The 230,686-nt window shown below is 41.8% G+C and carries 212 protein-coding genes, 2 tRNA genes and 9 pseudogenes (2 of these 223 only partly in view); 121 read left to right on the plus strand and 102 right to left on the minus strand.

Features of this window, described 5'->3' with window-relative positions:
* The 3 genes from V7K36_RS11195 to V7K36_RS11205 form a co-directional block, all read left to right on the plus strand.
* Positions 1 to 519, plus strand: partial view of a diflavin flavoprotein gene (locus tag V7K36_RS11195; protein ID WP_335115694.1) — the end only. 1,200 nt of this gene lie to the left of the window's left edge; the window shows 519 of its 1,719 coding nt (coding positions 1,201–1,719); its start codon lies off the left edge, out of view; the stop codon is at positions 517 to 519.
* A gap of 311 nt (positions 520 to 830) precedes the next feature.
* On the plus strand, positions 831 to 2,543 hold the full coding sequence (locus tag V7K36_RS11200) for a diflavin flavoprotein (RefSeq protein ID WP_335115696.1): 1,713 nt from the start codon (positions 831 to 833) through the stop codon (positions 2,541 to 2,543).
* A 433-nt stretch (positions 2,544 to 2,976) separates the two neighbouring features.
* Complete coding sequence (locus V7K36_RS11205) at positions 2,977 to 3,156, plus strand: hypothetical protein (protein WP_335115698.1); 180 nt, start codon at positions 2,977 to 2,979, stop codon at positions 3,154 to 3,156.
* Positions 3,157 to 3,192: 36 nt separating this feature from the next.
* Here V7K36_RS11205 and V7K36_RS11210 read toward each other — a convergent pair whose 3' ends face one another.
* Positions 3,193 to 4,485 (minus strand): dicarboxylate/amino acid:cation symporter, encoded by a 1,293-nt coding sequence (locus tag V7K36_RS11210; RefSeq protein ID WP_335115700.1) that lies wholly within the window; start codon positions 4,483 to 4,485, stop codon positions 3,193 to 3,195.
* Between the two features lie 235 nt (positions 4,486 to 4,720).
* Here V7K36_RS11210 and V7K36_RS11215 point away from each other — a divergent pair, with 235 nt between their 5' ends.
* The gene (locus V7K36_RS11215) at positions 4,721 to 7,351 is read left to right on the plus strand and encodes a DNA polymerase III subunit alpha (RefSeq protein ID WP_335115702.1); all 2,631 of its coding nucleotides are present in this window, start codon (positions 4,721 to 4,723) and stop codon (positions 7,349 to 7,351) included.
* 506 nt (positions 7,352 to 7,857) lie between these two features.
* Here the strand turns inward: V7K36_RS11215 and V7K36_RS11220 are convergent.
* Together V7K36_RS11220 and V7K36_RS11225 are read right to left on the minus strand one after the other, a co-directional pair.
* The gene (locus V7K36_RS11220) at positions 7,858 to 8,235 is read right to left on the minus strand and encodes a VOC family protein (protein WP_334826658.1); all 378 of its coding nucleotides are present in this window, start codon (positions 8,233 to 8,235) and stop codon (positions 7,858 to 7,860) included.
* Between the two features lie 335 nt (positions 8,236 to 8,570).
* Positions 8,571 to 9,527 carry a putative 2-dehydropantoate 2-reductase gene (locus V7K36_RS11225; protein ID WP_335115704.1) on the minus strand — a complete coding sequence of 319 codons (957 nt, stop codon included), beginning with the start codon at positions 9,525 to 9,527 and terminating at the stop codon, positions 8,571 to 8,573.
* Between the two features lie 415 nt (positions 9,528 to 9,942).
* Between V7K36_RS11225 and V7K36_RS11230 the strand changes: the two genes are divergently transcribed.
* The gene (locus V7K36_RS11230) at positions 9,943 to 11,196 is read left to right on the plus strand and encodes an acetate kinase (RefSeq protein ID WP_335116056.1); all 1,254 of its coding nucleotides are present in this window, start codon (positions 9,943 to 9,945) and stop codon (positions 11,194 to 11,196) included.
* Here the strand turns inward: V7K36_RS11230 and V7K36_RS11235 are convergent.
* The 3 genes from V7K36_RS11235 to V7K36_RS11245 all read right to left on the minus strand — a co-directional run bounded on the left by V7K36_RS11235 (position 11,191) and on the right by V7K36_RS11245 (position 13,572).
* Positions 11,191 to 12,162: a hypothetical protein gene (locus V7K36_RS11235; protein ID WP_335115706.1), complete on the minus strand. Its 972-nt coding sequence runs from the start codon at positions 12,160 to 12,162 to the stop codon at positions 11,191 to 11,193. The two genes, V7K36_RS11230 and V7K36_RS11235, sit on opposite strands and share 6 nt — an antisense overlap.
* On the minus strand, positions 12,159 to 12,986 hold the full coding sequence (locus V7K36_RS11240; RefSeq protein ID WP_335115708.1) for a hypothetical protein: 828 nt from the start codon (positions 12,984 to 12,986) through the stop codon (positions 12,159 to 12,161). Before V7K36_RS11240 ends, V7K36_RS11235 begins: the two co-directional genes overlap by 4 nt.
* An 82-nt stretch (positions 12,987 to 13,068) precedes the next feature.
* The gene (locus tag V7K36_RS11245) at positions 13,069 to 13,572 is read right to left on the minus strand and encodes a hypothetical protein (protein WP_335115710.1); all 504 of its coding nucleotides are present in this window, start codon (positions 13,570 to 13,572) and stop codon (positions 13,069 to 13,071) included.
* Positions 13,573 to 14,103: 531 nt separating this feature from the next.
* Here V7K36_RS11245 and V7K36_RS11250 point away from each other — a divergent pair.
* The 3 genes from V7K36_RS11250 to ftsH3 all read left to right on the plus strand — a co-directional run bounded on the left by V7K36_RS11250 (position 14,104) and on the right by ftsH3 (position 17,705).
* The gene (locus V7K36_RS11250) at positions 14,104 to 14,892 is read left to right on the plus strand and encodes a hypothetical protein (RefSeq protein ID WP_335115712.1); all 789 of its coding nucleotides are present in this window, start codon (positions 14,104 to 14,106) and stop codon (positions 14,890 to 14,892) included.
* Positions 14,893 to 14,924: 32 nt separating this feature from the next.
* Positions 14,925 to 15,725, plus strand: a complete 801-nt coding sequence (locus tag V7K36_RS11255; protein WP_335115714.1) for an aminotransferase class IV — start codon at positions 14,925 to 14,927, stop codon at positions 15,723 to 15,725.
* A gap of 138 nt (positions 15,726 to 15,863) precedes the next feature.
* Positions 15,864 to 17,705, plus strand: coding sequence for an ATP-dependent zinc metalloprotease FtsH3 (gene ftsH3, locus V7K36_RS11260; RefSeq protein WP_335115716.1), 1,842 nt, complete (start codon positions 15,864 to 15,866; stop codon positions 17,703 to 17,705).
* Between the two features lie 595 nt (positions 17,706 to 18,300).
* On the opposite strand, the gene V7K36_RS11265 is transcribed toward ftsH3, so the two are convergent.
* The 5 genes from V7K36_RS11265 to V7K36_RS11285 form a co-directional block, all read right to left on the minus strand.
* Complete coding sequence (locus V7K36_RS11265; RefSeq protein ID WP_190729975.1) at positions 18,301 to 18,519, minus strand: hypothetical protein; 219 nt, start codon at positions 18,517 to 18,519, stop codon at positions 18,301 to 18,303.
* A gap of 394 nt (positions 18,520 to 18,913) precedes the next feature.
* Positions 18,914 to 20,095: a low temperature requirement protein A gene (locus tag V7K36_RS11270; protein ID WP_335115718.1), complete on the minus strand. Its 1,182-nt coding sequence runs from the start codon at positions 20,093 to 20,095 to the stop codon at positions 18,914 to 18,916.
* An 82-nt stretch (positions 20,096 to 20,177) separates the two neighbouring features.
* Entirely contained in the window at positions 20,178 to 20,453 is a 276-nt protein-coding gene (locus V7K36_RS11275) for a hypothetical protein (protein WP_335115719.1), read from the minus strand.
* Between the two features lie 26 nt (positions 20,454 to 20,479).
* Positions 20,480 to 20,551 (minus strand) — tRNA-Gly (locus V7K36_RS11280).
* A gap of 108 nt (positions 20,552 to 20,659) precedes the next feature.
* Positions 20,660 to 21,271: a sporulation/spore germination protein gene (locus tag V7K36_RS11285; protein WP_335115721.1), complete on the minus strand. Its 612-nt coding sequence runs from the start codon at positions 21,269 to 21,271 to the stop codon at positions 20,660 to 20,662.
* Positions 21,272 to 22,105: 834 nt separating this feature from the next.
* On the opposite strand from V7K36_RS11285, the gene V7K36_RS11290 reads away from it, so the two are divergent.
* Entirely contained in the window at positions 22,106 to 22,453 is a 348-nt protein-coding gene (locus V7K36_RS11290; protein ID WP_335115723.1) for a hypothetical protein, read from the plus strand.
* Between the two features lie 180 nt (positions 22,454 to 22,633).
* On the opposite strand, the gene egtD is transcribed toward V7K36_RS11290, so the two are convergent.
* Together egtD and egtC are read right to left on the minus strand one after the other, a co-directional pair.
* Entirely contained in the window at positions 22,634 to 23,668 is a 1,035-nt protein-coding gene (gene egtD, locus V7K36_RS11295; RefSeq protein WP_335115725.1) for an L-histidine N(alpha)-methyltransferase, read from the minus strand.
* Between the two features lie 193 nt (positions 23,669 to 23,861).
* Complete coding sequence (gene egtC, locus V7K36_RS11300) at positions 23,862 to 24,650, minus strand: ergothioneine biosynthesis protein EgtC (protein ID WP_335115727.1); 789 nt, start codon at positions 24,648 to 24,650, stop codon at positions 23,862 to 23,864.
* Position 24,651: 1 nt separating this feature from the next.
* Here egtC and V7K36_RS11305 point away from each other — a divergent pair.
* Positions 24,652 to 25,413 (plus strand): annotated as a pseudogene (locus V7K36_RS11305) (nucleotidyltransferase domain-containing protein).
* 408 nt (positions 25,414 to 25,821) lie between these two features.
* On the opposite strand, the gene V7K36_RS11310 reads toward V7K36_RS11305, so the two are convergent.
* Both V7K36_RS11310 and phnD read right to left on the minus strand, forming a co-directional pair.
* Positions 25,822 to 27,444, minus strand: coding sequence for a sensor histidine kinase (locus V7K36_RS11310; protein ID WP_335115729.1), 1,623 nt, complete (start codon positions 27,442 to 27,444; stop codon positions 25,822 to 25,824).
* A gap of 257 nt (positions 27,445 to 27,701) precedes the next feature.
* Positions 27,702 to 28,592: a phosphate/phosphite/phosphonate ABC transporter substrate-binding protein gene (gene phnD / locus V7K36_RS11315; RefSeq protein WP_335115731.1), complete on the minus strand. Its 891-nt coding sequence runs from the start codon at positions 28,590 to 28,592 to the stop codon at positions 27,702 to 27,704.
* A gap of 330 nt (positions 28,593 to 28,922) precedes the next feature.
* Between phnD and V7K36_RS11320 the strand changes: the two genes are divergently transcribed.
* The gene (locus V7K36_RS11320) at positions 28,923 to 30,452 is read left to right on the plus strand and encodes a YifB family Mg chelatase-like AAA ATPase (protein ID WP_335115733.1); all 1,530 of its coding nucleotides are present in this window, start codon (positions 28,923 to 28,925) and stop codon (positions 30,450 to 30,452) included.
* A 176-nt stretch (positions 30,453 to 30,628) separates the two neighbouring features.
* Here V7K36_RS11320 and V7K36_RS11325 read toward each other — a convergent pair whose 3' ends face one another.
* Positions 30,629 to 31,270, minus strand: a complete 642-nt coding sequence (locus V7K36_RS11325; RefSeq protein ID WP_335115735.1) for a type I restriction endonuclease — start codon at positions 31,268 to 31,270, stop codon at positions 30,629 to 30,631.
* Between the two features lie 230 nt (positions 31,271 to 31,500).
* On the opposite strand from V7K36_RS11325, the gene V7K36_RS11330 reads away from it, so the two are divergent.
* From V7K36_RS11330 to V7K36_RS11345, 4 genes are all read left to right on the plus strand, one after another.
* Positions 31,501 to 32,493, plus strand: a complete 993-nt coding sequence (locus tag V7K36_RS11330) for a YihY/virulence factor BrkB family protein (protein ID WP_335115737.1) — start codon at positions 31,501 to 31,503, stop codon at positions 32,491 to 32,493.
* A 207-nt stretch (positions 32,494 to 32,700) separates the two neighbouring features.
* The gene (locus V7K36_RS11335) at positions 32,701 to 33,252 is read left to right on the plus strand and encodes a DUF421 domain-containing protein (protein WP_335115739.1); all 552 of its coding nucleotides are present in this window, start codon (positions 32,701 to 32,703) and stop codon (positions 33,250 to 33,252) included.
* 40 nt (positions 33,253 to 33,292) lie between these two features.
* Positions 33,293 to 34,588 carry an adenylosuccinate lyase gene (gene purB / locus V7K36_RS11340; RefSeq protein WP_335115741.1) on the plus strand — a complete coding sequence of 432 codons (1,296 nt, stop codon included), beginning with the start codon at positions 33,293 to 33,295 and terminating at the stop codon, positions 34,586 to 34,588.
* Positions 34,589 to 34,961: 373 nt separating this feature from the next.
* Positions 34,962 to 35,507, plus strand: a complete 546-nt coding sequence (locus V7K36_RS11345) for a DUF4126 domain-containing protein (RefSeq protein WP_335115743.1) — start codon at positions 34,962 to 34,964, stop codon at positions 35,505 to 35,507.
* Positions 35,508 to 35,745: 238 nt separating this feature from the next.
* Here the strand turns inward: V7K36_RS11345 and hemH are convergent, their stop codons facing one another.
* Positions 35,746 to 36,912 carry a ferrochelatase gene (hemH, locus tag V7K36_RS11350; protein ID WP_335115745.1) on the minus strand — a complete coding sequence of 389 codons (1,167 nt, stop codon included), beginning with the start codon at positions 36,910 to 36,912 and terminating at the stop codon, positions 35,746 to 35,748.
* A 93-nt stretch (positions 36,913 to 37,005) separates the two neighbouring features.
* Between hemH and V7K36_RS11355 the strand changes: the two genes are divergently transcribed.
* From V7K36_RS11355 to V7K36_RS11400, 10 genes are all read left to right on the plus strand, one after another.
* Positions 37,006 to 37,629, plus strand: a complete 624-nt coding sequence (locus tag V7K36_RS11355; protein ID WP_335115747.1) for a class I SAM-dependent methyltransferase — start codon at positions 37,006 to 37,008, stop codon at positions 37,627 to 37,629.
* A gap of 586 nt (positions 37,630 to 38,215) precedes the next feature.
* On the plus strand, positions 38,216 to 38,524 hold the full coding sequence (locus V7K36_RS11360) for a hypothetical protein (RefSeq protein ID WP_335115749.1): 309 nt from the start codon (positions 38,216 to 38,218) through the stop codon (positions 38,522 to 38,524).
* Positions 38,525 to 38,813: 289 nt separating this feature from the next.
* Complete coding sequence (gene cas10 / locus V7K36_RS11365) at positions 38,814 to 41,078, plus strand: type III-A CRISPR-associated protein Cas10/Csm1 (protein ID WP_335115751.1); 2,265 nt, start codon at positions 38,814 to 38,816, stop codon at positions 41,076 to 41,078.
* 7 nt (positions 41,079 to 41,085) lie between these two features.
* Complete coding sequence (csm2, locus tag V7K36_RS11370) at positions 41,086 to 41,598, plus strand: type III-A CRISPR-associated protein Csm2 (protein ID WP_335115754.1); 513 nt, start codon at positions 41,086 to 41,088, stop codon at positions 41,596 to 41,598.
* 2 nt (positions 41,599 to 41,600) lie between these two features.
* The gene (gene csm3, locus V7K36_RS11375) at positions 41,601 to 42,581 is read left to right on the plus strand and encodes a type III-A CRISPR-associated RAMP protein Csm3 (protein ID WP_335115756.1); all 981 of its coding nucleotides are present in this window, start codon (positions 41,601 to 41,603) and stop codon (positions 42,579 to 42,581) included.
* Positions 42,578 to 43,630: a type III-A CRISPR-associated RAMP protein Csm4 gene (gene csm4 / locus V7K36_RS11380; protein WP_335115758.1), complete on the plus strand. Its 1,053-nt coding sequence runs from the start codon at positions 42,578 to 42,580 to the stop codon at positions 43,628 to 43,630. Before csm3 ends, csm4 begins: the two co-directional genes overlap by 4 nt.
* A 4-nt stretch (positions 43,631 to 43,634) precedes the next feature.
* Positions 43,635 to 44,915, plus strand: coding sequence for a type III-A CRISPR-associated RAMP protein Csm5 (gene csm5 / locus V7K36_RS11385; RefSeq protein ID WP_335115760.1), 1,281 nt, complete (start codon positions 43,635 to 43,637; stop codon positions 44,913 to 44,915).
* A gap of 5 nt (positions 44,916 to 44,920) precedes the next feature.
* Positions 44,921 to 45,679 (plus strand): CRISPR system precrRNA processing endoribonuclease RAMP protein Cas6, encoded by a 759-nt coding sequence (gene cas6 / locus V7K36_RS11390; protein ID WP_335115762.1) that lies wholly within the window; start codon positions 44,921 to 44,923, stop codon positions 45,677 to 45,679.
* Between the two features lie 12 nt (positions 45,680 to 45,691).
* The gene (gene csx2, locus V7K36_RS11395) at positions 45,692 to 46,948 is read left to right on the plus strand and encodes a TIGR02221 family CRISPR-associated protein (RefSeq protein ID WP_335115764.1); all 1,257 of its coding nucleotides are present in this window, start codon (positions 45,692 to 45,694) and stop codon (positions 46,946 to 46,948) included.
* A 4-nt stretch (positions 46,949 to 46,952) separates the two neighbouring features.
* Entirely contained in the window at positions 46,953 to 47,075 is a 123-nt protein-coding gene (locus V7K36_RS11400) for a hypothetical protein (protein WP_335116084.1), read from the plus strand.
* A 251-nt stretch (positions 47,076 to 47,326) separates the two neighbouring features.
* Here the strand turns inward: V7K36_RS11400 and murA are convergent, their stop codons facing one another.
* Positions 47,327 to 48,694 carry a UDP-N-acetylglucosamine 1-carboxyvinyltransferase gene (gene murA / locus V7K36_RS11405; RefSeq protein ID WP_335116058.1) on the minus strand — a complete coding sequence of 456 codons (1,368 nt, stop codon included), beginning with the start codon at positions 48,692 to 48,694 and terminating at the stop codon, positions 47,327 to 47,329.
* 32 nt (positions 48,695 to 48,726) lie between these two features.
* Between murA and V7K36_RS11410 the strand changes: the two genes are divergently transcribed.
* The 3 genes from V7K36_RS11410 to V7K36_RS11420 all read left to right on the plus strand — a co-directional run bounded on the left by V7K36_RS11410 (position 48,727) and on the right by V7K36_RS11420 (position 50,080).
* Positions 48,727 to 48,930, plus strand: a complete 204-nt coding sequence (locus tag V7K36_RS11410; protein WP_335115766.1) for a hypothetical protein — start codon at positions 48,727 to 48,729, stop codon at positions 48,928 to 48,930.
* Between the two features lie 173 nt (positions 48,931 to 49,103).
* Positions 49,104 to 49,184, plus strand: a tRNA-Leu gene (locus tag V7K36_RS11415).
* 104 nt (positions 49,185 to 49,288) lie between these two features.
* Positions 49,289 to 50,080 carry a TrmH family RNA methyltransferase gene (locus V7K36_RS11420; RefSeq protein WP_335115768.1) on the plus strand — a complete coding sequence of 264 codons (792 nt, stop codon included), beginning with the start codon at positions 49,289 to 49,291 and terminating at the stop codon, positions 50,078 to 50,080.
* A gap of 31 nt (positions 50,081 to 50,111) precedes the next feature.
* Here V7K36_RS11420 and V7K36_RS11425 read toward each other — a convergent pair whose 3' ends face one another.
* The 3 genes from V7K36_RS11425 to aroB all read right to left on the minus strand — a co-directional run bounded on the left by V7K36_RS11425 (position 50,112) and on the right by aroB (position 53,093).
* Entirely contained in the window at positions 50,112 to 50,483 is a 372-nt protein-coding gene (locus tag V7K36_RS11425; RefSeq protein ID WP_335115770.1) for a hypothetical protein, read from the minus strand.
* Between the two features lie 879 nt (positions 50,484 to 51,362).
* Positions 51,363 to 51,941, minus strand: coding sequence for a Uma2 family endonuclease (locus V7K36_RS11430; protein WP_335115772.1), 579 nt, complete (start codon positions 51,939 to 51,941; stop codon positions 51,363 to 51,365).
* Between the two features lie 63 nt (positions 51,942 to 52,004).
* Positions 52,005 to 53,093: a 3-dehydroquinate synthase gene (gene aroB / locus V7K36_RS11435; protein ID WP_335115774.1), complete on the minus strand. Its 1,089-nt coding sequence runs from the start codon at positions 53,091 to 53,093 to the stop codon at positions 52,005 to 52,007.
* 231 nt (positions 53,094 to 53,324) lie between these two features.
* Here aroB and petL point away from each other — a divergent pair, with 231 nt between their 5' ends.
* Positions 53,325 to 53,420 (plus strand): cytochrome b6-f complex subunit PetL, encoded by a 96-nt coding sequence (gene petL, locus V7K36_RS11440; protein ID WP_094332720.1) that lies wholly within the window; start codon positions 53,325 to 53,327, stop codon positions 53,418 to 53,420.
* Positions 53,421 to 53,749: 329 nt separating this feature from the next.
* On the opposite strand, the gene rpmB is transcribed toward petL, so the two are convergent.
* Together rpmB and htpG are read right to left on the minus strand one after the other, a co-directional pair.
* Positions 53,750 to 53,986, minus strand: a complete 237-nt coding sequence (gene rpmB, locus V7K36_RS11445) for a 50S ribosomal protein L28 (RefSeq protein ID WP_104906789.1) — start codon at positions 53,984 to 53,986, stop codon at positions 53,750 to 53,752.
* Positions 53,987 to 54,148: 162 nt separating this feature from the next.
* Complete coding sequence (gene htpG / locus V7K36_RS11450; RefSeq protein ID WP_335115776.1) at positions 54,149 to 56,140, minus strand: molecular chaperone HtpG; 1,992 nt, start codon at positions 56,138 to 56,140, stop codon at positions 54,149 to 54,151.
* Positions 56,141 to 56,826: 686 nt separating this feature from the next.
* Here htpG and V7K36_RS11455 point away from each other — a divergent pair.
* Positions 56,827 to 58,044, plus strand: coding sequence for a hypothetical protein (locus tag V7K36_RS11455; protein WP_335115778.1), 1,218 nt, complete (start codon positions 56,827 to 56,829; stop codon positions 58,042 to 58,044).
* A gap of 54 nt (positions 58,045 to 58,098) precedes the next feature.
* Positions 58,099 to 58,287, plus strand: a complete 189-nt coding sequence (locus V7K36_RS11460) for a hypothetical protein (RefSeq protein ID WP_335115780.1) — start codon at positions 58,099 to 58,101, stop codon at positions 58,285 to 58,287.
* Between the two features lie 312 nt (positions 58,288 to 58,599).
* Here V7K36_RS11460 and V7K36_RS11465 read toward each other — a convergent pair whose 3' ends face one another.
* The 3 genes from V7K36_RS11465 to gloA all read right to left on the minus strand — a co-directional run bounded on the left by V7K36_RS11465 (position 58,600) and on the right by gloA (position 62,800).
* Positions 58,600 to 58,737 (minus strand): hypothetical protein, encoded by a 138-nt coding sequence (locus V7K36_RS11465; RefSeq protein WP_335115782.1) that lies wholly within the window; start codon positions 58,735 to 58,737, stop codon positions 58,600 to 58,602.
* Positions 58,738 to 58,796: 59 nt separating this feature from the next.
* Positions 58,797 to 61,439 (minus strand): ATP-dependent chaperone ClpB, encoded by a 2,643-nt coding sequence (gene clpB, locus V7K36_RS11470; protein ID WP_335115784.1) that lies wholly within the window; start codon positions 61,437 to 61,439, stop codon positions 58,797 to 58,799.
* Positions 61,440 to 62,365: 926 nt separating this feature from the next.
* Entirely contained in the window at positions 62,366 to 62,800 is a 435-nt protein-coding gene (gene gloA / locus V7K36_RS11475) for a lactoylglutathione lyase (protein ID WP_335115786.1), read from the minus strand.
* Positions 62,801 to 63,073: 273 nt separating this feature from the next.
* Between gloA and eno the strand changes: the two genes are divergently transcribed.
* Positions 63,074 to 64,363, plus strand: coding sequence for a phosphopyruvate hydratase (gene eno, locus V7K36_RS11480; RefSeq protein ID WP_335115788.1), 1,290 nt, complete (start codon positions 63,074 to 63,076; stop codon positions 64,361 to 64,363).
* A 75-nt stretch (positions 64,364 to 64,438) separates the two neighbouring features.
* Here the strand turns inward: eno and argC are convergent, their stop codons facing one another.
* Complete coding sequence (gene argC, locus V7K36_RS11485; protein WP_334824779.1) at positions 64,439 to 65,497, minus strand: N-acetyl-gamma-glutamyl-phosphate reductase; 1,059 nt, start codon at positions 65,495 to 65,497, stop codon at positions 64,439 to 64,441.
* A 304-nt stretch (positions 65,498 to 65,801) separates the two neighbouring features.
* On the opposite strand from argC, the gene ribBA reads away from it, so the two are divergent.
* Positions 65,802 to 67,475: a bifunctional 3,4-dihydroxy-2-butanone-4-phosphate synthase/GTP cyclohydrolase II gene (ribBA, locus tag V7K36_RS11490; RefSeq protein ID WP_335115790.1), complete on the plus strand. Its 1,674-nt coding sequence runs from the start codon at positions 65,802 to 65,804 to the stop codon at positions 67,473 to 67,475.
* Positions 67,476 to 67,532: 57 nt separating this feature from the next.
* Here the strand turns inward: ribBA and V7K36_RS11495 are convergent, their stop codons facing one another.
* The 6 genes from V7K36_RS11495 to V7K36_RS11520 form a co-directional block, all read right to left on the minus strand.
* Positions 67,533 to 68,411: a peptidoglycan recognition protein family protein gene (locus tag V7K36_RS11495; RefSeq protein WP_334824783.1), complete on the minus strand. Its 879-nt coding sequence runs from the start codon at positions 68,409 to 68,411 to the stop codon at positions 67,533 to 67,535.
* A 425-nt stretch (positions 68,412 to 68,836) separates the two neighbouring features.
* Positions 68,837 to 69,184: a hypothetical protein gene (locus V7K36_RS11500; protein WP_335115792.1), complete on the minus strand. Its 348-nt coding sequence runs from the start codon at positions 69,182 to 69,184 to the stop codon at positions 68,837 to 68,839.
* 424 nt (positions 69,185 to 69,608) lie between these two features.
* The gene (locus V7K36_RS11505; RefSeq protein WP_335115794.1) at positions 69,609 to 70,307 is read right to left on the minus strand and encodes a hypothetical protein; all 699 of its coding nucleotides are present in this window, start codon (positions 70,305 to 70,307) and stop codon (positions 69,609 to 69,611) included.
* 20 nt (positions 70,308 to 70,327) lie between these two features.
* Positions 70,328 to 70,726 (minus strand): papain fold toxin domain-containing protein, encoded by a 399-nt coding sequence (locus tag V7K36_RS11510; protein ID WP_335115796.1) that lies wholly within the window; start codon positions 70,724 to 70,726, stop codon positions 70,328 to 70,330.
* Complete coding sequence (locus V7K36_RS11515) at positions 70,674 to 71,114, minus strand: hypothetical protein (RefSeq protein WP_335115798.1); 441 nt, start codon at positions 71,112 to 71,114, stop codon at positions 70,674 to 70,676. Before V7K36_RS11515 ends, V7K36_RS11510 begins: the two co-directional genes overlap by 53 nt.
* 255 nt (positions 71,115 to 71,369) lie before the next feature.
* Positions 71,370 to 72,224, minus strand: a complete 855-nt coding sequence (locus V7K36_RS11520) for a PD-(D/E)XK nuclease family protein (RefSeq protein ID WP_335115800.1) — start codon at positions 72,222 to 72,224, stop codon at positions 71,370 to 71,372.
* A gap of 146 nt (positions 72,225 to 72,370) precedes the next feature.
* Between V7K36_RS11520 and V7K36_RS11525 the strand changes: the two genes are divergently transcribed.
* The 4 genes from V7K36_RS11525 to V7K36_RS11540 all read left to right on the plus strand — a co-directional run bounded on the left by V7K36_RS11525 (position 72,371) and on the right by V7K36_RS11540 (position 74,933).
* On the plus strand, positions 72,371 to 73,786 hold the full coding sequence (locus V7K36_RS11525) for a phosphoglucomutase/phosphomannomutase family protein (protein WP_335115802.1): 1,416 nt from the start codon (positions 72,371 to 72,373) through the stop codon (positions 73,784 to 73,786).
* A gap of 208 nt (positions 73,787 to 73,994) precedes the next feature.
* The gene (locus V7K36_RS11530) at positions 73,995 to 74,273 is read left to right on the plus strand and encodes a LapA family protein (protein WP_334941139.1); all 279 of its coding nucleotides are present in this window, start codon (positions 73,995 to 73,997) and stop codon (positions 74,271 to 74,273) included.
* Between the two features lie 13 nt (positions 74,274 to 74,286).
* Positions 74,287 to 74,481, plus strand: a complete 195-nt coding sequence (locus tag V7K36_RS11535; RefSeq protein WP_335115804.1) for a DUF433 domain-containing protein — start codon at positions 74,287 to 74,289, stop codon at positions 74,479 to 74,481.
* 8 nt (positions 74,482 to 74,489) lie between these two features.
* Positions 74,490 to 74,933: a DUF29 domain-containing protein gene (locus V7K36_RS11540; protein ID WP_335115806.1), complete on the plus strand. Its 444-nt coding sequence runs from the start codon at positions 74,490 to 74,492 to the stop codon at positions 74,931 to 74,933.
* Between the two features lie 119 nt (positions 74,934 to 75,052).
* Here V7K36_RS11540 and V7K36_RS11545 read toward each other — a convergent pair whose 3' ends face one another.
* The 3 genes from V7K36_RS11545 to V7K36_RS11555 form a co-directional block, all read right to left on the minus strand.
* Positions 75,053 to 77,863 carry a family 10 glycosylhydrolase gene (locus V7K36_RS11545; RefSeq protein WP_335115808.1) on the minus strand — a complete coding sequence of 937 codons (2,811 nt, stop codon included), beginning with the start codon at positions 77,861 to 77,863 and terminating at the stop codon, positions 75,053 to 75,055.
* A gap of 97 nt (positions 77,864 to 77,960) precedes the next feature.
* Positions 77,961 to 79,301, minus strand: coding sequence for a TIGR03279 family radical SAM protein (locus V7K36_RS11550; RefSeq protein WP_335116060.1), 1,341 nt, complete (start codon positions 79,299 to 79,301; stop codon positions 77,961 to 77,963).
* Between the two features lie 119 nt (positions 79,302 to 79,420).
* Positions 79,421 to 80,245 carry an undecaprenyl-diphosphate phosphatase gene (locus V7K36_RS11555; protein ID WP_335115810.1) on the minus strand — a complete coding sequence of 275 codons (825 nt, stop codon included), beginning with the start codon at positions 80,243 to 80,245 and terminating at the stop codon, positions 79,421 to 79,423.
* Between the two features lie 562 nt (positions 80,246 to 80,807).
* Here V7K36_RS11555 and V7K36_RS11560 point away from each other — a divergent pair.
* From V7K36_RS11560 to nadB, 3 genes are all read left to right on the plus strand, one after another.
* Entirely contained in the window at positions 80,808 to 81,587 is a 780-nt protein-coding gene (locus tag V7K36_RS11560) for a DUF3120 domain-containing protein (RefSeq protein ID WP_335115812.1), read from the plus strand.
* A 487-nt stretch (positions 81,588 to 82,074) separates the two neighbouring features.
* Positions 82,075 to 82,503, plus strand: coding sequence for a photosystem II complex extrinsic protein PsbU (gene psbU / locus V7K36_RS11565; RefSeq protein ID WP_335115814.1), 429 nt, complete (start codon positions 82,075 to 82,077; stop codon positions 82,501 to 82,503).
* 170 nt (positions 82,504 to 82,673) lie between these two features.
* A complete protein-coding gene (gene nadB, locus V7K36_RS11570; RefSeq protein WP_335115816.1) occupies positions 82,674 to 84,350 on the plus strand; it encodes an L-aspartate oxidase in 1,677 nt (558 codons plus the stop codon).
* 77 nt (positions 84,351 to 84,427) lie between these two features.
* Here the strand turns inward: nadB and V7K36_RS11575 are convergent, their stop codons facing one another.
* From V7K36_RS11575 to btpA, 5 genes are all read right to left on the minus strand, one after another.
* Positions 84,428 to 84,634, minus strand: a complete 207-nt coding sequence (locus V7K36_RS11575) for a hypothetical protein (protein WP_335115818.1) — start codon at positions 84,632 to 84,634, stop codon at positions 84,428 to 84,430.
* A 797-nt stretch (positions 84,635 to 85,431) separates the two neighbouring features.
* Positions 85,432 to 87,636, minus strand: coding sequence for a CHASE2 domain-containing protein (locus V7K36_RS11580; RefSeq protein ID WP_335115820.1), 2,205 nt, complete (start codon positions 87,634 to 87,636; stop codon positions 85,432 to 85,434).
* Between the two features lie 214 nt (positions 87,637 to 87,850).
* Entirely contained in the window at positions 87,851 to 88,093 is a 243-nt protein-coding gene (locus V7K36_RS11585; protein WP_334829732.1) for a hypothetical protein, read from the minus strand.
* Between the two features lie 40 nt (positions 88,094 to 88,133).
* Positions 88,134 to 89,117 (minus strand): vitamin K epoxide reductase family protein, encoded by a 984-nt coding sequence (locus V7K36_RS11590; RefSeq protein WP_335115822.1) that lies wholly within the window; start codon positions 89,115 to 89,117, stop codon positions 88,134 to 88,136.
* Positions 89,118 to 89,229: 112 nt separating this feature from the next.
* Positions 89,230 to 90,078 (minus strand): photosystem I biogenesis protein BtpA, encoded by an 849-nt coding sequence (btpA, locus tag V7K36_RS11595; RefSeq protein ID WP_335115824.1) that lies wholly within the window; start codon positions 90,076 to 90,078, stop codon positions 89,230 to 89,232.
* Between the two features lie 723 nt (positions 90,079 to 90,801).
* On the opposite strand from btpA, the gene rimO reads away from it, so the two are divergent.
* The 3 genes from rimO (at position 90,802) to V7K36_RS11610 (ending at position 94,742) form a co-directional block, all read left to right on the plus strand.
* Complete coding sequence (gene rimO / locus V7K36_RS11600) at positions 90,802 to 92,121, plus strand: 30S ribosomal protein S12 methylthiotransferase RimO (protein ID WP_335115826.1); 1,320 nt, start codon at positions 90,802 to 90,804, stop codon at positions 92,119 to 92,121.
* 169 nt (positions 92,122 to 92,290) lie between these two features.
* Positions 92,291 to 93,820 carry a DEAD/DEAH box helicase gene (locus tag V7K36_RS11605; RefSeq protein ID WP_334829898.1) on the plus strand — a complete coding sequence of 510 codons (1,530 nt, stop codon included), beginning with the start codon at positions 92,291 to 92,293 and terminating at the stop codon, positions 93,818 to 93,820.
* 343 nt (positions 93,821 to 94,163) lie between these two features.
* A complete protein-coding gene (locus V7K36_RS11610) occupies positions 94,164 to 94,742 on the plus strand; it encodes a Uma2 family endonuclease (protein WP_335115827.1) in 579 nt (192 codons plus the stop codon).
* Positions 94,743 to 94,752: 10 nt separating this feature from the next.
* On the opposite strand, the gene V7K36_RS11615 is transcribed toward V7K36_RS11610, so the two are convergent.
* Together V7K36_RS11615 and V7K36_RS11620 are read right to left on the minus strand one after the other, a co-directional pair.
* Positions 94,753 to 95,700 (minus strand): aldo/keto reductase, encoded by a 948-nt coding sequence (locus V7K36_RS11615; protein ID WP_335115829.1) that lies wholly within the window; start codon positions 95,698 to 95,700, stop codon positions 94,753 to 94,755.
* A 110-nt stretch (positions 95,701 to 95,810) separates the two neighbouring features.
* A complete protein-coding gene (locus tag V7K36_RS11620) occupies positions 95,811 to 96,008 on the minus strand; it encodes a hypothetical protein (protein ID WP_335115831.1) in 198 nt (65 codons plus the stop codon).
* Positions 96,009 to 96,413: 405 nt separating this feature from the next.
* On the opposite strand from V7K36_RS11620, the gene V7K36_RS11625 reads away from it, so the two are divergent.
* From V7K36_RS11625 to V7K36_RS11635, 3 genes are read left to right on the plus strand one after another with little or no spacing between them, the layout of a single operon-like run.
* On the plus strand, positions 96,414 to 98,822 hold the full coding sequence (locus V7K36_RS11625) for a dynamin family protein (protein WP_335115833.1): 2,409 nt from the start codon (positions 96,414 to 96,416) through the stop codon (positions 98,820 to 98,822).
* Positions 98,823 to 98,852: 30 nt separating this feature from the next.
* On the plus strand, positions 98,853 to 99,626 hold the full coding sequence (locus V7K36_RS11630; RefSeq protein ID WP_335115835.1) for a hypothetical protein: 774 nt from the start codon (positions 98,853 to 98,855) through the stop codon (positions 99,624 to 99,626).
* An 11-nt stretch (positions 99,627 to 99,637) separates the two neighbouring features.
* Positions 99,638 to 101,917 carry a dynamin family protein gene (locus V7K36_RS11635; protein ID WP_335115837.1) on the plus strand — a complete coding sequence of 760 codons (2,280 nt, stop codon included), beginning with the start codon at positions 99,638 to 99,640 and terminating at the stop codon, positions 101,915 to 101,917.
* Positions 101,918 to 102,116: 199 nt separating this feature from the next.
* Here V7K36_RS11635 and V7K36_RS11640 read toward each other — a convergent pair whose 3' ends face one another.
* The 3 genes from V7K36_RS11640 to V7K36_RS11650 form a co-directional block, all read right to left on the minus strand.
* Positions 102,117 to 102,341, minus strand: a complete 225-nt coding sequence (locus tag V7K36_RS11640; RefSeq protein WP_335115839.1) for a hypothetical protein — start codon at positions 102,339 to 102,341, stop codon at positions 102,117 to 102,119.
* Positions 102,342 to 102,541: 200 nt separating this feature from the next.
* Complete coding sequence (locus tag V7K36_RS11645) at positions 102,542 to 103,492, minus strand: AAA family ATPase (protein WP_335115841.1); 951 nt, start codon at positions 103,490 to 103,492, stop codon at positions 102,542 to 102,544.
* Positions 103,493 to 103,594: 102 nt separating this feature from the next.
* A complete protein-coding gene (locus V7K36_RS11650; protein WP_335115843.1) occupies positions 103,595 to 104,686 on the minus strand; it encodes a DUF4350 domain-containing protein in 1,092 nt (363 codons plus the stop codon).
* A gap of 743 nt (positions 104,687 to 105,429) precedes the next feature.
* On the opposite strand from V7K36_RS11650, the gene V7K36_RS11655 reads away from it, so the two are divergent.
* From V7K36_RS11655 to V7K36_RS11665, 3 genes are all read left to right on the plus strand, one after another.
* The gene (locus tag V7K36_RS11655; RefSeq protein ID WP_334829750.1) at positions 105,430 to 105,657 is read left to right on the plus strand and encodes a hypothetical protein; all 228 of its coding nucleotides are present in this window, start codon (positions 105,430 to 105,432) and stop codon (positions 105,655 to 105,657) included.
* A gap of 126 nt (positions 105,658 to 105,783) precedes the next feature.
* On the plus strand, positions 105,784 to 105,942 hold the full coding sequence (locus V7K36_RS11660; RefSeq protein ID WP_335115845.1) for a hypothetical protein: 159 nt from the start codon (positions 105,784 to 105,786) through the stop codon (positions 105,940 to 105,942).
* Positions 105,943 to 106,011: 69 nt separating this feature from the next.
* A complete protein-coding gene (locus V7K36_RS11665) occupies positions 106,012 to 106,488 on the plus strand; it encodes a GNAT family N-acetyltransferase (protein WP_335115847.1) in 477 nt (158 codons plus the stop codon).
* 2 nt (positions 106,489 to 106,490) lie between these two features.
* Here V7K36_RS11665 and dpdE read toward each other — a convergent pair whose 3' ends face one another.
* The 3 genes from dpdE to petJ form a co-directional block, all read right to left on the minus strand.
* Positions 106,491 to 109,802, minus strand: a complete 3,312-nt coding sequence (gene dpdE / locus V7K36_RS11670; RefSeq protein WP_335115849.1) for a protein DpdE — start codon at positions 109,800 to 109,802, stop codon at positions 106,491 to 106,493.
* Between the two features lie 387 nt (positions 109,803 to 110,189).
* Positions 110,190 to 111,152, minus strand: coding sequence for a tetratricopeptide repeat protein (locus V7K36_RS11675; protein ID WP_335115851.1), 963 nt, complete (start codon positions 111,150 to 111,152; stop codon positions 110,190 to 110,192).
* Between the two features lie 101 nt (positions 111,153 to 111,253).
* Positions 111,254 to 111,589, minus strand: coding sequence for a cytochrome c6 PetJ (petJ, locus tag V7K36_RS11680; protein WP_335115853.1), 336 nt, complete (start codon positions 111,587 to 111,589; stop codon positions 111,254 to 111,256).
* A 555-nt stretch (positions 111,590 to 112,144) separates the two neighbouring features.
* Between petJ and V7K36_RS11685 the strand changes: the two genes are divergently transcribed.
* From V7K36_RS11685 to V7K36_RS11700, 4 genes are all read left to right on the plus strand, one after another.
* Entirely contained in the window at positions 112,145 to 112,300 is a 156-nt protein-coding gene (locus V7K36_RS11685) for a transposase family protein (protein WP_335116062.1), read from the plus strand.
* A gap of 65 nt (positions 112,301 to 112,365) precedes the next feature.
* A complete protein-coding gene (locus V7K36_RS11690) occupies positions 112,366 to 112,620 on the plus strand; it encodes an RNA-binding S4 domain-containing protein (RefSeq protein WP_334829755.1) in 255 nt (84 codons plus the stop codon).
* A 47-nt stretch (positions 112,621 to 112,667) separates the two neighbouring features.
* Positions 112,668 to 113,084 (plus strand): alternative ribosome rescue aminoacyl-tRNA hydrolase ArfB, encoded by a 417-nt coding sequence (gene arfB / locus V7K36_RS11695; protein WP_335115854.1) that lies wholly within the window; start codon positions 112,668 to 112,670, stop codon positions 113,082 to 113,084.
* A gap of 138 nt (positions 113,085 to 113,222) precedes the next feature.
* Complete coding sequence (locus V7K36_RS11700; RefSeq protein ID WP_334829758.1) at positions 113,223 to 113,399, plus strand: hypothetical protein; 177 nt, start codon at positions 113,223 to 113,225, stop codon at positions 113,397 to 113,399.
* A gap of 53 nt (positions 113,400 to 113,452) precedes the next feature.
* On the opposite strand, the gene V7K36_RS11705 is transcribed toward V7K36_RS11700, so the two are convergent.
* The 5 genes from V7K36_RS11705 to V7K36_RS11725 all read right to left on the minus strand — a co-directional run bounded on the left by V7K36_RS11705 (position 113,453) and on the right by V7K36_RS11725 (position 117,829).
* On the minus strand, positions 113,453 to 114,007 hold the full coding sequence (locus V7K36_RS11705) for a pyridoxamine 5'-phosphate oxidase family protein (RefSeq protein ID WP_335115856.1): 555 nt from the start codon (positions 114,005 to 114,007) through the stop codon (positions 113,453 to 113,455).
* 71 nt (positions 114,008 to 114,078) lie between these two features.
* Entirely contained in the window at positions 114,079 to 114,600 is a 522-nt protein-coding gene (locus V7K36_RS11710; protein ID WP_334829762.1) for a DUF937 domain-containing protein, read from the minus strand.
* Between the two features lie 164 nt (positions 114,601 to 114,764).
* Positions 114,765 to 116,012, minus strand: coding sequence for a bifunctional sterol desaturase/short chain dehydrogenase (locus tag V7K36_RS11715; RefSeq protein ID WP_335115858.1), 1,248 nt, complete (start codon positions 116,010 to 116,012; stop codon positions 114,765 to 114,767).
* A gap of 159 nt (positions 116,013 to 116,171) precedes the next feature.
* Complete coding sequence (locus V7K36_RS11720) at positions 116,172 to 117,116, minus strand: fatty acid desaturase family protein (protein ID WP_335115860.1); 945 nt, start codon at positions 117,114 to 117,116, stop codon at positions 116,172 to 116,174.
* Positions 117,117 to 117,205: 89 nt separating this feature from the next.
* Positions 117,206 to 117,829: a Uma2 family endonuclease gene (locus V7K36_RS11725; RefSeq protein ID WP_335115862.1), complete on the minus strand. Its 624-nt coding sequence runs from the start codon at positions 117,827 to 117,829 to the stop codon at positions 117,206 to 117,208.
* Between the two features lie 218 nt (positions 117,830 to 118,047).
* Between V7K36_RS11725 and V7K36_RS11730 the strand changes: the two genes are divergently transcribed.
* On the plus strand, positions 118,048 to 118,209 hold the full coding sequence (locus V7K36_RS11730) for a hypothetical protein (RefSeq protein ID WP_335115864.1): 162 nt from the start codon (positions 118,048 to 118,050) through the stop codon (positions 118,207 to 118,209).
* Between the two features lie 66 nt (positions 118,210 to 118,275).
* Here V7K36_RS11730 and V7K36_RS11735 read toward each other — a convergent pair whose 3' ends face one another.
* Positions 118,276 to 118,653 (minus strand): hypothetical protein, encoded by a 378-nt coding sequence (locus tag V7K36_RS11735; RefSeq protein WP_335115866.1) that lies wholly within the window; start codon positions 118,651 to 118,653, stop codon positions 118,276 to 118,278.
* A 124-nt stretch (positions 118,654 to 118,777) separates the two neighbouring features.
* Between V7K36_RS11735 and V7K36_RS11740 the strand changes: the two genes are divergently transcribed.
* Complete coding sequence (locus V7K36_RS11740; protein ID WP_335110800.1) at positions 118,778 to 118,975, plus strand: hypothetical protein; 198 nt, start codon at positions 118,778 to 118,780, stop codon at positions 118,973 to 118,975.
* Between the two features lie 247 nt (positions 118,976 to 119,222).
* On the opposite strand, the gene V7K36_RS11745 is transcribed toward V7K36_RS11740, so the two are convergent.
* The 4 genes from V7K36_RS11745 to aroF all read right to left on the minus strand — a co-directional run bounded on the left by V7K36_RS11745 (position 119,223) and on the right by aroF (position 121,925).
* Positions 119,223 to 120,149 carry an NADP-dependent oxidoreductase gene (locus V7K36_RS11745; RefSeq protein ID WP_335115867.1) on the minus strand — a complete coding sequence of 309 codons (927 nt, stop codon included), beginning with the start codon at positions 120,147 to 120,149 and terminating at the stop codon, positions 119,223 to 119,225.
* Between the two features lie 17 nt (positions 120,150 to 120,166).
* A complete protein-coding gene (locus V7K36_RS11750; protein ID WP_335115869.1) occupies positions 120,167 to 120,415 on the minus strand; it encodes a hypothetical protein in 249 nt (82 codons plus the stop codon).
* Positions 120,416 to 120,630: 215 nt separating this feature from the next.
* Positions 120,631 to 120,771, minus strand: coding sequence for an efflux RND transporter permease subunit (locus tag V7K36_RS11755; RefSeq protein WP_335115871.1), 141 nt, complete (start codon positions 120,769 to 120,771; stop codon positions 120,631 to 120,633).
* Positions 120,772 to 121,052: 281 nt separating this feature from the next.
* Positions 121,053 to 121,925 (minus strand): 3-deoxy-7-phosphoheptulonate synthase, encoded by an 873-nt coding sequence (aroF, locus tag V7K36_RS11760; RefSeq protein ID WP_335115873.1) that lies wholly within the window; start codon positions 121,923 to 121,925, stop codon positions 121,053 to 121,055.
* Positions 121,926 to 122,994: 1,069 nt separating this feature from the next.
* On the opposite strand from aroF, the gene V7K36_RS11765 reads away from it, so the two are divergent.
* From V7K36_RS11765 to V7K36_RS11775, 3 genes are all read left to right on the plus strand, one after another.
* On the plus strand, positions 122,995 to 123,489 hold the full coding sequence (locus V7K36_RS11765; RefSeq protein WP_335115875.1) for a hypothetical protein: 495 nt from the start codon (positions 122,995 to 122,997) through the stop codon (positions 123,487 to 123,489).
* 94 nt (positions 123,490 to 123,583) lie between these two features.
* Complete coding sequence (locus V7K36_RS11770; RefSeq protein ID WP_335115877.1) at positions 123,584 to 124,231, plus strand: pentapeptide repeat-containing protein; 648 nt, start codon at positions 123,584 to 123,586, stop codon at positions 124,229 to 124,231.
* Between the two features lie 284 nt (positions 124,232 to 124,515).
* Positions 124,516 to 124,875 carry a cupin domain-containing protein gene (locus V7K36_RS11775; protein WP_335115879.1) on the plus strand — a complete coding sequence of 120 codons (360 nt, stop codon included), beginning with the start codon at positions 124,516 to 124,518 and terminating at the stop codon, positions 124,873 to 124,875.
* Positions 124,876 to 124,943: 68 nt separating this feature from the next.
* Here the strand turns inward: V7K36_RS11775 and V7K36_RS11780 are convergent, their stop codons facing one another.
* The 4 genes from V7K36_RS11780 to V7K36_RS11795 all read right to left on the minus strand — a co-directional run bounded on the left by V7K36_RS11780 (position 124,944) and on the right by V7K36_RS11795 (position 129,080).
* On the minus strand, positions 124,944 to 125,483 hold the full coding sequence (locus tag V7K36_RS11780; RefSeq protein ID WP_335115881.1) for a hypothetical protein: 540 nt from the start codon (positions 125,481 to 125,483) through the stop codon (positions 124,944 to 124,946).
* A gap of 83 nt (positions 125,484 to 125,566) precedes the next feature.
* Positions 125,567 to 126,385: an inositol monophosphatase family protein gene (locus V7K36_RS11785; RefSeq protein ID WP_335115883.1), complete on the minus strand. Its 819-nt coding sequence runs from the start codon at positions 126,383 to 126,385 to the stop codon at positions 125,567 to 125,569.
* Between the two features lie 70 nt (positions 126,386 to 126,455).
* A complete protein-coding gene (locus tag V7K36_RS11790; protein ID WP_335115885.1) occupies positions 126,456 to 127,889 on the minus strand; it encodes a BCD family MFS transporter in 1,434 nt (477 codons plus the stop codon).
* Positions 127,890 to 128,417: 528 nt separating this feature from the next.
* Positions 128,418 to 129,080, minus strand: coding sequence for a cadmium resistance transporter (locus V7K36_RS11795; RefSeq protein WP_335115887.1), 663 nt, complete (start codon positions 129,078 to 129,080; stop codon positions 128,418 to 128,420).
* Between the two features lie 264 nt (positions 129,081 to 129,344).
* Here V7K36_RS11795 and V7K36_RS11800 point away from each other — a divergent pair, with 264 nt between their 5' ends.
* Complete coding sequence (locus V7K36_RS11800) at positions 129,345 to 130,055, plus strand: cadmium resistance transporter (protein ID WP_335115889.1); 711 nt, start codon at positions 129,345 to 129,347, stop codon at positions 130,053 to 130,055.
* A gap of 409 nt (positions 130,056 to 130,464) precedes the next feature.
* Here V7K36_RS11800 and cysK read toward each other — a convergent pair whose 3' ends face one another.
* Complete coding sequence (gene cysK / locus V7K36_RS11805) at positions 130,465 to 131,427, minus strand: cysteine synthase A (protein WP_335115891.1); 963 nt, start codon at positions 131,425 to 131,427, stop codon at positions 130,465 to 130,467.
* An 18-nt stretch (positions 131,428 to 131,445) separates the two neighbouring features.
* Positions 131,446 to 131,916 carry an RrF2 family transcriptional regulator gene (locus tag V7K36_RS11810; RefSeq protein ID WP_335115893.1) on the minus strand — a complete coding sequence of 157 codons (471 nt, stop codon included), beginning with the start codon at positions 131,914 to 131,916 and terminating at the stop codon, positions 131,446 to 131,448.
* A 226-nt stretch (positions 131,917 to 132,142) separates the two neighbouring features.
* On the opposite strand from V7K36_RS11810, the gene cysE reads away from it, so the two are divergent.
* The 4 genes from cysE to V7K36_RS11830 all read left to right on the plus strand — a co-directional run bounded on the left by cysE (position 132,143) and on the right by V7K36_RS11830 (position 136,021).
* Complete coding sequence (gene cysE, locus V7K36_RS11815) at positions 132,143 to 132,871, plus strand: serine O-acetyltransferase (protein WP_335095898.1); 729 nt, start codon at positions 132,143 to 132,145, stop codon at positions 132,869 to 132,871.
* A gap of 209 nt (positions 132,872 to 133,080) precedes the next feature.
* Positions 133,081 to 133,671 carry a Crp/Fnr family transcriptional regulator gene (locus tag V7K36_RS11820; RefSeq protein ID WP_335115895.1) on the plus strand — a complete coding sequence of 197 codons (591 nt, stop codon included), beginning with the start codon at positions 133,081 to 133,083 and terminating at the stop codon, positions 133,669 to 133,671.
* 314 nt (positions 133,672 to 133,985) lie between these two features.
* Entirely contained in the window at positions 133,986 to 134,351 is a 366-nt protein-coding gene (locus V7K36_RS11825) for a DOPA 4,5-dioxygenase family protein (protein ID WP_335115898.1), read from the plus strand.
* Positions 134,352 to 134,617: 266 nt separating this feature from the next.
* A complete protein-coding gene (locus V7K36_RS11830; RefSeq protein WP_335115900.1) occupies positions 134,618 to 136,021 on the plus strand; it encodes a hypothetical protein in 1,404 nt (467 codons plus the stop codon).
* A gap of 185 nt (positions 136,022 to 136,206) precedes the next feature.
* Here the strand turns inward: V7K36_RS11830 and V7K36_RS11835 are convergent, their stop codons facing one another.
* The 4 genes from V7K36_RS11835 to V7K36_RS11850 form a co-directional block, all read right to left on the minus strand.
* Positions 136,207 to 136,512: a hypothetical protein gene (locus tag V7K36_RS11835; protein WP_335115902.1), complete on the minus strand. Its 306-nt coding sequence runs from the start codon at positions 136,510 to 136,512 to the stop codon at positions 136,207 to 136,209.
* 335 nt (positions 136,513 to 136,847) lie between these two features.
* Complete coding sequence (gene coaE / locus V7K36_RS11840; RefSeq protein WP_335115904.1) at positions 136,848 to 137,465, minus strand: dephospho-CoA kinase; 618 nt, start codon at positions 137,463 to 137,465, stop codon at positions 136,848 to 136,850.
* A 61-nt stretch (positions 137,466 to 137,526) separates the two neighbouring features.
* Positions 137,527 to 139,146 (minus strand): uroporphyrinogen-III C-methyltransferase, encoded by a 1,620-nt coding sequence (gene cobA, locus V7K36_RS11845; protein ID WP_335116064.1) that lies wholly within the window; start codon positions 139,144 to 139,146, stop codon positions 137,527 to 137,529.
* A 90-nt stretch (positions 139,147 to 139,236) separates the two neighbouring features.
* On the minus strand, positions 139,237 to 140,466 hold the full coding sequence (locus tag V7K36_RS11850; RefSeq protein WP_335115906.1) for a tetratricopeptide repeat protein: 1,230 nt from the start codon (positions 140,464 to 140,466) through the stop codon (positions 139,237 to 139,239).
* Between the two features lie 573 nt (positions 140,467 to 141,039).
* On the opposite strand from V7K36_RS11850, the pseudogene V7K36_RS11855 reads away from it, so the two are divergent.
* Positions 141,040 to 141,261, plus strand: a pseudogene (locus V7K36_RS11855) (IS4/Tn5 family transposase DNA-binding protein); the annotation flags it as partial.
* A 294-nt stretch (positions 141,262 to 141,555) separates the two neighbouring features.
* Positions 141,556 to 143,538: a DUF1565 domain-containing protein gene (locus V7K36_RS11860; protein ID WP_335115908.1), complete on the plus strand. Its 1,983-nt coding sequence runs from the start codon at positions 141,556 to 141,558 to the stop codon at positions 143,536 to 143,538.
* Here V7K36_RS11860 and V7K36_RS11865 read toward each other — a convergent pair.
* The 3 genes from V7K36_RS11865 to V7K36_RS11875 form a co-directional block, all read right to left on the minus strand.
* Positions 143,519 to 143,791 (minus strand): hypothetical protein, encoded by a 273-nt coding sequence (locus tag V7K36_RS11865; protein ID WP_335115910.1) that lies wholly within the window; start codon positions 143,789 to 143,791, stop codon positions 143,519 to 143,521. The genes V7K36_RS11860 and V7K36_RS11865 overlap by 20 nt on opposite strands.
* A 476-nt stretch (positions 143,792 to 144,267) precedes the next feature.
* Complete coding sequence (locus V7K36_RS11870; RefSeq protein WP_335115912.1) at positions 144,268 to 144,813, minus strand: hemerythrin HHE cation-binding protein; 546 nt, start codon at positions 144,811 to 144,813, stop codon at positions 144,268 to 144,270.
* Between the two features lie 446 nt (positions 144,814 to 145,259).
* Positions 145,260 to 145,463, minus strand: coding sequence for a hypothetical protein (locus V7K36_RS11875; protein ID WP_335115914.1), 204 nt, complete (start codon positions 145,461 to 145,463; stop codon positions 145,260 to 145,262).
* A 354-nt stretch (positions 145,464 to 145,817) separates the two neighbouring features.
* Between V7K36_RS11875 and V7K36_RS11880 the strand changes: the two genes are divergently transcribed.
* Complete coding sequence (locus tag V7K36_RS11880; RefSeq protein ID WP_334829821.1) at positions 145,818 to 146,684, plus strand: M48 family metallopeptidase; 867 nt, start codon at positions 145,818 to 145,820, stop codon at positions 146,682 to 146,684.
* A gap of 193 nt (positions 146,685 to 146,877) precedes the next feature.
* Here the strand turns inward: V7K36_RS11880 and V7K36_RS11885 are convergent, their stop codons facing one another.
* From V7K36_RS11885 to V7K36_RS11895, 3 genes are all read right to left on the minus strand, one after another.
* Positions 146,878 to 147,519 (minus strand): phosphatase PAP2 family protein, encoded by a 642-nt coding sequence (locus V7K36_RS11885; protein ID WP_335115916.1) that lies wholly within the window; start codon positions 147,517 to 147,519, stop codon positions 146,878 to 146,880.
* Positions 147,520 to 147,618: 99 nt separating this feature from the next.
* The gene (locus V7K36_RS11890) at positions 147,619 to 148,806 is read right to left on the minus strand and encodes a DUF2252 domain-containing protein (RefSeq protein ID WP_335115918.1); all 1,188 of its coding nucleotides are present in this window, start codon (positions 148,804 to 148,806) and stop codon (positions 147,619 to 147,621) included.
* Between the two features lie 89 nt (positions 148,807 to 148,895).
* Positions 148,896 to 149,096: a hypothetical protein gene (locus V7K36_RS11895; RefSeq protein ID WP_334829827.1), complete on the minus strand. Its 201-nt coding sequence runs from the start codon at positions 149,094 to 149,096 to the stop codon at positions 148,896 to 148,898.
* Positions 149,097 to 149,780: 684 nt separating this feature from the next.
* Here V7K36_RS11895 and V7K36_RS11900 point away from each other — a divergent pair.
* Positions 149,781 to 150,203 carry a hypothetical protein gene (locus V7K36_RS11900; protein ID WP_335115920.1) on the plus strand — a complete coding sequence of 141 codons (423 nt, stop codon included), beginning with the start codon at positions 149,781 to 149,783 and terminating at the stop codon, positions 150,201 to 150,203.
* Positions 150,204 to 150,340: 137 nt separating this feature from the next.
* Here the strand turns inward: V7K36_RS11900 and V7K36_RS11905 are convergent, their stop codons facing one another.
* Complete coding sequence (locus tag V7K36_RS11905) at positions 150,341 to 151,570, minus strand: TetR family transcriptional regulator (protein WP_335115922.1); 1,230 nt, start codon at positions 151,568 to 151,570, stop codon at positions 150,341 to 150,343.
* A gap of 367 nt (positions 151,571 to 151,937) precedes the next feature.
* Here V7K36_RS11905 and V7K36_RS11910 point away from each other — a divergent pair, with 367 nt between their 5' ends.
* The 7 genes from V7K36_RS11910 (at position 151,938) to V7K36_RS11940 (ending at position 157,839) form a co-directional block, all read left to right on the plus strand.
* Positions 151,938 to 152,819, plus strand: coding sequence for an acyl-CoA desaturase (locus tag V7K36_RS11910; RefSeq protein WP_335115925.1), 882 nt, complete (start codon positions 151,938 to 151,940; stop codon positions 152,817 to 152,819).
* Between the two features lie 365 nt (positions 152,820 to 153,184).
* Complete coding sequence (locus V7K36_RS11915; RefSeq protein ID WP_335115927.1) at positions 153,185 to 154,006, plus strand: Rpn family recombination-promoting nuclease/putative transposase; 822 nt, start codon at positions 153,185 to 153,187, stop codon at positions 154,004 to 154,006.
* Between the two features lie 76 nt (positions 154,007 to 154,082).
* Positions 154,083 to 155,138, plus strand: a complete 1,056-nt coding sequence (gene dusB / locus V7K36_RS11920) for a tRNA dihydrouridine synthase DusB (RefSeq protein ID WP_335115929.1) — start codon at positions 154,083 to 154,085, stop codon at positions 155,136 to 155,138.
* A gap of 74 nt (positions 155,139 to 155,212) precedes the next feature.
* On the plus strand, positions 155,213 to 155,767 hold the full coding sequence (locus V7K36_RS11925) for a Uma2 family endonuclease (RefSeq protein ID WP_335115930.1): 555 nt from the start codon (positions 155,213 to 155,215) through the stop codon (positions 155,765 to 155,767).
* 49 nt (positions 155,768 to 155,816) lie between these two features.
* Positions 155,817 to 156,617: an AAA family ATPase gene (locus V7K36_RS11930; protein WP_335115932.1), complete on the plus strand. Its 801-nt coding sequence runs from the start codon at positions 155,817 to 155,819 to the stop codon at positions 156,615 to 156,617.
* Between the two features lie 36 nt (positions 156,618 to 156,653).
* Positions 156,654 to 157,133 (plus strand): AAA family ATPase, encoded by a 480-nt coding sequence (locus tag V7K36_RS11935; RefSeq protein WP_335115935.1) that lies wholly within the window; start codon positions 156,654 to 156,656, stop codon positions 157,131 to 157,133.
* 1 nt (position 157,134) lies between these two features.
* On the plus strand, positions 157,135 to 157,839 hold the full coding sequence (locus V7K36_RS11940) for a hypothetical protein (RefSeq protein ID WP_335115937.1): 705 nt from the start codon (positions 157,135 to 157,137) through the stop codon (positions 157,837 to 157,839).
* A gap of 87 nt (positions 157,840 to 157,926) precedes the next feature.
* On the opposite strand, the gene ald is transcribed toward V7K36_RS11940, so the two are convergent.
* A complete protein-coding gene (gene ald / locus V7K36_RS11945; protein ID WP_335115939.1) occupies positions 157,927 to 159,018 on the minus strand; it encodes an alanine dehydrogenase in 1,092 nt (363 codons plus the stop codon).
* A gap of 427 nt (positions 159,019 to 159,445) precedes the next feature.
* Here ald and V7K36_RS11950 point away from each other — a divergent pair, with 427 nt between their 5' ends.
* The 9 genes from V7K36_RS11950 to V7K36_RS11990 all read left to right on the plus strand — a co-directional run bounded on the left by V7K36_RS11950 (position 159,446) and on the right by V7K36_RS11990 (position 166,713).
* Entirely contained in the window at positions 159,446 to 159,616 is a 171-nt protein-coding gene (locus tag V7K36_RS11950) for a chlorophyll a/b-binding protein (protein ID WP_334829850.1), read from the plus strand.
* A 435-nt stretch (positions 159,617 to 160,051) separates the two neighbouring features.
* Positions 160,052 to 160,345 carry a hypothetical protein gene (locus V7K36_RS11955; protein ID WP_334829852.1) on the plus strand — a complete coding sequence of 98 codons (294 nt, stop codon included), beginning with the start codon at positions 160,052 to 160,054 and terminating at the stop codon, positions 160,343 to 160,345.
* 135 nt (positions 160,346 to 160,480) lie between these two features.
* Positions 160,481 to 161,488, plus strand: a complete 1,008-nt coding sequence (locus V7K36_RS11960) for a WD40 repeat domain-containing protein (RefSeq protein ID WP_335116066.1) — start codon at positions 160,481 to 160,483, stop codon at positions 161,486 to 161,488.
* Between the two features lie 73 nt (positions 161,489 to 161,561).
* The gene (locus V7K36_RS11965; RefSeq protein WP_334829854.1) at positions 161,562 to 161,786 is read left to right on the plus strand and encodes a DUF2281 domain-containing protein; all 225 of its coding nucleotides are present in this window, start codon (positions 161,562 to 161,564) and stop codon (positions 161,784 to 161,786) included.
* Positions 161,786 to 162,190, plus strand: a complete 405-nt coding sequence (locus V7K36_RS11970) for a type II toxin-antitoxin system VapC family toxin (protein ID WP_335115941.1) — start codon at positions 161,786 to 161,788, stop codon at positions 162,188 to 162,190. Before V7K36_RS11965 ends, V7K36_RS11970 begins: the two co-directional genes overlap by 1 nt.
* Positions 162,191 to 162,863: 673 nt before the next feature.
* Entirely contained in the window at positions 162,864 to 163,916 is a 1,053-nt protein-coding gene (locus tag V7K36_RS11975) for a permease (protein WP_335116068.1), read from the plus strand.
* A 53-nt stretch (positions 163,917 to 163,969) separates the two neighbouring features.
* The gene (locus V7K36_RS11980; protein WP_335115943.1) at positions 163,970 to 164,743 is read left to right on the plus strand and encodes a TIGR03943 family putative permease subunit; all 774 of its coding nucleotides are present in this window, start codon (positions 163,970 to 163,972) and stop codon (positions 164,741 to 164,743) included.
* 108 nt (positions 164,744 to 164,851) lie between these two features.
* Complete coding sequence (locus V7K36_RS11985) at positions 164,852 to 166,351, plus strand: Ig-like domain-containing protein (protein ID WP_335115945.1); 1,500 nt, start codon at positions 164,852 to 164,854, stop codon at positions 166,349 to 166,351.
* Positions 166,352 to 166,383: 32 nt separating this feature from the next.
* Positions 166,384 to 166,713, plus strand: a complete 330-nt coding sequence (locus tag V7K36_RS11990; protein WP_335115947.1) for a hypothetical protein — start codon at positions 166,384 to 166,386, stop codon at positions 166,711 to 166,713.
* A 242-nt stretch (positions 166,714 to 166,955) separates the two neighbouring features.
* Here the strand turns inward: V7K36_RS11990 and V7K36_RS11995 are convergent.
* From V7K36_RS11995 to V7K36_RS12010, 4 genes and pseudogenes are all read right to left on the minus strand, one after another.
* Positions 166,956 to 167,375 (minus strand): annotated as a pseudogene (locus V7K36_RS11995) (sulfite exporter TauE/SafE family protein); the annotation flags it as partial.
* A gap of 151 nt (positions 167,376 to 167,526) precedes the next feature.
* Positions 167,527 to 167,850, minus strand: coding sequence for an aminotransferase class V-fold PLP-dependent enzyme (locus tag V7K36_RS12000; RefSeq protein ID WP_335115949.1), 324 nt, complete (start codon positions 167,848 to 167,850; stop codon positions 167,527 to 167,529).
* Positions 167,851 to 167,891: 41 nt separating this feature from the next.
* Entirely contained in the window at positions 167,892 to 168,299 is a 408-nt protein-coding gene (locus V7K36_RS12005) for an aminotransferase class V-fold PLP-dependent enzyme (protein WP_335115951.1), read from the minus strand.
* Complete coding sequence (locus V7K36_RS12010) at positions 168,197 to 168,862, minus strand: aminotransferase class V-fold PLP-dependent enzyme (protein ID WP_335115953.1); 666 nt, start codon at positions 168,860 to 168,862, stop codon at positions 168,197 to 168,199. Before V7K36_RS12010 ends, V7K36_RS12005 begins: the two co-directional genes overlap by 103 nt.
* A 1,108-nt stretch (positions 168,863 to 169,970) precedes the next feature.
* Between V7K36_RS12010 and V7K36_RS12015 the strand changes: the two genes are divergently transcribed.
* Positions 169,971 to 171,512: a hypothetical protein gene (locus tag V7K36_RS12015; protein WP_335116070.1), complete on the plus strand. Its 1,542-nt coding sequence runs from the start codon at positions 169,971 to 169,973 to the stop codon at positions 171,510 to 171,512.
* 49 nt (positions 171,513 to 171,561) lie between these two features.
* Here V7K36_RS12015 and V7K36_RS12020 read toward each other — a convergent pair whose 3' ends face one another.
* A complete protein-coding gene (locus tag V7K36_RS12020) occupies positions 171,562 to 173,679 on the minus strand; it encodes an NAD(P)/FAD-dependent oxidoreductase (protein ID WP_335115955.1) in 2,118 nt (705 codons plus the stop codon).
* Positions 173,680 to 173,839: 160 nt separating this feature from the next.
* Between V7K36_RS12020 and V7K36_RS12025 the strand changes: the two genes are divergently transcribed.
* Positions 173,840 to 174,073, plus strand: coding sequence for a hypothetical protein (locus tag V7K36_RS12025; RefSeq protein WP_196522570.1), 234 nt, complete (start codon positions 173,840 to 173,842; stop codon positions 174,071 to 174,073).
* Between the two features lie 505 nt (positions 174,074 to 174,578).
* On the opposite strand, the gene cimA is transcribed toward V7K36_RS12025, so the two are convergent.
* On the minus strand, positions 174,579 to 176,228 hold the full coding sequence (gene cimA, locus V7K36_RS12030; RefSeq protein ID WP_335115958.1) for a citramalate synthase: 1,650 nt from the start codon (positions 176,226 to 176,228) through the stop codon (positions 174,579 to 174,581).
* Between the two features lie 75 nt (positions 176,229 to 176,303).
* On the opposite strand from cimA, the pseudogene V7K36_RS12035 reads away from it, so the two are divergent.
* The 7 genes and pseudogenes from V7K36_RS12035 to V7K36_RS12065 form a co-directional block, all read left to right on the plus strand.
* Positions 176,304 to 176,465, plus strand: a pseudogene (locus V7K36_RS12035) (2Fe-2S iron-sulfur cluster-binding protein); the annotation flags it as partial.
* A gap of 134 nt (positions 176,466 to 176,599) precedes the next feature.
* Positions 176,600 to 176,790: pseudogene (locus V7K36_RS12040) on the plus strand (2Fe-2S iron-sulfur cluster-binding protein); the annotation flags it as partial.
* Between the two features lie 17 nt (positions 176,791 to 176,807).
* Entirely contained in the window at positions 176,808 to 177,206 is a 399-nt protein-coding gene (locus V7K36_RS12045; RefSeq protein WP_334829875.1) for a hypothetical protein, read from the plus strand.
* Between the two features lie 91 nt (positions 177,207 to 177,297).
* Positions 177,298 to 179,259, plus strand: coding sequence for a glycine oxidase ThiO (gene thiO / locus V7K36_RS12050; protein ID WP_335115960.1), 1,962 nt, complete (start codon positions 177,298 to 177,300; stop codon positions 179,257 to 179,259).
* A 193-nt stretch (positions 179,260 to 179,452) separates the two neighbouring features.
* On the plus strand, positions 179,453 to 179,632 hold the full coding sequence (psb34, locus tag V7K36_RS12055) for a photosystem II assembly protein Psb34 (RefSeq protein ID WP_335115962.1): 180 nt from the start codon (positions 179,453 to 179,455) through the stop codon (positions 179,630 to 179,632).
* A gap of 265 nt (positions 179,633 to 179,897) precedes the next feature.
* A complete protein-coding gene (locus V7K36_RS12060; RefSeq protein ID WP_335116072.1) occupies positions 179,898 to 182,102 on the plus strand; it encodes a tetratricopeptide repeat protein in 2,205 nt (734 codons plus the stop codon).
* Between the two features lie 304 nt (positions 182,103 to 182,406).
* Entirely contained in the window at positions 182,407 to 183,162 is a 756-nt protein-coding gene (locus V7K36_RS12065; RefSeq protein WP_335115964.1) for a choice-of-anchor K domain-containing protein, read from the plus strand.
* Between the two features lie 142 nt (positions 183,163 to 183,304).
* Here the strand turns inward: V7K36_RS12065 and V7K36_RS12070 are convergent, their stop codons facing one another.
* A complete protein-coding gene (locus V7K36_RS12070; RefSeq protein ID WP_335115966.1) occupies positions 183,305 to 183,502 on the minus strand; it encodes a hypothetical protein in 198 nt (65 codons plus the stop codon).
* Between the two features lie 162 nt (positions 183,503 to 183,664).
* Here V7K36_RS12070 and V7K36_RS12075 point away from each other — a divergent pair, with 162 nt between their 5' ends.
* The 6 genes and pseudogenes from V7K36_RS12075 to V7K36_RS12100 all read left to right on the plus strand — a co-directional run bounded on the left by V7K36_RS12075 (position 183,665) and on the right by V7K36_RS12100 (position 193,729).
* Positions 183,665 to 186,037, plus strand: coding sequence for an NACHT domain-containing NTPase (locus V7K36_RS12075; RefSeq protein WP_335115968.1), 2,373 nt, complete (start codon positions 183,665 to 183,667; stop codon positions 186,035 to 186,037).
* 421 nt (positions 186,038 to 186,458) lie between these two features.
* The gene (locus V7K36_RS12080) at positions 186,459 to 187,175 is read left to right on the plus strand and encodes a conjugal transfer protein TrbI (RefSeq protein WP_335115970.1); all 717 of its coding nucleotides are present in this window, start codon (positions 186,459 to 186,461) and stop codon (positions 187,173 to 187,175) included.
* Positions 187,176 to 188,559: 1,384 nt separating this feature from the next.
* Positions 188,560 to 188,997: pseudogene (locus V7K36_RS12085) on the plus strand (S-layer homology domain-containing protein); the annotation flags it as partial.
* Between the two features lie 18 nt (positions 188,998 to 189,015).
* Positions 189,016 to 189,681, plus strand: a pseudogene (locus V7K36_RS12090) (S-layer homology domain-containing protein); the annotation flags it as partial.
* A gap of 1,706 nt (positions 189,682 to 191,387) precedes the next feature.
* Positions 191,388 to 191,969: pseudogene (locus tag V7K36_RS12095) on the plus strand (S-layer homology domain-containing protein); the annotation flags it as partial.
* A 515-nt stretch (positions 191,970 to 192,484) separates the two neighbouring features.
* On the plus strand, positions 192,485 to 193,729 hold the full coding sequence (locus tag V7K36_RS12100; protein ID WP_335115971.1) for an S-layer homology domain-containing protein: 1,245 nt from the start codon (positions 192,485 to 192,487) through the stop codon (positions 193,727 to 193,729).
* A gap of 272 nt (positions 193,730 to 194,001) precedes the next feature.
* On the opposite strand, the gene V7K36_RS12105 is transcribed toward V7K36_RS12100, so the two are convergent.
* Complete coding sequence (locus V7K36_RS12105) at positions 194,002 to 195,357, minus strand: GAF domain-containing sensor histidine kinase (RefSeq protein WP_335115973.1); 1,356 nt, start codon at positions 195,355 to 195,357, stop codon at positions 194,002 to 194,004.
* A gap of 285 nt (positions 195,358 to 195,642) precedes the next feature.
* On the opposite strand from V7K36_RS12105, the gene V7K36_RS12110 reads away from it, so the two are divergent.
* Entirely contained in the window at positions 195,643 to 195,960 is a 318-nt protein-coding gene (locus V7K36_RS12110; RefSeq protein ID WP_041566316.1) for a DUF3155 domain-containing protein, read from the plus strand.
* A gap of 448 nt (positions 195,961 to 196,408) precedes the next feature.
* Here the strand turns inward: V7K36_RS12110 and V7K36_RS12115 are convergent, their stop codons facing one another.
* A complete protein-coding gene (locus V7K36_RS12115) occupies positions 196,409 to 196,939 on the minus strand; it encodes a cofactor assembly of complex C subunit B (protein ID WP_335115975.1) in 531 nt (176 codons plus the stop codon).
* A 192-nt stretch (positions 196,940 to 197,131) separates the two neighbouring features.
* A complete protein-coding gene (locus tag V7K36_RS12120) occupies positions 197,132 to 197,479 on the minus strand; it encodes a PadR family transcriptional regulator (RefSeq protein WP_334824307.1) in 348 nt (115 codons plus the stop codon).
* 689 nt (positions 197,480 to 198,168) lie between these two features.
* Between V7K36_RS12120 and V7K36_RS12125 the strand changes: the two genes are divergently transcribed.
* The 5 genes from V7K36_RS12125 (at position 198,169) to rpsN (ending at position 202,919) form a co-directional block, all read left to right on the plus strand.
* Entirely contained in the window at positions 198,169 to 198,747 is a 579-nt protein-coding gene (locus V7K36_RS12125) for a DUF3611 family protein (RefSeq protein WP_335115977.1), read from the plus strand.
* Positions 198,748 to 199,339: 592 nt separating this feature from the next.
* Positions 199,340 to 200,620: a serine--tRNA ligase gene (serS, locus tag V7K36_RS12130; protein WP_335115979.1), complete on the plus strand. Its 1,281-nt coding sequence runs from the start codon at positions 199,340 to 199,342 to the stop codon at positions 200,618 to 200,620.
* Between the two features lie 103 nt (positions 200,621 to 200,723).
* On the plus strand, positions 200,724 to 201,824 hold the full coding sequence (gene rseP / locus V7K36_RS12135; protein ID WP_334947898.1) for an RIP metalloprotease RseP: 1,101 nt from the start codon (positions 200,724 to 200,726) through the stop codon (positions 201,822 to 201,824).
* Complete coding sequence (gene nth, locus V7K36_RS12140; RefSeq protein WP_335115981.1) at positions 201,800 to 202,540, plus strand: endonuclease III; 741 nt, start codon at positions 201,800 to 201,802, stop codon at positions 202,538 to 202,540. The genes rseP and nth overlap by 25 nt, the downstream gene beginning before the upstream one ends.
* A 76-nt stretch (positions 202,541 to 202,616) precedes the next feature.
* The gene (rpsN, locus tag V7K36_RS12145) at positions 202,617 to 202,919 is read left to right on the plus strand and encodes a 30S ribosomal protein S14 (RefSeq protein WP_196526635.1); all 303 of its coding nucleotides are present in this window, start codon (positions 202,617 to 202,619) and stop codon (positions 202,917 to 202,919) included.
* 62 nt (positions 202,920 to 202,981) lie between these two features.
* On the opposite strand, the gene V7K36_RS12150 is transcribed toward rpsN, so the two are convergent.
* Positions 202,982 to 203,311 carry a hypothetical protein gene (locus V7K36_RS12150; protein WP_292760139.1) on the minus strand — a complete coding sequence of 110 codons (330 nt, stop codon included), beginning with the start codon at positions 203,309 to 203,311 and terminating at the stop codon, positions 202,982 to 202,984.
* A gap of 102 nt (positions 203,312 to 203,413) precedes the next feature.
* On the opposite strand from V7K36_RS12150, the gene aat reads away from it, so the two are divergent.
* From aat to rpmA, 6 genes are all read left to right on the plus strand, one after another.
* A complete protein-coding gene (gene aat, locus V7K36_RS12155) occupies positions 203,414 to 203,989 on the plus strand; it encodes a leucyl/phenylalanyl-tRNA--protein transferase (RefSeq protein WP_335115983.1) in 576 nt (191 codons plus the stop codon).
* 113 nt (positions 203,990 to 204,102) lie between these two features.
* Positions 204,103 to 204,432 carry a hypothetical protein gene (locus tag V7K36_RS12160; RefSeq protein ID WP_335115985.1) on the plus strand — a complete coding sequence of 110 codons (330 nt, stop codon included), beginning with the start codon at positions 204,103 to 204,105 and terminating at the stop codon, positions 204,430 to 204,432.
* Positions 204,432 to 204,647 (plus strand): hypothetical protein, encoded by a 216-nt coding sequence (locus V7K36_RS12165; RefSeq protein ID WP_335115987.1) that lies wholly within the window; start codon positions 204,432 to 204,434, stop codon positions 204,645 to 204,647. The genes V7K36_RS12160 and V7K36_RS12165 overlap by 1 nt, the downstream gene beginning before the upstream one ends.
* Positions 204,644 to 205,174 (plus strand): hypothetical protein, encoded by a 531-nt coding sequence (locus V7K36_RS12170; protein WP_335115989.1) that lies wholly within the window; start codon positions 204,644 to 204,646, stop codon positions 205,172 to 205,174. Before V7K36_RS12165 ends, V7K36_RS12170 begins: the two co-directional genes overlap by 4 nt.
* A 634-nt stretch (positions 205,175 to 205,808) precedes the next feature.
* A complete protein-coding gene (gene rplU, locus V7K36_RS12175) occupies positions 205,809 to 206,216 on the plus strand; it encodes a 50S ribosomal protein L21 (protein ID WP_334947905.1) in 408 nt (135 codons plus the stop codon).
* A 30-nt stretch (positions 206,217 to 206,246) separates the two neighbouring features.
* Entirely contained in the window at positions 206,247 to 206,543 is a 297-nt protein-coding gene (gene rpmA, locus V7K36_RS12180; protein WP_179068071.1) for a 50S ribosomal protein L27, read from the plus strand.
* Positions 206,544 to 206,643: 100 nt separating this feature from the next.
* Here the strand turns inward: rpmA and V7K36_RS12185 are convergent, their stop codons facing one another.
* From V7K36_RS12185 to V7K36_RS12200, 4 genes are all read right to left on the minus strand, one after another.
* Entirely contained in the window at positions 206,644 to 206,769 is a 126-nt protein-coding gene (locus V7K36_RS12185) for a hypothetical protein (protein ID WP_335115991.1), read from the minus strand.
* A 704-nt stretch (positions 206,770 to 207,473) separates the two neighbouring features.
* Entirely contained in the window at positions 207,474 to 207,845 is a 372-nt protein-coding gene (locus V7K36_RS12190) for a four-helix bundle copper-binding protein (RefSeq protein WP_335116074.1), read from the minus strand.
* A 331-nt stretch (positions 207,846 to 208,176) separates the two neighbouring features.
* Positions 208,177 to 209,346, minus strand: a complete 1,170-nt coding sequence (locus tag V7K36_RS12195; RefSeq protein ID WP_335115993.1) for a pyridoxal-phosphate dependent enzyme — start codon at positions 209,344 to 209,346, stop codon at positions 208,177 to 208,179.
* A gap of 247 nt (positions 209,347 to 209,593) precedes the next feature.
* On the minus strand, positions 209,594 to 210,784 hold the full coding sequence (locus tag V7K36_RS12200) for a pyridoxal phosphate-dependent aminotransferase (protein WP_335115994.1): 1,191 nt from the start codon (positions 210,782 to 210,784) through the stop codon (positions 209,594 to 209,596).
* Between the two features lie 189 nt (positions 210,785 to 210,973).
* Here V7K36_RS12200 and V7K36_RS12205 point away from each other — a divergent pair, with 189 nt between their 5' ends.
* Entirely contained in the window at positions 210,974 to 211,573 is a 600-nt protein-coding gene (locus tag V7K36_RS12205; protein ID WP_335115996.1) for an MBL fold metallo-hydrolase, read from the plus strand.
* Between the two features lie 135 nt (positions 211,574 to 211,708).
* Entirely contained in the window at positions 211,709 to 212,812 is a 1,104-nt protein-coding gene (gene ribD, locus V7K36_RS12210) for a bifunctional diaminohydroxyphosphoribosylaminopyrimidine deaminase/5-amino-6-(5-phosphoribosylamino)uracil reductase RibD (protein ID WP_335116076.1), read from the plus strand.
* Positions 212,813 to 212,845: 33 nt separating this feature from the next.
* On the opposite strand, the gene V7K36_RS12215 is transcribed toward ribD, so the two are convergent.
* From V7K36_RS12215 to V7K36_RS12230, 5 genes and pseudogenes are all read right to left on the minus strand, one after another.
* On the minus strand, positions 212,846 to 213,064 hold the full coding sequence (locus V7K36_RS12215; RefSeq protein ID WP_334832735.1) for a hypothetical protein: 219 nt from the start codon (positions 213,062 to 213,064) through the stop codon (positions 212,846 to 212,848).
* Positions 213,065 to 213,635: 571 nt separating this feature from the next.
* Complete coding sequence (gene rnc, locus V7K36_RS12220; protein WP_335115998.1) at positions 213,636 to 214,316, minus strand: ribonuclease III; 681 nt, start codon at positions 214,314 to 214,316, stop codon at positions 213,636 to 213,638.
* Positions 214,317 to 214,620: 304 nt separating this feature from the next.
* The gene (locus V7K36_RS34100; RefSeq protein ID WP_442948458.1) at positions 214,621 to 214,698 is read right to left on the minus strand and encodes an HNH endonuclease; all 78 of its coding nucleotides are present in this window, start codon (positions 214,696 to 214,698) and stop codon (positions 214,621 to 214,623) included.
* Positions 214,699 to 215,194: 496 nt separating this feature from the next.
* Positions 215,195 to 215,803: a hypothetical protein gene (locus tag V7K36_RS12225; RefSeq protein WP_335116000.1), complete on the minus strand. Its 609-nt coding sequence runs from the start codon at positions 215,801 to 215,803 to the stop codon at positions 215,195 to 215,197.
* 34 nt (positions 215,804 to 215,837) lie between these two features.
* Positions 215,838 to 215,912 (minus strand): annotated as a pseudogene (locus V7K36_RS12230) (Uma2 family endonuclease); the annotation flags it as partial.
* Between the two features lie 91 nt (positions 215,913 to 216,003).
* Here V7K36_RS12230 and bchD point away from each other — a divergent pair.
* Positions 216,004 to 218,037, plus strand: a complete 2,034-nt coding sequence (bchD, locus tag V7K36_RS12235; protein WP_335116002.1) for a magnesium chelatase ATPase subunit D — start codon at positions 216,004 to 216,006, stop codon at positions 218,035 to 218,037.
* Between the two features lie 71 nt (positions 218,038 to 218,108).
* Here bchD and V7K36_RS12240 read toward each other — a convergent pair whose 3' ends face one another.
* A complete protein-coding gene (locus tag V7K36_RS12240) occupies positions 218,109 to 218,909 on the minus strand; it encodes an RNA polymerase sigma factor SigF (RefSeq protein WP_334832725.1) in 801 nt (266 codons plus the stop codon).
* Positions 218,910 to 219,246: 337 nt separating this feature from the next.
* Between V7K36_RS12240 and V7K36_RS12245 the strand changes: the two genes are divergently transcribed.
* A complete protein-coding gene (locus V7K36_RS12245) occupies positions 219,247 to 219,975 on the plus strand; it encodes a Bax inhibitor-1/YccA family protein (RefSeq protein ID WP_334832723.1) in 729 nt (242 codons plus the stop codon).
* Between the two features lie 100 nt (positions 219,976 to 220,075).
* Here V7K36_RS12245 and V7K36_RS12250 read toward each other — a convergent pair whose 3' ends face one another.
* Together V7K36_RS12250 and V7K36_RS12255 are read right to left on the minus strand one after the other, a co-directional pair.
* The gene (locus tag V7K36_RS12250; protein WP_335116004.1) at positions 220,076 to 220,519 is read right to left on the minus strand and encodes a VOC family protein; all 444 of its coding nucleotides are present in this window, start codon (positions 220,517 to 220,519) and stop codon (positions 220,076 to 220,078) included.
* 135 nt (positions 220,520 to 220,654) lie between these two features.
* Positions 220,655 to 221,164 carry a TIGR02652 family protein gene (locus V7K36_RS12255; protein ID WP_442941291.1) on the minus strand — a complete coding sequence of 170 codons (510 nt, stop codon included), beginning with the start codon at positions 221,162 to 221,164 and terminating at the stop codon, positions 220,655 to 220,657.
* Positions 221,165 to 221,406: 242 nt separating this feature from the next.
* On the opposite strand from V7K36_RS12255, the gene V7K36_RS12260 reads away from it, so the two are divergent.
* From V7K36_RS12260 to V7K36_RS12270, 3 genes are all read left to right on the plus strand, one after another.
* A complete protein-coding gene (locus V7K36_RS12260; protein ID WP_335116006.1) occupies positions 221,407 to 221,934 on the plus strand; it encodes a gamma carbonic anhydrase family protein in 528 nt (175 codons plus the stop codon).
* Positions 221,935 to 222,879: 945 nt separating this feature from the next.
* Positions 222,880 to 223,008 (plus strand): photosystem II protein Y, encoded by a 129-nt coding sequence (locus V7K36_RS12265; protein ID WP_292772125.1) that lies wholly within the window; start codon positions 222,880 to 222,882, stop codon positions 223,006 to 223,008.
* Between the two features lie 232 nt (positions 223,009 to 223,240).
* Positions 223,241 to 224,551, plus strand: a complete 1,311-nt coding sequence (locus V7K36_RS12270) for a bifunctional folylpolyglutamate synthase/dihydrofolate synthase (protein WP_335116078.1) — start codon at positions 223,241 to 223,243, stop codon at positions 224,549 to 224,551.
* Positions 224,552 to 224,561: 10 nt separating this feature from the next.
* On the opposite strand, the gene V7K36_RS12275 is transcribed toward V7K36_RS12270, so the two are convergent.
* Both V7K36_RS12275 and V7K36_RS12280 read right to left on the minus strand, forming a co-directional pair.
* A complete protein-coding gene (locus V7K36_RS12275; RefSeq protein WP_335116008.1) occupies positions 224,562 to 224,786 on the minus strand; it encodes a hypothetical protein in 225 nt (74 codons plus the stop codon).
* Positions 224,758 to 226,056, minus strand: coding sequence for an ABC transporter substrate-binding protein (locus tag V7K36_RS12280; protein ID WP_335116010.1), 1,299 nt, complete (start codon positions 226,054 to 226,056; stop codon positions 224,758 to 224,760). The genes V7K36_RS12275 and V7K36_RS12280 overlap by 29 nt, the downstream gene beginning before the upstream one ends.
* Before the next feature lie 201 nt (positions 226,057 to 226,257).
* Here V7K36_RS12280 and pilM point away from each other — a divergent pair, with 201 nt between their 5' ends.
* The 4 genes from pilM to V7K36_RS12300 all read left to right on the plus strand — a co-directional run.
* On the plus strand, positions 226,258 to 227,364 hold the full coding sequence (pilM, locus tag V7K36_RS12285) for a type IV pilus biogenesis protein PilM (protein ID WP_334832715.1): 1,107 nt from the start codon (positions 226,258 to 226,260) through the stop codon (positions 227,362 to 227,364).
* Positions 227,365 to 227,368: 4 nt separating this feature from the next.
* Positions 227,369 to 228,145: a PilN domain-containing protein gene (locus V7K36_RS12290; protein ID WP_335116012.1), complete on the plus strand. Its 777-nt coding sequence runs from the start codon at positions 227,369 to 227,371 to the stop codon at positions 228,143 to 228,145.
* Positions 228,142 to 228,945 carry a pilus assembly protein PilO gene (locus V7K36_RS12295; RefSeq protein ID WP_335116014.1) on the plus strand — a complete coding sequence of 268 codons (804 nt, stop codon included), beginning with the start codon at positions 228,142 to 228,144 and terminating at the stop codon, positions 228,943 to 228,945. Before V7K36_RS12290 ends, V7K36_RS12295 begins: the two co-directional genes overlap by 4 nt.
* Positions 228,946 to 229,311: 366 nt before the next feature.
* Positions 229,312 to 230,686 carry the 5' portion of an AMIN domain-containing protein gene (locus V7K36_RS12300; RefSeq protein ID WP_335116016.1) on the plus strand. 1,061 nt of this gene lie beyond the right edge of the window, so the window shows 1,375 of its 2,436 coding nt (coding positions 1–1,375); its start codon is at positions 229,312 to 229,314; the stop codon falls past the right edge of the window.

Genomic DNA, 230,686 nt, shown 5'->3' on the forward strand with positions numbered 1-230,686 from the left:
CAATTGCTGGTGCGCGATCGCAACATCAAGCAAATCAAGTCCCTCGACGTCGATATGGAAAAGGCGCTGGGTCGGATTAGTAGTGGACTGTATATAGTCACCACGAAAAAAGGAAATGTGTCAAGTGCAATGCTGGCATCCTGGGTAACGCAAGCGAGTTTGCAACCCTTAGGATTCACAATTGCTGTTGCAAAAGACCGCGCCATTGATTCCTTAATGCAAGTAGGCGATCGCTTCGTCCTCAATGTTTTGGAAGAAGGCAATTATCAAGAACTCAAGAAGCACTTTCTCAAGCGCTTGCATCCCGGTGCTGACCGCTTTGCTGGAGTGAAAACTCAAACCGCGAAAAACGGTTCTCCGATTCTAACTGATGCTCTGGCATACATGGAATGTGAAATACAGAGCAGTATGGAATGCAGCGACCACTGGATTTTATACTGCACCGTCCAAGAAGGTCGTGTCTCCAAAAACGATGGATTGACAGCCGTTCGCCATCGCAAAGTAGGTAATTACTACTAAGAAATGGGCATGGGGCATTGGGCATGGGGTATAAGTTATCTCAGAACTTGCACCAGTCCCTACAACCGCCTCAGAATGAATTCTGAGGCTGATAGCTAAAGTCGGTCTTTAGAAGACTGAGTAAGGTTTGTAGTCCACGCTTACTTAGTCGACTTGCGCTATTAGCCTGAGAATTTATTCTCTGGCGGGATATGGGGCAGGTGCAAGATATGAGATAACTTATTTCTCCTCATTCCCAATGCCCAATGCCCAATTCGCAATGCCCAATGCCCAATTCGCAAATGCCCAATTCTTAACTTTATCCAACAGCTATGACCAATTCCAAGCCACGCGACGTACAAGTTCTACCAATTGCTACAAATACTAAGGCGATCAGAGCGCGTAGTTGGTCACGTCTGCGGTTTGAAATTGAATACGCACTTGGAAGAGGTACTACCTCCAATTGCTATTTAATTGAAGCTGATAAAACCGCACTTATTGATCCACCGCCAGAAAGCTTCACCGAAATTTATTTAGAGGCATTGCGCCAGACTTTAGATTTGACAACTTTGGATTATATCATCCTGGGTCATTTTAATCCCAACCGAGTTGCAACCCTCAAAGCAATTTTAGAACTGGCACCACAGGTAACTTTTGTCTGTTCTCTTCCCGGTGCGAACAATTTGCGTGCTGCTTTCCTAGAGCAAGATTTGAAAGTCTTGGTGATGCGGGGGAAAGAAACTCTGGATTTAGGCAAGGGTCATGTTTTAAAATTCTTCCCAACTCCCAGTCCACGTTGGCCGGAAGGACTTTGTACCTATGACCAGCAAACCCAAATTCTTTACACAGATAAGTTATTTGCAACTCATCTCTGTGGTGATGAAGTGTTTGATGATAACTGGGAAGCGCTCAAAGAAGACCAGCGTTACTACTTTAACTGCCTGATGGCTCCCCAAGCTCCTCATGTAGAAGCAGCTTTGGAGAAAATATCAGATTTGCAGGTGAGAATGTATGCCGTGGGTCATGGTCCCTTGGTACGCACCAGCTTAATTGAACTTACCAAAGCTTATGGAGAATGGAGCCGCGCTCACAACGATCGCGAGATTTCTGTTGCTCTACTTTATGCTTCAGCTTACGGGAATACGGCGACTTTAGCACAAGCGATCGCTTTAGGGCTAACCAAAGGTGGAGTCGCAGTCAAATCGATTAACTGCGAGTTTGCAACCCCTGATGAAGTTCGCATCAACCTAGCACAGTCAGATGGTTTTATCATTGGTTCTCCTACCATTGGTGGTCATGCCCCAACTCCCATTCATACTGCTTTAGGTATTGTGCTATCAAGCGGTGACAACAGCAAACTCGCTGGGGTCTTTGGTTCCTATGGTTGGAGTGGCGAAGCATTTGACTTAATAGAAGGTAAACTCCGGGATGCTGGATATCGCTTTGGCTTTGATACCCTAAAGGTCAAGTTTAAACCTGATGATGTGACTCTCAAATTCTGTGAAGAACTAGGCACAGACTTTGCCCAAGCACTGAAAAAAGCTAAAAAGGTACGCGTACCACAACAAGCCGCTACTCCACTGGAACAGGCTGTTGGTCGGATTGTTGGTTCCGTTTGCGTGGTGACAGCTAAACAAGGAGAAGTGTCCACCGGAATGCTAGGCGCTTGGGTTTCTCAAGCCACCTTCAACCCACCTGGACTAACTGTTGCTATTGCCAAAGACCGAGCGATCGAATCTTTGATGTATCCAGGCGGTAAGTTTGCCTTAAATATCCTACCTGAAGGCAATCATCAAGATTACATGAAGCATTTCCGTAAATCTTTCGCACCTGGAGAAGATCGATTTGCCAACTTTAATACAGCAGTTGCGGATAACGGCTGTACCGTCCTTACCGACGCATTAGCATATTTGGAATGCTCAGTCAACCAACGTCTGGAATGTGGCGATCATTGGGTTGTGTATGCAACTGTCGATGAAGGTAAATTACTCAAGCCTGATGATGTTACTGCCATCAACCATCGCAAAACCGGCACTCATTATTAGATAGGACTTACGCATCAAGTACGAAATGTCGGGGCAATTCATGAATTGCCCCTAAAGGCGTGTAGTTTTGCGTAAGTCCTATATTAAAAAAATTCTCTTTTTTCTTGTGGGATAGGCATCTTGCCCATCCCAGTTTTTTTGTCGAGATGCAGAGTACACCCAAGTAAATTCGGATTTTGCGATCAACGGTATCAATGCAGGTAACAGATCAGGCTTCTCCCTCAGCAATGGCGGAGTGGAATCAGAAAAATGATGCGTACAATTTCAGTATTAAAGCGGAAATAACATAAATTCACTTTCTAAAATTCCGCAATTGCCACCAAGACAATTGCAAAAACACAGTGTAGCCTTTAACTAGCAAAACACTATCAAGCAGTTCCTAGACAAAATGTTAACTATCACCACTAAACTTTTATAATATTTTGTTGTTCTTATGGTTCCAAAACACACCAAGATTAAATTTCCCCTTTGGCAGTATCTGAACCAGCCCTTATTTAGTCACGATACTAAATTGGTATTGAATCCCCAACGCTTCGCATTGATCTGGCGTCTTCGACTTCTAGAACGCTGCTGGACTAAAGAATGTGATGCCAAAGGGCCTCAACAACATTAGATATCTCAAAGCTGCACTCAACTAAAAGCTGGCAAACTAAGCCTCGTCTACAGAACGGGGCTTTTTGCCGTCAAGTAAAGCACTAACAGTCATGTCTCCCATGACATTAATCGCAGTGCGGCAGCGATCCAGAAACCAGTCTACAGTAACTAGCAAAGCGATGTACTGGGTAGGTAAGCCTACAGAAGTGAACACCAGTGTCATCGTTACCAGTCCAGCATTGGGAATATTTGCCGCACCTACAGATGCAAAAATCGAGGTAAGGATGACAATTAACTGCTGTACCAGATTCAGATGTTGTCCAATTAGTTGGGAAATAAACAACGCAGACATTGCTTCATAGAGGGCAGTACCATCATTATTGAAATTTGCCCCGACTAATGCCCCCAAGGCAGCAGAAGATTCCCTTAAACCGACTTTTGTTTGCAAAACCTCAAAGGTTACGGGCATTGCCGCCGCAGAAGAAGAAGTTGAGAAAGCTGTCAAAAAGGCATCAGAACCGCCAGCGAGGAATTTTAGCGGGTGTACCCAAGAACCAAATTTTACTCTAATTAGGTAGTAGCACGCCTGCAATACCAGTGCTAACAGTACCGCCAGAATAAATGCACCCAAAGATTTAAACGGTGTAAATCCTTGCATAGCAACGGTTTTGGCAACAATCCCAAAGACTGCGAAAGGCACTAAGGCAATTACCCAGTTGAGGACACGGACTACCGCTTCAAATAAAATCCCGATGACATCCTCTATCGGCTGGTATCCTTTTTTCCCTTGGGCAATTTGTTCAGATTTTAATGCCCGCAGGACGATGCCAAAACTCAGGGCAATGACAATTAGTTGGATGACATTATTATCAACTAATGGCTTGAGGACAGATTCCGGTACAGCATCTTTGAGTATTCCCCAAGGATCAAGATTCTGAGGAGTTATTTCTGTACTTGTTGAGGTGGCTACATTGCCCCAAGTCCCCGGATGCAGAACATTTGCTACGAAAAGTCCCACTAAAATAGCTACGGTAGTGTTAGTTAAAAGTAGCACTGCCAACCGCCGTCCGGCTGTTCCAGGGATGTTGGTAGTCATCAAGGTATGCAGCACCGCTACCAGAATCAGAGGTGTAGCCAAGGCACGGAGAGCCTTTAACACCAATTCAGCCGGAATTGCTAAATTGTTGATTAAGACGGCATTGCTGGGATTGGGATTCCCCGCACCAAGGGCAATTCCGACGCTGACTGCCGCTACTAAGGCGATGACAATTTGTAAAGTGAGAGGGATACGCTGCCACCAAGGGCTAGCTTTGGTTTTAGGCGAAGTATTGCTCTCTGTTTGACTCATTGGCTAGATACTGGTTAAGTGCTGTAACTATTAAAACTTCACTTTCGGAAGTGAAAATTTCGGAAACAAGTTAATCTAAGATCCCGTTGCTTTCTAAAATCCGGCTCGAAAGGGTATGCGACTAGGTAGACCCCTAGAGTTCAGCTGATTAGCATTAAAACTGCATCTGATCAGTAGCTCTAATGCTTGCGGTAGCTCTATTTTTGAATTTTGAATTTTGAATTTTTAATTGCTTATGTCCTTTGTACCTTTACATATTCACAGTGACTATAGTCTACTCGATGGGGCAAGTCAGCTACCAGAGTTGGTGGATCAAGCGATCGCACTGGGGATGAAAGCGATCGCTCTTACTGATCATGGTGTCATGTATGGCGCGATTGAACTGATCAAAATCTGCCGTAGTCAAAATATTAAGCCGATTATCGGCAATGAAATGTATGTAATTAACGGCGATATTGGCAAACAAGAACGCCGCCCCAAATATCATCAAGTTGTTTTAGCTAAAAATACTAAAGGTTATAAAAATTTAGTCAAATTAACCACAATTTCTCACCTGAAAGGTGTTCAAGGTCAAGGAATTTTTTCTCGTCCTTGTATTAATAAAGATTTACTAAAAGAATATCATGAAGGCTTGATTGTTACTAGTGCTTGTTTAGGTGGAGAAGTTCCTCAAGCGATTCTCAGTGGTAGACCAGATGCAGCTCGGAAAGTTGCTCAGTGGTATAAAGATGTATTTGGTGATGATTATTATCTAGAAATTCAAGATCACGGCTCCCAAGAAGACCGAATTGTTAATGTTGAAATTGTCAAAATTGCGCGGGAGCTAGGGATTAAATTTGTAGCTACCAATGATTCGCATTTTATTTCTTGTTTTGACGTTGAAGCCCACGATGCTTTGCTATGTATTCAGACTCATAAGCTAATTATTGAAGATAAGCGGATGCGTTATAGCGGCACAGAATATCTCAAATCTGGTGAGGAGATGCAGCAGCTATTTCGTGACCATTTGCCCGATGATGTGATTATCGAAGCGATCGCTACCACTGAAAAAGTGGCCGATAAAGTCGAGCCTTACAATATTATGGGTGAGCCTCAGATTCCTACACCACCCATTCCCTCTGGTCATACTGCTGATACTTACGCCGAAGATGTTGCATGGAATGGACTTTTAGAACGATTAAATCGTAAATCTCGCCAAGAAGTCGATTCCGTCTATAAAGAAAGATTGGAATACGAACTGAAAATGATTCAGCAGATGGGTTTTTCCAAATACTTTTTAGTTGTCTGGGACTACATCAAATTTGCTAGAGATAATAATATTCCTGTGGGTCCAGGTCGGGGTTCGGCGGCTGGTTCATTAGTTGCTTATGCGATGCGAATTACTAATATTGACCCTGTGCATCATGGGCTACTCTTTGAGCGTTTCTTGAACCCAGAACGTAAATCCATGCCTGATATTGATACGGATTTCTGTATTGAACAACGGGATAAAGTTATTGAATATGTAACTGATAAATATGGTGCAGATAGAGTTGCCCAAATTATTACTTTTAACCGCCTAACTTCTAAAGCAGTTTTGAAAGATGTCGCCAGAGTGTTGAATATTCCCTATGGGGAAGCTGACAAAATGGCGAAATTAATTCCTGTAGTGCGGGGGAAACCAACAAAACTGAAGGTGATGATTTCTAATCAAACCCCAGAACCACAGTTTAAAGAGAAATATGATAAAGAACCCCATGTGCGCCATTGGCTTGATATGGCGATGCGAATTGAAGGAACTAACAAAACCTTTGGGGTTCATGCAGCAGGTGTGGTAATTTCTGCCGATCCACTTGATGAAATTGTCCCACTACAGAAGAATAATGACGGTTCTGTAATTACCCAGTATTTCATGGAAGACCTGGAATCAATGGGTTTGTTGAAAATGGATTTTCTGGGTTTACGGAACCTGACGCTGATTCAAAAAACCGTTGATTTAATTCAAGAAACTAAAGGATATCGTATTGACCCCGATGAAATTCCTCGCCAGGAAAGAAAAGCCCAGAAGATATTAGCTAAAGGTGAACATAGTACTCTCCCAAAAGATGTACAAAAAACTTATGACCTATTAGAAGCAGGTGAGTTAGAAGGGATATTTCAATTAGAGTCTTCTGGAATGCGTCAGATAGTGCGAGATTTGAAGCCTTCTAATATAGAAGATATTTCTTCAATTTTGGCACTTTATCGACCTGGGCCATTAGATGCGGGACTAATTCCGAAGTTTATTAACCGCAAACACGGGCGAGAAAACATTGATTATCAACACACCATTCTGGAACCAATATTAGACGAAACCTATGGAATTATGGTCTATCAAGAGCAAATCATGAAAATTGCTCAGGATATGGCTGGATATACATTAGGACAAGCTGACCTGCTGCGTCGGGCGATGGGTAAAAAGAAAGTTTCTGAGATGCAAAAGCAGCGAGAAAAATTCGTGGATGGCGCAGCGAAAAATGGTGTTCAGAAAAAAATTGCGGATGAATTATTTGAGCAAATGTTGAAGTTTGCTGAATATTGTTTAAGCTATGACACCGAAATATTGACAGTAGAATACGGATTGCTGTCGATTGGGGAAATTGTAGAAAAACGCATTGAATGTACTGTGTACAGCGTTGATAATAATGGAAATATTTACACGCAACCTGTGGCACAGTGGCACGATCGCGGACAACAAGAGGTGTTTGAGTATTGTTTGGAAGATGGTTCATTGATTCGGGCAACAAAAGATCATAAATTTATGACTGTTGATGGTGAAATGTTGCCAATTGATGAAATATTTGAACGGGAATTGGATTTGATGCGGGTAGAGGGTTTACCAAATTGAGAGGAGGGGCATTGGGCATTGGGCAGAGGAGATAATACTCCTAATAGACATTTCCCAAAATGAATGTAGAGACGTAGCAGTGCTACGTCTCTACAAGGGTTTCAGGTAACGCATAATTAATTTCTGGAGATGTCTAATATCATGTCCGGTTGATTGCTTATTAAACCCGAAGAACCCCACCCCGCCAAAGCTGTGCTTTGTCTCCCCTCCCGAAGAGCCTACCGTGTATACACAAGTCTAGTTGGCAATCAAATGGACAGAAAAGAACGGAAAATTATTTTTAAAATCCTTGATTTTCCGTTATGCCTCTATCAATAATCTGACACTATTGATAATCAACTTGATCAAATCAAAACCTTGCCCATTAAGGCTTGTATCTTACCAGGCAAGGATTTTAGGACTTGTGTATACACCGTAGCCCGAAGAGCGGGGTGGGGTTCTTTTATTATGGGTAATTTGCCGGACATGATATAACTCCTAACTCAGCACTCAATTGTGGCGATCGCTTAAGCTGGTTGATGACAAACGGCTTCTATGCGATACCCGTCAGGATCAATCACAAAAGCAGCATAATAATTGGGGTGGTAATGTGGACGTAATCCAGGTTCGCCATCGTCCTTAGCCCCCAAAGCGATCGCTTGTTGATAAAAAGCATCCACCGCAGGGCGATTATCAGCCGCAAATGCCAAATGAAACCCCTCGGATACCTCATGGGTAAACTCTCGGCGATTCCCAATCCAAAACATGGGGTAAGTACCGGCACTATAAGCAGCAATGTCAGGCAAATTAAATAGGCGCTTGATGCCTAATGGCGCAAGTACAGCATCGTAGAAGGCTAGACTGCGTTCTAAACTACTCACCCCAAACGATAGATGGTCAAACATCAGTTCTAATTTTTATAAAAACTACTCACACTTACAATATTTTTCAACAAAAGGGCATCTAAACAGCGATCGCTTTAAAAAATGATTCAACAAAATTTTATGGCAGTTATGGGTTATCGTCTTTATTCTTAACTCCTAACTTTTTTCATGCCATCCAAAATCTTACCATCGCCCCTGAAACCCGGTGACTTAGAGACTACCAAAAAAATAAACGGCCAGAAAAAATAAACGCAGACTATAAAAAATAATGATTTGATTTTTTTGGTAGTCCCTAATGACAACGGCGATAATTCTTGAGTCTTGGCGTTGGACAAAGTGCAGAGTGGCAGTAGGAATTAAGCGTTTTGGCGATCTCCCACTCTTATTTTCTCATCCAAAAACTTTAGCTGCTGATATATACAACTAATCTGCGGTAAATCCACATCTGCTGCTTGCGCTTTCCGTAATGGGTTACCAAAAATTGCTTCTACTTCCAAAGGCCGTCTTTCGTCGTAGTCAATTTTCATGCTGGTACGATAAGGCTTCATCTTCACGGTGTAATCCAGCATTGTTTGAATGAAGCTATCAGGAATGATGCGTCCGCAACTTTTGGAACCTGCTGCAACTTCATACATCAACTGTTCAACTAATTTGCGGGTGTGGACATAGGACATTAATTCATCTGTTCTAGCGTTGAGAATTACAGACAGTCCATTATAGGGAATATTCCACACCAATTTTTTCCATCGCCCTAGTAATAAGTCTTCAGCTAATTCCATTGAGATACCAGCACTCTTCAAGTCATCGGCAATTTGCCGCATCTTATCTGTAATTCCAGTAGGATCATAGCCAGAAACATATCCCCCTAGAGTAATTTGTCCATAGTCGAGTTGGCGGATATGTCCTGCTTCGACTTTATTGGAACAGAGAAAACACAACCCACCAATGATGCTGACATTGCCAACTATTTTGGCAACTTCTTCTTCCACCGCCAGTCCATTTTGCAATACCAACACTACCCCATCATCCTTGACGAGTGGCGGTAACATCTGCGGCAATAAATAGTTTTGTGTCGTCTTTAGTGCTACCACCACCACATCGCATTGTGGCATTTTTTTTACATCATTGTAGGCATTAACTTGAGTCAGGGTGAAATCACCATCTTTTGACTCAATAACCAAACCAGATTTACTGACATATTCATAATTACTCTTCAGCAGAAAGTGGACATCTAAACCAGCTTTTTGCAGTTTGGCACTATAAAAGCCACCTAATGCACCAGTTCCTAGAATGGCGTAACTACGCTTGGACATTTTGCGCTTTTTACTTGATCGGGCTTACCCCTGGCTCATCAAAAACTCAAATTTTTCGCTCCTGTAATTTTATCAGGCAGGCTTGAAGTTGTCCACAAATTGGTTGCGTGGTAGAAATATCGTCTTCAGATGATGCTATGGCTTATATGTAGACGACCAACCAAACGCCTGACGCAACTTTTGAGAGGGATTCCCTAGTGGTACTTTGCGAGAATTTGAGGCATTTGGGTGGAGTATAGAAATTTGGCGATCGCCTGGTTATCGACTATAAATCTATCCCCAGATAGATGATAAAAAGGTAAATCCTGCCGTCACCAACTAGCAGCAATGAGCCTGCATATTATGCCCATAGGCTAGAAGCATGAGGCTACATTTAGTGACATGATCAAAGGAGGTCATGTTTTTATGTTGTTATATGAAGATATTGGTGCTGAATGCCGGATCGAGCAGCCAAAAGAGTTGTCTGTATGAGATTGCAGATGAGGCTCTACCCACCCAAGCAGCCCAACCCCTTTGGGAAGGCAAAATCAACTGGACTCAAGATCGGGGTGTGGCAGAAATTGAAGTAAAAACCGCTATGGGTGCAACGCTGCAAAAATCAATCTCTGCTGATTCCCCACAGGCACACCTCACCTATATGCTCCATACACTTACTTATGGTGCTACCAAGGTAATTGATCAGTTGTCAGAAATCGATGTGGTGGGGCATCGGATAGTACATGGTGGACAGGATTACCGAGATAGTGTGGTAATTACGGAGGATGTCAAAAAGGCGATCGCACGTCTGTCAAACCTTGCTCCAGACCATAATCCAGTCGCTTTAGAAGGCATAGAAGCAATTGAAAACATCTTAAAAGATGTCACCCAAGTAGCAGTCTTTGATACCGGATTTCATGCCACTCTACCCGATGCAGCAGCAATCTATCCCGGCCCCTATGAGTGGGTAGAGCAAGGTATCCGTCGCTATGGGTTTCATGGTATCAGTCACCAATATTGTTCTCAACGTGCTGCCCAAATTCTCGGTCGAGATGTCCCACCTGAGCGGTTAATTAACTGTCATTTGGGCAATGGCTGCTCTTTGGCGGCGATTAAAAATGGCCGCAGTATTGATACCACAATGGGATTCACGCCCGTAGAAGGATTGATGATGGGTAGCCGTTCTGGTTCAGTTGATCCGGGGATTCTGATTTATCTGTTGCGGTACTGCAATTACTCCGTCGAAAGGTTGGATCATATATTAAATAAAGCTTCTGGATTAAAGGGAATTTCGGGTGTATCTAGCGATATGCGTGAAGTGAGAGAAGCGATGTCTACGACGGGCTACGCCTACCCTCAAGGCAATTCCCGCGCTCAATTGGCCTGGGATATCTACGTACATCGCTTGCGTTCTGCGATCGGTGCAATGCTTACCAGTTTGGGCGGATTAGATGCTTTGGTATTCACAGCAGGCGTAGGTGAACACTCTCCAGAAATTCGCCAAGCAGCCTGTGAAGCCTTTGGATTTATCGGATTGAAAATAGACCTTGAGAAAAATCAACAGCAACCTGTTGATCAGGATATTGCTACACCCGATTCAGCAGTGCGGGTATTAGTTATTCATACTCAAGAAGATTGGGCGATCGCTCAACAATGTTGGCAGTTATTAAAAAATAGTTATAAATACTTATAAAGATAGGAACCTACGTATAATAAGTTTCCAAACTCGCGGACTGATAAAACTTAAAATGCACTCTACAAGTTTTGGGGCGATAAGGGACAAAAGCGGTAATAATAAGGCATAAACATTACTAAAGCCACTAGTAGCACCAACAACAACATTAGGAATGAGACAAATCAGCGTCCATATCAACCTATTTATAAATTTAGAGTTGATGGAAGTACCTCTTTGAAGTTGATTAACAAGTACATAGCGGGTAGTAGCAAATAATATAGTTAACCCGATCCAAGCAAATATTGATATCATTACATTTGCTAGATGGAGATTGTAAACTACAAAACCAGCAGGAAAGAGAGAAGCTATCTCCCAAACTAGCAGATTTAGATTAGTCCGAAGATAGTTTAATATTTGTTCAATAAGCCAATAATGCAGATAAGTAATATTTAAACACTCAGGATTTTGGATAAAATCACTCCTGATTTTGTGAATTATATCGCCATAAAATAAGATATTACTTTGTAAAACAATATCTTGTTCTTTCCAAAAATATAAAGCTGATGTATTTTCTCTATAATAAAAATTAAAAGTAAGTCCATGCTGTAACGTCGATTTCTTTTGTAATGATTTACTCCACAATAATCTAATAAAAGTTACTATAAAAGTATTCTCAAAAGGTTTCAAGTTTTTTTTATTAATTACTAATTTATTGTATTGCACAGGATTATTACTAAAGCAAATATTATCGCTAAAGCAGTTGTAGTACCAAAGATAAGCTAGTAATTTTGGCGGAATGTACACAGAACAGCCTATTTTTCGGGCTTGCTCAATTTGTTTTAAAACTGCCCTATCTAGATAAAAAGTATACTGTGCTGGCTCAACCTTAATTTCAAGTTCAATAGGAGTGCCTTGAGGGATTTGTACAAAGAAAGAGAGTTGAACATCATTTTGTTGATCTGTGTGTGTTTTATAAGCGTTCATTGTCGGGATAATTTCGCGAGACTTTGTACAATACTAATTAGAAAATCTAGTGTTCCACGCCACTGTTTTTCTCCAGCAACTATCCCTTCATTGTGTATTTTTATGATTAAATCTCTATCAACTTCAGGTAATTCAAATAGGTTTTTATGGTAACGGCTGATAATATCTCCATCTAACTGCATAACAGTTTGAGCATAAATAACATCAATATCTACGCTTTTAATGTCACCACCATCAAGTGCAGCTTTAAGTTCAGACATTTTTCGCAGAGTACGAATAAATTTACCATTATTCAAAAGGTTTTCAATCTCTTCCCACCTTTGGCGCAAATTTTTTTGATTATCTTGTTCATTTGCAAGAGGAGCCGGAGCAGGCAATATTGGTTGAGCTAGCTTTATGTATACCTGATCAGTTTGAACAATATTTGCTTGATGTTCCACTTTATATTTAAGACGCTCCTGATATTGTATTATCCTGGGGTCTGGCTCACTAGTATTACTACTTTGTTCAAGGAGAATATAAAAATATTCTCTTTCAAGTTGTGAAAATAGACTTGTATAACGCTTGCGTAGTTCTTGAGCTTGAGTTTTTTCTGGTTCTGTTAAATTGTCTGGATTTGGAATTCCTTTGACATCAAAGTAGTCTTTGTCATTTATTGAATAAATCTGTTCATATGCTTGCCAAGCATTAAACTTTGCGCCAGTAATTTCCTCCACAACCATCGTGTTCACTTCTAAAGCTGTAATATCATCGACTAATCCATGTACAGATGAGACTAGTTTCTGTAGCAGATATGTGGCTTCTTCTTGAATTTTGTTAGGCATAATAATTTCCTTTATTTCTCTAAAGCAAATTAACCTATAGGTTTGGACAGGTTCCTATACTCTAGGCATTTCAGTACGACTACTATGGACGGGATGGCGATTGTTGTAAAGTTTTGCGAGATTTCATAATTTCTATAAAAAATCCATACAACTTCTGCAAAGTTTCTATATTTTTTTGCATAATATCCCGACTTTCTTTGATTTGACTTAAATGAAAGTCACGAAGTTCTGTATATGGTCCACTACCAAGAAATTGACTACCAACTTCATTGTTTATATCACCATCAATTAGATTAATTCTGGTGTACATTCGATTACCTGGTTTAGCAATTTGTTGCCCTTGTAGTTCTTCAAACTGAGTAGAGGAGTCTGGAACCCAAGTGGTAATTTCTAACTCTACAACTTCAACTATTGCTGTTTTAATAGCATCAATAACGTCATCAATATTGAATCCTTCCCCCTTAGTATTCATCTGATTAAGTTTTCTTTTAAATTCACTACTTGGCTTACTAAATTGACTATTATTTTCTCCATTTTCGCTAGATTGGCCATTAATTTTTGTGTTTTCAGCAGTATGATTTACCATGACATTTTATTTGAGAGGTTAAAGATTTCAGTATAAACACAACTTTAGGTTATGTCAAAACTTTCAAGGCTTTTACTTAATAAAAGTAACTAAAGTAAAAAAACTTAATAATTTAAGAAGTTTTTTATAAATAAAAGTAAAAGTCGTGGTCGTGATTTCTCAAAGCTAAATTTATTTTAAACAAAGGATAATACCCCATTATAGATATTGGAGCCACTGTGGGTAAGTCCAGCACTGCGGTAGGAGTTCTCCCCGTTGTCCTAAGTGGTGTGATTCTGAAAGAATTATTTAATTAGCTTTTAGGCGCTTCGTTCTCATAGGTATAAATTAGCTCCTACTTATACACAAAGAAACATTTAGAGTTAAGAGAGTATACAAGTATAAGTTAAGACTAGTAAGTTAAATAAATTTATTTTAGTTTACCTATTTTCTATTTGACCTAGCAAAGCGTAAACGCACAAGTGCTGTCCGACTTTTCCCATATCACTATGTATACAATGATATGACTATGCGGATAAAAATCAGAAAAATATGTTGTTGTTATCGCGTAATGCTTTTGCTACACCTTTAGTAGTTTGTGTATGTATTTTAGGAGTTGGCTTAATTCAATTCCCCCAATTGCAAAAACTAATAAATAGCAAACAATCTGCCTCTTTAGAAACTCTAGAAAAAGAAATAAAATCTGAAAAACTCAGTCTTAATTTTCTCCAAAAAATGCCTAGTTTTGGTTATGATAACTTCATCGCCGATTTGGTATATCTCAATTTTTTACAATATTTTGGAGATGATGAGGTTCGGGATAAAACAGGTTATAGTTTAAGTCCAGAATATTTTGAAGTAATTATAGAACGTGACCCGCGATTTTTAGCAGTGTATCGGAGTCTTTCTATCAGTACTTCATTGTATGCTGGTATGCCAGAACGCGCGATCGCACTATCAGAGAAAGGCTTAAAATCACTATCTCCCTCAGTTCCCGAAAAGTCTTATTACGTATGGCGTTACAAAGGAATTGATGAGTTATTATTTTTAGGAAACGCTCAAGCTGCCCAAAAATCTTTTGCAACGGCGGCAAACTGGGCTAGTAACTTTTCAGATGCAGAGAGTCAGCTTATAGCTAATACTTCCCAAAGAACTGCTGAATTTTTGAGTCGAAATCCTAACAGTAAATATGCTCAGATTTCTACCTGGGCAATGGTTTTAAATAATCAAGTTGATCAGAGAACTCGGAAACGAGCAATTCGGGCAATCGAAGCTTTGGGAGGAAAAGTAATTACAACTCCTGAAGGTACTAATAAAATTGTATTTCCACCAAAGGATTAAAATAATTCGTAATTCGTAATTCGTCAAGCAAGATGAGTGTGAAAAATGGCATTTTTTGGTATGACGGGAAATTAATTCACTCCCAAACTTTAGAGTTAAATATTAACGATCCGGGATTACTTTATGGGGCGACTGTTTTTACAACGTTGCGGGTTTATGAGAATTCGCTAGATAGTAGTTTAACCAATTGGCTTTCACACTGCGATCGCTTACTTTTCTCAATACAAACTTTTGGTTGGCAGCAACCAGACTGGAACCGTGTACGTCAAGGTGCCCAAATTCTCCTTGCATATTTCCCCGTTCTCAGAATTACCCTCTTTCCTGATGGACGCGAGTGGATAACTGGCAGATTCTTACCACAAAATTTGACAGAAAAACAAAATAATGGTATTATATGCGCCATTGCTAGTCCTGAATTTTATCGCTCTCTCCCCTCTCATAAAACTGGAAACTATTTGAGTGCTTGGTTGGCAAAAACTAGCTTAGATGCTGAAGAAGTAATATTAGTCGATGCTGAAGGAAATTGGCTAGAAACCAGCACAGGCAATCTTTGGGGATGGTGCGATCGCAGTTGGTGGACACCACCAAAAAATGCAGGAATTTTACCGGGAATTTTGCGATCGCAACTTGTAAAATGGTTACAAAACCACCCGCAGCCAGTGCGAGAAGAAACTTGGAGCGTCGAATTAGTCCAGAGATTTGAAGCGATCGCCTACACTAATAGTGTGGTAGAAATTATTCCGATTCATACCGTTCATCAGCCTACAGGGTCGCTACAATATAATTCCTACCATCCTAGTTTTCAGCAAATCAGGGAGCTTTTTGCAGCATGAAAGCTACGCCACTTTGTTACACTTAAGATAAGTTAACATAATTCTTAATAATGACCTTTCCGAGCAAAGACGGTAAGCGATGGCGCAAAGCGCCCGCTCAACAGCTAACGCGCGAAAAATACAGGAGGATAGACCTTAGTGAATAAAAAATGGAGAAATGCAGGGCTGTACGCGCTGCTGTTTATTGTCGTCATTGCGCTGGGAACAGCATTTTTTGACAAACAACCCCAAAGCAGAGAGACATGGCGATACAGTCGCTTTATTCAGGAAGTTCAACAAGGCAGAGTAGAAAAAGTCAGTTTGAGTGCAGATCGCTCTACAGCACTAGTTACACCCAAATATGACCCAAATAAACGGATTGTTACCTTAGTCAACGATCCAGACCTGATCAATACTCTGTCTTCAAAAGGCGTTGATATTTCTGTTTTGCCCCAAACCGACGAAGGATTTTGGTTTAAGGCACTGAGCAGCTTATTTTTTCCTGTATTGCTTTTGGTTGGCTTATTCTTCTTGCTACGTCGCGCTCAAAGTGGCCCAGGTAGCCAAGCGATGAACTTTGGCAAATCCAAAGCCAGAGTGCAAATGGAACCACAAACTCAGGTGACATTCGGCGATGTCGCTGGTATTGACCAAGCCAAGTTGGAATTAAACGAAGTCGTAGACTTTCTGAAAAACGCCGATCGCTTTACCGCCGTTGGTGCAAAAATTCCTAAAGGTGTACTATTAGTTGGCCCTCCTGGTACAGGTAAAACCCTCCTAGCTCGTGCCGTAGCAGGGGAAGCAGGCGTACCCTTCTTCTCGATCTCCGGTTCGGAATTTGTGGAAATGTTCGTGGGTGTGGGTGCATCCCGCGTCCGCGATTTATTTGAACAAGCTAAGACCAACGCGCCTTGTATCGTCTTCATCGATGAAATTGACGCGGTAGGTCGTCAACGGGGTGCAGGTTTAGGCGGTGGTAACGATGAGCGGGAACAAACCCTCAACCAGTTGCTCACAGAAATGGACGGTTTTGAAGGCAACACTGGCATCATCATTATTGCCGCTACTAACCGTCCTGATGTCCTTGATGCAGCGCTGTTGCGTCCTGGTCGCTTTGATCGTCAAGTTGTGGTAGACCGTCCTGATTATGCCGGACGTAGCGAAATCCTCAAGGTACACGCCCGTGGCAAAACCTTGGCCAAAGATGTGGACTTGGATAAAATCGCCCGTCGTACCCCTGGATTTACTGGCGCAGATTTATCCAACCTGTTAAATGAAGCCGCAATTCTGGCAGCACGCCGGAATTTGACTGAAATTTCGATGGATGAAATCAACGACGCGATCGATCGCGTATTAGCTGGCCCAGAGAAGAAAGACCGAGTAATGAGTGAAAAGCGCAAAACCTTGGTGGCATATCACGAAGCTGGTCACGCCTTGGTTGGTGCTTTGATGCCAGACTATGATCCTGTGCAGAAGATTAGCATCATTCCTCGCGGTCGCGCAGGTGGTTTAACTTGGTTTACCCCCAGCGAAGACCGGATGGACACTGGTTTGTACAGCCGCGCTTATCTCGAAAATCAGATGGCAGTGGCTTTGGGTGGTCGGATTGCTGAAGAATTAATCTTTGGTGAAGAAGAAGTTACCACTGGTGCTTCCAACGACTTACAACAAGTAGCCCGTGTTGCCCGTCAGATGATCACCAGATTTGGGATGAGCGATCGCTTAGGCCCAGTTGCCCTTGGTCGTCAGCAAGGTAATATGTTCCTGGGACGGGATATTATGTCAGAGCGCGATTTTTCTGAAGAAACCGCCGCCGCCATTGATGAAGAAGTCCGCAAACTTGTAGATGTAGCCTATACACGCGCTAAAGAAGTGTTGGTGCGTAACCGCCACATTTTAGATCAAATAGCGCAAATGTTGGTTGATAAAGAAACGGTAGACGCCGAAGAGTTGCAAGAAATTCTCTCGAATAATGATGTGACAACCGCCGCCTTTGCCTAATTAATCAGTAGTTAGGAGTTAGGAGTTAAAAACAATTCCCAACTTCTAACTTTTAAAAATTGGGGTAATTCTGGGATTTTCCAGAGTTAACCCCAATTTTTTTAATTCCTTGTCAAAAGCCCGGCCATGATGACCGGGCTTTTAATCCGAAATGGGGTTATATTCCCCGAAGGTTCGTTATAGAGTTTCAGTATAAATCGGTAGTCTGATAGATACTACCACCTGAGCATAATCAATTCCGGAAAATTAGAAAAATTTTGTAGTTCCAGTCAATAACGAGTATCAATCGCTGTCAGTAAATCCTGTTTGGCTACCAGAGGTAGGTTTAGGAATTGGCATAGAACGACGTTTACTAACGCTGGAAGAACATGCCAAAATGCTGGTACAAAGGTAGCGCAAACTCGGTATAGATCCTGATTCTCTTCCCTGAAAACTAGAAATCAGGGTAATTCGGAGATTTTACGAATTACCCTGATTGTGATCAATGCAAAGGAATCTATGCATTCTGTGGCGCACCCCTTATGGCGATCAAATAGATAATCTTTCTAAATCTTTATCAGACTAGCGTGACTTGATACTCAACCAGTTGCCAATCTTAAACTCTGGATGTCGGTTTCAAAAATAGCCACGCCACAAAAAACGTAGCCGCCGTGAATAGTTGCGTCAAATCCAAAGCCGAGAGATAACCATCTGCAAATGAAGCAATACTGCGATCGGTAATGCCAAATACCCAGGATGACAGCCCAAACAGCCAAATCCCATTCTTGAGATTTCCGACGAATTCCTTAGAGTCTGATGGTTCTTGGTCTTTCATAATCTTCTGTTCCGTTGGTGAAGAATTTGGTGATTGATGCGAAATACCTGCCATTAGGAATTTTTTCGGACTCCTGACGCTGAATTTAGACTTGCTATTAATAATATTAATAAATATTTCACCTACTTGACTTCATCGACCAAAGGTACATCTCCTAATCTTGACATTCCTCCCTTAGTTCTGTCACCTCTGATAGACGGCAAGGCGTTGAGTTATCAGCATTACAGCGTCGAGTTTGAATGCTGAGATTACATCATCTTTAAATAACTATATAAATAAATATTTATATAGATATAAAATCCTCCATAGGATAGATGTATTTTATAAAATGACTTAGATTTAAATTACGTGGATACGTCGCAGTGGCGCAAGATGTGCGCCACTGCGCTATGAGCTAGATTTCTGGGTCAACCAAACGGGTAGTGGGACGACTCTGATACAAATCTTGAACTACTTGCCCAGCAGAAACTACAGCTACAAGGGCAATGACTGTAACAGGTAACAAACCTTTGCCTAAGATGGCGATCGCTAGCAGCACAACTGCACCCCCAAGTCGATACTGGGAACGGATTTTGCAATAACGGATCACCCCAAATCTGTGGAGAATGCTGACGGCTAGAGAGCATAATGCTACTGAACCACAGATGAGCCATCGCTGGGAATCGGGTAGTGCTAAAGTTGGCTTACTCAACAAAATTTGTTCTACACCAACTCCAGCAGCAGTAATTCCAATTACTAGCGGTAAATGGGTGTAGAGCCAGAGATTGACAACACCAACTTTTCCATGTGTTCGCGCTATCTGAATGGGTGTGCCACCCAGATTCTCAAAATAGACCCACCACCAGCTAAAAGCGATAATTAGACCAAACACGCCAGAAATTACAGTTAAAGTATCCCATTTCTGCTCAGAAACACCATTGACCACCGCAATAACTGCTTCGCCCAAAACAATAATGGTAAATAGCCCGAAACGTTCCGGTAAGTGTGAGGCGTGGGGAAGTAAACCTAACTGAAACTTATGTCCTGTTAAGGGTGTAGCAAAGTCAATAATGATTCCCAGTGCCCAGAATCCGAACCGCCAAGGAATGGGTACAGATGCTGATATTAACCAAAGGAAGGCTGCGATCGCAAAACCAATAGCATAGCGAGTGGTCAAAGGACGCGCTGAAGGGATATGTCTTCCAGCCCGGACGTACTCTATTACAAGCACAATCCGACCGAGAGCATAGGAAATGGTAAAACCAGGGGAACTCTCACCCAGACCGTGGTGGATATTAATAGCCATTGCTGCTGCTGTCAGCATTTGTATACCAATCAGCAGTCGATGTCCAACATCATCGCTGTCATAGCGGTTGGCGTAGAATGTAGTGCCAATCCATGACCACCAAACTGGTATAAATAGGACTACAAACCCAAACAATCCTGATAGAGAGATATCCTCGTTGAGATTGTGGGCGAGTTGAGAAATTGCAACTACAAAAACCAAATCATAAAAAAGTTCTAGCCAAGTGGCGCGTCGTTCTTCTTCAGTGTCTTCACCAATGCGTAACCTTGGCGGTTGGAGAAAATTTGCCATAGTGCTAATTGCGAATCGCTAATTGTTTTTTACCATTAGCTGCCATCAATTGGCGAGTACCTAGATGCTTGTGCGTAAATTGTTAAAAAACTGCTGATAATACTCTTAAATTGGGAGTCGTTAATCCTGCCGACCTCGAAAAAGCGATCGCAATTGCCTCGACAAAGTATGGTCTTGAATTTAAACTCCCTGCTGCTGAAAATTCCCATCCCAATAGAAATATCAGTCTATTGAACGTCGGCGCTTGATCGGCAACCTGTAGTATATGGCGTGTAGTAAGGATGCCCGCAGACTCTAGACCCCTAGTGAAGTCTGGCTCAACAAACTTGTGAGCAACTATACCAACGGCAGCAATCACATAGCTAGCTTAGGTTCTGATTTGAAAGCGGGCGATGGGACTCGAACCCACGACGATCACCTTGGGAAAGTGAGATTCTACCACTGAATTACACCCGCGAATTGCTGCTATAAAGTTATGGCTAAAATGAAGAATACCACTATATTAACTAGAATATACACAGTTTTCACAACTGCTGATGCAGGAATCCTGTCGCTGTTCAGATTCTAAAGAACAATGTCCTCACCTCGCTCGGTGAAGCGAACCTCTTTAATATTCCATTGGGTATTACTCGTTAGAGTTTTACGGAGACTACCAAATAGAGCAAACTGTTCACAACTAGAAAGAGAAGCTATTTGCCGCTTTGACTCAGGAGATATTCGCAAATCAACTGTAGCAATGCCATTTTTTATATTGACACGATACCCAGACAAGCTAAAGTCGCTTGTATCTCGTTTTTCTAAAATTTTACTCACTACATTTGTCACTGGTTCCTCGGCTGGTACTGAAACCTTTTCTGGAATGAGTTCTTGACATTGGGTATCACTCGTATATAGTTTAACACTGGTAGTTTTGCTAGTGGCAGCTTTAGAAGTTGATGAGGAAGGCGTATTTTCCTTAGGAGATTCTTGATTAGGAGATTTTTCTCTCAACTGAGCGACGCTAGAAATTTGGCTGGGAGTCTGAGACGATGACGATGGGCTATTCGTCAGTGTTGTGGTGGGGGATGGCGTTCCACTGTCAATATTACGAGCGGTGGGGTTAGAACTACAACTGCTGATGCTGACAATTATTGTCACAAAAATAAGGGGTAAAAAATATCTCTGGGTTGTATTCATAATTTTGCTGATAAGTGATGTTGCTGCTATCAACTTCAGTGCCTCTAGTATCAATTCCGCATAGATTTGTGAATCTTTAGCCAGTCTATAAAGTGTCAACCCGGTATCTGTAAAAGTCCAGGGTTATACTAATAAACTGAAATATACAACATCTGCGGTTTAAGGAGCGATGTCTGACGATAAGCCGCTCCGCATCTACGCCAACCCCAAAAAAAGCTTGCACATTTTATTGTTTAACTAGAGACTCGCCAAGTATAACGGCATATTCCTAACGCACCCTACATATACTTAGATTTTTTCACGCAATTAAATCGGATTCCTATATTGCTGAAGGTATACACGTATTTATTTACAGAAGCTATTTCATCAAACTCAGGTTTTATTAAAATTTCATATACTTTCTACTTTAGCTAGTTAAATATGCGAATTAAGAGTTTATTTTCTCTAAATCAGCTTTTAAAAAAAGTTCAGTAATATTCCTCTTTTAGTAACAAGTTAAATGTAACTAAGATATTAATAGTTGTACTGGCTTAGTTGATGAAAAACGTCAATTTTTCCAGGTGTATCTATTTGCCAACTCTCTAGAACACCGATTCAGTAGTCTTAAAATAACCGCTCTCTTTTTACAAAAGAGAAGTCGATCTTCGCCTTGCCTTGCAGGAAAGGTGATTGAGGGAAGTTCGGTTGTTGTTAGGAAATTAATGTACTAAGCGTTAGTAGTCTATTCATTTGGAAATCGCTCTGATCGTGTTTGATTAAACAACAGCGTGATGATTTATCTTGGAAAATTGCGATTTTATTTCCAACTAATAACAAACACAACTTGTTTAAGCTTTGAATATTTATCAACCCATTTTACCAATCGCCATGCAACAATATATTTCTCATTTGCTCATACTGGTATTAGCAACAAGTCCGACTCTCATCGTTACTCCATCTCAAGCTGAAACTCCGGTAAAAACCAATAGTCAAAATACTGATAATATTAGTTCCATATCTTCAAATTCACCTTCTGCTATCCCATTGAGTGATTTTGCCAATTCTACTAATACCAAACCACCTATTCTCGCTGAAGCAGTTAATAACTCTTCTGCTGCTAATGCCAATATAACTGCAACTAAGCCTCAGGCAAGGATTCCTATATTCAGCAGAATTTTTCCCAGACCTTCGATGCGGCAATAATTAGCCGCTAAACATTTAGTTTACTTGCTTAGGCTAATAGGGAGCAGTCACTCATGGGGGAAACCCCCAAGATCGCGCTGCCTCCCCGTTGTAGCAACTGGCGTAAAGGGCTGTTTTTGTTAGGTCTATATTGGACTCAACTGAGAACCACAATATATGTGAGACATACCCTGATTTGCTTTATGCTTGCAGTTGACAGAGGAGTAAACCAAACCATTGATTTGGATCTGTCCACACATGAAGAGGTAATAAACCCTGTGCGGTGAGTTGCGGCTTGATAGTATTAAGGTCAAATTTGCGAGAGATTTCGGTGAGGATAGTTTCACCTAGTGTAAAATTAACCTTGAGGTTAAGAGCGCGTAATTCTACAATTTGCGATCGCCGGCTGCGTAAATGCATTTCTATTTGATGCTCACTTTCATTGTAAAACGCCCAGTGTTCAAACTGCGTAGTGTCGAAATTCCCCTCAAAGCGCTGATTTAAATGCTCCAGCATATTGAGGTTAAATGCTGCCGTCACTCCTTGGCTGTCGTTATAAGCTGGTTCCAAAATCTGTTTCGGCTTTCGTAAATCTATCCCTAACAAGAAATACTCACCTACTTGTAGGGCTTCTGTAATTTGAGAGAAGAACACATCACACTCATCAGGTCTAAGATTACCTAGACTGCTACCAATAAAACAAATCATCCGACTGGGTAATTGCGTCGGTAGGAGTTGTGCAAGGGCTAATTCATAGGTTCCCGCTAGTGCATAAACTTGCAGTAAGGGATAATCTTCTAATAACTGCTTGGCGCTACTTTCCAACATACCTCTAGACACATCAATTGGTAGGTAATGCAAGGGATAGCCTAGATTCTGGTAGGCATCTAGTAAAATCCGGGTTTTGCTAGAACTGCCACTACCAAGTTCTACCAATTCACAAGCGCCAGTTATCTTGGCAATTTCACTAGCAAACTGCTGTAAAATCGTTGTTTCTGTGCGTGTGAGGTAATATTCTGGTAAATCACAGATTTGCTCAAACAGATCAGAACCACGGTCATCATAAAAGTAAGAAGGGGGTAGAGATTTAGGTGTTTGAGTTAATCCCTTAACCACATCATTTCCAGCACTAGGTGCAACTATTTGAGTTGCTCCTAGCAAACGCTCTATCTGCAAGCGTTTTTCAACGCTGTTTTGAGAAGTAAGATTGCTGGTAACAGCTTTAGATATCGACATGAAACCTCCGTTTGCTTGGCGTAATAGGCTACCTTTGATGGCAGACCTTTATCCCAATCAGTGAAACACATAGTCATAGCTAATAAAATCATGCCTGAGCAATATTGCTCAAGCTTTAGTCCTATTTGTAGACATTTCGCCATTCAAATGACAGCAAGTAAGCGTTTAAGTACTATTGTTAGCCTCTTTCACACTAGATTTTATCAATTTGGATCTCACAGTCTGCTCCCACACTAATGATGCTATTTTCTGGGCAAGCAATCCAATTACCTATAAATAGAGGTTCGGACGCAATAATTACAGATTTTGGAAAAGTCGGATCGTCTCGTATCCAGTAAAGGGATGGAGGCGGTGAAGTGGTAGCAAAACGAGAGGCTATTAAACAATGTCCATCACTAAAAATTACATTGAGTGAGGCTTCTACTTGATAGCGTTTTGCCATCTCTAAAAGCGTTAATAATGTGGTGCGTAAAGCATATTCTGGAGGTCGATGTTTGTTAATTTGACATTGTGAAAGTAACAATGCAAAAATGTGTTCGGAGTCAGTACTGCCATTAATTTTTTCGTAAAAATCTTGGGTTAAAGTGCTGCGGATTTTTCTGTGTAATGTTTTCCGAAAATTTTCGATTCGTCCATTGTGAATAAATAGCTTTTGTTGATGATTAAAGGGCTGACAATTAGCAAAATCTAAGGCTCCGTCTGGTATAGCACTGCGGACATAAGCAAGTACACACTTGGATTCAACGTAACGGCTGAGACTGGGTAGGTTTATATCATTCCAAATAGGTAGGATATTTTTGTAGGTAAAAGGTTCGATATCTTTTTGACTATGATACCAACCCACACCAAAGCCATCTGCATTTACTACCCCAGAGGTCATTTCGCGGGGTTGATAACTCTGGACTACCAGTGAGTGTTCTGGTTTATACAGAAGATGTTCTAAAGAAACAGGCGAACCGAGGTAAGCAAGTAAACGGCACATGATGAATATTCCATCTTCTATTAACACAATTATTGGGCAACAGCCTTACCCACTTTTATTCACCATCATCAGTGGTTCCCACTTATATGGTTTTCCGTCACCTGATTCTGATTATGACTTGCGTGGTGTGCATATTTTACCAGTTCAAGAAGTGGTGGGATTAAAAACTGAGAATGAAACTATTGAAGTTTAAGAAATTCGTGAATCTTTAGAAATTGATTTAGTCACTCATGATGTCAAAAAATTCTTTTTGATGCTACTTAAAAAGAATGGTTATGTGTTAGAACAACTATATTCACCTTTAATATTAACAACTTCACCAGAACATGAGGAATTAAAATTTATTGGCAAAAATTGCATTACCCGTCACCATAGCTACCATTATATTGGTTTTGCTGCAACAGAATGGAAACTTTTTGAGAAAGAACATACGCATCGAGTCAAGCCATTACTTTATGTTTATCGAGTTCTATTGACTGGAATTTATCTAATGGAAACAGGAGTAGTTGAAGCTAATTTAATTAAGCTCAATGAAGTTTTTAATTTACCATATATTCCTGATTTAATCGCCCAAAAATTAGCAGGTAGAGAAAGGTCTATTTTATCAGATATTAATGTAGATTTTCATCAAAGAGAATATGAACGTCTGCGTAATAAGTTGCAGGAGTCCTATGAATTCAGCCCATTGCCTGAAATACCTTCAGCGAAGGTGGCTTTAAATAATTTGTTGGTACGTCTGAGAGTCAGGAGCTATGAATTATGAGTTTATAACTACTCGCTCATGAGTTTTTTAAAAAATAGAAGTTTGGTAATTTTAAATTCTGCGTTCCCTATAAATCAATACGCTTGGGTTAAAGCCAAAAACCAAAACTAGCGTAGGTTAGGGAGCCACTGCGCCCTTGCGGTTTCCCCACTTGTCCCTTGCGCGTCTCGCCGCAGGAGTTGCAAGTGGCATTTGAAGAACAAAACCCAACATTTTTCGTGATTTGTTGGGTAACACGAATGTTCAACCCAACCTACAAATATCCTTAACCCAAGCGTATTGCCCTATAAATAGTGGTATTAGTAGACTGTGGCGGAAGTTTGCCTAACTTTAACAAGAGGATTTTGCCCCTTGTTAAGATCCAAGTCTTGTTAATTGAGATGGTATGTGGATTTACGCCGTGCTGTACTAGTTTGTTTGTGTTTTAATAGGTAAAATGATTGCAAACTCTGTCCATTGTTCAAACTCTGAGATTACTTCTATTTTACCTTTGTGTTTGTCAATTATATGATAACAAACACTTAAACCTAAACCAGTCCCTTTACCCACTGGTTTAGTTGTGAAAAAAGGGTCAAATAGTTTGTTTTTTATTTCTGGTGAAATTCCAGACCCGTTATCTCTGATTCCTATTTTAATATAAATATCATCTATCTTTAATGTATCTATAATAATTTGTTTACTTTTATCTGAATCAGCTTTTTGGTCTAGTATAGCATCGATCGCATTACTTATAATATTCATAAATACCTGGTTGAGTTGTGCTGGATAACACTCAATTAAGGATAAATCTCCATACTTTTTAATGACTTCAATTTCTGACTGAAGTCTGTGATTTAAAAGTAACAATGTATTCTCAATTCCTTGATGAATATCTACCTCTTTGATATCAGCTTCATCTAATCGGGAAAAATTTCGCAAAGATAACACAATCTCCCGGATGCGCTGAGTCCCAGTTTTCATAGAAGAAAGTAGGAGTGGCAAATCTTTATGAATAAAATTTAAATCAATTTCTTCAATTTTTTCTTCAATTACCCAGATGGGTTCTGGATATTGTTGCTGATATAAACTCACCAAATTAAGCAAGTCTTGAGTATAGTCACTGGCACATTGAATATTACCATAAATAAAATTAGCAGGATTGTTAATTTCATGAGCTATACCTGCTACCATCTGCCCAAGAGAAGCCATTTTTTCGGTTTGAATTAATTGCCCTTGAGCTTCTTTTAAGTCTTCTAGGGTTTTTTGAAGTTCATGGGTTCGTTCTTCTACTCGTTGCTCTAAACTTTGGTGAGCTAGCTTTAGTTCCTGGGTATAATCTCCTACCCATTCCACTAATTGATTCAGGGAAGTAGCTAATGTTCCTACTTCATCGTTGCTTATGACATTAGCTCTGAGTTGAAAATTTGACTCTTGCGTGATTTTTCTGGCAACGTTAGTAACTATTTTTAGGGGACGCGCAATTAACCTACTGGTATATACTGCTAGTATAGCTGCGATCGCAGCTGATAACAGCATACTTCCAATAATAACTTGAATTCGCAATTTTTGGGCACTATCAAAACTAGTATTTGCTTGCTTTTGTTGAATTTCAGCATGTCCTATAATCCCAATTAAATCGTCTGAAAGTTTCTCAAACTCAACCGAGATATTAGTTTCTTCCTTAAAAAACACTAATAGTTGTTCCTGATCAGCTTTTGTGGCGTTTGCTGATAATTTATTTTGTTCAATCTGCCGCCAAAACTTTTTTACTATTTGAGTATATATTTCCGTGTTAGTTTTATACTTTTTTAATAAATTAAACACATCGATATTATTTATTGTCGAATCATCAGGATGGTTATTTATAAATATTTGTAGTTCAGCTAAACGCTGATTCACTTGACTCATTTCGTCTAAAAATCTGTTTTTTTCAAATTCTAACCAAATAGAATTTTCTAATACAGTAACTAACCTTTGGGGATGTAGCCTCACTCTAGTTATTGTATTTTCTAAATCTTTTAAGAGAAATTTTTGTTGATAAGATAAATTCAACTGTTGCTGGGCAAGGCTTTCATAGCGGTATGCAATCAACAAGCCACTTGTCGTACCGATAAAAGCAATACTAATTGCCAGAGTATAGCCATAACTAATTTTTTTAGCGATGCTCCAGTTATCGCTTAAGTGAGTAAGCAAACTAAAAATTTTTCTAAAATAGTTTGTCGAGTTAACTATCATTCATTTATCTCTGTGGTTAGCTATTAAGCGCTTACTACAAACCTTAATTTTTTTAAATTAACTTACTTATCCTATTATAAGAAATCTCCTTGCCCGATTTTTTTATAAACTTCACGAATCAGATTATAATCAGCATCATTTACTAAAGCAAATTTGCCTCCTTTATACTTTTGGTTCGCTTTAGCAGTCAGCAAACTTTGAATTAGTTTATCCTGGTTCTTAATCATCTGCGATCGCATATCTGCTATAAAGCTAGATGCCAACTGGTTACTAGCAACAAATACATCACCAGGAAGTAATGGCCCTTGGAAAATTATAGAGAAATCCTTCTCAAGTAAGCCCTCAGATTCCAGAATGTTTTTGTATCTGTCAGATGCAGTCGCCCAAGCATCTACATCACCTTTTTTTAAGGCTTGTACTCCCTGATCACCCAACATAACAGTTTTGAAGTCAGTTTTTGGATCTAATCCAGCATCTATTAGTAGCTTTGTGGGAGCAAGATGACTAGCAGTTGAGCCAATTTTTCGCATGGCAATTATTTTGCCTTTCAATTGAGATAATAATTTAATTTTGCTATCTGCACGAACTACAATAATAGAACGGTAGTTCCTGCGCTCAATGGCAATTATCGGAATAGCCTTTGCTCTAGAGTTTAAAATCAAGTATTCTGATGGTCCTGCAAAGACAATATCCACCTCTCCCGATAACAGTGCTGGTGCTGCTGCTGTGGGATTTTCTACAGAAAAAAACTCAATTTTTATACCTAATATCTCTTCTAATATGGTGCGAAAAACGCCATAATCTCGTTGCAAATCTTTAATTCCAGTGACATCTGTAACTGCAAATTTGAGATTTTTTGGTGTATTTATTGCCATCTGTTCTGAGCTATTATTAGTAAAATTTGCTCCTGTTGTACAACCAGCAGCAAACAGTAGCGAATACCAAACAAAGTTGCGCCGTTTCATAGGTTGGAATAATATTAAAAATGTAAAATTTTTTAGCTGTTATTTATTAATATGCCTATTATTTTATTGCTTGTTTGTATTTATAGCTTCTGTAATATTACGGAAATAAGTTTTATGAATTTGGCAATCCTATTTGTTGAAAAATATTGTTGTTGCTTAATTATTACTTTTTAGACTTCATCCTCCTTAACCCTGCTTAAAAAGGCTTGTCAACTTTTCCAACAAACAAGAACCAGATAATTTGATCCAAAAATCGTCTCTGTGGTTTCACCAATGCCAATCTATCGACTCATCTGCTAGAGATTTGAAAGGTTTACTCTTATATAAGAAATGCTTGCTAGAGTCTGGAGTGCATCAATTGTGGGCATCGATGCCGTGAAAGTAGGCGTAGAAGTCGATGTGTCAGGGGGATTGCCGGGAATTGTTGTCTTGGGACTGCCAGATTCAGCGATTCAAGAATCAAGAGAAAGAGTCAAAGCAACGCTGAAGAATGCAGGTTTTGCCTTTCCCATGCGAAAAATTGTGATCAATTTAACTCCGGCAGATTTACGCAAAGAAGGCCCCTGTTTTGATTTGCCTATTAGTGTGGGAATTTTGGCGGCTTCTGAGCAAGTTAGCGCTGATTTGTTGGGAGATTATCTATTTTTGGGCGAAGTCTCTCTGGATGGCAGTTTGCGTCCGGTGGCTGGTGTCTTGCCGATCGCAGCAGCAGCCCAAAAGATGGGAATTGCAGGTTTAGTTATCCCTGCTGATAATGCTCAAGAAGCGGCAGTGGTTGAAGGCTTGGCTGTTTACGGTTGCAAACATCTGTCTGATGTGGTGGATCTTTTAAATAATCCGGGGCGTTACAAACCTGTGCAGATGGATAGCACAAGGGAGATAGCAACCTTGTCCTACCCTGGCGCAGATTTGCATGATGTGAAAGGACAAGCTCATGCGCGTCGGGCTTTAGAAATTGCTGCTGCTGGTGGGCATAATTTAATTTTTGTCGGGCCGCCTGGTAGTGGGAAAACCATGTTAGCACGGCGCTTACCAGGAATTTTACCGCCCCTGAGTTTTGCTGAATCTTTAGAAGTGACTCGCATCCATTCGGTGGCTGGTTTATTGAAAAATCGTGGTTCGTTAGTACGCGATCGCCCTTTTCGCAGCCCTCACCACTCAGCATCCGGGCCTTCTCTTGTCGGTGGTGGTAGCTTCCCTCGTCCTGGAGAAATATCATTATCTCACAGAGGTGTGCTGTTCCTTGATGAACTCACAGAATTTAAACGAGATGTTTTAGAATTTCTGCGTCAGCCTTTAGAAGATGGCTATGTGACAATTTCACGCACCAAACTATCAGTAACCTTTCCCGCGCAGTTTACTTTGGTGGCGAGTACTAATCCCTGTCCATGCGGTTACTATGGCGATACTATTCAACAATGTACTTGTTCTCCTCGTCAACGGGAGCAATATTGGGCAAAACTTTCTGGGCCGTTGATGGATCGAATTGATTTACAAGTTGCGGTGAATCGCTTAAAACCAGAAGAAATTACCCAACAACCTACGGGAGAAACATCAATATCAGTGCTACAACGAGTGCTACAAGCAAGCGATCGCGCTATTACCCGTTTCCAAGAAGAACCAAATCTGCGTTGCAATGCCCATATGCAAAGTCGTCATCTCCAGAAATGGTGTAAGTTAGATGATGCTAGTCGCCATTTATTAGAAGTAGCAATTAGAAAATTAGGTTTATCGGCAAGAGCAAGCGATCGCGTTCTCAAAGTAGGGCGGACTATTGCAGATTTAGCGGGAGACGAGGAACTAAAAACTAATCATGTAGCGGAAGCGATTCAATATCGCACCATAGATAGAATGCAGTAGCAATCTTGTTATGATGGCTTAAGTCTGTCTTTCGGTAAATGGAATTTTGGTTACACTGAACAATCGGGACTTTTGTCAAGTACCCAATTTAGTTTTGGACAATTGGATTTTGTAAAGCCGTTCTTCAATCCGCGCAATAGTTGTTATAAATGCCACCAATACTTTTAAAACATCCTCTAAAACGCAGGAGAGATTAACTGACCAATATGCTTCAGAATTTGCAAAACGGCGTATAGTTCTCTCGCGGATGCAAAGGGAGCAAAGACCCTTGACAAATCGTACTGTGGTGTATTTATTTGCGTCACTTTCACAAATAAAATATCGTCTCCATTCGTCACCATCCCAAACACAGGTTTACTGGGGTTAGGGTTAGCCATCATATAAGCTAGGGCTTGCGGTACAGCCGCCCAAACTGACAACGTGGTTTTTTTCGACTCTAACACCATCACCCACAACTGCTCTTGTAGCACTAAAACGTCAATCCGTCCGCGCAGTATTTCCTCGCCATCATCTAACACTAGTTCCACAGATGATTCAGCCTTAATTCTGAAAGGGGGATCGTAAAATCCTGAGAGTGCAAGTATTGGTGATACCAGTAACAATATGACTGTCCCTTCTAGTAAATCACCTCCGGCACGGTGATAGAGATACCTGCGCCGCACGACATCCACAGAGGCTTTTTCCGCTTCCGTAATTTCAGACAATCCCTCATACCACTCTAGGAAAAATTGCTGGTCTTCAACACGGACAAAACCGAATCGATTTTCTGCATCCTGAAGAGTGGTAATTGCTTCTGTAATTGCTGCCGTCTGTATCATTGCTTTTAGGTAAAAATTGCTTTGCGATTATCAACATCACCACATCTTTATTATCGCCAATTAGCGCGTAGGCCTAGCCCGTCGTAGACATCGCATTGTCATCTCACTATAAAATTCTAAATTCATCCTCCAGGACGCTGCACAAACTCCCTTGGATGGATGCCGTTACTTACTAAATCAGTATCCAATATATCAGGAAGTTAGCGACATTCCTTAAGGAGACTGATTGAATGAATTTGCAGGCGATTTGGAAGTTATTACAAGAGACATTCAAAGAATGGAGTGAGGATAAAGCCTCACGGTTAGCGGCGGCGTTAGCTTATTACACGATTTTTTCCATAGCACCGTTGCTGATTATTGTAATTGCGATCGCCGGGGCAGTATTTGGAGAAGAGGCAGCAAGGGGTCAAATCGTTGGACAAATTCAAGGTTTAGTCGGTAAAGATGGGGCACAATTTATCCAAACAGCTATTCAGAATGCTAACAAACCACACACAGGAGCGATCGCTTCCATTATTAGTGTTGTAGTTCTACTAGTGGGTGCTACTGGTTTATTTACCGAGCTGCAAGATTCCCTTAACACGATTTGGGAAGTCAAACCGAAACCCGGACGTGCCGTAAATAATATGATTCGTCTACGCTTTTTGTCCTTTGCAATGGTGCTAGGTATTGGCTTTCTACTTTTAGTCTCTCTGGTAATTAGTACGGCATTAGCAGCAGTAGTAACATCTTTTAGTAACTTCCTACCAGGTGTCGATTTTCTCTGGCGGATTATCAATTTCATCCTCTCTTTTGCCATCACTACGTTGCTGTTCGCACTAATTTTTAAAGTTCTACCAGATGTCAAAATTGCTTGGAGTGATGTTTTAATTGGAGCTATTCTCACCTCCTTTTTGTTTTCCATTGGTAGGTTTTTGTTAGGACAATATTTAGGTAATGGTAGTTTTGGTTCAACCTACGGTGCTGCTGGTTCACTGGTAGTGCTTTTAGCTTGGGTTAACTATGCCGCACAGATTCTTTTCTTCGGTGCAGAGTTTACCCAAGTTTATGCCAGAAGGTACGGAAGTGGGATAGTCCCAACGAAGGATGCCATACCTTTATCTGATAATACGAAATATAATGGCACGGCTCCAACGGGGCGATCCTCCACTAATAAAAAGCCATCTTCTAGCTTTCTTAATCGCTTATTCAAGTCTTTAAAAAAGCCAAAGCGCTTAAAATAAAAAACAAAAAATCAGCGATTTTAATCCCTAATTCTTAGAGGTTTATATTTTTAAATCTGATATAGATAAAAATATTTAACCTCTAATGAAAATCACTCGAATGAAATAAATCACATATAATTATAGATAATTACTCTGTGTTTATAAATAACCTTAGACTGGATTTTTTTCCAGAAGTCTATTGAAAAAGGGAGAAAATCAGTGCTAATGGAAAAATGGTTTTTTATCAATTGGCAGGCAATTTTTGTTCCTAGCATCAGCGTCTTTGAGTTGATTATCCGTGGGTCGCTAGTCTATTTGGCGCTGTTCTCAGTGCTACGCTTCCTCCCTAGCCGGCAATTAGGAACTCTAGGAATTACTGATTTACTCGTAGTTGTGCTATTTGCTGAAGCTGCCCAAAATGCTATGGCGAGTAATTATACATCGATTACTGAGGGCGCTATCTTGGTAGGAACTGTGATTTTTTGGAGCTATTTGCTGAACTGGTTAGGCTATAAAATACCCCAGTTCCAACGTTTTATGAATCAGCCACCGCTGCTATTGGTAAAAAATGGTCGGATGATTCAGCGTCATTTGCAACGAGAGTTAATTACAGACGATGAGTTGATGAGCAAGTTACGTCAGCAAGGTGTGGAATTTTTAACAGATGTGAAGTTTGCATATATGGAGGCTGACGGTAGGATTAGTATCATCACCGTAGATTCAAAAACTAGTCCCGTCCTTGAGCAAAAAACAGCACTAAAAAGTGATCTACATTAATTAGACTGTAGAATATGACGGTTGTATTCTGTGCCGAACTGTGATTGAGCGTTATACTTTGCCCGAAATGGCTAATCTGTGGAGTGAAGCCTATAAGCTAAAAACTTGGCTGCAAGTCGAAATTGCTGTTTGTGATGCTCAAGCTGAACTGGGTTACATTCCATCTCAGGCGGTTGAGGAAATTAAGGCCAAGGCAGATTTTGACCCGAAGCGGGTGCTGGAAATTGAGGCTGTAGTCCGCCACGATGTGATCGCTTTCTTGACAAATATCAACGAATATGTTGGAGATGCCGGACGCTACATTCACCTGGGTTTAACCAGTTCGGATGTTTTGGATACAGCTTTAGCATTGCAATTAGTTGCCAGCCTGGATATATTATTGCAACGTCTGGAAGATTTGATTCAGGTAATTCGCCAAAAAGCACGGGAACATCGTCATACAGTGATGGCTGGCCGATCGCATGGTATTCACGCTGAACCGATTACTTTTGGTTTCAAGCTAGCTGGCTGGTTAGCAGAAGTGTTGCGACACGAAGAACGCCTGAGAATACTCCGCCAAACGATCGCTGTGGGTAAGATTTCTGGTGCAGTGGGAACCTATGCGAATGTTGAACCGCGTATAGAAGCGATCGCTTGCCAAAAACTCGGACTTAAACCCGATACGGCCTCAACCCAAGTTATTTCGCGCGATCGCCACGCCGACTATGTGCAACAATTAGCTTTGGTAGCGGCATCCATCGAACGTTTTGCTGTAGAAATTCGCAATCTGCAAAAAACAGACATTCTGGAAGTTGAAGAATTCTTCGCCAAAGGTCAAAAAGGTTCCTCGGCAATGCCACACAAGCGCAATCCCATCCGTTCGGAACGCCTAACGGGAATGGCGCGACTCGTTAGAAGTCATGCCGGCGCAGCTTTGGAAAACGTTGCTCTCTGGCATGAAAGGGATATTTCCCATAGTTCTGTAGAACGAGTGATTTTGCCAGATGCTTGCACTTTGACGCATTTTATGTTGGTAGAAATAACCGACTTGGTGAAAAACCTGTTGGTCTATCCTGAGAACATGAAACGAAATCTCAACTGTTACGGCGGCGTTGTGTTCAGCCAAAAAGTGCTACTGGCTTTAATAGACAAGGGAAGCAACCGAGAAGAAGCTTATGCGATCGTTCAAGAAAGCGCTCACACCGCTTGGAACAAGCCGGAAGGTAATTTCCAGGACTTAATTAGCAAAGACCCTCGCGTTACCGAAAAGTTGTCCCCAGCAGAACTAGAGGTCTGTTTTGACCCCCAGCAGCATCTGAGGCATTTAGAAGAGGTTTACCAACGGTTGGGTATTTAGGATTAATTTGCTTGTAGTGAGCGCTCAAGCGCTCACTACTAACCTGTTATATCATGTTCGGATAATTAGTTATGATTCCCACAGTCATTGTACCCCACCCCCAGCCCCTAAGAGCCGGCTCTTAACTCGGTGTCCCCTCTGGAGATTAGGGGCAGGGAGACAAAGTGTCGCTTTGGCGGGGTGGGGTTCTTGGGGTTTTATAAGTAATCAAGCGGACATGATATTAGCCAACAAATACGCAAATTTTTTAAAATACCAAAAATCTTTAATATTCCATTGCTGAAGACTGTCAGTTTGGTGCTGGAATTTTTGCCAGGACTGGGTAGTATAAATAACAAATATCTACTTATTTATTAGTGCTTCGAGTGCCTTGATGATTGAAATCCTAGCCACGCTTTCAGCCTCTGCGGCAGCAGGAATGAGAATAGGTACACCTCTGCTGATCATTGGATTATTGCAGGGTAGTAACTTGTGGTCGCAAGTTCCAATTTTATCTCACATTTCTCCACCAATATTATTAGGCTGCCTCACCAGTTGGTCGTTAATTGAATTATTCGCTTCAAAAAAGCTATGGGGGCAAAGATTGTTCCAACTATTTCAGTTATTCATGTCTCCCGTCGTGGGGGCAATTATGGGGTTAGCAGTAGCTACCGCAACAGCAACGCCAGACTGGGTGATTGCCTTAATTGGGGGTTTGTTAGCTTTGGTACTCCAGCTAGTTCAAGTTGGTTGGTTCTATCGCTTACGCGGATTACCGTTGTGGGCAGTCTTTCTTCAAGATACCTTGTGTGTCGCTCTAGTACTTTTTGCCTTTGGCGCTCCCTGGCAAGGAGGATTAATTGCTTTAATACTTCTCTGGTTTGCAGTTCGTAGCGCGAGGCAGTGGTATTACTGGTATCACAAAGGGCGCAGGGCATAGGGCATAGGGCATGAGGCATGGGTGACAAGTGAGATGAGGGAGCATGGGATGTAAGGAAAGCAAAGGGGGAGTTGCGCTAGGTTTTTCGCTTCTGCCCAATGCCCCTCATGAGTGCTGAGTACCCAGTGCTGTTAGCGGATAGCTAAGGTTTAGTCCGTGCTGAGTATGGAACCTAACTTCTTTGCTCGGAACTCGGAACTCGGAACTGTTTTGCCCAATGCCCAATGCCCAATGCCCTTTACTGCAAAATTCCAATCATGTGCAAGAAGCCGTGACCGGTAATCAGCTCGATGATTAAGGCAATAATCCCCAGCATGGCAATCCGACCATTCCATACTTCAGCGCTAGTAGTCAGACCCCATTCCCAACGCTCTTGGGGGTACATTTTCACCCTTTTTTTCATTTGGGCAGCTTGCGAAAGCTTGAAACTGGGGTTTTTCAACGCATCAATCACTAAGTCTGCCAGTGCATTAATAAATACCGGATGGGTATTAGGAGCCGGAACGCGACGGAAGTTGTGAATTCCTGATTCTTCTGCTACTTCCCGATACTCAATATCAATTTCTTGTAGTGTCTCAATATGCTCTGAGACAAAACTGATCGGTACGACAACCAAATCTTTCACCCCTTGTCTGCCTAGTTCTTTGAGGGCATCCTCAGTATAGGGTTGGAGCCATTCTACTGGGCCGACGCGACTTTGGTAAGCTAAGGTGTGGACATTGGGTCGATTCAGGGTCTGCATAATCAGGGCAGTACATTCTTCAATTTCTTGCTGATAGGGGTCGCCAGCCTCTTCAACGTAGCTTTTAGGAACGCCATGAGCGCTGAAGAATATATGAACCTCATCTGGATTAGGAAACTGTTCGAGTTCCTGGGCTACGAGTTCCGCCATTGCTTGCAGGTAGCCTGGTTCTTTGTACCAAGAAGGAATGACGGTGTAATCAATGGGTTGAAGTTTTGGATCTTCTTGCCAAAGCTTTTCTAAAAGCCGGAAGCTAGAACCACTGGTACTGATCGAAAACTGGGGATATAGTGGTAAGATTACCAGGTGTTCTATATTATCTTGGGTGATCTGTGCGATCGCCTCTTCTGTATACGGATGCCAATAACGCATTCCCACGTAGATATTAGCTTCTTGTCCCAAATAACCCAACTGTTCTTTTAAAGCTTCCCCTTGCGCTTCTGTGATCCGCCGCAGTGGGGAACCACCACCAATTTGCTTATAATTCTCTTGAGATGTTCTGATTCGCCGCGAGGCAATAAACCAGGCTAGGGGCTTTTGCAACCAGCGAAACGGTAGGCGAATAATTTCCGGATCGGAAAATAGGTTATACAAAAACGGCCCGACATCCTCTAGCTTATCGGGACCACCGAGATTGAGTAATAAGACGCCTACACGACCCATAGCAGTTACTTTCCCCTAATCTTTTCAGATTTTTTACTAATGTTAACAATATATCTTTATTAAATATAAAGCTTAATAGCAAGGAAATATGCAATGGCAACAATTTTAAGGGATTGGAGTTACCGCTATCAATGGCTGTATGACGGGATCTCTCGTTTAGCAGCCTTAAGTGTAGGTGGTGAAGCTCGTTTTCGGCAACTTGCTTTACAATACTTAACAATTCACTCAGATACTCAGGTTTTAGATTTATGTTGTGGCAGTGGTCAAACGACGCAATTTTTGGTAAATTTTTCACAAAATGTAACAGGATTGGACGCTTCACCCAAGTCTTTGCAACGGGCGCGGCAAAATGTACCATTAGCTTCTTATGTCGAAGCTTTTGCTGAGGAGATGCCATTTGCAAATAATCTGTTTGATGTAGTGCATACCAGCGTCGCACTACACGAGATGCAGCCTCAGCAATTACGAAAAATTATTAATGAAGTTTATCGGGTGTTGAAGCCAGGAGGGGTATTTACGCTGGTGGATTTTCATGCTCCTACGAATCCGATATTTTGGCCTGGGGTATCACTGTTTTTGTTGTTGTTTGAGACGGAAACAGCTTGGCAATTATTAAAAACTGATTTGCCTAGATTATTAACTGAAACTGGGTTTGAAGTGGGTGAGCCAACTTTATATGCAGGTGGTAGTTTGCAAGTGATACAGGCAAAGAAATGAAGGATAATTTGTTTGTGTAATGAGGTTAAGTTGTAATCAAGTAGCAAACCATACTTGAGAAGCTTCTATATAGAAGCTTCTCAAGGGAAGCTAGATAATTAAGTTTATAGCTGCTTTCAAGTTTGCGTCCCCTTAAGGGGATGGAGAAAGTAAAAGATTTAACTAATCAGCCTTATTTCTTCAAACTGCGTACTTCAATCCCCTTTCGGGGAGTTACTAGGAACAGCCTAGCCTGTGAAGAAACGCTTAAAGTTGGCGCTGATTAGTATTTCTGTTAGTTCATTTAAGAATACATAAATTCTTATCTACAAGTCAAGCAAGTAAAATAACGCTACAGATTGATTTTTGGTATCTAATGTATTTTAAGATACTTATGCTTTATCGGCTCTTTTATGGAATCTAATACTAAAAACTTGTTGCTGGACAGCTTTAAAAGCTTACATTCAAAGGCTTACATGATTTTCACATGCCTTATTTGATAATAATATCAGTGGCTTTACCAAAAAAAAACGGTAGGACAGATACTTTTTGCTACATTACAAAAAGTCAAATAGAATGAATAAATACACTTAGTTGAGTATTTTCCATGAAACCTAAGCCAAACGACTTGCCTAAAGCAAGGACTTATTTACCTAATCAGCCTTTTTCACAAACTCTGTCCTTCGACAGTAACATCCAATCACTACCACACGAACAGTTTAGGGAAATACCCACAAATACGCAGAGCTTTGGTTTGCTCCTAGTTTTTTTAGTAGTATTTACCCTTGTAGGCTTTGCATTCCTTCAAAACCTCCAATCAACACGCTCTAGCACCAGATGGACTATTCAACTTGGTAACTTGTTCCTGGTGTCTTTCCGCAACGAATCAAGTAAACCCGAAAAATCAACCAAGTAATAGATATCTAATCTAGTATTCAGAACGCATGGGATAATTTTACCTCCGTGCGTTCTGTATAATGTTTTTTCTATAATTCATGCCTAAAACATAGGATACAGAGAACAGCTCATGTGGTAGTTTTATTCAAATTTCAACTAGATAAGCAAGTTAAATTTTGGAAGACCCTACTTCCAGCACAGAATATAATTACACACAGCCAAGAAAAACTAAGGCGATCGCTAGAACTTCACAAAAAATTTAATACAGATGTCCCATGATACAAACCTCAGCTATCTTCAATGCTGCTTTGCAAATTGCCCAACAAGCTGTTACGTTGTTGGCAAAGTGGGCTGATCCACAGTTAGCTAATAAGTGTCCTCACTTAATTGACAATAATATTGTTGTGAAAGCCAAGCAAATTTTGTCTTGGACTGATCAGCACGAACTGAAGGCTCTACGTTTGTTATTTGACCATGTGAAGTTAGATAAAGGTCAAGATAAACAATATTATTGGCAACCAAAATCTATTGAAAATTGTGATCCTACTATTCCCTATCCACGATTAGAAGCGGCAACCGATTTCAGCAACCTGAAATTAGAAGTTAAATTAGCCATAGATAATTTGAATAATGATGACTGGCAAAACCTTTCTTTATTGACTTTAATTCTAGAAAAATTTGGTTCATTTCTGAGTTTTGGTGAATCTGATGTTGCTTTAGTAGATATAGCCAAAACTACTGCTGCTGTTGCTGCTGCTATTACCAACAATCCCAATGCAACAGAATTAACTTTAATTGTAGGTGACTTATCAGGTATTCAAAAATTTATCTATACTATTTCTTCTGATGGCGCTCTCAAATCACTAAGGGCAAGGAGCTTTTTTTTAGAGTTAGTTACTGAAGAAGTAGTACAGCAATTACTTATAGGATTAAATCTTCCTCGTACCAATATAATTTATGCTGGCGGTGGAAACTTATATATTTTGGCTGATGAAACAGATAATACTAAAAAGACTGTAGAGCAAGTACGCGATCAGTTTAATCAATGGCTTTTAAATGAATTTGAAGGCAAAGTATTTCTTGCACTTGATTGCTTAAAATTTTATATCGCGGATATTGCAACTGCACAATTCTCTGATCATTGGTCACATGCAACGACTCAGCTAGCTACATATAAATATCGTAAATTTGCTAACCAGATTAGCGATTTTAGCGAACCGCGTGATAGTCATGAACCTTGTGGTGTCTGCCATAGAGATGATGTAGAAACTTTAAAACCACTTAATCCTAATGAGCCGAATTCAGTTTTGGCTTGTGGAACTTGTTGTAGGATGTTTCGTTTAGGGAGTCGAATGTTTGACATAAAAGTAATTGTACGCTCCCCAAGAGAATATATAAAAGACAAAGTGGATACACTCTCATTTAAAATCTCAGGAACAAAGATATATTATCATCTTTTCCAAAACTGGAAACAAATAGTTCCTGAGTCTGACACTGCTTTATTAGTAAATGATTGGACATTAGAACACTATAAATTCAAGCATTTCCGAAATGCTTTCCCTTTGTTATTAGGCAATTATGGCCAGCAAAGTCAAGAAGAATCAGAGGAGGTAGAAGGAACAGTAGGCTTTATGCGTGCTGGTGAAATGGCACAAGAGGCCGAAGGAATTAATCGAGTAGGCTATTTACGAATGGATGTAGACCGACTAGGACAAATATTTGCCAAAGGTTTAGGAGAAAAGCAAACTTTACCCAGACTAGCTGGACTTTCTCGCCAAATGAGTTATTTTTTTAAGGTATATCTCAATAGTTTGGCAAAAAAACGCCAGGAGGATTTCATAGATCATTGCAAAAGTAAGAATATTGGAGTGTTAAATAATGCTAAGTATTTAACAGCAGGCGAGAGAAAAAATTTAATGTTTATCTATTCAGGAGGCGATGATTTATTTGTCAGTGGTGCATGGAATGAAATTGTAGAATTTGCTTTTGATGTTTACCAATGCTTCCGCGCTTACACCGGAAATAATCCAGATATTACCCTATCAGCAGGAATTAGTATTGATAATGCTAAGTCACCTCTTTACCAAGCAGCACATATATCAGGTGAAGCTGAAGATGCAGCTAAAGGAAATGGTAGAGATAGTTTAGGCTTATTTGGTCAAGTATTCAAATGGGATGAATGGCTAGGGATAGAAGATATTAACATAATTGATGATGAAATTAAACAATATCTGCATCCAGAAACCAAGCCAAATTTGTTGGGCATTTTACCATTTGTAAAGAGATTAAAGCAGCAAAATATTGGGGTCAATTATTCCCGTAATTTTGTGCGTAACCTGCTCATAACTGCACAAATACAAGAGGAAGCATTGAAAAAGTTTGAAGAAGATAAACAATCAAAGGAGGCTTTAGGTACTCGCTACTATTTGCATCTACCAAAAATTGCTTATACTTTAGCAAGATTACCTAAAAATGTCCTAGATGACAGTGATTTTCGGACTTCCTTAAAAAGCCCATACAACGCCCCTTATTTTCGGGCGATCGCAACTTGGATTGAACTCTTAAACCGTTGATAATTATATGTCAGAGACAATTAAACCAAACCCAGTTAATAAATCTGAATCTTTCAAAAAGCAAGTCATTCTTCCAGATATCCATATTCAAGAAAAGCACCAAAATACTCCTGAAAAATCAAAGGATATCGTTAGAGAAATCAAAGACGCGATCAATAATGATAAATTAGTGTCTTTAAAAGACTATCCAATTCGGGACTTAGTGAAACACGCTGAAGAATTTGGTCCTTATCTTAAGCAGCAAAGATTAGAAACTAATCAAGTTCGCAAATTTTTAGACGCTGTAAATCGCATCAAAGCTAACTTAGCTGAAAAAGGTGATTTTTCTGGACAAATAGATGAAGTAATTCTACTTAAACCAAAATTAGCATACGCCGCAGCTAGACAAAGAGCAGCCAAACCATTAGCTGAAGTGATGTCAGCTGCTATTGATAAAGTTTACAGCAAAGAAGATTTTGAGCGTCTAGTTCAATTAATTGAATCAATTATTGCTTATCACAAAGCTGAAGGTGGAAAGTAAATATGCCAGCATCATACGCACAAAAACCCCTACTTGGTAAATTGTCCCTCACCAGTCACCTTTCTGTAGAAACAGGATTGCACATTGGCGGTGGTGGTGAAAATTTAGATATTGGTGGACTAGATAAACCTGTAATTCGTGACCCCCTAACAAAGTATCCTTACTTGCCTGGTTCATCTATTAAAGGCAAACTACGTTCCACTTTAGAACGGTTATTAAATAAACCTCTAAATCGCACGGGAGGAAGCGGTACTTGGCGCTATGAAAGTGATGATTTGGTAAATGGGTTTACCGAAGTTGAAGAAGGACGATTTATTGCCTATGAAGGCGCTAGTACCTGTCAAATTAGCCGATTATTTGGTTCTACTGGCGGGTCAAAATTTTGGATGCCAATTGAGACTGCCAGAGAGGAAGGATTATTGGAAAACAATAGTCGTACTCAGACAATCCAAGGTCATAACTGCGTCAGAGTTAATCGCGGACGTAATGCACCGGCTCGCCTGATTATTCGAGATTCCCATTTGCTACCAGATTCAGCAGCAAAGCTGAAGCAAGTTGACACTGGTTTATACATGACCGAGTGGAAATTTGAAAACGGTATTGATCGCGTGACGGCGGCGGCGAACCCCAGACAGTTAGAGCGTGTACCAGCTGGGTCAAAATTCCAGTTTGAATTAGTTTATACCGTAGAAGATAAAGACCAAGCCATTGAAGACTTGCAAAATATTGCGATCGCACTGGCTATTCTAGAAGATGATGCTCTCGGCGGACACGGTTCTAGAGGTTACGGTAAAGTCAGATTTCAAAACTTCGAGTTTTCCTATCGCAGCTTGGCACAATATCGTCAGATTACCAGCACACCTGCGGGTACATCTGGTTTACAACCATTGGAATCTATCGCCAACACACAAGCACTCTTAGATAACTTCGGAAGCTTACGCGAGTACATCGAACAGCGATTACTGCCGGGGAATGAATCATGAGTGTTTGGAGATTGGTTAAACTCAATTTTGGGCGTAGTCCTGCTCACTTTGGGGAATTGGGAATTGGCATTGAACAAACAAGCGATCGCGTCCGTTCTGATGCTTTGTTTAGCGCTTGGGTTAGTGTTTATGCGCGGTTATTCGGTAAAAATGCAGTTGAAGAATTATTGCAGATATTTCCCTGTGAAAAGCGATCGCAACTAATACCCCCCTTGCGGATAAGTTCTACATTCATCTATCGACAAGAGAACGAACACACAATTTACTATCTTCCCCGTCCTCTCAAGTTTCCTATCAACTACCCTAATGAAGAGCTAGAGTTTTTCAAAACCTATAAAAAGCTAAATTACTTGCCTTTAGAAGTATGGCAAAGATGGTATCAAGGAGAGGGATTTATCGGCGCTGATACTGAAGAATTAATTGCGGAAACCAATGGTAAATCTAATGGACATCTGCGCCAAGTAGGAACATTTGATTATAAAAAAGCTGTTGAAATTGACCAAATTCCGAAAATTGCAGTAGACCGAGTTACTAGAGCCACAAATCTTTATCATACTGGCTTTGTTCAATTCAGGTCGGGTGAAAATCCATCTGGTTTATATTTTCTCCTGCAACTCTCTCCAGAAGGCGAGAAATTAGCAGATAAATTAAAAGCTACTTTACATTTATTAGGAGAAGAAGGACTTGGCGGAGAACGTTCAAGTAGTGCTGGGAGATTTCAAGTTGAGTGGTTAGAATTACCAGAGACTTGGCAAAAAGTAGTGAATTTTTCTGCTGGAAATTACCACACCCTTATGAGCTTATTTTGGGATATACCGATAACAACTGAATTCTTAAATAACGCTAGCTATGACATTCAAGAACGCGGTGGTTGGATAGCTGAAAATCAACTCCGGCGTAAAATGGTGCGAATGTTTAGTGAAGGTTCAGTTTTTATCGCACCACCAGCAGGAAAGCTGGTAGATGTTACACCCCAAGGCTTTAAAAAACATCGCATTTATCGTAGTGGTATTAGCTTAAGTCTGCCAATTAAGGCAAAGGATAAATAATATTATGGTGGTTTCTGCTGAATTTGCTCTTAAGAAACCTGATTTCTATCAATCTAAAAGAATCCAGTTGACTAGTCCTATTTTACATATAGGCTCATCTGTATCTAAATTGAATCCTTTTGAATATGTGCAGACAGAGAAAAAAGTCTATCTTCCCAATCAAGAAGCCTTGGCAAAAGCTTTAATTAAACAAGGACGAAGATTTTTAGATGACTATATTCAAGCAATTGAAGAACGTCAAGATATCAGCAGACTTTTAAAACAAGCCTTTGGTTCTGAGTGGTGGAATATAAGTGTAGATGGGTATCAAATTTTTCCTAAAGAAGCCATCAGCCAAAAGTTGACAGGGGAGAATATTACAGATTTACGTCCCATGATTCGCAATGGCATAGGACAATTATTTATCCCTGGTTCTTCCATTAAAGGAGGGATTAGAACTGCCATAGCATATCATTTACTTAAACATGGCGATCGCTATCAAGTACCTTCATCAAAGCGGGTTAGCGAAATTGAGAAAACTTTGAGACAAAAGCTAGGACAACTTAACCAATATCAGCAGAAATTTTTAGACGATGAGCTATTCATGGATAGTTTATTCTCAGAATTCCGTCTCACATATCAAGAGAGAAATTTTCCAGGTAAAGGCCCAAATACAGACTTTTTAAGAGCGCTCAAAGTTACCGATTCCGAACCAATTTTAGAAAGCAAAATTAAAACTAAGAAAGGTCAAGAGATTCCTGTTAATATGCCTGTTGTGGCTGAGGTAATAGTTTCTAGCAGATTTCCTGACTACTTAGCCAAATATAAAGCGTCTATTTATGCCGAAATGGTGCGGAATGTTCAAACAGAATTTACCCTGACTTTAGATACGGAAATGCTTTTATGGTTTCAGCATAAACAGGGGATGAAATTACCCTTTAGTAACCTAGATGAACTATTGCAAATATGTCAGGAATTTACCCAAGAACAATGGGATTATGAGCATGATTACTGGGAAGAAATTAAGAACAATCCTAGAGCATCAGGCAAAAATTTAGATTTTAATCATATCCGCGAATTTTACGAATCAGAAAAATCTCCCTATAGTCAGAGATTGGGGTGGGGTAGTGGGATGACTGGAACTACTATAAATTTGCTGTTAGGCGATGAACTGCGGGAAGATATCCGTGATACTTGTGGTTTAAAAGCACCTGGTTTTGAAGCACCAAAATCTAGGCGAACTGTGATGAATCCCAATGGTGAAATCAAATTTGTACCGGGATGGGTTAAGTTCAAGAATTCATAATACTAATGCTAATTCATTCTAACTGGACATTGAGTGTATCTGAACCCACAATTTTACCTCGTTCCTATGGCTTGGAACTAGTGAAGCAACTACATCAACAGCTAGGATTAGAAATAGGAACTGAGGTGATTCCTTCTGTTTCACACTCAGGAATAATCGGTTTATATTCTGTTTCTAGAGAATTTTTAACTTTCCATCCGGAGGAATTTTACAACTTATCTCTGTGTGGATTGCAAGATGTTGCAGCCAAAGCGATTTCTCACTTGAATCTCTCAGAATCTCTAGAATTTCTGGGAGCAAAGTTTAACGTTATCAACCGTGAAGACGAAATTACCAGTTATGAAGAACTCTACACAACTTTGGTGGCAAATGAACCAGAACCAATAAAACGATTTGACTTGCAATTTATTACTCCCACTACTTTTGCTCAGGGTGGAGCAAATTTACCTCTACCCATACCCTCATTAATGTTCCGTAGTTGGTTAGAACGTTGGAATCATTTTGCACCTGTCTATTTGGGAAGTGATGAATTAATTATTTATCTCAGTAAGGCAATTTTACTCAAAAATCACAAAATTAAAACGCGAAGTTGGCAATTACACAAAGGTTATGTGAATGGATTTGTCGGTAATGTTACCTTACAAGTTTTCAACCGTGCTGACCCGTTGCTGGCTAATGTGGCTAATTTATTAGTTCAATATGCGCGGTTTGCAGGTACGGGTATGAAAACACGTTTGGGTATGGGACAAACATTAATAAAATAATGAAAAATAGTCATGAAACAAATTATCACTTTTCTGGGACTTAACGCAAAAGAAACTATATATAGTTTTGAAGGTAAAAATTACAAAGGAAACGTTTTTGCTGAAGCACTACGCCAGTTTTGTGATTATGATTCTATGTTGGTTTGTGTCACAATTGAAGCTAAAAATAAAACTTTTCCTGTGCTTAATAGCTTGGAAGATGAACGTATTCAAGCAGTTGCAATACCAAATGGTGAAACAACTGAAGAAATGTGGGAGACTTTTAAAATTATCACTGACAAAGTTAATGATAATGATTCTGTAGTTTTTGATATTACTCACGGGCTGCGTTCTTTACCATTTCTTGTATTTTTATTTGCAGCTTATCTGAAAGCAGCTAAGAATGTTACGATTGATGCTATTTACTATGGAGCATGGGAACTAGGTAATTCCAATAATGGCATAGCACCAGTAATCGACTTATCAGAATTTATCGTAATGCTGGATTGGTTAACTGCAACTGAGCGTTTTGTGGAAATAGGAGATGGACAGGCACTGGCAAATTTACTCAAAAGTGCGATTCCGTCAGGCATTGAACTGCGCGATAATCTTGGTAGCAGACCATTAAGAAGTCAACTTAACAAAGCTGCTGAAGCTATTGAGAGTATTTCATTGGCTTTGAATGTAACTCGACCAATTGAAACGATGAAATCGGCTACTCAGTTGGAGGAGACTTTAAAACAAGCAGCACTTAGCTTTGCTCAACGTGCCAAACCATTTTCACTTTTGGCAGAAAGGGTTGTTAAAGAGTATGGACAATTTGCTTTAGAAGATCCAACTGATAATGCAGCATTAGCTGAAAATCTATGGCTACAACTACAAATGATTAACTGGTATATTCAGCGAGATAGAGTTGTGCAAGCAGTAACCTTAGCGCGTGAATGGTTAATTTCTATATTAGTGCTGCGATTTGGTGAACTAATGTTTGATCACAAAAAAGGGCGAACGTATGTGGAAGGTGCTATAAACAATGCAGCTGAAAAGGGTAGATCATCACCTCGTCCAATTACTCCTAGCCGTTGTGATGAGCAGTTTGCCGCTTTACCAGAAGCAGATGAACTTGTTAAAACTTGGAGTCAAATGACTGAACTGCGTAATGATATTGCCCATGTAGGTATGAATCTTAACCCTCAAAGCGCATTAAAACTTAAGCAGAAGACTGTATCACTTTACCCACAACTGGAAAAACTCGGACAGCAACTATTACCACAGCGAATAACTACTGAATAAATCTTTGCAGAATCTAACCGCCTTCTTTGACACCACTTCCAACCAAAAACATAGATTTAGCGCGGTTTATTGTCAGACATTGCCTTCATATTTAGGCAAAATCGAAACTGCGATCGCACCAGTTTAAAACAAAACAAATTCCACTTAGAAGCGAGTGATCGCACTGATAAAATTGCTTCTACTTGGGCAACTATCTTAGCACGCCGGGAGATGGGAGAATCATTGCTATATCCCAAGATTTAGAGATGCCCTAGCTACGGAGAAAACTTACGTAAGTCCTATACTGAAAAGAGTAGGGCAGCCGGGGAGCAGGGGGAGAAAATTTTACCTTGTCTCCCTCATTACCCTTCTTCCCGCGTCAGTCTCAACCGATCAATTTCAACTTGATAGGCTACTGATGGTGGGAGCGATTTCTGCATCTGCTGATGTTTCGCCCACGCGGAGGATTTTAGCTCCCAATTGCTGCAACTTCACATCGAGTCGATCATAGCCGCGATCGAGGTGCTGTAATCCCTGAATTGTGGTTTGTCCTTCTGCTGCCAGTCCTGCTATGACTAGCGCTGCCGATGCCCGTAAGTCTGTGCCTAATACTGGTGCGCCAGATAATTTTGGCACTCCTCGCACGAAAGCAGCGTTGCCTTTGACACGAATATCTGCCCCCAAGCGATTCAACTCTGAGGCATGACGTAAGCGATTTTCAAAGACGGATTCGTTAATCACGCTGTCGCCTTCCGCTAATGTCAGCAAAGCCATGAACGGCGCTTGCATATCTGTGGGAAAACCTGGATGGTATTGAGTTTCAATATCCGTTGCCTTGAGGGTTTCCGCAGGCAGGATGCGTAAGTGTTCAGGCTTGTCCTCAATTATTGTTACCCCAATATCCCGCAGCTTGGCAATCACTGGTACTAGATGTTCTGGAGCCACCGGCGAGAGGGTAAGTTCTGAGCGGGTAATTGCTGCTGCTAACAAAAACGTCCCGGCCTCAATGCGATCGGGAATAATGCTGTAGTCAACAGAATGCAACTTGGGGACTCCTTCAATAATAATCCTGCTAGTTCCCGCCCCCTTAATCTTAGCTCCCATCGCGCTACAGAAGTTAGCTAAATCAACTACTTCCGGTTCTCTGGCAGCATTTTCGATGATCGTTTCGCCCTCTGCCAGGGTCGCCGCCATCATCAAGTTTTCTGTCGCTCCGACACTGGCAATGTCTAAGTAAATCTTCGCACCTTTTAATCTCCGACTGCTGCCAGGGACGTAGGCATTACAAATACCATGCTCAATTTGCACTTCAGCTCCCATTGCTTGCAGTCCCCGGACATGCAAATCAACTGGTCTTGCCCCAATAGCACAACCGCCTGGTAAGGGCATCTGTGCTACTCCTAATCTTGCCAGAATCGCACCAATGGCAAAAAAACTCGCTCTCAACTGGGTAACTAGTTCGTAGGGAGCTTTAGACGTTTTAATTTCGCTGGCGTTGATGTCTAAAATGTCACCTTGGCGTGTTAAGCGTACACCCAAAGCCAATAATACCTGACCCATCCGCTCTACGTCCGCTAATAAGGGGACATTGCGGATGCGACAATCGCCAGGACACAGCAAGGCTCCAGCCATGATTACCAGTGCTGCATTTTTTGCCCCGCTAATTTTCACATGACCTCGCAAAGGATGCCCACCCCAAATTTGCAAGACTGAGGAGTCTGCTTTTGGAGCAAATTTGGCATCTGGTAAGCTGGTAGAAGGATTAATAAGCCTACCTCCAAAAGTAATACGTATTTTAGATGTTTGAAGTTGGTTTTGATTCTACAGTAAAGATTCAATTTATCCACGTTTTAGGGAAACATCTGGCAGAAAAAAATTGTTTGTTGGGTGAAAAATCCGGGCTGAAAACAAGCAATAGCAAGCTTTTTGAGCTTTTTAAAAATTTAACAAAAAATAACAAATCAGTAGTAAATTTAAGCAAAATTAAATACTCAGTAAAATAACTTAAGTGTTCTCTAAAAATCAATGCTGTTATGTTGAGTTAATATTTTGATTCGACCTAATCCCCTGAAAGACTCCTTTGCAGTTTGAGACTTTTAACGAAGCGTGATGCTTTCACTTGACAAAGGTAAAAAATTACGCAATAATAGGAAATTGTCGATCAAGATAATTGCCTGCGGAACTGGCGGAATGGCAGACGCGCTAGATTCAGGTTCTAGTGCCGCAAGGCTTCCGGGTTCAAGTCCCGGGTTCCGCATATTCTTAAATTAGGAGTTAGAAGTGAAGAGTTATGAGTTGAAAGAAAACTAAATTAATTCCTGCACAGACGCGATTAATCGCGTCTCTACTCCTAACTTTTTGATGTTGACCAGTTTACAAAATTCTTTAGTCAAGCAAATCCGCAAACTACACTCCACCAAGGAACGGCACAAGCAGCAGTTATTTTTGCTGGAAGGGACGCACCTGTTAGAAGAAGCTTGTGCGGTGAATTACCCATTAGAAACAGTGTGTTGTACCCCAGATTGGCAAGCAGCCCATCCTTTGCTGTGGTCAGAAGCTTGTAGCCGATGCGATCGCGCCGAAATTGTCAGTAGAGAAGTCTTGGATGCGATCGCTACTACAGTCCAACCGGATGGTGTGGTGGCAACGGCAAAGCGAAACAAACGCCAAACTCAACTACCGTTTACTGGTTTAGTTCTAGCTTTAGAAACGGTGCAAGATCCTGGCAACCTGGGTACGATGATCCGCACTGCGGCTGCGGCTGGAGCATCGGGGTTGTGGGTAAGTGGAGATAGTGTAGATTTAGACAGCCCAAAAGTTCTCCGGGCTTCAGCAGGGCAATGGTTTCGCCTAGCAACAGCCTTAACCGAAGATTTAAAAGCGACAGTGCAACAAAGTCAGCAGGCAGGAATGCAGGTAGTGGCAACCTTACCCAGTGCGACTTTAACTTATTGGGAAGTGGACTGGGGAAAACCCAGTCTGATTTTACTGGGAAATGAAGGTGCTGGTTTATCGGCAGATTTAGCAGCGATCGCAGATCAGCAAGTCAGAATTCCTTTGAGTCCTGGGGTAGAATCTTTGAATGTGGCGATCGCAGCCGCTTTAATGTTGTACGAAGCTCGGCGGCAAATGAGTAAGGAGAGACGCGATTAATCGCGTCTGTACAGGAGTTAGGAGTTAAAACTCATGACTTTTCTTTGGTTTTTGTTTTTTCTTCGAGAAATTGTTCAATATCAGCAACTGCGTCCTCAAGAGCCGCTAAATCAATATCTATCAAGTCTTGATCGAGTTCGACTTCAGTGACAGTGCTAGTATGCAGTTGGGGGATCTCTTCTTCCTCAATGGAATTTTCTTGTAAGATATCCTCCAACTGATCAAGGGATTCTTGAAATACCTGATCAGCGACGCGGCGCGGTTGTGGCTGAATTTGCTCCATAATATTGACTTGAAAATCCTGATTTAGTGACTTAATTTTGATTACAGTTCCTAGAGATTTAAATTTTGCACTAATAACATCATAGTTGTGTGCTGTATCAACTTTAGCAGTGGTTATCAAGAATATCGATACTTGGCTTTGGTCGCTTTTGCCAAGCTGTCTCCAATTGTTGGGACTTGTCTTTTTGCAAAGACTATGAGGTACACACACTCCCTACGTATTTTTTATACGTAGTTAAGGCAACATTAAGAATTCTCTCAAAATCGCCAAATTTCGGAGTGCAAACACTTACGTATGGGAAAATCAAGTTAAGCATCAACAAATATCTTTTTGTAAATTTTTGTTTTTTTAGATTTAGTAATGCGTTGAGACACACACATCTGCGTAGGCATAGCCCGTCGTAGGTATCGCTGTGTGGATTAATTTACAGCGTTTTTCAGGTAAATGAGGTACACAGGTAGGGGCACAACAATGTTGTCCCCTTACAATAATCTGTACCTCACGCTTGTTGCAATCTGCTGTAAATCTCTGTTGGCTAATCTCTGGGAGTCAGCAAATAAAGGCTGATAGTCAAAACAATTTTCATAAAAATTGGAGGTTATAAAATGGCAATTCGGAATAATTTAGTCACCAATTTCTGGCAAAGAGTACAAAAAGATTCAGTTAGTTGGGGATCGTTAGCACTTTGGATTAGTGCATTAGTTGTTTTATTAGTAATGCTTACAATGTTTTCTAACGCTTAATCTTAGCAAGATTATTCTAGTTCCTGGGCGACAGCCTGGGAACTAACATAGGGTAGACTTTATGCAGGCGTTAACAATTCAAAATTCAAAATTCAAATATTTTAGACAATTTCAGACTCTTATTTAAACCCCGACTCAAATTGAGCTAAGTCGGAGACACTCCGCCTCCGAGCTACGTGTAATGCTACAAGTCTTAAACCCTTCGATTTCCGATAAAAATGATATGCATCAAATTGTGCTAGATGCAAAAAGTGTGTTATTTGGCATCTAATGGTATTTTCGCCTTTTGAAACAGCTGCTCAACACTAAATGCCAATCCTTCAAATAAAGAATCTGTGAGTAATTCTTCTCCCATATAAGTTTGTGGTGCTGCATCTAGATAAAAAACAGTAATACTTCTAGCTTTACTATCTACCACCCACACCCGCAGCACTTTAGCATCCAAATAGTCTTTGGCTTTAGCTGCCATTTGTCCAAAGGTTTGTCCGGGTGAAATAATCTCAATAACCAAATCAGGAGGAACAGAACATGCTCCTTCTTGATACCAATCAGGGGGTAAACGTTCATTAGAAATATATAAAATATCTGGTATTGGCATCCAATCTCGCCCTTGACGGGTTAATGCGACAGCTAATTCTGGGCAAACTTCTCCTTTCGCCTCACAGCATTGCTCAATCAAATTGAGAAGAGCGCGGGTAAGTTTAGAGTGGAATTTTTTTGGTGACATCTTAGGAATTGCCTGGCCATCAACAAGTTCATAAGTTATATCTCCTTCGCCTGGAGGAAGATTCAAGAACTCTTGCAAGGTCAATTGATTCTTTGCTTGGAGTATCATGGCTCAATAATTTGTAATTTGTAATTCGTAATTCGTAATTCGTAATTCGTAATTTTGAATTGTTTACATTCTCTGTAACACTTGCCGAATGATATTCGATGGCACCTCATCGGTAATTGTCACTACACCAATCTCCGTTGGTAAAACAAACCGCACTTTCCCCGCTTTAACTTTCTTATCTAACTGCAACGCCTCAATAATTGCTTCAATATCCACCCCAGTTGGTAACTGAGTCGGTAAACCCGTTTTTTGAATTAAAGCATTTTGACGTTCCGTGTCTTCCTTTTGCCACAGTCCCAAATCCACAGCAATTTGACCGGCTGCTACCATACCAATGGCTACCGCTTCACCGTGATTTACTAAACGATAACCAGTCAAACTTTCCACTGCATGACCGATGGTATGTCCATAGTTGAGAATCGCCCGTAATCCGCCTTCTTTTTCATCTTTGCCAACAACATCAGCTTTAGCTTGACAAGAGCGCGTTAATATGTAGTTTATCAAGTCAGGTTTTACATAGCGGAGTTGGTCGAGGCGTTTACTTGCTTCCAACTGGGCAAACAATTCGGCATCCCAAATCACACCGTACTTAATAACTTCTGCCATTCCTGCGCGAAACTCGCGCATAGGAAGAGTTTTTAAGACATCTGGGTCAATCAAAACCAAGCGCGGTTGATGGAATGCCCCAATCAAGTTTTTACCGTGGGGATGATTTACACCCGTTTTGCCACCAATTGCCGAATCCACCATCGCCAACAGAGAGGTAGGCACTTGGACAACATTAATACCGCGCAGCCAAGTTGCGGCCGCAAAGCCAGTCATATCGCCAATTACACCTCCTCCCAAAGCCACCATAGTAGAAGAACGTTCTAGGCGATTTTCCAAGGCGATATCGTAAAGTTTTTGGATGGAGTTGAGGGTTTTGTAGCGTTCCCCAGGTGGTAGGATGCAGCTAGCAACTTCAAATCCAGCAGATGTCAGGGATGCGATCGCTCTTTCCCCAAAATGTTTTAAAATCGTCTGATTAGAAACCAGCAGTACCTTCTTGCCTAGCTTAAGACTGGCCATCTGTTGACCCAGTTGATCTAAACTCGAAGGTGCGATCGCAATCTCATAAGACTGCTCTGGTAAATTTACATTAATTAAAGTCATTGCCTAACCCCAAACAAGCGCCCGTGGGCTGTATTGTATCGCAATCTGGGAAATGGGCATAGGGAATAGGGCATTGGGCATTGGCAAAGATGAGGGGAATAGGGAAGAAGCAGGGCAGAAGTTGCAGTAAGTATTTCCCCTTTGTCTCCACTCCCAATCCCGCATGCCTAATGCCCAATCTTCAACAAGTAATGATTCAATAGATTTAGGAAGTATTGTGGAGAAAAATAAATGTTTGCAATTGCAGCTTACATCGGCTTTTTAGCTTTGTTCTTTGGTTTATCTGTCGGTTTGTTGTTCGGTCTGCGGACTGCCAAAATAATTTAACCAAGACTTTTGTGGGGCGGGCATCTTGCCTGCCTTGAGTTTACTAAGGACGGGCGAGATGCCATTGGTGTCAACTTAACGTTAAAGCCAGCCTAGAAGTAGCTTTTAGAGATCATCTCGTCAATAGTCTCCAACTGCGAATGCCTAATGGGGGGGCTGCCGCCTTAAGACTAGCGGCAGAGCCGCAATTGAAGAGCATTTCCAGCCTCTGGCTGGAAACGAGGTTTTAAAGGGTTTGGGCTTAAGTTGACAGCAATAACAGCTGTGCGCCCCTACGAATCACCTATATGCCACCTTACGAAAGTCTCAGGTTATGAAATCTACATTACTTAGTAATGATTCAGGTTAATGCCAGCTTCTTTTGCCATTGCTTCTAACCCATTAATTTGTAGGGTTTTGATTGCTTTGGTAGACAGCTTTAATCTCACCCAGCGATTTCCGCCTTCCCACCAAACACGCTTGTTTTGTAGATTAGCGTGCTGAAGGCGTTTAGTACGGCGGTGGGAGTGAGAAACAGCAAAGGCATTATTTGCTTTCTTACCAGTTAGTTCACAGCGACGGGACATAGCAAGTATCTCCAGATTGTTATTTTAATACAGCCTTTCCATTCTAGGTCTTAGGGAAGATAAGTGGGGAGTGGGGAGAGAAATAATAGACGCGATTAATCGCGTCTCCAAACTCCTGTACAGACGCGATTAATCGCGTCTCTCCAAACTCGTAACTCAGCACTATTTACTAGCTTGTTCCGTCAGCTTAGTGAGTACTTCATTCGATCGCTCGACGAAGGATTTCATTCCCTCAGCGTCAAATCCTTTCTGAGACATCAGCGCTAAATCGTAGACGTGTTGGCAAATCAAATTCACTAAATGATCTGTAGGCGATTGACTATCACCTTGAATAATACTACCTTGGTTAAGATTTGCCAGATTTTGAATCAGCGGGTGAGCAGTATTCACCAGCAAAACGTGATCTTCGGGAAAATCTACTGACTGCTGCTGCATCATGGCGTTCATTTCTCGCAGGCGGCGGAGAATCTCTGGTAAAAGCACGATCGCAGGTGGTGTCCCTTGAGGATCATCTGATTTCAACGCTTCGGTACGGATGTTGAGTTTGGGTTTGTTGAGGGATTTCTCAAATAACTCTTTGATCGTCTCACTCCGGGTTTTGTTCGTATTAGGATCAACAATTTCCGCAGCTTTGTCTTGTTCCAGCAGGGTATTATCTAAATCTGAGTCTACCCGCGTAAACTTGATATCCTGATATTCCCGCTCTAGGAAGTTGATAAAGTGGGTGTCGATGAAGGAGTCCATAAACAGGACTTCCAAGCCTTGATTTTTGTGCAGTTCTACATAGGTAGCTTGGGTTGCTCCATCGGTGCTGTAGAAAACCCGGTTTTCGTGGCGTTCTTTGTTGCGTTCTAGATACTCTTTGAGCGTGGTATAAGGAGCGGTGGGTGCTGAGTTCTCAGAACTAGGTGAGGGAGGAGTGACATCTTGCCAAGCATCCCCCTCTGAAGACTGGACTTCAACTGCTGGAGTTTCAGCAGCAGGTTTTTCTGTCAACTCGGCGGTGGTGCGGAAGACGATGATATCTTCAATTTGTTTTTTGAATTTCTCGTCGTTGAGAACGCCGAATTTTACAAAAGTACCAAGATCCTTCCAGGCGCTAATGTATTGTTCACGGTTGTCGCGGAAAAGTTCTTTGAGACGATCGCCTACTTTTTTGGCAATGTAATCACCAATTCTCCGCACGGTGCGATCGCCTTGCAAGGCACTGCGCGATACGTTCAGAGGAATATCGGTGCTATCAATCACACCCCGCATTGGAGTTAGAAATTGCGGAATAATTTCTTCGCAGTTGTCGCTAACAAAAACTTGATTACTAAATAGCTTGATCTGCCCTTTAGTAACATCTACATCCGGCCTCATTTTGGGAAAATAGAGAATGCCATTGATGATAAAGGGATAGTCAGTATTTAGATGTACCCACAACAAAGGCTCTTCCTGAAAAGGATACAGGTAGCGGTAAAACTCTAAATATTCTTCTTCACTCAGATTACTCGGAGACTCTCGCCACGGTGCTTTTTGCTTATTTAATACTTCACCTTCAAGTTTTATCGGTACTGGCAAGAAATCGCAGTAGGTCTTGACAAGATTCTTAATCCGTGGGTCTTCTAGAAATTCCTCCTCTTCTCCTTGCAGGCTGAGAGTAATAGTAGTACCACGAGTTGTTCGGGGCGAATCTTCTAGGGTGAATGCTGGCGAACCATCGCAAGTCCAGTGAACCGCCTGCGCTCCTTCTTGGTATGAAAGAGTATCAATTTCTACCTTTTGCGCCACCATGAAGGAGGAGTAGAAGCCAAGACCGAAGTGGCCGATTATGGGTTGATCTGACTTGTCTTCATACTTATGAATAAATTCTTCAGCACTAGAGAAGGCAACCTGATTGATATATTTCTTAACTTCATCTGCGGTCATCCCGATACCGTTATCGGAGATGGAGAGGGTTTTGTTGTTTTTGTCAATGGCAATTTCAATTTCCGGTTCGCCGATATCTCCAGCATAATCTCCGGCGCGGGATACCATTTTCAGCTTTTGGATCGCATCTACAGCGTTAGATACCAGTTCCCGCAAGAATATTTGGTGGTCTGAGTAGAGCGACTTCTTGATAATTGGGAAAATGTTCTCAGTATGAATACTGATAGTGCCTTGTTCTAGCATGATTGGTAATCTTCAATGTTAGTATCTGAAATGATGATAGTGGCTAATACAGCCTAGTCGTCTATTTTCCAGGATAAACCCGGAGAACACAGAAGGAGATCAAGCAATTAGAATTTTAAAAGATAGCTTAGGCGATGTCTACGACGGGCTGCGCCTACGCTCGTTTTTTGAGCATTGTTTGCCCCCATTTTCTGATTCGGATTTCCCTACTTCCGACTCCCGATTTTGAACGCAGGTCTATTAGCCTAGTTGAAACTACTATCTAAAATATTATTGATATCTTTTCTAACGCAAAACGATCATAGTACGGTTTGGTGCGATCGCTAACTTTTTGCTTGACAGTTAACCCGATCATCTTGACAAATCTGGTGGGTATACAAATACAGGATTCCCGCAAAACTAGTGAAAATAACAGCACCTTGCTCTGATGATCACTATTTGGGAGAATAATAACTGTCGGGAAAATGTCTCAAAAACCCAAAAGGTTTGAGTCTTTTGATTGGGACTGGTGAGCCAATAGATTAGGTTCTAACTTAGATTTGATAGCTTATTCAGTATAAATGCTAAGGTCTAAGTAAAATTTTTAATTAATAATATAAGTAATATATTCTTCAAGTTGATTATCGCTATTAAATAGTAAAGGGGATTAAACAATGCCTTTTTTATTATTTCTGCCAAAATAAAATATGCTCGATGTAAAAACTTCTCCTGGTATGCAGTTTTCTAGGAAATCGCTATGGATTTCCTTTATTTGCTTAACGGCAATTTTATTTGTACTGACTGGCTTGGTACAGTTCTCTTGTTACCCAATGATAACTGGAGGAAATTTACCTAAATTTTGTCAAAGTCAGGAGACTAGGCTCGAAATTATCAAGGATCACAGAACGCATGGAAACGTCTTATTGAATTTAGCATCAAATCCTGAATCCGATGAAAGCGTACTAAGAGCTTTGACTTCTTCCCTTGATAGCCCAAAGGTTGCTAGCAATCCCAAGAAACTTCAAAGTGCGCTAGGGTTTAATCCCAACACGCCTATAGATGTTTTAGATGCGTTCGTAAAATCCGAAGATGTGGACATACTCGAAAATATTTCTAAGCGATTAGATGCTACTCCTGAACTTCTTAGGGAAGTAGCTAACAATCCTCACGCCGATGCAAAAAAAGTTCAAAAACTTTTGGTTGAAAATCCTCGAGCTCCTGAAGATGTATTACAAAAATTGGCAAATTCAAAAGAACCAGAAATTTTGTGGGAAATAGCAAGACTCAAACAAGCTTCTTCGAGTGTTTTAAGAGAAATATATAATAACCCTGTTGCCAGCCTTATCGAAATTCAGAGGAAACTTGCTAGCAATAAAAACATTCCTGAAGACATACTACAAAAATTAGCGAACTCAACAGATTCCAGGGTTTTGTCGTATGTAATCAACCATCCATCTGCATATACCTCAGTCCTAGAAAGAGTAGGAGAAAACGCTATTATTTGGGACGACTCCAAGATTGGTTTTCAAAGAACGCTAGCTGAGAAGCCCAATATTCCACGCAAGCTCATAGAAAAATTAGCCTCCTCTAATGATAGAAAAGTCCTGGAGTCCTTATACCACGATAATCCGACTGTACCTCCAGATATCAAAGAGGAGTGCCGTAAAAAATTAGGGATTACACAACCTCCCGATGTAGAAACATTTCCACCCACACTTCCTCTACCACTCGATACTTCAAATAACCCATTTTCCGAAAATAACAAGTCAAACTGTACGGGCAAGCATGTTCTGAATAACTTGATAGGAGGTGCTGTTAGTGTATTGGGATTCTTAGTCGGCGGGCCTGTTGGAGCAGTTGCTGCTTATGGTGCAATGACTGTTTCACTAGAAACTGTGACAACTGTTTCAGGATGTCAGCTCTAGTGTAAGTGGCAAATCTTGATGATTTTTTAATAACTATAACTGGAGGTATTAATTATGCAGAGCCAAAATTCAAACTTGAAAACAATTTTTGATCAGTCAGTTACTGTCCCGGCTGTACAAGCTACCGCACCTGCGGCAGCACCTACAGCACCTGCCCCTAATGCTCCGTTATCTTCCATATTTATTGTTACCTTTCATACAGGTAAAAAAATTAGCAGCAATTCAGCTAGTAGAAGGCATTGACATTGCTGCAAATGGCTTCTCTAGTTTAATGCTTACATTATTATTGCAATAAAAAAACTAAATACATAGAGCAAACGTTAGAATTTACACATTTCTTACACAACTTAGAATTTTATTTTAAATTCGCTTTTAGAGTAATAATCCAACTACTCTTCAATATGACCATTGATTGGCTGGTTGTCTTGCGTCATTTTTGCTTACCAAATCCCTAAGTTTAATATTGTGTCCCTTTGAACTAGGAGCGATCGCTATTCCATTGGATTGTCTTGCCAAATCCCTAAAGATCACAATCCCATATCCCAATATGATTGCTCATTTACCCAATCGCCGCCTCGCTTTAAAAGAATTAATCAAACAAGCTATCAACAGAGAACGCGGGAAACTGATGTAGCGATCGCTTTCTGACTTTACGGCTTCTGCGATCGCACAGCATCTTGTAAAGAATAACAAATAAACCCACGGAGGTGGGTTTTACCTGCGTAGCCGCGATTTCTAATCGCCTTCTCAGACTATGTAGCAATCTGCGGTACTGAGACCTTCACCAGCACTTTTTTGTTAAAAGACAGACCGTTTTCATTTTTGTCAATGATAATCGTGTCTCCAGAGATAAAAGTATTTTCCAATAACTTGGTGGCGAGGGGGTTTTCTACTTCTCGCTGAATTGCCCGTTTGAGTGGGCGGGCACCATAAACTGGGTCATAACCTGATTCGACAAGGTAATCACAGGCTGATTGCGATATTTCAAAGAAGATTTTTTGCTCGCGCAAAAGACTTTCTACCCGTTTGAGTTGGATACGGATGATATGCCGCATTTCTGTGCGATTTAGGGTGTGGAAGAGAATAATATCATCGACGCGGTTGAGAAATTCCGGGCGGAAATGCGATCGCAAATTTTCCATTACTCGCTTCCGCATCGTTTCATACTTGGAATCATCACCGGATACATCCAAGATATGTTCGCTACCAATGTTACTGGTCATGACAATAACGCTGTTGCGAAAATCTACTGTCCTTCCCTGAGAGTCAGTAATTCTCCCATCATCTAATACCTGCAATAAAATATTGAACACATCGGGGTGTGCTTTTTCCACTTCATCCAGCAGCACCACCGAATAAGGACGGCGACGAATCGCCTCGGAAAGTTGACCGCCTTCTTCATATCCTACATATCCTGGAGGCGCTCCCACCAGACGGGAAACTGAGTGTTTTTCCATATACTCAGACATATCTAAGCGCACCAAGGCATCATCAGAATCAAAGAGAAACTGAGCTAAAGCCCGGGCGAGTTCGGTTTTGCCCACACCTGTGGGGCCCATGAACAAAAATGAACCAATGGGACGCGAGGGGTCTTTCATCCCTGCACGGGCGCGACGAATTGCGGCTGCTACCGCTTCTACAGCCTCCTCTTGCCCAATAACTCGTTCATGTAAATGACTTTCTAGTTGCAGTAATTTTTGCCGTTCCGATTCCAACAGACGATTGACGGGGATTCCTGTCCACTTGGCAACGATTTCGGCAATATCGGCTTCGGTGACTTGTTCTCGCAGCAACGTGGAACCTTGGTTTTGAATTTCTAAAAGGTTTGCTTCTTTGGCTTCGCGATCGTGCTGTACTCCCTCCAATTTGCCATACTTCAGTTGGGCAGCTTTATTTAGGTCATAAGCACGTTCCGCCTGTTCAATTTGCACTCGCAGCGCATCTTCTTCTTTCTTTAAGGCGCTTATAGCCTCCAATATCTGCTTTTCACCTTGCCATTGCTCATTAAATATTTTCTGTTTTCCCGTTAAACTGGCGATTTCTTGCTCAATTCGCTGCAAACGTTCTTTAGTTTGGGGAGTACCCTTTTCTTCGCCAGCTAATGACAGCTTTTCCATTTCTAACTGCATGAGGCGGCGATCAATAGTTTCCAATTCTGCTGGTTTGGAGGTAATCTCCATTTTCAACTGTGCTGCTGCTTCATCTACCAAATCAATCGCTTTATCTGGCAAAAAGCGATCGCTAATATAACGTGCTGACAGGGTTGCTGCTGCTACCAAAGCCGAATCAGAAATTTTGACATTGTGATGAACTTCATAGCGTTCTTTCAATCCCCGGAGAATGGAAATAGTATTTTCCACACTTGGCTGATCCACAAATACTTGCTGAAAGCGGCGTTCTAAGGCAGCGTCTTTCTCAATATGTTTCCGGAACTCGTCGAGCGTAGTTGCGCCAATGCAACGCAGTTCTCCCCGCGCCAGCATTGGTTTGAGCAGATTTCCGGCATCCATTGCCCCTTGTTGAGTGGAACCGGCGCCGACTACAGTATGCAATTCGTCAATAAACAGGACGATGTCACCGTTAGATTCTGTAACTTCCTTGAGGACTGCTTTCAAGCGTTCTTCAAATTCTCCTCGCAATTTTGCCCCAGCAATCAAACTACCCATATCTAAAGAAATGAGTTTGCGGTTTTTCAGAGATTCGGGAACATCACCATTTACCATCCGCTGTGCCAAAGCTTCGGCGATCGCAGTTTTACCCACCCCAGGTTCACCAATCAAGACGGGGTTATTTTTGCTACGACGAGACAATACTTGAATTACCCGCCGAATTTCGTCATCCCGTCCAATTACTGGGTCGAGTTTTCCAGCTTTTGCCTGTTCTGTCAAATCTCGGCCAAATTTTTGTAACGCTTCATAGCGGGATTCTGGGGTTTGATCTGTCACCTTTTGGCTACCACGAATGGTTTTGATGGTAGTTTCTAGTTTTTCTGTATCCGCACTAAAGCCTTTGAGTATCTTTCGTCCAATGCGGTCGTCTTCAGCAAATGCCAAGAGGATGTGTTCCACAGAAATGTAGGAGTCTTTCATCCTGGTTCTAGCTTCCTCGGCTCGGTCTAGTAAAACATCTAAATTGCGGCTAAGGTAAAGCTGATCACTTTTACCAACTTTCGGCTGACGTTGGGTAAAGGCTTCTAGTTGCTGTTGCAAGCGGATTGGATCGACCTCAGATCGAGCCAGGATACGTATTGCTAGACTAGTGGGTTCTTCTAACAGGGCAAGAATTAAATGTTCAACATCTAGTTGCTGTTGTTGATAAGCACGGACTATATCCTGAGATTTAACAATTGCTTCCCAGGCTTTATCAGTAAATTTATTCGGATCTGTAGGTTGCATCTTTAGAATTTTGGAATTTTGATTTTTAGTTTAGGGATTGGGGATTATTAAGGGAGCGGGGAGTGGGAGAGACGCGATTAATCGCGTCTCTACGGGAGTGGGGAAGGTGGGGTCCCCTCTGGGGATAAGGGGTAATGGGGAGTGGTTGTAACCCTACTCCTTAGTACCCAGATAATTATCCAAACATTCTCAGCGTATATCCGTGTGTATCTCTGGTGGCAATTTGGGATTAGTAATTGATGATAGTTTGATCTATTACCTATTTTCTAATTTAAAACGAAAATACTATTCTGAGGGGACTTTGGCAGATGTGCTATTGGAGCGATGTCTACGACGGGCTATTCGGCGTCGCTCTTAGTGTTGCTGATACTAATAGGATTTACGCAGAGAAGATCCCCTAACCCGCCTAAAAAGGGGAGGCAAAAAGCGAAAAGTCTCGCGTATCTGGGTTTACTGACATGAGAAACCTGTCTGCCGGAAGAATCAATCTCCCCGTATGTAGCTCAACTTTTCAAGACATCGGTGTGGATTTTGCGATCGCTTTATTGCCTGCGATAGAATTTTACAGGATGGCTTAATTCCCTGTTTTTTAAGACTTATCATTACCAACATCAAATAAATCTTCCGCTTCGTTGTTAACCAGCCTGGGAATAAATTCCCAGGCTAATAGCTCAAGTCCTCTCAAGAGGACTAAATATAAGATTTTAAGCGATGTCGATGCCTAAACTCTGGGCGTTAGGGAAAATTTCAGTCCACTTAAGTGGACTTGAGCTATCAGCCCAGAACTTAAGTTGTGAGCGGAATATCGGACAATGCGACACCTTGACTGTTACAAAAATGTGGGTCATGACAAGCCTTTTTAAGGAGGGTTAGGGAGGATCAAGCCTTAACCCGAGCGTATTCACTTATATTCTTAATTATAAGAATTACTGACTCACAAGTTGCTCTTGTGATTCCTGTTTGACTGCTGACCCTTGATTTCCCAGTTGAATCAGTTCAACTTTATACCCATCTGGATCTTCCACAAAAGCAATTACTGTCGAACCATGTTTCATTGGCCCTGGTTCGCGCACGACTTTACCGCCCTGATTGCGGATTTCTTCACACGTAGCGTAAATATCATCAACGCCAAGGGCAATGTGACCATAAGCATTACCCAATTCGTACTTTTTTACCCCCCAGTTGTAGGTTAGTTCGATCACCGAGTTATCGCTTTCATCACCGTAGCCAACAAAAGCTAGGGTAAATTCTCCCCCTGGATAATCTGTTCGGCGCAGTAGTTTCATTCCTATAAGTTCACAGTAGAACTTTAAGGACTCTTCAAGGTTGCCCACCCGCAGCATTGTGTGTAGTAATCGCATATTGACCTTTTCTCTGTAATTGATTTAGTGTTATTCTCTGCCAACATTTTACCTAGCTCAAAGTCTTAAGGTAAAAATGCCATCAGAGAAAGAATTAAAAGGTAAAGGACAGGATAAACATTCCCTTACCCATTTTTGGCATTGATCCCTATCCCTAATAATGGAAATCTTCTTTAATCTCAGCCGAGAAAGCCTCTTAACCGCCTATGCTAACGATTGGGTTAGGCAACTGGACTGTATGCGTAACACACTCGAATAAAGGATAAAGTACAGATGAGTAAATTTCTAGATACTGCCATTGAAGCGATCGCAGCCCGTGAAATTCTTGATTCACGCGGTAGACCGACAATTGAAGCTGAAGTGCATTTAGCCAACGGTGTTGTCGGACTGGCGCAGGTTCCCAGTGGTGCCTCTACTGGCACTTTTGAGGCTCACGAACTGCGTGATGGCGATAAAAGCCGTTATGGGGGCAAAGGCGTACTCAAGGCAGTACAAAACGTTAGAGAAGCACTTGCGCCCCAATTGTTAGGCTTGGATGCCCTCAACCAAGAACTGCTAGACCGCACAATGATTGCTATAGATGGTTCTGCTAACAAATCCAATTTGGGGGCTAATGCGATTTTGGGGGTTTCCCTAGCAGCAGCCAAAGCTGGTGCCCAGTCTCTGGCAATTCCTCTGTATCGCTATTTGGGTGGACCTTTAGCGAATTTGTTACCAGTGCCGTTGATGAACGTGATTAATGGTGGCGCACACGCATCAAACAACGTAGATTTTCAAGAGTTTATGATTGTCCCAATTGGGGCAACTTCCTTCCGGGAAGCATTGCGTTGGGGTGCAGAGGTGTTTGCTACCCTCAGTCAAGTATTAGATGAGAAGGGTTTGCTTACTGGTGTGGGCGATGAAGGCGGTTTTGCCCCTAACTTAGAGTCTAATCAGGTGGCTTTAGAATTGCTAGTTGCTGCCATTAAGAAAGCTGGTTATAAGCCAGGGGAAGAAGTAGCTTTGGCGTTGGATGTGGCGGCTAGTGAGTTTTACAAGAATGGGCAGTATGTTTACGATGGTAAACCTCACGCCCCGACTGAGTTTATTGATTACCTCGCGCAACTAGTTGATCAATACCCAATTGTATCAATTGAGGATGGCTTGCATGAAGAAGACTGGCAAAATTGGCAATTGCTGACCCAGAAGTTAGGTTCGCGGGTGCAATTGGTGGGAGATGACTTGTTTGTTACCAATGCCACCCGCTTGCAAAGAGGCATTCAGGAAAAAGCCGCTAATGCCATTTTGATTAAACTCAATCAAATTGGTTCACTCACCGAAACCTTAGAAACAATTGATTTGGCAACTCGTAACGGTATCCGTTCAGTAATTAGCCATCGTTCTGGTGAAACAGAAGACACAACGATCGCTGATTTAGCCGTAGCAACCCGTGCCGGTCAAATCAAAACAGGTTCCCTCTGCCGCAGCGAACGGGTAGCAAAATATAATCGCTTGCTGCGAATTGAAGATGAACTAGGCGATCGCGCCGTTTATGCTGGTGTTGTGGGGTTAGGGCCGAAGTAGAGTTAGGAGTTAGGAGTTAGGAGTTAGGAGTTTTTAATTCATAACTAATCACTCATCACTTCTAACTCCCACTAATTATGGATAAAACCCCAATTTGGGCAACCCCAAGGTTTCATCCCAGCCCATCATTAGATTCATACACTGAATCGCTTGGCCCGCCTGTCCTTTAATTAGGTTGTCAATTGCTGACATCACAATCACGCGACCTGTGCGCGGATCAACTTCTACACCGATGTAACAAAGATTGCTGCCGTTAGCCCATTTGGTTTGGGGGTAAACGCCGCTACCGCAGACTTTTACCCAAGGAGAGTTGCGATAGAAGGCTGAGAAAATTGTGATTAAGTCATCTCGCACCAGACCAGGGTCGCTCAGTGTGGCATATATCGTTGCCAAAATACCGCGCACCATTGGGATCAGGTGGGGTGTAAATTGGATCATGAGTTCGTGACCGGCTAAGTCACTGCAAATTTGCTCAATTTCTGGAGTATGACGGTGACGACCGACATTGAAAGCTGCTATGGAGTTGTCTGCTTCAGCTAGTAATAAGTTGGTTTGAGCTTGTCGTCCACTGCTAGATGTGCCAGATTTGGCATCGATAATCGCTGTTTCTGGTTTGATTAAGCCTTGCTTTAAGAGTGGCAAAAGTGCCAAAAGACTAGCAGTGGCATAGGAACCAGGACAGCCAACGAGTTGAGCTTCGGCAATGCGATCGCGATAAAGTTCTGGTAATCCATAAACTGCTGTAGCTGCAATATTGCGATCGCTTCTCTCAGTACCATACCAATTTGTATAAGTTGTCAAATCACTGAACCGATAGTCTGCACTCAAATCTAGTACTTTACATCCTTTTTCCAACAGTTTAGGCGCGATTTGGCAAGCCAGACCATTTGGTAAAGACAGGAAAACTACTTCACAGCGATGAGCAATTATTTCTGGTTCTACCGCCTCTATTGGCAGGTTAGCCGCATGAGCCAGATGTGGGTAGATATCTCCAATGGATTTCCCGATACTGCTCTCACCGCCTAAATAAACCAGTTCGACTTCTGGATGATCCATGAGTAATCGTACTAACTGTACTCCGCCATAGCTCGACGCGCCAACAATCCCAACGGGTACGCGTCTAAATTTGTCCATGATCTGAAATCCTTATCCCATGAATGGTTAATTCGTTCTCAGCTATCAACAATATCAGCGACTAGCGCAGCCCACAAAACGCCCCAAACCCCTCCACTTGGTTTTGGGGAGTCAAGAGTCCAAAGTCAAGAGTCCAAAGTCTATATAAAATTTAGTTAATTGACCCTTGACCCCAATTTTAATGGCAAAAATTTTTGCCACGTTATCAAATCATTGCTAGTCTAATTCTCTGCCTTGTAAAGGAGCTACAATTTAAAAGAAGAAATTGTAAAAAAAATTTACGTTGGTAGCTGGAAATCTTTCTGTGTCACAGCCTAATACTACCCAAGCTTTTAAATTTGATTCGATTGATGCCGCTTTAGCAGACCTAAAATCTGGTCGTGTCATTGTAGTGGTAGATGATGAAAATAGGGAAAATGAAGGCGACTTAATCTGTGCTGCCCAATTTGCCACACCCGACACGATTAATTTCATGGCGGTGGAAGCTAGAGGACTGATTTGTTTGGCAATGAGTGGCGATCGCCTAGACGAGCTAGACTTACCATTGATGGTCAGCAACATTACAGATACTAACCAAACTGCCTTCACTGTTAGTATTGATGCTGGCCCAGAATTGGGCGTTACTACAGGCATCTCAGCAGAAGACCGCGCCCGCACTATCCAGGTTACTCTCAACCCAGCCACAAAACCTACAGATTTACGTCGTCCTGGTCATATTTTCCCCATTCGGGCTAAAGAGGGAGGCGTACTCAAACGCGCAGGACATACAGAAGCAGCTGTGGACTTGGCTCGACTAGCAGGGCTATACCCAGCCGGGGTAATTTGTGAAATTCAAAACCCCGATGGTTCAATGGCGCGGTTGCAGCAGTTAGTTGAATACGCTAAACGTCACAATTTAAAAATTATTAGTATTGCGGATTTAATTAGTTATCGCCTACAGCACGATCGCCTAGTGTATCGAGAAGTTGTTACTAAGCTACCTAGTGAATTCGGCCAGTTTGAAATTTACGCCTACCGTCATACTCTGGATAATACAGAACACGTTGCAATTGTCAAGGGCGATCCAGCTAACTTCAAAGATGAGCCGGTGCTGGTGCGGATGCACTCAGAATGCTTAACTGGTGACGCTTTGGGTTCTTTGCGCTGCGACTGTCGGATGCAATTAGAAGCCGCACTGAAAATGATTGAGGCTGCGGGTCAAGGTGTAGTTGTATACCTGCGTCAAGAAGGACGGGGAATCGGCTTGATTAACAAGCTGAAAGCCTACTCATTGCAGGATATGGGACTGGATACAGTAGAGGCAAATGAGCGCTTGGGATTTCCCGCCGACTTGCGAGACTACGGGATGGGGGCACAAATGCTCATGGACTTGGGCATCAAAAAGATCCGCCTGATTACCAATAATCCGCGTAAAATTGCTGGAGTCAAGGGCTATGGGTTGGAAGTAGTCGATCGCTTACCGTTGTTGATTGAGGCAACCGACTACAATTCCTATTATCTGGCGACAAAGGCGAAAAAGCTGGGTCATATGCTGTTACAGACTTATTTGGTGACAGTAGCAATCCATTGGCAAGATGACCCGGAAGCGGTGACGGAACGTTATGAACGGTTAGAGAAAATGCGACACTTAGCGAGAATTAGTGATCTATTGTTACAGGAAGAGGCGCGTCCTTTAGCGATCGCCTTATTTGACGAGCCATCTTTAACAGTACACTTGGGTTTTGATCAACCAAAAGTTGCTAGCTGTGATTGGTATCAGCAAAGTGGTCATCCTTATATACAGGCAATCTTCCAAATTTTGGACAACCTCGCAACTTTGCCTTACATCCAGAAACTAGAATTTCTGATTTCCTCTGGTTGCGATCCTTTGAGTAATTTACAAGTCCAACTAGATCGACAGACATTCCCGGATGGTACACTGCCTTCATCTATTAGCGATCGCTTGGAAAAGCAGCAAATTTATAGCTTTAGCAAATAGCTTCAAGAAATTGTGTAGGGTGTGTTATTGCGTAGCGTAACGCACCTTACGAATAAATTATTTACTTACTCTATAGATTGGTCTGACCTGACGATAAGTATTAAGTAAGTTGAGAAATTTATGACCATCAAAATTTATCGGGTCAACTTTTTTACCAGAACGGTCTACTAGACGGTGGGTAGTAATGCGATCGTCTCTTACTTGACTTTGAGCAATTAACCAAGCAAGAGAATGATATTGAGCCTCCGTGTAGCCGCTATGGGTTTGTTGGCTGCTACTGTCATAACTATCTGGAGGTGTCTCCAAAGAAACGTGATAAGCAAAATTATTCACAGACGGAGGCAAATGTGGATTAGTTTGCACAGTTTCCAACCCATCAGGACTATCAAATACGGAGTTAGCTGCACCAAAAGCCCGCTTTTCTGGCGGTACTAGATAAATAACCGTTCCGTCTAACTTGATTAAAGCGTGGTAACTTGCTTGCACACTTTCATCGTTATGGGCTACTTGAAAGAAATTAACGGCACTGGAAGCAGAATAACCAGTTTCATGGAGGACGATAATCGGTTGATTGCTGACACGAACACCGTTAACATCTAGGGCGTACCGTTCTCCATAGTTACTTGGGTCAACTGAAGCAACTTGATAATTAGGTCTGTAGTGTGCAAAAGCTTGAGTAGTTACGTATCTTGCTACAGCCTTATTAGTCTTAACTGGGGACTTGATAACAACTTGAGATTTCTTCTCTGGCTCTTTCGCTGATTGGAATTGCGCCTGTGGATATTGACTCCAGGCTGTAACCTGTGGCTTGGATGTATGGTATGTTGTCGGATTATTTTGTAATTTTGCCGCTCGTCCAATTAGCAGCACTACAATTAAAGCCATGAACATCAGCGAGATTACTAGTACTCTAGTCGCCCAGTCTTTAAACCTCATTTTTCTAATACCAGTAAAACGGTAGATATTAACTTATAGCAGGGTGGTAGCACGCAGTACTTGCCGTAAGCATCGCTACCCTTGCAATAACATTAACTCATTCACGGAGTTCAAAGACTTATCGGCGAGTATCAAATTGCGTTTATAAAATGTTAGTTATTTTAAATACAATGGTTCGAGACAATGTGCCTTGGCGCGTAACTGAAAACTTACAACCAATTATCAACGCTTAATCACACTTAGACTAGCCAAGGTACAGGGCTAACTAAAGAAGATATCCCCATTGGCGATTTGGCGATAAATCATATTCGGTTCACAATTCTTAAAGAATTACCATCTTTTTGAATTTGGGCATTGGGGAAAGACCCTGAGAAAGTGAGTAGGGTGTGTTATGCCGTAGGCTAACGCACCTTAATACTCTCTACTTAACCACTATTTTCGTCAACTTCTGAACTCTTGTTCTTATTCAAGTATTCTTCAAACAATTCAAAAAATTTCTCTAGTGCCTCATGCTCGTCTATAGAATAGAAAAGAATTATTTTAGACCATGACTGACCTGACTTAATTCCATATTTTTCTTGAACCCATGATTGAAAACCTTCAAATTCTCTTTCTGGCTCCGTTGGAGGTACGCCAACTTCTTTTCGGCCCAGACTGTATCCTCGCAAAAGCATATCAAGCTTAGTAATTGAGCTAGTACCTAAGAACATACCCGGACTCTTCTTTATGCCCTTTAAAATCTCGTCATAAATATCAAACTTACGGAAATTCAAATCTTGACGAAGCCTTAAAACGTCTTCACTTTCTTTACTTTTTGAACTATTTTTCTGCTTTAAGAACTGATCAAATTCTTCAAAGAACCTATAAAAAGCAGTTCGTTCACTTCCAGAACCAAAGAGAATTATACCAGCCTAAGATTGACTCACATTAGTTTTTGCTCTTTCTTGCATCCACTCGTTAAACCCGTCTGTTTCAGAGCCTTCTTGAGTGAACCCTAGCCGGATTAGACCACTTAAATACCCATTTAAGAATGAATAAAGACAAGTAATTGATGGCTTATCTATGTATATGACTGGATTATCTTTAATCTCTTGGAGAAGTCTAGAAAGATTACTCATATTGATTACCTACACTTTAATTTAGCGAGTAGGGTGTGTTAGCCTACTGCATAACACACCTAAATACTCTCCTCTATGCTTAACCAATATTTTCGTCTACTTCTGAACTCTTGTTCCTATTCAAGTATTCTTCAAACAATTCAAAAAATTTCTGTAGTGCCTCATGCTCGTCTACAGAATAGAAAAGAATTATCTTAGCCCATGACTGACCTGAGTTAATTCTATATTTTTCTTCAATCCATGATTGAAACCCCTCAAATTCCCTTTCTGGCTCACTTGGAGATACGCCAACTTCTCTTCGAGACAGACTGTATCCTCGCAAAAGCATATCTAGTTCAGTGATTGGACTAGTTCTTAAGTATATAGCCGGTCTTTTCTTTATGCCCTTTAGAATCTCGTTGTAAATATCAAATTGACGAAACTTTGAATTATCTTCAGTAGGGCTAGCTTTTTCTTCCCTTTCGGGAATTTTTGAATCATCTTTCTGTTTTAGAAACTTCTCATATTCTTCAAAAAATCTGTAGAAGGCATTTCTCTCGGTATGACAAAGAAACAGAATTATCTCACTCCATGATCGTGAAACTGTAATTTTTGCTCTTTCTTGCATCCACTCGTTAAATCCTTCCATTGGGTAGCCTTCTGGATTTAATCCGAAGTGATTGATTTGACTGGAGTACCACCCACTTACAAAGGAACTAAGGTGAGTAATTGATGGCTTATCTATATACATGACTGGATTTTCTTTAATATCTTGGAGAAGTCTAGATAGATTGCTCATAATATTGATTACTCCAATTATTATGGGAATAAGTATCCTGATTTACGAAAATCGGATTGTCCAAATACCTTACTATGATATGTGAGATTGTTCATCCACTGCTGCCTTTCAAGTCCGTCAGGACGATGGTTATCAAAAACCTTTTCTTCTCCATTTATTTTAATCACAATTCCTTCATGATGACCGTTGGTTGAAATAATATAACCGTCTTCTTCTGCTTTTGGTGGATGGCTATCATCATAGATGTTGCTATCCTCTTTCACTATTTTGACTGCATCAAGTATAAGTCGCTCTCCACGAATACCCTTTTCTCTTAAGTAAGCCTCAATTTCAGCAGCGCATTCAACACAGCGTTCATTCGGATGATTACTTACAATATCGCGGATATCTTGAAGAACCACCACAAACCCGATCGCCACGATTGGCAGTACAATACTTGACCCTAGCCTTATTTTGAGCCTGCTCATTTTGCGCCCGATTCCAAATATAAAAAGCAGCAACTCCAGGTAGGCGTATATCTCCAACAACTGTAGTCCCAGCAACAGCTTCCACAGAAGAACTAGTAACTCCGGTAGCTGTAGTTGTGCTAATTGCTGTCGTTCCGGCAGCCTCCGCAGTAGGAGCAGCAATAGTAGGAGATAATTCCAAGCCTATAGCCGCAGCACATTCAGGTTGAACAGCACAAGCGTCTAGAGACGACAGCAATGCATAGGCAGGTTCAGGAAAAACTCCTTTAAGGATAAAAAGTAAAAGAAAAGTCCAAATTCCAACTGATTTAGTAACAGATTTATTTATTGTTAATCGCATTAGTCTTAACTCCTCACAGCCCCAGATAAAATAGATGCAGCTTACATCTACGTTGTCTGACAGAAGTGGAAAGTGAGGAGAGTAAAAATACGAGAATTTAGCAGCTGTTTCTTGAAGATTTAACGAAGATAAAGACGTAAATCAGACGCCTTGAAATTCTTGGTTATAAATACTTATCAGCCAATATTTTCAGGTATTTACTTGGAATGTGATGTCTACGGCAAGCGAGCTTTGTAAATTCTCTCTCTTTGCCAATTAGCTATTAACTCTTAAACTGGGCAGTGGAGATGATTGATGCTGTTTAAAATCGGCAAAGTCACAGATTGAATTAAATGGGCAAAAACGGCAGTGAGAGCCAGGATTGGGAGGGAAAATTTTACTAAAATTACTAGTTTCATCCTGATATTTTTGCAAATCGTGCTGGTGCTTGTGGGCAACATTAGCTAACTCAAATTTTAAGGATTCTAATTCACTATTATTAATACTAATTAACTCAGACTTTTTACATATTTCTAAATTATAAAATGATGCAACAGCTTCTCGTCCAGGGTAAAGATAACGAGCAGCTAGTAAATAAACTAATGCCTGTCGTCGGTCAAAAGCCGATTTACCAGTTTTAAAATCTAAAATATGTAAAGTGCTGTCAGATTCAATGAAAACGCAGTCCATAGCTGCATATAAGCGAAAGCAATAATCTTCTTGTTCAATTAAAATCGCTTTAGGGAAGCCTTCATCACCCGGAGTTAATTGGATAATATCTTTATCCAAAAGCAACGGAGCATCATGATATTTTTTCAAAATTTGCAGCACGCGTTGCTGGACTTGCTCGCTGGAGTTGGCTAATTTAAGTAGCTGTGCAACTCTTTCTACACCATCTGATTGCTTCAACAGATGCCTGTGATGATGAAACTCATAAACGCCTTTTTGGGCGAGTATGCCAATTCGCTGGGGTGCGGTGGCTTGCGCTAAAAGCGCTTTGACTTGTGGTTCGTGTTGCCGCGCTTTGATAAACCCCCGTCTCATCTGGCAATGCCAGCGTTCTTGCCCAGTCGCTGGGGCAACTAGAGACCAAAGGTGATAACTGGCAAAAGGTCGATCGGGGGTTGACATTGCTCAGAAACAGTGAGAGAAAATACGGTAGGGAGAAGTTTCAGTTAAGGCTTCCTTAGAAAAGAACTTGGGGGGATACTTGCTGCTACACACGCTTTGCGCGAAGCTTTTATACTACTGATAATGTACGGGAGCAAGTGGCAAAAATGTCCAGCAAGATAAAATTTGGCACTGATGGATGGCGAGGGATTATTGCCGATGACTTTACTTTCCTGAATGTGCGGAAAGTGACAAGGGCAATTGCCACTTACTTGGAAACAGCCTATAAAAAAGACAGACCAGTACTTATTGCCTACGATACTCGCTTTTTAGCTGACGAGTTTGCCCAAACAGCAGCTCAAGTACTGGCAGACTTAGGTTGGACTGTCAAAATTACTGATCGAGATTGCCCCACACCAGTAATTGCCTATAATGCCCGCCACCTAAATTCTGCTGGGGCGTTGATGTTTACTGCTAGCCATAATCCAGCACCCTACTGTGGAATTAAATATATACCCGATTATGCTGGACCTGCCACTCCAGAGATTACTGATACTATTGTGGCAAATATAGAAAATGCATCTGATGAGTTGCCTGGGAGCAGCCCATCAGGTTCAATTTCAATTTTCGATCCGAAACCTGATTACCTACAATTTATCTACACCCTACTTGATGTAGAACGGATCAGAAGCGCTAATTTAAAGGTAAAGTACGATGCGCTCTATTCTACCTCTCGCGGCTATTTAGATGAAGTTTTGCAACATAGTGGCGTTCAGTTAGAAAGTTTCCACAATTGGAGGGATGTTTTATTTGGGGGTGGAATGCCAGAACCCAAAGGAGAACAATTAGTTGAGTTAGTGGAAGCAGTACTTCGCGATCGCGCTGATTTGGGTTTGGCGACGGATGGAGATAGCGATCGCTTTGGGATCGTTGATGAACAAGGAACCGTTCTCACACCCAATACTGTGCTGTTAGTTCTAGCAGGTCATTTAATCAAAAACAAAGGTAAAACTGGTGCCATAGTCCGTACTGTGGCTACAACTCACTTGCTGGATAATTTCGCGGCTAAAAATGGGCTGCAAATTTATGAAACACCAGTAGGTTTTAAATACATCGGCGAAAAAATGCGCGAAACTTCTGTATTAATTGGTGGAGAAGAATCAGGCGGTTTGAGTATTATTGGGCATATTCCCGAAAAAGACGGGATATTAGCCAATATGCTGGTGGCAGAAGCGATCGCATACGAAGGCAAACCCTTAAGTCAACTTGTCAAAGAAGCGATCGCCCAAGCCGATGGCCCTCTTTACAACAACCGCCTAGACTTGCACCTCACAGAGGTGCACAAAACCGCCGTCATCGACTCTTTTACCAAAAATCCGCCTACAGAGGTAGCAGGAATTAAAGTCAAGGAAGTGGGGCGTAAAGACGGTATTAAGCTCTATTTAGAAGAAGGTAGCTGGATTTTACTGCGTCCTTCCGGTACAGAACCACTGGTACGCATCTATCTAGAAACCAACACTCCCGAAAAACTCACCCAAATCGGGCAAGAGTTAGAGAGGGCGATTGCTAAACTAGAGGCATAAGAATTAGGAGAGACGCGATTAATCGCGTCTCTTAGGAGTTGTAAATTAACAATTCTTAACTCCTGATTTCTAATTTTGAGCAAAATATGAATTAATAACTCCTCATACCAATTCTTTGTAAAACTGCACAAAATCAGGCTTAGATAAGGTGCTTAAGCCCCTTGTTCTATGGAACCTCACAGGTAATCGGTATCACTTCAATCAAAGTATGAAAACTTTCGCTCCTTTTTTGACATCTTTAGTTGTAGCGGTTTGGATAATAGCGATCGCAATTATTTCAGTCCAAAATGCCACACCCGTATCGTTAAAATTCTTAACATTCCAATCGATTCAGATACCAATGGGTTTAGTGCTGGCTTTTAGTGCTGGTGTAGGGTTAATTGGTATGGCACTGCTGCAACCTCTGTGGGGACTTGCTGGTATTGGGCAGGGTAATTCTCGATTGGAAGACGATGCCGAATTTTTTGTTGATGATGAAGATTTTTGAGGGTTGAATAGCTGTGCAGTACCAAAACATTATTACAATCGAACCAGGAAAAGGAGGTGGTAAGCCTTGTATTCGAGGAATGCGAATTACTGTATATGATGTTTTATCTTATCTTCCCTCTGGCATGACCTACGAAGAATTGCTTGATGACTTTCCTTATTTGACACAAGAGGATATTTTGGCTTGCCTAAGCTATGCGGCTGATTGAGAACAGTTATGAGTGGAAATTATACAGTAGATTTTAATTTGTGGATTGAACAGACAGCCCAACTATTGCGATCGCATCGCTGGCAAGAAGTTGATGTAGAATATCTGATTGAAGAGGTTGAAGGCTTGGGCAAAAGTGAACAGCGGGGTATTGCCAGTCAACTAATTCGCTTGCTGTTGCATCTGCTCAAGTGGCAATATCAATCCCAGCGTCGCTCAGATAGTTGGCTCGATTCGCTCACCGATTCTCGTACCCAAATTGAGTTAGCCATAGAAGATAGTCCTAGTCTTAAGAGCTATCCTACAGAGCAACTTGAGAAAAGTTATCAAAGGGCACGTCGCCAAGCAGCCAAGCAAACGGGGATGTTAATTTCTGTGTTTCCAGAAAAGTGTCCATATTCTTTAGAGTTAGTGTTGGATGAAGACTGGCTCCCGGAAACAAGCGATATTTGATAAATGTAATTGTGGCTGTGTGGTATAAAGCGCGTAACGTAGTCACTTAATATATATTGGTTAGTCTGGCAAAATTTGAATTTTGAATTTTGAATTGATTTGTCTCCCCTACCTCTTCACTAAGGACGCAACTGCCCCCGCCGTTCGCCGTAACGCAATAGCCTTTCTATAGTTATAAGCCGATTTTCCCAAACTTTGACTTGATAGGAATTTGACTTAAGCTCTTGGCTCATCAATACCCTAAATTGAGACTGGAAGCGAGTTAGAGAGGCTCTCGCCACTATTAACTTACTAGGAGAAGGGGAAGCAGCAAGCTGATTTAAAGCACTGCCTAAAACTTCTGCCTGGTTGTTAAAATCTGATATTGTCTGAGCAGGTCTTTGTAGTTGGTCATTTTGGAAAACAAATTTCCATTCCCGTTGCAGCGCGATGTAACGGATGGCGGCAGTTTGAAAAGGCTGGCGGTGAGGAATCGGTTCACTTCTTGTGGATTGATTCCTACCTTGGGTGCTAATAAAGAGTTTTTGTAGCTCGTTGTTAAAATTTTCTGCGGCAAAGAGTGCATAACCACTAACTGGCAAATCCCTTACCAACTGGAGTTGATCGAATGCCCCGATTGTTGGCAAAGAAAGTAAGCGAATTCCCGGTACTAACAATGTAGCTCCCAATTCTTTAGAGGCAATCCAGGGTTGGGCTAGTCGTTCAAAGCGAGAAGTATCCAGAGCATAAGTCATGGGAACGATTAAATCTACATCTCCCCGCCGGGCCCAAGTTTCCCAATTTTGTTGAATTTTCTGAATCCGCTCTAGTTCTGGCAGAGGAAATACTGCAACCGACAAAATCAAATTAGGTCGTTTTTGTCGCAACTGCTGTGATACTTGGGCAACAAAGCTATCAATTTGCGCGGTGCGAAATATCGTCCACTTTTGCCACAGTTCTGGTTGGCTAGGGGAAATATTTATCGGATCTACACCAGTAAGTTGCTGAAACTGCGCTCTTGCAGCTTTGCCATAGCCGTAGGTTCGACCTGCTGATGGGTCTTGAAAGGGGTAGCGAATGTAGTCTAGCTGTAGACCATCGACGTTATAGTGAGTGACGATTTCCTCATACAGCTTGAGCAAGTACTGCCGCACTTCGGGGTTGGCTGGGTCAAAAAATGGCTTAGTCTGCCCAACGGGAATCATGTTGCCCAGGTTATCGTAGTTTGCCCAATCGGGATGAGCCGCCAGTACAGGCCCTGGATAATTAGGATTAACGTTGATAATTTCATTGTGCCGTTGGTTCCCAGCAGCAAAAGTCCAAACCCAAGCGTGTAATTCTATGTCGCGCTCATGGGCTAATTTCACTGCTTCTGCCAGTGGGTCCCATCCACGAATTAATGGGTTTTGTTCTTTTGCGACTTGGCTCGGATAAATGGTATAGCCAGCATTAACAGTTTCAAAGAAGACGGTATTAATCCCAGCTTGGGCTAGGCGATCAAAAATCTGTGCCAGTCCCGCCTTGCTACCAGCGCGAACAATCGTCCCCCGATCTAACCAAACTGCCCGAATTTCTGGTTGAGCCTGCCTCCGATCAACAGGAAACTGCTGCCATAAAATCGTCTTCGCTACCAGCCACTGCTGACGAGCCAGAGCGTAGTTTTTTTGGGCAATCAATATGGGTAAGTTTTTGGCAATTACCCTTACCTGTGCCAAGGTTTGGTCTTTACTTCTGACTAGCCCTCCCAATTTAGTTGAGGCCAATTGCGTCGGTTGCACCTTGACAGATTGGGGGGTGTAGGTGTCCAGATTCCTAGAGGACTGCTTTTGCTCAGATATTCCAACGCCTTCATTAGCAGCATCAGCTAATACCGCTAAATTAGCACTTTCCACCCGACCAATCAGATTTTCTAGCTCTTGCTGGAGAGCGATCGCTTCGTTATTATCAATCGGCTGATTGGAGTTGGGTGCAACATCCAGACGCACCGCTTGTTCCAACTGATCAATAGCCTCGGAATTTGGGGGTTTGACTGTAGTCAGCGCTCTAGGTATGGGAGCAGTCGCAGTTTTAGCAGGAAGGGAGGGAGAGAGTGGCAAAGTGGCGGAGTAATTTTGAATTTTGAATTTTGAATTTTGAATTGTTTCCCCCTGCTCCCTTGACGCCACCGCCACCGTTGTAGAGCAGTTTTGGGAACCTCCTGCTACTTTTTTCATGCGATTCGATGGCGCTGGCGCTGTCAAATAGTGGTTGAGAGCAGCTTTTAACCAGGCATTATCTAACTCGGCGCCTGAGGCTGTATTTGTTCCCCAGCGCCAGCCCAAAAGGGTGGAACGCTCAGTTGTCACTACTGCGGCAGGATTATCTTTGGAATTCCAAACGGCAGGAGATTCAGTGCCCATATCATTAGGAATCATCACGCCGCCGCGCACTTTGCCAAAGAGTTCAGTTTGATTTGCCCATTTTGGAATATCGGTTTTTGCGGGTTTAATCTGTTCTGTATCACTGAGGCTGAATCCCCAATAACCTCCCAAAAGCGATCGCAATAACTGGCGCACTCCTGGCGATGAGAGATTACCTACAGGCCCACTAGCAATCAACCGCCCTCCCTGACTCATCCATTCTTCTAGAGCGATCGCTTGGGTTGGCGTTAATGTCTCGACATTTGGCAAAAATAATACCCGGCGATCGCCCCAATCTGCCGCACTCTTGACATCATTTAGGGGAATTACACAATATTTCACCCCGATTGCCTGTAAGCGATCGCTTATCCCTGTCCATTGATTTGCATTTTCTTGGCCATACACTACGCTCAATACAGGTTCTTCAGTCGCCGCCGTTACTGGCAAAATACTAAAACTATTTAAAATTAAAAAATTAAAAATTAAAATGAATAATCCGGCTTTTTTTATTTCTGAATTTACCTTTTTACGATATTTTTCCTGATTCTTCACTCCTGACTCCTCAGTGGATTATTTATTAAGCATTACTTCTTATTTATCATCCAGCATAACAATAAATTACCTCCGAGAAATAACTGAACTTTGATAACTAAACCTGAACAGAATTGAAAATACACGTTTTGATTAAATCTTCAACTCCTGCTACTGGCAAAATTTTTGTATTTAGTCTCCCAGCTAATTCCTCAATACTCATATCATCTAAAAACACTAATTCACCATTTTTTAACATGACATTCGGTAGCAAAATCCCATCACCTAAATCTTGCCCTTCTAAATTTAAAAGCAAATCATGACCAGTTAATAATCCAGTTACGCTGATAGTTTGTCCCCAATAATCACTACATAAAGCACGCATATTGACTTCTAAACCTTCAACAAAATTTAAGCGTTTCAAAATCGGTTGGAATGCTTTTTCTACTGCGTTGCCCACTACCCAAGTTAATCTTCTCTGAGGATAAACTTTTGGCGGTAGTAATTCTGCCGCAACGGTGGCAAATTGCTTGAGAAATAATTGAATTGAACCAACTCCGTTATCAATTTGGGGATATTCTTCATATTCAGATTCGCTGGGTAATTCCTCACCTGCAATCAAAAACCACTCATCGGCTAACCAAACAACGCTGGAGGCGAATTGTTGGCGAAATTGCTGTGAGAGCATTTGCACTTGGGAAATCACTTCTTGGGCTTTTTCCCTGGTTACAGGTGTGAGTTCATCTTCTTGGGGCCGAAACCGTGTCAAGCCAACTGGCACAACTGCCACTGATGCCACCGCCGGCACTTCACTAGTATGAAAGGACGCTAAATCTTTGAGAGTTTGTTCCAGATGTTTGCCATCATTTATACCAGGACAAACAACTACTTGAGCATGAATTTGTAGTCGCCTTTCTTGAAACCACTTGAGTTGTTGCAAGATTTGTCCCGCACGCGGATTTTTTAGCAGTCTAATTCTAACTTCGGGTTCGGTGGCGTGAACAGAAACATACAACGGAGACAAGCGCATTTGTTCAATGCGCTGCCATTCTCTTTCTGGTAGATTCGTAAGGGTAAGATAAGAGCCGTACAAAAAGCTCAGACGATAATCGTCGTCTTTTAAATACAAGCTGGTGCGCTTACCTGGTGGCTGTTGGTCGATAAAACAAAATGGGCAACGGTTATTGCACTGAATTAAGCCATCAAATAGGGCAGTTTCAAATTCTAGCCCCAAGTCTTGATCGTAATCTTTTTCGATTTCCAAGCTATGAGTTTTACCAGCAGCGTCTAAAACTTCTAATTCCAAAACTTCATCAGCACACAAAAACTGATAATCAATTAAATCGCGGGGACGTGTACCATTGATAGCAACGATCGCATCCCCAGCCTCAAAGCCAATCTCTGCGGCTATTGAGTCTGGAAGAACTTTGGTAATTCGGGCAGGGTTAATGGTAGTCATTGGGCATGGGGCATGGGGCATGGGGCATGGGGCATGGGGCATGGGGCATGGGGCATGGGGCATGGGGCATGGGGCATTAGTCATTTGCTTTGGACTAATGACTAATGACTATTATGGAATTATCCCTTCCAACCTGATGCGATCGCAGCTAAAATAGCACTACCGAATGCTAATCTATACCAAACAAAAACCAAAGTGTTTTTGGTTGCTAGGTATTTGATCAAAAATGCAATTGATAGGTAGGAAAAAATAAAGGTTGAAATAATCCCTACAATTAACAGTTCAACAATGTTATCTGGCAACTGGTGGGCTTGAAACAATTTGAATATTTTCAAACTTTTATACAGCGTAGCAATGGTAAGAGTTGGAAACCCTAACAAAAATGAGAATTTCGCTGCTGTATCGCGTTCTAATCCTAAAAATAAGGCAGTCGTCAACGTCGAACCAGAACGAGAAACGCCCGGAATCAAAGCAAGTGTTTGTCCCAATCCAACTAAAATACCATCCCGAATCTGCAATGAATCAAAACCTCGCTTGCGAGTGCCAATTTTTTCTGCAAAAGCTAGTACAAGTGCCATGATGATCGACATAATGGCAATAATTAATGCACTCTCCGGTAGAACGTCTTTCAAAAGAAAGCCGAAAATTAAGGCAGGCATTGTTCCTACTACAATACCGACAAGAATTTTCCACTCCTCACGTTGCCAGTCTTTGTCTTTTATTGCTTCGATTCCACCTTTGACAATACTGTAAATCAATGACCAAAAATACCCCAAAATTGCGATAACACTGCCAAATTGAATTGCATCAACAAAATCTTTAGAACCTAATTCTTTCCAACCAAATACCTTGGTAAAAATTATAAGGTGGGCAGTACTGCTGATCGGTAAAAACTCTGTAATACCTTGAACAATGCCCAAAATAAAAGCTTGAATAAACTCCATATGCAATTAATACCTTTTTCCTGTTCTAGACATGATTATGAGCATTGTTTAGCTGATGATGTTACTTTATATACTCTCCACTGCACCCAATCTTGTAGAAAATTCAATTTCACTGATTAATAACATCATCGAAGACGCTGACCATGTTCTTACACCCACCTCAATAAGTCAACGCAATTTTGGCAATTCATCAAACTTTAATATTTAACGTGAGTTCGATGAACCTCTCCCTGACTTAAACTAAAGTTCAAGTCTGTCCCTCTCCGAGTCGGAGAGGGAGGGTTTTGCATAGTAAAACCTCTAAGAGATTTCAATATTTACGCTAATTAGGCGGTTACTACATGAGCTGTCGAACTCACGTCTCTGTATTACCCCATTTACAAGGGACTACAAAGGAGTTCTGTACATAGCGCAACTTTAATGGATTAATCTGCCGCAGAATATTTTGTTTGGTTTGCGCCAGCGCTCCCCGAAATTTCAGTATAATTACAATGCCCCAGGGGGGGATTTTAAAATGTGATATCTTAAATAAGATGAAGTTTAGTAACAAATATTAAAAACTTTGATTAATAATACGCTGTCCTCCTACACTGCTTCTACCCATTCTATTGATACCGAGTTGGATTTAGCTGATAGTGGGCAGAAGAGTATGAGGCAATTGGAATCTACACTCTCCGCTTCTCTCTCTCTTCCCTTATCTATTTCTGCGCGACAAACTTGGTTAGTATTTGCGGCGGCGGTGTTTTTGGTAACAGTGCCAGTATTTGTAGAAGCGCCAATAGTGCGATCGCTACCAAGTCTAAGTTTAGCGCTGACAGCATTTTGGGTGTGGCTAAGTTTTAGCTTAATGTCACGTCCTGCAACTTATATCTGGGGGGATTTGCTCTTAGGGTTTAGTTGGAGTTGGTTAGCAGGAGCGATTTACTGGGGCTGGTTACGTTGGGAACCTTTATGGCATCTGCCAGTGGAGTTTATCGGTTTACCGTTTGCTTGCTGGTGTTTGGCGAAGAATTGGGGCAAGGTGGGTAACTGGTTTTATTTAGGTTCTTTACTCGGTACAATTTTAACAGATGTATATTTTTATATAGTAGATTTGATGCCCTATTGGCGGCAAATTATGAGAGTAGATGCAGATTTAGCACCACAAATCTTACAAAATGCCTTAACGCAAGTACAAACGCCTTGGGGACAAACTTGGGCTATAATTCTCGCCTTAGTGCTGTTGACAGTCGGGATTTTACCTTTAGGTCGAAATCAAAGACACTGGTATGCCTTTAGTGGCGCAGTTTTAAGCACAATTTTGGTAGACAGCCTATTTTTATTAGCTGCGATCGCAGCGTGAAGAAGGAACTTATGTTGCATCTCTTGCGGAAACTTTTCCCAGCCCAATCTACAGCAGATCAAAAATAATGCTGTAGATGATTAATCAGTTAAGAAATATTACATAAGAGTCCATCATCATCAAGTCTTTTTTGGTAGAGTTTTCGGTATTAGACATCGCCAGAATTAGCCATCCCGGAAAGATTTCGTCTAGCTGGGAATGCTACAGGATCATGGATAGGAGGCTATTGCAGCTATGCAGGCACTCTAACCACGATGAAGATTTTTGGCAAAAATATAGTCAAACCCAGTAATGGCAAATATTGTGGATATTAATACGCTGTATATTAGTTTTTGATGACTGCTGTGTTGATTAAGCTATCAGGTTTTGTCCTTTGTCCTTTGTCCTTGGCGCTCTCACGAATGACTAATGACTAATGACTAATGACTAATGACCACTGTTAGCTTAAAACTTTTATTTCTGTTTGATGGAAAGAGGTAGAAAAATCGTGAAAAGATTAGCGCGTTTATTAACAGTGTTTAGTTTGTTACTTAGTTGCTGGGGATGGTTAGGAACCACTCAAATAGCCCAAGCTGCTAGTTTCAACAGTTTTGCTTTTCCCCAAGTCCCAGTTCTAGCAATTGAGCGGCAGAATCGGGCAGACGCTAAACTAGGAACGGAATTTGGTAAAAAAATTGATTTGAATAATACCAACGTCCGAGCTTTTCAACAATATCCAGGGCTTTATCCTACCCTGGCTAAGAAAATCATCACCAATGCTCCTTACAAAAATGTAGAGGATATATTGGATCTTCCAGGATTGAGCGATCGCCAAAAACAAACCCTGCAAGCCAACTTCGATAAATTCACCGTCACAGAAGTAGAGCCTGCCTTCAATGAAGGAGACGATCGCTTTAACAACGGTATCTACAGATAACTGAATTGCAGTTAATGTAGCAAATAGCAGCCCACTTCTAATTCTAGGGAGTGGGAGAACTAGGAGTTAGGAGTTATGAGTTAGGAGTTATGAGTTAAAAATTCAAAACTTCTAACTCCTCACTTCTAACTCCTCACTTCTAACTCCTCACTTCCCCCTCCCCCATTACCTTGCCTCAGATAGATATTCCTAGCCAATTTGATGTTTTAGTAGTCGGCGCTGGTGCTGCTGGACTATACACAGCGCTGTGTCTACCAGAGTCCTTGCGAGTCGGCTTGATTACCAAAGAAACTGTTGCTTTGTCCGCCAGTGATTGGGCGCAAGGTGGCATTGCCGCAGCAGTTTCCCCGGAAGATTCTCCCACGCTGCACATTGAAGATACGATCCGGGCTGGTGCAGGTTTATGCGATCGCACCGCCGTAGAATTTCTCGCCCAACTTGCCCCTAACTGCATTCAATCGTTAGTTAACTTGGGCGTTGCTTTTGACCGTCATGGCCAAGCCTTGGCTTTAACTTTAGAAGCTGCCCATTCTCGCAACCGCGTTCTCCACGCCGCCGACACCACAGGCAGGGAAGTTACCACCACCCTCACCGACCAAGTATTACGTCGCCAGAATATTCAAGTTATTCAGCAAGCTTTGGCTTTGAGTTTGTGGATTGAAACCGAAACTGGTCGCTGTCAGGGAATTAGCCTGTTTTATCAAGGTAAAATCACATGGGTAAAAGCTGGTGCTGTGGTACTGGCAACTGGCGGTGGCGGTCAGGTATTTGCCCAAACCACTAACCCGGCCGTAAGTACGGGTGATGGGGTAGCGATCGCATATCGGGCTGGGGCGATCCTCCGCGATTTGGAATTTGTGCAATTTCACCCCACTGCCCTGACTAAACCTGGTGCCGATCGGTTTCTGATTAGCGAAGCTGTACGCGGCGAGGGCGCACACCTTGTCGATAACGAAGGGCGGCGTTTTGCCTTTGACTACCACCCTGCGGGGGAACTGGCACCCAGAGATGTGGTCAGTAGAGCAATTTTCAGCCATTTACAACGTACCGCCCTTGATCTGGCGACCGCCCATGTGTGGTTGGATATGCGCTCCATCCCCGCCGACAAGATTCGTCACCGCTTTCCGAACATCATCAAAGTTTGTCAGCATTGGGGCGTTGATGTCTTCCATGAACCAATTCCTGTAGCGCCAGCTGCCCATTATTGGATGGGTGGAATTGTCGCGGATCTAATGAATCGCACAAATATCCCCAGTTTGTACGCCGTGGGTGAAACCGCTAGTACCGGGGTGCATGGGGCAAATCGCCTTGCCAGTAATTCCCTGCTGGAATGTATTGTGTTTGGGGCCCAGATGGCTAATATTGAGTTGGAAAGTATTGGGCTGCCATCAGAAACCCCAGTGCTGCCATTACGAAAATTTAGTGTTGATGCCAGTGAGTGGCACATCCAGCAAGCACAGCTAGAAGCACTCAGGGAGAAGTTACCGCGTCTAGTATGGGAAAGTGCTGGTATTTGTCGGGAACAATCAGGGTTGGAAAGTGCGATCGCTACTATTGAATCTTGGCAGCAAGATTTCGCTATCTTGCCTTTAAGTCAATTCTTGCTTGCTTTACGCCCAGCAGAACCAGCTAGTTTTGACATACCAGATGTTCAACGGCAATTGGGACTTTGGGCAGAAACCCGCAATTTATTAGATGTGGCTGATTTAATTCTCAAAAGTGCTGCTTTTAGAACCGAAAGTCGAGGCGGACACTACCGTTTAGATTACCCTCAACCAGACCTAAATTGGCAAGTCCACACACTTATACAAACAAATCATTGGTGGAAATCTCCACTATTGTCTTGATTCAAGTTTTCCCTACAGGTTCTAGTAAAGGCTGCTCACAGCGCTGCTTCATCAAAATCTAAAATCCAAAATTGCTATCAGCGAGTGCCGCTACCATTATGACTGTCGGGGCCACCATAATTTGGTGGGATATATATGTCTTTTAAATTTTCAGAATTGACTTTACTAGCAATTAAGGTGTTACTGCTAGTAGCGCCAAAAGCATTAGCACTGGCAGTTCTGAATATACCTGTGCAAGCGGCAATTTGCTGCATTAGTATGTAAGCACCTATACAAAATATCATAAACTTTGTGATTCTGAAGTTACTCTTCATAGATTTCAGTAAATTTACTAATTTTTCATTTAAAAGTGTATTTTTTATTTTTAACCGTATATTTACTACCTTTGTCGCAAAATAGATTTCAACTTGATTAAATCTTTGCTAGTAGTCTAGAAGTAATAGTGGTATGTACTTGTAGATTAACGTTAACTTGCTGACATTAAATACTCTTTATACTTAAGTGGTATTCTTAAATATGCTATTTTCACATCAGTCTAAAGTTAGATATGTTGATAAATTACTGTGAGCATTGCGCCTAATTTTACTATTTATTAATAGCATCTTAATAATATTTTAAATACCCTAAATATAAACACTATGTCCAGTGAATAATCATGCTGAAAAAATATTAAATAATACTTATTTCCTTGTCTAGTTAAAATCTAATTCCAGTAAAGATACATAAAAAGGAGTCAGAATTCATAATTCATAATTCAGAATACTCTACCCATAAAGGGATAGAGTTTTAATTAATGGGACTTAAACAAAAATTAAGCCCAAATGTAGCCTAAACTAGCTTTATAAGCGGCAAACACGTCACGATTATGAGTCAACCAATCAAAAAATCGAAAAGACATAGCGGGACTTAAACATTTTTGAGGGATAAACAAGCCTCAAACCCATACAGGGTTAGGGAAATACAACAAATGCTCAAAAATGGCTCAAACCCAGATATATCAATGAACCAAGCAAAACGATGTTAAAGTCTCTCTGTATATAGATTTGAGGCTTTTTTCTGGGTGTTTTTTGTCTAAGTCCCATTAAGCAAACTCGTAGCGATTTTTACCCAAGTGCTTGGCACGGTACATTGCTGCATCTGCTTGTTTCATCAAAGTTTCACTGTCTTGACTGTTGTATGGGTAGATACTAATGCCAATACTGGCAGAGACTTGGATTGTGTCACTGTCCAAAACAATTGGCTTGTTAATGTTGCTTAAAATTTTTTCTGCGACTTTAGCAGCTATTTGAACATTAGGAATTGCCCGTAAAATCACAGTAAATTCATCACCACCCAACCGAGAAAGTGTATCACTAGCGCGTAAAGAGTTGCTGAGTCGTCCAGCAATAGTCATTAGCAAGCGATCGCCCGTCTCGTGTCCCAAAGTATCATTGATCTGCTTAAAGCCATCTAGATCAATAAACAGCAGTCCCAGCAAGAAGTTGTTGTGTTGCGCCCAATGTAACGACTCGTAAAGTTGTTCAGCAAAAAATTTGCGATTCGATAAACCGGTCAGGGGGTCGTGATCCGCTAAATAACGCAAGTTATCTTCTTTGAGTTTTAATTCATTGTTAGAGCGGAATAGTTTAGCAGCAGTACGTTTGAGATGTTCCTCTCTGAGCTTGCGCTGAGTAATATCTCGGATGACCCCAACTAAAAAGAAATTGCCGGCTGCGTCTTTGTGGAGCGATCGCTTAGTGGCAATTTGATGAGTCTGACCATCGGCATTTGTAAATTCTTCTTCATGTTCCTGGGGTTGCTGAGTCCGAAACACAAGCTCATCCTGTTGTCGAAACACATCGGCTTCATGTTTAGAGAAAAAGTCATAATCTGACTTTTCAATTAATAACTTATTCGGATAACCGATAAATCGACAATACGCTTCATTTAAAACAATCCACTGGTGTTGTTCATTTTTCACAAAAATTGGATCAGGAATCGTGTTGATTACGTCATGCAAAAATTCTTTGGAGCGTTTCCACTCTTGCTGAATATGGGCAATATGACTGGTCATCCAAATAGCTGAACTGCCAAAGCTAAACAGTGAGGGAATGAGCGGTATCCACCAACCATACAAGAAAATAAAGTACGTACTCAGGGTTAATACAAAACAAGAAACAAGGATACTGAGCAGGCTTATAGTTGCGTGTCGTATCCGCAATGTGGTAACGGCTCCCAAATAAGACCAGATAAAAATCCACAAGTATTCCACTAAGTCAGTCCAGACTTTGATTAATGGTCGTCCTTGCAGAGCAGCGGAGATTAACTCACTAATAAAATAAGCTTGCAGTTCAATACCAGGTACAGGCTTTGCCGTACCCATTAGATTGCTGGAATAGGGAATGAATACAAAATCCTGGAGACTGGGTGCAATGGAGCCAATAAGTATAATCCGATCTTTGATTAAGTTTTCTTTGACTTTATCAGCCAGTACATCTCTCATCGATACCTGGCGAAAACGATAAAATTCTCCAGATGAACTTTGACATTTGGGTTTGGGAAAATTGGTCAAAAGTTGGTAGCCTTTATCATCAGTTCCCACATAAGCACCATCATTAGCCTCAAAACGACTAAATACTGCCTTACCCAATTGCAAATACTCAGGGTTGCTTTTTGCTTTGGTGGGGGTAATTCCCTTTGACTTTAAATACAATAAAGCCAACTTCAGAGCAAAACTTTCGTGTGCCTGATGATCGACGTGCCAATATAACAAACTGCGACGTACTTTACCATCAAGATCATACAGCACGTTGTTAAAGCCCACTTGATCCTGATTTAGTCCCAGTGGAGGTGAAACACTAATGTTTTTATTTTTCTCATTTGCTAGTAGTTCAATACCAATCAAGTTGGGCATTGACTTATAAACATCAAGCAGCTTTTGATTACCAGGCTTTACTGGCAAATTTCGATAAATATCTAAGCCAATAGCACCGGGTTTCTGGACATTTAATTTTTGCAGTAACTGAGCAATATTCGCATCTGGAATCGGCCACGAACCTACTTCGTTTAAATAGACCTCATCAATCACTACGATTGTAATACGTTCTTCTGGCGGTTCATCTGGACGTAAGCGAAAAAATTGATCTAAAGCTGCCAACTCCAAAGATTGCAATAATCCGATGGAGTGCAAAATCAGGATGCATACTGCAACGCTGGCGGCAATAATCAATTCTTTGTGTCCTCGACTAAGCGATTGTTTCAGTCTAAAGATTAACTTCACAAAACGCTTGCCTAGCTGCTGATTCATTCTCTATTTCCTATAGCTAATTAACTATCGGACTAAAAATAGCTCAAGTGTGAGCTAAATAGAGTTTCTAAGAGTTTTTTCAACTCAGCAAGGTTCTTCAATCGTGCTATTTGTAGCGACTAAAATTATGGTAACTTTCAACAGGCACACCTTTGGGTTCGGCGCTGGCTGACATGATTACATCCTAAGATAGCTCCCAGTGCTGTTTCTCTACTTAACCTTGGGGGCGATCGCAATGGTAAGGATAAAGCCACTTACACTTGAAAAGTCCGTGGGTATGTTTTTCAAAAAAGGTTCCAGCGTGGCGTTGAGGTAATATGTCGATCCCAGCCTTGGTTTTAATTTCGTACAGCCAAGGAAAGGCTACTACTAAAACAGCAGTGACAGCGAAGATGTAGAAAATTGTGGTTTTAATTTTGGGCAATCTTCGGGAATTGCTGTTGTGGTTTTGAGGCATAGTAGAGGTGAAAAATTAATGATTAATCTTAGCCTGTCAATTACTTGAAATACTTGAAGTTACGAGGGCCCGTGTAACCAGAAACTTTCGCTAGTTCCTCTAAGCTTTGGACTCCGCTATAGCTTTTACCATTGACGATCCACGTGGGGAAGCCTTCAATTTTTGCGGCTTTACACAGTTGTGTTTGAGCTTTGAGTCCATCGGGAGCGCACTCTACCCTAACATCATTGTTGATTATTTCTTCGGCTTCTTTACCAAAAAGCAGCTTTTGTTCATGGCAGTGAGGACACCAGTAAGCAGTGTATTCCTTCGCGCCTACCTTTGCAAGCTGGCGTGCTAGAGCTATTTCTGCCTCACCAGAAGTAGTCGTAACTTCCCAACCGAATGCTGGGTTAGGCTCTGCCTTGGGAGTAAAGTTAATCTGTACGGGTTGTCCAGGAGTTCCCGATGTAATATCTGATTTATTCACGCCAGCATATACGCCTAAAGTACCAATCAGCGTCACCATCCCGACAATAATGGCAGTAAAAAAGAGTTGTCCAATATCCTCCCAAGTCCGACCGATAATCGTCAGTACCAAAAGACTCACAGAGAACAAAGCTGAACCGATACAGTAAGGACAAATAGCTTTAATTTGAGATGTCAGCACGTAGATTAAGTAGCCGCTAAAGACAGACATAGCGATCGCACCCGCCAGCAGCAGCAACCACGTCCAATTTTCCAATTGTTTGCGGCGATTGTTTTCCCCTGAGTTGAATACCAAGGGAGCCAAAGCAAATATCACCATACTGGTGTATGCCAAAAACCCAAACAAGGCTAATGGCTGGCCAAAAACCGTTGCCCAAGGACTGGAAAGCACATCATTACAGCCCTTGACACCAGCCTGTGCAACACAAGCTGCATTGCCTCCTGTTAACTTTTCTATGGTGAGATAACCTGTTATCAGGGCACCACATCCAGCGATCGCGGCAATCAATGGACGTGACCATTTATGAATCCAAGGAGTAGAACGGCGGCGAATCATAAATATTAGGGAATGGGGAGTGGGGAATGGGGAATGGGGAATGGGGAATGGGGAATTGGGAATTGGGAATAATAATTGCTCCCCGTACTCCCTACTCCCTACTCCCCACTCCCTAAGAATGTAACTTCACTTGTTCTGTTGATTTGTTTTCACCTTTGGAGTTCCAATTGCGATGGGCAGCCTCAACAAATTGACTGACGCGAATTGGATCAATTGGTTGCTCTATGCGTCCGTGACGTTTCAGGGAGCTGGAAACTATTACACCATCTGCTGCCTGCATCAATGTATCAATATTTTCCCAATTAGCCCCACTACCAATGAACACTGGCGTGCCATTTGCTGCACCACAAGCAAGTTCCAAATCTTCTAAGTTAGGAGGGCTACCAGTAGCCCAGCCAGACAAAATAACTCCGTCTGCTAAACCCCTTTCAATGGTGTCTTTGACGGCGACTGTGAGATTTGGAGAACTCAAAGGACGGGCGTGTTTCACCAACACATCGGCGAGGATTTTAACATCAGAGCCTAGCTCCCGTCGATAGCGGAGTAATTGATGGGCTTCTCCCTCAATTAATCCCTGATCGGTTGCCATCACTCCTGTGAGAACGTTGACGCGGATAAATTGTGCCTGCACACAGCTAGCGATCGCCATTGCACTTTTGGCATCGTTTCGCAAAACATTTAAGCCTATGGGCAAAGTCACCAAATTTTGTATCCGTTGCACCACAATGGTCATGGCACTCACAACCACTGGATCGACTTGGTTTTTGGTAAACGGCGCGTCGAAAAAATTCTCCACAATTAGCCCGTCAACCCCTCCACTTGCTAGGGCTGCGGCTTCTTGTTCGGCACGGCCAATCACCGCTTTTAGGCTACCTCCCCAACGGGGCGAAGTAGGCAGTGGTAGCAGGTGAACCACGCCAATAATCGGTGAGCGAGTTTTAAATATCTGATATAAGTCCACTTCTTTAATCCGCCTCGCGGAGTCCAGAGTCCAGAATTTTTTGACTATTGAACGCCAATTCAACGCTACTCCCCTTAAGGTCGGGAAAATACGCACATGACTGGCTCCTCTTAACCCTTGACTCTTGACTTTTCATTAATTAGTCAAATGTGTTTTATGATAGTTGGTCTACTGCCTCCTTCCTCAGATGGAAATTGGCGTGAAACCTCCCATAAGATATGTTAAGATAAAATCTGGCTACAAGAGGAGTTTGCCACTCACTAGACGCAAGGCAGCTTTCCGTGGTTTAGGCGTCTGGTCCGCGCACCGTCGTAGGACTTGCCAATCGCCAGGGTAGCATTACTGCTTTATAGGCGTAGTCGCTTTCGTCGATTTCCCTGAGGGTAGCGACTTCTCACAACAAGCCCTTTGGGCGGCTCCCCGATGGGTAGGTTAACAACGCACACGCTGCGGTAATGTAAAATACCAATAGGCGAACTGTTAAAAAACATTACAAGTGTCAAATGTACCCAAAGACACTTCAATTTACCCTGGGGAACAGATTGATAGGAATATCATAACATGACCTCTATTTTTATAATTGATAGGGTCATAAGTTGACGGACAGTTGCTGACAGTGGGAATTTGCCACTGTACTGTTTTGATGAGGATTCTGATAGCAAAAAAGCAAAGTTAGCGCCAGAATGTTTGACTACAAGAAAAAAATGATGATATTTTCAAAATATGGGTGACAAGCCAACAATTGCCATTTCTCACCTGGGCTGCGAGAAAAATCGAATTGATACAGAACATATGCTAGGACTGCTTGTAGAAGCAGGCTACGGTGTAGATACAAACGAAGAGTTAGCAGATTACGTTATTGTTAATACATGTAGTTTTATTGAAGCAGCGAGACTTGAATCTGTCAGAACTTTGGTAGAACTGGCAGAGGCAAACAAAAAAATCGTAATCACTGGCTGTATGGCGCAACACTTCCAAGAACAACTTTTGGAGGAGTTGCCAGAAGCAGTCGCAGTTGTGGGTACTGGCGATTATCACAAAATTGTAAATGTAATTGAGCGTGTAGAACAAGGCGAGCGGGTCAAACAGGTTAGTATTGAACCAACCTACATTGCCGACGAAACTACACCGCGCTATCGCACGACAACCGAGGGCGTAGCTTACCTGCGGGTTGCGGAAGGATGTGATTATCGTTGTGCATTTTGTATAATTCCTCATCTTCGAGGGAACCAGCGATCGCGTACTATTGAATCTATAGTCGCCGAAGCGGAGCAGTTAGTTAGTCAAGGGGTAAAGGAAATTATTCTAATTTCCCAAATCACCACTAATTACGGTCTAGATATTTACGGTCAGCCAAAATTAGCTGAATTACTTCGCGCTTTGGGGAAAGTAGATATACCGTGGATCAGAATGCATTACGCTTATCCCACGGGACTGACCCCAGATGTGATCGCGGCGATCCAAGAAACACCCAACGTCTTGCCTTATCTGGATTTGCCCTTGCAGCATTCTCATCCAGAGATCCTCCGCGCGATGAATCGTCCTTGGCAAGGACGTGTAAATGATGGGATTATAAATCGCATCAAAACGGCGCTACCAACAGCCGTATTGCGGACAACATTTATTGTTGGTTTCCCAGGAGAAACAAGCGAGCATTTTGAACATCTACTAGAGTTTGTTCAACGGCATGAATTCGACCATGTTGGTGTCTTCACCTTTTCCTCTGAGGAAGGAACCCCAGCTTACAAGCTACCAAATCAGTTGCCCCAAGTGGTGATGGATGAGCGCCAATACCAACTTATGGAACTCCAGCAACCGATTTCCCAAAAGAAAAATCAACAGGAAGTAGGCAAAATAGTTGATGTCCTGATTGAGCAAGAAAATCCTGAAAGTGGTGAATTAATCGGTCGTTCAGGTAGATTTTCCCCAGAGGTCGATGGTCTGGTATATGTCAAAGGTCACGCAAAGTTAGGAACCATCGTGCCAATAGCGATTCACCACGCTGATACATACGACCTCTATGGTCAAGTAGTCAATAACTAAATTGTCATTTGTCTTTTGTCAAATGACCCTTACGGGTTCGCCCTTCTGGTGAGGTATTTCCTCATGGAGGGTTTCCTCTAAGACTCTGCTGGCTAACTAATGACTAATGACTAATAACTAATGACTAATGACTAATCCAAAAATCCTTACAAAAAATTTAGGAGAATTAATGACTCTTTCATTTCAAGAATTAGGCATTTCCCAAGAACGTGTCGAACAACTAGAAAAAATCGGTTTTACCGAACCGACTAACATTCAAGTACAGGCAATTCCCCAATTGCTAGCTGGTCGTGATGTGGTAGGCCAATCTCAAACTGGAACAGGCAAAACCGCAGCATTTTCACTGCCAATTTTAGAGCGGCTAGATATTAATCAAAAAGCCGTGCAAGCCATAGTTTTAACACCAACTCGTGAATTAGCAATGCAAGTTCACGATGCGATCGCTCAGTTCATCGGCGATGAAGGATTGCGGGTGTTAGCAATCTACGGTGGTCAATCAATTGACCGCCAAATGTTACAACTCAGACGTGGCGTTCACATGGTCGTGGGCACACCAGGACGGGTGATAGATTTGCTAGATCGCGGCTGTTTAAAGCTCGATCAAGTGAAGTGGTTTGTGTTAGATGAAGCTGATGAAATGTTGAGCATGGGCTTTATTGACGATGTGGTGAAAATCCTCTCCCAAGCGCCCGTAGATCGCCAAACAGCTTTATTCTCGGCAACAATGCCACCATCAATTCGGATGTTGGTGAACAAGTTCTTGCGATCGCCGGCGACAGTCACCGTTGAGCAGCCAAAAGCCGCTCCCAACAAGATTAATCAGGTAGCTTATCTGATCCCCCGCCACTGGACAAAAGCCAAAGCTTTACAGCCGATTCTGGAAATGGAAGATCCAGAAACAGCTTTAATTTTTGTCCGCACCAGACGCACAGCCGCAGAACTTACCAGTCAGTTGCAATCTGCTGGTCATAGTGTCGATGAATACCACGGTGACTTGTCCCAACAAGCGCGGGAACGGTTATTAGTCAGATTCCGTAACCGTCAAGTCCGCTGGGTGGTAGCAACTGATATTGCAGCACGAGGGTTAGATGTCGATCAACTCTCTCATGTGATCAACTACGACTTACCCGATAGCGTAGAAACTTACGTCCATCGCATTGGTCGTACTGGTCGTGCTGGTAAAGAAGGAACAGCAATTTCTTTAGTACAACCATTTGAGCGGCGCAAGCAGCAAACATTTGAACGTCATAACCGCCAAAATTGGCAAGTGCTGACAATTCCCACACGCGCCCAGATTGAAGCAAAACACATTCTGAAATTGCAAGAACTGGTGCGAGAAGCTTTGACAGGTGAGCGTTTGGCTTCATTCTTGCCAATTGTCAGCGAACTGATTGAAGAATACGATGCTCAGGCGATCGCCGCAGCTGCACTGCAAATCGCTTACGATCAAACTCGTCCCGCTTGGTTGAACTCAGATGTGGAAATTCCCCAAGAGGAATCTTCCGCTCCCAAACCCAGACTGGGCAAGCGTCGTGAATCTTCCAGCGATCGCCCCCGTTCTGCGTGGAAATCAGATAGCAGCAATGGAGAAGAAAGACATGCTTCTCCTAAGCCAAAACTGCGGACAAGTGGACACGAGTCTTCTGCATCTCCTAGTAAAAAGCTAGGTTCACCTACAGCTAGGGAATCAGCATCTTAGTCAACAGTTAGAAGTTAATCAATTTTGGATTTTAGATTTTTAGATTTTTTCTTGAATCCAAAATCCAAATCTAAAATGGGAGAGTTGAGAGTTAAGAGTCAATATTTTGACTTTGGCTCTTGACTTTTTGGCTTTTTGGGTAACTTTTTCTACCAATTTATAGGACAATACAGTTCAGTTAAGGATAATTGTAGGTTGGGTTGAACGAAGTGAAACCCAATATTAAGCGTTAATTGTTGGGTTTCGTTCCTCAACCCAACCTACGCAACTTAAGGTTTTTAGGGATAACCCAAGCGTATTGGTTTGTAGGAAGATCAATTAAAGATGCATTCTTCGTGGTCTTATGTTCACTATTCCAGACTTAGAGCAACTGCAAGCAGAGCATCCAGAATGGCAGATGGAGCTAGTAGACGGAAATATACTTGTTATGGGCCCATCAGATTATGAGTCAGAAGAAATAGGTATAGAGTTTGCACGGCAGATGGGTAATTGGGTACGCCCACAGAGACTAGGACGGGTAACTGGTTCTAGCGCGGGTTTCATTTTGCCTACCTTAGAAACTGAAAACGGCAAAGAAGCTGATAACGAAAAACGAAATCTCCGAGCTCCCGATGTGTCTTTTGTTCGTGCTGATAGACTGAAAACAAGCAAGCGCGACTTTGTGGAGCTGGTGCCTGACTTGATGGTAGAAATAAAATCTAAGTCAGACCGCATCAAACCATTGGTTGAAAAGATTCAGCTATTCTTACAACTCGGAGCTACGGTTGGTATTTTGATTGCTCCTGACAAATTGACGCTCACCGTTTATCGACTCAACCAAGAACCAATAGTTTTGCAGGACAACGACAAACTGACACTACCAGACTTATTACCAGGTTGGGAGTTAGTAGTGTCAGAAATTTGGCCTCCTGTGTTTGAGTAGTTTAGAAATATTACAGCCAAGGACGACTAACTAGTTCTAACTGCCCAATTTCATCATCGCTCAATCTCCAGCCCAAAGCACCAGCATTTTGCCGCACTTGTTCGGCTGTCTTCACCCCAGCAATGGGAATAACGTTACCCTGAGCAATTAACCAGTTGAGAGCAACTTGAGCAGTAGTGCGATCGTATTTTTCCCCGAAGTTGCGTAGCAAAGATATGACTGGGGCAATTTTTTGCAGACCTTCTTTCTTAAATCGCGAGTCTATTTTCCTAGCACCACTGGGGGTTTCAGCACCATCAAGACTGTACTTGCCAGTGAGTAATCCTTGTGCTAGAGGACTATAAGCCAAAATAGTCACACCTAAATCACGGGCAGTTGCCAGAATACCTTGGCTTTCAATTTGGCGACTGAGTAAAGAATAGCGTACTTGGTTCACAGCCAAAGGCACTCCACGGGCTGCCAATATTTGATGCGCGTCTCGCATTTGCTCTGCTGAGTAATTACTCACACCGACTGCGGCAATTCTGCCGAGCTTCACTTCATCCGCTAGGGCATTCATCAAGGTTTTTTGACTTAAAAAGAAGGCAAAAGGCCAATGCACTTGGTACAGGGCGATTTGCTGTAATTGTAGGCGTTTGAGGCTTTGAGTTAAAGCATCAGAGACGGATTGGGCTGTAAATCGCCACGGTAGGGGGCCAAATTTTGTGGCGATTTGTACAGGTTGTTGTGTCTGTTGCAAAAATTGTCCCAAAAATTTCTCTGATAGTCCCATTCCGTAGACTTCGGCACTATCAAAGAAGGTAACACCAGCTTCTAAGGCTGCTGTAAAGGCTTCTTGTAACTGTTCTGGGCCGTAGCTGTTGCCATAATTCCAAAATAGTTTATCACCCCAAGCCCAAGTGCCTATGCACAAGGGTGTAACAACTGGGCCATTTTGCCCCAATGTGATATTTTCCACGGTTGCAAAATTTAATTCATTTACATTTCTTTACTTTTATAGTGTATCGTTACAGACAAGATTGGGTGTGGGGCATTAGATACCATAGCTCAAGCTGACAATGTTTCAACTTACCTGTGTAATGAAGCGTCTGGAGGAGCATTTTCCACGATTCCTGCCAGGAATAGTAACCTTGAACCATTTTTGGAGTGTAACTTTTCTGCCAATGCTGCCTGTATAACACTTGATGGGTTTTGCTCTGGGTGATCTTTTAAGTATTGGTCAAGTTGTTTCCACAACTCATCAGGAATATAGAGTGTTCGTTTCATTTTATCAACCTCTGGAGGTACAACTAGTGTTGTACTCTCATAGTATTTGCTGGAGTGCGCTCGCTATTTTTTAGCTAGTTCCTGCTCAATGTTGCGATCGGTCTTTGTTCAAGCTTTTTGACTTTTATAGTTTATTGTCACGGGCAAGACTGCGAATAGGGCATTGAGCATTAAGGATTTGGCGCATCATTTTTAATGATTTTAATAAATCAAAAGTAAAAAATGCTTGTGGTATCAAAGCTGAAAAAGCTATACCGTAAGCGTTCTTTGAGCCAGTGCTATGTACTACTTGTGCGAGCGCGGTTAGTCTTCTTATTACCGAATATTAAAAAAAATTAATGTATAAAAAGACATTAATTTTTTCTATTGCTTATAATTGGGCGAACACAGCATAAACACATAAATATGAGTGATAAAGTATACAAAATATTTGAAGACGTAGAAGTAAAAGCGAAACTCCTTGCTAAATACTGGAATAACTTTTACACAGAAATTTCCGAGCATTTACCAGATACATATCAGCCGGAGATGCAAGAACTTTCCAGTAAATTAGAGGAAGCTTTAAGCAAGCTGGTTCATGAGCTTCGCAATCCCACTCTCACCCTTGCTACTACAGGAACTACTAGTAGCGGTAAAAGTACTCTCGTGAATTTGCTATGCGGAGCCGAAATTGTCCCGGTAGCAGTAAGTGAAATGAGTGCTGGGGCAGTCACTATTGAGTACAGTAAGGAAAAGTCTCTCATCATCCATGAAACACCAGGAGCATTGTGGGAGTGTGGGGAATGGAGAGGTATTACTGAAGAGAAGATTTATCAGCGTCTGTACCAAGCGATGATAAGTTACATCGAAAATAGAGAAACACAACCGAATTTAGCTTGTCCACAATCTACAATCTTTTACCCCTTCAGGCTTTTAAAAGAATCTAAGCTGGAACTACCACACAGCACAAGGGTAAGAATTTTGGATTTACCTGGTTTGGCGTATGTGGGTGATGAAGGTAACGCCAATATCATTAAACAGTGTCGTGAAGCTTTGTGTATAGTGACATACAACAGTGCTGAAACGGATTCACAGAAAGTAAAAAGTTTGTTGCAAGAAGTTGTACAGCAGGTAAAAGATTTAGGTGGTTCTCCTGCGCGGATGCTTTTTATTCTTAATCGAATTGACGTTTTTCGAGCAGATAGAAACTGGCCAGAAACAGAAAACCGGTTTGTTGAAAAGGCTATACGTGATATTAAAAATGAACTAACTGAACAATTAAAAGAACATACAGAAGATATTGAGAATTTACAAGTAGTAAAACTTAGTACATGGCCTGCTCTGTTATCCCTTCAGATACAAAATAATGATGATATATACAGTGTTGATGCGTGTAAAAAAGCGGATAACAATTTTAATGGATTAATCCAAGATATATTAGAAGACTTGCCACGTAACACACAAAAATGGTCTAGGCACGACAGAAACAGGGTTGCTGAAGCATTATGGCAAAAATCTTATGCTGAAGAATTCCAGCATAATTTAAAAGACCATATTACTAAAAATTTTCCACAGTTAGTAATACCGCAAATTATAGAAGGTTTTAATGTTGCTGCTGGAAATGCCATAACAGAATGGGCTACACAAACAACAACAGCTATTCTTAATAGTTCGGAGAAATGCTATCAACAAGAATGCGATAATATTTCATATATTAGGTCAGCAATTGAACGTTTTCTTGAAATTAGTGATAAAAATTTAATAGAACCTTTTGAAAGAATAGATACAAAAATTAAACAAGTTATAGCAGAAGAGTCAGAAGATGATCCTGTGCGGTATCTCGAATCAACAATTTTGGAACTCAAGGTTGTAGAACCTTATAATTCATTAGGAGAAAAATTATATCCACTTTATGGATGGCGACGGGAATTAGGTCAGGGGATAAACCAAATACTAGAATCAGTTGCAAAATCTTTAGAAAGTGGAAGGGTAGACTTAGACAGTCCAAATTTAAAAAAAGCAAATACTTTAAATGTCAATTTGCTAGAAAGAAACTTAAACCGACTAGTGAACTTAGGCTACACAGCTTCCGATGCTAAAGAAGGTAAAACAATGGAAGCACGAACAGACGCAGAGAAAAATAAACTTAAACAAATAAATGAAGAGTTAAATGAATTAGCTATTCATTTGAATATTGTGATGGAGGATGTATTAAAGCAAATTTCTAATCAAGAATTAAAGAGAATGTATCAAGCAGTGGTAGAACTTTTCAATTGCGATTTGTCTCATATCGAAAAGGGAGCAAATGATATTGCACCTAATATAGCAATCAAGTTTCCTGAATCCCAACTCAGTAAAGTTGAGAGTCAACCCACATTTAACTTTCGTTTTCAAGCAGGCTTTCCTATTAACCAAGGCACTTGGCAGGAGGCGATACAGGTTACAAGAGAAGAAAGAACTTGGTATACATTATGGATAGGGAAAAAAACAATTTATGAAACTGAATATAAAACACGTTCTAGCGATAATGCTAAAATTCCCAGTGTAGAAGATTTACTCACAGGTTGGATACTTCAGGGGAAAGAGGAAGAATTAAAAATAGTAAATCAAATTGCACACTGGTTAATAGAACAAATTGGAAGTCTAAAAAAAAATGTAGACAAAACCCAGAATGAGATTATTGACCGTTATCAAGCCAGACTTGATAAAGCTAACCAAGAAATAACTTTAGATTATGAAAAGCAAAGAAACGTTTGGCAACCTATGCAAAAAAAAGCTCAATACCTTGCAGAAGAATTTTCTAGCTTAAAAATGTTCTTAAAAGAGGAGCCTTAAAATCTAGTGGTAAATAATCAACTCGTAATTGTGTATAATCAAATTTTTGAACAGGTATCTCCTCAAATAACAAATCAGGGGCGGGGTGTTCTATATGATGTAATGCACATAATACTTTATGCAGAACAACCAGGTTCTAAAGCTAAAAATATTTGTAATTATTTTGGTATCGAAAGTTATGCAACACTGGATGAGGATAAGAGAATTGTTGATGGTGTAATAAGTAATCCAAACGATTCATTTAATCCAATCAATCTGCTCAGACACGATCCAGAAAGGGAACTATTTTGGATTGTGGTAATAGCTTGTACCCTTGCTGGGGCTTATTCCTGCGTAAAATATCTCGAATATATAAAGGAACAAAAGGCAACACAAGAAAGAGGAAACAAAGCAAGAAATTTACAACTAGCACCCCCCTCTCAACAGTCAGTAACTCCGCCTCGAAAATCCCTTACCGCAGCTTTATGTCTTGTTGTGTCAGCAAATGCGATTGGTAATTTAATAAAAAATGATCAAATAAATGTCTCTGACATAGAAAAACTCATAGATGCTGCCTCATATTTTGTATGCACAGAAGAACCTGACTCAAACCAGCTGCATCCAGAAATAACAGATGAAGATATTCCAACTAATAGTAACCTAGAAGTTTATGTAAAAATTTATATCGATGAAGGGCAAGAAATGATTGGTAAAAAAGTCCCTTATATTTTAAAGAGAAATCTACCATCTCATGGACAAGGCGTTGTTAAACAATTAGCTTGTCTCAGAAATCTATCTGGTTTAGAAAAATTTAACCGCGTTTAAGGAATCTACAAATGGATTGGCAAACTGCTTCTTCTTACTATGAGACTCGTCTTAGCGATGCTCTAAATGTGCAGCGACACGCGATTAATTTGGCTATGCTACCCCAAGCAGAAGTTCCTCATCAATTAAAAGAGGTACTTTTGCAAGAAGCAGAACCAACTCGTCGTCAACTTGAAAGACTCAAAAAACGCGAGTTTCGTATTGCTGTTGTGGGTTTAGAGAAAGCAGGAAAAAGCACTTTTATTAATGCTTGGTTAGAATGTGATTTACTCCCAGCGAAAGGAGGAAGATGTACATTTACAACAACACAAATTTATTCAGTTGAAAATGAGTCTGAACAAAGACTTGAAGTACAAGCGAGAACCGAAGATCAGTTTATCAACTTACTAAAAGAACTTGAAAAAGCAGGGGCGCAAGAAGACCTCAAAACTATTCGAGCAAACGAAATAACTTTACAACAGGTAAAAAGAGAAGGTAATCTTACTTTTCCATTTACTAGACTGGAAGATATTAGAGAACCACTAAAGAAATATGTAGCAGATGAAAAATATGCTCATGCTGTTTTAGAAGCTAGACTTTATACTAACAAACTTGCTCAGGCTGAAGGTATCGTTTTTTATGATGTTCCGGGTTTGGATTCAGGTTTAGCAAAGCACGTTGACGAAGCACAAGAAATGCTGTCAGACTGTGATGCTGTGATATTGGTACAGCGTTTTACTAGCCTTAGAGAGAAGGAACTGGAAATAATAAAATTTACAGAACTTGGCGATAAAAACGTCACCGTTGCTGACAAGCTTTTTGTGTTTTTAAGTCGAATTGATTCCATAGGTAGTGCAGAGGCGCTTACAACACATATTGAAGAAGCATCTCAAGACTGGGAAAGACGTGCAAAACTTCCACGCGATCGCATTGTACATGGTTCAGCAGGAGCATATCTCATTTTGAATGGTTTAGCTGGAGAACAGACTAAATTAGAGATTGGAGATGCAAGTAACATTCAAGCTCAGTTGCAGAGATTAACTGGAATCTCTGATGAAAAAAGTCTAAATAGAAATGGCACTGGCATTCCAGAAATAAAAGACAAAATATTTAACTATATCAACACTGAACGTGTATCTATATTAAAGAAAAGGTGTGAGATATCTATCAGTAAAATCCTAAGTAATTCTGAAAATATTTATACTATAGTAAGTAAAAAATATCCAGAAAATCCCGAAGAAGCAAAGCTATTTGAAGAAAACAATAGACGTGTTTTATTTACAGAATGGTGGAATCAAAAATGGGAAAAAATTAAAGCAGACTTACAAAAATACTATGAATTTTCTGTTGTTAACAAACCATTAGATACTTTAGCTGCTAACTCCTTAACCCAAATAGAAAAATTTCGAGAACGATATATACAAATCGTTGAAAACGAAATGAATCAACTAAGGGAGGAAACATTTAGAAAGAGAGATACTATTTTTCTTGCTAACTCAAATCCAGAGTTTGACCGCATGAGAGCTAACTTTGCTTGGCGTGATGACTTGTACGGTGATATTACTAAAGTTTTATCTTCAATTGCCCATCAACTTGCTCTAGAGCTAAAGGATGAAGCATTAAAATTAGTTGAATATATGACAAGTTTATTATGGGGAAGTAGTCAAGTAAAAGCCAGACTAATTGAAAATTCAGAGGATTATTTTTTATCTAAACTAGAAAATAGTTTAAGTGTATTATTTTTACGATTTGCACGTCCAGTGGCAGAAACACTAATTCGTGGGCCAGTTAACAGTGATACTCGTAATAAAATAATCAAAAGCCTGGGAGTGGATATTGAAATTATTGATAACTACTATAGTGGTGAAGAACCTGCTTTTAGAGTTCTGAAAAGATATGTAAAATATGGTTCTGATTTAATTTTTAACCCTGGAATTCGTCAACAAGTACTAGGAATAACAAGAGTAGCAACACAAATAGGAATAGATGTTGCTAATGACTTCAGACCTCCCCAAGAAGCTGTAATTTTTGAAGTTGAAAATGATATTAATGCCTTTGAAGAATATTTGCGTTATGCAATTTTTGAGGCTGCTGGATTTGAGTCATTCTGTATTCAGGAACTCAAGGGTTTAATTGATAGTTTTAGAGATAAAGAAGGTACTTGGACAGGAGTAGCTTTTAATGAATGGTTGCAAGAAAATCCACTTTTATTGGCTGAAATACCGTATAACTTGAAGTCACAAGAGTCAAACCTAGAAGTTAGCGAACGATTACGCCAGTTATCTATTGCATTAAAAAGAACTCGTTTGTAAAAAGTTTAAAAAAGCCCTGGCGAATGGAATTTGTGGCTATACAGACAAAACCCACCTCGGTGGGTTTCAAATTCCTGGAGTCCGCGTAGGCAAACTTAGTTTGTGTAGCCGCGATTTTTAATCGCCGAGTATATTATTGTAAGAATTGAGGGAGGCTAATAACCTCCCTTTTCTGATAGTTGAGTGTATTTAATTTTATTTATGAATTAGATGATTTGTCCTGCTTGGCTTTTTTGATTAATTCCATGTAGACATTAATCTCACTAATTTCTAAATCATGCTCAACTCTGGTTACTTTCCATCTTTCCTTTTTTAGGTAAACTTCTTCTCCTACTCTGGGAGTAAATTGGAGATCGTAGAACTTTTTGAGAAAATCTTTTTGATTTTCTTCCCATAATATTACTTTCACTACTTCTTTGGTCATGAGTTCTGCCTTTTTTGTTACTAGATGAAAGTCAGTAGTTTGATGACATACATACGGCAAGTTTATCTTACTAATTTAATGGAATAGCGTAGTTAAAACCACATTCTTCACATTGATATTTTTATGTGCCTTGAGTTTTTTAGCCCAATGAGACAACTCTGGGCGCGGATTTTACTTGTATAGCCTTACAAAGAATTTTTTCATCTTGGAACTGGTACTTGATTAATTACCGACGCAATTACCGCATCCATTTGTAAACCATCCAGCATTGCTTCTGGTTTCAAAATGAGGCGATGACGTAGCAGTGGCGATGCAACTGCTTTCACATCATCTGGCGTTACAAAATCTCTTGCAGCTAACCACGCTAGGGCTTGAGATGTCTGCAACCAAGCACCGGCAGCGCGAGGTGATGCGCCCAAAGTTAAATCAGGATATTGACGCGATGTTCTCACCAACGCCAACAAATAATCAACGATCGCTTCTGATACTTTAACTTCTTTGACTGCTTCTCGTGCTTGCAAAATCTCGGCGACTGTTGCTATTGGTTTTAAACGGCTAATATCCAAACGCCTTGCTGCAAACCCCGCCTGACGATTGAGTAACATTTGCTTTTCAGCAGCTTGATCGGGGTAATCTACCACCAGCTTAAATAAAAATCTGTCCAACTGCGCCTCTGGTAAGGGATAAGTCCCCTCAAATTCCAGGGGATTTTGAGTTGCAATCACCCAAAATAAATCTGGTAAGGGTAAACTTTCACCATCCAGCGTTACCTGCATCTCTTCCATCGCTTCCAGTAGCGCCGCTTGTGTCTTGGGAGGAGTACGATTGATTTCGTCTGCTAGCAGCACTTCGGTAAATATTGGTCCTTTTTTCAAAGTGAAATTGCGGCTATTCAAGTCAAAAATATTTGTGCCAGTAATATCTGAAGGTAAGACATCTGGTGTTAGTTGAATCCGGCGAAACTCCCCTTCGATTAACTGCGCCAACACTTTTACTAGGAGAGTTTTCCCAGTTCCCGGTACTCCTTCCAAAATTACGTGTCCACCCGCTAACAGTGCCACTAAAAGCTGTTGTATTAGGCTAGATTGTCCGACAACTACTTGATTAAGACCTTGACCAAGGCGAATTAAGATAGGATGGGTTTCACTCATATTTTTTTATTGATAAATAACTAACGCAGAAATATTATGCTTAATTCCAAAAAATTAATTACGAATTATGTTAGCGTAGCGGTAGCGAGTCCGCGAGCGTCATTACGAATTACGAATTAGCCTGATGCTTCGCCATTTCCCCAACCAGCTTAACAGCTCTCGTTCACTGATGGGTTCTTTGCGAGATTGTAGCTTTAAAACTGCATCTAGTTCTGCTGCACTTGCACCTGTTTTTTCTATCCAGAAATTGATCAAGGCTTGACGTTCTAAAAGTACTTGCCCTAATCCCAAGGCTTTTTGGAGTTGTAGTTGTTCTTGTTTACCCACCATCTGCACAACAAAGTCGGTGGTATCAGCTTTCTGCAAGACTCCGGCTAAAGCTTGGATGTATGCCTCGCTGTTATCTACAACTGGTGTATCTAAAGCTACTGGCTTGCCAAAGCGGCGATTCTGCGCCCAAATTAGCACCAATAGCAGGATAATTGCTTGCACTAATATTGGAAATAAGGGAGTTTTTGTAAAAAAGCTAGATAAATCTCCTTCGCTTTCTTTCTTCCTGACATCGGCATCTTTATAGCCGTGGATGTATTCATCGACAAATACTGTGTTACCTTTTTCCGTTACTAAACTCGCTAGATACTTGAAATTACTTAAATAATCTTGGTAGGCGTTGGCGGCTAAATAAGGAGTGGTAGAAAAAATCACCTTTCCCTTTTTGTAATTTTCTTCCCAGACAACAGCACCAAAGCGATCGCCTAAATCAACTTGCTTGGAGTTAGCTTTCTGATATCGTCTACGTGTATCAATTTTGATATCACCTTGGAGAGATTTCTGCATAGTGCTAAACTCTGCTTCTGTAACCCGCGCCCCTGCACCCAAAATTATCAAAGTATTCCCTTTTTCTACCCATTCACGCTCTTGACTATCCAGTGTCGTCTCCCTTGGATAGCCGCCTACCTGTAGGATGGTGAGTGGGCTGTTTTCTTGAATATCACTAAAAGGCTTTTGCCAGCGCTTGATAGAAATTCCCTGCTGTTGCATAAAAGCATACCAAGCACCATAGCCATCAGAGGCGCGGTTATATGTAGAGCCAGTGTTAAGTTTAGTATTATTGGGAGCGGCGAGCAAACTAAGTAAAACGATCGCTGCGAGTGCGATCGCTCCCATCCAAGCAAGGCGATTTGAACGTTTCATTTTCGACTTTTAGTATAATCACTTGGTTTCAGTATCACTAGTGTTAATACTTACTTATTTTTCCGGTAAAGTCAAAAATATAATTAATTTTATCTCAGTTTCCCAGCCCTACGCGCTCTCTATATGTGACTGGAATCTATGACATCTTACGGTGGTAAACCACCTTGCTGAATCTGTGTAATAACAGCTATCGAACAAGTTCCTTTCGGAATAGGACTACCAATGATAATCAACGCAGCTAGTTGAGTAGCATCCATATCTTCTTTGAAGACGCTCTTACGTTTACTTGCGGCAGCAGCCCAATAAGCAACATTTTCAGTCTCTGGCTGGAAATTAGGTTTGAAAAGGGTTTGGGCTTAAGTTGATACCAATGAGCAATGCTGTGCCCCTACCGCGTGGTCTATTTATCTTAGAGGATGTTTTAAAAGTTGAAACCAGTCAAATATTTGTCTATTTTATTTTCTGGAAGTCCATTTCTTGAGCGCTTGTTAAAAAATCATCATCCAAAACTTAAAACAAAGAGAGTGATTGACTCTAAATAAAAGCCCTTACAACGCTTACTGTAAAGGCATTTGAGCTATTTATTGCCTGGAGAATTTGCTCAACTCCAGTAAAAATTGTGAAAAGTTCTAATTCTGCATCACCAGAAGTTATTTACTTTTGAACAAATTGGTACAGACTTAGAGTTACTCTACGACTTATTCTCAAGATTGTAACCTTTAACTGAAAAGCAATCAAGGACGATGATAGTATTTAACGTTATAGACGTAGAAGACAATATATATTACCTAAAGTATAAAGAAATCCAGGAAACAAAAGTAGCGGATGAAGGTAAAAACAATGACGATTACCTTGATGCTAAATACTTTCAAGTTATTTTCAAAAATGGAGATATAATCCTTCTGGAAATGGATAAACAGAATGAACTTAGCCGAATGCTTCTTTACCGTTTATTAATGCGTGGAGAATAGTCATAACCTGTCCTGATATCTAATTCGTAAAGAAAGTCTAAACAGAACTAAATCTGGCTTTACTCACGTTATAGGCTAAATCGAGTATAGTTATTTTGTTGTCGATGAGCCGTCTACCCGCGACCCTTGAATCCGCATTGCAAACTATACCCAAGTGGTTTAAGCGATGCCGAATGGTTAATTATCAAGCCTCTTCTACCGCGATCGCTCCTATTCGACCGCAACGTTCAATTGACAGAACTGGAAAATGTATTACATTACCTAGACATAACCTTATCGCAATAAAAACTTTCGTCTCAGACGCGAGATTCTCTATACCCCTAAGCGAGTAGAATTCTCTAGCAAATTAAGGAGATGAGTCGATTGCAAATTCGCCAAGATGACCTGACAGGTAAAAAGATCGCTGATTTTATACAGGAACATCTCGAAAGTATGCATGAGATTACTCCGCCTGGAAGCGTTCATGCTTATGATTTAGAGGCATTGCGCTCACCCAATATTATTTTCTTTTCGGCTTGGGAGGGGGATGAATTACTCGGATGCGGGGCATTGAAAGAACTTTCTTCAAAAAGTGGTGAAGTCAAATCAATGCGTACCGCTAAGGCTCATCGTCGTAGGGGTGTCGCCTCGAAGATTTTTGAACACATCATCAAAGAAGCTGAACAGCGTGGTTATGATCGTCTGAATTTGGAAACAGGGGCAATTCCAGAGTTCGCCTTAGCACGAGCCTTGTACACACGGTACGGGTTCGAGTATTGCGGCGCCTTCGCTGACTACATTTATAACCCGAATAGCGTATTTATGACGAAAAGGCTATTTAACCGCACATAATATTACTCAAATTGCACAAGCGATCGCCCAGATACAATAATGAAACCCACAGAATCAAGCCTCAGAAGCGGCTGGCGAATTCCCTCTAGAATGGCTACATTTAAAGCCGTTTCTATTTTTAATTCTTCAGCTAATGCATTATCCCAACTTTGCTGGTTTAGACGTAGGCGTAATTGTTCTACTCGATTGTCTAATTTCTTTTCAGCAACAGTAGCAGAACTTTGGCACAATTCAATAAAATCGGGACGATTGGAGAGTAATTCCGAAGAAGTGTTACGCACTTGATAGCAAAAATTTTGCCATTTACTAGAGTCAACAAAATCATCAATAATTCCTAAGCGTTCTTTTGCTAGATTGTAATCTCGTCCTTGATTATTGTTTTTATCTTTATATGGACGTTGCAGAATACTTAAGATTGCTCTATCCTCAACAACACGTATTTGCTCGTTGCGACCATCAACATAGATAGTTTCTATAATTGGCGGAAATAAAGCATCAACACGTCGCTGCAAGTTTTTGAATTGAGAATTATCTAGTTTGTAATCGATTAAAACTTGTTTGGCAATTCTTAAATTTACCTCCACTACATAATTACATTGGAAACCGAACCACTCCATCCCTTCTTTAGCATCCCAAGATGCATCAGTGCGCCACATGGCAAAGGCTTCACCTCGGTCATCCCAGTTTATATAATTCAAGAGTGCTTCTACAAATCCTTCCCCAATCCGAAAGAGTTTTATCCCAGAATTCTGATTTGCTACCCGGCGATTATAAGTACCAAATTGGTCTAAAGAACTATCAGCAAAACGGTTTTTTAACTCATTTATGGGAACTAAGGTCCGCGTTGTCGGTTGATAACGTCGCATCTCTGATGAATCTGGGTTATTTTGTCCCCTGAATCCCAGCGCGTCACAAATCCAGCCTTCAATTGCTCGCTTAATTTCTAAATGACAAGCATCGTAATTATCTAAATCTTGAAAATACTGGGTTGCAATTTCATCATTAGCGTCAATTTCATCTAGAGTATTTTGTTCGCTAATTTTCACTATTTCCGCTTCAATTTGCGACTGAATTGGCTCAATCATCTCTAACAATCCAGCCGCACTTGATTGAAACAAAACTGTTTCTAATTCTGCAAGTTTTTCATCCACATAAAACTGGAGACTGGCAATTGATTGTTGGAAAATACCAAACCCATCTTTTAATACTTTATACCAAGCATTGTGAGGGCTATCTGGCAAATAGGGGCCAATTAAGGCACAGGATTGGATGCCAATTTTGCTGCCAATGCGGTCAAGTCTGCCAATTCTCTGTTCTAATTGATTAGGCGACCAAGGAAGGTCAAAATGAATTAACCAGTCGGCAAACTGGAGGTTACGTCCTTCTTCTCCAGAGCGATCGCATACTAGAATAAAGCAGTTTGGGTTATTCTTGAACCTATTTATGCCTTCCTCAACCTTATCTGGTGATTCTCCAAATTGATGGCTGGCTACTGTCTCTGCACCAAAGGTATTAGACAAATACCGGACAATTTCGGCACAAGTTTGCCCAAAACTGGTAAATACAATAAATTTGGGTAGAATATCGCCAGTAATTGGCCTGCGAATTCTCTGCTGTATTCTCGTTAGGAATTCGTTTTGATTCTTCCGAATGTTTGCGGGAATTTTGAAGTAAGTACCTAGCTGATTCAGCAGCACAGTTTTCAAATTCTCCGTCCGTTCTCCGTCCTCTTGAGGTTGACGAATAACTTTTAGTAAGGATTGCAGAATCTCTTCTTCCCCTGAGAATTTGGGAGTTGTAGTTAATAGGCGAATATCATCTTCTTTAAACTCCTGGATGAGTTTAGCATGAGGTTTACCAGTTAACCGGGCGGCAATTACCTGCTCTAAAATGCCTAACCAAGTACCAGCAGCTAGGAATAACAGCAGAAAAATTCGCTGATACTCCAATTCATGGGGAGCAACACTACGCCATTGATTGATCAGTTCGTGGATATCAAGCGATCGCTCGTCTAAATCATACTCTTCTTTCGGCGTAAAATTGCGGTCAAATATCACATCTTCCACCGCAGCGCGACGGTTGCGAAGCATTCGCCGATGTAGTCGATAGGTATCGCTGACGTGAGTGCGAATCCCTTGGACGATTTGCTCTTGGTTACTAGAATTTGCTTGTAAACAATTTTCTAAATCATCCGCCAGCTTCAGTAAATACTTATCCTCAGCAAAGAGATTTCGCAATTGCTGCAAGTTGCTTTTGAGAACAAGAGGCTCCGCACCTTCTTTAAAAGAAAGCAGAAGTCTACCAATTTCCTGACGGCTTTCAACTTTGGCACGAAAACCTGCTAAATCATCAAGTTTATAGGTTGTCGGGTCCAGCAAGTGCAACATTGCCAGAAAATCTTGCTCATGATTGAGAACAGGAGTGGCGGATAATAAAAGTAAGCGATCGCTCTTATGGGCAATATTTTTGCAAGTCTCAAAACGCTGGCGCACTGCTGCATCCTTAGAGGTTGCCATTGCTGCGATGTGATGGGCTTCATCTAAAATTAAGCAGCCTATCTTCGCTTTCAGGTTGATTTTATGGATATCTTCAACCGCCAGCACGGCTACCCGTTTGGGAAAATGGGAGATGTAAAACTTGTTTTCTAACTCAGTCCGCCATTGTTTGAGCAAATATTGCGGAACTATTACCACTGCACCTTTTTTTGGCTCATCGAGGAGGAATTGACGCAGAATAGCACCTGCTTCGATGGTTTTTCCTAGTCCCACCTCATCTGCTAGCAAGTAGCGTTGAATTGGGTCTTCTAGTACCCGCCTGACTACTTCAACTTGGTGAGGATAAAGATTTATATTTGCCGAAATCAGTCCCGTCATCCCCCGACTGACGGCGCGTTGCTTAATTAAGGATTTCATAAAAGCCAATCTTTTGTCGTGGAAGTAGGGCGTTTCGTGACCCTTCATTGCCAGAGTTTGGATGGGGTCTGTGTTGGGTAAATTGCAACGAACGTAAATTTCTTCTTCAGTAACAATTGCAGTTTTCTTATCTGGTAAATCAATTTGATACATTTCTGTATCTTCATCCCAGATGAAAATTCTGCCAACTATCCATTTATCCGGGGTTTGCGACTTGACATAGCATCGAGACTGGGGTTCAAGCTTGACTTGAGAGAGCGAATTTAAAGGTAAAGTTTTTTGCAGACGTTGCCCTATGGAGCAAAAATACTCAACGATCGCATTGGTATCAGATATTTCCATAACTTTTCCGATACCCAAAGAGTTATTCTGGGACTGTACTAATAAACCAAGCTTAATCATAGATCCAGTCCCCTGAACACACTAAAAGAACCTTCCAGACTAGTTTGTTAATCCATATCTGGCAATTTTGTCGATCAACATTATAGATAATAAACTGGTATTACAGTTTTGTCATTGCGATTTCTACGATGGTCACTGAGCGGCTGGTGAGCGCAGCGTCTCGTAGAGAAGTGCGGGCTACGCCTACGCTCCACCACAGCCAATTAGTAAAATCAGCAATTTTCAGGTAAATAGACGACGCCCTACGGGTACAGCAATACTCTCAGACATAGCTTTGTACTGGGTAAATGACGCTCGGCATTATAAAAAGTTACGACCGAATCTACCAACTATTTACATTAATTTAAAATTTTTTGAATAGCAGTAGATTTTCCTCGCTAAAGTTCATCAATTTGTTGAGATTGGAAAAAGCTGCCATTTTGAAATCAGGGCAATTTCTGATAAGGATGAAAGTTGTTGGTGTAAATTTTTCAGTAACAAGAAAGTTTTTTCATAGGTTGTAGTTTCTTTCTGTTGGGCAAAGTATTTAACCGCTTTTTGTAAGTCTGCGATTGCCGCTTGTTCGTGACCAAGTTCATGGTAGGCTATACCCCGATTAAGATAAGCCTGAGCATTGATTGGGTTCCGTTTGAGTGATTCAGTAAAATCCCGAATGGCACAAGAGTTATCGCCACTTCTACCACAAGCACAACCCCGATTATAGTAAGCTCTGTAGTCATTGTGATTGAGTCGAATTGCTTGTGAGAAGTCGAGCATAGCTGCTTTTATGTCTGACAACTCAAAATGAGCTAGTCCTCTGTCATTGTAAACATCCGCTCTTAGTAGACTAGATGATTGGGGAATATTAATGAGTGCTAGATTGTAATCTGATATGGCTTGTTGGTGATTACCCAACATACCACGGGCTACCCCTCGGTTGTAGTAGGCTCTGAAATCATGAGGTTTGAGTGCGATAACTTGATTATCGTCAGCGATCGCTGCTTGATAGTCCCCTTGTCTGTAGTATGCTAGTCCTCGGTTGAGGTGTGTTTCCACATTGTTGGGTGTAAACTTTAGAGCCTGATTGCAATCGGCGATCGCATTCTGATAATCTCCTAATTGCAGATAAGCAAGACAACGATTGCTATAAGCTGAAGAAAAATCATTTTTGAGCTTAATTGCCTGAGTAAAATCTTGAATAGCTTCAGGGTAACTGCCGTGCAGTATTTTTTCAATCCCTAGCTTGAATAAGTCACCTTCTGCGATTTGGGTGTCCGATGTAGATAATGAATATGCAGGTGAAGTGAGAAAAAAGCAAGCGAGTGCAAAGGCAATACCAAAATTGAGCATCAATCGGTAAAAGCAACTCATAATAATATCTCACTTTATTAGCAGAACAGAAGTAGTAGATAAGGCACATACCCTACCTACTATTTGGTAATTTGAGACAGCCTTATTCTCGTATTCTTTTTTTATTTCCAGTCCTTGTCTGCTTGTCCCAGCACATATGCTGCTACATTTTCAATTTGCTCTGGTTTTAAACGACTTTTGAAAGCAGGCATAGCGTTTTTACCATTTGTTACTTGAGCGATAATCGCTTCTGCTGAGTACATCCCAAACTTTTCTAAAGCACCTTTCTTCAAAGTTTTGTTAGCTTGAACCAAGTTTTTCCCACCTGCATGACAAGAAGCACAATTAGCACTAAAGACCTTGGCTCCACTGGTTGCGTCTGCTGCTAAAGCTGGACTATTGAAAGCAAAAGTCAAAATCGCCACACCTAGCAACAGTACTGAAATAATCTTTTTCATCCCATGTTCCCTCTGCAAAAAGTTTATTCGGCATAATATCCCCAATAATTTTCGTTTTTCATGGCTTGCTTCGTCAAATGACAGGATGTCAAACTTCCTAACTTGGCTGTGTGTCAATTAAATTACAACAGTCTGTAGAGCGAAAAGTTTTGCGATGCCTTCTCTAGGAGACGCTACGCGAATGGCGGGCGTAGTCATCGCCAAAAAATAGTGGTCTATGATACCGTTTTTTGGGAAATGCCTAAAAGCTAATTCCCTTATGTCTCTATTGCCACTTCAGTTCTTAGCGGTGCGATCGCCAGCGCTACGGGATATACGTTTATGTTTATCATTAGTGCAGCCTTGAGTTTATTGAGCGTATTACTAATAACCAACTTGCGGGCATAGAAGCAACATATTCACATCGAATTGGGTAAAAGCCTTGACCAATGCTCCTTCAATTGCCAGAAGCAATTCTCCCATCAGAGAGACATGACACGAACACACATACGGTATCTTCGACTGTTTTTAGTACGGCTTGCCGTAATTCTTCTTTATGTCAAGTATTTGCAAAAAATGTTTACATATTGTTATGATCTATCTCAGAAAGAGGGGGTATGCCTATGCCTAGTTTATCTTCCACAAAAACCAATTTTTGAAATATTAGGCTTACTCTTTGACGTTTCCAAAACGAAAGCGAATGATGCCTTTAATTATTGGGTAGAAATTTGAAGAAATATCTTACCTTTGCCTTGATAACGCCACGATACAATTAAGGTGATGTAGTTTTATTTACTATGAAGAAAATCAGAGACAACACAATTAAGTTAAATCAATTTTTAAAGTTGATGGGTATAGTGCCAACTGGAGGGCAAGCCAAGCTGATGATTCAAGGTGGCGATGTCCAGGTAAACGGTATGCTAGAAACCCGACGAGGACGGCGATTAGTACCGGGTGATAAAGTGACAATAGAAGGACAGACTTTAGAAGTGGATTTGAATAACAATGAAGACCAAGATGTAGTAATAGATTTTCCCGAACAAACCGAGTAAAGGATTTTTATCCGAAATTGAAAAGTTCCTCTTTTGCCTTATGAGTAATGCTGCAAATTTCCAACAAAGTTATGATCCCACAGAGTGATATTGAAATTAGTGCGATTCGTTCGCAAGGAGCGGGAGGCCAAAATGTGAATAAGGTTTCCACTGCGATTCACTTGCGCTTCGATATTGTGGCTTCATCATTACCAGATTATTACAAACAACAGCTTTTAAAGCTGAATGATCGACGCATCACCCAAGAAGGAGTTGTCGTAATCAAAGCGCAAGAACACCGAAGCCAAGAGAACAATCGTGAGTCAGCGTTGAGACGACTTCAAGAACTCATTCAAAGCGCAGTTGTGGTGACGAGAAAACGCAAACCCACTAAACCGACTCGTAGTTCTCAAAGAAAGCGCCTTGACTACAAAAGTAAGCGCGGACAGGTTAAGTCTAACAGAGGGCAGGTGACAGATAGTTGATTTATAAATTGACTTTGGTACTCAATTTGGTTGCAAAATCTTCCCAGAGAGCTAAGACTAATTCCTTCTATTGATTGTGGTCAAGTTCATGACTTAGTTGGTTAGCTTGAGAATAGCAACTATTAAAGGTGAAAAAAGATGAATAAGACTTTACTAACGATTTTGATGTTTGCCCTGTTACTCTTATTCATTATCTCTCCCTTTGCTGCCCTTGCTAGTTTAATGCTGGTAGTGTTAGTTTCGGCATTTTTCTCTTTACTAGGAAACTTGTTCCAAGTAATAATTGGTGGTGACACCGACCCAAAAGGGTCATAAAAGCAAAACTCCAAATGAAGATAGGGTTAGGCAACAGCACACTTTTGGCAAATTTAGGGTAATTTACTCAGTGGTGTCGCTAAACCGTCAATGCTAACAAGATTTTTTTGCTGTTGATATTCCCGAACTCCCTCTTCACCTTTTTTACTAGCCCAGTTTACTAGAGTCTGGCGCTGACCTCGATATTCATAGAGTGGTACACCAAAACCACAGGAAATCTGTATTTTTTCAATGTCAGCGACGATAATTTGACGAGTTCCAGGCATCGGCAAAAACAGAGAGTACAGGGAGTCCCAGTCTGGAGAACTCGGTAAAATCGTGTTTCCTTGACCGTAAAGACGCAGGATACACGCGGGTTCCTCAAAGGCGCAAAACATAAAGGTTATCCGCCCATTTTCTTGCAAATGGGCTGAGGTTTCGTTACCACTGCCTGTAAGGTCTACGTAAGCTACTCGGTGGGGAGAAAGTATGCGAAAGCAGCCTAGACCTTTAGGAGACACGTTAACATGACCCATAGGACTCAAGGGTGCAGAGCCAACAAAGAAAAGGTGTTGGGCTGCAATGAAATCTTGCAGTTCCTCAGTAATACATTCAAAAAATTTAGACATAGACTGTCTGATTTATGTGGGGAGTGGGGAGACGCGATTAATCGCGTCTGTACAGCAGTTAGGAACTGTTACTATCTCATATACCGACTAGCCATCTGGATAGCATCAGCGATATCGACATCACCATCGCCGTCAGCATCCAAGAAGGAATTCAGTACTGGATTTCCGCCAGCTTGGGGATTCTGAGCATTTGCACCTGATTGCAAAAAATTCAGCACCAAAGGTACTGCTAAAGGCAGCAATTGTTGAACTATACCAGCATCCAATCCAGTGCGCTGGGCAGCAATTTCAGCTACCTGCTGTTGTGTGTCAGGAGAAAACAGCGAATCGACGGCTTCGGGGTTAGGTGAAGTACCAGCATATTGATTCACTAGAGTTTGTGTGGCTTCATTACCATCTGTGGCTTGCTTATCTTGTAAAGCAGAACGCACTTGACCACCCACTATTGACAAAACTGATTGGATGGTAGACGGGTCTGTACCTGTACGATCGCTCAACTGCTGTACAGTGTTAACAATACTTCCCAGTTGACCTAAGCTGCCCTGTTGATTAGGATTAGCGATCGCACCAAGAATTTGATCGAAAAGTCCCATAAGTTTGTTTCTCTCTTTATTCTCAAAAAGCTTGCCAAAACGTACCTGGATTTAACTCAGATTGGCAAGTAATTTTACCCTGATGTTTTTCTACCATAATCTGATGTGCGATCGCTACGGCGGGCTACGCCTACGCTAGCCCCAAACCATTACCATAACGCATCTTATCTTTTCGCTGTTCGGCTAAAAACTCGATAGTATAGCCATGTACTAGTTTCCTTTAAGGGAAACAGCAGATAGGTAAGAGGATTTATTGTCACAATAATATTTCGGAAGTCTCGCCGTGCCCAAAATAAGATCCCACGAGCAACTTGCTGTGCAGACATCACTCCATAGGGATTCAATTGACTCTTAAATGGGCCAAGAATTAACTTGCGAATTACACAATCCCCGTCCAATCGCTTCAGGGTAACAATATCCCCTAGCGTTCGTTTGCTGAGTTCATAAAGCGGACTCAGCGCTGGAGACACCTCAGCCTCAGAAGTATTCACCCAGATTTCTTTAGTTGCTTTTGCTTGTGGCCCGGTTACAGTTGTCAAAAATATATCCATCAACCGCAATGCTGAAAAGGTATTCACCTCATAGGAGCAGTTGATAGCCTCCGGTGTGCGGCTGGTATAGACATTGACTGCGTGGTTGATAATTAAAATATCTACTTTCTCTAAACTATCCCTCAGACTGGCTTCATTGCCCAATTGCCAGGGAACCACTTTCACCCCAACTTCCTCTACTAATTTTTCTGGATTAGTAGTTAATGCCACAACTTTAGCATTATTTTTTACAAGTTCAGCCGCTAACGCTTGTCCCAGCGCTCCTGACGCTCCGGTTAAAGCGACGGTTTTACCCTTGAGAGATAGTCCTGTGCCAAGAATTTTATCCACCAAGGGAAAGACACCACTGTAGTAAGCGTTGACATCATCAAAATGATGCCGCCAATGGTAAGACCGATTCACCCACCAAATGGATGGAATTGTTTCTAAAGGTCCGGGTAGATGGTTGTAGTCTGTATCAATTTTTCCCTGGAAATACCGTATAGACGCGCCATATAAGAAGGTGCAAGCATAAGCTACTCCCAACCATAACCCCATTTGCTGGACAATTAAGGCAATGACTACCAATACTACCAGCAGTAGACTCGATTCTAAAATGTCGTGATAGAGTTGGGATTCTTGATAAACTTTCAGGGAAACTATTGATAAATCGCGGCGATAGGCCATGTGGTGCTTGTTGTGCCATTTAGCAAGCCAATTGACTTGGTGACACAAAGCATGGTAACTGTCTCTCAATATCTCAGCAAGTAAAAGTGAAATAAGTCCCCAACTAGCAAACTGTAAGCTGGCATTTAGCCAAACCCAATTAATTTGTAATCTTGTCTCAATTCCCATTAAGTTTTCAGCTAGCATTTTTATCATCTTTGTCTATACTCGTTTTTCTTAATCATTCTTCATGATCTAATAAAGGTGCGTTAAGGTCGAGTCTAGAGTAAATTAAAATCTAAGGAGTGGGGGATGGGGGACGTAAGGGAGACAAAGAGAATAACCAATGCCCAATGCCTAATGCCCAATGCCCAATTACGAATTAGTTATGATATGCCAGTTGACTTTCAGATAACCAGATTCAATGTGGGTAAGATGTTTGCTCAACTGCTGATGTGCTTTTGGTAGGGCGTGGAACGGAATTGATGCGTACAAATGATGCTCTGCATGAAATGGCATATTCCACATGAAAAATCGCACAGGCCAGAACGTTAGCGTTGTGCGCGTGTTTGTAAGCAGATTGGCATCGAGAGTGCAACCTGTATGTTCTGCTAGCAGAATAAACCGGAGAATCGGCTGACCGACAAACAGGGGTAGCAGCCAATAGAGGAAAAACCAAGGCTGACCAACTAAAATTGAAAGAGTGATCGCACCAGCATAAATACTTAATTGCCAACGTGTAGAACGAATAACTTCGGCTCGTGCTGCTTCTGGCACAAATGGAAAATCATCAAATTGACCAGTTGCAACCTGAAAATGCCCACGTATTTTACCCCACCACCACAGTAAACCGCTAATGATCAACAAGTATTTACCCAGGTTGCTCGGTTTGAGATCAGTTAGTTCCGGATCTTTGTCAGGAACGCGAGTGTAGCGATGATGCCACTTATGATAACGACGAAAAAACGTGCTGTTGTAAAATGAGAGCAAGCCGCAACACCAAGCTACAGCATCATTCAAGCGATTGTTAGCGAAAGCAGTTCTGTGAACACATTCATGCATCGGTGCAAACATCGAAGCCAGACTGAAGCCGTAGATTACCAGTGCTGGTATAGCCACCGACCAATTACCAAAATTTGTTGCCCACAAGTAGCCACTGCAAACCATAACAGTGAGATGAAAAGCCAGTTGAACTAGTCCTTTGCTGTTGGAGCGATCGTTTAGAAGACTTAACTCCTGTACACTGAGAACCTGACAGAGGTTTTGCTCGTTATCAGCTTTGCTATCCAATAATTCAGATTGAATAATTGCGTCAGACATAATTGAAATTCTAGATAGTGTTGCTGAAATTAAGTATAAATTTATTTCTTTGACAATCCAAAATTTAAAATCCAAAATCTAAAATGGTATTAGCTGACCACACCAGCGCGAAAAATTTGTTCTGCGGTTAAATTCAACTCTGGGAAAGTTGGTGATTGGATACGGTCATTACCTCGAAATTTATTAATTAGATACTCATCTTCCTCCAAACAGCAAACCAAGATAGTAGGTTGTTTTGGCTTGCCAATAAATTCCCTACCGCCCAATGCGGCATAGTCTACAATCCAGTATTCAGGAATTCCCATTTGTTCATAGTCAGCGTATTTTTTGTGGTAATCATCACGCCAATTAGTACTCACTACCTCTACTACTAAGGGAATAGATGCGGCAAGGCTTACAGTAGATGCTTTTTTCCATAGAAGTTCGTTTACTAAATTAGGCTGATTTAGTATCAGGACATCTGGTGAATAAGCTGATTCGTTTTCGAGTGGTTTGACGAATACTGTTTTTGGGATGAAATAAGGAAGATTTAAACGACTATATTCTAAAGTGATTTTTGTGGCTAAAAATCCAACGACCTCTTCATGATCGCCTGTTGGTTGTGCCATCTCAAGAATTACTCCATCATGCAGTTCATAACGTCGTTGTGGGTTGTCTGGGTATTGAGCAGCAAATTCATCGAATGTAACTAGTTTGCGTAAAGCTTGAGTCATGGCTTTATTCTTCAGGGAGGGAGAGCAGGGGAGGCAGAGGAAAAGAAAAAAGGTTTATTCTTCTAAGAATATTGCACCAGAGGTGGGGACACAAGGATGCGGAGAATATTTACAATCAGTAATTAATAAGACTCGTGAATAAGTCTTTAATACTCGCTGACGAGTTTTTGATACTCGTGAATGAGTCTTTGAACTCCGTTAACGAGTCTTTGATACTCATGAACGGAGTTTTTGTATGGAATATTCTAGTTCCTAAACTCTCAAGTGTCACACTACGGATTTTCGACGTTTGGAGACTGGGGATTTGCGATCGCACCAAGCACCCAACCCAGGCGATCGCAATCATGGTAAAATTAAGCAAAGTGAACTATCAAAAATAACTATAATACATAAAAAACTCCCCTCTGGAATGAAGGGAGTCAAAAGTTAGTGATTAAAAATTAGCTTTACTGGCTGAGTAATCCAATAGCCATTTCCAAGTGAATTTTAGCTTTGTGTAAGTTCAGCAGGTTCTCTTGGTCATACCTATCTGGGTAATTCATTCTTTTACCTTCCATTGTGATTTTGATTAGTGCTGCTTGCTCATCAGTGGGTGAATTCATCTCATATATCACTCCCTCAAAAAACTGGATAACGCTCAAACCGGGAGATTTTAATCCCTTTCCTTGTCTTAGCTGCTGTAATGCTATTTGGGGGAATACCAGCAAAGATGTGATGTAGGAAATTTTGTATCCGGGGTTTCCTGTTGGCTTGATACCGTATCGACGGCATAAGTCACGTAACTCTGGAACAGTTTTGATTTCAAGTTGCGATCGTGTAAACATGGAATTACCATTTCTCAAAAGTGGTATCGGTGGGTAACAAGTTTCCTAGGCTTACATACCCACGGATTAATCATTAAACACTTGCTTCCTTGTGTTTCAGAGATTATTTTCATATTTATATACAATGCCTAATCCCAAAGGGAACCCGAAGAGTTTAAAACCGTTTACCACAGATAGAGAAGAACCATTGACTGAAAAAATGAATATACGTATGACTAAGGAAATGAAGGAAGAGGTACAGCAACAAGAGAACCCTCCTGAGTTTTGCAGAGAAGCTATCCAAGAGAAGCTAGATAGAAATAAGGGTAAGAGTAATCCTTAATCAATTGGAAACCGCGGATTTGCGATAGACCTCTTGCATAAATCAAAAATAAAAACCCCACCCTGCCAAAGCTACGCTTTGTCTCCCCTGCCGAAGAGCGGGGAGGGTTGGGGGTGGGGTGTTAGGGATTTTTGCAAGAAGTCTATTCTTTAACCGGACACGATATAAGCGGCCAAGCCAGCCATCAAATTGACCACAAAATCGAAAACACTCCGATGTCTAGAGTGTTCGTTAGCTCCATAGAGGATTAAGTATTGATTTGCAGCACGATTTTGCCCCGGACATGACCGCCCTGACTCAATTCCTGAGCTTGACGGGCTTCAGACAAAGAAAACGTCTGAGCAACAATCGTCTTAACCTGCCCGGAATCGAGTAAACTAGCAATTTCCTCCAGCAGCGAGGCCGAGGGTTTCATATTCATCATCTCTGCACGGATACCTCGTTCTTGAGCTTTTTGAGCATTGGGGGGAGCGGCGGTTGAAACCAGAATGCCACCCGGCTTCACCACTGAATAAGAACGCGCTTGCGTGTCACCGCCTAACGTATCTAGAACTACATCAACATTCTCAACAACTTGTTCAAAGGGTGTGGCGTTGTAGTCAATCACTTGATCTGCACCCAGAGATTGAACAAATTCTGCATTCGCAGCTGAGGCAGTTCCAATAACGTGCGCTCCTTTCCATTTAGCAAATTGCACTGCGAACATGCCAACTCCGCCCGATGCAGCATGAATTAGCACGGTTTGACCTGGCTTGAGATCAGCATGATCAAACAGCCCTTGATAGGCAGTCATTGCTACCATCGGCACCGATGCCGCTTGCACAAAATCGAGCGTCTTAGGCTTGGGCGCGATCGCATCTTGTGGAGCCGTTGCCAACTGGGCATAAGCTCCCATTCTCAGTTCGCCATAAACTTCTTGACCGACTTGGAGCGCTTTGACATCCGCACCGATCGCTTCCACAATGCCTGCGACATCCATTCCAGGTGTAAATGGCAAAGGCATTGGAAAAATTTCTTTCATATAGCCTGCCCGAATTTTCCAATCGAGCGGATTGACTCCAGCAGCCTGAACTCGAATTAGTACTTCATTCGGTTGTGGTTCGGGTTGCGCGATCGCTTCTAGCGTCAGCACGTCTGACTCGCCATAGTTATGAACGCGGATTGCTTGCATCATATTACTCATCCAGATTGTTATAGTGTGTCAAAAATGATCCAATCCTGAATCCCTTGCGTTTTCAAAACGGTTTGAGCTTGTTGAAGTTCATCGTTCGTTCCCTCAAGGACTATCAAATACTGTCCTTGTGCTAACCGCTCGCTGTAAAGCTTGACTTGCTCATCTGGAATGTTCGTGCCGATCACGGCTTTGAGTAAGCCGCCTGCTACAGCTCCATAAAACGCTCCTGTCGCCAGTCCCACTGAGGCAGTTCTTGCTCCAGCCAAGACGATCGAGTTTAATGTCCTGGTTGAAAGTTTGCGATCGCAAGCCCAATTTATGCTTATGAATTGCTTTTCGAGGTCAGGAAATCAGCAAGCAAAAAACCTCCTTGGGTTTACTGATTACTGTTAGTTATATTAAAGCCAAATGCGGATCAAGGACGGCATCGGAGTGTACTTAACTTTATGGTCAAGCTTTTAGCTCGATTAGTGGCTTACACTTACCAAGCATAGGGGGTTTTGCCGTTTTGACGGGCAATAATCGCAAAGTCAACCATCATCATGCCGTTTTTCTTCAGAATGCCAACCAGCAGGATAATGCCCACGAAGGCATAAATATTCAAGTCAAGTTGAAACAGCAACAGGGTCAGCAGTAGCTTGCGGCATCGTTGAGTTGACCATTTGCTTGAATTGTAAAATTCTGCTGTTGCCCGTAAAGTGTCCCGGTAGGCAGATTTACATTTCCGTTGGCGATCGCAGTTTGTCCTTGTCCTTAAGCCAAATTGAAGAAGAATTCAGCTATTCTGAATTCAGGAGCGGAGCCGGAGACTCCGCTCCTGACTCCTGAATTCTGTTTGATAAATCTTTTGACTCAGAGATTTAAGCGATGCCTACGGCGGTAAACTACGCTCTCAACTGAAATTTAAGCAGCACAAAAAATCGGGGCAGGTGACAAACCCGCCCCGATGGCTTCTGATATACTGCGCCCAACGGCTATGGCTACAGGCTTTAAACTCTCAACTAAATGCACCATATCTTCTAAAGAAAGTGCTTGACGGGCATCAGAAACAGATTTTTCTGGTTCTGGGTGACATTCAATAATTAATCCATCTGCACCGCAAGCGATCGCCGCCCTAGCCAGAGGTGCCACCAGTTCCCGTTTCCCAACGGCATGGGAAGGATCTACAATCACAGGCAGATGAGTTATTTGTTTAAGTGCTGCCACTGCCCCTAAATCCAGGACATTACGGGTGTAATTATCGAAGCTGCGGATACCTCTTTCGCACAACACCACATCAGGATTACCGTGGCTGAGGATATATTCAGCAGCCATGACGAATTCTTCAATTGTCGCTGCTAAACCACGCTTGAGCAGTATTGGTTTACCAGCTTGTCCCAAAGCTTTCAGCAAGTCGAAGTTTTGCATATTGCGGCTACCAACTTGAAGCATATCAGCGTGGGCGGCGACTACTTCAATTTGGGAAATTGACATCACCTCGGTGACAACTGGCATATTGTAATGCGATCGCACCTTTGCCAAAATCTTCAATCCTGACTCTCCCATACCTTGAAACGCGTAGGGAGAAGTGCGGGGTTTGTAGACACCGCCACGTAACCCCTGAACGGATGCAGTAGATAGCTTTTGGGCGACTATCTCCATTTGTTCTAAGCTTTCAACGGTGCAGGGTCCACCAATAATTACCAGTTCTTCGCCCCCGAAAGCGACTTTTTCTGAAAGTTTAACGATTGTCTGGTGGTTCGGATGAGATTGTGCAGCAAGTTTGGCATTAATCATGGTTTTATTCTCCTAAAAAATTAAGTATTGGGCATTGGGCAATTCAATTTTGGATTTTGGATTTTAAATTTTGGATTAAATTTCAATCTAAAATCTAAAATCTAAAATTCTTCCTCCCCCACTCCCCGCTCGCAACAAAAAAGCCCGGAACCTTTGAGGAGTTCCGGGCGCGTTCTGATTCATTGGCATGACGCTATTTACCCGGAACTTACTCTAGGCCAAAAGTAAAAGCCATAAAACCAGCTACTGAAATAAGTCATGACCATGAAATTCTCCTTAAAAAAACAAAAACCGCAGAGTTGGCTCTGCGGTTCACCGGGCGGTTTCCGTTAGGAAACTCGATTCACCCCCAGTGAACCACCCTAAACCAAAAATAAAAGTAGGAATTTGTGTTAAGCATTTGCGGAGTTTTTGCTGGAAAACTTAAGAAATATACCGATATTATGTAATATAAACAGGAAGAGTAGGCGGTGTCAAGACCCCCACAAACGATAAAAAAGCGATAGACTCAGTACAACTGTGGGAGTCAAGACTAGTACTCTGTCAAGTTTAAATTGATGGTTAAGCAAGTTCGTAGTAAGCACTAAAGTCCTGACTACAAACTCTTCATTACTAGCTTGACAAAGTAGTAGTAACGCTTGGCCCAATTCAAAATCACGCCTTGTTCTGATTGTGTGGTGAAGTACTAGTTGGTTGTTTGCCTAGACGAAGAAAGTGGCTTGTCATTAGATATCACCATAGTTATATAAGTTAACAAATATTGTTGGGTCATGACTAATGGATAGTGTAAATCCTCAAAAATCAATTATGAAAAATCTAAAAATTCAAAATATGACCATTCTTTAATGAATAGAATACAGCTAACTCAAGGTAATTAGAGAAAACTGTAAGCGGTGACTTCCGTCCCTGAGAAGTTCAAAGAGCCAGCATTGAGAAGTTAAAATTATAATTCTCCTGACTTGTCACCTCACCTTGCGAAAGCTGATTGCAGACAATTGACGATCGCCATATATTATTCTTACCCAAATCTCATTGACCAGATCAACTTTTTAGGATCATCAGTTTCATTATGCCCAGTTCCAAAATCTTAGCCCAATCTTTCGACTATCATGGAGTTTACCCCTGCCCAGTCTGTCGGATCGGTAAGATTTATCATATGCCATTGATGGAAGCTATGGCTTGTAACTTTTGCCACGAGATTTTTACAGTCAACCTAGAATTAGAGCAAATCAAGATGCCTTCTAGGCAACCACCCTTAAGTTGGCGTTGGAATGGTTTTAGTTGGACAGAAGGCCAGTTGGAAGGTGTGGAATTAGGTTGGGGTTATGGACTAGCAGCAGCAGTTTTTATAATTCTTCCCACTACTCTAATTGGCATAGTAGCTTACTATTTTCCTGCTAATCTCAAGGAACCCATTACCTGGATGCCATATATTTGGACGATATTAACTTTCTTATCACATTTAGCAATTATTGTTTGGATTTTTATTGAAGTCTATCAAATTCCAGTTGGAGCATATTTGAGAGCGATCGCTCGATGGAGAAATGGGGAGATAGGAAGATAAGGCAGCAGTTCTTCAGCAGGGGAAGTGACAAAAGATCCAGCGAAAAGACGGCTCCATCACTGATAATTAAGTTGATTGTCCACCAAAATATCGTATGAGCGATCTGGAGCAGTACTATAGAGTTTTGGAATTAGAGCCTGGGGCAACACTTGAGGAAGTGAACCAGGCTTACAAAGATTTAGTTTTTGTTTGGCATCCCGATCGCATTCCCAAAGACAATCTCCGTTTACAGCAGAAAGCACAAGACAAGCTGAAAGCCATAAATGAAGCTCGTGAAAAATTGCGCTCTCTAAAAACCAAACATCAAACCACACTCAACTCACCGCCACCTCAAGAAGAAAAACCATCTCAAACAACCCAGCAATCACCAAAGCCAAGTTCAGACTTGAGTGGCAAAGACTATAGTCGGGCCAATTTGAGCAATAAAGACTTATCTGGCAGAAATCTGAGTTATGCCAATTTGAGTGGTGCTAATCTCAGCGATACTTTTATGCACAAAGTCAACCTCAGAGGTGCGAATTTATCTGAAGCAAATTTATTTCGGGCAAACCTACTTTTAGCGGATCTCAGGGAGGCGAATTTACGTGGTGCTAATTTGATTGGAGCCGATCTCAGTGGGACAGACTTGCGAGGAGCCGATTTGACGGGAGCGCGGATTCGCTCTGGCGATCGCCTTCTGGTTAAACTAATTGGTGCTAACTTAGCTGGGGCAATTATGCCTGATGGGGCAATTTTCCAATAACACAGAGTTAAACAGTGTTTGAGAAAGCAATATAACGCGATGTGCGACTTAATATTTCGCAAAATACTAAAACCTAGTCATAGTCAATATTCTGTCAATGAGTGTTTTGTCTTGATCTAAATCGCTGATCTTTAGAATGCTTGTGAAATAAGAGTTTTGTAAAAGTCGCACACAGCGTAATATAGCAGTTTTCGTTTGGATACAACAGATGATAGAGGCAGAGCATTGCTTATGGGCTTATACTTCTATAGTGAGATTCAAAACCTCAAACCAAAAATTGATTGATGCTAGTTCAAAAACTTCAAGACTGTCCAGAATTCATCGCCGGAGATAGCACCATCCTGCGAGAACTGCTACATCCAGATAAGCAACCTCTGTCACTGCGCTATAGTTTGGCTCATGCAACACTGCCAGCAGGAAAAACCTCTCAACCCCACTCGCTCGCTACCTCAGAAGTCTATTATATTCTCACTGGCACGGGAGAAATGCACATTGATGATCAAACCCAGATAGTTCAGCCGGGAGACGCTGTGTATATTCCTCCTAATACGCGTCAATTTATTTCTAACTCTGGCATCGAACCTCTGGTATTTATTTGTATTGTTGATCCAGCATGGCGTAAAGAAGATCAAACAGTTTATTAAAAACCACTTACAGTCATAGTCTCAAAGTAAGCGAAAAAAACTCAGCATTTTTCAACGATTACTCACTTTCAGGGGTCAATTTTGTTTAACCAAGTAACCAAGTCATCTGAGTCAAGTGCTATCTCGCTTCCTAATGTTTTGATATAAAGAAGTCTGTCGCTAATAATTAAATCTCTAATTGGATACCATGATTCTCGTTTTCTAATCAAAAGTTCCAACGGAATTCCTAGTCTCGAAGTATACTTGCGATATTTCCACCAAGCTCGCCATAGAAATACAGATTTAGTACAGTGCATCTCATAGCCTTTGGGAATTTCGCAGTATTGATACTGATAGAAACCCCGACTATCTACTTCTCCTTTGAGGAGATAACTAGATTGTGCTAATGCCTCATTTATCAATTCCCACTGGGATGATTTTGGAGAAATCAAGAATCCAGATATGGTGTTAGATAGTTGGGCGGTGGCAATTATGCCTTCAGATTTCGCTGTTAGTTGGTTGATACCATACACTGTTTGCGCTGTCAAAGAATGATTTGACAACAAAATTTCTTTTTTCTGGATAGAGTTTTGCACAAACTCTCGAATTAAATCTAGATTAGACAGCATAAAAATTATTTATACTATATTAAGCAGTATAATCGAAGCTACAATCCTGCTTAAATTATCAGAATGCTCGGATTATCCTAGCTTTATTTATAGTTCAGTTCTGTATAGTCATCCAGAAAAGGTTGAAATACCGGAACTAATTCTGGACGACTGACAACAAGGGTGGGAAAAGAGCGATCGCTATAATCTTCTCCTGATGATAACGGAAACGGTTCTGACTTGAGCGATCGCCAAACACCGCCAGCTGCTTGGACAATTACCCAAGCCCCCGCTAAGTCCCAAACTTTTGGTGTCGCCTCAATACCACCGAGAGTAGCCCCAGTGGCAACCATCAAAAAGTTATAGCTAGCCACACCCAACATCCGAATTTTGCAGGGAAAGCCGTTTTGGATCACTGCGGTGCTACGGGAACAGAGGTTAAAAAAGTGATTGTTGCTGGGATTATCAGCACTGGTGTGGATGGGGTGGTGATTGAGAAATGCTCCTGTTGGCGGTGTTAATCCAGATGAACCTGCCCAGAAACCATGAAAAGCTTGATTCAAGATTGGTGCGTAAACATAACCAAAGATGGGTGTACCTTTATACAATAAACCCAGAGATATTGTCCAGATGGGAATGCCGCGTGTGAAGTTGGTTGTACCGTCCAGAGGATCAATTACCCAGCACCACTCAGTACCGGGAAATGACTGATCGCTTTCTTCGCTCAAAATGCCGTAACCAGAGAAACTAGAAGCGATGGCATCCCGAATTTCCTGATCTGCCCATTTATCTGCTTGCGTCACCAAACTACCATCAGCTTTTTGGTCAGCCTGTACTTGCCCGAAATCTTGTATTAGCTGCTTGCCGACTCTGGTAGTGGTAGCTTGGGCAAAATCAAGAATTGTTGTCCAAAAATCATTCATTGGTTAATTCTCGCGCAAAGGCTTTTCTGAGCCAAGATTAGGTAGATTCGGGTTGAGTTAAGTTTCTAGTTTAATCTAAATCGCTTTCTAAAACCGAAGCGATCGCAAGCTTGGTATTTGTTTGAAATTCCGCTACATTCACCCGGTTGAGAAACCAAATCGACACGATCATTCCCACGGCTTCTAAAGCAAATACCAGTCCATAAGCTAAAACTAAATTGGGTAATAGCTTACGACCTAGATCCAATAAAGTACCACCTAAAACCACTGCCACGCCTCTAGAGACAGACTGCGCTAACCCCCAAGCCCCAATAAATGTACCTGCGGCTTCTGCGGCGGTGAGATCCAACATTAAGCTAACTGCTGCTGTAGTTAAGACACCAGTGGCTAAACCGAAGAAAATTAAACTTAGCTTCAGGAAAGCTGGATTAGCTGTGAAGCCTGATATCCCAAGTAATGCTGTACAAAATGCCACTAATATACAGCCTAGTCTTGCAGTTCTTTGCTTACCTAAACGTGGCACAATCAAAAAACCACTGACACCGTAGGCAATCAGTACACCTGTTCCATAAAAAACGTTGAGTTTAGTACTTTCAGCCAAAGGCATTTTAAATACCTGACCTGCGTAGGGTTCCAAAATTGGGTCTTGCATAAACAAGCAGAGAGTCATCACCAATAAAAAGGTGAAAAATATACCTGTTTGCGGACTAGCCGTCAAAATTTCCCAAGCCTTGCCCAGAGTAATGCTGTCTTCTCTGTTTACCATTGTGGAACGGCTTAAATATTGGGAGTATTTTTTTTCTACGCCCAATGTCGCTATGATCGCCAAACCAAATACAATTGCTGGAACGATGATAAACAACTTATTGATCGCCGCCTCCAAGGTTGCTGTTGTTGCTTCTGGCGTTAATTGTTTCAGCAAACTGGCACTAATAATCGCCCCAACAATAATCCCCACCATTAGCATCGACCAAACCACACCGACTACTTTGGAACGGTTATCTTCTTCAGATATATCCACCAACAAAGCAGCAAAGGCGGTACCGCTAGCAGAAATTCCTAGACCGTATATAGCGAATATCAGCGATAGAAGCGCTGTCCAGCCGATTGTTTGGGTTGTCCATGCCCAACCACCTGCACTACTTGCGGCATTATTAAGTTGCCACATTACTTGTACAGCTAAAAAGGCTGCGATCGCAAATATTGCCGCTCCCACCCAAACATAAGCTGTGCGGTGGTATCCCCATAACGGCTTGGCATCCGAAATCTGGCCGAACCAGACACGGGAAGGAGCAACAAATAAGGGTAGTGCTAGAACTACTGATACCAGCGTCGCCGGAATTGCTATTTCTTGAATCATGACTCTGTTGAGTACACCAAGAGTCAAAATGGACATCATGCTCAACCCCATTTGAAATAAACCCAGGCGAAACATGGTCAGCAGGTTTACTTTTGGCACAGATAGGGATTTTGTTTTGGTATCAAATACTTCACCGCTTGCCATAGCTACTTTTTCGTATAGTTTGTCGGATTTAATATCTCTCTTTAAATAAAGATAAACCCTACCCGCTCCAAATCAGCGAACCAAAAGTGGAAGTTGCGTTAGCGTAGCTCACCGTTAGCGTAGAGTCTCGTAGAGAAGGTATCGCAATTTGGCGGCAATGCACGGTCAACACCTCGATTAACATAGGCTTCAGCGCAGTTAGGATTAATCTTTAGGGCTTATATCAAGTTCGGATAACGAGAGAATTTTAGGATGAAGTAGTGAAACGAGATTCCATTTACGATCAAATTTTTAAGCGCTTTCCTGATAAGCGAGTATTGCATGACACATCTTTCATAAAAGTAAACAAAATTATTATATTGATGCTGATGCGAAAAACACGTTTTGGTTAAGAGTTGGTAAACAAAAAGTTTTTCTCTGAAGATCGAACACCAACAATTTTGTGCGTATTTCTATGACAAATTTTAGATTTCAGATTGGGGTTTTCATCGTTCAATCCCAAATCCAGCATTCAACATCCAACATTGATTAACTTCTCACCCAAGGTAGTAGAGTGAATGTACCTCGTTCATACATAATGAATAGACCCAAGCCAATTAATACAAAAGGTACGGCAGCTTGACCGTAGCGACTTAAAATATAAGCAATGGTAGGTTGACGGCTTAAAAAATAAGCGATCGCACACCAAACCCCTACCATGACAAAAAATATACTTAAAATTACTCCCAAGCTGGTAAGATCATGACCAGCGAATAACGGAATATATATACTAATATTGTCACCACCATTAGCGATCGTTACTGCTGCCACTTTATACGTTTGGGGGTGCAAAACACTCAAAATAAAAGACAATATGGGGTTAGTAGATGTGGACTGAGTAAAATCACTGCTGACTGTCTGAACTGTTGTAGTTTCTTCTTTTCTATATACTAATTGCTGAAGACCAATTGCTATTGGTATCAGTCCTAGCAATCCCATCCATTCTCGCTGGACGACCAAGCCACCAAAAAATCCTGGTAAGCTAGCGATGATAATGGCTGTAAAACCCAGATATTGACCGAGTAAGATATGCCGGGGGCGAAAATTAACATTTACCTGTGAAAAAAATATTAACAACATAATGATGTCATCTATGTTAGTGGCTATGAAGGCAATTATCCCTTCACTGAAGATTGTGCCTAGCTTACTCATGCTGGATTTTTAGAACCTACAATTTATCACCATACCAAATTAACTAATTCGTAATTCGTAATTATTGGATTTAAGTCGCCCTCAAAATTATATTTATTGGTGGTCTAGAAGAAAGTTGGCATCTAAATTACCAACTAATTCAATTAGGAATTATTTTAACCTTCTGGCATCACTAAACTTTAAAATGACAAAGTAATTACTTCAACAAGAAACAAAGTTTTAGTGATAAAAATACCCAGGAACTTTTCTTGTATAAAATAAGATATGAACGAGTTACTTACTGCAATTACTACAGGGGCAATTGCATTCATTGCCACTAATATTGATGATATTGTCATTCTATTATTATTTTTTTCTCAAATAAATGCTAACTTTCGCCCCCGGCATATAGTTGCTGGTCAGTTTCTAGGTTTTACGGTTTTATTAATCCTTAGTCTTCCTGGTTTATTTGGTGGATTAGTTTTATCAAAAAGCTGGATTGGATTACTTGGTTTACTACCAATGTCCATAGGTATCAGTAGCTTAGTGAATCGGGAAGAAGATTCATCAAAAGAAGTTATACCTACAACAGAAGAGGCTGAAGCATCAACAATTCTTAGTTTTTTTTCTCCCCAAGCTTATAGTGTGGCAGCCGTTACAATTGCCAATGGTAGCGATAATATTAGTGTCTACGTGCCTTTATTTGCTAGCAGCAACTTAGAGACTTTTTTGGTAATTATCGGAATATTTTATCTCTTGTTAGGAGTTTGGTGCTACGCTGCATACAAATTAACTAACAACAGAGTCATAGCTGATATATTGACTCGCTACGTTAATAATCTTGTGCCTTTTGTTCTGATAGGATTAGGCGCTTTTATTATATTAAAAAGTGAAGCTTTGAGCTTAATCAAGCTAGCTGCTAGTTGTTTCTGTTTGATGATTTTGGTGAAAAATAATGAAATTGCCGATGAAATTGGCGAAAATTCTAGTAAATAACAAAGCCAATTTTAGATTTTGATTGCCTACCTTTAACAAGGGGATTTTGCCCCTTGTTTCAACATCCTCTAAGAGGATGTTTGAAAAGTCGTAAAGTATACTAAAAACCCCGCTTCCATTCCTCTCCCCGAAAGGTCAAGAGGCTTTGAAACCCCCATTCCCTCATAGGGAAGGGGGGCTAGGGGGGTTAGGTTCCTGATGCTTTGATGTTACCAAAAATACTTTTCAAACATCCTCTAAGGGACTGCCAATTAAAAAATATCCAACCATATAGTCGTAGGGTGCGTTACGGCGTTAAGCCTAACGCACCGCCTAACAGATAATAGGTACGTTACACTGTCACGTTAACACACCCTACGCGATAATTTATTTTTTGTCAGTCCCTAAAATCTCAAATTGCTATGCGGAATCAAACTTTACTCAACCACTCATTCTCCTCTGGGTCTTTGAACAGTGAGGTACTGAGGTAGCGTTCGCCGGAGCTAGGCTGTATCATGACGATTAGGCGACCGGCATTTTCTGGCCGTTGTGCCACTTGAATAGCCGCATACAACGCCGCGCCAGTAGAAATCCCCGATAGCAATCCTTCTTCTTTTGCTAGGCGACGGCTGTAGGCGATCGCTTGCTCATCTGCTACCTGAATCACTTCATCTACCAGTTCTGGACGGTAAATTGCTGGGACAAATCCCGCGCCAATACCCTGAATTTTGTGAGGTCCTGATTTACCACCTGTTAATACCGGGCTGTTGCTTGGTTCAACTGCGATCGCTTGAAAACTCGGCTTCCGCCCTTTAATAACTTCTGCAACTCCGGTAATCGTCCCACCAGTACCGACTCCCGCCACGAGAATATCCACCTGTCCATCGGTATCATCCCAAATTTCTTCTGCTGTGGTTTCGGCGTGAACTTTCGGGTTAGCAGGGTTGCGGAACTGCTGCAACATATAAGCATTGGGCGTTTGAGCTAAAATCTGCTCTGCACGACCGATCGCTCCTCGCATCCCTTCTACCCCTGGCGTTAACTCTACTTGAGCGCCATAAGCTTTGAGCATTAATCGTCTTTCCTGGCTCATTGTGTCAGGCATCGTTAGAATAAGATCATAACCCTTAGCCGCCGCCACCATCGCCAGCGCAATTCCTGTGTTCCCAGAAGTCGGCTCTACTAAAACAGTTTTTCCGGGGTGAATCAAGCCTGCTTCTTCGGCCGCTTCTACCATACTCGCACCAATCCGGTCTTTTACAGAAGATGCTGGGTTCATGCTTTCTAGCTTCACCACAATCTGAGCAACCGCTCCCGAAGCTTGGGGAATCTTGTTTAATTGAACTAAAGGAGTTCGTCCGATTAACTCTGTGATCTCTTTCGCTATCCGCATATCAGTACTCCTTGGTGACTAAATATAATACATCGGACTTTGCTGTGCGCGAGTTTCCCTTTCCTGGCACAAGTCTTGGAGCGTATAGCGACCCAAGACTTCAATTGAGGCAGCGTTAGCTTGCTCCCAAACTTCATAAACCAGAGTCTTTTCCAAAGTGCAAGAGTCAGAAGTATCTTTCTCTTTCCGCTCGCCTTCGACCAAAGTAACAATTTCAAGTATTGTAATCTGCCAAGGTTCACGAACTAAAACGAAACCACCTTTAGAGCCGCGTTGACTTTGCACTACACCAGCACGCCGGAGGTTGGTCAAAATTTGTTCCAGGTAGCGCTCAGGTATAGGTTGCTTGGCGGTAATCTCGCTCATGGTCAGGGGAACTTTTTTTCCGTAGTGGCTTGCCAGTTCTAAGAGTGCTAGCAGTGCGTATTCCACTTTGGAAGACAGATCCAAAAGAACGTAGTTTTGGCTATTCAAGACTGTAATCAACATACTACGGTGAATTGGGGTATTGATCGCGGTTTATGAGAAATTAATTTTTCTCAAAGTGTTGGATGTCATAGCATCCCATTTACTACCCACAAAAACACTATATCCCATCGATTTACCGTAGATTATTATTTTAGACAATTCCCATGAATGACTTAATGTTTTTGTGGAAATTATCCTGAGTTTCTGTTTTCAGAGCCTCACGTACCAACAAAAATCCTAACAGAGTATGCTACTAACTGATTTGCGAACCATTTTTGAGCGTGACCCAGCAGCCCGTAACTGGCTAGAAGTATTGTTCTGTTACCCTGGACTTCATGCCCTAGTGTTTCATCGATTGGCACACTGGCTGCATAAAATGGGGATTCCCTTTATACCTCGATTTATCTCTCATATTAGTCGGTTTTTAACCGGAATTGAAATCCATCCTGGGGCATTAATTGGTCAGGGAGTGTTTATTGACCACGGGATGGGAGTAGTGATTGGTGAGACAGCGATCGTGGGTGATTATGCTCTAATTTATCAAGGTGTCACCCTTGGCGGGACGGGGAAAGAAAGCGGCAAACGCCATCCAACTTTAGGCTCTCATGTAGTTGTGGGAACGGGTGCGAAGGTTTTAGGAAATATTCAAATTGGCGATCGCGTCCGTATTGGAGCCGGTTCTGTGGTGCTGCGAGATGTACCCAGTAACACCACTGTAGTCGGGATTCCAGGGCGCGTGACTCGTCAGAACAACTCGGTTACAAATGTTCTGGATCATGATAAAGTACGCGACGTAGAAGCTGAAGTAATCCGCGCTTTATTTGAACGCGTCAAGGCTCTAGAGAAACAGTTCGAGCAGTTGGAAGATCAATCAAGTTTGTCCCCAACTGAGCTTGGCGACGAACCAACCGACAAACCTAAGAGCGAAAATTCTGATGGGATGATTGAAGATTTTCTTGATGGTGCGGGAATTTAGAGAATGGGGCATGGGGCATTGGGCATTGGGCATGGGGCATGGGGCATGGGGGAAATAATAACTCCTAACTCCTAACTCCTGTACAGACGCGATTAATCGCGTCTGAACTCCCCACTCTCCTCTCCCCTCTTTAAAATACCCATAGGTTCTTAGAACCTGATATAAATATAATACTACGGTTAATTTATCGGAGAATAGTCTTATATAGTATGGTGTCTTTGTACACAAGCTTATCTACCTCAAGTAGTAATAATACTAAGCAAATTTTTGCCCGTAGGTCATTTCTGCCAGAGCATAAAAATAGACTTTGGAAGATTGAAACGGGTTTTGTTAGGACTTTTACCTATCTGGAAGATGGTACAACCGTCGCTCTGGGATTGTGGGGTCCGGGAGATGTCGTTGGCAAGGCTTTGTCAAAATTAGAACCTTATCAAATGGAATGCCTAACTAAAGTAGAAGCGACAGTTTTACCTTTAGAGGAGTGGACTCAACTAACAGAAATTCTACTTGCCCATATCCAACAGTCTCAAGAATTGATGATCATTCGTAGTCATAAAAAAGTCGATACTATGCTCATCAAGCTATTGGCATGGTTATCCAAAAAATTTGGTTCGGAAGTTGAAAAGGGACGTTTAATAGATATGCGTTTGACTCATGAAGACCTGGCGGAAATGCTCGGTTCAACTCGTGTCACTATCACTCGTGTTCTTGGGCAGTTTGAGCAAGAAGGCTTGATTAATCGTCTCTCCCTGCATCGAATTGTGTTGCGAGAAGAAGAAATTTGGTGCTACGAAATTTAGATTATTTCAGCAAAAGGAGCGATCGCTTCGCTGTCACGTCGCTTTTCTACGAGACGCTGCAAGTAGCTTGCTTAGAGAAGGGGTACGCTCCGAATTCAAAATTCACAATCGCCTTGATTCTGAATTTTAGCTTCTGAATTATTCTTCAAAAATTATTTGGCTAGCGATCTTTATAAACACTAGACAAATCCAGCCAAATCGGTAGGGCCAGTTTTTATAAATAACTCAGGCTAGAGTAGAGTTGCTTTGTTCTTTTGAGTGAGAAAGAAAAAGTCTGCTATCTAAAATTAGAGTTGAGAGCGAAAAGTGGATTTATGAAAGAAGATATTATCGAGATCACTGGTTTTCACGCTCATGTTTACTTCGATACCGCAAGTCGGGATGTAGCTGCGCGTGTACGTGAAGGATTGCGTGCGAGGTTTGACGTGCAACTCGGACGCTGGTTTGACAAGCCCATCGGGCCTCATCCACAAGGGATGTATCAAGTTGCTTTCTTACCAAATCAGTTTGATAAAGTCGTTCCTTGGTTAATGCTCAATCGTGAGGGATTGGATATTCTCGTCCACCCTGAGACAGGCGATGCTGTGGCAGACCACGCGGTTCATTCCCTATGGTTAGGAAAAAAGCTAGATTTGAATATTGAGTTTCTTCGACAGTTTAGCTCGACTTTATCCAATTAAAGCAAGTAAATAAGTTGGCACAATAAAACCAAACTGTGTGAATAAAAGTAAACAAGGCTCAAACCCTTTTTTCCCCTGCTTCCTGCCTTATCCCAACGATAATTATTTACGCTAACCTACTTAGCTCACTTTATGAAGCTCTTTACTTAAACCCTTTAATTTCAGATAACTATTTATTAATGTGAGCTTTGCTAATAGAAATCAGGAATTACTTTAACAGAAAGGTTATGCTGTTGGTCAGCATTCTCATAAAAAGAAACTTTTCCATGAAAAATACCTCTGTGAAGGAAATAAGTGCAGGCATTTCCCGATTTGGCAACCCTAATTTCAGAGTCACAAAGAAACAAATTTTATTTAGTACCCTCATCCTATGCCTTGGTTTACTGGGACTGAGTGGTTTCTGGTTTAAATCCAGATATAAATTTGATAATCAGATGAGTGTAAAACTACAAGAATTATCTAATGTCGATTATCCAGCAAATCCCGCGCCTTTAGGCAAAAATTTTCAAAGATATTCTAATAGGAAACTAACAATTATTAAGAGAGATAATACACATTTCGATTTTGTGCTTGAGCCAACAGACAAAAAAACAGCACAAATAGTTATAAAAAATGTTGATTTAGAGCTATTAGTTCCTAAAGCACCCGAATGGGTTAAAAAAGATCAAGGTTTAGAAATAATCGCTTTGACAGACCGCGAGTGGAACAGACAACAGGTTAGTTTTCCTGCTAATTCAAAAAATATAGAAATTGTTGGAGGAGACGGTTTTGAAAAGCAAAACCTTGTAGAGGTCGCTTTGGCTAATAATTGCTTAAATGCAGGATATTGGGAGGTTTTACTTTTCACTAAAGAGGATGGTAATAAATCCCTTTATTATCAAAGTTGGTTTACCTTCCCGATGGGACATTACAAAAATATTTTTGAAAATATTAATAATATTTCTTATTGGCAGCATTGGTGGAGATTAGAACACTGGCAAGATCCAAGTGGCACAATAGTAAAGACTAGTCTTCTGAGAAACGTAATTGATGAAAAAGAAGTTGCTGCTCAGTTTCCCCTTGATGAAAAGATAATTGTATCGGCAGAGCAAAGTCGAAAAGTTAGAACTACGCTAGCGACCAATATCACAAAATGGAGAGATTTTTACGACGCTAACAATGAAGTTAAATTTGCAAGTTTTCGAGCACCAGGATTTTACGCTCAAAATAAGCCTTGGGGAAATCAATACTGGAGAATAGGCAAATTTGACAAAGCCATTTTAAGGAACATTAAACCGATTGGTGTTGAAACCAATTTACAGGAAATTGAGTTAGTATTCACAGATATTAAGACTAGTGAACAAAATAGATTATTCATTAGTGGGATTAATCTGAAAACGCTTCCTCAGTTGCCTGTAGAAGAGTATCCTAAAGGCTTATATATGCCGATGGGAATTGGGATACCTCCTTTTTATCAAAGCTACGATGAATTAACGAAAAATCATCCAGATGTCAGCCCCTACTTTAGTTTTTTACTAGATTCACAGGAGCGTTGGATAGATCATCACCACTTAGCAGTTGATGGTTCAGTGATGCACCTTGATAAAGATAACCCAAATCTCTTGCATCTTTACTTGCTATCCTACGAAAGGAATACTTTAATAGCTCATTTTTTGATCAACTTAAAATAGATACAGCAGATTGCAACTTGGTGAGGTACAGGTTATCTTAAGGGCACAGCACTGCTGTGCCCCTACCTGTGTACTTCATTTACCTGAAACCCCTTAATCCCCTCCCCGCCGGCGGGGTGGGGTGCAATGACTGTGTGAATCATAACTAATTATGCGGACATGATATAACTGGTTGATTTTAATATTTACTCAACAAGTACTTGCTTAAGTAAAGCCATCCACATATCAGATGGATCGGAGTAGTAATCAATTTCTTCAACTTGATATTGATAAGATTCACTGCCTTCTCGTAAAATAATGCGATCGCCGGGTTTGATGCCTTTCCCGATCCCAGTCATGTACCCGATCGTTCCTTCATTGAGACGCTCAAATACATAGTCATTTCCCAAAACTTTTTGGCTGTAATCGTGTATTTTATGCTTCTTTTTTAATTCGGTTGGTGGAGAGCTAACCAGAGCTACTTTATTTAAAAAACTAAAACTTAAATTCATACCTATTCTGACTTAAGAGAAGGCACTTAACAAAAATTTCAAAATCGAACTAATAATTGAAAAGTCAGTTTTGTTAAGACATAATTCTGAGATATTAATGTTTGTTTTATACTAAATTTTATTAAAAGAGAATTATTGCTCAAGAAAATTAGATTTTTTTCAGCTTAACAACTTTACTATTCACTTAAATTTACAGTACTATTAGCCGCAGCTTCAACTGTAAAATCACCGAATTATTGAACAATATTTGGTTAGATAGGAGGATTTTTCGCTTAATTAGATAATATTATTATATAAATCTTTTATGTCTTAAGAATGTCGTCTAGGTATATTTTTTAAGATAAATAGGAGCTATTCCCTACTTCTGGTTTTAGAGCTACATCTACCTGCTCTAGCAATACTTCTAGGGTGGAGGAGTTATCTAAAATGACATCTGCATGAGCCACTTTTTCTTCAATAGATAATTGGTTTTGGCTGTTGATCCTAGCTTGTGCTTGTTCTCTATTTAAATGGTTTCGTTGTATCAATCTTTGTAGTTGTTGCTCTTGGGAACAACGCACTACCCAGATTTCTGTAACCAAATCAGTCATTCCGGCTTCAAATAATAGAGGCACTACTAACACCAGTATTTGTGAGTTAGATTGGGCAATTGCTTTCAGGAAGCGATCGCGCACATCAGGATGAATCAAATTCTCTATCCAGTTGCGTTCATCTTGACGATTAAAGATAATTTCGCCTAGCTTTTGGCGATTGAGGCTACCATTTGGTAGTAAAATTTGTTCGCCGTAACGTTGAGCGATCGCACCCAGAATAGGCGAACCTAAAGATACTGCCTCTCTAGCATAAATATCTGCATCCAAAATCGGCAGATTATAAGCACTAGCTAAATAATTGGTGACAGTGGTTTTGCCTGTGGCAATACCTCCGGTTAAGCCGATTATGCGTTTAGTCATTTGTCATTTGTCATTGGTTATTAATTATTCTCCTCCATCCTTCTGCCCCTTTGTCCCTTATCTAAGAATTGCTTGCCCATGTTATCAGTGCTTGGGTTAAACCATCTAAAGTATATTCTTGGGCTTCTACATCCACACGCCCGAATAAAGCATGACAAGTTTTCGAGGTTTGGGGACCGATAGAGGCAATACAAACTCCTTCTAAGAATTGGCTAGCATCAGAGTTGTTGGAAAATATCTTGTTAGTAAGTTGACAGAAAAATTGCACAGTTTTAGAACTGGCAAAGGTAATTACATCTACCTTGCGATTTTGGAGAGCTAACTCTGCGACAGGTGGAATACCACTAGGACAACAAGATTGATATGCGGCAACTTCTATCACCTTTGCTCCCTTGGCAGTTAATTCCTTAACCAAAACTTCTCTTCCGCCGCTTTCAACTCTGGGAAATAAAACCTTTTTACCATCCAGTTGATCTGGAAAATTTTCCACTAAAGAATCGGCAACAAAGTTAGGGGGAATAAAATCTGGTTGCAGAGAGTGTTGTTTGAGACTATGGGCTGTTTTCTCGCCAACAACGGCAATTTTGACACCTGCTAAGGCACGGGTATCTTTACCTTGGGCGATTAGCCTTTCAAAAAAGTAGTCTATACCATTGGTAGAAGTGAGAATTAACCAGTCGAAGTCAGATAAATGAGCGATCGCATTATCTAAAGCTTCCCAATTGGAGGGCGGTCCGATTTCTAAAGTAGGCATTTCGATGACTGTTGCACCTGATGCGATCAGGCGATCGCTAAATTGGCTCGATTGTCCGACTGAACGTGTCACCAGGATTGTTTTGCCAGTTAGGGGAAGAGGAGATGAGGGGAAGTTACTTAACATAGGTTGGGGTGTGGGAATACTCTCGTTCGTAGGTTCCGCCTGGGAATGCGTGATAATTTCGTCTAAATATATATTCTCAGGTTGTAAGTACTTGCGTAGCCCAACAACTTCGCCAATCACAATTACCGATGGAGAAAGGGATAATTCGGTGGTTTGTTCCAGAATATTACCCAGTTGCGCTGTCCAAATTTGTTGAGCAGGAGTTCCTGCCCAACGGATGATGGCAATGGGTGTTAAGTGCGATCGCCCGTGCCCCACCAGTTGATGTACAATCTCTGACAGATGTCGCCCTCCCATCAAAATTACCAGTGTCTCTAAGCGTGACAGTGCCTCCCAGTCTAAAACCTCTGGTTCATGAGCTGTAAGCACTGCAAAAGTGCGACTCAACACCGGATCTGTGAGGGGAATTCCTGCTAACAAAGGTGCTGCAAGGGCTGAGGAAATTCCTGGTACTAGTTCAAAATCACAACCAGATGCTTTCAACGCTTCAATTTCGGAACTGCAACGCCCAAAAATTAACGGATCGCCTGATTTGAGCCGTATAACTTGTTTTCCTTGATGGCAATGCTTTACCAGTAACTTGTTAATCTGTGCTTGCGTTGTACTGGGTTTACCACCGCGTTTCCCAACATCCAACTTCAAGCAATCAGGTGGTACGCACTGCAATAATTGAGCATCTACCAGGGCATCGTAGACTAACACCTGAGCAGCAGCTAAGAGATTGTGAGCTTTTACCGTCAGGTATGCCACATCTCCAGGCCCAGCACCCACGAGGTAGACTTTGCCCCTTTCTTGAATCATGACCATTTGTCATTTATCAATAGTTCTGCTTCCCCCAATGCCCAATGCCCAATGCCCCATGCCCAATGCCCCATGCCCCATGCCCTTTATTCAATTCGTTTGCGGATTAATTTTTAGGATTAACTGATCAACTTGCTCAACCATCTCCTTATTTTGGGCAGCTTGGAATAACTCTCTGGCTTTTTTGAGATTAACGATCGCTTCTTGTGGCTGTTGTTGTCTTCCCAAAGTGATTCCCAAATTATAGTAAGTGAATGCATCATTTGGTACAAGGCTAATCGCTTTTTTGTAATGTGCAATCGCTTCTTGTGGTTTACCTTGATCGTCCATCGCATTTCCCAAACCTGCGTAAGCTTGTGCATGTTTGGGATCAAGGCGAATCGCTTCGTTATAGTCGGCGATTGCTTCTGCTAGCTTGCCTTGAGCGTAAAAAGCGCTTGCTAAATTATAGTGAGCATCTGCATCGTTGGGAACGAAGCTAATGGCTTTTTTGTACTGGGCGATCGCTTCTTCTAGTTTGCCTTGAGCGTAAAAAGCATTTCCCAAAGCATTATAACCTGCTGGATTTTTTGGTTCGAGGCGAATGGCTATTGTATATTCAGCGACTGCTTCTGCTGGCTTTCGTTGAGCGTATAAGGCATTCCCTAAGTAATAGTGAGCGTCTGCATAGTTGGGATCAAAGCTAATGGATTTTTTGTACTGGGTAACAGCTTCTGCTACCTTACCTTGATCGTACAGAGCATTTCCCAAACGCGCGTAAGTCTGTGCATAATTGGGTTTGAGGCGAATCGCTGTTGTATATTCGGTGACTGCTTCTGTTAGCTTACCTTGAGCGTACAGAGCATTTCCGAAGTTATAGTGAGCGTCTGCATAGTTAGGTTCAAGGCTGAGAGCTTGCTTATATTGAGCGATCGCCGCTTCTAACTGATTCAGTCTTGCGAAAGTCAAACCCAAATTAAAGTATGCTCCAGAGTCTTTAGGATCGAGGCTAATGGCTTTTTTGTAAAGAGCGATCGCTTCTTGTGGTTTGCCTTGATCGTCGAGAGTATTTGCCAAAGCAATATAAGCTTGTGCAAAGTTCGGTTGCAGTTCAATTGCTTTCCTAAAAGCCGCCTCTGCTCCTTTTAAATCTCCTTGTTTGTAGAGATTGGTTCCTTGCTCAAAATGAGCAACTGCGTTTTTCTTCTGAGGAACTGCGGACTGTGCGGAGTCATCAATTTTTGATAAAAAAACGCCAACATCTTTACCAAAGGCAGTACTAGCATTGCTCAAACACAAGCAGATAATAGCTGCTACCAGTAGATTCTTGTTTTTCAGCATTTTTATTACCTTATCTGCTTGGTTTACGTGTAATATCAAGTTCGGCTATTTGCCATCATCAAAGGGAACTCTTAACTCTTAACAGGGAAAACTAGGTAGCTCACAATTGGACTCGCTTTCTCTCGTTCCCATGCTCTGCGTGGGAATGGCTGATTAGAGGCTCTGCCTCCAGTCACACATTGAGTCAGCAGCCCACATGAATGCATTCCCATGCGGAGCATAGGAACGATCAAAAAAACACCCCAGCCCCTAATAACAAGCTCTTAGGGGAGTAAAAGCGTAGCTTTGGCAGGGTTATAGCAGGAATTATAAGTGATTAACCTAACTTGATACAAGTGTAATCTCATCTAACGGGATTTAGACAAAAGAGGGGAGTTAAAAAAGGCTATAATGCTTTCTCAGACTAGCTTTTACCTCCAAGTGACCTCCGATGAAAGAGACAACTCTCGCCGCCATGCCCCCATGCTTTGAAAAATGGTGTAAGAGGTTTGATGATGTTTGTCGTCATAGGTGTAAATGAAGATATTAGAGAATAATCCGTATCTAGAGTGTGATTTTTAAGACAAACGGTTAACTCAACGAGCAGTATCGATTGCAGAGTGTTTGTCTGTAAAATATGGTGAGCCATTATCAAAAGTATTTAAAAGTGCCAGCGATCTCAAACACACTTACGAATTTTTATCTAATCCCAAAACAGCATTTTCTAAGTTGACTCAACCCTCTTTTAAACAAACAGCACTCCAAATAAATGGCATACCAGTTGTGCTAGCGGTAGGGGATACGAGAAATTATTGATAGCGTTCCAGTTGAATCCATTGAACTATAGCAATACTAAATGAGTTGTAAAAATGAAATTAACAAACCTGAGTTCGGTGTCATTTATAGAAGATTATTGACATCATCTTACGCGAGCCTAATATTGCTATAAAATTTACTGTGTCTAATTTTCTTTTCAGGCTTTTTTTACATAGAACTCAGGTTACTCTGTATTAAGTATCGCCAATCTGTCAATATGTGAGTAATATTATCGACATAATACTTTCTAAGAGTATAAGAATATATTCTTATTTATAAGGAGTTGTGTTAAATATGATTCCCCCTCGTGTGTTTCGTAAGTACCGTAGAGTAGATGTTCAGCTTGCAAAACTGAAGTTTCTGGAATCAGCAAGGCTTTTATTTTTTCGTTTTTCAGTATTATCACTTACCGTAGGTATGGGAGCGGCAAGTATGGCGTTCCTGGGTACTAGCCTGGATAGCGCGTTAGCGCAGCTCGCCGTTGGCGTTCGCGTTAGCGTCTCTGAAAGAGAAGCCTCTCGTAGAGAAGGCATCGCTCAGATTCCATTGACACCAAATTCAACACCTCTGGGTGAGAAAAGAAATTCTCAGGTTAATGTGCTGTTTGTCAACCCAAGTGTCGGTGATGACAAAGCAGGCAATGGCAGCGAATCCGCTCCTGTGAAAACAATTACTCAAGCGTTGCGATTAGCTAACGCCAATACTGTAATCATCCTCTCCACGGGTACTTATAGCGCAAAGACGGGCGAGATATTCCCCTTAATGCTGAAACCGGGTATTTCAATTCAAGGCAACCCTAGCAATCAAGGTAAGGATATTATCATTCAGGGAGGTGGTGATTACCTAAGCCGGAGCTTTGCCGGTCAAAATGTCACAATTGTTGGAGCAAATCAAGCCTTGCTCACTGGGGTGACGGTGACGAACTCCAACCCCCGTGGTTACGGTTTATGGATTGAATCTAGCAATCTGGTAGTCGCGGAAAATACATTTACTGGCAGTACCCAAGATGGGATTTCTGTCAGTGGTAACGCTGCACCCACCATTAGCAAGAATTACTTCGATCGCAATGGAGCCAATGGCATCACAATCGCCGGTAATTCCACTCCCCAAGTGAAGGAAAATGTCTTTCATCAAACGGGTTTTGGGATCAATATTGCTCAAAATGCCGCTCCTGTAATCATCGGCAATCAAATTCAGAACAATAGAACCGGAATTGTGGTGCAAGCAAATGCTCGCCCGATTTTGCGGAATAATTCTATTCAAGATAATAAAGAAGATGGTTTAGTTGCGATCGCTCAAGCAATGCCAGATTTGGGTAGTGCATCCGAACCTGGGGGTAATCAATTTCAAAATAACGCCCGCTACGACATTAACGCCAGCGCTGCTAAACAGGTGATTTCTGCTGCTGGTAATAACCTTATGAGCGATCGCATCACTGGTAAGGTAGATATCAACGGTACAACAGCACTAGCAGCCCCAACTTCTCAACCCGCCCCTATCCCCAACAATGTGTTACGAAAAATACCACCAACTGGGGAAATCACCTTCTCGGCTCCCGAAGTTTCTAAAACTACCAACAGGCAAACCAGCAACAGCATTTCAGCAAATAATCGTGTTTCTGGACAATTAAACAGTCAGCTGCTGCCATTATTCCCAGCTAATATACCACTTTCCCTACCCATATCCAATCAACAGCAAGCCACCTCTAAAGTTGCCGGTTTTCCTACTCCTAGCACCTTATCAGCTAGACAACTACCAACTGACACTTCAAGAGTTGCAACTTCCAGTCCAGCAGAGCCACCTAATCCGCCACAGTTGAATTATGTGCGGATCAATCCCAATACAATTGAGTTTACGGCTCCTGAGTATCCATCCAATTCAGTTGCACAGCCACCAGTTCCAAGTATCAGGGAGCAAACACAGCAACCATTACCAATACTAGAAGCTGCTCCCCCAAATGCTGAAGCACTTTTGCCAGTTCGTGATCAAAATATCCCCATTGATAATACTCGCAATATGCGAACAAGTTCTGCAACTATGCCCGATGGCGGGAACTCTGCGACACAGTTCGGTATACGTTATCGCGTGGTAGTTCCACTCTTCACTGATAGGGATAAAGATTTAGTGCGATCCCTTGCTCCGGGTGCGTTTTCCACAGTTTGGCAAGGTCAAAGAGTTATGCAAGCAGGAGTATTTAGCAGTGAGTATAACGCTAAAGAAATGCTCAAAACACTCTCTAAAAACGGTTTAAGAGCCATTATGGAGCCGTTGAATTGAGTCGGGAATTGGGCATTGGGAATGGGGTATGGGGCAAAAGATATGGAATTAGCGAGAAAAGCACTTCAAAATGAATATTGATCCACTTGAGAGAGCGATCGCTTTCCTGCTGTGGGGAGGCATCGCTCTTTTTGTCAAGGGGATGATCGTATTTTGGGAAGTCGGTCAAAAGCCGATCGCGGTTAGGCATAAGTTGAATTAGCGATCGCGTTCTTGTTTTAGGGAGCGATCGGGGAAAGCATCCTTTATCCATCACTTTCATCTAGATATAGGACTCATATTTGATTTTTGAAATACACGTAGGGTGTGTTAGAGAAGCGTAACGCACGTACAGTGACAAATTCTCTTAGGACTTACGCAAAAATTTACCAACTTTCGGTGATTGGGGATCGGCTAAGATATCCAGGGCAGATAAATGACGAAACTCGACGGAACAAGGGGTAGCGTTACCGTCAGTATGCCAGATTTTTATCGTTTTACCAACATTCGGTTATTTGTTGGGATTTAAGTTGTATCTTGATCAGTAAGCATCACTGTAACTACTGTTACAATGATGCTCACTATGAAACGTAATTATAAAGGTTTCAGTCGGCAAATTTGAGATCCCCTTAATTGGGATAATTGTTTTGAGTTAGAGATGATTCACTCTTGAAAAGTATGCTTCAATGTAGCATAAATCAGATGAATCTATTACGCTCCCATGAATGACGCGCCCTCTGCCACTCATTGCTAGCTTACCGCGCTGCCTACAGCACCCTTAAGGGCTGCAATTCCCTGTTCAATGCTAGCCCACAGACCCATGTCAGGTTCTTTACCGGCTATCTCTCGCGTTCCGACGAAGTAAAGAACGCCTTTAAGAATCTCTTGGTGAGCGCGATTTTCAAAATTAACTCGGTTGAGCGGTTCCATCACATCTTGAAGCTCATCACTCAAGGACTGGGCAACCTTGTGTAGAACCAGCCCAGTCATTGTCTGTTGATGCTTTAGCAACTCAAGCTGTAAGTACTTGTCATACAGTGTTAGCTCGGAACCGCTCATCATTTGGCTTACCTTCTGGGCATGTTTTTGAGTAATGTCGCGAGGTTCTGCTGCGTTGCCGTATCTAGAAATAGCTGCTTCGATGATGCCGAGATTTTCGCGATCGCTCTTTATCATTCCTTCGAGCCGCTCGCAAATCGTATTGTCCTCCGTCTGTGCTATTAACTTTTGCTCAGTTTCCAACAGAACATTCTGAAAAAGCTTTAGATCAGCAAGCTTAGTCGCTATATTTGTCACATCGGTCATATTATTAACTCCAGACTACAGGTTTTATCGGTTATGACAAGCAAACTCACTTTTTCCATCTTCTCGTGAGGTTTAAGTAAGTCCGTCCCTCTTCAGAAAGATTTATATCAAGTTCGTCATAGCAGGCTATCAACGCTGACTGGCACGAATCAAAGCGGAAATCCTTACCAGATGGAGATTATAGCTTTTCATGAATGAGTAGTGAATGAATAGTCAGGCGATAGCCCTTGGTGGGCACTCGGTGCGATCGCGCATCCCATACCTGCGTTGAAGAGGAGACTTGCGCCTGGAAACAGCAGCTTCACTTTTTTCCGTTTTCCCAACAATGGGTCATAAGTTGGTATTTGAGTTCTGACTGGATTAATTCGTAACTATGTACTAAAAAAGGTTTAGTGAGTTTTTTTCACGCAATCAAATAGGACTCCTATATTGCTTTTTTAATGTGGAAGAGGCAATCGCGGTTTGATCAAAGGAGCGATCGCACAGTTAGCAAAAACTTGTAAATATCGTTGTGTTACATGATCCAAGCTTGGCAGAGCAATATAGCGATTACATTGACCAACTGCTGGCGCACTATAGCAAAGTCTAGTCACAGCAACAGCCGGATCACTATCTCCTGAATAAACCCAACAGGGCGGCAAACAAATTCTTTTTTCACTGAGGTCGGTTCTTCAAGAATCTACTGCTTGACAAAATTGAGATATTCCTACCTTCTTCATCCACAATTTAATTGAGGATTTAATTCGCTTGAAACAGGTAATCGCGCAATTCATACTATAGTCACCCTTTGCCTGAATCTGCTACTCTCTTAAAGTCATACTAAACAAAAGGTCAATTAAACGGCAACCTTAATGATCGTGCTCACGTCCATCTTAGTTAAGGATAGTTTTAATAAAGAGGTATCAATTTGTCAAACCTAGAGTTTCGCAGCACTCCCAGATTGAAATGAAAGGAATGAACTTTGCTCAAATTCCTTAACTTAGATGCTAAATGCGATGAAAAACGACCACAAAAAATTCTGCTTCACTCGTTGGTTCAACCGTTCTCAATGGATATTTCCTATAATTTCGATGATTGTAGCTTTTGGGATATGGGCTACATCTTCTGCATGGCCTGCTAATGCTTCATTCTTTGACCTGTTCTCTGGTGGCATCCAAGTTATTCAGCTGTCCAATCTTTCTGATCGACAAGAAATTGACTTGGGTCGTCAGATGAATCAGCAGATTCTACAAACTCAGTTCCATCCCATTAATGATTCGGTAATTACTCAATATGTGAACAGAGTCGGACAGCGCCTAGTTTCTTACAGTCAGCGTCCAAATATTCCTTACCATTTTCAAGTGGTCAAGGACAAACAAATTAATGCTTTTGCGACTACAGGTGGCTATGTTTATGTTACCACTGCTTTACTAGCCGCAGCTGACAATGAAGCTCAACTTGCTAGCGTCCTTGGTCATGAAATGGGACATATTGCGGCGCGGCATGTGATCAAACAGATGAAGCAGCAAGCCATCGAATCAGGAATTGCTAGTGCTGTGGGGCTGAACAAAAACACTGCCGTTAATTTGGGAGTTCAATTAGCACTGAACTTACCTGGAAGCCGCCAGCATGAGTTTGAGGCAGACCATAAGGGACTGTTCACTTTTGCAAAAGCCGGTTACGATGCCAGTGCAATGCCAGCTTTTATGCAGAAACTTGTTAACTCTAGTTCAGTGCCAGCATTTTTAAGTACTCATCCTGCCACTCCAGACCGAATTCGCACTCTTAACCAATTGATTACTGAGAACCACTTAAGTAATGGTTCTCTTGGGCTAGGCAATACCAACTATAAAGCGACAATTCGTTCCAGGTTAAATAGTTAGACTATCTTGAAAAGCCAAAACTGGAGTTGCAAGTTCGAGTATAGGGTATAGGGACAAAACAGAATCGGCTTTGGCTTTTCAAGAGAACTTAAAGCACAGACAACACTTCCAAGCAATTGAGTAGAGCGATATCTGTGACGGACTATTCGCTGTTGCATGATTTGCCCCTCCCCGATCGAACAAACTTTGTTTACTATTGATATCTCCGGCGAACTGGATGTGAGCTGATTAGGAAACTGACTCCAACTGTCCAGCCCAATGCCACCATCCATCCGGCTAATACATCACTTGGATAATGGACTCCTAGATACAAACGTGTCCAACCAATTATTAAGACAAACAGGGTTCCTATAATCACAACAAACCAACGCCAACGGCTGTTCCAACTCAAAATAATCAAAACTGCCACCAAAGTCATACTAGCCATCGCATGACCACTCGGAAAGCCATAATCAAATTCTGGAGTAGGTGTTACCCACAGATGAGGACGTGCCCGGTGCAGCAACCGCTTCACTGTCTGATTAATGATTATACTGCCCACCGAGGCTGTGAGTAAGAACTCTAAAGCACGCCACCTTTGTCGAATCACCAACAACAGCGAAATCATTGCTGCTGCTGGGAATACCCCCCAAAACACTCCGAGCTTTGTCAAGTATGAGACAAAAACATCTAGTTTCGGTTGGGCAGTGCCGTGAATAGCTAATAAGATGGGAACATCGAAGGGAAATCCACCTTGTTTCCAAACATCCTCTGCTAAGTCCCCAAATATCAGTAAGGGAATAAATCCGCCAAGCAGTAGGAGCAGTACTGCCCGGAGGTTTCTGGTGAGGCGCATCAACTTGCTCCTGCATTAATTAATTAATCTTTCTCTAATCCTAGCGGCATAAGTAATCAAACAGAATTAATTACATAGCAATTCTTGACTAGGCAAGATTCACGATTTTTGACAGAATTCTTGGTAATCTAGTTCTACTTGCTTAGAGTAGCTGATTGCATACTCAAGAATTTGATTACGCCAATCAGATAAGTGAGCAAACTTGATTAAATCGTCTGCAATTGCAGAACCTTGTCTACCACCACTGCGTAATTGATCCCACGCTGTGACTTCACCCATTGTCTGCATCAACTTATTTAAGCGTTCTAGCTTTCCATCCCACGCCTGTAGACTCACCCGATCTTCTTCTGGCTGCAACTCCCGTAAAACATAAGATTTATTCCCGTCAACTATCATCGCCAAAAGAGCAGGTGACGTTCCTTGTACCCGTTCTTGGATAGCTACTACTCGTGCAGATTCACTCGACCAATCCGGCTGAGGTAGTGTTAAATAGGGTTGTAATGAGCAAGTTTCTGTTAACTTCAAATCTAATAGATAATTGCCATCAGGAGAACCTTTACCTTCTACTAAAACTGCATAACGTTCTAATCCTAAACTACCTGTACCAGCAATTCGTTGTTGCACATCTAAAACTTGATAAAAATTCGCATCTTTTTGTGTATATTTTTGCCAACATGAGATGAGTTCTCTGATTCTTTGCTCTTCTGTTTCTGTGGCTTTAAGAATATGTTTATTATCAATAATTAAATGCCGCTTACCTTTCTTTTCCTTTGTGTGCTTATCTAAAAATTCTTGACGAAGGCGGTTTTTTAAACTTTTTAACAAATCTTTAACTAAGCCCAAAGCGGTTTCTTTTTCTACACTTCTAGCGCTACCTTTAGCTAAACCATTGCTGTAACTCTCAAGAAAGGAATTACTTAAATGTAATGCTTCTGATTCATTCACCTTCAGGGTGTGAGAGCCAACTATCGTACTGGTAATAAACCTCACCACATCCCAGGTGCAAGGAGCAAGACATGCTTCATCAAAATCATTCATGTCAAAGTAAACTAATCGGTTATCACCTTTATAACTACCAAAGTTTTCCAGGTGCAAGTCTCCACAAATCCATACTGGTGGAGCTGCATTCAATGGTAACTCTTTAGGAAAGTCTTCATAAAATAAATGACACGTACCGCGATAAAATGTAAAAACATCAGAACGCATTGCCTTGTATTTTAATTCAAGTAGTTTTGGATTCCGTCCTTCGTTGAAGCGATAAATTCTCTCAATTATATTGTTTGTCATAATTTTGGGTTTTCATATTATCAAATAACAGTTGCTACTTTCCTCTTTCCCATTATGCCATTATGCACTGCACTACATCTTTGATAAGCCTAATAAATAGTTGGCACTTTCTCACCATCTTTTCCACTGCTGTTTGGGCTTCTAGCGAATGTCAAGAGATATAACTTGCCCCACTTCAGCTTGGCATTGGCACGAGCGAGTGTCCGGTCAAAGTTTTTGACTAGACTTTTACATCGCTCTACCCAAGCATTGGATCTCTCTCTTCCCCCATCTAGCAGCCACCGGAACAAATCCGGATTGTGCTTTGGCTTCCTTTTCGGCAATTGAAGGCTTGAGAGAGAGTTCAAATTGGATTTTGGTCATGATCTGGGGGTAATTCTAATTGCCCAAAAACCTCTAATTTAGCGACTTCTTTTTGAAAAATTTCTACACCAATCCTACCGGGGTCTGTTTTTAATTCCCCCCATGTTAATCCTGGAATTTCAGTGTTTATTTCTGATATTAATAGCAGCCGTAAACCTAGAGCGCGATCGCTTTAGTTCGTTTTGGGTTTCTAATACTCCGACACGATTTCAAAGTACCTCAACATGACTTGGAAGTACTCTAACACGATTTCAAAGTACCTCAACATGACTTGGAAGTACTCCAACACGGTTTTAAAGTACCTCAACATGACTTGGAAGTACTCCGACACGATTTCAAAGTACCTCAACATGACTTGGAAGTACTCCAACACGGTTTTAAAGTACCTTAACATGACTTGGAAGTACTCCAATACGACTTCGAGGTATTTATTGCTAATTTTAAGTAGCTTTTTTGACAAATAAAATAAAAGTTTCAGTATAATTCACTAAAAATAATTAAGTCGATGTCAATTTGCTTTAATTTTTCCGAATTATTTCTCAGAGAAGTTTATGGTTGCATTGGCTAAAGTATATGCAGTAACCCTATAACCTCCTTCAGGAGCGCATTTCATGGCACGATTAAAACGCAGTTCACCCACTCTCGAAAAAGCTCTACGTCGAATTGCAGGAATGCGATCAATTAGCCCTACGCTAGAATTTGGCAACGGATTAAGTTTGACAGACTACAACAGCCGCATCCTAACCTTACAAACTCAGCTATCAACCTACAACACTTTACTCTCTACCCTGGATGAAATGACAGGTCGCCTTTCTCTCACTGAAGAAGAATTGCGCGGCTATTCTGAAAAGATGTTAATGAGTGTGGCTACTCATTATGGCAAAGACAGTTTGCAATATGTCCAGGCGGGAGGCAAGCAACGCAAAAATTTATCACGCCGTTTGAGCAACACCCAATCCTTATCCGAGAGTACAACTACATTCTTGAATGGTGCAAACAACAATGATAGAGAAACCTCTGTTGTTTTACCCTAATCGTTTAACTGCATCATGCTGATGATCGCTCCTTTATCTGGTTACAAATGGGGCGATCGCTTTCCTATTTTTCTTCTTCAGTTTTATTTAAGTCTTGTTATTCCCCTTATCTACCCATCTCCCTCATCCCCACTCCCCTATCCCGGTTTATGATCCAAACGGGTGGCTTGCTCTAGGGCGGCTTTTTCTCTGGCTCGGCGGGCATAAGGTTGTAATTGGCTGCGATCGCAACCTGTTAAAATACTCAGGTTTTCCAAGCTGATCCCCCGCATCAACATTTCTACGCGCCAGGTTTGTTGTGCCTGGGCTATAGCTGGCCTTTGTCCTTGGGGAGTTAACAGTCCCTCACTCCATACTTGCCAACGTGTCTGAAGCTCTGATTCGGAGAGCGGTTTGCCTGTGTCATTCAAAAACATGGCTGTTTGAGCATCTTTACGGCTTTTCAACAATTTGATTAGAGGATTATTAGTATACGAGCCATAGCGTTTGCCCAAAATCCACTGATTCACAGGTACTTGACGGACAAATCCTGGGATTGTGATTTGTAGGAAGTGCCCTTGAGTATCGTAGATTTGGTGCGATCGCTCCAAGCTAATTATTTCTGTAGCCGATAACCCAGCCCCAAATAACACATAAGCCAAGGCATAATCTCGTATTCCCAAAATCCTTGCTTGTTGCAGAATTTGGTGAACTAAACTAGCTGGTAAATCAGCTACTTCTGTGGTGATAAACCCTCCTTGTAAGCATTTGGTTACTGATTCCTCCGAAGATGACATGGCTCCATGTAAAAACAACTCCACCAAATTTTCCAGAAAATCATCCCGATCCTCCCAAAGTTCGTGAAATTCGCTGGTGAACTCAATTACGGCATATCCCAAGATCATCCCATTCAGCAAACTGGCTAATTTTTCTGCGGGTAAATAGGTATTTAAGTGTCCCTGCTGGATTACAGTAGCTAAATACTGAGCTACATAACGGTTTGCCTCTGTTACTCCCCTGCCTAGTGCGCGGCGATTTTCTGCCGGGAATTGGTCGGCTTCACCTACCACAGATCGGACAAACTCTGGCACTCGTTCTAATGCATGTAAGCTGTCACTTGCATAATCTTTAAGAGCTTGGTAGACATTGCCGGGAGGCGTTGCTCGTCGCACCAGCGACTCACCTAAATCCTTGAAGGCTGCGGACTCTTCCAGCACAGCCAAAAGCAGCCCATGTTTATTGCCAAAATTCCGAAATAGAGTCACTTCGTTGACTTCGGCTTTTTCAGCAATTTGGCGGGTTGTGGTGGCGCTGACTCCCTGAGCAGAAAACAACTCAAGTGCAGCTTGAATCAGGCGTTGACGAGTGGAAATGAGTTGAGACGACATAGAAAAATGCAAGTGGCACTTGCAGGAAAATTAGAGTTCTGCTAGCATAGCAAATGTAAGTGATACTTGCTTTACTCTACTCTAACGAACTGGTGTACAAGGCGGGTAAATCCCTGTGGGATTACGCCCGATAAAAAGTAAATCGCTTTATCGATGAAGGCAGTTCTTGCAGAGGGCAGTTCTTGCAGGAGGAATACTGCCCTCTGCCTCCGACTGCGACCAAACTCTTCTTGGGTTTAAGACCCCTACTGAACGAAAGTTCAGTGGCTTCAATTCAGGAGGGGTCGAATCCTATAAGTGAATTGCCCTTTCAGCATAGCTGCCTCCTGCCTCCTGCCTCCTTTAACATCCATCAACAGGAATTTTTATGACCGCAAATTTTGGGGCGATCGCCAAAGGCGTTGGCAAAACCATCGCCCCTGAGAGAGGCAAATCACCTCGACTCAGTTGGACAAATGTAGTATTTTTTGCTACATTTCATGCCTTAGCACTTCTGGCTCCTTGGTTTTTCTCCTGGCCAGCATTAGGTTTGCTAGTGTTTCTCCACTGGTTATTCGGGAGCATTGGTATTTGTCTGGGATATCACCGACTACTGAGCCATCGGAGTTTCCAAGTTCCTAAGTGGTTAGAGTATGCGATCGCCCTCATTGGAGCGCTGGCTCTCCAAGGCGGGCCAATTTTTTGGGTAGGTGGACACCGCCAACATCACGCCCACACAGAAGATATTGACCTAGATCCATACTCTGCCCAAAGAGGATTTTGGTGGAGCCATATACTGTGGATTTTCTACCCGCGTCCAGAGTTCTTTGACTATGACACCTATAAAAAGTATGCCCCTGATCTAGCAAGACAACCCTTTTATTGCTGGCTAGATCGCTACTTCTTACTGTTGCAAATACCCTTCGGGCTGCTGCTATATGCCTTAGGAGGATGGTCTTTTGTGTTCTACGGAGTGTTTGTTAGGTGTGTCTTGCTTTGGCACTCAACCTGGTTTGTGAATTCAGCATCACACCTGTGGGGTTATCGCACCTTTGATGCCAATGATGGCGCTCGTAATCTTTGGTGGGTATCCATCGTCACCTATGGAGAAGGATGGCACAACAACCATCATACCTATCCCCACATGGCAAAATCTGGGTTGTCTTGGTGGGAGCTTGATGTTACTTGGTGGAGCATCCTAGTTTTGCAGACTTTGGGTTTAGCCAAAAAAGTTGTCTCGCGTCCCCCTCAAGGTGCAACTCACGGCTAAATTGCAACTGAACCATTATAAATTTACCAAGCCGACTGCTGATTTGCCGTCGGCTTACTAATTTTTATCAAACAGAATTCAGGAGTCAGGAGTCAGAATTCAGAATAAATTCTGTACAACTGGCGGATGAATAAATGGGTTTAAGACCCCCACTAAATCATAGATTTAGTGGTGCAACAAGACGCTCGCAGACTCGCTAACGCTGCGCTATCGAGTGGTGGGTCTGAATCCCAAATCAATTGATTCTGACGCCTCGGCGGAGCGTCTCCGGCTCCGCTCCTGAATTCAGGATAGCTGAATTCTTCTTTAACAATAGTATTTCCCGGTAAAATCGTAACGGGTCAAACCTCAGCAATACATCAAGCGTGAAAACTGACAGTATTTTTTATCGCCTTTTTCAAGAAATTCCTGGTATCTTTTTTGAATTAATTGGCAACTCACCCCAAACCGCAGAGGCTTATAAATTTTCCTCAATTGAAATCAAGCAAACTGCATTCCGCATAGATGGCGTTTTTCTACCAACACAAGGGGAAGAAAATCCGATTTACTTTGTCGAAGTCCAGTTTCAAACCGACACAGAAATTTATTCGCGCCTAATTTCCGAAATTTGTTTATACTTACGCCAAAATAAACCTAAAAATTCTTGGCGAGGAGTAGTTATCTATCCCAATCGCAGTCTAGATACAGCAGATATCAAGAATTACAGTGAATTTTTCACTAGCAATCGCGTCAGTCGCATTTATCTTAATGAATTAGGTGAAACTGCATCATTGCCAGTTGGAATTGCTACGATGAAATTAGTTGTCGATGAAGAGGACACAGCAATTACATCTGCTAGGCAGTTAATAGACAGAACTCAGCAAGAAATTAACATTGAACTACAACGGCGGAAGTTACTAGAATTAATAGAGACAATTTTGGTTTATAAGTTTCCGACGATGAGTCGAGAGGAGATTGAAGGTATGTTTGGGTTAAGTGATTTGAAACAGACGCGAGTTTATCAAGAAGGCAAGCAAGAGGGCAAGCAAGAGGGCAAACAAGAAGGTGCGCGTGAAGAAAAGTTTAAAATGATACCTTTGTTGTTGAGATTGGGATTGAGTTTTGAAGAAACAGCAAAAGAGTTAGGTTTGAGTCTAGAAGAGATTCAGCAAGAAATGCAAAAACAGCCTCCAAATCAGGATACATAAATTACAATTGGCACTGATCACAGATACTCCTAAATATTTCTGCTATTTTCCATTCCCATAACTTTTAATTTTTTGTATGATTTCGCTCTCTCCTATTCTCCAAGCTAGACTTTCCCAACCCTTAAAAATTGGCTCCTTTGAGGTAAAAAGTCGGGTTCTCCAGTCACCTCTATCTGGGGTGACGGATTTGGTGTTTCGCCGTCTCGTGCGTCGCTATGCACCAGATTCGATGATGTATACCGAAATGGTGAATGCTACGGGGTTGCATTATGTCAAGCAGTTACCCAAAATCATGGAGGTAGACCCCAATGAACGCCCAATTAGCGTTCAACTATTTGATTGTCGTCCCGATTTCCTGGCAGAAGCGGCAATAAAGGCAGTTGCTGAAGGTGCTGATACTGTTGATATTAATATGGGTTGTCCCGTTAATAAAATCACTAAAAATGGTGGTGGTTCTTCGTTGTTGCGGCAACCGGAAGTGGCAGAGGCAATTGTGCGGGAAGTAGTAAAAGCTGTTGATGTCCCTGTGACAGTAAAAACCCGTATTGGCTGGAATGACAACGAAATTACTATTCTCGACTTTGCTAAGCGGATGGAAGATGCAGGGGCAAAAATGATCACAGTACACGGACGCACCCGCGCCCAAGGATACAATGGCAATGCCCGTTGGGAATGGATTACCCGTGTGAAAGAAGTGCTTTCTATCCCAGTGATTGGGAATGGAGATATTTTCTCCGTTGAAGCGGCGGTGAGATGTTTAGAGCAAACTGGCGCTGATGGTGTAATGTGTTCCCGTGGAACTTTGGGTTATCCCTTTTTGGTGGGAGAAATTGATCACTTCCTGAAAACTGGGGAGATATTACCACCACCAACCCCAATTGGGCGTTTGGAATGTGCAAGAGATCATCTACAAGCCTTATGGGAATATAAAGGCGATCGCGGTGTGCGTCAAGCCCGCAAGCACATGACTTGGTATGCTAAAGGTTTCGTTGGTGCTGCCGAACTCCGAGGACAGCTAAGTTTGGTTGAAAAAGTAGATCAAGGTTTGGCAATGATTGACCAAGCAATTGAAAAACTGGCTAATGGTTATGAACTAGAGGAAGAAACGCAAGGTAGTTTGGTAATGCTTTGAAAAATGAATATTACCAAAATTTCCTTTATTACTCTATGCATTGTGTATTTAACTAATCAAAGTGGAGGCTTGCAATGTTAGTTTCCAAACACAACGAGATTGTATCCCTCCCCGAAATCTACTCTTTAGAAGACTTCATGGCAAATCCTCCAGACGGGATGGAGTGGGTAGATGAGCAACTGATAGAAAAAACAGGGATGACATTAAAACATAGTGAAATTGAATTGAGTCTAGGTTTTTACTGGAGAAGTTACATCAACTCCAATCAACAAGGTGGGAAAGTTTACACTGAAGTACCTTGTCGTACATACAAGCAGGGTCGCCGTCCTGATGTGGCTTATCTGACGCCGGAATTGGTAGCTCAGTTTGGTGATGTTCCCACTTTGCCACAGAGTTTTCCACTAATTGCTGAGATAGTTTCACCCACTGATTTAGCTGAAGAATTATTTCTCAAAGCGCAAGAGTATTTGCAGTCTGGTTGCGAGGAAATTTGGCTAGTATTTCCTGAAAGTCGGTTAGTTTTTGTAATCACTGATAATCAAGTTTGCGGGTTTAAAGCTGGTGATGTGGTTAGCACTCAAAAAGTATTGCTGGGTTTTAGTGTAGCTGTAGAGGAATTGTTGGGTTGACTCATGCGATCGCTCTAGTTAATCATGATATAAAAATTGGTTTAATCCCATGAATCAACCCCTTCTTCGCTTTATTGTTACTAAAAATTATAAAAATCTATCTCTAGAGCAGATAGTTAGACTAAAAAATCTCAATATTTTTATAGGTTCAAACGGTTCAGGTAAAAGCAATTTTATCAGCTGCTTGAAATTTTTAAAAGATAGTCTAACTAAAATTCCTGATGAAAGTCGAAGTGTCAGTAGTTTTGAAGATGCAGTTGCCCAAATCGGTGGCAATAGAATTTTAGATGTCAGTGTGGAAAGCCCTGCTAGAGTAAGACTTGCATATTGTTTTTATTTTTCTCAAAATTCACAAACTAATATACCTGCAAGAGATAGCGGCATACTTGACTTAAAAATTTTTGTTAATAGAGATAATGCAAGAGGTGTTAATATCGCAGAAGAATGTTTATATAGTGGGGACATTTTACATGACTCAACTCCTTCTACTCCCTTTTATTATTATAAGTTTCATGACAGAGAATTTGGCAAGGGTGCTGTATCAGTTTATGATGAACCAGGTCAGTTTTCAACAACTCATTTTGAAGCTTTAGATAATATACTAACCAACTTTTTGGGTCTTACTGCTATTCCCAGATTGCTTGAAGATAGCCAATATCGTCCTGAAAACACACCTGTTTATAGAATTAGAAGAGATTTAATTGAATTAGTATCAAAATGGCAATTTTATAATGCCAACAATATGGATTTAAATCTTATTAGAATGGCAGAACCTAAAATAGGAGGAAGTGATATTTATTTATCTTTATCTGGAGATAATTTAGCTCTGGTTTTGGATAATTTAATTTAGCAAGATATAGACTTTGAGGAAAGTGTTAACCAAGCGATGAAGGCTATCTTACCAAAGAGTCGTCGTCTTAGACCTATCCGTTCTGGTCGTTTGTCTCTGACAGTAGAGTGGTATTTTCATGACATAAAAGAAGCTTTTTATCTCAATGAAATGTCAAATGGAACTGTCAGGATGCTTTGTTGGGCTACTATATTAAATTCACCAGTTCTTCCTTCATTACTAGTAATTGATGAACCAGAACTAGGATTGCACGTATCATGGATGCCAATTTTAGCAGAGTGGATTAAAAAAGCTGCTAGAAAAACCCAAGTGATTATCACCACACACAGTCCTGATCTTCTAGACTATTTCACAGATTGTTTAGAAAGTGTTTTTTGTTTTTATTCAGAAGATAAAACCCATTTCTCCATAAAAACACTCTCCAAAGAAATGCTTAATGACAAGCTAGAAGAAGGATGGCAACTAGGTGATTTATACCGTGTTGGCGACCCCAGTATTGGAGGATGGCCGTGGTAGTATGGGTTTTCGCTGGTGTGGAGAAGCTGAAGTTAGAGGATTAATCCCTTTTTTAGAACAAAATTTTTCTAATTGTAAATTTGAACGAAAAACACCAGCCCGTCAAAAACCTGGACCTAAACCTGGTAAGGGAAATAGTTATGGTAGAACAGGTCAAAGCCTAATTGAGCAAATCATTAAGGAACTACCTATTGCCTTAAGATATGAACCAAATAAATGTAATCTAATTTTAGTGTTTGACGATTTAGATTGCCGCACGTCAGAGGTTCAAGAAAAGAAAATCTTAGATGCGATATCAACTATACCAGAATGTGCTGATATTCCAAAACTTGTTGGGTTTGCTGCTCCTGAAGTGGAAGCTTGGATTATTGCAGATTGGAGTAACTCAATAGCTAAACATCCAGATTTTCGAGGTAGACACAAGCGGATGCGTTACTGGCTTAGTCAAGAAAAAAATATTCCTTTTAATGAACCAGAATCATTTAGTGAATATGATATAGACAGAGATTGTTGTCGAGAAAAGTTATCAGAAGCACTAGTTTATTCAAGTGTTTTAGCTGAATTCGATAGCCGTTCGACACGCTATTCTAAAAGATTGCATACCCCGGCACTATTACAAGACATCCAACCAGATGAAGTTCAACGAAAATACCCTTTATTTCGTGAACTTTATAACTATCTTAATCATTTTTGTAGTTCTTCATAAAGTTGATAAAATTTAGCACCAAATTTCCCCTCATCGCTTGCGATGAGGGGTTTGCAGGAACTATTGGTAATCTAAATTTACTAAAATCTAACTTACCAAATCAGGGAATACTTCTTGTACAGCCGGATGAACTAAGTGATGATTCTGCACGTTCACACCCTTAGCTAATGCTGGGTTAACTTCCAGTGCGATAATTCCCAAATTCGCCAACTGGACAACATAAGGTAATGTACTATTATTGAGTGCCTGAGTTGCTGTCCAAGGTACTGCTCCTGGCATATTAGGAACGCCATAATGCACCACACCCTCTTCAACATATACCGGATTTGTGTGGGATGTGGGGTGTAAGGTTTCTATACAACCGCCTTGGTCAACTGCAACATCAACGATTACAGAACCAGGACGCATTTGTTTGACCAATTCGCGCAATACTAATATTGGTGCCCTACGTCCCAGTACTAAAACTGCACCGATGAGCAAATCGGCTTCTTTAACGGCAGTTTCAATATGAGCAGAGTTGCTGTAAACCAATTCAACTCTAGAACCAAAGAGGGTTTCTAGGTAAGATAAGCGATCGACACTCACATCTAAAATCTGGACGATCGCACCCACGCCTACGGCAATTTTAGCTGCTTCTGTACCGACAACGCCGCCACCTAAAATTACTACTTTACCTGGTTTGACTCCAGGTACACCGCCCAAAAGCACACCTCTACCACCTTGCTGACGTTCTAGGAATCTCGCCCCAAATTGTACTGCTAGCCTACCGGCAATCACGCTCATGGGGGTGAGCAAGGGGAGTCTGTTAACACCAGGTTGTTCTACGGTTTCATAGGCGATCGCAGTTGTGCCACAATCAATTAAATGCTCTGTCAATTTGCGATCGGCTGCTAAATGTAAATAAGTAAATAATATCTGCCCTTTCTGCAAAAATTTATACTCAGATGTCAGAGGCTCTTTGACTTTAACAACCAATTCCCGATTCCAAGCCGTTTCTGATGTGGGGGCAATCTCGGCTCCAGCACTTCTGTAGTCGTCATCTGAGAATCCAGCACCATTACCTGCTTGCGTCTCGACAAAGATGCTATGACCATTTTCTCGCAGCACCCGTACACTAGAAGGACTTAACCCTACCCGAAATTCTTGATCCTTATTTTCCTTGGGAACGCCGATTTCCATATACCGCCTCTGATAATTTTTTTGTTTAACTGTAGTCTGCCAATCTCAAGCTTGCTATTTCTCTATAGGGGATAGCTGTATTAGAGATAGCTAATCTCTGTCCTAAGTTTCTCAATTTAATCTGAGTAACCCCAAACTCTTACCCTTGACTATTGCCCCAGTATTTATGCAATATATAAAGAATAGTAACAATTTCTTAAAAGAGCGATTGTATAGCTCCCTACTAGGAAGCTTTTGCTGAATTTCTCAAGTCATCTTGGCATTCAAGCACTGCAATCAGCTCATCAGCTACCAAATCTAGAGTAAAGGTTAAGAGGAAAAGAAGGAGTCAATTCCTTTAACGTTTACCGCTTATCCCCACACTTCCCCGACAACTGCTGCGAAGTCTCATATCAAGTCCCGTTTGCCAAAAAAAGGTTTCTTAAAAATGACACAAACACAACCAACGATTACACCTAAACTACAGGAGCCTAAGTTTGGCTTTAACGAATATTCTGAACGCTTGAATGGTCGAGCTGCAATGATTGGCTTCGCTTTGATGCTGGTAATTGAATATGTCACCAATCAAGGGGTGCTATCATGGCTGGGTCTGAAGTAATGCCACCAACAAGCACAAGGTGAAAGTTGTAAGCTACTAGTTATAAGAGTTTTAACCGGCTGGAACAACCAGTTGGTTTTGACTTTAACAATTGATAGCGAAATACTTCGCCCTATATCCTTTAATTATACTTAATTATTCGGAAATTATTGTCTTAGAATGTAAGCAAGAGAGGAATCGAAATACCTATTAGTGATTGAAATATCAAAGACTTGCAACTATTACACGCAAGACGATTAATGAGTAAACTTCCTCTTAAATTCCTTTGTGGGGATTTAATAAAACCAGTACATACAAGACGATTAATGAGTAAACTTCCTCCCCTACTAAAGAAAATCATAATTAGTGTCTGCCTTGGATGAGAAAGGCAAATTACGGGTGAGGTATTCTTGGTAAATATACACTTAAAGATGAACTGGAACCAACCAAGCTGTGATGAATGCTGTATTACCTCGTTTTTTGAAGTCAACCTACCGAAAAGAGCCACTAATCACTATATTGATTACGATGGGCGTTATGGATGCCCTGATTGGCGGATTGAATGATAGCTGGTCGTTGTTGGCTTTTGGTTTGGGAACGACAGGGATAGCGCTAGCCTTTAAGTTGTGGCGTTTCCAGCAGCGTCGTCCTGTACCAGAGGAGCCTGTAGCGCAACATTATTTGCCCTCTCGTTCTTCTAGTCCGCCTTTACCAATGTTAAGCGTTTCTAAGAAAAAACCACCTCTTTAGGAAGTCCAGAGTTATTACTTAATAACTCTGCAAAATTGATTGGGCTAACCGGGTCTATAAAAGTGAGGAAAAAGAGTGAGTAGTGAGGGAAGAGGTCGGGGTAATTTTCTGCGGCCATATATTATCCTGGCATTTATGGCAGCTGTTGCCCTTCCAGTGACTATCTGGGAAGGGTTTTACATTCATGAAGCTTATGCGGCCATTGAAGTAACGCCAAACTCCCAAACTACCAACAGCTTTGCTAATGCCCAACTACTTTACACACTCAAAGGACATAACGGAACCGTTAAATCCCTTGCTTTCAGTCCAGATAGCAAAATTCTTGTGAGTGGAGGTGCAGAAAACGAGGGCATAATTCTCCTGTGGAATCCAGCAAATGGCAAAAAGTTGGCGAATATTACCAAAGCACACAAAGCAGCCGTAGAATCTTTAGTGATTTCGCCAGATGGGCAAACCCTCGCTAGCTGTAGTGATGACAACACGATTAACCTCTGGAACCTGAAAAATTTAAAATTTAGTCGCTCTTTTGTCGGACATACCAGTAACGTATTATCTTTAGCGGTGTCTCCTGATAGTAAAGTTCTCATCAGTGGAGGTTTGGATGGGATTCGTCTATGGGATTTGCTACAGCAGCGCCCTCTAGGGACTTTAGTACAATTTGATAATTTGATTTATACCCTAGCCATTAGCCCTGATGGACAGACCTTGGCTAGTGGTGATAATAAAGGTGTAATCAAGCTGTGGAATTTGAGTACTGGTAAATTAATCAGTGAATTTGTCGCTCATTCTAATGTTGTTAGCGCTGTCATCTTTACACCAGATGGAGAAACATTAGTTAGTGCAAGCCGCGATCGCACAGTCAAACTGTGGAATATTAATACTGGAGAATTAGTCCGCACCCTTACAGGACATAATAACTGGGTGAATGCGATCGCCATTAACCCCGATGGACAAACCCTTGCTAGTGCTGGTAGAGATGGGATTAAGTTGTGGAATTTAACTACAGGTGAGTTAGTAAATACACTGAGTGGACATACAGACTGGGTAAGTGCGATCGCTTTTAGTCCAAATGGTAAAATTCTTGCCACTGGTGGATTTGATCAACAAATCAAGATTTGGGGAACTCCACCAAAACGTAATTAACAGCGAACACCAGATCCCCGACTTCTTAAATAAGTCGGGGTTGTGATTGACGTGTAGACAAGGTGATAAATATATGAATATTGAGCAAGCAGTTTTGGAAAAATTGCGCCAGCTACCTATAGATAAGCAGCAAGAGTTATTGAATTTTGCAGAATTTTTGTATCAAAAAAATACTCCTAAAACTCCCTTACGTAGCGTCAGAGGGTTATGTGCTGATTTAGCAGTGGATATTACTGAAGAAGACATTACTGAAGCTCGTCAAGAAATGTGGGGGAATTTTCCCAGGGATATTGTTTGATGACATCAGTAGTTACAGATACACACGCTTTAATTTGGTATATTTTTGAGTTAGAGAGACTATCAAAAACTGCCTTAACAGCTTTGGAGCAAGCAGTCAACGATGGCAATCCTATTTATGTTTCAGCTATTTCAGTGGTTGAAATTTCTTATTTGGTTGAGAAGGGACGCTTTGCAGAAGAGGTATTTACACGAATTTTAAATGCTCTGGATGACCCTAATGTGGGTATTGTATTAGCACCCTTAGATCGTAATATTTCGGGCGCAACGAGACAAATTGACAGAGCAACTGTTCCTGATATGCCAGATAGGATCATAGCAGCTACTGCTTTTTGTTTAGGTCTTCCCCTAGTTACCCGTGATTTGCAAATTCAAGCATTAACAACTATTCAAACTATTTGGTAATAAATTGGGAAACCTGATACCAGTCGCTCATGGGATTTTCCCAGACGTTTGTTCGCCGTTAACGTTTCCCCTTCTTACATTGGGAGAAGCTAGCACCAAGCCAGAAGAGCGTGCTGGCTCACCCGTGCGACCTCCCCGTTGTAGTGACTACCATCCAGGTTTCTAGCCTGATGGTGATTTTTAGATTGTTTGCTAAAATTTAGTCTTGCCTTTTTAGAGTTGTTATAGTAAAAAATCAACTAAAGCTCAGATCCATTTTTGCCAGAAATAGCCAAAATCAATGATGGTAGTAACCAAGAGCGATCCCCAAATGTTGAATAACTGTGAATACTTGATGAAAATACAGCTGAGCTAATATCTTATCCAGCAAATTACTGTAAGTATAAACATAGGTAATTCCAAATCATCTATGCAGCTACTTGCCCTCTAGAGCGGAACAATTCCTGAACTTAGACAATCTTAGAAATGGTCATCGTCAGTAAATGCACTCAGGTAAAAATTACGATCTTGGCTGAATCAAAGGTTTCCAACGCTTAAGCGCTATTTGCAAGGTAGGACAACTTGCTACTTAAATAATGTTTAATTTTCCCGAACTGCTTTTGATCCCCATTTCGATAGAATGAATGACTAGGCAGAACCCTAAAACTCAAAACCGCTTTTGACTGCGACGCCCATGAATCAATTGAACAATGGTTTTACGCTATTTCTAAGTCTGCTAGTCGAGGCGATGCCTTTTTTGCTTCTTGGGGTTTTATTCTCTAGTTTGCTGCTGTTTTTTGTTGATGAGCGCAAATTAGTCGAAAAAATGCCCAAAAATCCCCTGCTGGGTGCTTTAGTTGGCAGTCTGATCGGCTTTTTATTTCCGGTGTGTGAGTGCGGGAATGTACCAGTAGCGCGGCGGTTCCTAATTCAGGGAGTACCCACACCTGTCGCAATTGGTTTTTTGCTAGCAGCACCAACAATTAACCCAATTGTAATTTGGTCAACTTGGACAGCATTTCGAGATCAGCCAGAAATAGTGGTCTTACGAGTCGTATTTTCCCTAGTAATTGCCACAATTATCGGGTATGTTTTCAGTTTTCAAAAGGACTTAAATCCCATAGTCCAACCTGCGATCGCTCGTTATATGAAGTTTAATCCACCCGCGCAACCTGAAACCAAGCGCCGTGGTAAGCGTTACCAACTAGAACAGGAAGCAACAGTACCGAATATCTTGCAATCCGGGACTTATATCTTAGGGGGAAAAGCGGGTATACCTCTGCGGATAGATGCTAATTTGATACCACCTACCTCAAACTCTACTTCTAATAAGCCGCTTGCAGATAAACTCCGCCTAGTTGTGGATAACAGCATCCAAGAATTCCGAGAACTGGGCGGAATCATGGTTTTAGGGAGTGCGATCGCTGCTGCTATTCAAATCCTAGCTCCCCGTGAATTAATTCTCAGTTTGGGTGCTGGGCCGATTACCTCAATTGTGGTCATGCTGATATTAGCAGTAGTGGTGTCAATTTGTTCTACAGTCGATTCTTTCTTTGCCCTATCTTTTGCCTCAACCTTTAGCAGTGGTTCATTGTTGGCATTTCTAGTGTTTGGGCCAATGATTGACATCAAAGGCATTGGTTTGATGTTATCTATTTTTAAACCCAAAACTGTTTTTTACTTATTTGCTTTAGCAGCACAATTAACATTTGTGTTCACCCTTTTCCTGAACTTGCACGTCCTTTAAAAAATTAGTCATTTGTTAATCACCAATGACCAATGACTAATGACTCTTGATTAATGAATAATAAAAATCCCAAATCTAAAATCCCAAATCTGTTACTCCCTTGGCTGGATGCTATAGCAATTACAGCTTGGGGCGTTTTGATGTTGAGATATTGGCTAACTAACAAGCTGAACCTGTTGATTCACCCAAATTACATTTGGTTCGTAGTCGTGACTGGTATCTGCTTGATCATTATTGGTTTCTTCAAGATGCAGGAACTTTGGCAACGGCGTCCCCGTAATGTGACATCAAACTCCCCGCATATTAGTTTATTTCCCCCTGGTTGGGGCAGTGCTTTGTTGTTGACCACAGCGATTCTAGGTTTTATCATTACACCACAAGTTTTTGCTAGTGACAAAGCACTCCAAAGGGGTGTGACGGCTGATTTATTAGGAAGTACACGAGTTAAACCCCAAGCCTTTCGGGCTACTGTTCGCCCAGAGGAGCGATCGCTTGTAGACTGGGTACGCACCGTCAATGTCTATCCAGAACCAGATGCATATACAGGTCAAAAAGTCAAGGTGCAGGGATTTGTCATCCACCCATCGGATATAGGAAAAGAATATTTGTTCTTAGCACGATTTGTCTTAACTTGCTGTGCAGCAGATGCTTACCCTGTGGGATTACCAGTCAAACTCCCAAACAATCAAGAACCTTATTCCCCTGATACGTGGCTGGAAGTCGAAGGAAAAATAGTGACAGAAAATTTGTCAGGTAAACGCCAACTTACCATTGCCGCTACCTCTCTCAAAAAGATTCCTCAACCACAGAATCCCTATAGTTATTAGTCATTAGTCATTTGTCATTTGTCCTTTGTTGATGAGCAATGCCCAATGTCCAATACCCAATGCCCAATGCCCAATGCCCAATGTCCAATGCCCAATGCTTAACGACAAATGATTAAATCTAAAGCATTTATCCAACCACTTGATCGTATCGCGATCGCACTGATGCTACTGCTGAGTGTGCTAATTGGGTTGATGATATTGCAAGGTGATGTGGTAACAGCTCGTGTCCGGGAATTTACCTGGCAAAATCAACAAATTGGGGCAGAAGATAACTCCTTTACCGTCACCTTCAGCCGCCCAATGGAAATAAAAAGCGTAGAGGATAACTTAAAAATCGAGCCACCCCTAGCAGGTAAATTCAGTTGGGCAGGGCGGCGGATGGTTTATACATTGGTGACACCAGCACCCTATGGCACGAATTATAAAGTGCAGTTACAGGGAGCCAAAGATAAGTTTGCCCAGCAAGAAGGCAAAAATCGGGTGATCCAGCCCTTTGTTGGTAGCTTCCGCACACGCGATCGCGTCATCCTTTACATCGGAACCGATCAAGAAGAACAGGGACGGTTAGTTCTTTACAACTTGACCCAAGAGCAAAAAAGAGTACTTACCCCCAAAGACCTGATAGTAATCGACTTTGAATCATTTCCTGATGGGGAGAAAATTTTATTTTCTGCTCGCGCCGCAAACAACCAAGACTTACTTTCAGCCCAACTCTACACAGTGACAACAGGCGTTTCTGGTAAATCTGCACAAGAAGCAGAACCAGGAGGCAAAGTTGATCTGACTTTAGATAGTAAAGATTATCAAAACCTGAAATTTGACTTATCACCCGATGGGCAAACTATTGTCATCCAGAGGGGAAACAAAACTAATCCCGGCGACTTTGGACTATGGTTTATGCCAGCAACCAGCGACGGTTCAGGAGAAAAACCCGCACCGAAACGCCTGAAAAGCCAACCGGGAGGAGACTTTATGATCACGCCAGATAGTAAAGCCGTAGCAGTTGCCCAAGGACAGGGAGCAGCGATTTTACCACTGCAAGGTGATGCCAGTAAACCCCTAGATTTTCTGCCGCAGTTTGGTTTGGTACAGGCTTTCTCCAAAGATGGCTCTCAAGCAGCGATGGTAAAGTTTAATACAGATTACACGCGAGATTTATTTTTGGTGACAAACCAAGGTGTGCAGAAACAGCTATTAAAAACTACAGGCTCAATTCTCAGCTGCCAATTTGACATCGCCTCACCCACCCTCTACTGCTTGCTGACACAGCTAATATCCAAGGAGCAATATATAGAACAGCCTTATGTTGTGGCAATTGATCTGAAAACCGGGCAACAGAAACCACTGTTAGTACTGCCGCCCGCTCAACGCAATGTGCAAATGAGTTTATCTTCTGACGGTTTGGGCTTGTTATTTGATCAAGTAGTACCGCAGACAAACCCCCCAGCATCATTACCCGCAAACACTTTGAAAACTGATGATGGAGATACGATCGCTACCAGTAGTCTGTGGTTAATGCCTTTGTTACCCATCGCTGATGCTGCGACAGTTGAAATTAGACCAGAACAACTCCCCTTAGCCGGATTTCATCCCCGGTGGCTACCTTGATCGAATAATTCGTAATTCCTAAAAGCCGGGCAATGATTTACAAAAAGGAAGATTTTAACGATTTAGAAGATCAAGCAACTGATTCAACAATACTTGAAAATATTTCTGCCCTTGCCAAACAAATAGAATTATCTTTTCCAGGAGCAATAATAACCCTAGAAAGTTTTCCTTCATGTTCTGCCATGCTTGACATACATCTACATAACAAGTTGTTTGTAATGGTTTACTCTCCTACACATGGTTTTGGGATTGATGAAGTGAGAGAAGAAGATGGGTTTGGTACAGGCTACAGATTTAACACGAAAGATTTCTATGTCCCAACAGAGGAACTAAATAAGTTGATAAAGTCTATAGAACAATAGTTATATGAATTGGGGGAACTGACCTTCAGTTTCGTAGTGGCGTGGCAAGGCTAAAATGGTGTAGTAGCTAAAGGCTCATAGTCGCGCTTTAGCTTCAAAAACCATAAATCTAATGCACAAATTTAGTATGTAGGGTGTGTTAGAACGAAGTTCGTAACGCACCATTATCAAGGGTTTGGTGCCGTACTCTCCTTGCTAACACACCCTACGTATCTTTTCAGAAATCAAACCGGATTCCTATATTACGAATTAGTAATTATTTGTTGATAATTTATCCAAGCTTCCCAAAAAATATAAATTGATAATATTCCTAAGAAAATACGAAGTACTAAACTCACAGTATAATCTGGTAGTTTTGGTAATGTGCGAGTACTCATTTGAACGCCTAAAAGACCCCCGCATCCCAAAACTATACCTTGAACAAACAAAATATTTCCCTCTAATGTATGTCCTGTGCAGGCAGCTAAACCAGTGATGACAATCACACCCAAACTAGTCTGAATTGCTACTTTAATTTCTTCTCCCAGTAGCAACATTTGCAGTGGTACCATAATCGTACCGCCACCTAAGCCAAATAAACCTGCTAAAATTCCTGCTGCTCCCCCAGTGCCAATTTTAGAAACTAATGGGTTAAATACTGGGGCTGTATTCTCTATTTCCTTGAGCGTAGCTGGCCAAGCCAACTCAAACGCGCTCTTGACATTTTGGTAAGTAATCAGCTTACCTTTATACGGTGCGATCGCTGGGTAGTCTGCACCAACCAGCACCATTTGCTCTGTCACCCACTGGGTATATATCGGTGTTTCAGAAACCTCACCCATCAATATCAAAGGGAATTACATGGGCTAAATTATCTCCTGGGATATGTAATTTGACGCCAGGAATCAGCCGAAGTCGTGTATATGTGAATTCAACTAAAGAGTGTTCATACTGAGCAATGCGATCGCGTCCTAGAGCTTCGAGAATTTCAATCGCCTTGGCAATAGCGATCGCACCCATTGCGTTTGGTGTTCCATGATCATGGGCGCGTTCTGTATAAAAACGCTTGATATCTAGATTTCTGGTGATATAAGGCAAGTTTCCACCCCCGATTTGATAAGGGTAGGAGCTATCAAAAAATTCCTTCGGACCTAGCAAAACCCCGGTTCCATGAACCTATCCCACTATTCAAAAAACCCCTACTTCTTTTCGTAAAATGTGCTTGAAAACCTTGATTTTTCGTTTTCAGTTCTCAATAAGCTTAAGCTTTGTAGCACAAATATTATTAGTGGGATAGGTTCATAAGAGGCATATATCTTGTGTCCAGAGAAAGCCACAAAATCTAAATGACATGGGTGATCATCTGCATGCATATCGACTCGTTCATGCTGAATTAACTGACACACGTCAGCAAACATCTTGGCTCCATACCGATGTGCTAAAGCTGCAATTTCGTAAATCGGGGGTTTGTAACCTGTAATTGTCGAAGCACCTGTAATAGTTACTAACTTAATTTGCTCGGCTTTAGGGCGATTTTGGTGTGCCTTGAAGATATCTTCAATTTCTGTGATACTGACACTTCCATCCGGCTGGGTTCTGTACTGCACAACTTCGTCTTTAGTAACCCAAGGCAGCAGATTGGATGAATGCTCCTTCCATCCGGCTGGGTTCTGTACTGCACAACTTCGTCTTTAGTAACCCAAGGCAGCAGATTGGATGAATGCTCAATATCAGAAACTAAGATTTTCCCAGGTTTTTTTGCCCAAAGTGTCGCGGCTCCATTAATTGCTTCTGTTGTATTTTTCGCAAAGATTACATAGTTGTCTGAAGATGACCCCACAAAGTCCCGAATAATGTTGCGGCTGGCATCATATTCTCGTGTAGTGACGATGGACTTTTGCCCAGAACCTCGATGCACGCTGCCATAGGTGTCAAGCATCTTGTTCACATGCTGCTTAAGGCTTGCAAAGGGAGTGGTTGTTGCTCCATTATCCAAGTTGACGTAGTTGACATACTTTCCGTTAAGAGTTTTCACCTTGAAAGATAGAGACTCATTTGTAAATAACGGTCTGATTTCTTTGTCCCAAAAGCTGTCACAATTTTCTACAAATAGCGGTAATTGAGCAGCTTTTTGCTTGATTTTTGCGTCTATTGAAAGTATGTCAGTCATTTTTAGCACCCCTATTTAAAATTTGGATTTTTTGGACAAGCCTAACTGCTACAACGCTTTATTTCGCGCCACAATGATCATCTGTTGGACGTTTAACTTGCATATTACCTAGAAGTAAAAATCTTGTGGGGTGGGCCTCTTGCCCGCCTTGGTTATGCAAATTAAAAGTACATTAGCTGATCAATCGCCAGTAATTATGGTCTTTATAATTACTTTTTTCCTAGTAGAAAACCCGGCTATACCTATTATTATTTAATAAAATAATTAAAACTATAGACGTATTAATACTTCATTAACAAGTCTATTTTGTATTTTATATTACATTATAAATAATATTGAGAAGTAGTTAAGTATACTTTAAACAACCTTCTTGCAGTCATTAAACAAACTTCACGCATTGAAGGCAAGCTCATAGAAAAAGCTTCTGATTAACTAAGGCTGGAATTGTTTACTAGGACTGTATTTGCCGAGAAAAAAACCTGTACTAAGTTGAGATTTCTCTTTAAGAAAGTTTTATTAATTCACTTAAAGATATTGTTACTTCTTCAATAGTTCTTTATGCGTATTTATTCGCATTTGCCAGAATTTCCTAACATTGCAGTTCCGGCAAAAGCTCTTAGTTGTTTGCTGACATTAAATAGCGATCGCTCAAGATTACAGAATTATGAATAGTAGATACTTATACTCGCATCAATCCTAAGTAATAAATGAGTCAGTATAAAAACGTATTGGAGAAGACATTTTTAATTACAATCTTCAGACAGATGCGATTATAAATAATAAACTATATAATCATGCAGTTTTTTGATCTAGAAAAACTTCATCAGCCAATACAGTTTAGTTTTTAAGTATCGGGTTTCTCCTCTCTCCCCTCTATCCCCAAAGGTAGCCCGAGTTACCCTTCCGCCTCTTCTTGACGGGGAAGAGGATCATAGTGTTATAACGGCATCAGTCTAAATCCAAAATGGGGAACACCAATTGATAATTAATTGCTGGTGCTTGGAGAGAGTTAAACTTAGCTTTTAGAGCAAACCCTGATTAGACATAGTTGATAAGCAATGCTAATGCCAGCACTGCTGAATATTTTTAAGCAGGTGAGTCAAGAGTGATGAATGAAGCTGACACCTCAAACAAGGGGGCTGTGATCGAATCCTTAAATTCTGCTAATTCGCCACAATCAGAACAGGCGAGTTGCCCGTTTTACTCAGTTGTGCCTAATGACAATATGGCAGTTAGAAAACTGCCACTCCTCATGCCAGCTGAAGATACACAATTTTCACAAGATACCACCCAGCAGGACTGGGTTGCAGAGCCGGAAAGCGGCAAACAAGCACTTATTGACTCGGAATTTCAGAACCTGCTGGCATTGAACGAAGAATTGCGTGCGGCTAATAATAACTTGTATGAACAAGTGGAGCAGCTAAAAGACAATCTAGCTGAGTCTGAAAAGGTTTTGCAGTGGCAGAAAACGCGTTCCAGCGTTAGTGAGTCGATGCTCAACCAACATACTCAGGAACTGGCTGCGGCTCAAGAACAGATAAAATCCCTATTTCAACAATTAGAAACTGCTGTACAAACTGTTCAACGCCAGGAACTTTTTATTGATAGTTATAAAGCACAGCTACAAATTAGCCAACAACGCCTTGCCCAGTTAGAGCGAGAATGTACGTTGCTACACACTCACAATAACGAACAGTCTCAGCAGCTACTGCAATCAGAAAATGGTTGTCGGGAGTTACGTACTAGACTTATGCGACAACAACGCCAGACGCTGCAATTCAAAGCGGCTCTGGAAAAATGTCTAGATACATCGGTTCCTAGCTATGACTCCCTAGAAGATACTGCAAAACATCCCAAAGACATAACCAGTGGACAAGGAAGATTCTCTAAAAAAGCTCGGTCTTTGTTTCTTAACGCACAGCCAATTCAACCTTGGTCAACAGAACCAGAATCCTTGACTGATAATCTAGATAATTCTTGGGGCGAACCCTCAACACCACTCCCATTTCAAAGAAATGAAGCCACTCCGCCAGCATCATCTTCTTGGAACTGGACAGTTAAGAAAGACACCCCAACGCCAGCACAACCCAGCCCCTCTCCAGAAATTGATGATTCCCCAGATACACCGGAAGTTGTTTCACCTTTGGGTTCATCAAATTTAGATCAGCAATTAGATAGTCTAATCCAAATGTTTTTCACCTCCCATCCTGCATCTGCATCACCACCACCTGCTGCGAAAACGGATGTGGATAGTAATCCGCCTATCTGGGATACTTTAGCAAGAATCTTAGAAGACGATGAAGACCTAGAAAATCCACAGGAGGAGCAGTTGGAAGCAGAAATTAATCCCCCTACTACCTCAACTTCTTGGACGACAGATTCTATGCTTTCACCAGCCGATAATTTACCAGTTTCCTCTACTTCACCTCACACCGAGACACCTGTTGAAGAGACTGAAGATTACTGGTCAGATGTTTCACAATTGACACAGTTAGAATTATCGGCTACTGATTTGTCCCCAGAGTTATCAGGTGATAACACCAATGATCCCAATTCACCTTCACCGGTAGTTTATCCCCAGCGTCCACCCAAGGGGCGTAAGTCATTGGCATCGGTGGAACTGCCAAATTTTCGCCCCTTGGGTCAATAGTTAGGAGTTAGGGTCAAGTAATTAATGCCCAATGCGCAATGCCCAATGACTAATTAAGAATCCTTGCTTCTGACTTCGGAATTATGGCTTCTGGGTTGGCTTTTGCTACTTGAGTGCGCGATCGCGGTTTGCCTGTGGCGATCGCATAATTAATCGCCAACAACCACAGCCATAATCCCGGATTCCGGGGTTCCACCCAAAAACCTACCCGATTTAAGAAGCGTCCAAACCAAGGACTCAGCAAAGCACTAACCAGGGCATGACGACCGAAGTTGAAATAACTACCAAGCCATCTGAGTAAATCCCTAGGCCCAGCAAGTTCCCAAATCCATAAAAGCAAGGCAGGATTTTTACTAGCTGCTTTGAGTGCTAGGCGGTTAAAGGTTAACCAATCACACCGATCTTTGATGAAGTTATCTGCCACTTCTACCGGTTCGTCTGCTAACAGCCCAAAAAAGGTGTTGAGCATAGAGTTAATCCGTTGCGGTGGTAAAAATTTCCCTGTGGGCACCATCATGCCTTTGGAAAATAGCCAAGTTACTGAAACGTTACTTTGGTAGGCGCGAATTTGGTTCAAGTGTCGGAAACTCAACAAGTCATGTTTGAGAGCAGTATCCAACAGCGTTGTTAAGCGCTCTAAGTTACGAATTAGGGAACCAAAACCGGTGAAAACGAGGGGAGACTGGAGTGATGCCGCATCACCGATCGCAATCAATCGATCAAAGGCAACTGTGCGATCGCTACTCCCGACACTAAAATGCCCCGGTATATACCCAAATGTCGGCTTCTTCCACACCAATTTGTCCATATCGCATCTGCGATACTCTGGCAAAATCGTGAAAAAGTCCTCGTACATCTCTAGCAAGGAACCGGGATTTTCAGCATTGACTTCGTGGTAATGAAATAAATAAATCGTCAGTTCATCATCTGCTCCCGGAAACAGTTCCCAAATCAACTGCCTTCCCCGCGAAATATCCCCATGACTGTAAAGAACGTCTCCATATTGGGAATCCCACACCCCAGGCTCAAATCCGCTCTTAATTGCCGCTCCCACTGTCGGACATACACTATCAAAAGCACGACCACCATTTAATTGCCAAGCGATGGGGGATGCAGTTCCCATTGCATCTATTAGGAGTCGTCCACTTACTTGCTTCTCGCTTTGACTGGGTAAGTGCTTGACTTTGAGAAGTACTTGTGATATATGAATATCTGCACGGATAAACTCTGTTTCATCCCAAATTTCACCGCCTGCCGCTTGCAGTTTTTGCCCACACATTTGGAGCCATTTTTCGGAATCTAAGCCTAAATTTAGGACTGTGGGTGTGTGGAGGACGGGCGATCGCAGTTTGGCTGGATTATTAGCATCAAAAAACTTATTGAATCCGTCTTTGTATTCCCTGGCAATGATAGTTTCTAACTCAGCGGGGGTGACTAAACCCAGGTTAACTAAGCTTTGAATCTCATCGCGGGAAATATTCCATTCTCGGTTCATCCGCCCAAAGGGCATTCGTTCCACTAGCAAGACTTTATATCCCAGTTTTGCCATCAGTGCTGCATGAATCGCGCCTAGTGCGCCACCGATATAAATGATGTCGTATTGGGCATGGGGCATAGGGCATGGGGCATTGGTTGTTTCCCCCCTGCTCCCCTGGGAAAACAGAACTTGACGCGGCTGCTGCGGATTCCGTACCCCTTGGCGCCATCGTTGTTCCCACCAATAGGCACGCGTTAGGTCATATTCACCGTTGGGCATTTTCTGAAAATATTTGACGGTGAGGGGGTAAACAGAGCCTAGCGCTGCAAAAATCGATTGCTGGGATAAATCAATCGCTGGCGGTTCTGGGTAATCATGCCCAAAACGGCTTCTGATTTCCTTGGTTAGGCGTTGCAGAATTTGCGCTTCTTTGGGAAAGGGCTGTTCTGCCCAACGAAACACTTTCAGATAGGTAGTTCGTTGCACCTGCCAGACAAATACCGAAAGTTCCGCAGGCAAGTTTTCGGAAATAGCCCCGGTAGCAGTTGGAGTTGCTGTGGGGATTTTGAGGCGAAAGCCTTCCGAGGTAAGCACTTTTTCTCCATTTCCGGGTTCAAAATCTGTTTGTAACCAGCTACGCACAGTTGCTATATCCGAAGTTGGAACTTCTAAATAAAGAATTTCTCTCATCGTTTGCTGACATCTCCGTTCAATCTACTCACTAAGACAGATTTTATGAAGGCACAAAGTAAGGTAAACTCCGCCCTATTAGTTTCGTAAAGATTCAGTGAAGAAATTTTAAGAGTTTGTCAAAGTTATTGTTCATTTTGTATTTCTGTAAACCCACGCCATGAATTATCCTATTCCAGACAGTCCCCAAGAAATTGTTGCTCTACGACAACAGCCGATTGATGAAGAACTAGTTGCCAGTGCGATCGCTGGAGTAATTAAAATTGTCCGCGCTCAGGGTCAATCTTTGGAAGAATTAACCGCTCAGTTGCTAGCAGATGATCCACTGCTGGATCAGCAACAACGTCGCTGGTTGAGCCAATTAGTTGCCCAATCCTGGGAAAAGTTCTCCTAAAACCTTGGATAGGATGAAGTTTTTGTCGCAGGATTAGATTTCTAGGTCTGCACCTAAATATTAGCGATGCCTGGGTTGGACTGCGCCTACGCTTTTTAAGTATAGGAGTAACAATAATTGCCAGTATGGGATTGGCAATTGGGTTGTTATTTTTGCATTCATGGCACAGAAGCCACTAACTTAACCATATCAGCACTGGGCGCTAGTACCGCCGTGAATTCAAAATTCAGGCATTCAAAATTCAAACAGGTATACAGCGTAAGGGTTTCATTGATTTGGAATGGGTGGTTTATTTACGCCGTGCCGTACTAGTCAGGAAAAAGGCAAAAGGTAAAAGTAATTGTTTAAATATCCTATATTCAGTTTTCTGGCTTCTAAAAAATATTTGTAACGTTAATTGACCTTGAGCCACCATCGCACAAAAGTGTTGCACGATTATGGGAGGCGATCGCCTCCCATCTCAACGAAAAGCCTAAAATTTCATCACACTACATAGTGATTTTTGTCAACTAGAAGCTTTCAAAGCCGCTTCTGCTTGGGATTGCAACAACAAACCGTATTCCAATCCCTCCACTACAGCTTGATAGGAAGCCGCCAAAATATTGGTAGAAACTCCTACCGTCGTCCAGCGTTGACGACCATTGCCTGATTCCACCAACACACGGGTTTTTGCCGCAGTGCCCGTATGTCCGTTGAGAATCCGCACTTTGTAATCTGTCAAATCAAAGCTTGCTATTTGGGGATAAAAGTTCACCAAAGCCTTGCGTAAAGCTGCATCCAAAGCTGCCACTGGACCGTTACCTTCCGCCGCCTCCAAAATATTTTTCCCCTCAACAGCGACTTTGACTGTAGCTAGGGCATTACTAGTTTCCTTCCCCTCAATCAAGTCACAGTGGACTTGGAAACCTTTGACTTCAAAAAACTGCTGGCGACCTCCCAAAGCCTCGTGCATCAACAGTACAAAACTTGCCTCTGCTGCTTCAAATTGAAATCCTTCACTCTCCAAATCTTTGAGACGCTGGAGAATTTCCCTGGCCTCTGCCTTTTGCTGATCAAGTTCAATGCCAAAACTGCGGGCTTTGGCTAAAACATTGCTGAGTCCAGACTGTTCCGAAATCACGATGCGGCGAGAATTCCCGACTTGTTCCGGCTGAATGTGTTCGTAAGTTAGGGGATTACGTTCTACGGCTGATACATGAATACCGCCCTTGTGGGCAAAAGCCGAACGTCCCACAAAGGGGGCGTGTTCATCTGGCGCAAGGTTGACCACCTCACTGACAAAACGACTAGCTTCTGTAAGTTGTGTGAGCTGGTCTTCTGTGATACAACTGTAACCCGCCTTCAGTTGTAAATTGGGAATTAACGAACAGAGGTTAGCATTACCGCAACGTTCACCGTAACCATTAATTGTGCCCTGTACCATCTTTGCCCCTGCCATCACGGCGGCTATTGCGTTAGCAACCGCCATTTCCGAATCGTTATGAGTATGAATTCCAATTTGAGGGATTGGGGATTGATTAGATTTTTTCGCCATGCCCCATGCCTCAGTCACCTTTACCACATCTTGAACAATTTGGCTAATTTCGTGGGGTAAAGTGCCGCCATTGGTATCACAGAGGACTAGCCATTCAGCACCAGATGCGATCGCCGCCTCTAATGTCTGTAAAGCATAATCTCGATTGTGCTTATAGCCATCAAACCAATGTTCGGCATCGTAGATAATCCGACGCCCTTGAGAACGGAGATACTCAATTGTGTCGCTAATCATCGCCAAATTTTCTTCTAATGTCGTTTTGAGTCCGGTTGTAACGTGTAAATCCCAAGACTTGCCAAAAATCGTTACCCAGCGAGTTCCCGCAGCCAAAATATCCTGTAGCATCGGTTCAGTTGCGGCAGTGGTATTGGGGCGGCGAGTCGAACAGAAAGCCACAATTTCAGCTTGTTTGAGGGGATTTTCTTGGAGTTGCCAGAAAAATTGTACATCCTTGGGATTAGCACCAGGCCAACCGCCTTCAATGAAGGGAATTCCTAGTTGATCGAGTCTCTTGGCAATGCGTAACTTATCTTCTATCGATACTGATAGCCCCTCGCGCTGAGTGCCATCCCGTAGTGTAGTGTCATAGAGCCAAAGTTGAGGTGAGGAATTTTTGGTCATAAAACTGGGACCGACTATACAACTTTCGAGGCAATGTGTCAATATACAACAAAATGCCAGTTTGGCAATTTAAAAATGCCTAAAATACTAGCTCAAGGTAAAACAATTGAGTGCGGACAGAGAAGCAATCTCGGAAAAGTTTTGCTGCAAAATGGTATTCACCTCTACAATGACGGTGCTAAGGTAATAAACTGTCGCGGCATTGGCAGTTGCGGTACCTGTATGGTTAAGGTAGAGAAACTAGGACACTAGATATTAAACACGGCTTTGCTTTACCGTGTCTGGGCGCGGAAGGTTCTGGAGCCGACTCCACCCGATGAAACCTCAAATAAACGAAGGATGTCTAAGGATGTCAAGAGTTTATCTAGCAAGGCAAAGTATCAGCAGCGAATTGGCGTGATCGAGCACGGCATTCGCCTAAGGGCATTCGCTTCCTCCCCATTCTCCTACAACAGACCTATGTTTAGCCTATCAAACTCTAGTTTTAGGCGATGTGAAAGTGATAAAGTTTGATGGATTTTGGGGACAAGGTTCTCGAATAGTGTGGACACCAAAAGGTTAAAAAGGAGTTAAGACAAGATGGGTAGATGGACACCCTTAATTTTAATGGCTGGAGGTTTGGCCATTCTGCTTGGTACATTACTGGGCATTAACTTTCCAATGGGCGTACAAAGCGCTAACGCTCCTGGTGACAAAAAATCACAAGTCCTGCCAGCTAATATCAATGTTAATAGCAGTGCTGGCAGCAAGAATGATGAAACTGCAACTGAAGGAAACGAAACAACTCAAACAAACCAAACCAGACGCACTATTGTCGCCCCAAGACTTGACAAGAGAAGTAGCGTTGCCCAGAATCCTAGCGATGACTCAACATCACCTGCTGACAGTACAACAGACGGCAGTACAGATACTTCAGGAACAGACACGCCATCCAGCAATACAAATCAAGGCAACGAACCAATTCGCGCCTTGTGGTAACGATAGATCCGTCTTTAGTTACGAGTTTTAAGTTATAAGTTATGTACTAATGACTAATGACTAATGACCAATGACTAATGACCAATGACTAATGACTAGTGAGATTGTAATTATTGGTGGCGGCGTTATTGGTTTAGCGATCGCCATTGAACTAAAACTGCGCGGGACAGGTGTTACCGTGCTTTGTCGTGACTTCCAGGCTGCCGCTACCCACGCCGCCGCCGGGATGTTGGCACCAGATGCGGAAAACATCCCAAATGGGGCAATGCGTTCCTTGTGTTGGCGATCGCGTGCTTTATATCCCGACTGGACGCGCAAATTAGCAGAACTGACCGGCTTAAATACTGGCTACCGTCCCTGCGGTATCCTCGCACCCTTTTTTGAAGAGACAGGGGAGCTCTTAGCTGGGGGAGTAAGAGAAGAAAATTCCCCCTCGTCCCCGGCTTACTGGTTAAACAAAGAGGCAATTCATCAATATCAGCCAGGATTGGGAGCAGAGGTAGTTGGTGCTTGGTGGTATCCTGAAGACGCGCAAGTTGATAATAAGGCTCTAGCTCATGTATTGTGGACGGCGGCTGAGTCTGTTGGTGTTGAACTCAAAGACGGTATTACAGCAGAAGCGTTTTTACAGCAGCAAGGACAAGTGGTTGGCGTACAAACCAATGCTGGAATAATTCGCGCCGCGCACTATGTTTTAGCTTCAGGTGCTTGGTCAAATGAGTTATTACCACTACCCGTCCGCCCCAGAAAAGGACAAATGCTGAGTGTGCGGATACCGGAATATGTGCCAGAATTGCCCTTAAAGCGGGTTTTGTTCGGACAAGATATTTACATCGTACCAAGACGCGATCGCCTCGTTATTGGGGCAACAAGCGAAGACGTTGGCTTCATCCCCGACAACACCCCAGAAGGCATTCAAACATTATTACAAGCTGCCATCCGGCTATATCCCCAACTAAAGAATTATCCCATCCAGGAATTCTGGTGGGGATTTCGCCCAGCCACCCCTGATGAGTTACCCATCCTTGGCACAAGCCATTGTCAAAATTTAACCCTTGCTACTGGTCATTACCGCAACGGGATTCTACTTGCACCCGTAACAGCCGCATTGATTGCCGATTTCATCTTGCAACAAAAATCTGACCCCCTACTTGCTGATTTTCACTATTCGCGCTTCCAGTCCAAGCCATCTACCTCCACCCCAATGCTGACTCACTCTGCCAATTTCTCCAACGGGCATCATCCTGCTATATCTCCCCAACACTCCCCACTGATTATTGCTGGCAAAACCTTCCAATCTCGCTTGATGACGGGAACTGGCAAGTATCGCAGCATTGAGGAAATGCAGCAAAGCATCGCCGCCAGCGATTGCCAGATTGTCACCGTAGCAGTACGACGGGTACAAACCAAAGCTCCTGGACATGAAGGTTTAGCTGAAGCCTTAGATTGGACGAAAATTTGGATGTTACCCAATACCGCAGGTTGTCAAACTGCTGAAGAGGCGATTCGGGTGGCGCGTTTGGGGCGAGAAATGGCGAAATTGTTAGGACAGGAAGATAATAACTTCGTAAAGTTAGAAGTAATACCTGACCTTAAGTATTTACTCCCAGACCCGATTGGGACGCTGGAAGCAGCAGAACAACTAGTTAAAGAAGGCTTTGCAGTATTGCCCTATATCAACGCTGATCCCATGTTAGCCAAGCGCTTAGAAGATGTAGGTTGTGCGACAGTCATGCCTTTGGCATCGCCAATTGGATCTGGACAAGGGCTGAAAACAACTGCTAACATCCAAATCATCATCGAAAATGCAGGTGTGCCAGTGGTGGTAGATGCTGGTATTGGTTCACCCTCAGAAGCCGCCCAAGCAATGGAATTGGGAGCAGATGCCTTGTTGATTAATAGTGCGATCGCTCTTTCTCCAAACCCAGCAGCAATGGCTCGTGCCATGAATTTAGCAACAGTCGCCGGCCGTCTAGCATACCTTGCTGGTAGGATGCCCATCAAAGATTACGCCAGTCCTAGTTCTCCTATGACTGGGACGATTACTAGTTAGGAAATGGGGCATGGGGCATAGGGAATATACGGATAAGGAAGACAACAGAGACAATAGGAATACCCAATTCTCAATACCCAATTCTCAATGCCCAATGCCCAATCCCTAAATGTAACGATTTGTCTAGCAGTTTCAGAGCGGATTTAGCATTTATGTAACATTAAATGAACGATAAAGATAAAGGAATTAATTCATGCCCTATACCAATGAAGAAGGCGGCCTTTTAAATAATTTTGCCCGGGAACCAAAGATTTATCAAGCAGAACCTCCCACGGAAGGGCAAAAACGAACTTATCTTTTCTTAGGAATCGCCGCTACAGCTTTAGTTGCTGGCTTGGTTCTAGTCGCCTTCTTTGTTTCTAAGATTAGTTGAGCATAAAACATATTAATAAAATTTCATCTTTTATAGTTTAGTTTTTCAGGTTCCGATTTTAAGAGGGGCCTGCTTTTTTATTTTTTGCTAAAATTAAGTTAGCGATTAAAGTATAATTATATACTTTTTTATTTTTATAGACCTGAAGGCTCAATTTATCCTGAGCCGCATAACATCCACTTAAAAATCATTTTTATTATGAGTTTAACCCACTTGGATGCGCCTAGAAAGGTTATATCTACTGTGTTTTGGCTCTTTAGCCGCCATGAGCGTGAATGATACTGCACACAACGATAATTTTGCTTGGAATCGGCAAGTATACCAGCGCCTGAAACTTGCCCTAAGTCTTGGCTTACGACGACAACTTTTTTTAGCTGTATGTGATGATTTACACTTAAGAAACCAAGTAGCAGCCCGTTTGCATTCTACATTGGCTTATCCTGTTGGACAAGTGCTATATCAGTCATCAAATTCCCAGGAAAATAGCACTCCAGCTTATCCGCGATTAGTAACGTTGCGTTTGAATTTAAACGATCCCAATCCCATCGTTCAGATAAATCAATGGTTGGCAAATTATCCACCGCCAATTGTTGGAGCTTCAAAAGATACCCCAGGAAGACCTTTTCCAATACCAGCATTTCAGATTGTCGGCGTGGAGCAGCTAACTAAGCAACCAGTGGCAACACAACGGTTATTTTTGCACTACCTCCGCTTAAGCGAACAATATTTCTCTACACAAGAATCTAGCCGATTTCTAGAATCTAACTTGCTGCTGTGGATACCGCGTCCTTGGCTATCTGCTATCAAGCAATCAGCACCACAGTTTTGGCGTTGCCGTACTGGCCTATTTGCGTTTGCCGGAGAACCCACACCAGCGACTCAGAATTCGGGCTATCCAGAACGTTTTTCACGTTCTGGAAGCTTGGATTTAGGGAATGTTGAGCAGTCGATTCTAGATGAATCAGTTACCCAAGCAGAACTCAGAACCGCAGCCAGCGAGTTAAAGTTTGAAAATAATTCCGATTTTCTGGCAGAAACACAAGTACACGAAACTCAGGAAGCTTCGCCGTCAACAGTGGATTTATTGAAGACTGCGCCACAACAACAGGAATCTACTAATAGGTCTGCTAGTGGGACTAATAATCAATCGCTATCGTCTTTATCTCATATTAGTAGCGAGTTAACGGAGCTAGTAATCACAACAATCAACACAAATATTGCTCAAGATACAGAGAATTACTTACAACCGCAGCAGATTTTGTTGGAGATTGAAGAATTACACCAAAAGCAAGTTCCAGGGGAGGTACTGGCAGAAGCTTATCATCGCTTGGGCAGCTTATACCGCCTTCGCATTGAGCAAGGAGAGTCAACCCTAGAAAACCTGATGGTGGCAATTATTGCTTATCAGGAGGCAATTAGCTATGACGAAACCTCACCGCAACTCCCAGATATCTTAAATGATTTGGGTACACTCTACTGGATGCTATACCGCACACCACCGAATTCTGAGGAGGGACAAACTTATATAGAGCAGGCAATAGAATTTTATCAGTTGGCATTAAAGATGATTTCGCCCCAGACACATTCGGAAACTTACGCTCGTGTGCAAAATAATTTGGGGACGGCTTATGGTGATTTAGCTCGTTTTTCTCAGCCATCTGAAAATTGGCAGCAAGCAGTTTTAGCTTACAGTGAAGCACTCAGCTATCGTACAGCCGATATGGACTCTTTAAAGTATGCGGCTTGCCAGAATAATTTGGGTACTGCTTACTGGCATCTAGGGCAATACAATCAACCGATTGTGCATTTAAAGAAAGCGATCGCAGCTTACAACGAAGCACTTCTACACTACAACCCCGAAGAGGAACCGCTCAAATATGGCATGATTCAAAATAATATCGGTACTGCCTGCTGGAATCTGGCACAATACGAACAACCTGCCCAAAATCTCCAGCTAGCTATAGATGTTTATAGCGAAGCTCTCAAGTATCGCACTCCAGCTAATGTTCCCAGTGCCTGTGCTGCTACACAAAATAATCTGGGTACTGCCTACTGGCATCTAGCAAACTTATCTCAGACAACTAAAGAGGCACGGCAAAAGTATCTGCAACTATGTATCACCGCTTATGAAGAAGCTATAGCCTTGGCTCACTCACTTAGCGGTATTCCTTTAAGTTTTGATTTGTTTGCCTCTTATAATAATCTGGGACTAGCCCATTATCAGCTAGTAATAGATAAGTCTTTTAATGGCGACAAAGCAACAGGTTCTGAACACTTAGAAGTAGCATTAGATAACCATTTGCAAGCCTTAAACGGATTTAGTAAACAACCAGAGGCTTATCAAACAACCTTCACTTATGTAGTGAAAACTATTCGTGCTTTTCATAATGAATTAGGGATAGAGGGACAAAATCTGGCTTTATCTAAAGTTCCTAGTCAGTTGTTGCCAAAGATTTTGTCGAAGTTATAATGTAACCAGAAAATAGTAACTTGATATCAACTTGACAATTAATCAGGGAACCAACTAAGTAGCGATGTCTACGACGGGCTATTCGGTGTCGCAATTACTGTTTTACCAATTATAAAGTAGTGAAATATTTTAAAAATTCATAAAGTCAGATTCATAAATATAAATTCTTCATCAAGATATTTTTGTATATATAAATATTTTATAAAAAGTACAATAAAATATTGGCGTATTTTCCGTAAATTTACTAACGTAGACTGGAAACCTAATTGAGAGATGCTCCAGGATGAGAATTGAAACCTAAGTTATGAAACTAAGTTTGGTTTTTGCTACTGCTATATCTAGTTTTTTTGTGAGTGCGATCGCAGGATTTGGTTTCTCTGGTCAAGCAGATGCTCTCACTTTTTCTGGTATCTCTAGTGCTACATGGGGAGAACCTACTCCAGCAAGTATAGATACTGATCCCATATATACAGGTGTCGGAAGCAACACATTTAATTGGGGTGATTCTAATGTGTGTCCACCAAGTCCAAATACTCCTAGTGGGTGTACAATAACAGGCTCAAATAAACTAACCTTTAATGGAAGTTCATTTTCAACTGACATTAACTCTGAATTCAAAATAGCTGATTTAACTTACTTTAATGGAACGGTATTTCAAGGTACAAGCGTTGAATTTGTACCTTTAAATATCAATGTATCCTTCAGCCTTCCCACTGAAATCAGCGAAGTGTTTGACTTCAAGTTGCATCTAGTAAATACACTTAATGAAGCAACAGATCCTGAAAAAAGTGCAGACTTTGTATTTATAGACACAAATTTGAGTAATCACAGTTTTACCTTTGAAGGCAATAAATACACGCTTGAGCTAACTGGCTTTAATCCAGACGTTAGCCAAATAAGTATTAAGGCTCTTGAAGGAGCCACAACTACAACAGCTATTTATGCCAAAATCAAAGCCGTACCCGAACCTGCAACAGTCGCGGGTCTATTGCTGCTAGGGATATACGTAATATCTCGGAAAAAATTCGGCCACTTTGATGAAACACAAAGGCAGCGTTGATTGCTGCGATCGCATCAAAAATTTATAGAACTAAACCTTTTAAGGTAACTCGTAAAATCTCTTGAAAATTAAAACCCGCGCTGGCGGGTTTCGTTTTTATGGTTATGCGACTTCTAATCGTCAAGATATAATTCGAGTTTGGCTAGTTGCGATCGCGATCGGTTGACCTTGACCGAGGTATCAACAATCCAATATATGTACCGATAGCAAATTTTGTTAAATCGAGAAATGGAGGGCGACTCTTTTCGTCGATAACTGCAAGAGTTAGAGAACCAATGACCATAATCAGCGTTACAACAGCCAGCACTTCATCTCTTGAAGGAAATTTCTTGGATAACATTTACCGACTCCCAAATCATTTGAATCACTACATCCCTAGCTTTACAGGTGGATGGTTGTTGTAGGCTTAAATACAGGCTGGGCATATGAGTGACTTGTGTATGCGATGAGGATGAATTACGAAATTGGCAGTTAGAATCAGCAAAAGTGTAGTGGTTAGGTTATGTCCGGGCGATCGCTTTGCAGTTCTCCAGAAGGTATCCAAAAAGCAAAAAAAGCTTTGATCCGCTGTTCCTTAACTCAAAAGGCATTAGCTGAAGATTTAGAAGTAACTCGCCAGCCGATTGGAAAATTCTTTACAGGTAAGCCTGTTGACCGCAATCTCTTTGTCCAGATTTGCGACAGGCTAGACCTAGAGTGGGAAGAAATAGTTGCTGAACCAGCTAGTGAACCAGAGGTAAATCAAGACAACAGCATTGATATTAATGCGATCGTGCAAGAGGTACGCGAAAAGATAAAATCCCGCATCCAAGGACTTTGCGGCACAATGCGGGTGTTAGATATGACTCAACCCATTGGGCTGAATGACATTTACACCAGTGTCAATATATTAGAGAAAATCACTGGACAGCGGCGGTTAGGAATTGATGAATTATTACAACACTGTAGCAGTCAGGATTTTGACCTCTTTGGACTTAACAGAATTACTGAAAAACGACTGTCAGGGCTGGAAGCGGTTGAGAAATATTCCAAGCTGATGATTTTGGGTAAACCAGGAGCAGGTAAAACCACTTTTTTGAAGTATTTGGCGATTCAGTGTATTGGAGGTGAGTTTAAGGCTGAACGTGTACCTATTTTTGTCACCCTCAAAAACTTTGCGGAAGCTGCAAATAAACCTGGATTATTGCAACACATCACTGAAGATGCAATAAATCCTATCTCTTCTATCCGAGATGTACTAACTTATGGCAAGGCATTAGTTTTACTCGATGGGTTGGATGAGGTTAGAGAAGAGGATAGTAACCGTGTATTAAAGGAAATTCGTGAGTTTTCCGATCGTTTCCCAAAAAATCAGTTTGTCATGACCTGCCGGATTGCAGCACGAGAGTATACCTTTGAAAAGTTTACAGAGGTGGAAGTTGCTGATTTTGACGATTACCAAATTTTCAACTTTACCAATAACTGGTTTAAGGATAAAGCTGTAAAACCAGAAACTTTTATCAAACGTCTCAAAGAAAATAAGCGCATCAAAGAACTTGCTGCAAATCCGCTGCTGCTGACGTTACTTTGTTTAGCATTTGAAGAGTCAGGAGATTTTCCTGCAAATCGTTCTGAGTTATATAAAGAAGGACTAGATGCGTTATTGAAAAAATGGGATGCCAAGCGGGGGATTCAACGCGATCAGATTTATAAAAAGCTATCGGTTCAACGCAAAGAAGATTTACTCAGCAAAATGGCGTTGACTACCTTTAAGCGGGGTGACTATTTTTTCAAGCAGAAAGTGGCAGAACAATACATTACAGAATACATCCGCAATTTACCCGATGCTAATATTGACGAAGAAGCATTGCAACTTGATAGTGAGCAAGTTTTGCGTTCAATTGAACATCATCATGGATTAGTTGTAGCAAGGGCAAAAGGGATTTACTCATTTTCTCATCTCACATTTCATGAGTATTTCACAGCTAGAGAATTTGTGATTGTGAGACAATCATCAGAGGAAGCATTGCAAAATCTTGTTAGCCACATCACTGAAAAACGCTGGCGGGAAGTCTTTTTACTTGCGGTTGGAATGTCACCAAATGCAGATCGGTTATTGCTGTTGATCAAAGATAAAATTGATTTTACAGTAGCTGATGATCAGAGGTTACAGGAGTTTCTTCTGTGGGTAAAAGAAAAATCTCTTTCCGTTAAGTTTTCTTACAAACCAGCATCAGTTAGGGCTTTTTACCTTTCCCTCTCCCGAACCCTCGACCACCCCCTCAACCTCTCCCTCTCCTGCACTCTGGACCTTTCCCTCTCCTGCACTCTGGACCTTTCCCTCTCCCGAACCCTCAACCTCTACCTCTTCCGAACCCTCAGCCTCGACTTTTCTCTCTTCCAAACCCTCGACCTTGACCTCGACTTCTCCCTCTCCGGAACCCTCTCCAGAACCCTCGACCTCTTCTTCACACGAACTCTTCTCCTCAACCTAACCGTCAACCGAACCCTTGACCTCGATCGAACCCTCGACCGAACCCTTGACCGAACCCTTGACCGAACCCTCGACCTAAAACTCAAGAATTTGCTGCAAAAACTTCGAGAGCAACTACCAAGCATACAATACTGGCAAGAATCTGAGAAATGGTGGTTAGCTAATGGAAAGGCTTGGTGTGAAGAATTAAGACTAGTAATGATTAAACATCGTAATATCGGTCATGATTGGCAGTTCAGTAACGAGCAAAAAGAATTGCTTCAGCAGTATTATGATGCCAATAAATTACTGGTAGATTGCTTAAATAGCGATTGTTATGTCAGCCGTGAAATTCGGCAGCAAATAGAAGATACTTTGCTATTACCGATCGCAGAGATTAAACAGCGTCAGCAGCAATCTTAAATACACATATAGCAGATAGTTGATCTTTCAGTCCCACAGCTAAATCATTCGTTAAGAAACCGAAAATATTTCCCAAGTCCTAGCAAATAAATCTAGAATAGAAGCAAGAGTTTGCAGTCAGCCCATTCGCCTCTGTTCAGTGGTGTAGATATGTGAACTTAAACAAAGAAACAACTCTGGAAACTATTAGACTTATTTTGCGTCACGTCAGGATCTCACCCTCTATTTGCTGACGCACATTAGCATGATACAAATTCTGAGCAGCGATATCTCCGATGGGCGTAGCTGCAACAAATACTCCTCGTCGTATAAGCACCTTTACCTTCGGAATACGCCTATAGACAGGTTCAAAAACAATCAGAAACAAACTCAGTGAATCCCCGTCATTACATACATCACATACACAAAGGATAACCCTCTTATGAGTCGCCTACATCAATGGAAATTTGGAACTGCTGCACTTATGGCAATGACCGTTACTACAAGCGTCATTAGCCCCCTATTCAGCTTGGCTCCTGCTAATGCACAATATAGAATTGGGCAAGACAGAATTGGGCAATACGGAAACGCGACCATTCCTTCTGGGGTTTCTTTTCCTGTCACCTACGAAAAAGAAACAATTACTATCGCTCCTGGGGAAACTAAATCTCTAACCTTGAGAATAGCCAATAACATTATTGACAGAAATAGAAATGTCTTAATTCCTGCTGGTACTAAAGTAATTGGACAGCTAGAATCTGTTGACTTAGATAATAGTTATTCAAGAGATACAGATGATAACAAAGGAAAAGGTGTGCGGTTTGTAGCTCAAGAATTAGAATTTTCTAATGGTCAGCGTCAGTCTATTAATGCAACTTCTCGGACATACACCAGAACTGAAAGAGTTACACAGGGCCCCAGTACAAATCAGGTTTTAACTGACGCAGCTATTGGCGGGGGTGCTGGTCTTTTAGGTTCACTAATTACTGGCAACCACAGAATTGACGATTTAAAACCTGTTATCGGTGCGGGTGCGGGTGCAGGCGCGAGTATCTTGTTGCGGAAAAAACAAGTAAATGCTTTTGTCCTCAGACCTGCACAAGATTTAAGGCTCACACTGAATTCTAACTTGAATTTAGTACCACAATCCCGCTACTAAATTTAACTCAATTCAAATCGTGACTTTAATCACCCCTGATCGGCGATCGCCACTTTAACTATAGTGTGCGATCGCCTTCATTTTTAGCCCGAAAAAATCTATTTTCCAACAACTCTTGTATCTCTGTATCGTCTGACTTAATATCCATATTTATGGGAATACTTCTTTAATTGCACTATGGGCAAGCTAGAAAAGTCGGCTCTATTGTATTCTGTATTCAAAAGAGTATCAAAATTTATGAATATCTTGATATTTTGATTGAAGAGTGCAGAGAAAGGAGTATTTTCTGGTGGTAATTCAAGGTTTCAGTTTCAGCGCATATCTGGCAATTCCCGTGGCGTTAAGTCTTTTGGCTGAGGGAGAAAGGAAAAAAGCATCTTTACCTGAAAACGTCCGTCAGGTATCCACTAACAAGGAAATGATCCTATTCAGCCGCGAGCTAATCAGCAGTCAGGAGACTCCGAAAACATATTATGTTAGTGGTACTGGAAACGACGAAAATAGTGGAGTTTCTTCTTCATCCGCCTTTCGGACAATTCAAAAGGCAGCAGATATGACTAACCCTGGCGACACAGTATTAATTATGAACGGAGTATACACAAATTTACCCAAAGCTGGGAGTGTATTAAATATTAAACGTTCTGGAAATGGCAAAGCATGGATTAGTTATAAAGCATATCCTGGGCATTTCCCAAAAATTCAGCACAATACATGGCACGGTATCCTGGTTTCAAATGGAGCTTCATATATCGAGATAAATGGGCTGGAGGTCGTCGGGAACAATGCCAATGTAACCCTTGATTATGCGATGAGTCAGAAGACTAACAAAGCAAACCCACTGACGAACGGAAACTGCATAAGTATTGATGGACGAACCAATGGTTATGTTCATCACATCCGTATTCTAAACAACAAAGTGCATGACTGTGGAGGAGCAGGTATTTCAGCGATTCAATCGGACTATGTGACAGTAGATAATAACGTCGTGTTCGATAATGCCTGGTATAGCGTTTATGGTTGCAGTGGCATTTCGATGTTGAGCAATTGGGATTCTGACAACAACCAAGGATACAAGATGTTTGTTACGAACAACAAAACCTACAACAATCGCATGTACATCCCTTGGATTGTAGTCGGAAAGATCACAGACGGTAATGGCATTATTATCGATAGTTCCAGAAATGATAATAACCCCAAATTGGGTGCATATAAGGGACGTACTTTAGTAAAAAACAATCTTGCATTTTATAATGGTGGTTCAGGTATTCATGTATTTTTAAGCGAGCATGTTGATATTGTAAATAACACTGCGGTTTTAAATAATCAGAGTCCAGAAACTCAAGATGGTCAAATATATGCTCATACATCATCTGATGTCAGAATTATGAATAATATTCTCTATGCTTTTACTGGTAAAGATATTAATAGTAATATCAACAATCAAAACGTTATTTATGATTATAATATCTACCTCAATAGTTCTAAGATAAGTGTTAAAAGCCCTGACGATATTGTTGTAGACTCAGAGTTTTTAAGTAAGCATCCTACTCTAGAAAAAATATCTAGCGATTGGAAATCGTGGCTAGATAAACAAAATCTGCCAAAGCTGACTTATGTAGAGCCTAAGTTGGCAGCTTTTGTTTGTGAGCCAGTGACTTATCCTTTGCAAGGGAAACTCATCAAAGTGGGATGCTCCCCGCCATCTTTGGCTGAAACTACTTTTTCTGATGTTTCATCTAACTATTGGGTAGAACAATTTATTCAACAATTGTTACAGCTGGGTGTAATTGCCGGATTTCTTGATAGTAGCTTGGGCCCTGAAGAACGGGTGACTGATCGTTTGCAAGAGAAACTCATCAAAGTGGAATCCTCGCCGCAATCTTTAGCTCAAACGGCTGAAACTACTTTTTCTGATGTTTCATCTAACTATTGGGCAGCACCATTTATTCAACAATTGTCACAGCGAGATATAATCGCCGGATTTCCTGATGGTAGTTTCCGCCCTGAAGAATCGGTGACACGCGCTCAATTTGCCGCGATGGTCAACAAAGCTTTCCAAAAAGCACAGCAACGCCAGGCAATCAATTTTACTGATGTACCCAGCAACTATTGGGCATCCAGCGCCATTGGGCAAGCTTATACCATTGGTTTCTTATCAGGATATCCTGGAAATCGCTTTGAGCCTAACCAAGCTATTCCCCGCGAGCAGGTTTTGGTTTCCCTCGCTAACGGTTTGGCATATAGTTCCATCGGTAATACCGAAAGCACTCTGCAATATTTCAACGATGCCTCTAATATCGCTAGCTATGCCCGTAGCCCGATCGCCGCAGCAACTGAAAAGCAAATTGTGGTCAACTATCCGAATGTGAAGTTCCTGAATCCAACCGCAACTGCTACACGGGCACAGGTAGCAGCTTTTATTTACCAAGCATTGGTTAGTTCTAACCAAGTTTCAGCAATTAACTCGCCCTATGTCGTGGTTGTCGGGTCTACTACCCCAATACCTGGATCAGCAAATCGTGACTTTAATCACCCATGATCGGCGATCGCCACTTTAACTATAGTATGCGATCGCTTTCATTTTTAACCCGAAAAATTCTATTTTCCAGCAACTATTCTATCTCTGTATCGTCTGACTCGATATCGATATTTATGGGAATACTTATTTAATTGTGCTATGGGGGAGCTAGGAAAGTCGGCTCTATTGTAGTCTGTATCCAAAAAAGTATTCAAAATTCCTGAATATCCTGATATTTTTATTGAAGAGTACCGATAAAGGAGTATTTTATTGTGGTAATTCAAGGTTTAAGTTTCAGCGCATATCTGGCAATTCCCGTGGCGTTAAGTCTTTTGGCTGGGGGAGAAAGGATAAAAGGATCTTTAGTTGAAAACGTCCGTCAGGTATCCACTACCAGCCGCGAGCTAATCAGCACTAACACGACTCCGAAAACATACTATGTTAGTGGTACTGGAAACGACAAAAATAGTGGAGTTTCTGCTTCATCCGCCTTTCGGACAATTCAAAAGGCAGCAGATATGACTAACCCTGGCGACACAGTATTGATTATGAACGGAGTATACACAAATTTACCCAAAGCTGGGAGTGTATTAAATATTAAACGTTCTGGAAATGCCAAAGCATGGATTAGTTATAAAGCATATCCTGGGCATTTCCCAAAAATTCAGCACAATACATGGCACGGTGTCCTGATTTCAAATGGAGCTTCATATATCGAGATAAATGGATTGGAGGTCGTCGGGAATAATGCCAATGTAACCCTTGATTATGCGAGGAGTCAGAAGACTAACAAAGCAAACCCACTGACGAACGGAAACTGCATAAGCATTGATGGACGAACCAATGGTTATGTTCATCACATCCGTATTTTGAACAACAAAGTGCATGACTGTGGAGGAGGAGGTATCGCAGTGATTCAATCGGACTATGTGACAGTAGATCATAACGTGGTGTTCGATAATGCCTGGTACTCAGTCTATGGTAATAGTGGTATTTCGATGTTGAGCAATTGGAATTCTGACAAGAATCAGGGATACAAGATGTTTATTACCAACAACAAGACTTACAACAATCGCATGTACATCCCTTGGATTGCAGTCGGAAGGATCACAGATGGTAATGGCATTATTATCGATAGTTCCAGAAATGGTAATAACCCCAAATTGGGTGCATATACAGGACGTACTTTAGTAAAAAACAATCTGACATTTTATAATGGTGGTTCAGGTATTCATGCATTTTTTAGCGATCATGTTGATATTATAAATAACACTGCGGTTTTAAATAATCAGAGTCCAGAAATTAAAGGCGCGCAAATATATGCTAATGCATCATCTGATGTCAAAATTCTAAATAACATTCTCTATGCCTATCCTGGCAAGGAGATTAATAGTAACATAAAAAATCAAAACGTTATTTATGATTATAATATTTACCTCAATAGTTCAAAGATAAGTGTTAAGGGTCCTCACGATATTGTTGCAGACTCAGAGTATTTAAGTAAGCATCCCACTCTAGAAAAAACATCTGACGATTGGACGCAGGTAGATAAACAAAATCCGCCAACGCGAACTTATGTAAAGCCTAAGTTGACAGCTTTTGTTTGTGAGCCAGTGAGTTATAGTTTGCAAGAGAAACTCATCAAAGTGGGATGCTCCCCGCAATCTTCTGCTGAAACGGCTCAAACGACTCCAACTACTTTTTCTGATGTTTCATCTAACTATTGGGCAGCACCATTTATTCAACAATTGTCACAGCGAGGTGTAATTGTCGGATTTCCTGATGGTAGCTTCCGCCCTGAAGAACCGGTGACACGCGCTCAATTTGCCGCGATGGTCAACAAAGCTTTCCAAAAAGCACAGCAACGGCAGGCAATCAATTTTACTGATGTACCCAGCAACTATTGGGGATTCAGTGCCATTCAGCAAGCTTATACCATTGATTTCTTATCAGGATATCCTGGAAATCGCTTTAAGCCTAACCAAGCTATTCCCCGCGAGCAGGTTTTGGTTTCCCTCGCTAACGGTCTGAAATATGCTGCTGGCGGCAATACCGAAAGCACTCTGCAATATTTCAACGATGCCTCTAATATCCCTAGCTATGCCCGTAGCCCGATCGCCGCAGCAACTGAGAAGCAAATTGTGGTCAACTATCCGAATGTGAAGTTACTAAATCCAACTGCAACTGCTACACGCGCCCAGGTAGCAGCTTTTATTTACCAGGCGTTGGTTAGTTCTAATCAAGCTTCAGCAATTAACTCGCCCTATATCGTGTCAAACCTCAGCAATTAACTGCCCGACATCAGCAAGTGATGACTTTAATCACCCCTGATCGGCGATCGCCACTTTAAATATAGTGTGCGATCGCTTTCATTTTTAACCCGAAAAATTCTATTTAACAGCAACTATTTTATACTCTGTATCGTCTCACCCAGTATCCAGATTTATCAGAATACTTATTTAATTGTGCTAAGAGATAATACGGTGGCTATACTACTTTGATCGCCTAAGTCAAAGGGCGTAAATAATTAAAGGTTGATCTGAGGAATTTAGTCCTCACTTGAAAGCTGAAACCCTTACTACAAAATCATCTTAATATTATTTACATTACTTAATATACTTTGTTTTATTCTCGCCTACTTGCCTCCTTCTTTTGACAGATATTTTTTGCTCATGCCTGTACGTCTAAAGTAATAATTTTTACAATATGCAGAAACAATTGGGAACTTAACACTTCAGCAAATGTCTAGTTAATTAACAGTAAAAGCAGTAATTGTACTGAAATAAAAATAATGTTTACTTTAAATCGTTGGCAATCTCGAACAGCTGCACTTATGGCTTTGAGCGTCACAGTGGGTACTGTAGCGCCTTTGATTACAGCTTCGCCATCTTTGGCTCAAACTACTTTTTCTGATGTTTCATCTAACTATTGGGCAGCACCATTTATTCAACAATTGTCACAGCGAGGTGTAATTGCCGGATTTCCTGATGGTAGCTTCCGCCCTGAAGAACCGGTGACACGCGCTCAATTTGCTGCGATGGTCAACAAAGCTTTCCAAAAAGCACAGCAACGGCAGGCAATCAATTTTACTGATGTACCCAGCAACTATTGGGCATCCAGCGCCATTGAGCAAGCTTATACCATTGATTTCTTATCAGGATATCCTGGAAATCGCTTTAAGCCTAACCAAGCTATTCCCCGCGAGCAGGTTTTGGTTTCCCTCGCTAACGGTCTGAAATATGCTGCTGGCGGCAATACCGAAAGCACTCTGCAATATTTCAACGATGCCTCTAATATCCCTAGCTATGCCCGTAGCCCGATCGCCGCAGCAACTGAAAAGCAAATTGTGGTCAACTATCCGAATGTGAAGTTCCTGAATCCAACCGCAACTGCTACACGGGCACAGGTAGCAGCTTTTATTTACCAAGCATTGGTTAGTTCTAACCAAGTTTCAGCAATTAACTCGCCCTATGTCGTGGCGGCTGTCGGGTCTACTACCCCAACACCTGGATCAGTCACAATTCCCCAAGGGACTGCTATTGCTGTGAAGTATGACAAAGCACAAAAAATTCTGGTTACAAAGGATGAAACAGCGCCTTTGACATTGACAGTATCCCAAAACGTGGTTACGCAACAAGGAACTATAGTGATTCCTGCTGGTAGTCAGATTATTGGTCAACTCAAACCTGCTACAGGCGGTTCTCAATTCGTTGCCGAGAAACTAGTTTTGGCCAGTGGTCAGGAGTATCAACTGAACGCTACTTCTGAAGTGATTACCAAAACTGAAACCGTCAAGAAGGGTATTAGTACTAGTGCAATTATCAAGGATACTGTATTGGGTGCAGGTGCAGCAACTGCCATATCTGCTGTCACTGGCGATCGCGCCATTGCCACAGAAGAAGTCTTGGGTGGTGCTGGTATCGGTGCATTGGTTGGTCTGATCTTGGGTAGGAATAGTGTTGACTTAATCGCCATTGACCCAAATACCGATTTACAAATGACAATCAATCAAAACTTGTTGGTTTCATTAAGATAGTCATTGGTCATCGGTCATTGGTCATTGGTATTTATAAAGGACAAATGCAGGGCTATTTCATTCTCATCTAGCCCGCCTCAGAATGAATTCTGAGTCTAATAGCGAAAGTCGTCTAAAGACGACTCAGACAAAGTTATAGTCCGTTTTAACAGACTTTAGCTATAAGCCCGGAACTTTAGTTCTGGGCGGTTTATGTTTAGAACGAAATAGCCCTGGGATAAATAACCAACTCTTAACTTCAGTTATTAGCCATTATGACTAATGACAAATGACTAATGACAAATTTCCGGCAACCAAATAATAAACGTAGTCCCCGGCGCATCGGGTGAAGTTAGCTTAGAGTTGATTGCAGGGCTGAAAACCTCGATTTCGCCCTGCATTTGCTCTATTAATTGTTTAGCGATCGCTAACCCCAAACCTGTACCAGGTATTTCTGTTTGCGCTTGTACACCCCGATAATGCCGTTCTCCAAGATGCTCTAAATCCTGGGGTGGAATGCCTGGCCCGTTGTCACTGATGACAATTCCCTGAAAATTAGCTTTTTCTCGCCCCGCCTGAATCAAAATTTTACCACCACTAGGAGTGTATTTCAAAGCATTATCGATGATGTTAGTTAATACCTCTCGTAATGCTTTGATATTGGCACATACTAGGGGTGAATTATGTTGAATTTCAGTTATTAGTTTTAGCTTTCGCTCTTGTGCGATCGCTTTGGCTGATATTAATAATGGTTCTAATATATCTGCTAGCGAGCAGTCAACTGCTTTATCTCCCGTTCCCGGCAATAATAACAGTGGTTTAGCGGATTTTTGGATAGTTGCTTCTACAAATACTTCATTTTCTGCCAGATGTAGTGGTGCTAAATCTGCCTCTGTCAAGTCGATTACTTGATCAAATTGTTGCAGCAATTCTTGGAGACGATCGCTTTCCCGCACAATACTATTTGCCACATCCCGGTTAGGGTCTGCTGGTTGCAGTCGTTTCAATAGCAGTTTGCCAAAAGTCCGCAACGCCGTTAATGGGTTACGAAACTGATGTAACAAGTTATCCAGCAAATCGCGCTGTTTTTCTTGAAGAATTTGTTGCTCACGTAACTGCTGCTCAAACCATGCTCGCCGTTGATCTAAAATACAAGCGATCGCTAATGTTTGGGCTATCCGTTGAATCTGACTTTCCTCGTGTTCATTCCATACGCGATCTTCCCTACCTGTCACCAGTAACCCCATCATCACACCCTCATAAATCAGAGGTAAAACAATTTGGTTGCCACTAAATAAGTATTCCTCTTTTAGATGGGGTTGAGACGCATCTGGAATTTCAGACTCCCGTGACGAAGTAGCAGATTCTGTCCCTGCTGTCAATAACCTTCTCTGACGATTGGGTAATACAAACACATTTCCAACTTGAAGTTGCTTGTGTACTGTCACTTCAGCAGTCTCCTCCCCTGGCGGTAATAATGCTGTTTCTGGGTAAATCACCACAGGAATCAGTTTGGCCTCACCTGAAGGAGTCTCTACCAATTCTTGTGTTAGGTACACAATACTTAATGTTGCTCCCAGCCCTTGGGTTAGCAGCGCTATTTGCTCTCGACACAGAGCAAGAAAATCGGAACTGGCAGACATTAACATTTTTTAGCTCTTGCTCAAGATTACAGATTTTGAGGCATGATTAAGAGAGGATACTTAATTTTTACCTCACTCATTTAATAAAGCTTAACTAAAATCTTCTTCGTGATGGTTTGTACTAAGAGATTATATTTGAATACTAATTTTGTTTTCTCTATCTTCAAAGATATTAACTTTCTTATATTAAAAGGTAAAAAACTATTGATATTTTGAACTAGAACCTATATAATGGCGACTGATTTTGTAGCTACCACTACAATCTATAGCTTGAAAGAGGAGGACAATAGATTGGCAAGGAGACGCAAAAGGAAAAGTCGTCGTCGTCAGGAAGGACGGCGAATTTTGGAGCATGTGCCTCAATATAGCATCGAAAGTGGCGAAGAAAAACCTGTGACAGCAGCGAGAAGATTCATTCAAGCTGAAGGTATTTTGCCACCGGCGTTGCTACTTGTAAAGCGAAATGAACACACAACAGATCGTTATTTCTGGGCAGAAAAGGGACTGTTTGGTGCTCAATACGTAGAGGAAAACCATTTCTTGTTTCCTAGCTTGAGGGTGTTAGAACCTTCACCAGGTCAAGAACCTCTTGCTTTAGCTAGTCGGTGAACCAGAGATGGTCATCTTACGCATTGAATGTGGCTCCTGACTACCATTAACTGGCAAAATTGCTAAGTTTATGCAAAATTTAATTTTTTTTTAGTTTGGAGCTGATTTGCCAGTAAATCTAGTCCAGGTAGTTGGAAAGTAAACTTCTCTCAAACCATGCTAGATTGAATGGGTTGATGCTATTTTGATGATGCAGAAGGGAGTAGGTATAGAGCCAAGCGCGTCCAAAAGCGCTAGTGAAATTGCGCTCTTATGCCGTAGATTGTTAAGCAAGCTCTGTCAACAAATTTAAGTTAATAAATTTAAATTTTCCCCACGGCACAAGTTGTGGGGAAAATTGACAAAGCAGCATCATTGATTTCCTCCTTCCTACTTTCCATTGCCTAAAGAGTAGGTCAGGTCAGAAGTCTGCATATCATAGTTAAAAGATGGTCACAAAAATCAAAAATTATTCACCAGGCTTTAGCTGTAGAGTCCTCTGTAACTCACTGAGTTCATCCCGATGGGCAACTACAGTGATCTTAGTTGAGGAGGTTTGTTCGCTCTGAGTTGTTTCTACTTTGAGCGACACCTTCTCAAGTCTTCCAGATTTTTGCCAATAAAACAGACCGCTTAAAGGCGACAGCAGTACCATAGCCAGAACAAGGGTACTGAGGCTAGGGAAAAGCATGGACACTACTAATGATAGACAAACAATACCAGTAGCTGCTAGTAGAGTTAGAAATATAGCTAAGAACCAGCTGGGGCGAACATTACCTTCAAAAGTCACCTGGTTTTTTTCTCTATCTACCGCTACCACTCGGTAAGACCGCGATCTAAAATACTCTTTTAATTGAGACATTAAAGCAGCTTCACCTTGCTCAGATACCAGTTGTGCTGTTTCTGTACGGTCTTTAGTCGAGGCACGTATAAAGAAAAACAGCCCAACCGATAACAACAAGGTTAGCAGGAACGTAGATGGCAGAATAGCAGTATCCATAACTAATTGTTAGTGTTTGACTGGAGGAGACTTATTCATTTTGAACCTCCCATGACTAGAAGTCACGCGATTCCTGCTATTCGTTATACCAATTTGAACTAATGATTGCGACAAATGGAGCGCCAGTGCGATTACCAGGGACTCTTCCACAATCTAAAATCTAAAATCCAAAATCTAAAATCCAAAATGGTATTACTTTGTCCTCCTGTTGATGTAGTCTTGCCAAAGCAAAGCTAAATCCTGCGCTTGAACTTGCCATTCTGGAGAAACTTGGTACATTCGCCTGGGGCGTCCCCGTCCTTCGAGTTTTTTCCAATATCCACTGATTGCCCTTTGGTCTTCCAGAAATTTGATTGCACTATAAAGTACGGTATCCGAAAGCCTATAGGTGGAATATTCAGTTTCTAATTGCTCAATCAACTCGGTTCCGTAGGATTCATTTTGTAACAAAACAGACAGTATGTAACAAACTGCTACTTCCTGACAAAGGTAAGTTGGCGGAGGATTCTCAAAGAATTGATATATATCCTCAAGTTTCATGGTTAGTGAATGGCTAAAAAAATGCCTTAGGGTAAGTATACAATCCTTGTAGTCAGTATACAGTGGTACTGCTCAATGAGTAATATATATAAAGCTACTTAGACTAAATTGTCAAAGCGTAAACACCAAATAATTACCCACGCCTGTGAAGTTGTGGGACGAGTTTGCGAGTTTTAGGGGCACAAGACAGTCTACCCCTATCCAAGCTCGATACGGTGTGGTGAGAAGCGAACAGACGGTGGCGAAGTCACTACCTTGGTGTTAAGTGATGCCGATCTGGTTAGAACTGCTTAAGCAATAAAATGCCATCGAAGAAATTTTACAGGTAAAATGCTATTTTGTCTGCAAAAGTTAATAAACACTTTGTTTTACAGTAATTTTCTCAATGCAGATTCTAAAAGCTTAGGCTAAAGAATATGTCTGGGTTAAAGCTGCTACGCCTATGGACACACCTCAGCAGTAAGCATTTCTGATTTCCTCAACCAGAAAATCTCTTGTCTTATTTGGCAAGTGTGATAGTAAATTTATCAAAGAAGACGCAAAGACTACGAAAAGGAGAGACGCAAAGTGCGAGACCTCTCAACAACGCTTTCCGTGTCCCCCGAAGTTCTGTTCGGCGTCAGCCGCCGCTCAGACTTCTCTTTGTGTTTTTGTGTCCTTTGAAAGCGCCCAGCAAATTGGTTCACAGTATGCCACAAACTCCCGATGCCCCATCATCTTCCTCAACTCTCCGGGCAATTGCCCAAACTTTTCGCCTTATAGGTTGGATTAGCTTCTGGATTCAGCTAGTACTAGGCGTTGTTTCTAGCATAATTGTGCTGCTGTTCGCCGTCTTTAATCAAAGAACTGGCAGTCCTAGTAATAATCCTGGAACTGGCTTTGGCGTATTTTTAGCAATTTCTGGACTGGTTGTTTTGGGTGGGGGGATTTATTTAGCTTACCGTTACACTAGAATTGGCAAGCAATTGGAATCCTCCAATCCCAGCAACCGCCCTCGGAAAAGCGAGACTGTGCAAGTATTACGCTTAGGGCTGTGGGTGAATTTAGGGGGAACGCTGGTGACTCTTTTAGGGGCGCAAGCGATCGTTGGTACACTGGTAGCAAGATCCATATCTCCTCAAGCTATAACTACCCAACTTTTTGACCCTACCCGGATTATTAGCGGTCTAGATATGCTTGTGGTACAGGCAAACACCAACACTGTCTCAGCGCACTTTGCAGGGCTTGTGGCGTCGCTTTGGCTACTGAATCGCATCAACAGACCCTAGAAACAAGAGTCCCAAGCAAAAATCAGCCAAAAATCAGTATTTCTTTTAACTTATCGTCAAATAAAGCGTTTAAGACTCCAACCAAAACACCTAGTTTCAATTTCAGTCGGGGTTTAAATCCCTCTCTGAAATTGTCTAAAATGTTTGAATTTTGAATTTTAGACTTCTTGTATAAATCAAAAATTAAGAACCCCACCCCGCATTTGAGTAAAGCAAACGCTCCCCTCCCGAAGAGCCTACGGTGTATACACAAGTCCTAAAATCCTTGCCTGGTAAGATACAAGCCTTAATGGGCAAGGTTTTGATTTGATCAAGTTGATTATCAATAGTGTCAGATTATTGATAGAGGCATAACGGAAAATCAAGGATTTTAAAAATAATTTTCCGTTCTTTTCTGTCCATTTGATTGCCAACTAGACTTGTGTATACACGGTAGCCCGAAGAGCGGGGAGGGGTTGGGGGTGGGGTGTTAGGGACTTTTGGAAGAGGTCTTTTGAATTGTTAAGTTTGCTTTTCTGCTCATGGCAAGCCAAAATCAGTATATGCTGATGTGTTGGCAGGTAGATAATAGGCTAAAAACTGAGAAAAATCTGTGCTGGATATCAAGCAAATACGGGAAAATCCGCAATTAGTTCAAGAACGATTGAATAGTCGTAGTGGTAAGTATGATATTGAACCGATATTACAGTTAGATCGGCAACAACGGGAACTTGAGGGAACACGCAGTCAACTCCAAGCCCGTAGCAACGAAATCGGTAAAATTGTCGGGCAAAAGATTAAATCTGGGAGCAATCCTCAAGACCCAGAAATTCAAGCTTTGCGCGATGAAGGTAACTCTGTCAAAGCTACCTTGAGCCAACTGGAACCCCAGGAAAAAGAACTCAAAGCTGAAATTGCCCAACTTGTGTTGGCACTTCCCAACTTACCAAGCGACTCTACACCCCTTGGAAAGAATGAGGAAGATAACGTAGAAGTGCGCCGTTGGGGTGATGAGTACATTCCCCAAAATCCGAATATTCTCCCTCACTGGGAAATTGGCGAGAAGCTAGGTATTCTCAATGTTGAGCGAGCTGTAAAAGTTGCCCAAAGTCGCTTTGTGACATTGATAGGCGCTGGCGCGGCTTTGGAAAGGGCATTAATTCAATTTATGCTGACTCTCCATACTCAAGCTGGGTATGTGGAAGTCAGTCCACCTCTGTTAGTGAATACCGAGTCTTTGACGGCGACCGGTCAGTTACCCAAGTTTGCTGAAGAAAGCTTTAAATGTGCTGATGATGACTTGTGGCTGATTCCGACAGCTGAGGTTCCAGTTACAAATCTCTATCGGGGTGAAATTCTCGCTGCTGAAGATTTGCCTATCTATCACTGTGCTTTTACTCCCTGTTTTCGCCGCGAAGCTGGTAGTTATGGGCGCGATATGCGGGGATTAATTCGCCTGCATCAGTTCAACAAGGTGGAAATGGTGAAATTTGTGGAACCCAGTACATCTTTTGATGAACTGGAGAAATTGGTGGGGAATGCAGAAGCAATTTTACAGGCGTTGCAGTTGCCTTACCGAGTCGTAAATTTAAGTACTGGAGATTTGGGATTTGCTTCTACCAAAACTTATGATTTAGAGGTTTGGTTGCCTTCTTCTGGCAAATACCGCGAAATTTCCAGCTGTTCCAATACTATAGATTTCCAGGCGCGACGGGCTGATATTCGCTTCAAAGAGGCGGGGAAGAAAGGTACTCAGTTCGTACATACCCTCAATGGTTCGGGTTTAGCTGTGGGAAGGACGATGGCAGCAATTTTGGAGAATTATCAACAACCTGATGGGACGGTGAGGATACCAGAAGTGTTGCAACCTTATTTGGGGCGTGAAGTTTTGTAATTTGTGATTAGTCCTTTGTCTCTTACCAATGCCCAATACCCAATGCCCAATGCCCAATTAGAATGGAGATAACTATAGCTTAATATTTTCACTAATTTACTCTATGTCAGTTTTAGCAGCGATCGCAGTCTTGGCTGTTTTGATTTTGGTACACGAGTTGGGACATTTTGTTGCAGCACGTTCTCAAGGCATTCTGGTTAACCGTTTTTCTTTGGGTTTTGGCCCAGTTCTTTTTAAGTACCAAGGTTCACAAACCGAATATGCTGTCCGCGCCTTTCCCTTGGGCGGCTTTGTGGGCTTTCCCGATGATGACCCCGATAGCGATGTTCCACCCAATGACCCAAATCTGCTGCGTAACCGTCCAATTTTAGACCGGGCGATCGTCATCAGTGCCGGAGTGATCGCAAATTTAATATTTGCCTATTTGGTGCTGGCTCTGCAATTGGGTATTGTTGGCATTCCCAAGGAATTAAACTATCAAGCTGGTGTCCTTGTACAGCCTGTTAATCAAGAATCTGTTGCCTATCAAGCAGGAATTCGGGAAGGGGATATTATTCTGGCTGTGAATGGTCAGGAACTCCCGGCTTCTGATAAGTCAACTCCTTTGCTGACAAAAGAAATTCAAACTCATCCCAATCAGCAAATCGAACTGAAAATTCAGCGTGAAAACCAACAAAAAACCCTGAAATTAACACCAAAACTGGGAGCCGATGGCAAAGGTGTAGTTGGTGTGGCACTCAGTCCAAATGCTACAGCAGTTTATCGCCGTCCTAATAGTCCTTTTGAAATTTTCGTCATTGCTGCTAACAGGTTTCAACAATTATTTGTTGGCACACTTAGCGGTTTTGGACAGTTGATTACCAATTTTCAACAAACTGCTGGGCAAGTTTCTGGGCCAGTTAATATTGTCAAAATCGGTGCAAAATTAGCTGCTGATAATAGTGCAAATCTGTTGTCTTTTGCCGCAATTATCAGCATTAACTTGGCTATCATCAACATTTTGCCTTTACCAGCTTTGGATGGCGGACAACTCGCTTTTCTGCTGATTGAAGGTTTGCGTGGTAAGCCTGTGCCTGCCCGTATTCAAGAAGGTGTCATGCAAACCGGTTTGGTGTTACTCTTAGGGTTAGGAATTTTTCTGATAGTTAAAGAAACCACCCAATTAACTAGCGAATTGGAATGGGTACAAAGATTGTTTCAGTGAAAATAGGGAGTGGGAGAGACGCGATTAATCGCGTCTGTACGGGAGTGGGGAGTAGGGAAAAGAAACTTTTACCTTTAAGGAAGCGATCACTAGAAATTTTAGCTCGTCTGAAGCGTCTTTATCCAGATGCTACTTGCTCTTTGAACTACTCAACACCAGTACAATTGTTGGTGGCAACGATTCTCTCCGCTCAATGTACTGATGAGCGGGTAAATAAGGTGACACCAGCTTTATTTGGTAAGTTTCCCGATGCTGCTAGTTTAGCGATCGCTGACTTGGTAGAATTAGAAAGCTTGGTGCGTTCAACTGGGTTTTATCACAATAAAGCCAAGAACATTCAAGCCGCCTGTCGGATGATTGTCACTGAGTTTAACTCTGTTGTCCCCAACCAAATGGAACAGTTGTTAAAGCTTCCAGGTGTGGCGCGGAAGACAGCAAATGTAGTTCTTGCTCATGGCTATGGCATTAATGTTGGAGTGACGGTAGATACTCACGTTAAGCGCCTGTGCCAACGTTTGGGTTTAACTGAGCATACAGACCCCGTTCGGATTGAGCAAGATTTAATGGGTTTATTACCGCAGCCTGATTGGGAAAATTGGTCAATTCGGTTGATTTATCACGGTCGTGCTATTTGTAAAGCCCGCTCTCCCGTCTGCGTTGCTTGTGAGCTTGCCGATTTATGCCCTGCTGCTAATAAGCCAGTGGTTGTAGGTTAAGCGACACCAGTAACCGCAGAATTGATGAAGAGACTGTAGAATGGGGAATGGTGTCTTTAAATAAGTTACAGAGTATATGGCAAAAAAGAGCTTGATTGAGCGCGAGAAAAAGCGCAGCAGGTTGATAGAAAAGTATGCTGATAAGCGAGAAGCGCTTCTGGAAGAGTTCAGAAGTGCAGCATCTCCTTTGGATAAATTGGAAATCCACCGGAAGATTCAACAGCTACCGCGAAATAGTGCGCCCACCCGCCACCGCAACCGTTGCTGGTTAACTGGTCGTCCTAGAGGTGTTTACCGCGATTTTGGACTGTCTCGAAATGTGCTGCGAGAATGGGCGCATGAAGGTCTTTTGCCTGGAGTTGTTAAGTCTAGTTGGTAGTCATTGGTCATTAGTCATTAGTCATTTGCAAACGACAAAGGACAAATGACAAATGACAAAAATTATTGACCACAACATTTATCAATTCCCAGACTTTCTAAGAGTAGATCGCTGACGGCGTTGGCGATCGCAAACTCTCCATAGAAACTATTGGAAAAATCATACGACTGCATCTCTGTGACAATGGCAATTACCAGAGAACCAAGGTCGTTTTCTCCTTCCATCCGTTGACGCACAAAAATCTGTGCGGCTCGTTGGGCAATATTTTGGTTGACTGCTTCGGGGATAAATTCGGTATCTAGCCAACGTTGTAAACGCTCTCGTAACCATTCACCTTCGAGTTGAGGATTTTCAGGTGGTGGTAAGGTGATGGGTGGAATTGGTTGAGTCATTTTTTTTAATCCAGAAGGACGCGGAGGGAAACGCAGAGGAACGCTGAGGTTGACTTTTAGCATCAAATTGCGTTTCTAAGAGTGTTTTTTTTATATTTATTTATGCAATATGATATCGCTGCTATTGTTGAGGGCTATGCACAAGGCTATTTTCTCATGGCTGATGAGCGCGATCGCCTGAGTTGGTACGGAAGTCGCGATCGGACTTTTATTCCTTTGGATGAACGGTTTCGTTACCCTAAGTCTTTGCAGCGTGTTCTCAATCAAGAACGGTTTACTGTGGCGATTAACCGTGATTTTGAGGCTGTGGTGGCTGGGTGTGCTGATAGAGAGACAACTTGGATTTCACCGGAATTACAAGAGATTTACTCGCTACTTTATCAGAAGGGTTACGCTTATAGTTTTGAAACTTGGCAAGGTGATGAACTAGCTGGGGGAATTTTGGGGATTGTCATTGGTGGGGCTTTCATTGGCGAGTCGATGTTTTATCGCATTACCGAAGGTTCAAAGGTAGCGATGGTAAAGTTGGTGGAAAGATTGCGCCAGAGGCAATTTGTGTTTTTCGATGGCCAGATGATGAATCCCAATTTGGAAAGATTTGGTGCTTATCGGGTTGGCGATAAAGAATATCAAGCTTTACTCAAGGAAGCGTTGCAACGTCGCTGTAACTTAGTATAAAGCTTGAAAAGATTATAAATAATTTATACCCAAATAAGTTAAGCGGTGTGGTAGCAAAAGCACGAAGTTGGGAACAATAAGCTGTAGCTAAAGTGCTTTGAGGGTCAACTGTTATGATTCAACTCATGGTAGGGTGTGTCAAAAATTTATTCAACTATTCCAAGGTAGAGGAGTTCACCCTAGTAGAGGAAGTAACGCCCAGTCGGATGGGCTTCTATTTCGAGCATGATGAACTCAAAGGTTTGATGGTAAGGCTAAAAGGTTTTGAGACAGTTGAATTCACTGATGCATATGGTACACCACTCACTCCAGAGGGTATTGATAAGCGTTTTGGCAAAGATGGCGGAATTGACTGCATCATCCATATTATTGCCCCCAGTGAAAAAGGTGCAAAGAACGTAGCAACAAGGATTAGAAACATCTTTATCAAAGGTGACTATTGATGGCTCAACACAAAATTGCTGTGGAGTTTAAAAATCGGCATCTGACCCGTCCAATGCTAGATATGATCGTCGGCGCTCAACTCCGCGCTGTCCCGGACGCAACTGAAATCATCGTTCGGTGTCGTTCTGCTGCGAAAACAGCATATGAGGCAATTGATTCATACGGTATTAGAATCACGATAGTGGCCAGGGAAGCGACCCCTCAAGACTCATGAATTATAATCTAAACTTCTCACTGGAATTTAAAAAAGACGGTTCATACATCATCTACAATCCAGAGGATTTTGTTGAAAAGCCAATTTTAATATCAGTTCCTGATGTTGTTAAGCTTTTTGAGCATTTTATCGAAACGTTTGAAGAAGTTGGTATTGTTGAGCAAGCTTCAACTAGAAGTATTCAGAGTGATAAAAAAAAAGAAACTAATAACGTCAGTAGTCAAGAGCAGCCATTTGAACAAAAATCAGCTACCACATCTGCTTCTCTAAAAGGTTTGTCTGGCAGAGTATATATTTGTAAATCAAAAGAGCTAGATGAAGCTGTCCTTAATCAATTTTGCACTAAACTTACAGAGTATCTTCAAGTATCTTGCTCAAAGCTTGCCCCAGAAAATTTCCTTTCCGAGGAAAGTAGTTTATCTTTTTCAGGACTGAGAGAAGTTTTTGAGATACGTAACTATCTAGCTAAGTACACTAAGAGTAAAAAAAGAACTTATCAAGAGGGGTATATAGCAGTTTTCAAATGATTGGAATATGTCTCATTTTTGGTGATATTCAAAATCGCACTTAAGGTTGTCTGTTATTTTTCAACCTTGAGTGCGATCGCTAATCTTGTAGGTTGAGTTGGCGCTAGGAAACCTAACATCTTTTTCTACTCACAATCTTAACCACTTCCACGATGAGAAGTGCGATCGCAGGATTTATTCTTCATCTGAAATAAGCGATAATTGGCTTAAATGTTTCTTTATTGTTCATTAAGCTTTGATACAGTTTGAGTGGGACGAAACAAAGAATCTTGAAAATATTCGTAAACATCGAATTGATTTTGCAGATGTCCCCGGAATGTTTGACAATTCCATGCTGATAAAGCTCTGATGAGCGTTTTGATTATGACGAAGAACGCTGGATCGGAATCGGCTTTTTAGGCAAAGGTGTAGCGGTTGTCGTTTGGACAGAACGACAGAACAACATTGACCAGATACCAATGCCAAATCCAAAAATCCTGTTAGAGCTTGACTTGATACCTATTAATAAAATAGTATATTAGATTGTCTGTCTAATTCCTGCTCGGATCAGGTAGACATATTACAAAAGCTGGCAAAAGCTTCTCTACAGGAGATAAAAACCAGCTACCTGTACGGCAACCTCAAGGACAATTCCATGACCTACGCAATTATTGAAACTGGCGGCAAACAAATACGAGTAGAGCCAGGGCGGTTTTATGACATTGAACTGCTTACGAACGAACCAGATGAAAAAGTTACAATAGACTCCGTATTGCTCGTGCAGCACGATGGCGAAGTCACCATTGGACAGCCACTAGTGACAGGCGCGACCGTAGAAGGGACTGTAATGCGACATTATAGAGGTCGTAAAGTTCTGGTATACAAAATGAAGCCGAAAAAGAAAACCCGCAAAAAGCGGGGGCATCGTCAGGAAATTACCAGACTTATGATTGACACCATCACCCTTAACGGTGCAGTGTTTGCTGCCCAAGGAGCAACGGAGGAGGAAATCCCCGTTAAAGATGAGACTCCTGCCGAAGAAGTTGAAATCGCTGCTGAATAATAAAAAGAAGTAGATAAACAAGAGGAAATCATGGCTCATAAGAAAGGAACAGGTAGTACACGTAACGGTCGTGATTCTAATGCCCAGCGTCTGGGTGTCAAGCGTTATGGCGGTCAAGTTGTACGTGCAGGAAACATTCTCGTGCGGCAGCGTGGCACCAAATTTCACCCTGGTAACAACGTCGGTATTGGTAGCGATGATACTCTGTTTGCCTTAATTGACGGAGTTGTAACCTTTGAGAGAAAGGGTAAAACCCGTAAAAAAGTTAGTGTTTACTTACCCGTAGCTGCTGTTGAGGCAGCCCCTGCTGAGGCAGTAGCAAGTTAGAGTGTTAGGGTGGGGACTTATTACCCACCCTAATCGCCAGTTAGCACTGATCTGATGGTCAGATTTGCTTGACACTCTCTGCGCCTCTAGTCAGAGATTCTTAAGACTTTTCGGCAAAAGCTAGACTAACTCTATTTTTGGCGAAGGTATTGTTAGTGCGATCGCTTTTCTCCTCGTGCAGCAGGTTAACAAAAGTGAGAATGGCGATGTCTTCATATTTTGCCATTTTTTGCAAGAGATAGCTGATTAGGACTTACGCACTATACAAATAGACGGTAGTATGCATGAGCGCTACTTGTACGGGTTAAGAAGTTTTCCCTCGCTCCTATTTCCAAAATTGGAAATGTAGTTTCCGCTCATGACGATGCTTTCTTAGCTGACTTGGATTTATTCTTGTAGCTGTGAGGCAAACAGGAAATATCGCAGTCACAGAAGCATGTAAGAAAGAAGTTACACCTTATTTACATAATTGTCTTTCTGTCAATGCGTAAGTCCTACTGATTTTAATGTTGGTATAGCTTGGACTTTGGACAAAAAACCAGTTATAGCAGTTTTCACTGGATTAAAATTGGGACTCAATCGTAGTTTATCATTGTTCGTTATTAGACAGATATCTCTATCCGTATTATCTCGCAGTCTTTTTCAGAAATCAAATATGATTCCTATAGATACCATTAGTTACTTCAACAGATCCCAAGCTAACAATGATTTTACTGGATAAGACTATTTTTAGTGCGTTCCCGCTTCGGGTTGCCGTAGGCATCGCTTCTAATCCAGAAACTAATTTAAATAATATTAATGCTTTTTATAGTATTGGTTTAGACTTGCATCAACTAATAATTTTAGAAGTCTTTACTTCAAGCGCCCAGACCCAAAGAGTCTGAGCGCTTGAATATTAGGTTGCAGAGAAACTTCTGCTAAGTAGGGGAATTATGCGGGCATCATCTGCATACTTCTGCAAGACTCTGCACACTTACGGCAAGCGGCAGCACATTCCATCATTTTTGCGTCATCGCTGATCATTTCACAAGCCATTGCAGTGCGATCGCACATTTCCGCACACAGCATACAAGTGCGTTCCATAAATTCAGAACCGCTCATCATCATATTCATGCACATCATGCACATTTCAGAGCAATCGCGCATCATGCTCATCATGCTCATCATGCTCTTGTCCATCTGCTTACCACCTTTGCTCATACAGTAAGTCATTGTTTCCATGCACATTTTGTGACATTCCATGCAAGCATCCATGCAGGTTTGCATTTCGGGAGTCATGGTTTCAGTCATCGTCATCATCATCATCGCAAATACCTCCTGGTTTTTTGATGCATAGATAGTGTCCTTCAAAGGACTACTGATAACATTAGTCCTATCCTTTTAAAGAGTCAATGGGGTTTTTAATCCAGAATTCATAAGCCTACTATCCCGATATAATTACCGGGATTTTTAACGAATTCTACACTAGTTTAGTGTTGTTTCTCTGGGGATTACTACGCATTAAGGCTTAGAAACCCCCGTTTTGGAGTGAGGTTTTCTTGAGCAAATCAAGTTTCCGTCAGGGATCAAAAGTTACAGTTAAATCTGGAGGAAAATAATGTTATTTTTTTTAACAAACGCCTAAACAAAGCATTTAACCTAGAGCATTTTCTAAATCAGCTTGCAAATCTTGCTGATGCTCAATTCCTACCGAAAGACGGACTAAATTATCTTTTATTCCCCGCTTAAGTCGTTCTGCTTCTGGTAAAGAACCGTGAGTCATTTTGGTAGGATAGCAAAGCAGCGATTCCACACCACCCAAACTTTCAGCCAGCAAAAATAACTTGAGTCGGGAAGCGAATCTTTCAACCTCAGGAAAACTACCTTTTAATTGCAAACTAATCATCCCTCCAAAGCCAGACATTTGCTCTTTTGCTAATTGATGTTGTTCATGACTGGATAAGTTCGGCTCTGTTAATCTTGCTACATACTTGAGCGCTGCGGCTACTGCTGTACCACAGGAACCTCCTACTAATAAACCTTCTTCTCGTGCTAAACGACGAGCCATATTAAAAGATTCTTTATCACTAACCCGAACCATTTCATCGACTAATTGACGATTAAATGTCTTGGGAATAAAGTCTTCACCAATTCCTTCAACTTTGTAAGATTTGGGGGCATCACCAGAAAGAATTGAACCCTCTGGATCTGCACCAACGATCACTATATTTGGATTTTGGTCTTTCAGATATTTAGCAACTCCTGAAATTGTACCACCTGTTCCCATACCTGCAACAAAAACATCAACTTTACCATTACTATCTGACCAGATTTCTGGGCCGGTACTTAAGTAATGCGCTAAAGGATTATTCGGGTTTTCAAATTGATTTGGTCTGTAAGCTCCTGGTATTTCTTTGGCGAGTCTTTCCGCTACACCGTTATAACTTTCTGGCGAGTCAGGGGGTACAGATGTGGGAGTAACAACTACTTCTGCACCATAAGCTTTGAGTAGGTTAATTTTATCTTGGCTCATTTTATCAGGCATGACGAAAATACAGCGATACTTTTTCACTGCTGCAATTAATGCCAGTCCCACACCAGTATTACCTGCGGTAGCTTCAATAATTGTGCCACCGGGTTGTAATTGGCCTGTTTTTTCGGCGGCTTCAATCATCGTAAGGGCAATTCTATCTTTGGTACTCCCGCCAGGATTGAGATATTCTACTTTGGCATAAATAGTTGAGTGAATGTCTTCGCTAATTTTGTTAAGTCTGACTAATGGAGTTCTACCAATTGCTTGCAAAATATTGTCGTAAGTAGGCATATAGCAGTCCTAAATAATTTGTAAAATCCTTTATTTCTTATCTTCGCGTCCTTTGTGTCCTTTGCGGTTCGTAAAAAAAGTAATTTTGACAACTCAGATAAGATTGCTATAGTTGTTCCCTACTATTAATAAAAAATAAGGTGTGATGGGTCTTTCGTATTGAATTAATTTGGATGCGAAACGAACCGCGTTCGCGCAGCGTCTCGTTAGAGAAGGACGCAAAGAGCGCGAAGATAAGAGATGAATGTTAAGATGTCGGTTGTAGAGTTGCTTGGAGTTTGAGTAAGCGATCGCTCGCTATTTGTAATGTCTCAGGTCTTTTGCTGAAGCAAAATCTGATTAATGAATGTCCTTTTTCTGGTTGGCTGAAAAAGCTGGAACCAGGAACTACGGCAACACCAATCTCTTTAATTAGATGGTAAGTGAATTCAACATCTGTTTTATAGCCGAATTTGGAAATATCTGCAAGCACATAATAAGCTCCTTTGGGAACAAAATAGGGAATGCCAACTTTATCTAAAATCTGTAAAATGCACTCTCGCTTCTGGTGATAAAGTTTGGCTAGTTCTTCATAATAGGATGGTGGCAGTTGCATGGCGGCAACTCCGGCTCGTTGCAATGGTGCAGGAGCGCCAACGGTGAGGAAATCATGGACTTTGCGAATCGCTCCTGTCAATTCAGGGTTGGCCAAAATGTAGCCAACTCGCCATCCAGTGACGCTGTAAGTTTTGGAAAGACCATTGATGGTAATTGTGCGTTCTTCCATACCGGGAAGGGTCGCTAGGGCAATATGTTGAGTGCCATCATAAAGAATATGTTCATAGATTTCATCAGTGAACGCTAACACATCCCACTTTTGACAAAGTTCGGCAATTAGGGTGAGTTCTTCACGGGTGAAGACTTTGCCGGTGGGGTTGTGGGGTGTGTTGATAATAATGGCTTTGGTATTGGCATTAAAAGCTTGACGCAACTCTGATTCATCAAATGTCCAATGGGGGAGATGTAGTGTTACGTAGCGGGGTGTAGCACTAGCTAAAATCGCATCGGGGCCGTAGTTTTCGTAATATGGCTCAAATACAATTACTTCCTCACCGGGATCGACGGTTGCCAGCATCACAGCTGCCATTGCTTCTGTGGAACCACAAGTAACGGTGATTTGGGTTTCGGGATCAATATCTAAGCCCAGATACCAACCAACTTTGTTGGCGATCGCATCACGAAATGGGCGATCGCCCCAAGTAATTGCATACTGGTTGACATCTGCCTCTATTGCTTCGTAAGCTGCCTGTTTCAACTCCAAGGGACAGGGAAAATCAGGAAACCCCTGAGCCAAATTCACTGCACCGTATTGCACTGCTACCCTTGTCATTTCTCGAATCACCGACTCTGTAAACTGGTCTGCTTTCGCTGATATCTTTTTGCGCCCAATCTCACTCACCTGTATACCTCCGTTGATCTCTTTTGCGCTTCGGCGGGAATTTTTATAAACCTGATAAAATCCATAATATCGATAGATTCATCGTAGTATACTCAAATTCGAGATCCATAGGGAATGCAACCTCATAATCTATATACTTAATTATTGAGATTAATAGTCAATTATTGAAGGTACTGATCCAGAATCATCATGAAATCTTTGCACCGTCCCGATCTCTATAGCTGGTCAAATTTCAATCCGGCAAGAAATATTGATTTCAATGGGATTGCCTGGATTCGCCCAGATGGCAACATCTTGATTGACCCAGTAGCCCTATCAAATCATGATTGGAATCATCTGAAATCCCTCGGTGGTGTAGTTTGGATTGTGCTGACGAATTCCGAGCATGTCAGGGCAACTAAAGAAATTGCCGATCAAACCTATGCTAAGATTGCTGGCCCTTTGGCAGAAAAAGACACTTTTCCTATACATTGCGATCGCTGGCTGTCTGATGGTGAACAGTTCGTACCAGGACTGGAGGTGATTGAACTCCAAGGCTCGAAAACTCCGGGTGAATTGGCTCTGTTACTGGAGGAGACGACTTTGATCACAGGAGATTTAGTCAGGGCACGCAAAGCAGGTAGCTTAACAATTTTGCCAGATGACAAGCTGCTGAATCGAGAGAAGGCTTTTGCTTCTGTTCGCAGGTTGGCTCAACTGAGTCGGGTAGAAGCAGTGCTGGTGGGGGATGGTTGGCCAGTCTTCCGCGATGGAAGCGATCGCTTACGGGAACTTGCAGCGACGCTGTAAATAGGTGGTTAGCACAGCTAGCTGTGCTAACCTACAGGAGATTGTGGTTTAAATAGATAAAAAAGGCTGTAAGAAGAATTGTTTGGATCGAATTCTCCTATAAAGCAAAAGGTAGGAAGTGACTTTGACTCTCGCATGATGCTGCGGTGTTTGGAACTTGCTCGCCGCGCTTTAGGACGTACTTCGCCAAATCCGCTAGTGGGAGCGGTGATTGTCAAGGATGGCAAGATTGTCGGCGAAGGGTTTCATCCTCGTGCAGGTGAGCCTCATGCAGAAGTGTTTGCCTTGAGGGCAGCAGGCGTTGGCGCAGCCTCTCCCCAGGAGAATCGCGCTCGTGGTGCGACAATCTATGTCAACCTCGAACCTTGCAATCACTACGGACGTACTCCCCCTTGTTCGGAAGGATTGATCCAAGCTGGAGTAGCAAAAGTGGTGGTGGGTATGGTTGATCCCAATCCACTGGTAGCTGGAGGTGGTATTGCCCGTTTACGTGCGGCGGGGATCGAAGTGTTGGTAGGAGTAGAAGAGTCAGCTTGTCATCAGCTAAATGAAGCTTTTGTGCATCGCATTCTCTACAAACGACCTTTGGGAATTTTAAAATATGCCATGACTTTAGATGGCAAAATTGCTACCATCTCTGGTAACAGCGCCTGGGTGACAAGCCAAGAGTCCCGTAGTGAAGTACATCAACTGCGGGCGGCAAGTGATGCAATAATTGTCGGTGGTAATACAGTCCGACACGATAATCCTTACTTAACCAGCCATCAGGTGGGGGCACATAATCCCCTGCGCGTGGTGATGAGTCGCCATCTCAACTTACCGGAAAATGCTCATCTGTGGCAAACTGCGGATGCTCCAACTTTGGTGTTGACACAGGAGGGCGCTAACCCCGATTTTCAAGAACTGTTGCTAAAAAAGGGGGTGGAGGTGGTGAAATTAACATCACTTACACCAGAAAAGGCAATGGCGTACTTATATGAGCGGGGTTTTTGTAGCGTGTTGTGGGAATGTGGTGGTACATTAGCTGCAAGTGCGATCGCTCAAGGAGCAGTACAAAAAATTCTCGCATTTATCGCCCCGAAAATCATTGGTGGTAGCACTGCTCCCACACCTGTGGGCGATTTAGGTTTTACTACCATGACTGAGGCGTTGTCTCTAGAACGTGTTCGTTGGCGTGTAGTCGGCTCTGACTGCTTAGTTGAAGGTTATTTTCCCCAAAAAGCCAATAGTCAAGAGTAATAACGCATCAAGTAATTCATCGTGATTTTACGATCATGAACACTGACGTTCCTGAGCAATATCACGTATAAGGGCTAGCCGAGATTGAATGTAGTGGCACAGAAAATCAGTTTCGTTAGAATCTAACAACACTTGCGTTTCGGTTTGTTTTACTAACCACTGCACCAAGCTAGCATCATCCAGTTGCAAGAGGAGCTTGGCTTGGGCGGTTTCAACCACTGACCAAAGCTGACGCATAATCGTAGGAGTCATCAGACCTCAATTGAATAATTAGCTTTGCTATCTTCAGATTACACAATTGCGATCGCACTTTCCGTCATGAATGTAGAAGCTGAGATAAGTATTATAAAAAACTTAATAATGGTATTTATAACTCAATACAGTTCAGTTAAGGATAATTGTAGGTTGGGTTGAACGAAGTAAAACCCAACAAACCCTGCAAAATGTTGGGTTTCGTTCCTCAACCCAACCTACGCTGGTTTTGGTTTTTGGCTCTAACCCAAGCGTATTGATTTATAACTTTATGAAGATTAAGAATTTAAAACTCAGTTTGGAAAATGGGGATTGGGCATGGAATAGACAGATTTTCATGGATTTAGTTGCAAAACTTAGAAAACAAATCCACTAATTCTAAATCTTGCTCAAACAGAAATTTAGCATTTTGAGCATCAAATACACACTCAGATTCATCCTGCTTTGCTAATGCAAAATTACTTCTTCTGCTCTTGAACCGTAGTTTTTCACTTTCACACAGTAAAAATAAATTAAGAAGCAAGAGGAATAGGAAGATGTTTTATACCTCTATGAGCCTGGGTAATCATCTCTACAACAAACCTTTCTTTTTCAACTTAGCTAGCGCATCTTCAGCAGCATCTTTTTCAGCCTCTTTTTTATTACGTCCCGTACCCGTTCCATGCTTTTTTCCATCTACCAATACTCTAGCTACGAATTGTGGTGCGTGAGAAGGTCCTCCTATTTGTTCTGTCTCATATATCGGGGGATTTGGGGTAACATGAGATTGCACCCATTCCTGAAAGCGGTTTTTTGAGTCTACATTAGAGCGAGACACAACAATATTTTGCGATACGGAATCAAACAGGGGTTCTACAATTTTGCGAACTTCTTCAATATTGGAATCCTTATCTAGATAGTAGGCGCCAAGGACTGCTTCAAAGGTGCTACTTAATAAATTAGGATTTTGATATCCTCCGTCTCGAATTGCACCTTGTCCTAATCTCATCTTAAATTGTAAATCAACTTCAAGAGCAAACTTTGCTAATTGCTTCTGATCTACTAATGCAGAACGGCGGCGAGTTAATTCATCTTCTCCTTTTTCTAGATGACATTTATAGAGATATTCACCACTTAAAAAATTTAGGATAGCATCACCGAGAAATTCTAGGCGTTCATTATCCTTGCTTGTCGGATGTTCATTGACATAAGAACGGTGAGTAAGCGCTTGTTCTAGAAGTGTTAAATTATCGAATTTTGGAAGTTCGTGCATTTTTATTTTTTCCTATTTTTGGTAGTTAATTTAATGGAAAAGACGGGTAAGCTGCCTACCCTAGAAAATAAGAGCCTAATAAAATTGAGATGCTACCTAGAAACAGTTATTCTCTCTCCAGAGAGGCGGATAGGGGAGCATCTCAATGAGTGTAAAAAGCCTTGTAAAACCTCACCCCAACCCTCTCCTTGGTAAGGAGAGGGAGCAAGAATCTTGTTTATAATTTGGTATATTTGCAAAACTGAGATGCTCCCGGCGGATAGAGACTGTTTCCACGAGTGTTATTACAGTGAAAACAAGAAAGTCATAAGTTTTCAAAAGAATTAGAACCGCCATGACTCTTGGGTAAAAGGTGTTCAATCGTCAACCTCTCTTGTGGTATATTCTGGCGACATCACCAACAGTTAGAGCCATAAAAATCACTAAGTTGCTGCTTCTTATTACGTTTTTGTTTGGTATTCATTTTGTCAATGTTCCATTTTTTTTGTTGTTTGCAACAGTATTGGAATATTATGCATCTAGGGCTAACGAATTTATGTTGAGGGAACTTATCAAAAATGAATCTCCCTCGATAAAAAAATTCGCTATCTACGTTTTCGTTTGGTTCAAGTCTCAGCCGTAGAATTCCTAAGAAATTCTGCTGCTGAGACATGCACCAAAAACCTGCGCTTTAGAGTGCGGTTATTTTGCTGTCTTAAGTACACATTGACATAACTGATGCTAGATGTCAATATAGTTATTTATGAAGATTCGTAATAGCGTACACGCGTAGCGGCTTGTCGTAAGATATCGCTCGCCATCCATCAAGTTTAAAAATCATCTATGGTATTCTCTCAACACCACCATTTATTTAAATAATATTTTAGTTAATAAACAATTTACGGCTTACTTTGCGCGATCGCACTATACAAAATCCCTAAAATTTTCTTAATATCCTTAATATAATATTCACTCAAATCAATCGAAACTAGATTACCTTCAAGCTTGAGAAATTGCCAGATTGTACCGATAGTAACAGCACCATATATAGCTTTGACTTGATTTCCACTTCTCTCGTTAAAAATCTGTGCAGCTACCATTTCAGCAATACATTGTGCTAAACCAGACCTCAAATTCTCATTTTTACTTTCTACTAAGACAACCACCGGACTACGTATAAGCAACTGCTCCGAAGAAACACTCAAAATAAAATCACAAAAGCCATTTAGTCCTCGTTGGCTATCAACAGTAAAATCAACTCCAGAAAACAAGCTTATTTCATAATTAAATTTGCGCCTAATTTCTAACAAAATTGGACTAATTATCATTTCACTCCGAGCTTTTTCTGTACTTATCGCTACTGCTAGATCAACATTTTCCTTAAGGATGGTAGATAATAAATCACTACATTCTTGCTCATGTACACTTGCAAATAGTCCAGATGACTCGTAGATAACTAAACCAAAAGAATCAATAATTTCAATAAGTTTAAAATCACTATAAGCCATAAAACTTACTGCTTTGTCTTATCTGACAATTCAGGTCATGGAAAAAGCCCAATTCTCCAAGCCTGTGGTATTCATCCAGTGTGAAGCGTTTAGCCTGAGCAATACTCATAACCTTACCTTTCTCTGATTGCCATAATACTTATTCTAAATGTGTCAGAAATTGGTATGCTAAAGACCAAGACTCGCTATGAAAGCAAACAATGCCTGCGCCTCCTATCAATCCCACGATCACTGCCTTTCCCTTGAGTGCCGTAGTCGGTCAAGAAGCAATTAAATTAGCCTTGCTGTTAGCCGCAGTTGATCCTGGTTTGGGAGGAGTAGCGATCGCAGGTCGTCGCGGTACGGCAAAATCTGTGATGGCTCGTGCTATCCACGCTCTACTACCGCCGATAGAAGTTGTCAAAGGCTCAATCAGCAATTGTGACCCCAACCACCCAGAAGAATGGGATGATCAACTTTTGGCGGAGTACGCAGACAAAGATATTCAAGATGTTCCCGTTGAAATAATTCCCGCGCCTTTTTTGCAAATTCCTCTAGGTATCACAGAAGACCGACTCCTCGGTTCTGTGGATGTGGAAAAGTCGGTAAAACAAGGTGATACCATTTTTCAGCCCGGTTTACTCGCGACAGCAAACCGGGGTGTACTGTACGTAGATGAAATTAATTTATTAGATGACCAAATATCAAATCAGCTTCTAACAGTATTATCTGACGGACGCAACCAAATAGAACGAGAAGGGATCAGTTTTCAGCATCCGTGTAAATCCTTATTTATTGCCACCTACAATCCAGAAGAAGGCGGATTACGGGAGCATTTGCTAGATAGAATTGCGATCGCACTCTCTGCTGACGGTGTACTCGGCTTAGATCAAAGAGTAGAAGCAGTTGAAGTTGCGATCGCCTATTCTAAATCTCCCCAAGACTTCCTTCAGCAGTACAACGAAGATTTAGACGCCCTCAAAACCCAAATCATCTTGGCACGGGAATGGTTGAAAGAAGTAATTATCACCCATGAACAAATTGCCTACTTAGTAGATGAGGCCATTCGCGGCGGAGTTCAGGGACATCGTGCCGAGTTATTCGCCACGCGAGTTGCTAAGGCGGCGGCAGCTTTGGAAGGACGAACAACAGTTAATGCCGAAGATTTGCGCCGTGCTGTGGAACTGGTGATTGTACCACGCGCCACAATTGTGCAGACACCGCCACCAGAACAATCACCACCACCGCCTCCACCCCCACCACAAAATCAAGAAGAATCCCAGGACGAATCAGAAGAGGAAGAAGAGGAAGAACAAGAAGAACAGGAAGAAAATCAAGAGCAAGAACCCCCTAGCATCCCCGAAGAATTCATTTTTGATCCAGAAGGGGTAATCCTTGACGACAGCGTGCTTTACTTTACTCAAATGGCGAAGCGGCAAGGGAAATCTGGTAGTCGCAGTGTCATCTTTTCCGATGACAGGGGACGCTACATTAAGCCAATGTTGCCCAAGGGGAAAGCGCGACGCATTGCAGTAGATGCTACCCTGAGAGCTGCGGCTCCTTATCAAAAAGCCCGGAGAGAAAGACACCCAGATAGAAAAGTTATTGTCGAACAGGCTGATATTCGCTCGAAACGCCTGGTACGCAAAGCCGGGGCGTTGGTAGTATTTGTGGTAGATGCTTCTGGCTCAATGGCCTTGAATCGAATGCAGTCGGCTAAAGGTGCGGTGATGCAACTCTTGACAGAAGCTTATCAAAACCGCGACCAAATAGCATTGATTCCCTTCCGGGGAGAACAGGCAGAGGTATTATTGCCTCCAACACGTTCTATTGCCTTGGCGCGTAACCGCTTGGAAAGGTTGCCCTGTGGTGGCGGTTCGCCCTTAGCACATGGTTTAACCCAAGCTGTGCGCGTCGGCTTAAATGCCCAGATGAGCGGAGATATTGGGCAAGTTGTGCTTGTAGCGATTACCGATGGGCGGGGTAATATTTCCTTAGCGCGTTCTTTAGGCGAACAACTAGAACCAGGAGAAAAGCCAGATATCAAAGGAGAATTATTAGAAATTGCTGCCAGAATCCGGGCTTTGGGGATGCAACTATTAGTAATTGATACGGAAAGTAAATTTGTGTCCACGGGCTTTGCTAAGGAATTATCGCAAACAGCAGGCGGTAAATATTATCATTTACCGAAAGCGACAGATCAAGCTATTGCTGCTATGACCAGAGGTGCGATCGCTGATTTAAAATCTCGATAATTAGTCATTTGTCATTTGTCATTTGTCATTGGTCATTGGTCATTAGTGATTGGATTTTTGGACAAGCACGACTAAGACCCTGTTGGCATTACTTGTGTTGGCATTACCTGTGGTTGCAAATAGTAAATCAAATCTTGAATTCCCTTTTGCAGATACCGCGTTACCGTCATTGGACTAGTGCCAATATTCTTAGCAGCATCCTTGCGAGAAAGTTCCTTCAAAAATACCATTTCAACTGCCATGCGGGGCTTGTCTTCTAACATATTTATTGCGCCTTGGAGTTGTTGCCGTTCTTCTTCTTCTTGCAGAAGAACATGAGAACGAGGACAAGGAAGTGCCTCACCCAAGGTTATTTGGCAATCAACATAGTTAAGTGCGGTCGCATCTAAACTTAAAGGCATACGGTTTTGAGCAGCTAACTTGGTTTCTTGCCATTCTTGCAGAGATACCTGAAGTTCCTTGGCGATTTCAGCATCTTTGGGAAGGCGACCTAAAGACATTGCCAAGTCCTTGCGAATCTTTTGTCCTTCATTGTACAGTTCTTGCCAACGACGGGGAATTTTTAATAGAGTACTGCGATCGCGCAAAAAGTGCAGCATCTCACCGCGAATATATGGTACAGCAAAGGAACTAAAAGCATATCCTTGGCTAGGGTCGAAGCGCTCAATTGCCCTAATCAAACCAAAATAACCGATTTGTTCTAAATCTTCATAAGGTTCGTTACATTGATGGCTGAATTTATGAGCCATCTTCCGAACTAAGCCAGTATGTAACTGTACAAGTTTATTACGAAGTTTAATAGAAGGATTCTGGTGGTACAAGTGTAATAATTCTATACCATCAATTCGTAAAGAGGACTCACTTGTTGCCATATACATTCCCTTGTTGTAACTCCTATTCCTAAGAAAGTGGAGCTGCGTATATTTTCTTTTAAGCTGTCATTATTTTCCCTAGTTAAGCCTGAATAAGCTATCGTCGTTTCACTGAACTTATCAAGGGTCGCACTCCACAGTCCAGTATTTTTACGCATGATTTTGCTAACCTCTCTGTTGCAGGTTATTTTTGATTTTTAGATAAAAATTTCAACCTTGCATCATCTTTTTTGTTTAGTTGTCTTCTAACTTGCCTAACCCGTTCCTGGTTTCTTGCCCTAAATCTTGGTAAGAATAGGAATAAGCAGAACGTTTTCCTAAAAAACAGTTTTTCAATATGAGCAATACCAGTAATTTTCGTGAAGCTATGCGTGAGGCTAAATCTCACGCCCTCGTTGGCCCAAATGTAATTGCCAACGCCCTCCCCTACGTCGGTGGTGGATTGGTGCTAACGGCATTAGGAACCTACGGCGGTTTGGGAGTTATCCGTACTAACCCCGGAATATTCTTTCCCACCTTCATTGGTGCGGTGATTTTGGAATTAATTTTGTTCTTTGTTGCCCAAAATGTTGCTCAAAAAGGTAACAAGGGACTTGCACTACCCCTGTTGGCAACCTACAGCCTTTTATCTGGATATACTCTCAGTGGCTTGATATTTGTCGCTTTGAGATCCCAAGGTGTTGGCATTCAAGGCATTGGATTAGCTGCCCTTGGTTGTGGCATCACCTTTATTTTTGCCCGTCAAATTGGTTCAAATCTCTCTGAACAAGACGGCATGGCTTTGACGAAAACCATCAATCTTGGCGTCATTGCTTTGGTGGTTGTGTGTCTAGCCCAATTCGGGTTTGCCATGTTTGGTGTTTACACGCCAAATTGGTTAGAAATCGCCATCTCAGGTTTGGGGGTGTTTCTATTTGTTGGGGTTTCTGTTGTGGATTTCTACATCTTGCCCCGCACTTACAGCGATGACCAATATCTGCCTGCTGCTTTGTCGATGTACCTCACTTACATCAACTTGTTCGTCTTTATCTTGCGCTTGCTAATTTCCCTAAATGGCCGCAATTAATTGTCTGTAGGTACTAACAAAAGTAAAGTTTTATAAAGTAAAAATCGTGGTTAATTTTTTTAGCAACCACGGTTTTTTCATCTGTTTAATAGTAGAAAAATTATGGGAGTTTTCCTAAAACTCGAATGAATTCCAGGGGTAAGCCATCAGTATCGGCGATGAAAGCCACTTCGTAAATGCGATCGCCTATTTGCTGTTGTGTCGGTTCTAAAAGTACCTTCAAAGGTTGTAATTCTTCTACTTGACTCTCGGTTCCCAGTCGGACACGTTCTTGTAAATTTGTCAACCAGCTAGGTAAATCTGGTGTAATCTCAGTTAAATCGAACGAGAGATGATAATATCCCACATAATGTTCGTCAGCAAACGCATCTGGGGCTGGTTTTGGTTCGGGAATTTGGATCATTTCAATTCTGCCGCCCAATCCTTCCATCCAGCAAGCTAGGGTGTAGCCTGTAGTAAAGCGTTCCGAAATTGTAAACCCTAAATGTTCGTAGAAAGCGATCGCTCGATGAATATTCGCAGTCCGAATCGAAGCGTGGTGCATAATTTGTCCTTTGTCAGTTGTCCTCTGTTATAAAGTTCTGATCGGAGAAAACCTCCGATCAGAACTTGGCACTTTGTCCTTTGTTATTCACTAATGACAAATGACAAATGACCAATGACTAATGACTAATGACCATTACTCAAACAACCTGAAATAGGGGTAGCGTACAGGAACGCCAGGTTCTTTTTCCAAGTCAAAATTAATCACTTCCCAACAGGGATCTTCTGAGGTATCAGGGCTAAAGTCCACGGGTAAGCCATACAAACGCGCAGCAGTAGCTTCTGGTTGTCCAGAACGCCAAGGTGTACTGCGTTCTAAGTAGCCACTCATCAATTCCTGATAGCGTCGAGCAATAATCACTTTTGTTGCTCGATAGCCTTGCGTATAAAGCTTATCTAATGCTTCGTGAATTTCAAAGCGAATACCATCAGGATGAGTATGCTGTCTATACCATTCATTATTCCACCTCCGCCAATGACGCCCCGATTGCAAATGGATTAACTCGCCATTTTTAGGATTAACTTCAAACGCGCCATGACGCGAACACAAATAGGTATCTGTCAGTGTCAGCGCCGGAATAGTCTGGCGACAATGGGGACACTGTATTTCAGGGCCAAACATCGGGTACTGCAAACCTGGATTCATCATGAAGTGCGTACAAACATAATTTTGTCTTCACCAGCACTAGTGGGTTGGATTATACACTTCGGCTCAACCACTTTGGGTTACTTGCTCACTGCTGCATGGACACGGAGTTGCGGCAGGAACATTGTTTACTAGTGTTTTCCTCAGCGTAGAGGCTTGATGCTGTGATATCCTGGTTGTGCAACCAGCCTTAAAGGTTGGAGTTTCTCCAGTGTTCCTGGGTATCATATTTATATTCTATCGTGTCTACCGCTTCTTACTGGACATCTGTCGATTTTTCTCAAGCTGCCTTCATCGCAGCCAATGCTGTTGTTATGGGTTCGGTAGATATAGCAGCAGGGGTGAGCATTTGGTATGGAGCAGTGGTTAGGGGAGATGTTGAACGCATTGAAATTGGCGAATGCACAAATATTCAAGATGGGGCAATTCTACATGGTGATCCTGGTTTTCCGACAATTTTAGAAGATCATGTTACGGTAGGGCATCGCGCTGTGGTACATTCCGCTTACATTGAGCATGGATGTTTGATTGGCATTGGCGCGGTGATTTTAGACGGGGTACGAGTGGGCGCTGGTAGCATTATTGGTGCTGGCGCAGTGGTAACTAAAAATATACCGCCTCTGTCCCTAGTTGTCGGCATTCCTGGCAAAGTGTTACGAAAAGTAACGGAGGCTGAAGCCGCAGAACTGATTGAACACGCTAAACGTTACCAAAAATTAGCTTTAGTTCATGCTGGTAAGGGTACTGATATCAGCTTTAGCAAATCTTAGGGAGTGAGGAGAAATCAATTCAAAATTCACGCATTCAAAATTCAAAATTGTTCGCGTGGTAACAGAGCCTTGCCGAAGTGCAGCGTCTGGTAGAGAAGAAAAGACTGGGGGAGAGGTAGCTGTAATTTAAACATTCTTTACATATTAGATGGGAAAAATTGCCCACTTCAGCTAAAAATGAGAGAGTTATTAAATAGTCATAAACCTTATCGAGCTTAGTCAAAGTTCTAAAAATTCAGTAAGTTTTTCCGATGTATTGTGTTTTCTGCATCTGGTATTGTAAAACTTTGCTGAGTCCATAGGCATTTGTGGTAAAATGTAGACAAATTCCAAGAGCCAATGACCTAATTTAGTCAGGTGAAAATCCTATCTAGTTGCGGAAAGCACAAGCTTATAATCTCTCAGTAGTTAACCTATAGTCTAGAAAAAACTTAAAACTAAATTAGCGAGGTAATCAAATCAGGAATCTTGAAAAAGCAGTCCTTAATACATTTGTAGATGGGATAGAGGTTGTGTAGTTCAGCCATGAAGATAAAACTTCTAAACTAATAACTTTGGATATTTGTCCATATTATTAGCAACTATACTCAGTTTAATGCCGAAAACAAAGGCTAAACCTTTCTGGTTTGCAAACCACAGTCGCGTTCATTACTAGCAAGCCTCTAAAAAGGTCAAACGGGAGTCCACTGTTTGTTAAATCTGCTAAAAATAATGGTTGAACAATGACTAAAAGCTTCAAAAAAACTACTCGTTTAAAACATAGGGTGGGCTACACCCGAATTTACGCTTGTGGACAAGAAGAAGCCGTCTTCCTTGGTTGAAGCAAGAAGCAGACCCTCTAAAGGAAACTTTAGTTGAATGGCTAGCTTTAAATAAGTTTGGTCAAGTTTTGTATAGCAGCAGTTGATAAAACTTTAATTTCTACTTAAAAGAGGGGTTCTAGATATGGATTCTATCGATTTCCGTATAGCAATCGTTTTAGCACCAGTTGCTATTGCTGCTAGCTGGGCAGTATTTAATATTGGCGCTGCGGCTTTAAGACAAGTTCAAGGCTTTTTTGACAAGGAAGCCTAAATTCGGCTTAATATCATTAGGAATAAGAATTAAATAACATACAATTTATGTCCCTGGCTTACCTCACCCTCAATCGCTCTTCTTATAAAGGAGAGGGATCGTGAGACAGGATGAAGTTTTGCATTTTATTTAATCCACGTTCCTTACTCTTCAACCGGCTGTTTCTATTTACGAAGACAGTCGGTTTTATTTGTCATTTGTCAGTCGTCCCCCACTCCCTACTGCCCCTTCTGTGGATATTGATTCTGTAATACAACCCCTGCAACGCTTTGGTGTTCATTTGGGACTCGATCGCATTATCAATCTATTGGCAAATCTCGGCAATCCCCATCACCAAGTCTCGGTAATTCACGTTGCTGGCACTAATGGTAAAGGTTCAGTCTGTGCCTATCTTTCCTCAGTACTTACTGAGGCTGGTTATCGTACAGGACGCTACACTTCCCCCCATTTAGTTGATTGGACGGAACGTATTTGTCTGAATGAACAGCCAATTTCCTCAGAGGAATTGAGTCAATTATTCCAACAAATCCAAGGGTTGATTCTCTCTGAAGACGAACCACCAACTCAGTTTGAAGTAATTACGGCGGCTGCTTGGTTATATTTTGCCCAGCAACAAGTCGATGTGGCTGTGGTAGAAGTCGGACTAGGAGGGCGCTTAGATGCTACCAATGTTTGTTTGGAACCCCTGGTTACGATCATCACTTCCATCAGCCGGGAACACTGGCAGCAACTTGGCCCTACCGTCACTGACATTGCTAGAGAAAAAGCAGGTATTCTCAAAGCTGGATGTCCCGTTGTAGTTGGGTCATTGCCACCAGAGGCAGAGAAAGTTGTGCGATCGCGTGCTTTAGAATTAGAATGCCCGATTTTTACCCCTCAACCCGCCTGTGAAATCGCATCAGGATGGGCAGAATATCAGACAATTCAAAATTCAAAATTAATTAAATACCCTTTGCCGTTAGCGGGACAGATTCAATTAACTAATTCAGCTTTGGCTTTAGCTGCTTTAGAAATTCTTCAACAAAAGGGTTGGCAGATTTCTGAAGAAGCCATAATTAATGGCATGGCAAAAACTAAATGGCCAGGGCGGATGCAATGGACTATCTGGAACAATCATAAATTATTAGTTGATGGCGCTCATAATACCGCCGCCGCCCAAGTTCTTCGCCAATATGTTGATAGTTTAGACACAGTTAACCATAAGCCCGTCAATTGGGTTATGGGAATGTTTTCCGATAAGGATCATACTGATATTTTTACCGCTTTACTACGACCAGGCGATCGCCTTTATTTAGTGCCAATACCAGTAGAACCTTGGCCGGGTAGAACTTCCGCAAATCTAGAGGAATTAGCAAACCTAGCTTACAGCCTCTGTCCAGAATTAAGCGATCGGCAAATCCATCCAGATTTATTCACAGCACTGGAGGCCGCAACCTCAACCGCCACCACAGACGATTTAATCGTTTTATGTGGTTCCCTTTATTTAGTAGGCGATTTTTTACTGAGATCAAAGGAGGTGAATCGCAAGAAGTTTATTCACTAAGGAATAAGAATTAAATAACATACAATTTATCTCCCTGACTTACCTCACCCTCAATCCCTCTCCTTATAAAGGAGAGGGAAGCTAGAGACAGGAGGAATTTTTCCAATGCCCAATGCCCAATGCCCAATGCCCAATGCCCAATGCCCAATGCCCAATGCCCAATGCCCAATGCCCAATGCCCAATGCCCAATGCCCAATGCCCAAATTTATCTTTTATCCCACTCTTGCGCCGCATCCTCTACAGCTTTATCTACAGTCTTTTCCCCTAACATTGCTGCTTGCAAGTTCTCGTACACTGCCTTTTGCAGTTTGTTAAAATCCTTCAATGTCGGGGTTAATATTTCTGCTTGTGGCAGTTCTTTAGCACTCATAATTCGTGCTTTTTCTATTGTTGAAGCATTGGCTGGAACATCTTTAAAGTAACTATCAGACAATGCTTTGATTGTAGAAGGTAAGACATTTGCAGCTTTAGCAAAGGCTAACTGATTTTCGTCATTGGTGACAAATAAAGCAAATTTCACAGCGCCGTCTGGTTGTTTGCTATCGCGGGGAATAACTATGTTCATCACCGCGACATTTTTTTTGCCTGTGTCACCAGTGAGTTGAGGGGCTATTCCCGAAGCTTGAGCGATTTTTGGGGCATTATTAGCGATCGTTTTTAGAAATTCTGGCCCAGAAGCTAGAAACGCAGTCTCTCCAGATTGGTATAAATCAATCGCGTGGCGATGTCCTTGCGTCAAAGCCTCTTTCGGAAGCAACCCTTTTTTATACAAGTCCACCCAATACTGAAACGCTGCTTTACCTTGTGGCGAATTAAACGCCGCTTTCCCATCAGCATTTATTAAAGTCACACCCATTTGCACGAAAGATTCCAGCACTTCCCCGGAATCTTGCGGTACGAAAGTCACAAAAAAGGCATATTTCCCCGTCTTATCTTTAATTTGTTGGGCTGCTTGTGCTAATTCTGCGTAGGTTGCGGGTGGTTTATTGATACCGGCCTCTTTTAATAAATAGGTGTTATAAATGGTTAACCTTGTGGTGAGATACCAGGGAATCCCAAAACTCTTGCCATTGAGAGTACTTGCTTTCCAGATATTCGGTAGATAGGAGGAACGTACATCGTTTGGGACTTTCGCATCTAAATCTAACCAGGCATTTCGTCCGGCAAGTTGGGAAGCGAAACCCGGATTGAGGTTAACTACATCAGGTGGCGTTTTTGCGGAGACTGCTGTTAAAATTTTGTTCTCCATCGCCGCCCAAGGTACATCAACCCAGTTAACCTTTATACCTGGATTTTGCGATTCAAAATTCGCAATTAGGCTTTTGAAGTAGCCGGTAAATTGAGGTTGGAGTTGCATTGTCCAAAACTCAACAGTTGCCGCTCCTGAAGTAGCCTGTTTCGTACTTGTACCAACATTACCTGTGCTGCAACTTACAACCCAACTGGTTAATAAGCCAATCAGTGCCAAAGCAACAAGTTGTTTAAATTTTCGTAATTGAATCATTTTCCCAGTATTTTTACGCTTGATCAGTGTGAAAAGCTTAGGCAAAATTGTCGAGATTATAGGCTAAATAAATTACTTAGCACAAAATCCATCTTTTAGGATCATTTAAATTTCCAATTTAGCAGTCCATCGGACACAACTGTGGTAAAAAGCTTCACTAGTCTGTTTGACAAATCGAATAAAGGGGCCGGCATTGAACTTGTGGTCAAAAAGTTCAATGGTCTGTTTGCCAAAGCGAATAAAGGGGTTGGCATTGAACTTGCTCCCGAACGGGTAAATGTAGTTCAGCTACGTAAACAGGGTCAAGGCTTGAAACTAGAAACCTTTACATCGGTAGCAGTTCCAGAAGGCATAGTTATCGATGGTCAAATCAGCGACCCCGCAACAATGGCGGAATTAATCCAGCAGGCGCTAGCTGAGAGCAAAATCAAAACTTCTCGCGTTGCCACTGCTGTACCGGGGCGAGATTCCATCGTTCGGATAATACCCATGCCAACGGAGTTAGATGACAAAGAACTGCGAGAAATGGTGCTAAACCATGAAGCAGGTTTGTATTTACCCTATCCTCGTGAAGAAGCTGATGTAGATTATCAGAAACTTGACTACTTTGTAGATGAAGATGGCATTGAAAAAGTACACGTACTCCTAGTTGCCACCCGCAAGGAGATAACGGATACCTATATAAGTACATTCGAGCAGGCAGGATTACAAATCGATGTTTTAGAAATTAACAGTTTTGCTCTGATTCGGACTATTCGGGAGCAACTGCGACAATTTGGGCCGCAAGAAGCAGCAGTACTAGTTGATATCGAGTTCGATAGTACAGAAATCGCCATCATCGTTAACGGAGTGCCGCAATTTTCGCGCACAGTCCCAATCGGCACTTATCAAATGCAAACTGCCTTAGCAAGGACAATGAGCTTACCCACATCACGAGATATGGATTTGTTATATGGAATGATTATTCCCCCAACTCCTATAGACGGTGGCAAAACCGGTGTTACCGAACTCGATCCTGGTATGGCATCCATATTGAGAGTATTGGGAGAACTAACAGATGAACTGCGCCGTTCCATCGATTTTTATCTCAATCAAAGTGAAAATTTGGAGGTAGCGCAGATTTTATTAGCTGGCCCAGGAGGTGGACTTCAACAGCTAGATGAATTTTTTACCCAACGATTGAGCTTGCCAACTACCCAAATAGATCCAATCGGGGCTTTATCTTTGGAAGTTGACATTGATAAATATCCACAGGTACAACGCTCTGGCTTGGCGATTGTACTTGGTCTAGGAATGCGGGAGGTATAACAGAATGTACAGCCTAGATGTTAATTTTCTTAAAGACCGCCCAGCATATCAGGGAAAGCCTGAGAAAAAGGGAGGAATAGCCCTAAACTTTCCGGCGGGGAATTTGACACCAGTCTATGTGGGAGTTGGACTAGGTGTAGGTCTTCCAGTTTTATTGGGAATTAGTTGGTGGTTTTTGCAAGGGAAGATTGTGGAATTACAAGCCAAAGCAACAGAACTAGACCAACAAAGCAAGAAATTAGATATAGAAATCGGAAATATTAGCAAAATCAAAGCCGAGACGATCGCAATGAAAGGGGAAACCCAAGCTTTAGTCAGTGTATTTGACCAGATTCGACCTTGGTCAGCAATGCTGCAAGATTTGCGCGATCGCACCCCAGCAGCAGTGCAAATCGAAACCATCAAGCAACTTCCACCCGTTGCGGTAGTGGCAGGTCAGCCACCAAACAATCCCGCCGGGGGATTAGAAATTACCGGATTGGCTCGTTCTTATAACGATGTCAATGATTTCTTATTGATTTTACAACAGTCTCAGTTCTTAAAGTCCACAGAAAGCAGAATTCTGACGGCAACATTAGTAGATCCTCCCTTAACGCCAGGTGCGGGTCAACCTACTACTGGTGTAATAATTAAGCCACCCCAAGTAGTGAAATACACTATTCAATCGACGATGAGCGATGTTCCAGCTTCTTCATTAATCCAGGAGTTGGAAAAAAAAGGCACAGTCGGGTTAGTGACTCGAATTCGTAGTATGCAACAAACAGGAGTCATTCCAAAATGACGCTGAGTGATGATTTAAATTTTGCTGAACATGGTGGGGAATTCGGACCGGCAACGCCAGAGTCCCCCGTGATCTTTGGTATTGCTTTCACACCAAAAATTATTGGGATTTTGGTGGGGGTAATTGGTTTAGCGGGAGCAGGTTATATATTGTTAAACCTGCTGATGCCAGCTTGGGAAAGCTATCAGCAGCAGCAAGCCAAAAACTCCGAACTGCAAGGGCAAGTTGACCAGAAAAAAGCCAGTATCAAACAGATTGATAAAGTTAAAGACGAGCTAGCGCAGGCAAAGCAGCAAAATGTTCAGGTTTTAGGTTTATTTGCTAACGAAAAAACCTTGGATACATTGCTGTTGGACCTGAACCGCTTGATTGAGTCTGGCAATACTCCAACTTCTATTAATACAGTGAGAGCCAAGCTGAAGAAGTTTGTGCCAGTTTCCCCAAAACCAGAACCGATTATCGATGGAAGTCTAGGACTACTGGTTAACGGCAAGCTGCAACGCAGCAGTATCAATGCCGAAATTACAGGAACTTATGAACAAACACAATCGATAATTCGTAACATTGAGCGTTTGCAGCCTTTGTTAATAATTAAAGATTATCAAGTAACTTCGGCTCCAGTAGAGTCAAGAAACCCATTAGATAAAACGCCGATGCCGGTAGGTCCAGCAGCGATTGATACATCATTCCAATTACAGGTATTGATGCCACTTACTCCAGAAGAAATAGCCGCAGCAGCAGCTAAACTTGCCCCAGTTGCCCCAGTTGCCCCAGTTGCTCCAGTTGTCCCGAAAAAGTAATAGTGAACAGTCCTATAGCGGTTCTCGGTTGAGTGAGGTACAAGAACCCCAACCCCCTCCCCGCAGGCGAGGAGGGGGCTATGATGTACCTCATCTGATTAGGAAACGCTGTAAGTGTCAACTTAAGCTTTGGTGAATGGAATAGAGCCTCCGGCACGCTGACGCGAACGCGGCTACACAAACGACGTCCGTCTCCGCGGACTAAGGAGAAAATGAGGGTTTGAAACCCAGATCGGTGGGTAAAGCTTCGTGTAGACGAGCCAGTGCGTTGGGCGGCTCTGCCGACTTGAAGCATCTGGCGTGCAGTTTCTAACCGCCTACTCAAAATTGTTTGTAAACAAGGTTTTATAGTGTGAGGAATGAAGTGTGAAACAGCTTCACGGTAATAGTTTTATATTGGGTGCTACCGCTTTTGTATTTTTGGCAGTTCAACCAGTTTGGGCACAAATTAGTCAAATTACTGATGTAAAGTTAAATCCAGTTGATGGGGGAATTAAGGTTGTTTTGAAAACTTCTTCAGGGTCGCGCCCGCAAGTTTTCACGACAAAAAGAGGCAAGACTTTAGTCGCAGATATTATCAATACTCAATTACGATTACCAGAAGGTAAGAGTTTTCGTCAAGATAGCCCAGCACCAGGAATTACCTCCGTTGAGGTTAGTCAGCTTGATACCAATAGCATTCGGGTGACGGTAACTGGCAGCAATAACACACCTAGCAGTCAACCTGTGGTGCGATCGCTAAATGGAATTACACTCAGTTTTAGCCCATCCGCAGGCACTATAGCATCAGTACCAACACCAACAACACCAACAGCGCCAACATCCACAGCACCGCCTGTTACGACTCCAGCCCAAACTTTTCAAAAGCCAAGTGTTCTCGTTCCCAACCCGCAAATCACCATTGACGGACAACCTGCACAAGCTGCTGGGCCAGGTGAACCTCTGAGTCAACCTCCGAGTCAGGGTCCACCTTTCTTACCTAGAGCCGTCGCCCCACCAGTGGGAGATATTGCCATCTCTAATACTGATGCTTCTCCTAGCACCATTGACTTAGGAACTCAGGAACGTGTACCCCGTTTAGTATTGCGAGATGCGCCGGTGCGTGAGGTTTTGTCATTACTTTCCCGTGCTGCTGGTTTGAACTTGGCTTATGTGGGAGGTGAGCAAGCTGGTGCTGGACAAGCAACCTCTCAAACAATCTCTTTAGATATAGAAAACGAGCCAGTGCAAGATGTGTTTAACTACGTTTTGCGCTTGAGTGGTTTAGAAGCTAATCGCAGTGGTCGTACAGTTTTTGTCGGGGCTAAACTACCTAATGCGACCCGTGACATGGTTATGCGTAGCCTGCGACTTAATCAGGTAACAGTGGGAGTCGCCCTGAACTTTTTGGTCGCCTTAGGAGCAGAAAGTGCGGTCAGCCGCGAACGACAAGTTACCAGTGTTGATGCTGTGCCTGTTGGGTCTGGAGCTGCTCCTATTACCAAAACTCAAACGACCACAGAAACGAGAGTTGAAACTCAACGCGTTAATTTTCAAGACTCTAGCCCATTACTGAGAGGTTTACAGGTATTAGGAGAAGAACGCACCAATGCCATTACCTTAATTGGCGCTCCCAGGCTAGTTGAAATGGCGATGGCTCAACTAACTCAGCTTGATATCCGCCGTCGTCAAGTGGTAGTTAATGTCAAGATTATCGATGTTAATCTCAATAACACCCAGGACTACAACACTAGCTTTTCTT

Source organism: Nostoc sp., from assembly GCF_036919555.1.
Taxonomy (GTDB): Bacteria; Cyanobacteriota; Cyanobacteriia; order Cyanobacteriales; family Nostocaceae; genus Nostoc.

Bases quoted from the DNA above. Each gene is read 5' to 3' on its own strand.
- egtC (WP_335115727.1), bottom strand. From the start codon at position 24,650: ATGTGCCGTTTACTTGCTTACCTCGGTTCGCCTGTTTCTTTAGAACAT.
- V7K36_RS12265 (WP_292772125.1), top strand. From the start codon at position 222,880: ATGGATTCTATCGATTTCCGTATAGCAATCGTTTTAGCACCAGTTGCT.
- V7K36_RS11325 (WP_335115735.1), bottom strand. From the start codon at position 31,270: ATGATACAGACGGCAGCAATTACAGAAGCAATTACCACTCTTCAGGAT.
- V7K36_RS12170 (WP_335115989.1), top strand. From the start codon at position 204,644: ATGAATTATAATCTAAACTTCTCACTGGAATTTAAAAAAGACGGTTCA.
- coaE (WP_335115904.1), bottom strand. From the start codon at position 137,465: ATGACTAAACGCATAATCGGCTTAACCGGAGGTATTGCCACAGGCAAA.
- V7K36_RS11735 (WP_335115866.1), bottom strand. From the start codon at position 118,653: ATGTTTACACGATCGCAACTTGAAATCAAAACTGTTCCAGAGTTACGT.
- V7K36_RS11705 (WP_335115856.1), bottom strand. From the start codon at position 114,007: ATGTCTAAATTTTTTGAATGTATTACTGAGGAACTGCAAGATTTCATT.
- V7K36_RS11715 (WP_335115858.1), bottom strand. From the start codon at position 116,012: ATGATAAAAATGCTAGCTGAAAACTTAATGGGAATTGAGACAAGATTA.
- V7K36_RS12280 (WP_335116010.1), bottom strand. From the start codon at position 226,056: ATGATTCAATTACGAAAATTTAAACAACTTGTTGCTTTGGCACTGATT.
- V7K36_RS12245 (WP_334832723.1), top strand. From the start codon at position 219,247: ATGAGCAATACCAGTAATTTTCGTGAAGCTATGCGTGAGGCTAAATCT.
- V7K36_RS11495 (WP_334824783.1), bottom strand. From the start codon at position 68,411: ATGAGGTTTAAAGACTGGGCGACTAGAGTACTAGTAATCTCGCTGATG.
- rpmB (WP_104906789.1), bottom strand. From the start codon at position 53,986: ATGTCCCGTCGCTGTGAACTAACTGGTAAGAAAGCAAATAATGCCTTT.
- dusB (WP_335115929.1), top strand. From the start codon at position 154,083: ATGATTTCGCTCTCTCCTATTCTCCAAGCTAGACTTTCCCAACCCTTA.
- V7K36_RS11430 (WP_335115772.1), bottom strand. From the start codon at position 51,941: ATGATACTCCAAGCAAAGAATCAATTGACCTTGCAAGAGTTCTTGAAT.
- V7K36_RS11515 (WP_335115798.1), bottom strand. From the start codon at position 71,114: ATGCGATTAACAATAAATAAATCTGTTACTAAATCAGTTGGAATTTGG.
- V7K36_RS11725 (WP_335115862.1), bottom strand. From the start codon at position 117,829: ATGACTCAAGCTTTACGCAAACTAGTTACATTCGATGAATTTGCTGCT.
- V7K36_RS12195 (WP_335115993.1), bottom strand. From the start codon at position 209,346: ATGCCTACTTACGACAATATTTTGCAAGCAATTGGTAGAACTCCATTA.
- rseP (WP_334947898.1), top strand. From the start codon at position 200,724: ATGTCAGTTTTAGCAGCGATCGCAGTCTTGGCTGTTTTGATTTTGGTA.
- csm3 (WP_335115756.1), top strand. From the start codon at position 41,601: ATGCCAGCATCATACGCACAAAAACCCCTACTTGGTAAATTGTCCCTC.
- V7K36_RS11640 (WP_335115839.1), bottom strand. From the start codon at position 102,341: ATGACCAAAGAAGTAGTGAAAGTAATATTATGGGAAGAAAATCAAAAA.
- cimA (WP_335115958.1), bottom strand. From the start codon at position 176,228: ATGACCAAAAATTCCTCACCTCAACTTTGGCTCTATGACACTACACTA.
- V7K36_RS11650 (WP_335115843.1), bottom strand. From the start codon at position 104,686: ATGAAACGTTCAAATCGCCTTGCTTGGATGGGAGCGATCGCACTCGCA.
- cas6 (WP_335115762.1), top strand. From the start codon at position 44,921: ATGCTAATTCATTCTAACTGGACATTGAGTGTATCTGAACCCACAATT.
- V7K36_RS11240 (WP_335115708.1), bottom strand. From the start codon at position 12,986: ATGCCTAACAAAATTCAAGAAGAAGCCACATATCTGCTACAGAAACTA.
- V7K36_RS12290 (WP_335116012.1), top strand. From the start codon at position 227,369: ATGTACAGCCTAGATGTTAATTTTCTTAAAGACCGCCCAGCATATCAG.
- V7K36_RS11605 (WP_334829898.1), top strand. From the start codon at position 92,291: ATGACTCTTTCATTTCAAGAATTAGGCATTTCCCAAGAACGTGTCGAA.
- V7K36_RS12295 (WP_335116014.1), top strand. From the start codon at position 228,142: ATGACGCTGAGTGATGATTTAAATTTTGCTGAACATGGTGGGGAATTC.
- V7K36_RS11795 (WP_335115887.1), bottom strand. From the start codon at position 129,080: ATGAGTAAGCTAGGCACAATCTTCAGTGAAGGGATAATTGCCTTCATA.
- V7K36_RS11910 (WP_335115925.1), top strand. From the start codon at position 151,938: ATGACCGCAAATTTTGGGGCGATCGCCAAAGGCGTTGGCAAAACCATC.
- V7K36_RS11585 (WP_334829732.1), bottom strand. From the start codon at position 88,093: ATGCCTCAAAACCACAACAGCAATTCCCGAAGATTGCCCAAAATTAAA.
- bchD (WP_335116002.1), top strand. From the start codon at position 216,004: ATGCCTGCGCCTCCTATCAATCCCACGATCACTGCCTTTCCCTTGAGT.
- V7K36_RS11210 (WP_335115700.1), bottom strand. From the start codon at position 4,485: ATGAGTCAAACAGAGAGCAATACTTCGCCTAAAACCAAAGCTAGCCCT.
- V7K36_RS11780 (WP_335115881.1), bottom strand. From the start codon at position 125,483: ATGCTGTCTAATCTAGATTTAATTCGAGAGTTTGTGCAAAACTCTATC.
- V7K36_RS11745 (WP_335115867.1), bottom strand. From the start codon at position 120,149: ATGATGCAAGCAATCCGCGTTCATAACTATGGCGAGTCAGACGTGCTG.
- arfB (WP_335115854.1), top strand. From the start codon at position 112,668: ATGCTGCAAATTTCCAACAAAGTTATGATCCCACAGAGTGATATTGAA.
- V7K36_RS11655 (WP_334829750.1), top strand. From the start codon at position 105,430: ATGATAGTATTTAACGTTATAGACGTAGAAGACAATATATATTACCTA.
- V7K36_RS11685 (WP_335116062.1), top strand. From the start codon at position 112,145: ATGTTTACATATTGTTATGATCTATCTCAGAAAGAGGGGGTATGCCTA.
- V7K36_RS12185 (WP_335115991.1), bottom strand. From the start codon at position 206,769: ATGGCAAAATATGAAGACATCGCCATTCTCACTTTTGTTAACCTGCTG.
- V7K36_RS12275 (WP_335116008.1), bottom strand. From the start codon at position 224,786: ATGCGGCGCAAGAGTGGGATAAAAGATAAATTTGGGCATTGGGCATTG.
- V7K36_RS11950 (WP_334829850.1), top strand. From the start codon at position 159,446: ATGACACAAACACAACCAACGATTACACCTAAACTACAGGAGCCTAAG.
- V7K36_RS11935 (WP_335115935.1), top strand. From the start codon at position 156,654: ATGAAGGCTATCTTACCAAAGAGTCGTCGTCTTAGACCTATCCGTTCT.
- cobA (WP_335116064.1), bottom strand. From the start codon at position 139,146: ATGATTCAAGAAAGGGGCAAAGTCTACCTCGTGGGTGCTGGGCCTGGA.
- V7K36_RS11225 (WP_335115704.1), bottom strand. From the start codon at position 9,527: ATGTCCAAGCGTAGTTACGCCATTCTAGGAACTGGTGCATTAGGTGGC.
- V7K36_RS11555 (WP_335115810.1), bottom strand. From the start codon at position 80,245: ATGGAGTTTATTCAAGCTTTTATTTTGGGCATTGTTCAAGGTATTACA.
- rimO (WP_335115826.1), top strand. From the start codon at position 90,802: ATGGGTGACAAGCCAACAATTGCCATTTCTCACCTGGGCTGCGAGAAA.
- V7K36_RS11930 (WP_335115932.1), top strand. From the start codon at position 155,817: ATGAATCAACCCCTTCTTCGCTTTATTGTTACTAAAAATTATAAAAAT.
- V7K36_RS11645 (WP_335115841.1), bottom strand. From the start codon at position 103,492: ATGAGTGAAACCCATCCTATCTTAATTCGCCTTGGTCAAGGTCTTAAT.
- V7K36_RS11590 (WP_335115822.1), bottom strand. From the start codon at position 89,117: ATGATTCGCCGCCGTTCTACTCCTTGGATTCATAAATGGTCACGTCCA.
- V7K36_RS11740 (WP_335110800.1), top strand. From the start codon at position 118,778: ATGCCTAATCCCAAAGGGAACCCGAAGAGTTTAAAACCGTTTACCACA.
- V7K36_RS11320 (WP_335115733.1), top strand. From the start codon at position 28,923: ATGCTTGCTAGAGTCTGGAGTGCATCAATTGTGGGCATCGATGCCGTG.
- V7K36_RS11900 (WP_335115920.1), top strand. From the start codon at position 149,781: ATGGCACGATTAAAACGCAGTTCACCCACTCTCGAAAAAGCTCTACGT.
- cysE (WP_335095898.1), top strand. From the start codon at position 132,143: ATGCTACTAACTGATTTGCGAACCATTTTTGAGCGTGACCCAGCAGCC.
- V7K36_RS11720 (WP_335115860.1), bottom strand. From the start codon at position 117,116: ATGTCTGACGCAATTATTCAATCTGAATTATTGGATAGCAAAGCTGAT.
- egtD (WP_335115725.1), bottom strand. From the start codon at position 23,668: ATGTCGATATCTAAAGCTGTTACCAGCAATCTTACTTCTCAAAACAGC.
- dpdE (WP_335115849.1), bottom strand. From the start codon at position 109,802: ATGATTAAGCTTGGTTTATTAGTACAGTCCCAGAATAACTCTTTGGGT.
- V7K36_RS11335 (WP_335115739.1), top strand. From the start codon at position 32,701: ATGGAAAAATGGTTTTTTATCAATTGGCAGGCAATTTTTGTTCCTAGC.
- aat (WP_335115983.1), top strand. From the start codon at position 203,414: ATGCAATATGATATCGCTGCTATTGTTGAGGGCTATGCACAAGGCTAT.
- V7K36_RS11955 (WP_334829852.1), top strand. From the start codon at position 160,052: ATGAATGCTGTATTACCTCGTTTTTTGAAGTCAACCTACCGAAAAGAG.
- V7K36_RS11610 (WP_335115827.1), top strand. From the start codon at position 94,164: ATGTTCACTATTCCAGACTTAGAGCAACTGCAAGCAGAGCATCCAGAA.
- V7K36_RS11200 (WP_335115696.1), top strand. From the start codon at position 831: ATGACCAATTCCAAGCCACGCGACGTACAAGTTCTACCAATTGCTACA.
- V7K36_RS11455 (WP_335115778.1), top strand. From the start codon at position 56,827: ATGCTCGATGTAAAAACTTCTCCTGGTATGCAGTTTTCTAGGAAATCG.
- V7K36_RS11580 (WP_335115820.1), bottom strand. From the start codon at position 87,636: ATGAATCAGCAGCTAGGCAAGCGTTTTGTGAAGTTAATCTTTAGACTG.
- V7K36_RS12240 (WP_334832725.1), bottom strand. From the start codon at position 218,909: ATGGCAACAAGTGAGTCCTCTTTACGAATTGATGGTATAGAATTATTA.
- V7K36_RS12120 (WP_334824307.1), bottom strand. From the start codon at position 197,479: ATGAAACTTGAGGATATATATCAATTCTTTGAGAATCCTCCGCCAACT.
- V7K36_RS11285 (WP_335115721.1), bottom strand. From the start codon at position 21,271: ATGAATACAACCCAGAGATATTTTTTACCCCTTATTTTTGTGACAATA.
- hemH (WP_335115745.1), bottom strand. From the start codon at position 36,912: ATGGGTCGTGTAGGCGTCTTATTACTCAATCTCGGTGGTCCCGATAAG.
- V7K36_RS11230 (WP_335116056.1), top strand. From the start codon at position 9,943: ATGAAGATATTGGTGCTGAATGCCGGATCGAGCAGCCAAAAGAGTTGT.
- V7K36_RS12075 (WP_335115968.1), top strand. From the start codon at position 183,665: ATGTCCGGGCGATCGCTTTGCAGTTCTCCAGAAGGTATCCAAAAAGCA.
- V7K36_RS11505 (WP_335115794.1), bottom strand. From the start codon at position 70,307: ATGAGCAATCTATCTAGACTTCTCCAAGATATTAAAGAAAATCCAGTC.
- aroB (WP_335115774.1), bottom strand. From the start codon at position 53,093: ATGACTTTAATTAATGTAAATTTACCAGAGCAGTCTTATGAGATTGCG.
- csx2 (WP_335115764.1), top strand. From the start codon at position 45,692: ATGAAACAAATTATCACTTTTCTGGGACTTAACGCAAAAGAAACTATA.
- V7K36_RS11925 (WP_335115930.1), top strand. From the start codon at position 155,213: ATGTTAGTTTCCAAACACAACGAGATTGTATCCCTCCCCGAAATCTAC.
- V7K36_RS11665 (WP_335115847.1), top strand. From the start codon at position 106,012: ATGAGTCGATTGCAAATTCGCCAAGATGACCTGACAGGTAAAAAGATC.
- V7K36_RS12225 (WP_335116000.1), bottom strand. From the start codon at position 215,803: ATGGCTTATAGTGATTTTAAACTTATTGAAATTATTGATTCTTTTGGT.
- V7K36_RS11700 (WP_334829758.1), top strand. From the start codon at position 113,223: ATGAATAAGACTTTACTAACGATTTTGATGTTTGCCCTGTTACTCTTA.
- htpG (WP_335115776.1), bottom strand. From the start codon at position 56,140: ATGCTAGAACAAGGCACTATCAGTATTCATACTGAGAACATTTTCCCA.
- V7K36_RS11850 (WP_335115906.1), bottom strand. From the start codon at position 140,466: ATGCTGAAAAACAAGAATCTACTGGTAGCAGCTATTATCTGCTTGTGT.
- V7K36_RS11250 (WP_335115712.1), top strand. From the start codon at position 14,104: ATGTTGTTGTTATCGCGTAATGCTTTTGCTACACCTTTAGTAGTTTGT.
- V7K36_RS11265 (WP_190729975.1), bottom strand. From the start codon at position 18,519: ATGAAAGACCAAGAACCATCAGACTCTAAGGAATTCGTCGGAAATCTC.
- V7K36_RS12190 (WP_335116074.1), bottom strand. From the start codon at position 207,845: ATGATGATGACGATGACTGAAACCATGACTCCCGAAATGCAAACCTGC.
- V7K36_RS12060 (WP_335116072.1), top strand. From the start codon at position 179,898: ATGAGCGTGAATGATACTGCACACAACGATAATTTTGCTTGGAATCGG.
- V7K36_RS12100 (WP_335115971.1), top strand. From the start codon at position 192,485: ATGTTTACTTTAAATCGTTGGCAATCTCGAACAGCTGCACTTATGGCT.
- V7K36_RS11980 (WP_335115943.1), top strand. From the start codon at position 163,970: ATGAATAATAAAAATCCCAAATCTAAAATCCCAAATCTGTTACTCCCT.
- V7K36_RS11520 (WP_335115800.1), bottom strand. From the start codon at position 72,224: ATGTCAACCCCCGATCGACCTTTTGCCAGTTATCACCTTTGGTCTCTA.
- V7K36_RS11205 (WP_335115698.1), top strand. From the start codon at position 2,977: ATGGTTCCAAAACACACCAAGATTAAATTTCCCCTTTGGCAGTATCTG.
- petJ (WP_335115853.1), bottom strand. From the start codon at position 111,589: ATGAAAAAGATTATTTCAGTACTGTTGCTAGGTGTGGCGATTTTGACT.
- aroF (WP_335115873.1), bottom strand. From the start codon at position 121,925: ATGATTAATGCCAAACTTGCTGCACAATCTCATCCGAACCACCAGACA.
- V7K36_RS12250 (WP_335116004.1), bottom strand. From the start codon at position 220,519: ATGCACCACGCTTCGATTCGGACTGCGAATATTCATCGAGCGATCGCT.
- V7K36_RS11730 (WP_335115864.1), top strand. From the start codon at position 118,048: ATGAACGGAGTTTTTGTATGGAATATTCTAGTTCCTAAACTCTCAAGT.
- ribD (WP_335116076.1), top strand. From the start codon at position 211,709: ATGATGCTGCGGTGTTTGGAACTTGCTCGCCGCGCTTTAGGACGTACT.
- rnc (WP_335115998.1), bottom strand. From the start codon at position 214,316: ATGCACGAACTTCCAAAATTCGATAATTTAACACTTCTAGAACAAGCG.
- V7K36_RS11775 (WP_335115879.1), top strand. From the start codon at position 124,516: ATGCTAGTTCAAAAACTTCAAGACTGTCCAGAATTCATCGCCGGAGAT.
- V7K36_RS11985 (WP_335115945.1), top strand. From the start codon at position 164,852: ATGATTAAATCTAAAGCATTTATCCAACCACTTGATCGTATCGCGATC.
- V7K36_RS12115 (WP_335115975.1), bottom strand. From the start codon at position 196,939: ATGGATACTGCTATTCTGCCATCTACGTTCCTGCTAACCTTGTTGTTA.
- V7K36_RS11245 (WP_335115710.1), bottom strand. From the start codon at position 13,572: ATGGTAAATCATACTGCTGAAAACACAAAAATTAATGGCCAATCTAGC.
- argC (WP_334824779.1), bottom strand. From the start codon at position 65,497: ATGGACAAATTTAGACGCGTACCCGTTGGGATTGTTGGCGCGTCGAGC.
- V7K36_RS11255 (WP_335115714.1), top strand. From the start codon at position 14,925: ATGAGTGTGAAAAATGGCATTTTTTGGTATGACGGGAAATTAATTCAC.
- V7K36_RS12025 (WP_196522570.1), top strand. From the start codon at position 173,840: ATGAATTATCCTATTCCAGACAGTCCCCAAGAAATTGTTGCTCTACGA.
- V7K36_RS11530 (WP_334941139.1), top strand. From the start codon at position 73,995: ATGAAAACTTTCGCTCCTTTTTTGACATCTTTAGTTGTAGCGGTTTGG.
- V7K36_RS11860 (WP_335115908.1), top strand. From the start codon at position 141,556: ATGATTCCCCCTCGTGTGTTTCGTAAGTACCGTAGAGTAGATGTTCAG.
- V7K36_RS11620 (WP_335115831.1), bottom strand. From the start codon at position 96,008: ATGAAACGAACACTCTATATTCCTGATGAGTTGTGGAAACAACTTGAC.
- V7K36_RS11550 (WP_335116060.1), bottom strand. From the start codon at position 79,301: ATGACTACCATTAACCCTGCCCGAATTACCAAAGTTCTTCCAGACTCA.
- V7K36_RS11770 (WP_335115877.1), top strand. From the start codon at position 123,584: ATGAGCGATCTGGAGCAGTACTATAGAGTTTTGGAATTAGAGCCTGGG.
- V7K36_RS11235 (WP_335115706.1), bottom strand. From the start codon at position 12,162: ATGAACGCTTATAAAACACACACAGATCAACAAAATGATGTTCAACTC.
- V7K36_RS11965 (WP_334829854.1), top strand. From the start codon at position 161,562: ATGAATATTGAGCAAGCAGTTTTGGAAAAATTGCGCCAGCTACCTATA.
- V7K36_RS11940 (WP_335115937.1), top strand. From the start codon at position 157,135: ATGGGTTTTCGCTGGTGTGGAGAAGCTGAAGTTAGAGGATTAATCCCT.
- clpB (WP_335115784.1), bottom strand. From the start codon at position 61,439: ATGCAACCTACAGATCCGAATAAATTTACTGATAAAGCCTGGGAAGCA.
- V7K36_RS11215 (WP_335115702.1), top strand. From the start codon at position 4,721: ATGTCCTTTGTACCTTTACATATTCACAGTGACTATAGTCTACTCGAT.
- V7K36_RS11970 (WP_335115941.1), top strand. From the start codon at position 161,786: ATGACATCAGTAGTTACAGATACACACGCTTTAATTTGGTATATTTTT.
- csm2 (WP_335115754.1), top strand. From the start codon at position 41,086: ATGTCAGAGACAATTAAACCAAACCCAGTTAATAAATCTGAATCTTTC.
- V7K36_RS11410 (WP_335115766.1), top strand. From the start codon at position 48,727: ATGTTTGAAGTTGGTTTTGATTCTACAGTAAAGATTCAATTTATCCAC.
- thiO (WP_335115960.1), top strand. From the start codon at position 177,298: ATGACTAGTGAGATTGTAATTATTGGTGGCGGCGTTATTGGTTTAGCG.
- petL (WP_094332720.1), top strand. From the start codon at position 53,325: ATGTTTGCAATTGCAGCTTACATCGGCTTTTTAGCTTTGTTCTTTGGT.
- rpmA (WP_179068071.1), top strand. From the start codon at position 206,247: ATGGCTCATAAGAAAGGAACAGGTAGTACACGTAACGGTCGTGATTCT.
- V7K36_RS11355 (WP_335115747.1), top strand. From the start codon at position 37,006: ATGGCAACAATTTTAAGGGATTGGAGTTACCGCTATCAATGGCTGTAT.
- V7K36_RS11575 (WP_335115818.1), bottom strand. From the start codon at position 84,634: ATGATATTTTGTATAGGTGCTTACATACTAATGCAGCAAATTGCCGCT.
- V7K36_RS11990 (WP_335115947.1), top strand. From the start codon at position 166,384: ATGATTTACAAAAAGGAAGATTTTAACGATTTAGAAGATCAAGCAACT.
- csm4 (WP_335115758.1), top strand. From the start codon at position 42,578: ATGAGTGTTTGGAGATTGGTTAAACTCAATTTTGGGCGTAGTCCTGCT.
- V7K36_RS12165 (WP_335115987.1), top strand. From the start codon at position 204,432: ATGGCTCAACACAAAATTGCTGTGGAGTTTAAAAATCGGCATCTGACC.
- V7K36_RS12020 (WP_335115955.1), bottom strand. From the start codon at position 173,679: ATGAGAGAAATTCTTTATTTAGAAGTTCCAACTTCGGATATAGCAACT.
- V7K36_RS11825 (WP_335115898.1), top strand. From the start codon at position 133,986: ATGAAAGAAGATATTATCGAGATCACTGGTTTTCACGCTCATGTTTAC.
- V7K36_RS12105 (WP_335115973.1), bottom strand. From the start codon at position 195,357: ATGTTAATGTCTGCCAGTTCCGATTTTCTTGCTCTGTGTCGAGAGCAA.
- V7K36_RS12215 (WP_334832735.1), bottom strand. From the start codon at position 213,064: ATGACTCCTACGATTATGCGTCAGCTTTGGTCAGTGGTTGAAACCGCC.
- V7K36_RS11625 (WP_335115833.1), top strand. From the start codon at position 96,414: ATGAGTGATAAAGTATACAAAATATTTGAAGACGTAGAAGTAAAAGCG.
- phnD (WP_335115731.1), bottom strand. From the start codon at position 28,592: ATGAAACGGCGCAACTTTGTTTGGTATTCGCTACTGTTTGCTGCTGGT.
- V7K36_RS11890 (WP_335115918.1), bottom strand. From the start codon at position 148,806: ATGACAAACAATATAATTGAGAGAATTTATCGCTTCAACGAAGGACGG.
- V7K36_RS11270 (WP_335115718.1), bottom strand. From the start codon at position 20,095: ATGGCAAATTTTCTCCAACCGCCAAGGTTACGCATTGGTGAAGACACT.
- V7K36_RS11905 (WP_335115922.1), bottom strand. From the start codon at position 151,570: ATGTCGTCTCAACTCATTTCCACTCGTCAACGCCTGATTCAAGCTGCA.
- psb34 (WP_335115962.1), top strand. From the start codon at position 179,453: ATGCCCTATACCAATGAAGAAGGCGGCCTTTTAAATAATTTTGCCCGG.
- V7K36_RS11635 (WP_335115837.1), top strand. From the start codon at position 99,638: ATGGATTGGCAAACTGCTTCTTCTTACTATGAGACTCGTCTTAGCGAT.
- V7K36_RS11690 (WP_334829755.1), top strand. From the start codon at position 112,366: ATGAAGAAAATCAGAGACAACACAATTAAGTTAAATCAATTTTTAAAG.
- V7K36_RS12160 (WP_335115985.1), top strand. From the start codon at position 204,103: ATGATTCAACTCATGGTAGGGTGTGTCAAAAATTTATTCAACTATTCC.
- V7K36_RS11810 (WP_335115893.1), bottom strand. From the start codon at position 131,916: ATGTTGATTACAGTCTTGAATAGCCAAAACTACGTTCTTTTGGATCTG.
- V7K36_RS12255 (WP_442941291.1), bottom strand. From the start codon at position 221,164: ATGAATCCAGGTTTGCAGTACCCGATGTTTGGCCCTGAAATACAGTGT.
- V7K36_RS11675 (WP_335115851.1), bottom strand. From the start codon at position 111,152: ATGAGTTGCTTTTACCGATTGATGCTCAATTTTGGTATTGCCTTTGCA.
- rpsN (WP_196526635.1), top strand. From the start codon at position 202,617: ATGGCAAAAAAGAGCTTGATTGAGCGCGAGAAAAAGCGCAGCAGGTTG.
- V7K36_RS11975 (WP_335116068.1), top strand. From the start codon at position 162,864: ATGAATCAATTGAACAATGGTTTTACGCTATTTCTAAGTCTGCTAGTC.
- V7K36_RS12150 (WP_292760139.1), bottom strand. From the start codon at position 203,311: ATGACTCAACCAATTCCACCCATCACCTTACCACCACCTGAAAATCCT.
- V7K36_RS11540 (WP_335115806.1), top strand. From the start codon at position 74,490: ATGAGTGGAAATTATACAGTAGATTTTAATTTGTGGATTGAACAGACA.
- V7K36_RS11835 (WP_335115902.1), bottom strand. From the start codon at position 136,512: ATGAATTTAAGTTTTAGTTTTTTAAATAAAGTAGCTCTGGTTAGCTCT.
- rplU (WP_334947905.1), top strand. From the start codon at position 205,809: ATGACCTACGCAATTATTGAAACTGGCGGCAAACAAATACGAGTAGAG.
- V7K36_RS11865 (WP_335115910.1), bottom strand. From the start codon at position 143,791: ATGGATAAAGGATGCTTTCCCCGATCGCTCCCTAAAACAAGAACGCGA.
- V7K36_RS11790 (WP_335115885.1), bottom strand. From the start codon at position 127,889: ATGGCAAGCGGTGAAGTATTTGATACCAAAACAAAATCCCTATCTGTG.
- V7K36_RS11820 (WP_335115895.1), top strand. From the start codon at position 133,081: ATGGTGTCTTTGTACACAAGCTTATCTACCTCAAGTAGTAATAATACT.
- V7K36_RS12125 (WP_335115977.1), top strand. From the start codon at position 198,169: ATGCCACAAACTCCCGATGCCCCATCATCTTCCTCAACTCTCCGGGCA.
- csm5 (WP_335115760.1), top strand. From the start codon at position 43,635: ATGGTGGTTTCTGCTGAATTTGCTCTTAAGAAACCTGATTTCTATCAA.
- V7K36_RS11765 (WP_335115875.1), top strand. From the start codon at position 122,995: ATGCCCAGTTCCAAAATCTTAGCCCAATCTTTCGACTATCATGGAGTT.
- V7K36_RS12045 (WP_334829875.1), top strand. From the start codon at position 176,808: ATGGGTAGATGGACACCCTTAATTTTAATGGCTGGAGGTTTGGCCATT.
- V7K36_RS11330 (WP_335115737.1), top strand. From the start codon at position 31,501: ATGAATTTGCAGGCGATTTGGAAGTTATTACAAGAGACATTCAAAGAA.
- V7K36_RS11885 (WP_335115916.1), bottom strand. From the start codon at position 147,519: ATGCGCCTCACCAGAAACCTCCGGGCAGTACTGCTCCTACTGCTTGGC.
- V7K36_RS11420 (WP_335115768.1), top strand. From the start codon at position 49,289: ATGTTGACCAGTTTACAAAATTCTTTAGTCAAGCAAATCCGCAAACTA.
- V7K36_RS12070 (WP_335115966.1), bottom strand. From the start codon at position 183,502: ATGTTATCCAAGAAATTTCCTTCAAGAGATGAAGTGCTGGCTGTTGTA.
- eno (WP_335115788.1), top strand. From the start codon at position 63,074: ATGAGTAAATTTCTAGATACTGCCATTGAAGCGATCGCAGCCCGTGAA.
- V7K36_RS12010 (WP_335115953.1), bottom strand. From the start codon at position 168,862: ATGACTGACATACTTTCAATAGACGCAAAAATCAAGCAAAAAGCTGCT.
- nth (WP_335115981.1), top strand. From the start codon at position 201,800: ATGGGTACAAAGATTGTTTCAGTGAAAATAGGGAGTGGGAGAGACGCG.
- V7K36_RS11345 (WP_335115743.1), top strand. From the start codon at position 34,962: ATGATTGAAATCCTAGCCACGCTTTCAGCCTCTGCGGCAGCAGGAATG.
- V7K36_RS11880 (WP_334829821.1), top strand. From the start codon at position 145,818: ATGAAAAACGACCACAAAAAATTCTGCTTCACTCGTTGGTTCAACCGT.
- gloA (WP_335115786.1), bottom strand. From the start codon at position 62,800: ATGCGATTACTACACACAATGCTGCGGGTGGGCAACCTTGAAGAGTCC.
- ald (WP_335115939.1), bottom strand. From the start codon at position 159,018: ATGGAAATCGGCGTTCCCAAGGAAAATAAGGATCAAGAATTTCGGGTA.
- cysK (WP_335115891.1), bottom strand. From the start codon at position 131,427: ATGCGGATAGCGAAAGAGATCACAGAGTTAATCGGACGAACTCCTTTA.
- V7K36_RS11220 (WP_334826658.1), bottom strand. From the start codon at position 8,235: ATGTTTGACCATCTATCGTTTGGGGTGAGTAGTTTAGAACGCAGTCTA.
- V7K36_RS11710 (WP_334829762.1), bottom strand. From the start codon at position 114,600: ATGGGACTTTTCGATCAAATTCTTGGTGCGATCGCTAATCCTAATCAA.
- V7K36_RS11360 (WP_335115749.1), top strand. From the start codon at position 38,216: ATGAAACCTAAGCCAAACGACTTGCCTAAAGCAAGGACTTATTTACCT.
- V7K36_RS12015 (WP_335116070.1), top strand. From the start codon at position 169,971: ATGAATGAAGCTGACACCTCAAACAAGGGGGCTGTGATCGAATCCTTA.
- V7K36_RS11830 (WP_335115900.1), top strand. From the start codon at position 134,618: ATGAAAAATACCTCTGTGAAGGAAATAAGTGCAGGCATTTCCCGATTT.
- V7K36_RS11960 (WP_335116066.1), top strand. From the start codon at position 160,481: ATGGCAGCTGTTGCCCTTCCAGTGACTATCTGGGAAGGGTTTTACATT.
- V7K36_RS11525 (WP_335115802.1), top strand. From the start codon at position 72,371: ATGTCCAGCAAGATAAAATTTGGCACTGATGGATGGCGAGGGATTATT.
- V7K36_RS11460 (WP_335115780.1), top strand. From the start codon at position 58,099: ATGCAGAGCCAAAATTCAAACTTGAAAACAATTTTTGATCAGTCAGTT.
- V7K36_RS11785 (WP_335115883.1), bottom strand. From the start codon at position 126,385: ATGAATGATTTTTGGACAACAATTCTTGATTTTGCCCAAGCTACCACT.
- V7K36_RS12080 (WP_335115970.1), top strand. From the start codon at position 186,459: ATGAGTCGCCTACATCAATGGAAATTTGGAACTGCTGCACTTATGGCA.
- V7K36_RS12065 (WP_335115964.1), top strand. From the start codon at position 182,407: ATGAAACTAAGTTTGGTTTTTGCTACTGCTATATCTAGTTTTTTTGTG.
- V7K36_RS12205 (WP_335115996.1), top strand. From the start codon at position 210,974: ATGAAATCTTTGCACCGTCCCGATCTCTATAGCTGGTCAAATTTCAAT.
- V7K36_RS11800 (WP_335115889.1), top strand. From the start codon at position 129,345: ATGAACGAGTTACTTACTGCAATTACTACAGGGGCAATTGCATTCATT.